A 228,667-nucleotide genomic window follows, 5' to 3' on the forward strand; every position below is an offset into this window, starting at 1 on the left:
CGATCTGACGCAGCTCTTCCACGGTGAAGCTGGCGGCATAGAGGGCGGCGATCTGGTCGATCATGGTGGCGGCGAACGGTGCGTAGATGTCGGAGCCCGGCGCGGTCAACGCATCATATTCGTGCTCGATCTCCGGTCGGTCCTGCGCGACCACGGGTCTCAGTTTAAGCATGAGCTGCGGAAGCGCCGCGCGATACTGATCCGCGATCTTCAGCGTGGTGACGAGTTTGCGCGCAGCATCCATCGCCTCGGGCGACGGCGCCTGTGCCGACGCGTTGCTGATGAGGAGCAGCAGGGCGCCGGCAATCGTCAACAAGCGTCTCGACATGGATATCTCCTGAAAAATCGTCCGCGCGACGCGATGGACCCTCAGCGGCTAGCGGGAGCTGCGGCGATGACCTTAACCGGTGCGCCTTCGGCAGCGGGCCCCGGCTCGTCGTCGACATCGGTCACCTTGACGAAGAGGCTGGGCACCCGCCCAGCGCGGTCGAGCAGCCACGCGGCGCCGACCATGATGGCGAAGCCGGCGAACGAGACGGCGAGTTGCTCCCAGGCGCCCCTGGTGTATTGCATCAGGATCCAGTGCGCCGAGAACGACAGGAACACGCTGAGACAAAAGATCGGCAGCGAATGCTGGCCGCACAGGATGAGCGGGCGCAGCCATTTCAATTGCAGCGCCTTCCAGCGGCGCGGGACGAAATAGGTCACCCAGATCGCCAGCGCCAGGAAATGCGTGAAGCGCAGCATGTCGAGGTCGGTCTTGTCGATCGGATAGATCGCCTTGATCATCCATTTCGGAATCAGCGCCTCGAGGGCATGAATGTGCCATGTCATCACGATCAGAAGGGCGAACGCAATCCAAGCCGCCGCGATTGCCATCACCGGCTTCGACCAGACCCATTTGGCGATCTTCTCGATCTGGCCAACACCGCACCACGCGGCGACGACGAACATGAGCTGCCAGCAGAACGGATTGAAATACCAGGTCGTGCCCGGCGGGTAGGAGGCGACGTTCCAGTCGAACCAGCGCGACAGCACGTAGAGCACCACGGACACCGCAAGCGTCAGGTTCGGCCGGCGGACCAGGCACCAGACGATGAAGGGCGAGGCAAATATCAGCGTGATGTAGAGCGGCAGCACGTCGAGATTGACCGGCTTGTAGCGCAGCGTGAGCGCCTGCCCGATCAGGATGTCCGGATGGTCGAGGAAGTTGTGGACGTTGAACTCGTCCGCATACATCGGGTTGTCGAATCTCCTGATCGTGCGGGCGATCTGCGCCGTGAACAGAAGGAACAGCATGATGTGGGCGACATACATCTCGGCCGTCCGCCGCCACAGCCGCTTCAGCGCGGCGAGGAACCAGCCGCCGGCGACGATCGGCCCGTAGATCCAGCCGACCAGATAGCCGGAGATGAAGACGAAGAACTCGGCGGCATCGCTGAAGCCGTAATTGCGCAGCGTCAGCCAGGCCACGACGTCGTGCGGGATGTGATCGAGGAAGATCATCCACAAGCCGATGCCGCGGAACAGGTCGAGCCGCAAATCGCGCTCGACCGGCGCCAACAGTGCTGCCTGGTCCCGTATGATCATGGCCCCCGCCTCGTCTGGTGGGCGTCGCGCCAATGCGGCGCCGGCGAAATCGGATGCTAAAAAGAATCAATCAAAAGGTCACCTAACCCTGCGGTTAGAGCGCGAACGGTAGCCGACCTTTTCGCTCGCGCAAGGGACTTTGTCGTCACAGCGCCTCGGCCGCGTCGCGAAAAGTCAGAACAACCCCATGCACAGTAGCTAAACCCTTGCATCGCTTGCAAAAATCGTTCGGTCCGTCGGGCGAGAGCGCGGCGAGGCCCGATTCCGCCTCAGGCAGGCTGATCGCCTCCGGCGAACATGCGATCCAGCATCGCCTCGGCTTTCTCCCGCAGCGGCCTCGCACCGCTTTCTGAGGCGATCGCGATCGCGGCGCGGAGCGCAGCAAGGATGATGGTCCGGTTGTCACCGCTCGCAGGCGGCGTCACCACGGCCTCGCCGAACAGGGCCTCAGCCTCGAGGCCGGAAAAGCCCTGTTGGCGCGCGGTGTTGCGCGCCTCGCGCAGCATGTTCTGGGCCGCCCGGACATCGCCAAGCTGATTGACCGCCAAGGCGAGGTAGATCGAGGAGCGCAGCACCGCCGAGGTATAGCCGACGGCACGTGCCTCTTCGCGCGCTTCAGTCAGCATGCGGCGGGCCCGATCGAACAAGCCCTGCTCAAGATAGGCCATGCCGAGATGGCAGGCGAGCACCGGCACGAACAGCCGGATGCCATGCTTCTGCGCCAGCACAAGACCGCCTTCGAGAACGGCGGCGGCCGCGGCCGGATCGCCCCGTCCCAGCATCAGCCAGCCGCTGCCAGAGGCGGCAGCGACGCGGTCATGGGGACGGCCGGTCTCGTCCGCGATCGCGGCAGCCTCGCGCTGAAGCTGCTCGGCGGCATCGAACTCACCCATGACGGTGTGGGTGAAGCTCTTCATCATGCAGCAGAGGAGGAGTGTGTATTTCGGCGGCGTGCCGTACGGCGCGCTCGCTTCTGGTTCCATGAGATGTGCGCGGGCCCGTGCGAAAGTCTGCTCGGCCTCGCGATACCGCCCAGCAAGAAAATAAGCCTGTCCGAGATTGTATTGCGCAAGGTTGCGCCACCCCGGATTGCCCGACTGCTCGGCGAGGCCGACGACTTCCTCGCCAAGAACGACGGCCTCGGCCGGCGTCCCATAGAAGTTCTGTCCACCCGCCATGACCGTCATGGCAGCGATCTTTCTGCCGACATCATCGATCTGGCTGGCCCGCTGGTCGGCCTCCTTTCCGAGATCGATCCACTCGGCGACGCGACCGGACCATTGAAACGCCATGCGCGCCTCCATCCGCAGATCGATCGCGTTGGTCTCCCGCGGGCGCGTCAACGGCGTCTTGTCGAGCGAATTCATTGCGGTCCGGAAGTAGTCGACCGCATCGGCATAGGCCGAGCGCGCGAGGCATTTCTGTGCGGCACTTCTCCCGTAGTTGAATGCCTTGGCCCAGTCCTTGGCGCGCATGGCATGGTAACAGAGGGCGTCGGGATCATCTCGCCACGTTTCGTCGCTTTCGAAAGCCGCAAGCACGCGCGCATGAATGCTCTCGCGCACTTTCTCGACCATCGACTCATAGGTCACCTGGCGGACCATCTCGTGCCTGAACTCGAGCGAGTTCTCGAGGTCGCTATCGATCCTGACGAGCAGCTCGGCCCGGTCGAGTGACACGAGACAATCCTGAAGGACGTCTTCGGCCAACTGCGAGACTTTCCGCACCACGGCTTCGCTCGATCGCGGCCCCAAAGCGGCCGCGACCTGCAACACCAGACGCTGTTGCCGCGACACCCGGTCAAGGCGCGCCGCGATCACACCCTGAATGCTGGTGGGAATGCCGAGCTCGTCGATCGGGCGCATCAGCGCCAGATCGCCCCATTCGCCGCGCAAGGTGCCGCTGTCCTTCAGCCCGCGGCAGACCTCCTCGATGAACAGCGGCACGTTGGCCGTATGGGAAATGATCCGGCTCTTCAGATCGGCATTGGTCTGTGAGGACCCGAGCATGTCGGACAACATTTCCAGCCCGGAATCGTCGTCGAGCGGCCGCATCGCGACCACCTCGGCGTGGCAGCGCGCAATCCAGACCGGCATGCCGTTCGGGCGGGTGGTGAGAAGCACGAGGAGGCCGGGCACCGCCAGCGCGGCAATGGCCGCGACGACGACGTCGCTGGCCCGGTCGATCCAGTGCAAATCCTCCAGAAGGAGGAGCGTCGGCTGGCGACTGGCCACGCTTTGGATGACGGCGCAGCTCGCGTCGGAGATCACGCGCCCCCGCGCATGCGGCTCGAGCTCGTCCCATTGCGGGTTCGAGATCGGCACATCGAGCACCGCATCGAGGGCGCTTTGCTGAATCGTGGACAGCTCGGCCCGGGGATCGCGGGGATTGCCGGGGTCCTTTGCGGCCGCGTCCATGGCCGACAACAGGATTCGCTTGAGCGTGCTGAACGGCGCCCCCTGGAGATTCGGGCTGCACTCGGCGTCGATCAACCGCCAGCCTTCGCCCTTGAGCTTCTGGGCGAACTCATGCGCGAGCCTCGATTTACCGATGCCGGCATCGCCCAGCAGCAGCACCGTCTGCCGGCCGGCACGAGCCTGTCCGGCGCTGCGATCCAGCAAGGCCCGCTCGATCGCACGGTCGACGAAGCGGGAGACGCTGCGGGCCCGTCGCACGCGCCAGCTCGACAGGTCGCTGGCACCCACGATCCGGTAGACCGGCACGGGCTGGCTGAAGCCGCGCAGGGATTTGCTGCCGAGATGCTCGAACCTGACATGCCCGTCGGCGAGATTCTGACAGGCCTCCGAGACGTAGATCTGATTCGCCTCGGCGACCTGCTCCAGCCGCGCGGCCAGATGCTGGGCGGCGCCGCCGATTTCGTAGACCTTGGAAAATTCGCTGGCGACCATGTAGGCGACGACATGGCCGGAATGCAGGCCGACCCGGACCTGAAGCCCGGGATCGCCGAGACTGGCGACGCGCCGGACCAGCTCGATGGCCGCATGGCAGGCCAGCGGCGCATGGTTGTCGTCAGCAATCGGGGCGCCGAAGACCGCCGCGAGTCCGTCTCCCAGCTCCTTGCTGACGATGCCGCCGAACTGACGTACGGAGGCTCTCATGGCTGCCAGCGCAGGCTCGAGCCGCGAGACGGCATCCTCCGGCTCCAATTCAGCAACCAGACCCGTGGAGTCGATGACGTCAGCGCGCAGAATCGTCACAAATCGACGTTCGCTGTCGGGATCGACTCGTTGACGCACTGCAGCCCCGCATTTGGAGCACCAGCTATCGTCCGGATCGATCGCGGACTGACATGCGAAGCAATGCATTCCTGCGCCTCAAAGGTCGCGGCCCGTCTGTCGATCAGAATCCGCGAGCGACTTTGACGAGAATACCCATCGAGAACCACTTAGCAATCCGGCCCGCTGCTCGCAGGAAGCTGGGCACAGCACAGTTGGCGATCTGGACGAAACACAGCCCTGAGTGGTAGCGTCAAAAAATCCCGGCAAGGGGGCATATATTTCGGCAGCGCATGGTCAGCCAGGCCGGCCAGCGTGGCGGAGCTGTATGTATTTTTCACGCCGCCAATGACATTTTGAGGGACAAGGCGATGGGCTCGAGACCTTACAGAGGCAAGCCATTCAGAGATTTGATGAACAGCAACTACTTCCCTCTGGCAAACATGAAAAAGAGCGTCGCCAAGCTCAAGGCTTCCGACGACATCGACGTGCCGACGCTGGAGTACGGCCAGTACCACCTGATTCTGACGCCGGCCTCAAAGTGGCCCGAGGGCAGCGCCAAGCACTGGCACAAGGAGAAGGGCCGCGCTCGCGTCGACCTCAGCGCCCAGCTGAACACGGTACCCCTGTCCAGGGACGAGCCCGGGGTGATTCCCTTGACGCGATGCGACCTGCTCGATGCCTGCGTCCGCAAGTGCTTCAACTCAGAGCCGCCGATCCCGATGAAGACCAACATCATTATGCACGCACCGAGCGATGCGCTGGCAGACCGGCACGAGATCCGGCTGGAGTGGGAATACAAGAGGGGCTCGGACAAGCCGACGCTGCTCCACCTGACGATGGTCTGTCCGCACAGGCCGGAGAAGGGCTGAGCTTGAGCTGATCCAGGGTTGGATCGCAGCACCATCATCTGATCTGAATTGCGCGGGACGGCATTTCGCCGGCCCGCGTTTTTGCTGCGTGCGATCGATGCACCCGCCACATCGCGGTGCGGCGGGATGTCTCCATGCCTGCCCCGTCATGCAGGGCAATCGCTTATGATTGCACGACGCGGCGACATCGGCACTGCTCCCTCACCCGCTTATGGGAGAGGGTTGGGGAGAGGGTGTCTCCTCGGCGGGACAATCCCCTCGCTAGCGAAGGCCGCCGGTGACGTGAAGTGTCTCGCCGGTGACGTAGGACGCATCGTCCGATGCGAAGAAGGCCACCGCGGCAGCGATCTCCTCGACGTTGCCGATGCGGCCAAGCGGGGTGGTGGATTCGATCCACTTGCGCATGTCGCCCTCGTGCAGGCCCGCCGACACGACACCTTCGGTTGCGATCATGCCGGGATTAACGGCGTTGACGCGAATCTTGCGCGGCGCGAGCTCCTTCGACAGCACGGCGGAGATCGCATCCACCGAGGCTTTGGTCGCGGTGTACACGGCGGTGTTTGCCGGTGCGATGGTCGATACGCCGGAGCTGATGTTGATGATACTTCCGCCATTGGCGTTGAAGTGCTTCGCCGCTTCACCCGAGACCAGCAGCAGGCCGAGCACATTGAGGTCGAAATGCTTGTGGAAATGCTCAGGCGTGATGGCCTCGAGCGGGGCGAACTCGTAGACGCCCGCGTTGTTGACGAGGATGTCGATCGCACCGAACGCCTTCACCGTCTCCGCGACAACGTTCTTCACGTCCTTGGCGTCGGCCAGATTGCCATGGACCGCGACAGCTTTGCCCCCCTTAGCGATGATGGCGGCGACCACCCGGTCCGCGGCCTGCTTGCTCGAGCTGTAATTGACGGCAACCGCCGCACCCTCGGCCGCAAGCCGGGCGGAGATTTCGGCACCTATGCCCTTGGATGCGCCGGTCACCAGCGCAACTTTGCCTTCGAGTCTCTTGGTCATCGCATGTCTTCCATTGTTCGGCGGGATGCCGACATTCAATAGTTCAATACTAGTGAACTATTGAACTCATTCAAGGGACGTGCTATATTTTTGGGCATGGCGCAGTTCGTTCACCCGGCGCGGGAGGAGATCACACTGGCGGGGGTGCTTGGCGCGCTCGCGGATCCCAAGCGGCTGCGTATCGTCAAGAGTCTGGCCGCGCAGAAGGATTGCATGTCGTGCACCGAGGCGGCGCCTTGCCCCGATATGGCGAAGTCGACTCTATCGAACCATTTTCGCATTCTGCGGGAGGCCGGCCTGGTCCGGACGTCAAAGCAAGGCGTCCAGCACCGCAACGTCCTGCGCGAGGAAGACATCAACGCGCGATTTCCGAAGCTGCTCAAGATGATCCTGAGCTTTCCGGACTGAGAGCATTCGCGCCGGATGCGGAGGCGTAGTCGCGCGCAAGATGGTTGAGCGAAGCGAAACCCATCAAGCTCGTACTCTCAAACAGATCCCACCAACGATTGCTGGTACTGACTCTGCCCATCAGGCGACGGATTCGCAAGAGCTCAACCCATCCTGCGAGCTGCAACTGCAAGCCGGCCGCATCACTCGATGACGTCATCCGTGAGCACGAGTATTGAGGGTGGGATCGTCAACCCCAAGACGCGGGCCGTCTTGAGGTTCACCACCAATTCGAATTTGGTCGGCAGCTGGATCGGCATTTCTGCCGGCTTTCGTCCTTTCAGGATCAAATCGACATAGCCAGCCGCACGGCGGAAGAGGTCGCCGATGTCGGCGCCATAGCTGAGCAGTGCGCCGGCGCGAGCGAATTCGGCTTGTTCGCCGACGACAGCAATCTTCCTCTCGATGCCAGCATGGCAAATTTCGTCTCGCATCGCCGACGTCATGTAATCGCGGATCACCACCATTGCGGCACCGCCCGCATCCGCCAACACTTTGATCTGCTCAGACACGGCTGCTGGAGAAGCTGCCGTGAGGCCGAGACGCATTGGCTCCATGCCGGCAGACCGTGCTTCCAGCATTGTCTGCGCGCCCCAGGCGCTGAATGTGGGATCGGTTGCATTGTTCATCACGCCCAGCGTCTTCAGCTCGGGCAAGATCTCCCTCAGCATCTGGATCCGCTTGGACGACATCTCTTCGCCGAAAGCTGCGAAGCCGGTCAGGGTGCCGCCGGGACGCGCAAGGCTCTGGAATAATTCCGGATCACTCTGCACCGCAGGCAGCGCCACGGCGACAACAGGGATTTTGGTCTTGCGCACGGCAGCGCGCGCTGCAGCAGGCCCCGGTGACAACAGGACATCGACCGGCTTGGCCGCGAATTCGTCAATGATCGCGAGCCCGCGCGCCACGTCGCCGTTGGCCGAGCGTGCATCGATGTAGATCGTGCGCCCTTCGACATAGCCAAGATCACTCAAGCCCTTGCGAAAATGCTGCAGGGCCGGCGCGTCAGCCTCCGCTGTGGCAAAGCCCATGAAGCCCACGGTGGGCATGTGACGGGATGAATCCTGTTGGGCCAGCGCCGCTGGCGGCCATGCCGCCGCCATGCCCATAACGCGAAGAAAATCTCGCCGTCTCATCCCGTTTCACCAGCTAATCTCTAATCGAACTGTGGGTGCAATGACTACAGACAACACAGGGCTGAACGATACTTGCTTACCCGCTGGAAGCAACCGGAGCGTCCAGCGATCACCCGATATCCCGAAGAAGAACGGGCTGCTCTGATTTGGCCACACTGAAATGCGTCACTAAAGTGCGTCCTGGAGAGCCGGGGTGCGTGATCGCGCATTCGCGCTCTCCGTTCGTCTTGCGGCTGTCTTGCCGCACCAGCTCGACATCAGGCGGTGTCGGCAATTTTCGTCGAGGTTCGACATGAACGCTGCCATCTTCGCAAGACATGATGGTGTCTGGCTGAATGAACCGGAACGGTGGACCGCGCAGGGCGACAGTCTCGAGCTCGTCACCGACAAGGCCACCGATTTCTGGCAGAAAACGCATTATGGGTTTTGCCGCGACAGCGGCCATTTTCTGGGATTTGCGACCGCGGAGGCGTTTACCGCCGAGCTGCGAATCCAGAGCAATTTTCGGGAACTCTACGATCAAGCCGGCATCATGGTGCGTATCGATGCGGAGCACTGGGTCAAAGCCGGAATCGAGTTTTCGGACGGGCGCGCGATGCTCTCGAGCGTCTTGACCATTGGGCAGTCGGATTGGGCAACCGCCCCCTATGAGCACGATGCCGGCGATTTCTGGATGCGTGTCACCATCGCCGACGGCGTTCTGCGATTGCAGGCGTCAGCTGACGGCAAGACCTGGCCCCTCGTCCGACTGGCTCCGTTCACCGCGGCGCGATCCTACCTCGTCGGACCAATGGCTTGCACACCGGAGCGAGAGGGATTGCCGGTCAGGTTCAGCGGATTTTCCCTGAAGCCGCCACTCGGCAAGGATCTGCACGATCTCAGCTAGCGTCCAGTGTGACGGCCCGCGGCGATGGCCGTCGTGACGATCGCAACAGATCTGTGAAGATTGTTGGAGCAACAAACCGTCGCAGTTTCGATCCTCGGCAAGACGCCAGGTGTTCATTGACGGCACGCTGAAACAGCGCTACCTTAAATTGCAGATTTGAGGAAGCAATGACGAAGGGTTTACTCTCGTCAGCCGCAGTTCATTTAATTGTTTCGACAACAGGAGGTGCCCATGTCGCGCGCTTTCCCGGCCGTCGGTCACAGATACCTGGTGGATTTCGTCGCCTTCCGTGTCGAGCTGGAATTCACCTCCGACACCTCGCTCACCTATTACAACGTTGATGCCAACGGAAAAATCGTCGGTTCCGAAACGGTGACGATCAAGGTCGAGCCGATCACCGAGCATATCTTCCTGGTGACATGGCAGGAGTCCGACAAGACGACGGTCGTGCACATCGAGGATTACGCGAGACACACGATCGTGACCAACATCACGAGTCCGCCTGATCTCACCTTCGATCAATTTCACGGCACCTTCAAGAAGGTGGCGTGAGCCGACTGCACTGCAACGACCGGCCGGTTCACACCGACCGGAGCTGAATGCGATGAATGCGTGCAATCGAGATCGCAATGCGTGTCGCGCGTGACAGCCAAGCGACCGTGGCATCTCGCCAGGAGAACAAGGCATGCCGGATTTGAGCGAAGCCACGCCGCCCTCGCGCTACGACCGGTTTCGGGCCATCATGGACGCGGCTGCCGGCGCCTCGACGGCAAGCTACATGTCGCATCCGCGCTTCTGGACTCTGCCGCTGCCGGAACTGAGAGCCTTCGAGCTCTATGGCATCCCCATGATGCGCGGCGGAGAGGGCTCGCCGCCGGCTGCCAAGCCATCATCCTGCTGTCATGGAAGCTGCGACGAGCATGCAGCCGCAGCCTCGCCCGGCAATGGCGACAACGCCGGGCTGATCAAGGGCCTGCGCGGCCAGTATCCGTTCGACGGCACGCAATTTCCGCCGCTTCCCTGGGGCGGCAAGCGCGTCAGCGAAGCAGATATTGCGTTCATTGCGCACTGGATCACCGACGGCTGTCCCGGATCTGACGAAGACAAACTTCATGCCGGCGCGGCACAGGCCTCGGCCGTCACGCGCGCGCTGGTGACGGGAGACGCGCCGCACGCCCTGTTCACGGGCCCCACCAACCAGCTCGCGCACGATTCCGGTGGCGTGCGCGCGCGCAAGAACGTGGCCTATCTCTCCGACGAGGAGCTGCGGCGCCTGCGGGCCGCGATCGCCCAGATGAAGTCGCTCGATGCCTATCCGCAGGACGAGCGAAGCTTTGCCTATTGGGCCCGCATCCACGCCAACCAGTGCCAGCACGGCTGGGAGCAGTTCCTGACCTGGCATCGCGCCTATCTCTACGGCTTCGAAAAGCAGCTTCAGGACATCGATCCGACCGTGACCCTGCCCTATTGGGACTGGGCGGCCGACAGCGCCAACGTCAAGGCCTCGCTCGAGGACATGGGCAAGGTCGCAAACGACAACGGCATCGTCCCCGCCGCCTATCGCTGCTGGATCGACGAGGACGGATTGCGCAAGCTGACCGACGGCGGCAAGGTCTCGGCGGAGGCGCTGGCGGCCTTGCGCGGCATCATCGGCAAGGACTTCAATTCCGGCGCGCGCTTGTTCGCCGCTGCGAAGATCAGCTACGGCGCGGCGCCCGAGAGCGACGAGGCGATCAAGTCGGTTCTCGGCGACATCAATCCGCTGTTCGACTGGAAGCGTTGGCCCGGCGGCAACGCCGACCTGATCTTCGAGGCCTATCCGACGCCCGACGACGTCGAGCGCATCCTTGAGATCGAAAGCTTCTTTGATTTCGCCAGCGGCAGCCGCGGCAACCAGTTCTTCGGCGCGCTGGAGACCATCCACAACCTGATTCACAATTTCTCGGGCGGCAAGAACCCGTTTTCGAGCATCGTGCCTAGCGAACAGCCATACGGCGACATGCAGGATCCCGGCACCACCGCGTTCGATCCGATCTTCTGGGGGCATCACAGCAATTGCGACCGGCTGTGGGCGGAATGGCAGCGTCGCAATCCCAGCGGCGGACCCGACGATCCCGGCGACGTGCTGCCGCCGTGGAACTTCACCGTCGCCGACACCGCCAGCATTTCGCGGCTCGGCTACGAATACATGATGGCCGCGAACATGTTCGTGACCAACAGCGCGGTGCCGCTGCAGCGCTTCCAGTCCGCCGCGGCGCCTGTCCATCCCAAGGTCGTCGCCGACCATAGTCACGCGGAGATCCGCCTGCACGCGGTGCAATACGTCACGCGTCCCGGTTTTCACATCCGCGCCTTCCTCAACACGCCGGGCGCGACCGTCGAGACGCCGACGCGCGGCAATCCCAACTATGTCGGGATGGTCAGCATGTTCACCGGCGTCTGCGTCGGCGGCCCCGGCCATTGCGACGTTCCGGAACCGCGCACCGCGCGCTTCGATTTGCGGCCGCGACCGCACAAGACCCCCGGCAATTTCCGCATCGACGCCACCGACGCGGTGAAGCGGCTCAAGGCCAATGGCGCGACCTCGTTCAGCGTCAACCTCGTCGTCCTCAACACCGACGGCACGCCGGCGACCGATGCCCTGAAGATCGACGCCGTTTCACTCAACTTCTTCGATCGGTTCTCGAGATCGAGACAATAGGCCCGTCATGGCAACAAGCTTTCGCATTCATCCCGCGATCGGCATTGCGCGGCTCGGCAACTCGCCGGACAAGTTCTGCATCTCCCCCGACAAGGGCGGACATTTGCCGATCAAATGCGACGATCAGGGCAATCCGATCCTGAACAAGAAGGGCGAAGAGGAGAGCGTCAAATATTTCAATGACGACAAGGGCAGGATCCTGCGCCAGGCGGCGCGCTTTCGCGTCTTCATCTACGACGACAAATCACCTGATGGCCGCGAGGCCGCCATCGGCGACCAGGTCGACATCGTCAATCGCCGGAACGGCCAGCTGCTGACCTTGCGGATCGACGACATCCAGTGGACGGCCTATCTCGCCAACAAGAAGGCGAGCTGGTACGCGTTCGCGGAGACCGATGGCGAGCACGGCTATGCGTCCGACCATCCGCTGCGCAACGCCGACATCACCAACAGCGAGGAGCGCCAGCGCCTCATCATCGATCCCGGCCCGCGCACCGTGAGCTTCATGGGGTCGCAGCAGGCGATCTTCGACAAGAACAGTCCCGGGCCGACCAGCTTTCCGCCCGACCTGGTGCCGAACTCGATCGCGGCCTTGGGCGAGCTCAGATGCACCCAGATGGCGAACAAGAACCGGCTTCTGGTGCTGGGCGGCTTCGGCAATTCGGGGACAATGCTGGACGGTTTCGGCAATCCCAAGATCGAGGAATACGCCAACAACGACGGCTGGTTCGACGACATCTCCGATGGCCCGGTCAACGCGCGCTTCATCGGCACCGTGGTCGCCATCGACAAACGCCCTGTCAAACCGCTGGGCAAGCCGGTTCTCGCGCCGGCCGCGATTGATCCGGCCTGGGTCATCGTCGGTTATCCGCGCTACGTGCCGCAGGCCGTCGACGTCGTCACTATGGATGACCTGCTGTTCGACATCGCCGTGCGGCATTTCGGTTACGTGCCCTACCTCTACGGTATCCCGCCTTACACGGGATCGGCCGTGGTTCCGAAGGACGAGGCGGGCCTGCGCATCTGGCGCGCACAGGCGCAATGGAACGCCGACTTCCGCCCGTATTTCGGTCGCGACATCCTGCCGATCCTGCTGCGCCCGCTCGATGCGCAGAATTTCATGGACGCCGATGCATTGACCGGCGGCAACCCGCACAACACGGCCCCCGGCGGCAATTTCGATTTCACCGATCTGTCGGTGCCGCCCTATCCTGACGAGCCCGAGGCGGATCGCCGCCGCCGCCATCAGATGCGCCAGCTGCTGTATGCGGTGTTGCGCAAGCCCGGACAGGAAAACGAACTGTTCGCACCGGCAGGCCCAGGCATCCCGGGCGGCAAGCTGTTCGCGATGCCGCTGCTGTGCGGCGACAATGCGCTCTCGAACACGGCGCCGTCGAAATTCCTGCGCCTGACCGAGACCATGCTGTTCCTGCTCAAGCAATGGGCCGACGGGCTCTTCATCAACGAGGACGCCGAAGACATCAAACCCGGCCTGATGCATCCGGGACCTGGCGCTGCGCTGGACCGCGGCGCGCTGGCCTCAGCCCTCGGCGGAGCGTTCTGTCCGGGCGCCGAGGCGGGCTGGATCATGCGCAATCCCGCGATCTATTCCGCGGCCTACCGCATCAAGCCGGCAGCGCCGTCGCAAGGCGAGCTTTCCTTGCCGGGCGGAGCAGAGCTCAGCAACGGGCTCGAGCCGGGCGACATCACCAAATACAGCGCGCTGCCGTGGCAGTCCGATTTCAACGAATGCACCAACCAGCCGGTCGACGTCACCTATCGCGACTGGAACAATCTCGAGCTCGACAGCGTCGGCGACCCTGCCGCGCAGGCCTTTCAGCTGACCTATTGGTGGCCGGTCCACCGCCCCTTCATTTTCAACGGTGCGCCATGGTCGCCGACGGCGCAGAACAACGCCGGCGATCTCGCCATGACCACGGCATGGGCGTCGTTGCGCTTCATCATCCAGAGCGACGGGCAATACACGTTCGCGCCCACGCCGCCGGACCAACCCAAATCGTGAGGCGACGCTGATATGTCGCATCACGATGTGGTGATCCTCGGCGGAGGCCCTGCCGGAACGGCCCTGGCGCTGGAGCTGAAGCGTCACGCGCCTGACCTGAAAATCCTGATCGCCGAGGCCGCCATCGCGACGGACTGGCGGATCGGGGAAACGCTCGCGCCGGGCGCTGTGCAACTCCTGAACGGACTGGGCTGCCGGGACCACATCCTGCGCGATGGAGCGATCGAGGGCGTCCGCTCCCAGGCCGCCTGGGGAAGCGACCGCCCTCATGCCCATGACTTCATGTTTTCGACGCGCGGCAGTGCCTGGCACCTCGACCGTACCAGCTTCGACGAAGCCTTACGCGCCGCTGCCGAGGCTGCCGGCATCGAGGTCTGGCGCGGCGCGCGCTTCCTGTCCGCCGTCGCGGAAGCTGCGGGATGGCAGCTTTCCCTCGACTGCCAGGGACGGCGCGTCGAGATCGGCGCGCGCTTCGTCGCTGATGCCACCGGACGATCGGCGCGGTTCGCGACGAGCCAGGGCAGCCGCAGACGTTTTGCCGATCGCCTGGTGGGCGTTGCCGCATTGGTGCGCCTTCGCGATGGTGCGATCCGCGATCACGCTACGCTGGTCGAGGCCTGCGAGAACGGATGGTGGTATTCGACTGCACTCCCTGATGGCCTGATGGTGCTGGCCTGGATGAGCGACAGCGACATCGTCCACCATCATTCCAGCGCACGGCTCGGACCCTGGCTCGCGCAATTGCGCGCGGCGCCGCTGACGGCGGCGCGCGCAGCCACGGCCAATAGCGCAGAGCGCATCTTCACCTGGCCGGCGCGCTCGCATTGCCTCGATCACGTGAGCGGACGCAACTGGGTCGCGGTGGGAGATGCGGCCTCGAGCTGGGATCCATTGTCGTCGGCCGGCATCATGAAGGCGCTGCGCACCGGCAAGCTCGGCGCATTCGTCCTGCTTGATGCGATCAGAGGCGTCGATGGCGGCGGCGCGAAATATCGCAGGCTGATCGAAGCCGAGTACCGCCATTACCGGCGCGACAGGCGCACCGTCTATCGCATGGAGCGGCGCTGGAGCGGATCCGCGTTCTGGCAGCGCCGTCATGCGGCCGAGCCGTTCGATCGCGAACCGGCCGTGCATTTTGCAGGAGAACCTTAGGATGGCAGGCAACAAGGTCTTCCCCCGCACCCAGCGGATCGGGATCGTCGTGTTCAATGGATTCGAGCCGATCGACGTCTGGGGATTCGTCGAGGCGTTCTCGATTTCGCGCTTCCTCGGCACATCCTATGAGGCGCCGCCCGCCTATCCCTTCGAGATCAAGCTGATCAGCCGCGACGGCAAGAACGTCAAAAGCAGCAACGGACCTTCGGTCGCGCCCGACTGGGATTTCGCGCGCGCGCTCGAGGAGCGGCTCGATCTCCTGATGATCCCGGGCGGCGAAGGAACGCGGCCGCTGCTGGACGAAAAGAAGCATCCGAAAGAGGTCAAGGCGTTGCTGGCATGGGTCCATCAGATGGATGCCCGCGTCCCCATCATGACGTCGGTCTGCACCGGCGCCGCGGTGTTGGCGCGCGCCGGGCTGCTCGATGGAAAGCCGGCCGCAACCAACCATTTCGCCTTCAGCTGGGTGGCGCAGTTTGGTCCCAAGGTGCTGTGGGACAGCGTGTCACGCTGGGTCGACGCCGGAAAATATGTCACCAGCGCCGGCGTGTCGGCCGGCACCGACATGGGCTTCTATCTGGTCTCGCGGCTCGCCGGCCGCGCCGTCGCCGAGAATGCCGCCATGGCCGCGGAATATGACTGGCACCGCGATCCGCAGACGCCGATCTTCTATCCGCAGCAGGCGTCCACGTAAGTCCGGGCGCGACGGCGCCTCGCACCTGATGAATCGCCTCCACGCAAACGGGCGCGAACGTAGTCCGCGCCCGTATGCGGCAGTCAAGTCGCGTCAGTGGTGATGTCCGCCGCCGGCCATCGCCCGCAGCGGCGAGGTGCCTTCCGGGCTGACGACTTCGACGACCTCCATCATGCCGAGATCTTCGTGATCCAGGATGTGACAGTGCAGGACGAACGCGCCGATATAGTCGGTGTACTGGGTGTAGACGTTGATCTGCTTCCCTGGCGGGATCAGCACGGTATCCTTCCACACCGTCTCCGGGCCCGACGGTCCCTGCCGTTCGAACTGGAACGGATTGACGTGGATGTGGAAGACGTGGGGCAACGCCGGAATGCCGTTGTTCGCGGCGGGATCGCCGACGGTCGAGAGCGACCATTGGTCGACGGTGTTCAGCACCACCTTGCGGCTGTGGTTGGGATCGAAGGCCTCGTAATTGATCTGGAAGTAGTTGCGACTACCAGGGACATCCTGGCCGAGCTTGAACACGACCTGCTGCACGCCGACCGCCTTCGCCTTCAGGTCGAGGTTCGGGAACGGCGCGAGCGGGGCCATCTCGGCGCTGGTCGGCAGCGCCATATCGACGGGATCGCCCTGCACGTCGACGATCGCCAACACCTCCTCGGGCTGGGCCACGGCGCGCAACGACTGCGCGGCGGTCAGCGCCCCGTTGATCAGCTGGTAGCGGCCTGGTGTCTTGCTGGCCTGCACCAGAACGTCGCTGCGGTAGCCGGGCTGGAGCTCGATCGTCTGCCCCGCGGGCCAGGTATCGACGCGGCCGAGATAGAGACCATCGAGCGCGATCTCATGCAACGGATGACCTTCCAGCCGGATCGCGAGCGAGGCGCGGAAGCCGGTGTCGATCATGCGCCAGCGCTGCACCTCGCCGGGCCGCATCGTGATGACAGGACGAATCTGGCCGTTGATGGTGATCTGCCGCTTGCTGCAGGTCCATGTGCCGGGGTTGGGCGTCGGACAGGGCGCGGGGGGATCGGGAAACAGCGCGGAGATCTGGTTCAGCTCGCCATTGGTGTTGTAGAGGATGGTCTGGAACAGCATGACCTTCTCGCCCTTGTTGGCTTCGCGCAACGCGAGCGGAATTTTCGCCCGATCGTCATCCAGGATGAGCGCGCCGGCCATGCCGCTGCCGACCTGGATCGACGTCGAGCCATGGGTGTGGGCGTGATACCAGAACGAGCCGGGCGGATGGTTCGCGGGCACCCGGATCTCGTACGGGAACTGCGTCTGCGGCAACAGCGCGAGCAAAACGTTGTCGCTGTTGCCGACCGGCGAGACATGCAGGCCATGGGTGTGCAGGTTCGTGGTGTTGAACGAGGCGGGCACCACGCTCAGATGCGCGTTCGACCGCTCCTGCTCGAATTGCTGATTGACCTGGTCGGGCGTTTCCACCGGGAGCTTGTTCGACAACAGGATGTTGAGTACGTCGCCCGGCTTGGCACGCAGCGTCGGCCCCGCGAGTTGCCCGCCATAAGTCCGCAGCGTAACGCCGCATCCACCGATGCTGACCTTGGTCGGGTCGGTGTACTCGACGTCGAGCCCGGCCTTCAGCACACCGTTCGCGGAAGTGATCTCGGGCGGATTGTGGAATGGCTTTTCGCCATAACGTGCAACGTCGATGTCCTTGTACTCGCAACCGGCGCGCTCGGCCTTTGCTGCGCCGGCACCGGCCGCGGTGATGACCACGGCGAGAGCTAGGGTCTGAATCGTCCGGTGATGCGACATGGCTCACTCCCGATCTGACGGATTGCGAGATGATGGCTCCTGCACGCCGTCACAGCCGTGATCCGGCGCAGCACGAGGGCGAAAATCACTTCAACGTGTGCAGTATCGATGTACAATCTAAAGGAGTTTTGCTACACTGCCAAGACGATCGTCAATCCAACTTGCAAACGCGGGGCCGAACGGCGCGCAAGCGACGGCATGCGCTTCGCGTGTTGTGCGAACGCGTCGATGCCGCGCCGAAGCTGCAGGTCGAGTACCGTCTCTGCGTCGAACCTGCTAAAGCTGCAGGACACGCGGCTCCGCGCGCGTGACAGAGCCTCCCAGCAGGCAACCAACAGGCCTCTCGCCGGCGAAGCCGAGGCGCACCCGGATCTCGGACAACGCTCCCATCGCGCGGCCCTGCATGATGGTGATCCGCGCGCTGCTGGGTTCGACCAGTTCGTTCTTGAGCAGTCCGAACGACAGCGCCGCAGCGGCGATGCCGGTGGCGGCATCTTCCGGGTAACCCGACGATTTCGGAAATTGCCGCGCTTCGAAACGTCGTTCGCCCTGGTGATCGATGGCGTAGGGGTAGAGGCCGGTCGATCCGATCCGCTCGCAGCACGCCTCGATCGCCGACGGGTTCGGCACCATTGCGTTGAGTTCGCGGACACCCTTGACCGGGATCAGCGTCTTCACGCGCGAGGTGACGGCGTTCTGAATGGGCAGGTCGAGCAGATCGCGGCGCGACAGCTTGAGCGTCGACAGGACATCTTCCTCATCGGCACGCGAGAGATCGACGACCTTGCCAACAGGCTGGCTGATTTCGACGGACGGGTCAGCTGAATCAGCATGATCGACGTAGCCCGTCACCGTTCCGCTGCGCGTCTCGATGCGGACCTGTTCAGCGGGCAAGCGACCTTTGATCGCGAGAGCCCAGAGCGCGCCGATCGTCGCATGACCGCACATCTCCATCTCGTGCCGAGGAACCCAGAACCGGAAGACGTAGTCAGCGTCGAGTCTCGGTGACGGCAGAACGAAGCCCGACTCATGCCCAAATTGCTGAGCCACCGACTGCATCTCCGCAGCGGAAAGCTTCGATGCATCGACGACAACAGGACATGGATTGCCGCCCTGCCCCAAGTGGGTGAAGACGTTGACAAGCTCGACGTCGGTCATCGGATAACTCGGTTCGTGGACAGAAGGCACGACGGCGGAGACGACAGCGATGGTATGGCTATCGCTGCTACATCAGAAAGCCGATTTGCTCGATTAGGGCCGCTGCGCAAGCTCCAAAACAAAAATGGCCCGCATCAAGCGGGCCATTTTCGTATCGGAACCGGTCATTCCGAATTTGGTTGCGGGGATAGGATTTGAACCTATGACCTTCAGGTTATGAGCCTGACGAGCTACCGGGCTGCTCCACCCCGCGTTAAACCGTTGCGCGCCTTCTGAAAATGCCGGGGACGGTGGATTGAGGGCCAACGCTGCTCGCGTGGCTTGCTTCTCCCGTCCCGAAGGCTTCCCTGGAAGGCAACCCCGGGGCAAAGCCCGTTGGGTGCGGGGGGTATGTACCAACCCGGACTGTCTTTGGAAAGGGCTGTGGGGACGTTTTTTTCGACTTTATGACAGCTGACGGGTGCGAATTCCGGCCGATTTGCCGCACACTTGCCAGAAGTTCCACAAACCGCCAGCTTGCGGCAACAAAACAGCCGCGAAGCGCCAGATTGGGAGGAGCGCCATGGATAACATTGTGGATCGCCCCCAGGCGAGCGCCGCGCTGGTCGCGCTGACGGTCAGTTTCGAGGCCATGTTTGCACGCTCGCGGGCGGAGCCGCCGGCTGATTGCGCCGAGCGGCTCGACCGGCTGGCGCGGTTGCGCGCCGTGGTGGCTGATCATGAGGAGCGCTTCCGGCAGGCCATCTCCGCCGATTTCGGCCATCGCTCGGCGGTCGAGACCACCATCGCCGAGGCGATGCTGGTGTTCTCTGAGATCCGGCACGCCACAAAACATCTGAAGGGCTGGATGGCGCCGCAGCGCGTGGCAACCGCGCTGCAATTCCTGCCCGCGCGCAACCGGCTGATGCCGCAGCCGCTCGGCGTCGTCGGCATCATCGCGCCCTGGAATTATCCACTGCAGCTTACGCTAGCCCCCGCGATCGGCGCGATCGCGGCCGGCAACCGAATCATCATCAAGCCGAGCGAACTGGTGCCGCACTTCTCCGCGCTATTGAAGGAGATGGTCGCGGAGAGGTTCGACGCCACCGAGTTGCTCGTCACCGGTGTCGAGGACGACGTCGCGAAGGGCTTTGCTCACCTTCCGTTCGATCATCTCGTCTTTACCGGCTCGACCCGGGTCGGGCGGCTGGTCGCGGAAGCCGCGGGGCGCAATCTCACGCCTGTCACGCTCGAGCTCGGCGGCAAGTCGCCCGCGATCATCGATGCGTCAGCCGATCTCGACGAAGCGGCCGAGCGCATCGCCTATGGCAAGCTGCTCAATGCCGGTCAGACCTGCATCGCGCCCGACTATGTGCTGGTGCCCGAGTCCACGTTGCAGGCGTTCGCCGAGAAGGTGCGCGCCGCGATGCGGCGCATGTTCGGCACCGACCCCGCCAACAAGGACTACACCTCGATCATTTCCGACCGCCACTATGCACGGCTCGAAGGGCTGGTCGCGGAGGCGGCCCAGCGCGGCGCAAAGATCCTGCAACCCGCTAGGGCCGATGATCCCAACTGGAAGGCGCACCGCAAATTTCCGCCGACGCTGATCCTTGGCGCGACTGAAGACATGGCGGTGATGCGGGAGGAGATCTTTGGACCCGTGCTGCCTGTGCTGGGCACGCACGAGCCGGCCGACGCCATCACCTTCATCAACCGCCGCGACCGGCCGCTCGCGCTGTACTGGTTCGGCAAGGACGGCGAGGCGCGAGACCAGGTGCTGGCGCGCACTGTCTCGGGCGGCGTCACCATCAACGATTGCCTGTTTCACTTCGCGCAGACTAACCAGCCGATGGGCGGCGTCGGCGCATCCGGCACCGGCGCCTATCACGGCGAGTGGGGTTTTCGCACATTCAGCAAGCTGAAGCCGGTGTTCTATCGCTCCAAGTTCAACCGCCTCGCCGATCTCTATCCGCCCTATGGTGGCAAGATCGCGCGGCTGGAGAAGATGATGCGGTTCATGTCGTAGCTCGCGGTCATTCCGGGGCGCCTCGAAGAGGCGAGCCCGAAATCCATCCAACCGCGTCACGGGTGGCGCAATGGCTTCCGGGTTCGCGACTTTGTCGCGCCCCGGAATGACGAGAAGAAAATGCAGGGGGAAACACAAGTGACTGACACATTCGATTTCATCGTCGTGGGCGCGGGCTCGGGCGGATGCGCGGCGGCGGGGCGGCTGTCGGAGGATGCGGCGACATCTGTAGCGCTGCTCGATGCCGGCGGGCGCAACGACACATGGCGCATCACCACGCCGTTCGGGCTCGCATTGCCATACAGCGCGGCCAACTGGGCCTTCGATACCGTGCCCCAGAAGGGCTTGAACGGCCGCATCGGCTATCAACCGCGCGGCAAGGGCCTTGGCGGCTCCTCGGCGATCAATGCCATGGTCTATATCCGCGGCCACAAATGGGACTACGACCACTGGGCCTCGCTCAGCAATGTCGGCTGGTCGTATGCAGACGTGCTGCCCTATTTCAAGCGCTCGGAAAACAACAGTGATTTCGACGGCGAATATCATGGCAAGGGCGGCCCGCTGCATGTCAACAGGCTGCGCTCGGACAATCCGATCCATGAGATCTTCCATCAGGCCGCGCGCGAGGCGCAGTTCCGCATCCGCGAGGACTTCAACGCAGAGGATCACGAAGGCCTCGGCAGCTATCAGGTGACGCAGCACAAGGGCGAGCGCTGGAGCGCGGCGCGGGCCTATGTGAATCCCCATCTGGACAAGCGCACCAATCTGCGCGTCGAGACGGGGGGCGCATGCCACCAAAATCCTGTTCGAAGGTGGGCGCGCGGTCGGCGTCGAATATGTACAGGGTAAGCAAGAGACGCAGCTGCGCGCACGCCGCGAGGTCATCCTCGCCTCCGGCGCGTTCCAGTCGCCGCAATTGCTGATGCTGTCGGGCATCGGCGACGGCGAGGCGCTGGGCAAGCACGGTATCAGCGTCACGCATCACCTGCCGGGCGTCGGGCGAAATCTGCAGGACCATCCGGATTTCGTGTTCGTCTATGCCTCCGACTATCCGCACTTCGTTCACGCCTCGCTTGGCCGGTTGCCATCCCTGCTTCGCGGCATCCAGCAATACCGCCGGGAGAGACGCGGCCTGATGACCACCAATTTCGCCGAGTGCGGCGGCTTCCTGAAGACGCGCCCCGATCTCGACGTGCCTGACATCCAGCTCCACTTCGTCATCGCGATGCTCGACGATCACGGCCGCAAGAAGCACAAGGAGGCTGGCTTCTCATGCCACGTCTGCCTGCTCAGGCCGAAGAGCCGCGGCAGCGTGTGGCTCAGAAGCGCCGACCCACTCGCTGCACCGATGATCGATCCGAATTTTCTGGGCGAGGCGGAAGATCTCGAGTCGATGGTCGCGGGCTTCAAGACCACGCGGCGCTTGATGGAGACGCCTGCGCTGCGCGCGCTGCAGAAGAAGGACATGTTCACGTCAGATGTGCGCACGGACGACGACATCCGCAACGTTTTGCGCAACCGCGTCGACACGGTCTATCACCCCGTCGGCACCTGCAAGATGGGCACGGACGCGATGGCCGTGGTCGATCCGAAGCTGAAGGTGCATGGCGTGGACGGTTTGCGCATCGTCGATGCCTCGATCATGCCGACGCTGATCGGCGGCAACACCAATGCGCCTGTCATCATGATCGGCGAGAAGGCCGCGGATATGATCCGGGCGGAGGTGCGGTAGAGCTCCCCGCAAACTCCGCTGTCGTCCCGGACAAGCGAAGCGCAGATCCGGGATGACGGCGGTGTTCAACTCCACGAGAGCTCGCGCCTGCGCGGATATTTTCTTTACTGACGTTGAATAGTCATGGAGTGGGTGCAGTATTTCAGCCACGGAGCCACAAAAAATACAGACGATTTTAGCGATCTGAAACCGGAACGATCGGTGCGACGTTCATTCGTTCCATTGGCAGGGTTTCGCTCATGAACAGTTTCGATCTCGCGGTCTATGCGGCGTTCGCAATTGCCATCGGCTTCGGCTTCAGGACCGGCCTGCTCGGCAGCGCCATGACCATCCTCGCCTATCTCCTCGCGGCTCCCATTGCGGTGGCGCTGATGCCGCTGATCGTGCCGCAGGTCGCCGGCAATCCGAACGCGCCGCTGGTTCAGAACTGGATCTGGTTCTTCGGCATCTTCATCGTCGTCGGCATGCTGTTCGGCTATATCGGCCGCCTCGCGCTGAGCGACACGATCCGTGACGCCGGGATCGGCGACCGCCTCGGCGGCGCCGCGCTTGGCGCCATCAGGGTCGGGCTCGTTGCCACCACGCTTGTGCTGGTGTTCGACCAGATCGTGCCGCCGAACCACCAGCCGCCTTTCCTCGCCGGCTCGCATCTGCGGCCGTTGTTCTCGCGGGCCGGGCAGATGGGCTTCAAGTCGCTGCCGCCGGAGGCCGCCGAGGCGATCGACCGTCTCAAGCAAGAGCGGCGCATCTGATCAGGCGCATTTGCATCGCAGCGCGAACCCGCATGCATTTTGACGCGGGCACGTCCCTTATCAGCGGCACCGATGTTGGCTAGAGTGCCGCCCGTTCAAAAACCTGCCTGCTATTTTCGGGAGTGAAACAGTGGATCTTGGGATCAAGGGTCGCCGCGCCATCGTCTGCGCATCCAGCAAGGGCCTGGGGCGCGCTTGCGCCTTCTCGCTGGCCGAAGCCGGCGTCGACGTCACGCTGACCGCGCGCGGCGCCGAGGCGCTGAAGAAGACGGCCGACGAAATCCGGAAGACCTATCCTTCCGTGAAGGTCACCGAGATCGTCGGCGACATCACGACGCCTGCCGGGCGCGAAGCCGTGCTGAAGGCCTGCCCCGAGCCTGATATCCTCATCAACAATGCCGGCGGTCCGCCGCCCGGCGATTTCCGCAACTGGACCCGCGACGACTGGATCAAGGCGATCGACGCCAACATGCTCACGCCGATCGAGCTGATCAAGGCGACCGTGGACGGCATGATGGCGCGCAAGTTCGGCCGCATCGTCAACATCACCTCGGCCGCGGTGAAGGCGCCGATCGACATCCTCGGCCTCTCCAACGGCGCGCGCGCCGGCCTCACCGGCTTCATCGCCGGCCTGTCGCGCAAGACCGTGATCAACAACGTCACCATCAACGGCCTGTTGCCGGGCCCGTTCGAGACCGATCGTCTGACCGGCACCGCCAAGGCCGAGGCCGACAAGCGCGGCACGACGCCGGAAGCGATCCTGTCCGAGCGCGCCAAGCTCAATCCCGCCGGCCGCTTCGGCCAGCCGGACGAGTTCGGCTATGCCTGCGCCTTCCTCTGCGGCGCCAAGGCGGGCTTCATCACCGGCCAGAACATCCTGCTCGACGGCGGTGCCTTCCCGGGCACGCTGTGAGGGCGATGGTGGCTCTTCACCTCTCCCCAGCGGGGAGAGGTCGATTTGCGTCAGCAAATCGGGTGAGGGGGTGCTGCGACACGCGAGAGCGTAACCCCTCACCCGGCGCTGCGCGCCGACCTCTCCCAAGGGAGAGGTGGATTTTTGATGCCGCGCCTGCTGGCCCAAAACTTCAACTCGGAAAGCAATCCGGATGAGAGCGGTCTGGTACGAGCAAACGGGACCGGCGGCGGACGTTCTCACCTATGGTGAGATGGCGACGCCGGTCGCAGGTCCCGGCGAAGTTCGCATTCGCCTAGAGGCCTCCGGCGTCAATCCGGCCGATGTCGGCCGGCGCGGCGGCTCTTATCGCGCGATGGAATATCCGCGCGTCATCCCGAACAGTGATGGCGCGGGTTTGATCGATCAGGTCGGCGACGGCGTGACGCGGTTCAAGCGCGGCGACCGCGTCTGGCTGTTCAACGGCCAGCGCAACGGCCGCGCCTTCGGCACTGCGGCCGAATATATCGCGCTCGCCGAGCAACTGGTGACGCCGCTGCCGGACCATCTTTCCTTTGCGGAAGGCGCCACGCTCGGTATCCCCGCAATGACGGCGTGGTGCTCGTTGTTTGCGGACGGGCCTGTTGTCGGCAAGACGGTTCTCGTCACCGGCGGCGCCGGCGCGGTCGGGCACTATGCGGTGCAATTGGCAAAATGGGGCGGCGCGCAGGTGATTGCGACCGTCAGCTCGGCGAGGAAGGGCGAGCAGGCGCGGCGCGCGGGCGCTGATCTCGTGGTCAATTACAAAGACGAGGACGTCGTTGCGAAAGCGATGGCGTTTACCGGCGGACGCGGTGTCGATCATGTCGTCGATGTCGATTTCGGCGGCAATATCGCGACGACGCTGAAGCTGATGGCGCTGAATTCGACCATTGCTGTCTACGCCACCAACGGCAATCGCGCGCCTGTGGTGCCGATGCGCGAACTGATGGAGAAGTGCATCAATCTGCGCGCGCTGGTGCTGTTCGCCCTGCCGCCGGCGCTGCTCGCCGCGGCGCAGGCCGACATCTCGAAATGGCTGGCGGTGGTGCCGCGGCTTCACACGATCGCGGCGCAATTCGCGCTGTCGGATACGGCGCAGGCCCATCTCGCCGTCGAGAAGGGCGACAAGCTCGGCACCGTGATCGTCGACTGCGCCAAATAGGAGTTACCCCACCGGCGTGGTCCGCTCGTCGGACCAGTCGATGCCGAGCTCGTCCATGCCGTCGGCGAGGAGATCGCCGAGCATCGGTTCGCCCAGCAGATATTGCACCGTCTTGCGCCTCGGCGACTTGTACTCGCTGCGCGCCTCGACCGCGCGGGCGCGCAGATCGTCCCACTCGTCGACATCGCCGTCACCACGGCCGAGCCACATCAGCGTGACCAGGTCGAGCTGCTCGTCTTCGTTCAGCGCGCGGATGAAGCCGGCGAGCTCGGCTGCGACCGGATCGGAATTGTTGTCCTCGAGCACGTCGATCTCGTCGTCATCGGACGGATTGGAGCCCGAATCCGGATCGGACCCGGATTCCTTGACGTCGAATTCGCGCGCCTTCTCGATGATGAAAGCGACCTTGTCGGCGGAAATCGCAAGCTCTGGCATGGGCTCCCCTTTGGCTCTCGACGGATTCCTCACATAACGCAACATCGCGACAGATGATCCATTGCGCTTGGCGGTGGAAAGTGTGCATCTTTTGACGCCAAACAAAGAAAATAGGGGCACGCCCGATGCAGTGGAAGGTCGGCCAGGTCAAAATCACCAAGGTCGTCGAAATGGAGACGGTCGGCTCGACCCGCTTCATCCTGCCGGCCGCGACCAATGACGAAATCCGGAAGCTGCCCTGGCTGATCCCGCATTTCGCCACCGAGGAAGGCCGGCTGAAAATGTCGATCCATTCGCTGGTGGTGGAGACGCCGACGCGCCGGATCGTGGTCGATACAGGCCTCGGCAACGACAAGCAGGGCCGCGGCGTCCCGGTCTGGAATAACCGCGACACGCCGTTTCTGGAAATGATGACAGAAGCGGGCTTTCCCCCTGAGAGCATCGACACCGTGTTGTGCACGCATCTGCATGTCGATCACGTCGGCTGGAATACGAAGCTGGTCGATGGCAAATGGGTGCCAACCTTCCCCAATGCGCGCTATTTGTTCGGCAAGACCGAATACGACTATTGGCGTGACTACACGGCCGAGCCGGACAAGGTCGCGGTGTTCAACGATTCCGTGAAGCCGGTCGTCGATGCGGGCAAGGTCGAAACGATCCCGAGCGACCACCGGCTCTGCGAGGAGATCAGCGTGATCCCGACCCCAGGCCACAGCCCCGGGCATATGAGCGTCCTGATCGAATCCGGCGGCGAGCAGGCGCTGCTTTGCGGCGACGTCGCCCATCATCCCTGCCAGATGGCCCATCTCGACTGGTGCTCTGTCGTCGATACCGACATCACCCAATCCGCGGCAAGCCGGCACAAGGTGTTCTCGCGCTTTGCCGATACCCCGACGCTGGTGATTGGCGGCCATTTCTCGGCCGGGCATATCCGGCGGGAGGGCGATGCGTTCAGGTTTGAGGCGCTGCAATCCTAGCGGTCGTGGGGCGGCCACCCCGCGAATGAAGGGCTGCAATGCACCCCCTTTTCGGCGGTTGAATTTCCCGCCGCCCTGTTCCATGAAGCTATTTAACCGATCAGTCCATCCCAAGGGAGAAACCAGAATGAAGCTTGTTCGTTACGGCGAAAAGGGTGCGGAGAAGCCCGGCCTGATCGACAAATCCGGCCAATTGCGCGACCTGTCGGCGCATCTGAAGGACCTCACCGGCGAGGCCTACTCGCCGGAATCTCTGAAGAAGCTCGCTGCGATCGACCCGGCCTCGCTGCCCGCGGTGTCCGGCAAGCCACGCTTCGGCGCGCCGGTCACCGGCATCTCGAAATTCGTCGCGATCGGCCTCAACTACAGCGACCACGCCAAGGAGACCGGCGCCGCGATCCCGACCGAGCCGATCATCTTCATGAAGGCCAACACCTCGCTGTCAGGCCCGAACGACAACGTCGAGAAGCCGCGCGGCTCGACCAAGCTCGACTGGGAGGTCGAGATCGCCGCCATCATCGGCACCCGCGCCAAGTACGTCTCGGAAGCCGACGCGCTGAACTACGTCGCCGGCTATTGCGTCTGCAACGACGTCTCCGAGCGCAACTTCCAGACCGAGCGCCTGGGTCAGTGGACCAAGGGCAAGTCGCACGACACGTTCGGCCCGGTCGGCCCCTGGCTCGCCACCAAGGACGAGATCAAGGACGTGCAAAACCTGTCGATGTGGCTCGACGTCAACGGCCAGCGCCGCCAGACCGGCTCGACCAAGACCATGATCTTCTCGATGGCCAAGTGCGTCTCCTATGTCTCGCAGTTCATGACGCTGCTCCCGGGCGACATCATCACCACGGGCACCCCGCCCGGCGTCGGCCTCGGCATGAAGCCGCCGACTTTCCTCAATGTCGGCGACGTCATCACGCTCGGCATCGAAGGCCTCGGCGAGCAGCGCCAGGAGATCGTGGCGGCGTAAGGGCTCCGCCCTCTCCCCGTCATTGCGAGCGAAGCGAAGCAATCCAGAGATGGTCCTACGGAGGCAGCCTGGATTGCTTCGTCGCTTCGCTCCTCGCAATGACCAAAACCAACTGCCGGCTACCCCGTAGGACATTCACCATGAAACTCTCCTTCTCCGCCGCCTCGCCCTTTGCCCGCAAGGTGCGCATCGCCGCGATCGAGCTCGGGCTGATCGACAAGATCGAGTTCACGCCGGCGACCGTCGCGCCGGGCACGGTCAATGAGGACTATTCGAAGATCACACCGCTGAAGAAGCTGCCGGTGCTGATCACTGATGATGGCGACGTGATTTTGGATTCCTACGTCATCGTCGAATATCTCAACGAGATGGCCGGCGGCAGCCTGATCCCGGATTACGGTCCGCGGCGCTGGAAGGCCAAGACCAACCACTCGCTGATCAACGGCATGCTCGATTCCATGCTGCTGTGCCGCTACGAGAAGATGGTGCGGCCGCAGGGCCTGCAATGGCAGGCGTGGTCGGACGACCATTGGAACCGGGCCTGGACCGGCATGGCGCGCTTCGAGAACATGCCTGAGGTACTGAACGGCCCGTTCGACATCTCGCAGATCGGCCTTGTTTGCGTGCTCGGCTATGCCGATTTCCGCTTCGCTGATTGCGGCTGGCGCAAGGCCTATCCGAAGCTCGACGCCTTCCACCAGAAGATGCTGGAGCGTCCCTCGGTGAAGATCTCGGTCCCGCCGGCGGCGTAGCATACGCGAGAGTTCTCATGAGCCTGAAATACGCGGTCAGCGACCTCACCATCCAGCGTATCATCGAGCAGGAGACGTCGTTCGTCCCGGCCCTGGAGATGTTGCCGGGCCTGACGCCTGAGGTGCTGGCCGAGAACCGGGCGTGGATGCGGCAGGCCAAGGCGCTGGACGATCAAGACGTGCTGATGCTGTGCTTCCAGTCCTATGTGGTGAACACGCCGCACCACACCATCTTGATCGACAGCTGCATCGGCAACGACAAGCCGCGACCCAATCGCCCGAAATGGAACATGAAGACCGACGACACGTACATGCGCGCACTCAATGCCGCAGGCGTCTCGGTCGATGACATCGACTTCGTGATGTGCACGCATCTGCATGTCGACCACGTCGGCTGGAATACGCGGCTGGAGAATGGCCGCTGGGTACCGACCTTCCCCAAGGCGCGCTACCTCTTCGCCAAGCAGGAATACGATCACTGGTTCGCGGAGAATGCCAAGACCGAGATCCCGCCCTTCGCTGACAGCGTGCTGCCCGTGGTCGAGGCCTCCAGGCACGAGCTGATCAGCAACGACCACCAGATCGGCGATCATGTCCGCATCGTGCCGACGCCGGGCCATACGCCCGGCCACGTCGCCATCGCAATGGGACGCGGCAAGGACGACGCGGTATTTTCAGGCGATCTCATGCACTCGCCGCTGCAAACGCTTTATCCGGAGCTGTCGATCAAGTTCGATGTCGATCCGGCCAAGGCCGCCACGACGCGCCGCAGCTTCCTCGAGCGCTATTGCGACACCGACACGCTGTGTTGCACCGCGCATTTCCCTTCCCCATCGGTGGGGAAGATCAAGCGCAAGGGCAATGCGTTCGTGTGTACGGCGGTGTGATTTAGCCGAGATGCCGTAGGGTGGGCAAAGGCGCACCGTGCCGTGCCCACGACCACGGGCTATTAGGAAAAGGTGGGGGGCACGGCGCAAGTGCGCCTTTGCCCACCCTACGAATCTACGATTCCACCCGCGTGGAGAAGGCAATGAGTGCACTTCCCGACATCCCCCTCCCCGCCGGCATCCGCTCGCGATACGTCGACGGCATCAACGGCCTGCGCATGCATGTGCTCGAGGCCGGCTTCGAGACCAAAGGCCGGCCCTGTATCCTGCTGCTGCACGGCTTTCCCGAACTCGCCTTCTCCTGGCGCAAGGTGATGCCGACGCTGGCGGCAGCGGGCTATCACGTCATCGCGCCTGACCAGCGCGGCTATGGCCGCACCACCGGATGGAGTGCGGATTATGACGACGATCTCACGCCATTCTCGCTTCTGAACCTCGTGCGCGACGCGCTCGCACTCGTGTCGGCGTTCGGGTACAGGCAGGTCGATCTCGCCGGACATGATTTCGGCAGCCCTGTTGCGGCATGGTGCGCGTTGATACGACCCGACGTGTTTCGCTCGGTGACGTTGATGAGTGCGCCCTTCGGCGGAGCGCCGCCGCTGCCGTTGGGCACAGCCGATGCACCGGCGATGCCTCCGGTCGAAGACCCCGTGCATCGCGAGCTCGCCGCTCTGCCGCGCCCGCGCATCCACTATCAATGGTATTACGCGACGCGTCCGGCCAATGCCGACATGCTGCATGCGCCACAAGGCGTGCACGGTTTCCTGCGCGCCTATTATCATCACAAGAGCGCGGACTGGACCGACAACAAGCCGTATCCGCTCAAGTCATGGTCGGCGAGCGAGCTCGCAAAGCTGCCGACCTATTACGTGATGGACCTCGGCGAGACCATGCCCGAGACGGTCGCGAAGGAGATGCCGTCGCGCGCCGCGATCGCCGCCAACCAATGGCTGCCGGATAGCGATCTCGCTTTCTACAGCGCCGAATATGGCCGCACCGGATTCCAGGGCGGCCTGCAGTGGTACCGCTACGGCACGTCGGGAATGCTCAACAACGAGGTGCAGCTGTTTGCGGGCCGCAGCATCGACGTGCCCTCCTGCTTCATCTCGGGCAAGCAGGATTGGGGCACGTATCAGCGCCCCGGCGTGTTCGAAGCGATGCAAACGAGTGGGTGCACGAAGTTGCTCGGCTGCCACCTCGTCGACGGCGCCGGCCATTGGGTGCAGCAGGAGCAGCCCGCGGAGGTGAGCCGATTGCTGCTGCAATTTCTTCGCCGCGTCGCCACAGTCTCCGCAAACTGAGCAACGTCACCCTCCCGCCACAAGTCGTTAATCGGCGGTTCAGGGAACATTCGGCAATGTCTGACGTTGCGAGATACCGGAGCTGGGTCCGGCGACCATGGAGAACGACATTGGACAAGAAGATTGCCGGACTATTGGGAGCGGTGGCCGCGCTCGGAGGGCTCGGTACCGCCCAGGCCGCGCCGGCACCGACGGATGTCCTGCAGGCGAACTCATACGCCGACCTGTTGGAGCCGATCGCAAACGCCGGCGCCCTGCTGCAAGCGATCGATGAAGCGGCCCCGCCAAAAGCCAGCGAAAATGTCCAGGTGGCTCAATTTTATCACCACCACCACCACCATCATCACCACAGCTTCTATCGTCGTCGCTACTACGACTATGACGCGCCGGTCGTGGTAGTCCCGCGATATCGGCGGTACTATCACCACCATCACCATCACCACCATCATCACAGCTTCTATCGCCGCGACTACTGAGGTCGCAGCTGCCTGGGAGTGGACGAACAGGACCTGCGGGTCCTGTTTGCTTTTGGTGACGGGAAATTGGGAAAGCTTGGCAGGTCCGCGGCAAGATCAGGAACGGCTATCCGTTCCGAGCCTTCTCCTTGGCCGCGCGATGCAGGTGGCGATAAGTGCCATCGAACACCGTATCGGATGACGACGTCCACTCGGTGCCTGCCGCCAGTTTGGGGCGATTGGTGTAGATCCGGCGAGCCTGCAGCTCGCGCTCGGCCGCTTCTTCCTCGCCCATGGGCTCGAGCTCGAAATTCGCTTCCTCGGGAATGACGATGATTTGCGCGAACGGCTCGTTGGGCCTGAAGATGTGGGTTCGGCCCTCGGCCGGCGCCTTGAAGACGCAAAAGAACATCATGGGCCACCAATTGCGGATCAGCGCAGGGACGGCAATCGGCACGGTGTCAGTCGGATCGGTATAGAATCGCGGATGCGGCTCGGTGCGAACAGCCATGCCTTTTGCGACCTTGAGATCGAGCAGGATCTGATAGGTGTAGAAGGCGTCACCGAACTTGCGAAACGGCGGCCATTCCGCGCCGCCTTCGGGCGGCTCACCCCAATCGGCCTCGAGCACCAAGCGACCCTCCCTGGTCGTGACGTGAAGCTCGAAATCATAGGGATAGAACAGCTCGACGCCGTATTGCGCGCCCTCGGAAAAGGGCACGCAGTGCCAGACCTGCTCACGCGAACCGTTAGCGCGTGGTTCGCGCTTGCCGGCCCATCCGGGGATTTCGAGCTTGGTGCGGCGCGGCGCCAGCCGCGGATCGTTCAGACGAAATTTGACCTTGTCCATCATTCACCCGTCCACCCACATCCAAAGATTCGAACCTGTACGTCGAGACCCGGTTCCGTACACAAAAGCGCCGATGTGACGGCCCTTGTGATGCAAGCCTTCGCGCGGCTCGCGTGAATTGACCATGAACGAATTGCAGCCTATATCAGTTTAGAATGTTTCTAAACTACATCAGGCGCAGTCAGTGAAGAATTTTGCCGATTTGACCGAGCGTGAAGTGCTGGCGGTCGCGATTTCCTCCGAAGAGGAGGACAGCCGCATCTACATGACCTTCGCCGAGGACCTCAAGGAGCGCTATCCGGATTCGGCCAAGCTCTTCGAACAGATGGCGGAGGAGGAGCGCAGCCATCGCCACATGCTGCTGGAAATGTATGAGCAACGCTTCGGCCCGCACCTGCCGCCGATCCGCCGCGAGGACGTCAAGGGATTCCTGAAGCGCCGCCCGGTCTGGCTCGTCAAGAATCTGCCACTCGACACCATCCGCAAGGAGGTCGAGACCATGGAAATGCAGGCCGAGCGCTTTTACGTGAAGGCCGCCGAACAGGCCCAGGATGTCGGCGTGCGCCGCCTGCTCGGCGATCTCGCCGAAGCCGAGAAAGGCCATGAAAACACTGCCGCGAAACTGACAGACCAGATCCTGAGCACCGACGTGCGCGCGGAAGAAGACCGCACCAACCGCCGCATGTTCGTGCTGCAATATGTGCAGCCGGGCCTCGCCGGCCTGATGGATGGCTCGGTCTCGACACTGGCGCCGTTGTTCGCCGCGGCCTTCGCCACCCACCAGAACTGGCAGACGTTCCTGGTCGGCCTTGCCGCCTCGATCGGCGCCGGCATCAGCATGGGCTTTGCCGAAGCGCTGTCCGACGACGGCTCGCTCACGGGGCGCGGATCGCCTTGGCTGCGCGGCATTACCTGCGGCGCGATGACGACGCTCGGCGGGCTCGGCCACACCGCGCCCTATCTCGTACCCGACCACTGGGCCAACGCATTCTGGATCGCGACTGGTATCGCCGGCATCGTCGTGTTCTTCGAATTGTGGGCGATTGCGTTCATCCGCGCACGCTACATGGACACGCCATTCCTGCAGGCCGTGTTCCAGATCGTGCTGGGCGGCGCGATCGTGCTGGCGGTGGGAATATTGATCGGGGCGGCTTAGGCGACGGTGATGAAGCGACGCCGTTCACATCTCGTCGCGACCGCGACCCTCGCCGGCGCGTTGATCCTGCTTGTGTCGAACGACGACGCGCACGCTACCGACGAGATCCAGGTCTACAACGCCGGCATCGCCGATGTCGGCCAGTTCACGATCCAGCAACACCTCAACTATATCGCGCTTGGACAGAAGAGCCCCCCGTTTCCCGGCGGGCTCGCCTCCAACCACAGCCTCAACGGCACGCCGGAATTCGCTTACGGCGTGACCGATTGGTGGGAGGTTGGCCTCTATCTGCCGTTCTCCATTCAGGACGAGCGCTTCTATTCGGACGCCTTCAAGCTGAGAACGCTGTTCGTCTCGCCGCACGCCGAACAACGCAACTTCTTCTACGGCGTGAACTTCGAATTCAGCAACGAGACGCCGCCTTTCTCCCAATCCCGTTTCTCGATGGAGATTCGCCCCATCATCGGGGTGCGGAACAGCGACTACGAGTTCATCGTCAATCCGATCGTCGACGTTCATTTCGGCAAATTTGCGGAGCAGCACTTCACGCCGGCCGCGCGCATTGCGCGGAAGTTCGGCGACGACCTGTTCGCAGGCTTCGAGTATTACAGCGATCTCGGCCAGATCGGGAACTTCGACAAGCTCTCCGACCAGCAACATACGCTTTTTGCCGTCACCGACTTCAAGGCCGGTGTGTTCGATGTGAACTTCGGCGTCGGCTACGGGTTGACGCCGGCGTCCGACCGCCTCGTGGTCAAGACCATCATCGGCTACGCTTTTCCGGTGCCGGGGCAGAAATCTGATGCCGACACACGCATGAGCAGCGGGCCGGTCAATCCGTTCATCCATGCCGCGACGCGAAGCTTCCAGCCCTGACCGGCGCCGCATCAACTTCAGGACCTCCATGATGCCCCAGCTGCAATACGGTACACCGGCCAAGGTTTTCCATTGGTGCATCGTCGTGCTACTCGCCGTGCAATATCCGATCGGCTGGCTGATGCCGGACCTCCATCGCGGCATGAGCCCGGGCGCCGGAATGACGTTTCACATCTCGATCGGGATCACGATCCTGGCGCTGACGGCTCTCCGCCTTGTCTGGCGGCTCGCTCATCCCGTCGCGCCCGAGAGCTCTCTTCCCGCCTGGCAGCGCCTGAGTTCCGAGGTCGTGCACTGGCTGCTCTACGCTCTCGTGCTTGCGACGACGTTCTCCGGCTGGGTGTTTGCCTCTTTCCGGGGCTGGTCCGTCTCGTACTTCTATCTCGTGCCACTGCCGATGCTCGCGTCCGACAACGCCGCCGCCGGCCGCACCATCGACGGCCTGCACCAGGCGATGGAATGGGCGCTTCTCGTCACCATCGGCGTTCATATCGCCGCGGCGCTGGCGCACATTTTCATCTATCGCGACAGTGTCATGCGGCGAATGCTGCCCGGATAGATGTTCCGGGCAGGTCAACCGCGATCAAACGGCGGTTGCGGCATCGGCTAAAACTGCGCATCATCGCAACCAATGAAGCGCAGGAGCATGTCGTGGCGAAATCAGAATGGAGTTTCAAGAGCGCGCTCGAGCTGTCGGCCGCGTTGACGGCAAAGAAGGTCTCGTCGGTCGAGCTCACGCAGGATGCGATCGGTCGCATCGAACGCCACGACGGCAAGGTCAACGCGATCTGCGTCCGCGATTTCGACCGTGCGCTCGATGCGGCACGCGCAGCCGACGCAGCGCTGGCCCGTGGCGAGCGCAGGCCGCTGCTCGGCCTGCCGATGACGGTGAAAGAATCCTACAACATCGCCGGCCTGCCCACGACCTGGGGCAATCCTGCGCAAAAGGACTTCATCGCCAAGGAAGATTCGCTGCCGGTGACGCGGGTGAAGGACGCCGGCACTGTCGTGCTCGGCAAGACCAACGTGCCGCTCGCGCTTGCCGACTGGCAGAGCTACAACGACATCTACGGCACCACCAACAATCCCTACGATCTCGGCCGCACGCCGGGTGGCTCCTCCGGCGGTTCGTCGGCGGCGCTCGCGGCCGGTTACGGCCCGCTTTCACTCGGCTCGGATATCGGCGGCTCGCTGCGCGTGCCGGCCTTTCACTGCGGCGTCTACGCACACAAGCCGACCTTCGATCTGTTGCCCTCGCGCGGCCATACGCCGCCGCCAGCTCCGCCACTCGCCTATGAGCGTGATCTCGCCGTGGTCGGCCCGATGGCGCGGAGCGCCGGCGATCTGTCCCTGTTGCTCGACGTCATGGCCGGGCCCGACCCGCTCGACAACGGCAAGGCCTACAGGCTCGAGCTGCCTGCGGCACGTCACAGCTCGCTGAAAGATTTCCGCATCCTCGTGGTCGATACCGATCCGGTGCTGCCGACCGACGCCGCCGTGCGCGGGAGCATCAATACGCTCGCCGACAATCTTGCCAAGGCCGGTGTCAAGATCGAGCGCAATAGTCCGCTACTGCCGGATTTCGCGGCGTCCTCGCGCCTCTATATGCGAATGCTGTTGTCGTTCCTCGCCGCCAGCTTCTCTCCCGAATTCTACGCAGGCGCAGTTGCAGCGGCGGCCACACTGCCTGCCAGCGCCGACAGCCTGCAGGCTGAACGCCTGCGCGGCATCGCGCTCAGCCATCGCGACTGGCTGATAGCGCGCGGCGGCCGGACACGGCTGCGCGCGCAATGGCACGAGCTGTTCAAATCCTTCGATGCCGTGATCTGTCCTATCATGCCGATACCGGCCTATCCCCACGATCACTCGGAGGACCAGGAGCAGCGCCGGATCAGGATCGACGGCAAGGAGCACGTCTATACCGACCAGCTCGCCTGGCCCGGCATCGCCACGCTCCCCGGCCTGCCTGCGACCGCGATCCCGACGGGTTTTGCGCCGGATGGACTTCCGGTCGGCGTGCAGATCGTCGGCCCGTGGCTGGAGGACCGCACACCGCTCAAGCTGGCTGAGTTGATCGAGCGTGAGTTCGGCGGGTTCGTGCCGCCGAAGATGTTTGACGATTGAAGGCCTCATCCCAGGGAGAGGAAGCACCATGAGCCAGGACCTCGAACAGCTCACCGCACTCAACCGCGACTATGTCGCTTCCGTGCAGAACTGTGACGTCAATCGCTTCGACGAGATCCTGGCGCCGGAGTTTTACTGCTCCAACCCTGATAAGACGCTGGTCGACCGCGCCGCCTTCCTGGAGCAGACCGCACGGCCGATCGCGATCCGGAACTTGCACGCGTTTGACGTCATCATCCGCATCATGGGCGACTTCGCCATCATCCACGCGGCGACGAACTACACCACGGCCGATGGTCAGCAGGCGACCGGGCGATATACCGATTGCTGGGCGAAGAAGAACGGGACGTGGTTGGCGGTGTCGGCGCACGTGTCGCGGTGAGGTGGGCTGTCCTCACACTCTGCAGTCATGCCGCGGCTTGACCGGGGCATCCAGTACGCTGCGGCCGAAATTGGGTCACACAACTATCGCCACGGAGTACTGGATCGCCCGGTCAAGCCGGGCGATGACAGCTGTGTTGAGGCGGCCCCATTGAGCAGCAGCACCTAGCTATCAAACACGATCACGCTGCGTAGCGTCTTGCCGGCTTTCATGCTGGCAAAACCCTCATTGATCTCGTTGAGCTTCAGCTTGGCCGAGATCCAGTCCTCCAGATGCAGCCGGCCGCGCAGGTAGAAATCCACCAGCCGCGGCATGTCGACGCGGAAATGGTTGGAGCCCATCGACGAGCCCTGGATGCGGCGCTCGCGCAGGAAATCAAAACCGTGCAGCTCGATCTTCTGGCCGAACGGGATCATGCCGACAATGGTGGCGGTGCCGCCCGAGGCGAGCATGGCGAAGGCTTGCTCGGCGGTCTCCTTGCGGCCGAGCACCTCGAAGGAATGATGCACGCCGCCATTGGTGAGATCGCGCACCTGCTTCACCACGTCGCCGTCGGCGGGGTTGATGATGTCGGTCGCGCCCAGCTTGGTTGCGAGCTGAAGCTTGGCAGGATTGGTGTCAATGGCGATGATGCGGCCGGCACCGGCGATCTGCGCGCCGTTGATCGCGGCCATGCCGACGCCGCCGCAGCCGATCACTGCCACGGTCTCGCCGGCCGTGACCTTCGCCGTATTCACCACCGCGCCGTAGCCGGTGATGACGCCGCAGCCGATCAGCGCGGCGAGATCGAGCGGCATCTCCCTCCTGATTTTAACGATGGCGTTCTCGTGCACCAGCATCTGCTCGGCGAAGGACGACAGATTGAGGAACTGGTGCAGCTTCTCCGGCTTCGACCACTGCATCCGATCTGAGACGCCCGGCAGCATCTTCACCGTGGTGTCGGTGCAGAGCACGGTGCGGCCGGTGGTGCAGTTATCGCAGGTGCCGCAGAACACAGACAAGCAGGTGACAACGTGATCGCCGGGCTTCACATAAGTGACGTCGGAGCCGACCTGCTCGACGATGCCGGCGGACTCATGGCCGAGCACCGCGGGGAGCGGATGCGGATAAAGGCCTTCCATGAAGTGGAGGTCGGAGTGGCAGAGACCAGCGACCGCGGTGCGGATCAGGACCTCGCGCGGACCGGGCTTGGGCAGGCTGACATCCTCGATGACCAGCGGCTTGTTCACTTCATAGAGGACGGCGGCCTTCATCGAATACTCCCTATCGCATTTCTTGTTTGATCGTGGAGCGCAGCCTACGCCGCCAGAACGAGTTCGCCAACCTCGCTCATGCCGGCATCGCGATCACCGAGCAGCAGCGATCCGATCTTAGCCTGCGTGGCATTTTCCGTCAGCCGGAACGGATCACTCGGCGACACCCGGTGGTCGATCACCAGCCGCGACAGCAGCAGCCGGCGCGCATCGCCGCGCATGTCGTGGATGCGATGCGCTTCCCAAGCGAGCGCGACGGCGCTGGCGACATGATAGAGCAGGCTCGTGGCCCGGCGCGCATCCGCCTCGTTCTCGGACTTGCTGGCGACCTCGCGCGCAAATCCGACCGCGCGATCGACGAGACTGCGCAAATTGTCGCGCCAGGTCTGAGGCACTGAGGCACTGTCATCGAGACGCGCATGCAGATCGGCGGCAAGCGCGGATTCGGCGCCATGGCGGCCGACGGCGCGCCGGAGCGCATCGATCGCGACGATGTTGCCGGTGCCCTCCCAAACCGAGCCGAGATGCGCATCCCGCAGCAGGCGGGGCGTGGCGAATTCCTCGACATAGCCGATGCCGCCGCGCATCTCGAGCGCATCGCCACACACCTTTCGTGCATCGCGCGTGGCACGAAATTTCAAGGTCGGTGTCAAGATGCGCAACAGCGCCGCCGCGTCCTGGCTACCGGCCTCGGCCCGGTCGAGCGCGTCGGCGGTGAGAAAACTCATCGACAGTGCCTGCTCGACCGGCAGCATGATCTTCAGCATCTGCCGGCGGCCGAGCGGCAGGTCGATGATGCGGCTGCCGAATACGACGCGGTTCTTCGCGACCGTCATCGCATCATGATAGGCGCGGCGCATCAGCGCGGTGGATTTGACGCCATTGGACAGCCGCGACGAGTTCACCATCTCGGCCATCTGCACAAAACCGCGATCGAGCTTACCGACGGCATAAGCGATTGCGCCTTCGAGCTTGATCTCCCCTGATGCCATCGAGCGAGTGCCGAGCTTGTCCTTCAGGCGCACGATCCGGTAGTGGTTTTGCGAGCCGTCGTCGAGGAAGCGCGGCATCAGGAACAGGCCGACGCCGCGCGTGCCGGGGCCGGCGCCCTCGGGGCGCGCCAGCAGCATCACCACTTTTGCATCGGCATTCGAGCAGAACCATTTCTCGCCGTGGAGTCGCCAATGGTCGCCCTCCTGCACGGCGCGCGTTGTCAGCGTGCCGACGTCGGAGCCGCCTTCCTTCTCGGTCATGAACTGGCCGCCCTGCGTCAGCTTGCTCATGTCCGTCGAGGTCAGGCCATCGAGATACTTTGCCTTCAACGCGTCACTGCCGAAATTCGAAAGCAGCTTGGCGCAGCCATCGGTCACATTGATCGGGCAGCCCATGCCGAATTCGGTCTGGTTGAAAAGAAACGTGAAAGCGTGTTTTGCAACGACCGGATATTTATCCGGCCAGCCCATGATGCCTTTGCGGATCGACAGCGCGTGGATGCCGAACTCGCCGAAGGCGGCGTTCTCCAGCTCGCGATAGGCCGGGTGATATTCGATCCACTGCACATCGCGGCCGAACTTGTCGCGCTGATGCAGCACCGGCGTGTGCCGGTCGGCAAGCCGCGCGCATTCATCGAGACGGCCACCGGCGAGCTCGCCGAGGCGGTCGAGATGCGGCTCGATGTGACGGAACAGCGCCTGCGACAGATGGATGCGCAACAGATCCGTCAACGCCTGATCGGCGCGGTAGAAATTCATGCCCGACGTATCCGGCGCCAGCAATCCCGACGGCTCGGCCGCGGCATGTTTTGGCTGCGCGGTGACCGGCTTGTGCATGGTCGTCCTCTTCGCTTCCGCCCGGTGGCAATTCTTATCGCTTGCCGCTTGAGATGATGTCGATCATGCTCCCGTCGCGAGAGCCGATAAAGCTGCAAATTGTCAGGGAGGCATGATCGCCGTGAAGGAGCAATTCGCTCTGCGGAATTGTGATCGGCCAGCCCGGGGCCGCGGCTGGTTGTCCGCGATGGCCATGCCTAGATCAACGCTGTCCCGTCCCCGAGAGATCACGCCAGAGACCACATCATGGAACATCCGAAATACAAGATCGCCCTCATCGTCGGTGCCGGCGAAGGCCTGAGCGCCTCGCTGGCGCGGCTGCTGTCGGCGCAAGGCATTCGCGTTGCGCTGGCCGCCCGCAAGATCGAGAAGCTGGGTGCGCTCTGCAGCCAGACCGGCGCAAGGGCCTATGCCTGCAACGCCACCGAGCCTGAGGAGGTCGAGCGCCTGTTCGGCCTCATCGAGCGCGAGATCGGCACGCCCGACCTCGTCGTCTACAACGCCTCTGGCCGCGCACGCGGGTCGTTCGTCGACCTCGTCCCGGCCGACGTCGCGAACGCAATCGCGGTCAGCGCCTATGGCGGCTTCCTCGTGGCGCAGCAGGCCGCAAAGCGCATGGTGCCGAACCAGCACGGTGCGATCCTGTTCACCGGCGCCTCGGCCAGCGTCAAGGGTTATGCGCAGTCAGCTCCGTTCGCGATGGGCAAGTTCGCGCTGCGCGGCCTTGCGCAGAGCATGGCGCGCGAATTGTCGCCGCAAGGCATTCATGTCGCGCATTTCGTGATCGACGGCGGCATCCGGAGTGCGACGCGCACGGAAGCGGCGGACAAGCCGGATTCGATGCTGGATCCCGATGCGATCGCCGAGAGTTACTGGAACGTGTTGCAGCAGCCGCGCAGCGCCTGGAGCTGGGAGCTGGAGCTGCGGCCTTGGGTCGAGAAGTTTTAAATTGGGTTTGTCATTCCGGGGCGGTCCGCAGGACCGAACCCGGAATGACGCCAAGAAATGGGGAGGCGAACATGACCACGGAAACCACCATCGACACCGGCACCAACGAACTTCTCTGCGTCATCCGCGACCGCGTCGCCGTGATCACGCTGAACCGGCCGGAGGCGCGCAATTCGCTGTCAGACACCCTGACGCCGGCGCTGCGCACGATGATCCGTAGATGTGGCGAGAGCCCCGATGTCGGCGCGCTCCTCATCACCGGCGCGGGCGAGGCGTTCTGCGCTGGCGGCAACGTCAAGGGCATGGGGGCGCATCGCGACCCCAAGACACTCGAGATGTCGCAGGAAGAACGCATCGCCGATCTCCAGGAGCGGCAGCGGCTGCTTACCGGCGCGCTGGTCTCGGTGCGCAAGCCGACCATCGCAGCCCTGCCCGGCCCTGCGGTCGGCGCCGGGCTTGCCATCGCCATGGCCTGCGATATCCGCATTGCCGCGCGATCGGCCTTCGTCGCCACCGGCTATGCCCGCATCGCACTGTCGGGCGATTACGGCATCGCCTGGCTGCTCACCCGCCTCGTCGGCACTGCGCGGGCGCGCGAATTGCTGTTCACCGGCGACCGCGTCGATGCCGCGCGCGCCGAAGCCATCGGTCTCGTCAATCGCGTCGTCCCCGACGACAAGCTGCAGACCGAGGCCTTCGCTTTGGCAAAGTCGCTCGCCGAGGGCCCGCGCCTGGCGCTGCGCTACATGAAGGACAATCTCGACGAGGCCCTGCTGTTCGACTTCGAAACCGCCAGGGATCACGAAGCCGAACGGCTGGTGCGCCTGACCACGACTGCCGATCACAAGGAGGCGGTGCAGGCGTTCATCGAGAAGCGGAAGGCGGTGTTTACGGGGAAGTAGAAGGACGCCGCTCGACAAAAAGAAGCCCGGCGCTGGCTTGGCCAGGCCGGGCTCGGAGTGGTGTCAGGCCGAGGCTGAGGGGCGTTCGGCCTGACGGGAAAGCGCAGGGAGACGCCAGCTCGCGCAGGGAATGTCCTTTGGCGCGACGTTGATCTCCTTGTCGAAGCGCACCAGCTTCCAATCATCGGGATGATTGACGAAGGCAAAGCCGGATTTGCGTGCGAGCGAGATCATGGTTTCGTTGGAGCGCAGCGTATCGCCGAACATGTGCTCGGCGCCGAGCGCGGCAGCGCGGCATTCGAGATTCTTCATGAGCGCGGTCGCGACGCCGTGGCCCTGCCAGCGGTCGTCGACCGACAGGCCAAATTCGAGCGTCGACGTCTCGGCGTGGAGCGCGTAGCGCGCCTCGGCAACGATCGTCTCGAAGCCATCGACCATCTTGGTCGCGACCACGGTAAAACGCTCGCGCGTTCCGACGTCGAGGAATTCGCTCAGCAGCCCCTTCGGCAATTCGCTGATCGCGCCAAAGAATCGGTTGTAGCGGGAGCGTGTCGTCAGCGAACGGAAATAGTGCTGAAGCTCGTCCGTATCGCGCGGTTCGACGAAGCGGAGGTTGACCGCCTCCCCGTCGCGGGTGCGCAGCGTATCCGAATATTGCTTCAGCTCTTCGAGGCGATAGGTGCTCATGACACGAGCCCAAGTGTGGATAGCAAAGAGGGGACCGCCGGCGCCCCTGTGATCAGGCGGCGCCGGCCTGACGGCCTATCAGGCCCGCCAGAAGGGTTTGTCGGCCTCAAAGGCAATGTCGGTCCAGGACAGGCCGACGTCGTGGAGATCGCGGGCGGTCCAGTTGGTCAACTCGCGCCGGGTCCGGTAGCGCTCGTGCCAGACATGGATGGTCTCACTGACCTGCTGGATCAGGCCCGGTGCATGATGATTTGTCATCGAATTCTGGGTCAAAGTGGACATCTTCAGCTCCTTGAGCTAACTTGAACGCTAATATGTGCCTCCAGGTGCACTGCGACAAACGACAATTTGTACCTCTTCGCATGAAATAAGCTCATGCATCCTGCTGCCAAATGACTGCCAGATTGCCGTCCCTGAACGGATTGCGGGCGTTTGAGGCTGCTGCGCGCCATCTCAGCTTCACGTTGGCCGCCAGCGAGCTGAACGTGACTCAGACCGCGATCAGCCATCAGATCCGCCGGCTCGAGGAGGAGCTCGGCATCCGTCTCTTCATCCGGCAGAACCGCGCGCTGGCCTTGACGCCGGAGGCGCGCGACTACCTCCCAGGTGTTCGCGCCGCCTTCAACGATCTCCGGCTCGCCACCGACCGGCTCTTGCGCAAGGACGACGACAAGGTGCTGACGGTCTCGACGCTGGCCTCGCTCGCCGCAAAATGGCTGCTGCCCCGGCTTGCTGATTTCCAGGATGCGCATCCCGACATCGACGTCCGCATCACCACGTCCACCAGCCTGGTCGATTTCCAGCGTGACGACGTCGACGCCGCGATCCGCTACGGCCGTGGCCAGTGGCCGGGCCTGCGCGCCGACTGGCTGATGGCGGACGAGCTGTTCCCTGTGTGCAGCCCCTCACTGCTGCGCGGCGACAAGCCGCTGCGTCAGCCGGAGGATCTGCGCGGCTATCCGCTGCTGCACACCTCCAATGCCAACAGCGACGACTGGCGGCTCTGGCTGACGGCGGCCGGGCTGCCGGCCGACATCGCCAAGCAGCCCGGCATCACCTTCGACATGATCTTCATGACCATCCAGGCCGCGATCGACGGCATCGGCGTGGCGATGGGACGAACCTCCTACGTCAAGGACGACATCGCCAAGGGTCGGCTCGTGGTTCCCTTCAAGATCGCGCTGCCGGCCGATGCCGGCTTCTATCTCGTCTCGCCGGAGGGCCGTCGCGAGGTGCCGAAGCTCGCCGCCTTTCGCCAATGGATGATCGCTGCGACGCAGAATAAAGCCTGAAAAATCATCAGCTTCCGCAGTGAAATGGGTTGACTCGCAAGGCCTCGCGCGAGAGGGGTTAGGCAGATTGTCGCAGCAGCAATCTGTCGCCTTGCCGTGAAAATGAGTTCCGGTCCGGCCGCGTCTTCAAGGGGAGCAACGTCAATGGCTGGACCAGCAGCATCATCAAATCCGCCCGAGCTCAAGTCGCGTATCGGCGCGATCCTGCGCGCGACATCGGGCAATTTCCTCGAGCAGTTCGACTTCTTCCTGTTCGGCTTCTATGCGCAGGACATCGCCAAGGCGTTTTTCCCCGCCGCGGACGAGACCGCGGCACTGCTCAATGCGTATGGTGTGTTCTGGCTTGGCGCGCTGATGCGCCCCGTGGGCGCCATTGTCCTCGGCTCCTATATCGACCGTATCGGCCGCCGCCAGGGCCTGATCGTCACGCTCGCGCTCATGGCGCTCGGCACTGTGGTGATCGCCTTCTGCCCGTCTTACGCAGCGATTGGCGTTGCCGCACCGGCCATTGTGCTCATTGGCCGGTTGATTCAGGGCTTCTCCGCCGGCGTGGAGCTGGGCGGCGTCTCCGTCTATCTGTCCGAGATCGCAACACCAGGCAATCGCGGCTTCTACACCTCGTTCCAGTCCTCCAGTCAGCAGGTCGCGATCTTCGTCGCAGCGATCCTCGGTTTCATCCTGCGGGAAGCTATCCCCGGTGACACCTTCCTGGATGTGTTTGGGGGAGTCGCGAAGTGGCGCATCCCGTTCTTCGTCGGCTGCATCATCATCCCCGTGATTTTCTTCCTGCGGCGCTCGCTCGAGGAAACGCCGGCGTTCCTGGCCATGAAGAAGCATCCGACCGCACGCGAAGTGTTCGCGTCGGCGCTCGCCAACTGGCGCATCGTCATCCTCGGCATGATGATTGCCGTGCTGACCACGACCACTTTCTACTTCATCACGGTGTATGCCCCCGGCTTCGGCAAGCAGCTCAACCTTTCGCCGACGGGAACATTGCTTGTGACCCTGCTCGTTGCCGTGACCAACTTCATCTGGAATCCGGTCGGCGGCGCGCTGTCCGACCGGATCGGCCGCAAGCCCGTGCTGGTGACCATCGCAACCCTGTCATTCCTGACGGCTTACCCTGCGCTATCCTGGCTCGCGGCAGCTCCCACGCTCGGGAAATTGCTGGCCGTCCAGATGATGTTCTCGTTCTACTTCGGCGTTTACAGCGGCACGATGCTGGGATGTCTGGTCGAGATCGTGCCGGCCCATGTCCGGACCACCTGCTTCTCGATCGCCTTCGCACTGGCTGCGGGCATCTTCGGCACATCGACGCCGGCTGTGGCGACCAAGCTGATCAGCATGACCAACGGCGACAAGGCCTCGCCGGCGTACTGGCTCATGTTCGGCGCCGCGCTCGGCATCATCGCCGCGCTCGTGGTTTATCGCGGCGGCGGCAAGACGGTGCCGGTCTATGATACGGCCGTCGAGCCGGCGACGGGGCATTAGGATGGTCGTCGTTCTTCGCCTCTCCCCGGCTGTGGGGAGAGGGAGCGCAGCTCCCGTGCGGCCAGCAGCTACAGCTCCACCACCACGTAGTCGCTCTCGACCTTCACGGAAATCGTCTCCGCGACATACGGTCCCTTGACCACGCTTGCGCCCGGCTCGACATGGGCCGGATAGGCCTTCACGCGGAAACGGCGAGGGTCGCAATAGGATTGGCCGGTGCGGATGTCGAACTCCCAGCCGTGCCAGGGACAGCGGATGATCTCACCCAATTTGGTGTATTCGATCTCGCCCGGATCCTTTGACTGCGCGAGACCGATCAGCGGGCCCTCGCACAAGGCCGCACCCTGATGCGGGCAGCGGTTCATCAGACCGAAATACTCGCCCTTGATGTTGAAGACCGCGATCGGCCGTCCGTCGATCTCCAGAAATTTTCGCGTGCCGGGCGGCAATTCATCGACCGCGGCGACCACATGCCGTGCCATCAAGCAATCCCGTACAGCGTCTTGGCATTGCCGAGATAGAACGCATCGCGATCGGCTTCGCTGACGCCCGCCGGCAGCACACGCGACGGCTCGTCATAATCCCAATGCGGGTAGTCGGTCGCGAACAACAGCCGGTCCCAGCCGATCCATTTGATGACGTCGAACAGATCCTCGCGTCTTTCAGGGTCTTCCATCGGCTGCGTAGTCCACCACACCTGCTCGCGGATATATTCGGACGGCGGCCGCTTGACGTGCGGCACTTCGCTGCGCAACCGCTGCCAGACCTTGTCGAGCCGCCACGCCAGCGACGGCGCCCAGCCGAACCCGGCCTCGATCATCACCATCTTCAGTTTCGGGAAACGCTCGAACACGCCTTCCAGCACGAGGCTCGCCAGCGCGGATTGCTGGCACTGCGAGTGGCCGACCATCTCCTCGATGTAATAGGACGGCCAGCCTGATGGCGTGATCGGATTACCGCCAAAGCCGAAGGCATGGACGCCGACCGGAAGCCCCGCCTCTTCCGCGGCCTGATAGATCGGCCAATAGCGGCGCTGGCCAAGCGGCTCGACATTGCGGCTCAGCAGCAGCACCTGCACGAAGTTCTTGTCGCCGGCGCGCTCGCGAATCTCCGCAGCAGCCGACAGCCCGTCCTCATTGCCCACGACAATGGACGCCTTCAGCCGCTTGTCCTTGCTGGTCCATTTGTCGATCTGCCAGTCGTTGATCGCCGAACACAGCGCCGCCGAGAGTTCGTGATTGCGGATGCCCTGCCCGGTGTTGAGCGGATTGAGCACACCGAGCTGCACGTTGTTGGGATCGAGCAGCTGTTTCTGCATGAAGGAGAGCGAAGAGCCCTGCGGGCCGCCTTCGGGCGGATAGGCATCGCGGCGCGAGGCGTTGGGCTGGGCCTTCGGGTAGGGCGGGCCTTCCATCATGCCCTGATAGGCATGGACGCCGTAGACCTCGAGATGATGCTGCCAGCGTTTGGCGAGGTAGGGATAAAGCTCGGTCCGCGTGGCGCGTGCCGGATGGATGTCGCAGTCCGCAATTGCGGTCTTCGTCGTCAAGGGGGAAGCGGCTTCTTGGCTCTCGCGGAACTGGATATTCATCGCCTTGCCTCCTTTGGCAGCGGGCTCATTTCAGGCGGGGATAGGTGGCATGCGGATTGTCGATCATGATCTTGCGCACGAGATCGGGGGTGAGACCCTCGGGCAGCGCGTCCTGGCCGTCGAACTGCCAGTGCGGATAGTCCGTGGAGAATAGGACCAATTCGTCGGACTGCATATGATCAAACAGGCGAATTAATGTCGCCTCGTCCGGCGGCGCATCAAATGGCTGTAATGAGAAGCGGATGTTGCTGCGCACAATGTCGAGCGGGGCGCGATCGACCCAGGGCGTTTCCATCCGCACCCCACGCCAGAATTTGTGCAGGCGCCAGAGATAGGGCGAGATCCAGGAGACGCCTGACTCCAGCATCACCATCTTCAGCCGCGGATATCTTGCGAACACGCCCTCAACGATCAGGCTGGTGAGCTGGGTCTGGAACGCCTGGGCCTGACCGACATAGTCCTCGATGTGATAGGAACCCCAACCGACCGCGGTCGGCGGATTGTGATAGGCGGAACCGGCATGGATGCCGACCGGCAGGTCGAGCCGCTCCGCGGCTTCATAGATCGGCCACAGCGCGCGCTTGCCGAGCGGGGTGTCCCCCATGACCAGCATCAGCACCTGCACGAAGCGCTTGTCCTCTGCACAACGCTCGATCTCGGCGACTGATTTCTCGACGCTTTGCGTCGGGATCACGATCGAGCCGCGCAATCTGGAGTCGCGATCGAGCCATTCCCTGGCGAGCCATTCATTCAGCGCGCGGCAGAAGGCAGCCTGCATGTCCTCGGAGAACACCATTTGCACGCCGTAAATCGGATTGCAGATGGCGTGTTTGAGCTGGAAGGGATCGAGCACATGCCGCTGCATGTCCTCGAGGCTCTCGCCCGGCTTGCCGGTCTCGGGACGCCAATCGGGTCGCGCCACGATCGGCGAGTTCTTCGGATAGGATTGCGAGACAAGGTCGACCATGCCGCGCGTCGTCACCTGGTCGCGCCAATAGTCGTTCAGGTAGGGCAGCAGGCTGGTCAGATGCGGCACGGCCGGATGCACATCGCAATCCACCCCGCCGGCGATCAGGGACGCCATGACGTCTCCCTTCTCACGTTTCCTCGTCGTCTTGTCGCGGGCGGCGCTTGGCCGCCTCGCCTTCCATTCAAGCAGGCCTGCCCCTCGCCCGCAACTCGGCCAATGCCGCTGTCATATGCTAGGAAGGCTGAGCTCGGTTGCGAGGGAACAAGGGGTGAGGGATGAAAGAGCTCGTCGGCATTGCGGAACAGGTTGCAGCGAAACTGATCGCGCGCCAACAAACCATTGCAGTTGCAGAATCCTCGGCCGGCGGCCTGATCGCAGCAAGCCTGCTCGCGGTGCCCGGAGCTTCGGCCTATTTCCTCGGCGGCGCAGTGGTCTACACCCGCGACGCCAGACGCGTATTGATGGATATTTCGGACGAAGGAATGAAAGGCTTCCGCTCATCCTCGGAGCCCTACGCAAAGCTCCTCGCCGAGCAGATGCGCGGCCGCTTCGGCTCCGACTGGGGCCTGTCCGAGACCGGCGCAGCCGGCCCGACCGGCAACCGCTACGGCGATGCCGCCGGCCACAGCTGCATGGCGGTCACAGGGCCCGCGACGGAGGTGGTGACGCTGGAGACGGGCAGCAGTGATCGCTTCGCCAACATGCAGGTGTTTGCGGCGACGGCGCTGAAGTTGCTGTTAGGGAAACTCGAGGGATGAGCTGGCTCCTGCTGCTCTCGTGAATCGGGACGCTATCGCAATATATTCTCTGTCATGCCCCGCGAAAGCGGGGCGATGACGGCAGAATAGGACGCGATAGCTACCGCCCCAAATGCCGCACAAAAATCCGCACCACATAACCCTTGAACCGCGGCGCCTCATCATAAAGATCTGACGCGATCCGCTCGATGGTTTCGCGCAAAGACAAGAACTGCGCTTGCCGGGCGCTGCTCTCGGTGCCTTGCATGCCCGCGAGTTCGTCCATTGCAGCGTCGCTGATCTGGCAGTCCACAACGTCACCGTCATTCAGCATGGTGAAGCGAAAGGCCAGACGTTCGATGTCGTGGCCGATGATCCTGTCGCGCAAAAGCGGCATGCAACTGTCCCGTTCGCCCCCCGAACGGGACAATGCTGAAATTCGCGCAACTTGTCACCCCGCAGATGGCGTGCATCTCATAGCCGGCCGTCCCGGCCTGCTTCAGTACGCGAAAGCTGTTCCAGTGGGCTTGTTCAATGCCGTGGCCAGCGACTTGTATTCATCGCAGTCCGTTCCGCAAATGGCCGCGATCCGGCTGAGATGAAACATCGCTTGCTCGCGATTGCCCTGCTCGAGCTGCCATAGACCATAATACTGCCAGGTCAGCACGTGGTTCGGATCGATCGTCAGCGCATGCTCGTACCAGACCTGCGATTGCTTGTAGTCGCCAAGCTTGCGGTAGGAGTAACCGATCAGGTTCGCGACATTCGCATTGTCGTCGTGGCCAAGTGACTTCAACTGCGCGATCGCGGCGGGGTAGTCGTTGCGCTCGTAAATGGTGTCGTAGGCCACGCGGTAGCCTGCGGCAAACGCCGGATCATCGATGCTCGACTGGTTGTTGGCCTTCTTGCCCTTTTGGGTGGCTTTGGTGCCGGTGCGCGCGGGATAGGTCGGGGCCGGCGTACTCTGGTTGGAAGAGGGGTGGGCGAAGGGATCCATGCCGCCTCCGCCACCACCGCCGCCTCCACCACCGCCGCCACCTCCGCCTGCGGCCCAGACAGGCGCAGATCCGGCTGCGACAACGAGCGCCGCAAGATACGCGCCGCGAACGGCAAGCCTGATGATCGGACTGACCATTGAGGTCTCCTGATGTCTGCTCGAACACGCCCCGGACGAGATGATAACCCTGCTTCGGCAGGGATATTCCCGCGACACGAAGGCGAGCACATCAGCGGCTCGGCACGACAGGCGTGCTGCCGTTGTTCGGGCAGAGCTGCCCGGCTTTACTGGAACGCGACCTCGGCAAAGCTGCGAAGCTTGCGCGAATGCAGCCGCTCCGATTCCTGCTGCTTGAGCCGTTCGAGCGCCTTCAGGCCGATCTCGAGATGCTGGCCGACACGGGCACGGTAGAATTCGCTGGCCATGCCGGCGAGCTTGATCTCGCCGTGCAGCGGCTTGTCGGAGACGCAGAGCAGCGTGCCGTAAGGCACGCGGAAGCGATAACCGTTGGCGGCGATCGCGGCCGATTCCATATCGAGCGCGACCGCGCGCGATTGCGACAGGCGGCGAATGACCTCGGACCCGGAGATCTCCCAGTTGCGGTTGTCGACGCTGGCGACGGTGCCGGTACGCATCAGGCGCTTGAGTTCAAAGCCCTCGAGACCCGTGACGTCCTCAACCGCTTGCTCGAGCGCGACCTGCATCTCGGCCAGTGCCGGGATCGGCACCCACAGCGGCAGCTCGCGATCGAGCACATGGTCCTCGCGCACATAGCCGTGCGCGAGCACATAGTCGCCAAGCCGTTGCGTGTTGCGCAAGCCCGCGCAGTGCCCGAGCATCAGCCAGGCGTGAGGCCGCAGCACCGCGACGTGATCGGTGACGTTGCGCGCATTGGACGGACCGGTGCCGATATTGATCAGCGTGATGCCGCGACAATCAGGCGCGACCAGATGAAAGGCCGGCATATTCGGTGTGCGCGCAGGCGCGACCCCGGTCGTACTTCCGTCGCCGCGCGTGATGACGTTGCCGGGTGCAACGAACGCGTCGAGCCCAGCTTCACCGGACTGGAGCCGCTGCTGGCACGCTTGCGCGAAGGCATCGATATAGAACTGGTAGTTCGTGAAAATCACGAAGTTCTGGAAATGCTCCGGGTCCGTGCCGGTGTAGTGGTAGAGCCGGCGCAGCGAGTAGTCGACGCGGGCGGCGCGGAACAGCGACAGCGGCTCGGGGGCGCCCGCCTGACGCTGGAACGTACCGTCGGCGATGGAATCGTCCATCGTGGCGAGATCAGGCACGTCGAACGCGTCGCGCAGCGATCGCGTGATCGGCGAATTCTCGCTGGTGGTGATGGCGGCTTCGATGTTGATGTCGCGGCGATAGGCGAAGTGGATCGGGATCGGCTCGGCGGATTCGCCAATCTCGACGGGTACGCCATGGTTCTGGATCAACAGGCCGATCTGTTCGGTGAGATAGGCCCGGAACAGATCCGGCCGCGTCACGCTGGTCTCGTGCACGCCGGGGCCGGCGACAAAGCCATAGGAGAGACGCGAGTCCAGTCGCGCATGCGTCGCAGTGGTGAGGCGGACGAAAGGATAATAGGCTCGCACCCGCGTCGTGATCGCCTCACCCGAGACATAGGCCTCGAACCGGTCACGCAGGAACTTTGTATTGCGCTCGTAGATCTCTTCGAGGCGAGCGACGGCCGCGGATGCATCGGAGAAGGATTTCGTGGCGATGGAGGGTGGAGATTGCATTGTTCGACCGGCGGGGTTGCTGGAGCTTGAGTCGAACTATAGCAAAGAAAAAAGTGCCGTAGGGTGGGTTAGCGCAGCGTAACAACCACTTCTGCTTCCGCGGATAGAGTAGTGGTGGGTTACGCAGAGCGGTCTGCGCTTCGCGCAGTCCGCAGGGCTAAACCCACCCTACGAGACTGAGCTTGCCGCTCGATATCCCGGATGCGCGCTGAGCGCGCTCCGGGATGACGCGCTGCCGCGCGTCACTTCTCCCGGAAGGCCCGCATGAACTGGTCGTGCAGCGGCTTCAACAGGTAGGACAGCATGGTGCGGTCGCCGGTCTGCACAAACGCTTCCACCGGCATGCCAGGAATCAGCTTGGAATCACCGAGCTTGGCGACTTCCTCCGCCGACATCGAGACGCGGATGGTGTAGTAGCTCTGGCCCGTGCGCTGGTCGGTGGTGACATCAGGCGAGACGCGGCTGACGACGCCGGTGAGCTCGGGCGTGGTACGCTGGTTGAAGGCGGACAGACGCAGCAACGTCTTCTGGCCGATCTGCAGCTTGTCGATATCGACCGGATTGACCTTGGCCTCGACCTGGAGGTCGTCCGCCTGCGGCACGATCAGCATCAGGGTGTCGCCGGCGGTGACGACGCCGCCGACGGTATGCACCGTGGATTGCAGCACCATGCCGTCCTGCGGGGCGCGAATGTCGACACGGCGAAGCTGGTCTTCGGCCGCGACCTTGCGCTCGATCAGCTCGCCGCTCTTGTCGTTGGTCTCGCGCAGATCCTTGGAGACCTCGCTCACCATGTCCTTGTCGACCTGGATGATCTGCAACTCGGTCTCGGTGATCTTGCCCTTGGCCTGCGCCCGCGAGGCGATGTACTGCGCGCGCTCGCCATTGAGGCGCGCAGAGTCGCGCTCCAGCGTGGTCAGGCGCGAGATCTGCACCAGGTGCTTGTCATAGAGATCGCGCACGCCGGTGAGCTCCTGCTGCACCAGCCCGATCTCCTTGTCCTTGGCCTTCTCCTGCGCGGAAAGACCCTCGATCTCCTCATTGAGCTGCTGGATGCGCTCGCGCAGCTGCGCCTTCTGACCGGCACGGCCGTTGACTCGGACGTCGAACAGCTTGGTCTCGGCAGAGAGCAACGCCTTGACGTCGGGATCGTCACCGCGGTCAAGCAATGATTGCGGAAACTCGATCTTATCCAGACCGCGCTGCTCGGCCTGAAGCCGCGCCGCGCGCGCCAGCGCTGCGTCGAGGTTCTTGGTGACAATGGCCAGGTTCGCCTTGGTGACGGTGTCGTCGAGCCGCACCACGATGTCGCCGGCCTTGACCACGTCGCCGTCGCGGGCGCGCACCTCGCCGACGACGCCGCCGGTCGGATGCTGGACTTTCTTGACGTTGGATTCGACCACGATCTGGCCCGGCGCGATCAGCGCGCCCGAGATCAGCACCGTCGAGGCCCAGCCGCCGAGGCCGACGGCGAGGAACGCCACGATTCCGAGCCCGAGGAACAGGTGAAACCGGATCGATTCCCGTACGGTCTTCGTCGCGGCGGACTTGGTCCCGCCAACCGTCATCGTGCTCATGCTTTGGCCACTCCGCCTTCGCTGACGACCTTGATCGGCGCCGGCGGCGCGACGCGGGGCTGCAGCACCTGGGCGAGCACCTGCTCCTTCGGACCGAAGGCCTGCATGCGGCCATCGCGCAGCACCAGGATCTGGTCGACCGCCTCGACGCCGATCGGGCGATGTGCGACCACGACGACGATCGCACCGCGCTCGCGGGCGCTGCGGATCGCGCGGGTCAACGCTTCGTCACCTTCGGTGTCGAGATTGGAATTGGGTTCGTCCAGCACGATCAGGAACGGATTGCCATAGAGCGCGCGCGCCAGCGCCACGCGCTGGGCCTGGCCGGCGGAGAGCGAAGTGCCCTGCTCGCCGACCTGCGTGTTGTAGCCCTCGCGCATCTTGATGATCATCTCATGCACGCCGGCTTCCTTGGCCGCGGCGATGATGCCGTCGGAGGTCGCCTCGGGATCGAAGCGGCTGATGTTCTGCGCGATGGTGCCGGCGAACAGTTCGACGTCCTGCGGCAAATAGCCGATGTAGCGGCCGAGCACGTCACTCGACCATTGGTCGAGCGCGGCGCCATCGAGCCGGACCTTGCCGCGGACCGGCTGCCAGACGCCGACCAGTGCGCGGATAAACGAGGACTTGCCGGAGCCGCTCGGCCCGATCACGCCGAGGCCGTTGCCGGCTTCGAGTGTAAAATTGACGTCCTGGACGATCAGGCGCTGGTCGCCCGGCGCCACCATGGCGACGCCTTCGACCGAGAGGCGGCTGGTGGGCGCCTGCAACTGGGTCGGCATCGTCTGCGCCGGCATCTGGTCCAGGAGCCTGCTGAGGCGGTGCCAGCTCTGGCGGGCCGCGACGAAGGATTTCCAGTGCGCGATGGCCAGATCGACCGGCGCCAGCGCGCGGGCCGAGAGGATCGAGCCTGCGATGATGATGCCGGCGGTCGCCTCCTGGTGGATGACGAGCGTCGCGCCGACAGCGAGCACGGCCGATTGCAGCATCATGCGCAGCACTTTGGCGATCGCGCCGAGGCCGCCGGAGACATCGCTCGCACGCTGATTGCCGGCGAGGTATTTTTCGTTGGCCGCGCTCCAGCGCGCGTTGAGCCGGCCGGCCATGCCCATCGACACCAGCACCTCGGCGTTGCGGCGGCTGGACTGGGCGAGGTCGTTGCGCTGGGCGGCAAGGCCCATCGCCTCCTTCGCCGGCTGGCGGGACAGGAACTCGGTGACAAGCGTCAGGCCGACCAGGATGACGGCACCGACCAGCGCGGTCACGCCGATCCAGACGTGGAAGACGAAGCAGATGCCGAGATAGAGCGGCAGCCAGGGCAGGTCGAAGAAGGCGCTCGGGCCCATGCTGCCGAGGAAGGAGCGGACATTGTCGAGATCGCGCAGCGGCTGCAGCCCCTCGTTGCGACTGCCGACGAGGAGCGGGAGCCGCACGATGGTGTCGAACACACGCGCGTTCAGGGCTTCGTCGAGCGCGGTACCGACCCGTCCGAGGATGCGGCTGCGGATCATGTCGAGCACGCCTTGTGCCACATACAGGCCGCCGGCGAGGACGATCAGGCCGACCAGGGTCGGGATGCTGCGGCTCGGCAGCACCCGGTCGTAGACCTCCAGCATGAAGATCGACCCGGTCAGATAGAGCAGGTTGATCATGCAGCTCATGAAGCCGACGCCGACGAATGCAGTGCGGCAGGCACGCAGCGCGTCACCGAGCTCTGAACGGCGGAGGCCGGGAACGGCTGCCATCAGTCTGATCTCTTTCGGGTGAGGGGCAGACCCCCTGATTTAAAAGGCAAATCGAGGCGTACGCGCCGCGGATTAATATCGGGTTCTCCCCGCTTGCAATGCAATCAAATTCATCCGGACCTTGCCACATCTACTGCGGACAGCCCGATCCGCAAGTCCGGTATTTCACAGTCTTTGCGGCTTTTTCGAGTAAAGACAAGCGCCTCCCCCCAGGGCGCTGTCGAGGCGCCGGAGAGAGGCACAAGGTTCCGATCGGTCGAACCGCTAGAGCCGGCCGCCGCCGCGGATCAGCCGGACCACCAGCAGCAGGATGATGGCGCCGATGGCGGAATAGATGATCTCCGAGACCAGCCCGACGCCAATATGGATGCCGAGCTTCGGGAACAGGAAGGTTGCGACGAACGCGCCGGCGATGCCGATCACGATATCGCCGATGATGCCGAACCCGGCGCCGCGCACGATCTTGCCAGCGAGCCAGCCGGCCACCAGGCCGACAAACAGGATGACGATGAGGCTTTGACCAGAAATGTACATAAGATGAAGTCCCTCTCCGTTAACGGGGCCATGGAACGGGAACCGGGATGAATGGGGTCTGAATGGTGTTCCGGGAGGGCACTCGGACCCGCAATCGCGAAAACAACCCCATGCACAGTAGAAATGGCCGCAGCGGGATGGGCGCGGTGGATTGTGACAAGGGCGTGCCGGCGCAGGGTATTTTTGAGTTCAGGCGTGCACCGGCTCGGCCAGCACGCACCGTGCCGCCCGGCCCGGGCCGACCTCGACGTTCGGCGGCAGCTGCTCCAGGCAGCGGGGCTGGGCCACGGCGCAGCGGGGGGCGAAGGAGCAGCCGTTCGGCTTTTCGGCGAGGGATGGCGTGGTGCCGGGGATGGTTTCGAGGCGGGCGCCGCGCTTGGCGCCCTGGATGGTCGAGGCGAGCAGGCCCCTGGCATAGGGGTGCACCGGGGTGCGGACGATGTCGCGCAAGGCGCCCTGCTCCACGATCTGGCCGGCATACATCACCGCGACGCGATCGCAGATCTCGATCGCGACGCCAATATCGTGGGTGACGAAGATGACGGACATGCCGAACTCGCGCTGCAGCTCGCGCAGCAGCAAGAGGATCTGGATCTGCACGGTGGCATCGAGCGCGGTGGTGGGCTCGTCCGCGAGCAGGATTTTCGGCCGGCATGCGAGCGCCAGCGCGATCATCGCGCGCTGGCGCATGCCGCCGGACATTTCGTGCGGATAGGCATCCAGCCGTCGCTTTGCCGAGGGGATGCGCACGATGTCGAGCATTTCGAGCGCCCGCGCGCGCCCTTCCGCATGAGACTTGCCTTCGTGCCGCACCACGCTTTCGGCGATCTGCGCGCCGATGGTGTAGACGGGGTCAAGCGCGAGCGCCGGCTCTTGAAAGACCATCGACACGGTCTGACCGCGAAACGACGACAGCTCCTCGTCGTTCATGGCGAGCACGTCGCGGCCCATCACATTGACAGCGCCCGAAATTTGCGTGCGCTTCTTCGGCAACAGCCGCATCAGCGCGCGCAGGGTCACGCTCTTGCCCGAACCGGACTCGCCGAGCAGGCCCAACACCTCGCCATCACCGAGCGAGAGATTGAGATCGTTCACGGCATAGACCGTGCGCTCGCCGGTGAAGCGGATGTTGAGGCCTGAAATCTCGACGAGCTTTGTCATGACGGCAGTTTTGGCAACCTCTCGTGATAATCGGTGACGCGCTGGAAGGCGGCGCCGATGGTCAGCAAAGTCGCTTCATCGAAGGAGCGGCCGATCAGCTGCATGCCGACAGGCAAGCCGCTTTTGGTAAACCCTGATGGTACGGTGAGCGACGGCAGGCCCAGAAAATTCACCGGGCGGGTGAACAGCGTCAGCCGCTGCAGCAGCGCCGGCGCGTTCGGTCCGCCGCCGACATCGCTCTCCTCGATCGTCGGCGCCGGGATGGGCGAGGCCGGCGCGATCACCGCGTCGACGCCGGCGGTCGCTGCATTGTGCGCAGCGAGGGCCGGGCCGCGCCAGCGCATCGCCTCGAGATAGGTGATGGCGGGAATGGCGAGGCCGTTCTGAAGCCGCATCAAGGTCTGCGGACCATAGTCCTGGGGACGCTCGATCATCCAGCGCTTGTGGAAGGCGGCGGCTTCCGCGGCGAGCACGAGCTGGCTCGCTGCCTGCAATTGCCGCTGGTCCGGCAGCTCCACCTTGACGATATCTGCGCCCTCGCGCTTGAGCACCGCGATGGTCTCGTCCAGCACGCGCGCGACCTCGCTGTCGAGATCGTCGACATAGAAGGACGCAGGGATGCCGATCTTGAGGCCCTTGAGCGAGCCCTTGGTCGCCGCGACGTAGTCCGAGGGCGGCTCTTGGCTCGTGGTCGAATCCTCGGGGTCGGGGCCAGCCATCAGCGCCAGCAGCAGCGCGCAGTCTTCCGCGGTGCGAGCGAGCGGGCCGACCGTGTCGAGCGATTGCGACAATGGCATCGCGCCGGCGCGGCTGACGCGACCGACCGTGGTCTTCAGCCCGGTGACACCGCAGAAATGCGCGGGCATACGGATCGAGCCGCCGGTGTCCGAGCCGAGCGCCGCAAAGGTCAGCCGAGCGGCCACCGCCGAGCCGGAGCCCGAGGAGGACCCGCCGGTGATATGCGCGACATTCCAGGGGTTGCGGACCGGGCCATAATGGGCGTTGTGCCCGGTCGGGCCATAGGCGAATTCGGCCAGATGCAGCGTGCCGAGCCTGACCTGGCCGGCATCCTTCAGCCGCTGCAACGCAGTCGACGTCACCGTCGGCACGAAATCGCGGCGGATCAGCGAGCCGCAGGTCGAGACCTTGCCGGCATCGTAATACATGTCCTTATGCGCGAGCGGCACGCCATGCAGCGGGCCACGCACCTCGCCGTTCGCAAGCGCGGCGTCGGCGGCATCGGCCGCCTTCAGCGCGGCTTCTGATTCAATTGACATGAAGGCGTTGAGATGCGGCTGCCACTGCGCAATGCGGTGCAACAGCGCGCGCGTCACCTCATGCGAGGACACCTGCTTCATCGCGATCGCACGCGCGACCTCGGTGAGCGTCATCAGGGCAGGTTCACGGCTCATTTCGACACCTTCGCGGCTTGCGCAAGCGGATAGAGCGCGGGCTCGAGGTCGAACGGCAGCGTGCCGGCAATGGCGGCAAAGCCCTCGAAGGCCGGCCCGATGGAATTGGAGATGCGTGTCGCGATCTCCTCGTCGACAGGAACGCCGGCGACTTGCGCGGTCGCCTGGATTTCTTTCGTCGTCGGTCTCGTCATGCGGTTTCCTCTCCTGGCGCACGGCTATGGCCAGATCCCGGAATGGCCATATAGCACGCGGCTTCGTGGCCCATCTTATCGAGTGCCGTAAGCTTTGGTGTCGCATTTGCGCAGAGCGGCTCCGCAAACGGGCAACGGGTATGGAAGCGGCAGCCCGTGGGCGGATCGATCGGATTGGGCGGGTCGCCCGAGATCGGCGGCTTCTCGGTGCGCCTGTCAGGATCGGAGGACGGCATCGCAGCAAGCAGCGCGCGCGTATACGGATGCCCGGGGCTGTCCCAGACCTGATCGACCGGGCCGAGCTCGACGACCTCGCCGAGATACATCACCAGCACGCGGTCCGAGATATAGCGGACGACGTTGAGGTCGTGGCTGATGAAGAGATAGGTCAGCCCGAACTCGCGCTTGAGGTCGGCGAGCAGGTTCAGCACCTGCGCCTCGACGGATTTGTCGAGCGCGGAGACGGCTTCATCCAGGATCACCAGCCGCGGCGACAGCGCCAGCGCGCGTGCGATGTTGACGCGCTGGCGCTGGCCGCCGGAGATTTCGTGCGGGTAGCGGTTGGCGAAATTTGCAGGGACTAAACCCACCTTGCCGAGCAGCTCGCGCGCCAATGCGCGCGCCGCGCCATCAGCCATGCCGTGGACTTTCGGGCCAAACGCGATGGACTCTTCGATCGTCAGGCGCGGATTGAGCGAGGCGTAGGAGTCCTGGAACACCATCTGCATGCCGCGGCGCAATTCGCGCAAGGAGAGCGACTGCCCGACGGTCATGCCATCATAGATGATGTCGCCGTCATCGCGCGGCATCAGATGCATCAAGAGGCGCGCCGTGGTCGACTTGCCGCAGCCGGATTCACCGACGATGCCGACGGTCTCGCCCTTGGCGACAGAGAAGGAGACATTGTCCACGGCGCGCACGGTGCGCTTGGCGGCGAACAGTCCGCCACGGACGGGGAAGTGTTTTGTCAGCCCGTTGACCTGAAGCAGCGGCTGCGCGACGCCGCCGCGGTCCTCGACCGGCTCCAGCATGGCAATTGGTTCAGTTGTTGTCATCGCCACGATCTCCCACCTCTCCCCATCGGGGAGAGGTCGGCGCGCAGCGCCGGGTGAGGGGGCGCGGCAAACTCGGTGCAGCGTAACCCCTCACCCGGATTGCATCTTGCGATGCAATCCGACCTCTCCCTTCGGGAGAGGTGTGGCACCAACACCGCGGCGAATTGCATCGTTCTCACCATCGCTAGTTCCTGATGTCCATGGCGCTGCGCAGGCCGTCCGAGAGCAGGTTGAAGCAGATCGAGACCGCGAAGATCATCGCGCCCGGCAATGCTGCCACCCAGGGATTGACGTAGATCGCGGTCCTCAGCGTATTCAGCATCAGGCCCCATTCCGGCTCCGGCGGCTTGGTGCCGAGGCCGAGGAAGGAGAGGCCGGCCGCCAGGATCATGGAAACCGAGATGAGGCTCGTGGCATAGACGAAGATCGCGCCCAGCACGTTGCCGAGAATGTGCACGCGCATGATGGTGAGCGGCCCGGCGCCGGAGGCACGTGCGGCTTCGACGAAATCCATGTTGCGCACGCCTGTCGTGACGCTCTCGGCGACGCGGGTGATCTGCGGCACGAACACGATGGTCAGCGCCACGATGGAGTTGAGGATGCCGGCGCCGAGCGCACCGGAGATCGCGATCGCCAGCAGCACCGACGGGAAGGCGTAGAACACGTCGACGGTGCGCATGATCGCGGTGTTGAGCTTGCCACCGACATAGCCGGCAATGATGCCGAGCGAGGTGCCGATGCAGAAGGCGAGGATCACAGGCAGGATGCCGATGACCAGCGACAGCCTGCCGCCATAGATCAGTCGCGCCAGCATGTCGCGGCCGAGTTCGTCGGTGCCGAGCGGATAGCCTGATGTGCCGATGTGGCGCAGGCGGCGGATCATCGACCCCTTGTAGGGATCTTCCAGGCCGAGCCAGGGCGCGAGGATCGCGGAGACGAAGATCAACAGCAGCACGATGGCGCAGGCCATGCTGACCTTGTCGCGCAGGATGCGGCGGCCGACCGTCGCCCAATAGCCGCGCGCCTTGGTCGCGGGCGCGGCCTGCAGCGCGGCATCGGCGGTGGTGGACAAGGGAAGCTCGCTCATCCCGCTAGCCCCGCTTGATACGCGGATCGATCGCGGCTTGGGCGATGTCGACAAGGAGATTGAGAAAGACGAAGAACAGTGCCAGCACCAGGATCGTGCCCTGCAGCAGCGGCAGGTCGCGCTGGAAGATCGCGGAGTTGAGCAGGAAGCCCGAGCCCGGCCAGGAGAACACGGTCTCGATCAGGATCGAGCCGCCGAGCATGTAGCCGAGCTGAAGCCCCATCACCGCGAGCGCGGTCGGCGCGGCGTTCTTGATGACGTGGCGGAATACGCCGGTTTCGTGCAGGCCCTTGGCGCGCAGCGCTTCAACGAAATCCTGCGAGAGGATATCGCCAGTGAGCGCGCGCACGGTGCGTGTGACGATGCCCATTGGAATCACCGAGGTGGTGATCGCCGGCAGCACCAGATATTTCAGGTGGTCCCAATCCCAGGCCCAGGCCGCAGAGCCGCCGGGCCCGGCGCCGACCGCGGGCAGCCAGTTCAGCTCCACCGAGAAGATAATGACCAGCACCATACCGAGCCAGTAATGCGGCACCGAGACGCCGGCGATGGCGAACGACGTGGCGAGCTTGTCGATCCATGTCTCGCGGAAATAGCCGGCTATCAGCCCGAGCAGGATGCCCATGGTGAAGCCGATGATGGCGGCCGCAATCGCCAGCGTGACGGTGTTGCCGACCGCGCGCATGACCTCGGCGAGCACGGGGCGCCCCGTGGCAATGGAATTGCCGAGATCGCCATGCAGCGCGCGCAAGAGCCAGAGGCCGAACTGCACCGGCAGCGGCCGGTCGAAGCCATAGGCGGCGCGCAGCTGCGCGGCGAGTTCCTGCGAGGCATCTGCGGGGAGCACCGCAACCAGCGGATCGCCCGGCGTGATGTGCACGAGCAGAAAGCACACCAGCGCCACGCTGATGACGATCGGGATGACATAGACGATGCGTCTGGCGATATAGGCGAGCACGGATTGACCTGACGTGATGTCGTACGATTGGGTGCGCGTCTTCAGTAAGGGACGCGCGATGGTAGGGCTCCCCTCCCCCTTGCGGGGAGGGGTTGGGGAAGGGGGTTCACACGGGCGGTCCCTGTGTGGCTACCCCTCTCCCTAACCCTCCCCCACAAGGGAGGAGGGAACTCTACCAGCGTGCTCACCTCACTGCTGCATCGCAATCGGCGAGAAGTCGATGAACCAACTCTTCGGCTGGATCACGCCTGTCACTTTCGGGCTCATGGCGCGCGGGCCGACGTCGTGGGCGACGTAGAGGAAGGCGGCGTCGTCGACGGAGGCTGCGTGCAGCTCGGCGAGCGCGGCGTCGCGCGCGGCGGGGTCGAAGGTCTGCCTTGCCTTCTTCACCAGCTCGTCGAACTTGGGATTGTTGATGAACCCCCAATTGTTCGAGACTGGCGGGGCCATGCCCGATTGCAGGAAGCGCACCAGCGCGAAGAACGGGTCCATCGCCGCATAGGTGACGTTGGTCGCATTCGAGCCATTGGCGCTCGGATCCTTGGCGCCGCGGCGCCAGTTGGTGAACAGCGTGTTCCACTCGATGACGTCGAGCTGCACGTCGAAATAACATTCGGCGAGCGCCTGCTGGAGGTATTCGTTCATCGGTAGCGGTTGCATCTGGCCCGAGCCTGAAGCAGACGTCTGGATCTTCACCGTCAGCTTCTTGTTTGGACCGAAGCCGGCCTCCTGCATCAGCTTTTGCGCAGCCGGCTTGTCGTACTTGATCTCGAAGGTCGGTTTTCCGCGCCAGGGATGGCCGGGCTCGAAGGTGCCGGTCGCCGGCACCATCAGCCCTGCAAGCAATCCGTCCCTGAGGCCTTCGCGATCGACGCAAAGATTGGCGGCCTTGCGGACGCGAATGTCGTTCCAGGGCGAGCCTTCGACACGCGAGAACTGCCACGGCCAGACGTGCGGCTGCTCATTGGCATAGAGCTTGAAGCCGCGTTGCTTGAGCTCGGGCAGCGCATCCGGCGCCGGCGCCTCGACCCAATCGACCTGTCCAGACAAAAGCGCCGCGGTGCGCGCGTTGGCCTCCGGCATCGGCAACAGCACCATCTTGTCGATCTTGGGCACGCGGGTCTTGTCCCAATAGTCGGCATTCTTGACCAGCTCGAGCCGCTCGCGCGGCGTGAAGCCCGCCATCTTCCACGGGCCGGTGCCGGCGGCGTCCTTGGCAAAGGCAGTCCAGGCGGACTGCGATTTGGCCTTGGCATCTGCGCCTCCGGCCTTGTCATAAAAGTGCTGCCACTTTGCCGGGCTCGCCATGAAGAGGTTGGTGAGGTTGATCGGCAGGAAGCTGTCGGGCTCCTTGGTGGTGAGCTCGACCGTCATGTCGTCGATCTTCCTGGCGGAGGCCAGCGTCGGCATACGCGAGGCCGTGACGCCGACCTGGCTCGGATCGAACTGCGGCGCGTCCTGCTTCAAGACCTTGTCGACGTTCCAGACCACTGCGTCGGCATTGAACGGGGTGCCGTCGTGGAAGGTGACGCCGGGGCGCAGCTTGAAGGTCCATTTGGTCTTGTCTGACTCGTCGACCTTCCATTCGGTCGCGAGGCCCGGGATCACCACGCTCGGTTTGTCGGCGGACGACAGGTCCCAGCCGGTGAGCGCGTCATACATGGTGACGCCGGTGAAGCGGTTGCCTTCAAAACCCTGATCGGGCTGACCGAGCGTGCGCGGAATGTCCGCCGCGGTCATGCCGATGCGCAGCACGGTCTCGGCGCTGGCCGCGCGCGGCCACGCCGCCGCAGCCGCCACGGCAAGTGCAGCGATCAATGCTGCACGCGCGGTTGTCTTGATAAGCATCGCCTCAATCCTTTTCCCGATATCGATGACTAATTTTGATGCAAACGTATGCAATGGCTATGCCATCCGGGGAAACTTATTCTGCAAATTGCCCCTGCGACGACAAGTCCTTGTGATCGTGCGCGTGCATGGGCATCGTGCTGCCTATTCTGGCATCAAGATTGCAACGTTTGAGCCCGACCTTTTCCTGGGAGCTTGGGCTATGCGTATTCGCTTAACGACCTGTCTCGCCGCGCTTGCGCTGGCGATATCAGCACTCTCGGCGCGCGCCGAAACGGTGGTGCGCTACGGCATCTCGATGGCGGATATTCCGCTGACATCAGGCCAGCCCGATCGCGGTGCCGGAGCCTATCAGTTCACGGCCTACACCATCTACGATCCGCTGGTGGCGTGGGAGATGGACGTCGCCGATCGGCCGGGCAAACTGGTGCCGGGGCTCGCGACCGAATGGAAGGTCGACGACACGGACAAGACCAAGTGGCGCTTCACCCTTCGCAAGGGCGTGAAGTTTCACGACGGCAGCGAGTTCAACGCCGATGCGGTGATCTGGAATCTCGACAAGGTGCTCAACGACAAGGCGCCGCAATTCGACAAGCGGCAGAGCGCGCAGGTGAAGACCCGCCTGCCCTCGGTCGCCAGCTACGCCAAGATCGACGATTTCACCGTGGAGATCACCACCAAGACGGTCGATTCCTTTTTCCCGTATCAGATGCTGTGGTTCCTGGTGTCGAGCCCGGCACAATATGAGAAACTCGGCAAGGATTGGGACAAGTTCGCAAGCCAGCCGTCGGGCACCGGCCCGTTCAAGCTGACCAAGCTGGTGCCGCGCGAGCTCGCCGAGCTCAGTAAGAATCCGGACTATTGGAATCCGAAGCGGATTCCCAAGGTCGACAAGATCGTGCTGGTGCCGATGCCGGAAGCGCTGACGCGCACCAACGCGCTGCTCGCAGGGCAAGTCGACCTGATCGAGACTCCGGCGCCCGATGCCGTGCCGCAGCTGAAAGCCGCCGGCATGAAACTCGTCGACAACGTCACGCCGCATGTCTGGAATTATCACCTCAGCGTGCTGCCGGGCTCGCCCTGGACCGACATCCGCCTGCGCAAGGCGCTGAACCTCGCCATCAACCGCGACGAGGTGGTCGGCCTGATGAACGGGCTTGCAAAGCCGGCCAAGGGCCAGGTCGACCCGTCGAGCCCGTGGTTCGGCAAACCGAGCTTTGAATTGAAGTACGATCTTGCTGCGGCGAAGAAGCTGGTGGAGGAAGCCGGCTATTCAAAAGAAAAGCCGCTGAAGACCACTTTCATCATCGCGCAGGGCGGCACCGGCCAGATGCTGTCGCTGCCGATGAACGAATTCCTGCAGCAGAGTTTCAAGGAGATCGGCATCGACATCGACTTCAAAGTGGTCGAACTCGAGACGCTCTATACGCATTGGCGCAAGGGCGCGGCCGACGAGATGAATGCCGGCATCACCGCCAACAACATCGCCTATGTCACGTCGGATCCGCTCTACGCCATCGTGCGCTTCTTCGCCTCCGACCAGATCGCGCCTGTCGGCGTCAATTGGGGCGGCTACAAGAACCCCGAGGTCGACGCCCTGATCAACCAGGCCAAGCAGACCTTCGACACCGCCAAGCAGGACGAGCTGATCGCCAAGGCCCATGCGCTCATCGTCGACGATGCCGCGCTGGTCTGGGTCGTCCACGACACCAACCCGCACGCGCTGTCGCCGAAGATCAAGCAGTTCGTGCAGGCCCAGCACTGGTTCCAGGATCTGACCACGATCGGGGTGGAGTAAAGGCCGCGGACACAGCTGCCGGGGGGTGGGTTAGTTAGCCGAGGGCGTAACCCACCATGCTTCCGCAAACACGGACCGGAGTCGGCGGGTTACGCTCAACGGATTGCGCTTCGCGCATCCGCTGAGCTAACCCACCCTACAAAGCCCCCCTACTTCGTCAGCAGCGCATACGCCCCGGTCCAGCCCTCCGGCGGCGGATTGGCTTTGAACTCCCCGATGCGCGCTTCGTACAGCTTGAACAGCTTTTCCAGCGTGTCGGCGTCCTCGCTGCGACGGCCGCGCTCGATGGCGTCGAGGGCACCCTGCCAGTCGCGGTTGCGGTAGCAGCCGAGCATCTCGATGGTGACGTTGCGCAGGCGCTGGAACGCGCCCGATTGCATCACGTCCTCGCGGCCGGCGATGGCATAGATCACCTCCGGCTCGGTCTTGCCCTTGACCATGATGAAGTCGAGCTCGAGGATCGCGAATCTGTCCTTGGCGGCGAGCGCCGTCCGCGAGCCGACAATGATGGGGAAGCCGTATTCCTTGGTCTGGCCTTCCAGGCGCGAGGCGAGGTTCACGCTGTCGCCGAGCACCGAATAGTTCTTCTTCAGGTCGGAGCCCATGTTGCCGACCACGCCGATGCCGGTGTTGAGGCCGATGCCGACATTGAGCGGAATGTAGACGTGGCCGCCATCGGCGGCTTCCTGCTCGCGCTCCCTGTTGACGACGTCGATCTTCTCGAGCATCTGGATCGCTGCCTCGCAGGCATGGACCTGATGCTCGGCATCGTCGAGCGGCGCGTTCCAGAACGCCATGATGGCGTCGCCCATATATTTGTCGACGTAACCCTTCTGTTCGATGATCACGTCCGTGAGCGGCGTCAGGAAGCGGTTCATCAGCGTGATCAGGCCTTGCGGATCGTGCTTGTAGCTTTCCGAGATCGTGGTGAAGCCGCGCACGTCGGAGAACATGATCGTCATCTCGCGCTCCTCGCCGCCGAGCACGACCTTCTCCGGCGATTGCGCGAGCTGTTCGACCAGCACGGGCGACATGTATTGGGCGAAGATGCCGCGGATCTGCACGCGCTGGCGCTGCTCGCGCACGAAGCTTGCAAAGATGAAGGTCAAATAGATCGCCGTGGTCGACAGCAGCGGATAGGTGAAGTCGATGAGGTAGCGGTATTTCGCGTAGAAGAACCAGGACACGCCGATCAGGATAGCGGCGAACAACGCGCCCGCCAGCACCAGTCGCACCGGTCCGAGATTCGGCGTGAAGATGATGACGAGAATGCCGATGATCATCGCGACGATCAATTCGAGGCCGAGCGCGTAGTTCGGCCGCGAAATCGCGGCGCCGGTCAGCACGCTTTCGAGCACCTGGGCATGGATCTCGACACCCGGCATGGCGCGCGATACCGGCGTGGTCTTGATGTCGTTCAGGCCGACAGCGGAGGTCCCGATCAGCACCAGCTTGCCGGCAAGCTTGCCCGGCGACACCGTGTTGTCGAGCACATCAGCCGCCGAGACGTAGATCGAGGGGTCGCGGCGGGCATAGTGCACCCAGAGCTGGCCGTTCTCGTCGGTCGGAATCTCGACGCCCTTGATGCGGACGGCGCGGATGCCGCTCTTGTCGGTGCGCACCAACAGCGTCGGCGTCCCCGTGACGACGCGCAGGATCTCGAGACTGAGCGACGGCATGATCTGGCCTTGCGCGCGCATGATCATCGGCACGCGCCGGATCAGGCCGTCGCGCTCGGTCTGGATCGTGAACAGGCCGCGGCCCGCGGCGACCCGCTCGATGATAGGCACGTTGCGCAACAGACCCGGGAATTCGAACAGAAAGCGCTCGGGCCCCGCCTCGCCGACCGTTGCCACGCCGGTGAAGGGAAGCGCCTTGTCGATCTCCGAAGTGATCGCAGACTGCCCGGTCTCGCCCAACACCACGCGCGAGCGCTTGATCGCCTCCGAAAGGATCTCGTCGTTGCTCGGCAATTCGCGCAGCCTGGTGCGGGTGGCCTCGTCGAGATAGCGCATCTGGCCCGCGACCAGGTCAGGATTGAGCCGGTCGGGCTCCGAGAACACCACGTCGAAACCGATCGCCACCGCGCCGTGACTGGTGAGGTTGGCGATCATGTCGGCGACCCGCGTGCGCGGCCATGGCCACTGGCCGAATTTGGCAAGGCTCTTGTCGTCGATGTCGACGATGGTGACCGGCCTCACCCCCTTCTTGTCGCGCGGGTCGACCAGCTGGAACATGTCGAAGGTGCGCAGCCGCAGCTCCTGCACCGGCGGCGGATCCCAGACCCGCAGACCCGCGAACACGACCAGCAGCGCAAGGCACAGCAGCCGCGCCAAGCCGAACTTTCGCGTGAACCACCGGCGCAGGATCTTGAGACGTTTCATATCAGTCGCGCTTCCTGCCGCGCATCGCGTCCGTTCGAGCGATCATGGAGCCTCTCCGCGCGGTTGGCCATTGTCTGATGGCGGAGGATTATGGATTTTTTGCCGCGGTCAAGCTCCGCGTTCCGGGCCGGGCGGGTCCGGCGTTCATCAGGTGATGTGGAAGATGAAATCGCTGGCCTTGAGATTTGCGGCGATAACGCTCTTCAGCAACAGCTGCTCGTTCTCCGTGATCGGTCCGCCCTCGGGGTGACTGATCTGCTGATGCCAGGTGACCAGCGTGTCGCTGGTGCCCTCCTGCTGCACGATTGTGAGATTGCCGATGGAGCCGACATCCGAGAACTGGCGCAGGTCGATCTTGTCCAGGCCCTCGATGAAATCGGTAATGGTGTGCGAGGCGTCGCCCCCGCCGAAGCCCGGCGCGAACACGAACTGATCCTTGCCGCCGCCGCCGGTCAGCGTGTCGCCGGTCGTCGGCGCGAAGATCACGTCCTTGCCGCCGGTGCCGGTCAGGGTGATGCCCTGGCTGGTGTCGCCAGCCTCGTCGAAGATGAAGTTGACGGTGTCGTAAGCACCGGTGGTCTTGTCCGTCACGGTGAGCGCGATCCGGTCCTGGTCGGGTGCCGGATCGCCCGGAGAGTAGGTCACACCATTCTCGAACGCTGTGTTGATGTCGTCGAGCGAGCCCGACGCCGGCGACAGATCGACGCTGCTGCCCGGCGCATGCAAGGTCGACGCCGCGACCGTAAACTCATCCGTCGACGCGCTGGAATCGGTGTCGCTGACCGAAAGATTGAAGATGGTGTCGGTGCCTGCCTCGCCATTGTGCGAGACGTAGAAATGATCGGTGTCGATGACCGGTCCGCCGGGGGGCGCGGTCACGCTGGTTGAAATCGTGGCGGTCTTGTCCGAGACCGGCGCGGTGCCGTCGGTGCTCATCGCGGTGATGTCAGTCGTCGTCGCCGGCGAAGCGGAGGTCGTGATCCCCCCGGTATAGGTGTCGTCGAGGGCGTGGACGCCGAGCGGGGCCGGCGTGCCGTTAAAGCCATCGGCGGGCAGGAAGCGGATCAGCGTATCGGTGCCCAGCACCAGCGCCTGTGTGTCGCTGACCGAACCGATGTCGACCCACTGATGGGTGCCGGCGAGCTCGTACTGCCAGACGCCGTCGGCGGACGATGCCGTGTCCGAAGTGACCGCGATGGCCTTGAAGCTCGAGCCGTCGTCGACGTCGTGGAATTTGCCTGCGAAGAGGTCGCTGACGGCGCTGCCAGTCGGATCGCTCTCGTTGCCGGCGACGGAGGCGAGCGTGGTGCTGTCGAGCGTCGGCGCGTCGTTACTGCCGGCGATGTTGATCGTGACGACGCCATTGCCGGTGCCGGTCGGCGTATGGCTGTCGTCGGGCACGATGGTGTATTGCAGCGACAGCGTATGGCCCGCGGCCAGGAAGTCGAAGGCCTGGCTGCTGGAATTGAAGTCCCAGGTGAACTGGGCGTGGGTTGCCGTGCCGTTCAGGATGTCGCCGGACTGCACGGTGAGATAGTTCAGGAGGTCTGCGTTCGACAGCCCGTCGATGCCGTCGGTTTGCAAGGTCCCGTCGAGATAGACCGAGAGGTGATCGAGCGCGACCGTGACGTGATCGGTGGCGTCGGCGTCGGACACGGTGAGCGTGCCGGTCGCGCCGAGCCCCGAATTGGTCTCGCTCAGGTCGGCGCCGGCACTGTCGCCGGCCTTGGCCGCGATCGCCGGGGCGTCGTTCGCGCCTGATATCGTGACGGTGACCTGGGTCGTGTCGGTCTTGTGGCCGTCGTCAAGCGTGATGGTGGAGACCACCGTCGCGGTCTGGCCCTGCCCGAGGAAATCCAGCGAGCCGTCGGCGATCGAATAGCTCCAGCCGACGGTGCCGTTGTTCTTGCCGGTCAGTTGCAGCGACAGCGCGTGTTCGAGCGCGCTGATCTCGTCCGGCGTCAGCGTCAGAGCGGTGTGGTCGGCGGCGAGCCAGGTCACGTCCTGATGGGTGACCGTCGCCGTCGACCGGTCGGTCAGGTCGACGTCGGTGAAGGCGATCGAGCCGGTCGCGGCAGGCGACGGATCGTATGTCGTGGAGGCGCCGGTGGTGTCGGCAAGCTCGGAGACGCTCGCGGTCAGCGTCGCGCCATCGGTGGTGAATTTGGGCGCGTCGTCGGCGGCGTTGACCGTGATCAGCGTATGATCCGTGCCGTCATTGCTGCCCGCAAAGGTCGCGTGGCTGTAGTCGGCACCGGTCAGGGTCAGACTGATGTGGTGCCCTGCGGCGTCGGTGATCGTCAGCGTGCCGCCGGTGCTGGCGTCGTCGTTGGCGACGTAGGCCGCACTGGTGCCGAGGCCATAGTCGATGCTCGACAGGTCGATCTTGTCTGTCGACGCCAATCCCGCGATCGATCCGCCGAAATCCGTGGTCTGGATATCGAGCTCGGCGCCACTGCCGCCGAAGGTGACCGTCTGCGACACCGCGGCGTCAACCACGAGCGTCGCGCCGGTGTCGATGGTGACCGAGCCGGAGCCTGACAGCGACCCGAACAGCGACAGCGTCCCGTCGGTGTGGATCTCGATCGTGTTGGTATTGGTGATATTGCCGGTGATCGAGGCGGAGCCCCAGCTCTCGATCTTGCCGGAGTTGGTGATGCCAAACGCCACCCCGTCCGCACTCGAGACCGAAGCACCGTCGTGGAGGTCGATCTCACCGGCATTGTCGATCTTGGACAGCGTGCCGAACACGCTGGTGCCGGAGACGGTCCAGGTGCCGGCCGTGTTGTTGTCGAACGTGGCACTGGCGACCGAGATGTTGCCGTTGATGTGCCCGCTGTTGTTGATCGTGACCGCGCCGCCGGTCTCGGCGATAGCGTAGGTTGTCGAGGTCACGCTGCCGGGGGCATCGGGTCCGATCGTGCCGGTATTGTCGATCACCGCCGCGCCGGTCGTGTTCTCCTGGACGAAGATCGCGTAGTGACCGCTCGCTCCCACGACCGAGCCGGTATTGGTGATATGTGTCGAGCCGGTCGCGCTTGCATCGTTCTGGGTGACGACGATGCCGGCCGTTCCCGTGGCGGTGAGTTCGCCGTCATTGAGGATGGTGACGTTGCTCTTGCCGGTCGCCACAACGCCCAGAGCAACCGCGCCTGTGGCCGAGCCCTCGTTGGTGACGCTCACATCGCCGCCGCCGTGATCGGAGGCACGGATCGCGTTGCCGGCGGCAGTGATCGACGAGGCCTTGCCGGTCGAGACCGTGACGTTGCCGGCGCCCCAGGTGAATGCCTCGATGCCGAAGCCAGCATCGGCCGTGATCGTGGCATCGCTGTCGACGATGACATCGCCATTGACCGCGCCCGAGAAGGTGGCGTCGCCGCCCGGCTTGTAGCCGGCGATGATCCCGCCCGGCGTGGCGCCATCGTTGTTCAGCGTGCTGCCGGAATGGATCGTGCCATGCGCCTCGACGGAGATCGTGCTGTGCAGATCGCTTCCGATCGCTGTCGCATAATTCACTGCGACGATGCCCGAGCTGCCCGACGTGATGCTGTCGCCCGTCGCGAGCGTGACGGCGATGTCGCCGGCATCGATACTGTAGGCCTTGACGCCGTAGGCCGTTGCACCCGAGATCGTGACGCTTGTGCCCAGCGTGACCGTGATGTCGCCGGTGCCACCGCTGAGGGCGGAGGCCTCGATGCCGTAGCTCTGAGTTCCGGACACGGAAATCGTGGTGCCGGCGAAGCTGGTCACCGTGACGTTACCGTTCCCGTAATTGTAGGCGTCGATGCCCGAGCCCGCCCCGGCGGTAATGTCGGCGTAATTATTGACAACGACCGTGCCGGTAACGGCGGTATTGGCACCGGTGCTGTTCGTCGAGCCAGTATAGCCGGCCTGGATGCCAGCCGGCGGATTGCCAGCCAGGTTTGACGTGCCGCCAGAATGGATCGAGCCATGCGCGTTGACAGTGATGGTGCTGTCGTTCCCACTGTCGAGCGAGGTCGCCCGGTTGACGGCCACGATACCGGAGCTTCCCGAGGTCACGACACTGCCGGCCTCGGTCGCGACGGCGATGTCACCGGCACCATAGCTACGCGCACGGATGCCGTAGGTCGAGCTCGCCGTGACGTTGCCGCCGGCGTCGATGCTGATGGCGCCATCGCCTTGTGTCGTCGCATCGATGCCGAAGGCACCGCCGGCGGCCCCGCCAAGCTGGGTGATCGAGATGTCGCCGGCGTTCGCGGCATTCAGATTCTCGACCAGAATGCCTTCCGAATTCGCGCCAGTGCCCGTCGCCTTACCGGTGAGATTGTCGATCGTGATGTCGCCTACGCCGGTCGCGCTGTCGCGCAGCGTGATGCCGTTGCCGGCCAGGCCCGTGACGTCCTTTGTCGCCGTCAGCGAGATGTCGCCGGTGCCGTTCTGAATGACAACGATGCCGTTGGCCGCGCCGTTCAGCGTGCCGGTCGGCGTGAGGACGATACTCGCGGGCTTGAGGGATGTGCCGCCCGACGCCGTGAAGTCGAGCGCGTCGTTGATCGAGGTCGTAATGTCGGCCGCGCCGGTGACCGTGAACGTGCCGCCGGTCGACGACTGGCCGGTAATGGTGCCGGTGAAGCCGAGACTGCTCTTGTCGAGCTGGAGCGTATCGGCGCCGCCGGCAAAGGTGACGGTCTGCGCGTCAGCACCGGCAAGCTCCAGCGTCGCCTTGTCGTCGATAATCAGCTGGCCCACGCCGGTGAGCCCGCCGGAGAGGTTCAGCGTGCCGGCCTGCACCTCGATGAAGCCGGTGTTGGTCACGACGCCCGAGATCGTGTTGGCGTTGGAGACGCTGAAGATATGGCCGGAGTTGCTCAGCTGACCGCCGTTGATCGTGACGATATCGGACAGATAGAGCTTCGAGCTGCCATCGACCGTCACAGTCCCGCCGTCGTTGGCGACGGTCAGCGACGTCAGCTTCAGAATGCCGCCGCCAATTGCCTTGATATCGGCGGTGTTGACGATCTGCTCGCCGGAGATGTCCAGCTCGCCGCCATTTGCCTGGAGCAGCTGGTGGTTGGCGAGGGTGTGGACGATAGCAGGATCGATCGTCAGCGTGCCGCTGGTGACCGTGATCGTGCCGGTGTTGGTGATGTCGGCGTTGCTGATAGCGCTGGTGCCGAAGGATTCCAGCGTGCCGGCAAGCGTCACGGTGCCGCCGTCGATCGTCGCGGCGGAAAGATCGAGCGTCGAGCCCGACTCGATCGACACGGCCCCGTCGGTGTTGGTCACGTCAGTCGAGATCAGCTTCAGCGTGCCGTCGTTGATCGCGCCCAGCGTGCCGGTATTGGTGACGGCCTCGGTGTTGATGTCGAGCTCGGCATTGTTGGCCCGGATCGTGCCGCCGTCATTGCTGATCTTGGGGGTGGAGCCCGTCGCCAGCAGCGTCAAGAGCCCGCCGAGCGTCGATTCCAGCAGATAGCTGTTCGAGATGTTGGCGTCGGTCACCGCTGTGGTGCCGGACGAAGCGAGCGTCCCTGCGATCGTGAGCGCGCCGCCCGTCAGGGTGGCGCCGACCAGCGTCAGCTTCTTGTCGGCCTCGACCTTGACGGTGCCGTTGTTCGTGATCTTGCTTGCCGACACGGTCGCATCGTCGAATGTCAGCGTGATGTCGCTCGCAACCGCCACAGTGCCCTTGTTCAGGGCCGCGTTGCCGTCGATCGTGCTGTCGCCGGTGACGTTGATCATGCCGCCCGACGGGCCGCTGTAGTTATTGATGGCGCCGCCGGATATTTCGGTGCCCGCGAGGGTCAGGATCTGGCCGTCATCGACCTGCACCGTGCCGATGTTGGTCACGACATCGTTGAGCAGCGTCGCGGCGCCCGCGATCTCCAGCGTGCCGTTGTTGGTGACCAGGCCACCCTGGATCTTCGCGCCGCCCTGCAGCTTGACGGTATCGTCCAGCTCGATGCTGGAATTGTCGGTGATAACCGAGCCTGCGACCGTGATGCCGTCCAGGGTCAGCTTCGCATCGGCCGTGACCGCGCTCGTGCTCAACGTCGCGCCGCCGTCGATCTTGCTCGCGACCGTGACGTCGATGGTGCCCGAGCCGTCGATGGCCCCGCCCGAGATCTCGGTGTTCGACAGCGTCAGTGTCTGACTGCCGTCGACCTGCACCGTGCCGATGTTGGTAACGACGTCATTAAGCAGCGTCGCCGCGCCTGAGATCTCCAGCGTGCCGTTGTTGGTGACCGGGCCACCCTGGATCTTCGCGCCGCCCTGCAGCTTGACGGTATCGTCCAGCTCGATGCTGCCCTTGACGGTGATGGCTGTGCCATCGACCGTCATCGCATCGAGCATCAGAGCCTGGAGGTTCTCGACCGTGACGAAGCCGGCGCTCAGCGTTGCCCCGCCGTCAATCGCGCTGTCGCCGGTGACGTCGATCGTACCTGGTCCGGCGATCGAGCCACCGCTGATCTCCGTGCCTGACACTGTCAGCGTCTGACCAGCATCGACCGACACCGTGCCGTGGTTGGTGACGATATCATCCAGCAGCGTCGCGGCGCCCTCGATCTCTAGCGTGCCGTTATTGACGATCGGGCCGCTTCCACCGACGGAGGAACCCTTCGAGAATTGCACCGGGCCGAGGGCAAAATCGTTCAGCGAATAGCTCGCGCTGGTCAGGATGAACTTGACCATAGCGATGTCAGCACTGCTGCCGACCAGGTCGATGAAGATCGCCGACCCGTCGCTGTTACCGTTGCTTACGCCGTCTTTGCTAACAGTACCGATTACGTTGCCGCCCAGATCATAGGCAATGATCTCGGCGGTGAAGCTTCCGTAGTAATCGGCCTGGATTTGCGCCCCCGCCGAAGAGACCGGCGCGGCGAACTTAATGGTGATGTCGGGGCCGGCCCCACGATCCCACAGCAGATGGGTTCCAGGCGCAAAATTCCCGAACCAGCCATAGCCTTGGTCACGCAGCTCAAAGGAACCGCCAGCGGAAGAGACCGTGCCGCCGGTGCCGTCGGTCGCGACGACCTGCTGCGGACTGCCGAGCACGGTGAATGACGTGCCGAGCTGCCCCCAGTTGAACTCCACCGTGGCGGGACTTCCGCCCTTGGGAGCGAAAACGCTCGAACTACCCTGGATCACCGCACCGCCGGTCAGCTTCACGGTGCCGCCGATCGTGATGCTGCCCTTGTCCGAGATCGTCGCGCCATCGACCGTTGCGGTATCGAGCGTCAGGGTTGTGCCCGCCTCGACTGTTACCGTGCTCGTGCTCAGCGTCGCGCCGCCGTCGATCTTGCTGGCACCGGTGACGTCGATCGTACCTGTGCCGTCGATGGCGCCGCCTGAAATCTCCGTGCCCGACAACGTCAGCGCTTGACCGCCGTCGACCTTGACCGTGCCGTGGTTGGTGACGACATCGTTAAGCAGTGTCGCCGCGCCTGAGATCTCCAGCGTACCGTTGTTGGTGACCGGGCCGCCCTGGATCTTGGCGCTGCCCTGGAGCTTGACGGTGTGATCGAGCTCGATGCTGGAATTGTCGGTGATGACAGAGCCCGAGACCGTGATGCCGTCCAGCGTCAGCTTTGCATCGGCCGTGACCGCGCTCGTGCTCAGCGTGGCACCGCCGTCGATCGTGCTCGCGACCGTGACGTCGATTGTGCCGGCGCCGTCAATGGCTCCGCCCGAGATCTCGGTGTTCGACAACGTTAACGTCTGGCTGCCGTCGACCTGCACCGTACCGTGGTTGGTCACGACGTCGTCGAGCAGTGTCGCGGCGCCCGCGATCTCCAGCGTGGCGTTGTTGGTGACGGGGCCGCCCTGGATCTTGGCACCGCCCTGCAGCTTGACGGTGTCGTCGAGCTCGATGCTGGCATTGTCGGTGATGACGGAGCCTGAGACCGTGATGCCGTCCAGCGTCAGCTTGGCATCGGCCGTGACCGTGGCAATGCTGAGCGTGGCGCCGCTGTCGATCTTGCTGGCGCCGGTGACATCAATGTTGCCGGCGCCCTTGACGGTGCCGCCGCTGATCGTGGCGCCGTTCAGGGTCAACGCGGCATCGACAATGACGTTGCCGCTGGAATTATCGACAGTCGATCCCGGACCGATCGCGAGTGCGCCTGTGAGCACCTCGATGGTGCCGGCATTGGTGACGGCCTCGCCGTTCAGCGCATTGCCGGTGCCGGTCACGTTGAGGGTACCGTTGTTCGTCAGCTTGCCGTTGCTCAGCACCCCGTCGCCGGTGAGATCGATCTCGCCATTGTTCGTGACGGTACCACCCTTGGGGATGCTCGTTATGGTGAGCGTACCGCCGCCGCTGTCGCTCTCAGCATGGACCACCGGCGTTCCCGGGAGGATGGTAATCGCACTACCGTCGATCGTTGCACCATTGATAGTCAGCTTGCTGCTGACATCGATCTTGACGTCGCCGGCATTGTTGATCCGGGAGCCCTGGTCGATCGTCAGCGCGTCATGTGCAAATACTTCGATGAGACCGCCGGCGTTGTTGAAACCGGTTTCGCTGGCGAACTCCACCGCGCCCTTGACGTTGACCACGCCGGAATTGTTCAGCGTGCCGTTCTCGATCAGGTTGATGCCGTCGAGCTCCAGCGTGCCGGAAACATTGACCGTGCCGCCGTCGATCGTCACGGCGTTCGCGACCAGCGTCGCGAGGGAGCCGACCTGCACGGTCCCGCCGGCATTGGCAATGCCGGTATCCAGCGTCAGCGTGCCGCCGAAAAGGTTGATGGTGCCGGAATTGACGATGGTGGTCAGCGTGTCGATCACACCGCCCGCGTCCAGCGTCAGCGTGCCGGCGTTGGTGATCGTGGCGGTATTGGTAACGACCACGCCGGTCTTCGGCCTGGTGATCGTCTCGACATCGATCGCGCCGCCGACGAAAACGGTACCGTCTGCCGCATTGGTGAACTTCGCATCGGCATTGAGCGTGAGCGCGCCCGCGAGCGTCAACGTGCCGTGGTTGATCACCTGCGGCGCCGTGTGGTCCACCGTGGTGTCGTAATCGTCCATCGTCAGCGATTTGCCGAAGGCCGCGACGTCGATCGTGACGGGATAGGACGGCGTCAGCCCATGGAGCTGATCGGTGATGACGATAACATCGTCGTTGCTGGTCGGGACCGTGCCGGTTTCCCAGTTCGCGGCGTCCTTCCAGAAACCGCCCGAGGGCTGGTTCGTCGCGATCCAGACCACCGCCGGGGCGTCGGTGCCTGTGATCTTGACGGTGATGGTCTGCTGCGAGGTCGCATTGTGCTCGTCAGCGACCGTCACGGTGTAGACCAGCGTCAGCACTTCGCCCTTCGGAATGAAGTCGGCGAGGTAGACGGGCAGATCGGCCAGCGACCAGTTGATGGTGCCGGTGCCAGTGCCGGTTGAATCGAGGCCGCCCGCGATCGCAACCGACATGGCGCTCTGGAACGCGGCAAGCGGACCCGGCGGCACGGTGGTGCCGTCCGGCAGGCTCGCGCCGGTCAGCGCCACGGATACGGTGTGGGTGTCGGTGAGGTCGACATCCGTGAAGGTGAGGGTGCCAGTGGTCGGAACGTTGGTGGTGAGCGGCCCGCCCGGCACGCTGGTGCCACCCGAGAAGGTGATCGTCGGCACGCTGGTGGTGATCACCGGCTTGTCGTTGGTGCCGGTGACCGTGATGGTGATCGGGAGCTGCCTGGTTTCGGGCTGGACCGAGAAATTGTTGTTGACGCTGACGATGTAAGTCACCGTCAGCGTTTCGCCGTCGGCGAGGAAGTCGAAGGCGTGATCGGGGATCGTGTAGGTTAGGGTCGCAGAACCGTTGTTGTTGTTGCCGCCGTCGGCGACGACAGCGATCTTGATCTGCGTCGCCGCAATATCCTGCTTCTGGAGCGCAGTGAGCGAGGCGGTGACGTCGTGATGGCCGGAGTCCGTATAGGTTAATTTTGATGGATCGAGGTCCACCGACACCGTCGGCCGGTCGCCCAGGTTTTGGTCGACGAAGTTGACCCGGAAGATGATGGTGTCGGCAGGCACGGCATCGCCGGTGGTGTCGGCGCGGTCGCCGGTCGCATGCGCGTGCTCAGTCACGGCGAACGCGGTCACCACGTTGCCGTTGCCATCGAGGACGCTCGCGAAGGGTGCGCCGGGAATACGGTCGACCCCCTTGTCCGACCCGCCCTGCGCCAAATTGCCACCGGTGTTGACCGGATTGACGAAGGTCGCAGTCGCGGTGGCGCCGGTGTCCGTCTTGATCAGGACAATGTCGCCGTTCTGCGTGATCGAGTCGGTAGAGTTGTTGGTGAGCTTGGTGTTGGTGTTGTTGTCGGTGAACTTCAGCGTGAACACGTCGTTGATCAGCTTCTGCACGTCAGGCGACAGCAGCGCATTGGTGACCGAGACGTTGCCGCCGCTGATCTGGATCATCTGGCCGGCCTGGTTGACCGTCGCGATCGGCAGCAGCGTCAGCTTGTCGAACAGGATGTAGGAGCCGGTGGTGCCGTTCGGCTCGACCAGCACCTGGAAGTTCGCCTGCGGCTGCGGATCACCGCCGCCCGCGGGAACGACGAAAGCGATCTCGGTCAGCACCGCCGTGCCGCGGATGCCCATGGTGGCGACCGGCGTGTCGATCTTCATGTCGCCGTGCTTGGCGGTCTCGCCGGCGACGAAGGTGATGGTGCCCGCGACCAGGCTGAGCAGCGAGGAATTGTTCGACCCGTTGGGGTCGTAGACCATCTCGTTCAGCACCATCCGCGCGTTGGAGGACAGGCCGAACACGGTGCCGTCGATGAAGGTGATGCCGAGCGTTGAGTCCGAGCCGGTCGAGACCACGTCGCCCTTCTCGACGTTGTCGCCGTTATTGAGGATGACCGAGACGCCGTTGCGGACCACGGTCGCGCTGCCGGTCAGCTTGGTGACATGACCGATGACCTGCGCCACGGCGGCACCGGGCGCAGCCTGCGCGACCTGGACGTAGCCGGTGAGCGCGCTGACGATGTCGCCGGTGAGATGCGCGCCGTCGGGCGAGGCGATCGCCGCGCGCTTGTCGCCCCTAAAATAATCGTGAACGACGACATCGTGGCCGTCGTGCGAGAGCACGAGATCGAGGCCCGCGCGCTTGAACTCGCCGTGGAAGATCAGATTGGGGTCGGCGATGACGACCGCGCCGTCAGGCACGTGGCCGTGTGCCTTGGCGGTAAACGAATCGACGTGATCAGAGGCGGACGAACGAAAGCCCTGGCCATCCAAGGTGAGCGCGGCGTCAAATTTGCCAGCGTAATTCAACCGGGCACCGTGAAAAGTGTTAAAATCTAAGTAAGTATCGATCGCCTAAGCTTGCATAGCATTACCAAGTCCCTAGCGAAACCATCTATTGCTTGTGTGATTTCGTATCACTTGGCGGTGGAAGCCTATGCCTACGGCGACATCCAAAGATAAACTGAAGTATATCTTGCAGAGATTTCGCGTAAATCGTCGCTTTCTCAAGTCTATCTTCCACTAGATTACGTATTCCAACATATTAACCATTTGTCGGATACTTGTGTCATCTTTTCTTCGTAGTACCCCGCGCCATACTGCGGCAAATACGGAGCTAAATCTGTGACCCAGCTAACAGAACCCGTGAAATTGCTGGTCATTAGCCATAGAAGCAGAATCGCTTCCCACAACTTCCGACTGCAATCCCGTCAGTCTCGCGGCAGCGCCCCTGATTTCGCCGGCCTGTAAAATTTTATGGAGTCCGGGAAGGGGCGGTTGAGCGTGCCCCACGCTAGTCGGCCCCCTGCCGCGCGCGTTAAGCAGAACAAAACGGCCCATCTCGCACTATCTCCGCGAAAGCAACAATCCCGGCACGTTCAGGTCGAGGGGGACCTGGCGAAGCCGGATAGGGGATGTCAGATGGAGACCGCTGCTCGCTCGCGCGCCTGGCGCGCTATCCTTGTGCTGTGCGGACTGATCCTGTTCGGATCGGCCGCCGATCTTCGCGCAGCCAGTTTGCTGTCACCGGGCGCAGGCGCGCTCATACGCAAATCTGCCGAGCCGTTCGGTGTGTTCGCCTTCGCCATTTCCAGCGGAGGCATGCGGCAGAAATGGCTTGGACTGAAGGAGAAGCTCGACGACGACATGGTGCAGCTGGCGCTGTGCGACGGCGACCGCGACAATTGCGCATCGCCCGCGGCGCTGAAGCTGCTCGCCATCGTCGACGAGGCCCGCACCCGCGACGGCCGCGCGCGGCTCGGCGAGGCCAACCGCGCCATCAACCTCGCCATCCGCGCCGAAAGTGACGGCGCCGAAGACATCTGGAGCTCGCCGCTGGAGACCTTCCAGCGCGGCGCCGGCGATTGCGAGGATTACGCCATCGCCAAGCTGGCCGCGTTGCGGCTTGCCGGTGTCGCCGCCGAGGACCTCCGCCTCGTCGTGGTGCGCGATATCCGCAACGGCGAAGGACACGCCATTGCCTCTGCAAGGCTCGACGGCCACTGGCTGATGCTGGACAACCGCCGCATGGCGATGGTCGAGGATGACGACGCGCGCAACTATCAGCCGCTGTTCGTGCTCTACCAGTCAGCCGTGCTGAGATATGTCGGCGAACCCGTGCGGCTCGCGGGTGTCGACAGCCAGCGCGTGTCGACCGGGGCGCATTGATCCATCGGGGCTCCGGCCCTTCACGTCAACCGTTCCGCCACACCCCATTCCGTCACGCAGCCTGGAACTGCTAGCATGGCTGCAACCATGCTGAGGACATTTGGAATGCGGTTCATCGTGTTGACTGTGCTGGCGCTGCTGGCGTTACCGGCGGCACCGGGTTTGGCGCAATCCGGCACAACCGCTCCCTCCATCGCCGACAGGCTGCCCCTGTTCGTCAACAACAATTGCCTGCAGATCCGCGATCCCGGCAATCAATTGTTCTGCGGTGACGCCGAACTCTCCGCCGCCGCCGAGAAGCTCTCGACCGCCGTCGAGGCGCGGCTCGCCCGCCTGCCCGATCGCCTGCCCGCCATCGAGGAAAACGCGATCTGGATCCGCCAGCGCAATCTCGGCTGCGGGATCGTCGGCCAGACCGCGATCCGCGATGACGATTTCGAACGCGTCAAGGCCTGCCTGCTCAAGGTGACCGAGGATCGCGCGGCGATCGTGCGTGATCCGGATTTCGACTGCCTCGCCGCCAACACCGCGGCCGGCGCGCTGATCTGTGCGGACCCGTCGCTGGCGCTGACCGAGACCGAGCTCAACAGCCAGGTGCTCGCACTGATCGGCAGGCTGGACCCGACCGCGGCGCGCTTTGCCTTTGCGGAATACGGCCGCTGGACGCGCGAGCGCGACCGCAAGTGCAATCTGGTCGGCAAGGAGAACGTGCCGCCGCAGGAGCTCGGCTCGGCGGAAGATTGCCTCGCCGACTATCTGAAGCAGAAGACCGACGAGATCGCCGCCGCGAAGGGCGATCCGAAGAAGGTGTTCGGCCGGCAGGTCGCGGCCAAGGAGCCCGACACCGACGCCGTCGATTTCTGCGCCGCGCGCATCCACGCCGCCAATTCGTGCGGCAGTTTCCTCCGCATCAACCGCGTCTACGCACTCGATAGCCAGGTGAATGACCAGGAGGCGCAAGTCACCGGCGAGATCGAGATGGTCGTGCTGGCGCCCTTCACCACCTGCAGCAAGGTCGCGTCCACCTGCACCGGCACCTGCTGGGACGCCAGCACCGGCCTCCCGCAACCCGGCGCCGCCAACAGGGAGCGCTCCGCAGCCGCTTTCAATGTCACGCGCCGCCTGCGGATCCAGCGCACCTTTGCCTTCGTGAAAGCAGCCGACGGCTGGCGTTGCCGGGAAGACGAACTGGCGCCGGTGAACTCAGGCACCGCGGGCGGGGGATCGTAGCCGCTCTTTACGGATCGCCGCCAAAGCGCGATGAGATTGGGCTGAATCGTCGTCGCGCTTTAGCTCTTTGTTTGAGCATGATCTTTTCGGAGAATCGCTTCACACTCTTCCGGATCATGCTCTAGGCTCCCATTTGCAGGTGACCGCATTTGCGGCAGCGCGATTCACGAGGCCGAAACATGTTCGGGTCATGGTCGCGACCGATGCAAAACCTGTTAGTGTGGCCGTCATGAAGCGGGATAGCTCGGCGCTCGAAGTCCGAGGGTTAACGAAGCGTTTTGACCGCGTGGCGGTCGATAGCCTCGATCTCACCATTCATGCCGGCGAGTTCTATGCGCTGGTCGGGCCCAACGGTGCCGGCAAGACCACCACTTTGCGCATGGTCGCGGGCCTGCTCAGGCCCGATGACGGCGGCGTCTCGATCTTCGGCATCGACGCGCTCGCCAATCCCGTCGCAGCCAAGCAAGTGATGGCATGGGTCTCGGACGAGCCGATGATCTATGACAAGCTCACCCCGCTCGAATATCTCGAATTCGTCGCCGGCCTCTGGGGGATTGCGCCCGCGATCTCGAAACCGGTCGCCGAGGAGCTGGTGAGCTCGCTCGGGCTCGAGCCGCACCGGCACGAGCGCTGCGAAGGTTTCTCCAAGGGCATGCGCCAGAAGGTGGCGCTCGCCGGCGCGCTGGTGCACGATCCCCGCCTCATCATTCTCGACGAGCCGCTGACGGGACTCGACGCGGTCTCGGCCCGCCATGTGAAGGGACTGCTCGGCGAGCGCGTGCACGCCGGCTGCACCGTGATCATGACGACGCATATTCTCGAGGTCGCCGAGCGTATGGCCGACCGCATCGGCGTGATTGCCGCGGGCCGTCTCGTCGCGGAGGGCACCTTGACCGAGCTGCGCCAGCAGAACGGCCATGCGGACACGAGTCTCGAAGATCTCTTCATCGCCTTGGTGACGCTCCAGGACGCCGCATGAGCTCGGCGACCGCGCTCTCCTGGTTTGCCCGTCACGAGCTCCGCCTCGCCTGGCGCGAATGGTTCGCCATGATGACGGGGGGCCGGCGTCGGCGCGCCCGCGCCGCTGTGATTGGCCTCTTGTTCTTCGCCGCATTGCTGCATGTGCCGGCCTGGGCGGTGATCGGCCGTTTCGCCAATCTGCAATTGCCGCTCGACAAATCCTCACTGATCGTGATCTCGGCGACGATCTTTCTCGCCTGGACCCTGATGCTGTCGCAGGCGATCGAATCGGTGACACGGGTGTTTTACGCCCGCGCCGATCTCGACCTCATCATGTCGTCGCCGGCAACGCTCGCCAATCTGTTCTCGGTGCGCATCGCAGCGATCGCGCTCACCGTCACGGTGATGGCGCTACTGTTCTCGACGCCGTTCATCGACGTGCTGTTGATCGGCGGCGGCGTGCGCTGGCTTGCGGCCTTCGGCGTGGTCGTCGCGATGGGGCTGTCGGCGGCGGCGATCGCGATTGCCGTCACCATCCTGCTGTTTCGCCTGATCGGCCCGGCGCGGACGCGCTTCGTCGCCCAGATCCTGGCCGCGATCATCGGCGCCGGCTTCGTGATCGCGCTCCAGGTCGCGGCGATCATCTCCTATGGCACGCTGTCGCGCTTCACCATCCTGACCTCAGGCACCCTCGCCGCGCACGCGCCCGATATCGACAGCATCTGGTGGTGGCCGGCGCGGGCCATCATGGGTGACGTCGAGGCGCTGCTGCTGCTCCTCGCCCTCGGGCTCATGTTGCTTGGATGCGTGATGGCGATCTTCTCAGGCCGCTTCGCCGACACCGCGATCGACGCCGCCGCCTACGGCACATCCAGCCGCAAGCGCGCGAAGGAACGTCCGTTCCGCGGCGGCTCGCGACAACAGGCGCTGCGACGCAAGGAGTTCGTGCTGCTCTGTCGCGATCCCTGGCTGATCTCGCAGACCCTCATGCAACTGCTCTATCTGGTGCCGCCGGCGCTGCTGCTGTGGCGCAGCTTTGGCGACAGCTCGGCGGCGCTGACGCTGATCACGCCTGTGATCGTGATGGCGGCAGGACAGCTCGCCGGCGGGCTGGCCTGGCTGACGATCTCGGGCGAGGACGCGCCTGACCTGGTCGCGACCGCGCCGCTGACGCCGACGAGCGTCATCCGCGCCAAGATCGAGGTGGTGCTGATCGCGGTCGCCATGATCTTCTGCCCGTTGGTGGTCGCGCTGGTCTTCGCTTCGCCATTCCAGGCGGCGATCACGGCGGCCATGATCATCGTCAGCGCCGCCTCGGCCACCGCGATCCAGCTCTGGTTCCGCGTCCAGGCCCGGCGCAGCCAGTTCCGCCGCCGCCAGACCTCGTCGCGGCTTGCGACCTTTGCCGAAGCCTTCTCCTCGATCGGCTGGGCCGCCACCGCCGCGCTGCTGCTGACGCTGCCGACCGCCGGCATCGTCAGCGGCCTGATTACCGCCGGCCTGGTCGCGATGACCTGGAAATTCAGCCCAAAGCACGAGTAAAGGCGGCAGCAACGGTGCGACACTGACGCGCTGTTGATCGCGTCCTGTTGGCGACACGCTGGATTGCACGCTAGACTTTGCCTTGAAGTCATCGGGGACGGGATCATGCGGCGATTGATTTCGGCGGCATTTGCGCTGTTGAGCGCGTGTCTCTCACCTGCCCTCGCCCAGCAGCCGCCTCAGCGCAGCGAATGCCTGGCGATGGCGAACGCCGCGCCTCGCGCGATGCCGGTCGCGTTCCGGCAGGCGGCTGCCGCGCCCGAGGTCGAGATCACCTATGCCGGCCACTCCACCTATTTCATCGATACGCCGGGTGGCGTGCGCATCGCGACCGATTACAGCGGCGCCTATCAGGTCGGCCGGCTGCCGGACGTCGTCACCATGAACCGGGCGCACAGCACGCACTATTCCCTCAATCCGGACAAGCGCATTCCCCACGTGCTGCATGGCTGGGGCGAGGACGGCAAGCCGGCTGCCATTTCGGAGCGCATCGGCGACACCTTCATCCGCAACGTCACCACCGACATCCGCCGCTATTTCGGCGACGATTCCGGCACGGACATGATCCGCGACGGCAATTCGATCTTCATCTTCGAGGTCGCGGGCCTCTGCATTGGCCATCTCGGACATCTCCACCACAAGCTCGACGACAGCCACTTTGCCCAGATCGGCCGGCTCGACATCGTCATGGTGCCGATCGACGGCACATACACCATGTCGCTCGATGGCGTCTCTGACATCACCAGGCGCTTGCGCGCCTCCGTGGTGCTGCCGATGCACCGCTTCGCCACCCCGCTCGCCGAGTTCATGCAACGCATCGGCAAGCAATTCGAGATCGACCGCCGCACCGAGCGCTCCTTGCGAATCTCGCGGGATACGCTGCCGACGACGCCGACGGTGATCATCCTCGACGGGGTCTGACGCGCAATTTTCTCCAAGCCGGCTGCCGGCTGATCGTGCTGGTCTCCTTGGCAGACAGGAGATCGACATGACCGACTTTGCGCGATTTTTGCACGCGGACGGGCCCAACCCTGAACACGCGGCGGCGCTTCAGCTCTATGGCCGGTTCGTCGGCGATTGGGACGCCGAGATCACCGCCCATGGTGCTGATGGAACGAAGCACACCGCGCCCGGCGAGATCCATTTCGGCTGGGTGCTGGAGGGGCGCGCCGTGCAGGATGTCTGGATCATTCCCCGTCCCGCAGGCAGCCCCGCCTTTCCGATCGCCGGCAATTGGTACGGCACGACGCTGCGGGTCTACGATCCCAGCATTTCCGCGTGGCGGATTTCCTGGGTCGATCCTGGGCGCTGTGTGTTCCGTCAGCAGATTGGCCGTCCGCGTGGCGAAGATATCGTGCAGGAGGGCACGACCGAAGCCGGCGACCTCACGCGCTGGAGTTTTACCGAGATCACCGCGGACTCCTTCCACTGGCTAGGCGAGGTCAAGAACGCGGCGGCGACCGATTGGCGGCTGGTGGTCGATGTGAGAGCGACGCGGCGCAAGGGTTGACGCCAACGCCGTTGTGCTCGCGACGGAGGGCGCGGTTGCACAAGGCGCGCTGCCGCGCAGCCAAATGAGGTGCTAGGCTCCCGCCATAAAAACATGAGGGAGCGAATGTCGATGGCTGCAAGCGGTCTGCCCGCCAACACCAGCGGGCTCTTCGTTGAACCGCGCGAGGACTGGCTCGCGCAACATCAGGAAGAGATCATCGATCCCTCCAGGCCGATCGTCGATCCGCATCATCATCTGTGGAATCGCGGCCATCGCTATCTTATCGAGGAGATGGCCGCCGACATCGCCTCCGGCCACAACGTCATCGCGACCGTCTATGTCGATTGCCGCTCGATGTACCGCGCACACGGACCCGAGGCGTTCCGGCCCGTCGGCGAGGTCGAGTTCGCCAATGGCGTCGCGGCGATGAGTGCGAGCGGCGGTTACGGCAGGGCGGCGATCTGTGCCGGCATCGTCAGCCATGTGAACCTGCTGCTCGGCGATGCGGCGAGGCCCGTGCTCGAGGCGGAGATCGCCGCCGGCAATGGCCGCTTCCGCGGCATCAGGCATTCGTCCGCCTGGGACCAGGACCCCGTCGTCGCCGGCATGTATGCGAACCGGCCGAAGGGATTGTTGCAGGATCCGACCTTCCGCAAGGGCTTTGCCTGTCTTGCACCGCTGGGCCTCAGCTTCGACGCCTGGCTGTTTCATCCGCAGATCGGCGAGCTCACTGAACTCGCGCGCGCCTTCCCCGACACCAGGATCGTGCTCGACCATTGCGGCGGGCCCGCCGGGGTCGGCCGCTTTGCCGGACGGCGCGAAGAGGTGTTTCCGGAGTGGCGCGCCTCGATCCAGGAGATCTCCCGTTGCGAGAACGTGGTGGTGAAGCTTGGCGGGCTCGCGATGTGCCTGCTCGGCTACGACTTCCATCTGCGCGAGCGGCCGCCGTCATCGGAGGAGCTTGCCGCGGCGTGGAAGCCTTATGTCGAGACCTGCATCGAGGCGTTCGGGCCGAAGCGTGCGATGTTCGAAAGCAATTTCCCGCCCGATAAAGGCCAGTGCAGCTATCAGGTGATTTTCAACGCCTTCAAGCGCATCGCGGCTCCCTTAAGCGATGCGGAGAAGACCGCACTGTTCTCCCAGACTGCGAAGGACTTTTACCGGCTCGAACTGCCGTCATCATGCAAAGAGGGGCCGGGATGTTGATCCCCGCCCCTCTTTCGTCGTGGCCGCTGGGAAGCGTCCTTGAATTTGATGAGGATTAGCCGGCACCCATGAGCGTCGCTGGACGACGTTCGCCGGGGGACAGGAACATGCGCTTGAGCTTGTTGACGACGCGGATCATGAAGCCGATCACGGCCGGGTTGGTCTTGCGGCAGAAGGCGATCTTCTTGACATGGCCTTCGACATGCCATTTGGCATGCGCACCGTCGCGGAAGAAGATCACATCGCCGACGCCGTAGCGCTTCGGCGGCATGCCGTCGCTTTCGAGCACGATCGATCCTTCCAGGATCATGATCGTCTCGTCGAAATCATAGTACCAGTTGAAGCGGCCTTCGGTGCAGGACCAGATGATGGTCGAAGAGGTGCCGTCCGAGCTGGTCGAGAGGATGTGCGAGCGCGACACCGGGTTGCCTTCGATGATCCAGGCTGGCTCGATCGGCCGCAGCTCCAGATCCACGTTGCAACTACCAATTTCAATCAATGCCCGCGACATCTGCTTCCCCAGGAGGTACAATATGATTAACCGGGGCTTAATCCCGGACTGTTTCGATGTTGGAACGCTAATAGCCGGCTTTTAATTCTTCCTTACGCAGGGACCGACAATCCACCGCAAGTTGCAGATGCGAACCTGTTAACGTCGCGATTCCCCTGCAAATTCGTGCACATGAACCCGTCTTTTCCGGGGTGCGACAAAGTGCGCGGAAAGATCGAAAAGGAGTCCATGATGTCCTTGACCCCGGAGGTGTTGACAGCCCAAGGCGAGGTCGTCGCCTGGCTCGGCAGCCTCGATGTCTCGTTCGCGCCGGACGAAGAGCCCTGGTTCACCATCGACGGCATCGACAGTCCCCGACAGATCGGAATTGACGCCTCAGGCGGCGCCTTGGTGCTGCTGCCGTCGCAACAAGTGCTCTACGTCTCATCGGAGGGACGCGCGGGCGTGATCGCCGAAGGCTTCGAGGCGTTCATCCAGCTCGTCGTTGCGCGCCCCTATTGGCTCGACATCCTCAAATTCTCTGCCGGTGGCGATCTCCGGGAGATGCGGCGCGCGGCGGATGCACTTGAGGCGACACTCGACGACGAGGACGACATCAACGAGGCGAGAGAGGAAATCCGATCGCGCCTCGACCTGCCGGAGGCGGACGATCCGGTCGGCGCGCTCTACGACGCGGTCGCGGCGTCCGACGCCATCGTGCGGGCCACGGACGGCAGCCCGTTCACGACACTGTTCAACCGCTTCAGCATCGACAACAACCCGATGCTGCGCAACGCGGCGGCTTAAGAGGCTACGACACTGGCTAGTTGTTCACTTCTCCCAACCGGGGAGAGGTGAAGAACTCCGGGGGCACGGACCTGGCTTACTTCGCCCACTCGCCCTTGCGGAACACCGGGACCTTGCTGCCGTCGGCCAGGATGCCGTCGATGTCGGTCTCGGCCGAGCCGATCATCCAGTCGATATGGATCAGGCTCTGATTGCCGCCTTGCGCGGCGATCTGCTGCGGCGTCAATTGAGCACCGTTGACGAAGCACTTCGAATAACACTGGCCGAGCGCGATGTGGGATGCCGCGTTCTCGTCGAACAACGTGTTGTAGAACAACAGGCCGCTCTGCGAGATCGGCGAGGAATGCGGCACCAGCGCCACTTCGCCGAGCCGACGTGCGCCTTCGTCGGTGTCGAGTACCTTGTTCAGCACCTCCGCGCCGCGCGAAGCCTTGGCATCGACGATCTTGCCGTCCTCGAAGCGCACCGCGATGTTGTCGATCAGCGTGCCCTGGTAGGACAGCGGCTTCGAGCTCACGACATGGCCATAGACCCGCCGACAATGCGGCGTGGTGAAGACCTCTTCTGTCGGAATGTTGGCGTTGCAGCTAATACCGTTCTTGGAGAGCGAAGCTCCGCCTTCCCATTCATGGCCGTCGGCCAGCCCGATGGTGAGGTCGGTGCCGGGACCCGAATATTGCAGCGCGCGGAAGCGCTGGCCGTTGAGCCAGTTGGTGCGCTCGCGCAGCACCGCATTGTGGCTTGCCCAGTTGGCCGGCGCATCCTCGCGATCGACACGGGACGCGGCGAAGATCGCGTCCGCAAGCTTGCCGATCGCAACCTCTTCCGGATCGTCCGGAAACACCAGCTTGGCCCACGCCGCGCTCGGATAGGCAATGATGTTCCAGTTGGTGTCGAAATTGACAATCTTCTCCAGCGCCGGCTGATAGGCGATGGAATTGGCCTTGCTCGCGCGCGCGACCTTGGAAGCGTCTTCGCCCGACAACAGCATCGGATTGTCGCCGACAATGGCGAGCCGCGCGGTGTTGTCCGAGAACGCCTTGGCCATGCCCTCGTAGAGCCAGTTGGCGGCGCGATCAAAGCTGTTGTCCTGGCCGTAGCGGTAACGCGCCAGCGTCATCTCTTCGTCGGAGAGGATCGGCGTCACGATACCGGCGCCGGCCTTGTAGGCGTGGACGGCGATTCGTCGCACCAGCGGCAGCGCGATCGCGGGCGCCGTCAGAAGAAGATCCTGTCCCGGCCGCAAGCCCAGTCCCACCTTCACCGCCACCTCGGCCAGCCGGTCGAGTTTCACGGGATCGATGGAAGTCGCGGAATTGCGTTGATCGGTCATGCCGGGCCCTCTGTCGGAATCTCTCTCGTTCAATCTAAGTCTAGCATCACGAGACACAAGTGTGCGAGCGCCTTGCGAGACCTTAAAGATACGCGGTTTCACGCATCTTGGTTTTCAACGCGTTGCCGATCTCAGCACCCGATCGACCATTTCTGGCGCAAGGCCGAGGTAATTTTTCGGTGAAGTGAGGGCCTCGATTGTGGCACGATCAATCCTGACAGAGACGCGGCTATCGGACGAAAGCGCATCCGCAAGGGTAAGGCCCTTCTCATTGGCCAGCCGGCAGGCATCGTAGACCACGTCATGCGCCTCCTGCCGTCCGATCTGCGGCGCCAACCCCATCATGACCGCTTCGGCCACAATCAGGCCGCGACTAAGGGCGAGGTTGTCGTTCATCCTGGCCTCGTCCACGATGAGGCCGGCGAGCGCGAACTTCGCCTGGTGGAGGGCGCCTGCGGTCAGTACGAAGCTCTCGGGGATCGCGATCCATTCGGCGTGCCAGGGACCTGTGGCGCGCTCGAAATCCTGCACCACGGCATCCAGCATCAGGCCCGCCTGCTGGCGTACCGCCTTGCTTGCGGCAAGCATCAGCTCCGACGAGATCGGGTTGCGCTTCTGCGGCATGGTCGAGGATGCGCCGCGCCCCTTGACGAAGGGCTCGTAGACCTCGGCGAACTCGGTCGAGGCCATGATCATGATGTCGAGCGCGATCTTGCCGAGCGAACCGGTGACGAGCGCGAGGAAATTCACGGCCTCCGCAAACCCGTCGCGCGCGACATGCCATGTCGAGGCGGGAACACCGAGCTTGAGCTCGGCGCAGAGCGCCTCCTGCACCTCGAATCCCTTGTCGCCGAGCGAGGCCAGCGTGCCGGCGGCGCCGGCGAACTGGCCGACCAGGACGCGCGGCTTCAGTTGCGCAAGACGCTCGGCATGGCGGTCGAACATCGCAAGCCAGATCGCGGTCTTGTAGCCAAAGGTCACCGGCAGCGCCTGCTGGAGATGGGTGCGGCCGGCCATCGGCGTGTCTCGATGACGCTGCGAGAGGTCCGCGAGGATCCTTCGCAGCTCGGCGATATCGCGTTCGATGATCTCGAGGCCCGCGCGCAGTTGCAGCACCACGGCGGTATCCATGATGTCCTGCGTGGTGGCGCCCCAATGCACGTAACGGCCGGCCTCGCCGCATTGCTTCACCATCTGATGCACCAGGGGCAGGATGGGATATCCGACGATGTCGGTCTCCTGACGCAACAGATCGAAGTCGAGCGCGGCGACGTTGGTCCGCGCCGCGATCTCGTCGGCGGCATCCTGCGGGATCACACCGCATCGCCCCTCCGCCTTCGCCAGCGCCACCTCGACCTCCGCATAGCGCGCGACCAGCGCAACGTCGGAAAACACGGCGCGCATCGCCGGCGTGCCGAAGGCATCGCGGAACAGCATGGAGTCGAGCACGGTGGTCGAGGCGGGAAGGGGCATGGGCGTTGCTTTGCGGCTGTTGTTGTGTGGGAGGCAGCTTACGCAGGCGGCAGTGTTCGGCAATGGACATTCACGGCTCGACACACACCAATGTCGTGTTGGCGAAAGCCAGGACGACGACGCGAGATTGTGCGCCGCCGCCTCGGTGATTTCTAACTCAGGTTGTATTCCTCCGCGCAAATGGCATAGCAGCCATCCGGTGTCGCGGTGAACCGTATTGACCTCCCGGCGGACTCACAGACTTCGAGTCGAAATCCATTTTGATTTCATCGTTGTCCGAAGTCGCTGTGAGCTCTGAGTTTTCGACGTGCAGTTTCTGTTCCGGGACCACCTTCTTGACACCGACCTGCGCGAACTGAGCCGCGAGCAGGTTCCCGTTTCCGTGGAACCGCAGGTTTTCGACCTCGTCGTTCACCTCATGGAGAACCGCGACCGGGTCGTCAGCAAGGACGAGTTGATCGACAAGATCTGGCACGGCCGCAGCGTCTCCGAATCGACCTTGACCAGCCGGATCAACGCCGCGCGCAAGGCGATCGGCGACAGCGGCGCGAACCAGTCGCTGATCCGCACCATTGCGCGAAAAGGCTTTCGCTTCGTCGGCAACGTCGAGACCAAGTCCGGAAGTGCAATGGTGGAACCGCGCGGCAGCGTCACGGCGTCGCACGCGATGCCCGCGATGCCCGCGCTACCCGACCGTCCGGCCATTGCCGTGCTGCCCTTCACCAATATGAGCGGTGACCGCGAGCAGGACTATTTCTCCGACGGCATCAGCGAAGACATTATCACCGCGCTGTCGAAACTGCGCTGGTTCTTCGTCGTCGCGCGCAATTCATCCTTCGTTTACAAGGGACGGGCCGTGCATCTCAACGAGATCGCGCGCGAGCTCGGCGTGCGCTACGTGCTCGAGGGCAGCGTGCGGCGAAGCGGTGGTCGCGTCCGCATCTCCGCCCAGCTCAACGACGTCTCGACCGGCGGTCATCTCTGGGCCGAGCGCTACGACCGCGAGCTCGCCGATATCTTTGCCGTGCAGGACGAGATCACCGACGCCATCGTCGCCGCGATCGAGCCGCAGCTTTACGCCGCGGAAAATTTTCGCGCGCAGCAGAAGCCGCCGGGCAGTCTCGATGCCTGGGACTTCGTGATGCGCGCGCTGTCGCATTACTGGCGCATCACGCGCGAGGACAATGCATCGGCGCAAAAGCTGCTCGAGCAGGCGATCGCGATCGACCCCGCCTACGGCAAGGCGCTGGGCCTGCTCGCGACCAGCCACATTTTTGGGGCGCATATGGGCTGGGCCGATATGGCCGGGACCGTCCCCATCGCGGAAGCCGCAGCGCTTGCCGCAGTGGAGGCTGATCGCGACGATGCCTGGGCCCATCACGGCCTCGCTTATACCTATCTGTTCCGCCGCCGTTTCGACGACGCGCTGGCGGCGTTCGAGCTGACGCTGATGCTCAATCCGAATTTCGCGATGGCGCACGCCTTCTACGGCGTTACGCTGTGTTATGCTGGACGATGGCAGGACGGCGATGCCGCGGCGCGCCGCGCGCTGCAACTCAGCCCGCGCGATCCGCTCGCGGCAATCTATTGCGGTGTTGCGGGCTATGCGCAGTTCATCGGCCGCAACTACGAGGACGCCATGCAGATGGCGCGGGAATCAATGCGGCAGCGGGCCGATTTCGTCGGCGCGCACCGCGTGCTGACGGCAGCCGCCGGCATGTCCGGCGATCCGCTGCTGGCCGCCTCCGCGCTGGAAGGCTTGCGCCGCACGCAGCCCGGCATTTCGCTCGCCTGGCTCACGCGAGAGCTGCCGATGCTGCGCGAAGAGGACCGCGCGCATTATCTGGAAGGATTTCGGCGCGCGGGGATGAGATAGTTGGCCACACCGACGGTGCACCCTCTCCCCTTGCGGGAGAGGGTGGATTCGATGCGGAGCATCGAAGCCGAGTGAGGGGCTCCATTCTCACGAACAGTTGTGCGATTGGAGAGTACCCCTCATCCGGCGCCATAGCCGAAGCTTCGCTTCGGCGCTCTCTTAAGGACGGCGGCCTAAGGCCGCCTATGCCACCTTCTCCCACAAGGGGAGAAGGAAGAGCAGAGTTACTCCTGCATCATCTCGCCGCTGCCGCCGAACTCGGCGGGAAAATCCTTCAGCTTGGGCAGGCCGTCGCGCATCGGCAGCACCGTCTCGGAATAGTTGACGTGGACGCCCGGAGCGAAGGCCAGCGTCGGGATGGTCGCCGTGAAGACGTCGATCAGATCGAGCGGCGGGTGATTGGTCATCAGATGACCGCCGCACCTCCTGCAATATTTGCGCTGGCTCAGCGGCGTTTTGGCGAAGGTCTCGACATTCTGTGCGCCCTCGGTAATGCGCACGGCTTCCGGCTTCCACAGGCTGAAGGCGTTCACCGGCCCGCCCGACCAGGAGCGGCATGAGCGGCAATGGCAATAGCCCATCGCGGCCGGCTCGCCCGTCACCTCGATGGTGACCGCGCCGCAGAAGCAGTGTCCGACATGTTTCATCTTGGTTTCTCCTGAGATGGCTTGGAATAGAAATTCTTGGGATAGAAGTTCTTGGGATAGAAGTTCTCGGGTTACAAATGAAGGCCCGCCACGCATCCTCCGTTCGGCGGACGCGTGGCGGAGCATGCGACCGCTAGACTGACCGGCGCCAGGGAATAAGCATCGACACCCGTTGTTTGTACTGCCGGTAATCGTCGCCGAAGAGGTCGACGAGATCGTGCTCCTCCAGCGCGATACCGACGAAGATGTAGGCCGTGGTCACGGCCGCGAACAGCAGATGGCCAACAGTCATGGTCGGTGCCGCCCAGAAGGCGATGATGAAGCCGAGATAGATCGGATGACGAACGAATTTGTAGAGCAGCGGCGTCTTAAACCGCGGCGGCTCGGCCTGCTTGCCGACAAGATGGTTCGTCACCTGATGCAATCCGAACAGTTCGAAATGATTGATGATGAAGGTCGAGGTGAACACAAGGATCCAGCCCGCGAACGACAGCGTGACCAGCGTCACGGCAAGATCGGCACTGGCGACGTCCCATACGATCGACGGCAACGGCCGCCACTGCCAGAACAGGAGGAGCAATGACAGGCTCGCGAACAGCACGTCGGTCGAGCGCTCGACCGGCTTGGGGACGAATTGCGTCCACCACGCCTTGAAGCGCTGGCGCGCCATCACGCTATGTTGAACGGCGAACAGCGCCATCAGCAGCAGATTGATGATCACGGCCTCAGCGGCCGGCGTGTCGGCTCCGGTATCGATGGTCTTCGGTACCACGAGCCCCATTACAAAGCCGATCGCGTAGACAATCGTAACGAAAAAAACGAGATACGCCGCAATTCCGTAAAGAAAGGCGATGAACTTGAAAATACGTGAGCCCGCAACCTCCGGGCCGATGGAATGAATCTGATGATCGAGTTGGGTCATAGAAAGCTCCGTTGTGCCGAGGCATCGGCACTGTTTGGTCTCCGCACCATGCCGGAGCGGACGAACGAAGACTTTCGCGGACGGTTGATTTTCGCCTGAGACGACTTTGATTTTTACTTGAGACGACAAAAACGTGCGATTCCTCTTTGAAAACAACGTGCTCGACGGCGACCTGCGCGAACTGACCTGCGCCGGGACCACCGTGGCGCTGCAGCCGCAGGTGTTCGATCTCCTGCTTTACCTCGTCGCGGAGCGCGCCCGCGTCGTCAGCAAGGACGATCTGATCAGCCAGATCTGGAGCAATCGCATCGTCTCGGATTCCGCGCTGAACAGCAGGATCAATGCCGCACGCAAGGCGCTGGGAGACGACGGCGCAACGCAGCGTCTTATCAAGACGATCCCGCGCAAAGGGTTTCGCTTCGTCGGCGACGTCCGGGAAGAGGTGGCAACCAGGCCAGCAGCGGCCGAGGCGGCGCCCAGTTCCGCGCGCGTCGCGACCGAACGGCCGGGCATCGCCGTGCTCGCCTTCGAGAACATGAGCGGCGACCCCGCCCAGGACTATTTCGGCGACGGTATCAGCGAGGACATCCTCACCGCGTTGTCGAAGCAGCGCTGGTTCATCGTGATCGCCCGCAACTCGTCCTTTACTTACAAGGGACGCGCAGTTCACATCAAACAGATCGCCGAAGAGCTCGGCGTTCGCTACATCGTCGAGGGCAGTGTACGCAAGGTCGACAACCGCGTCCGCATCACCGCGCAGCTCAACGACGCCACCACCGGAGGCCATCTCTGGGCCGAGCGTTACGACCGCGAGCTGGTCGACGTTTTTGCCGTGCAGGACGAGATCACCGAACGGATCGTCGCGGCGATCGAGCCGCAGATCCACGCCGCGGAGAGCTTTCGCACGCATCGGAAACCGCCAGCGAGCCTGGATGCCTGGGACCTCCTCATGCAGGCGCTGTCGCATTACTGGCGGATCACGCCGCAGGACCACGCCGCGGCGCAAAAACTGCTCGAGCGCGCGATCGCGATCGATCCGGATTACGGCCAGGCTTTGGCGGTGCTGGCGGCAAGCCACATGTTCGGCGTGCATCTGGGCTGGGCGGAGCTTGCCACCACCGCGCCGATCGCGGAGGACGCCGCGCTCGCGGCGATGCGCTGCGACCATGAGAATGCCTGGGCCCATGCCGCGCTCGGCAGCGTCTGCTTCTCGACCAGCCGCCTTGCGGACGCGCTCTCCGAGTTCGAACAGGCGCTCGCGCTCAATCCCAACTTCTCGCTGGCGCAGGGCTATTACGCGCTCGCGCTTTCCTATGCCGGGCGACCCTCCGACTCGTTCGAGGCCGCGAAGAAGGCGATCAGGCTCTCACCGCGCGATCCGTCGCTGGCGATCTATTACGGCATCGCCGGCTATGCGCGCTTCACCGAGCGGCACTATGACGAGGCCATTGCACTGGCGCGCGAGGCGATCCGCCACCGCGGCGATCTCACTGGCGCCTATCGCGTGCTCGCCGTCTCCGCCGGCATGACCGGCGACAGCGTGCTGGCGGTCATGGCGCTGGGCGAGCTCCGCCGGACCCAGCCCAATATCTCACTGGACTGGATCGCGACGCAGCTGCCCTGGGCGAACGATGCGGATCGCGAGCATTATCTGGAAGGATTTCGGCGCGCGGGACTGCGATAATCGGCGCAGCTACTTCGCCTTCGCCTTCGCCTGCACCGGCCTCGGCGGCGGCACCTGCGCCCATTCCTTGTCGGCCCGTGGGCCGTTGAGATCGCCGGTGAGGCCGACGAGCTGACCGGGTTGCACGTCGAGGGTCTGCTGCCAGGTCTGGGTCTGGCAGAGCAGCTTGATCAGGCATCCCTTCAGCTTCAGGCGGTCGGCGGATTCGCGCCACAGCGAGACCGAATAGGACTTGCCGTCCTCGGCGTTGTAGATGTCGCCGGCGAAGCGTCCATCGGACGTCGCCTGCAGGCCCAGGATCAGTTGATGGCCGAGCAACAGGCGAGCGCGCTTATCGGCATCGGGATTTTCCTTGTCGCGATACGGCTGACCGCGTTTGTCGGCCGGCTCCTTCATCCAGACGATGAAGCCGCAGATCCGGTCGCGCGAGGGACCGCAACGCTCCAGCCTGACGCGGGCGCGGCCGTCCTCGACCAGCCAGGTGCCGCTGGGGTCAGTAGGCGTGGCGGCGCCGGCGCGACCGCCAAGGATCATCATCGCGATGGTGATCGCGATACGCAGCACGAAGCGAAGCAGGAAATTCATCAGCGGCGACTTTCGTTGAGAAGATTGCGGCGTCAGTTCAGTTGCGCCATCAGCGCATCGGCGCCCTTGTCGATGCCGGTGTTGGCCGCGGCAAGCGCGCCGACGCTGGCCTTGATGTCGTAGGCGCCGGGGTATTGCTTGGTGACGTAAGCCAAGAGCAGGCGCGCGGTCGAAGCATCGAAGATCTCGACGCCGTAGATCACCGAGCCGGTCAACTTGCCCTCGCCGTCGCGCGCGGCCTGCACGCCGTTGTAGACCGCACCGGCCATGTCGAAGCGCGAGAGCGTGCCGAGCACCGGCGTGTTCGCGACCGCGCCGGTCAGCGTGAGCCTGATCCGCAGCGTCTCCGGTCCGCGCTCGCGGACCAGCGCGAAGCGGCTGCGCAGCCGCTGGGCGAAGCTGCCCTGCATGGTAGCCGCGAGTGTCGCCTTGTCCTTGTCGGACATGTCGCCGAACTGGTGATCCCTGCCGCGATAGACGACGACGGGTTCGAGGATCACTTTGTTATAGGCACGCCAATCGACTGACCTGGAATAGCGGTAGGGCACGCGGCCCGAAGCATCCGACTTGTCGGGAGCCATGTAGGCCGAGGACGCCATCTCCGAATAAGGCACGGGCGCGACCGAAGCGCAGCCGGCCACGGCGGCGCCAAGCATCAGCGTTCCCAGACCGCGCAGGGCGATCGAGCGATCCATTCCAGATACTCCTCTTGCGTCTTTTCGAGGGGCAAGGGCGACCGCAGCCGCGTGCGGGACCAGACGCGGCTGCGGGGCTCACCTTTGTCGGCTCAAGGCATCGTCCGGGGCCGTGTCAGACGCCTTGGACCGCCTCAGTGTTTCGATTTATAAAACCGACTAGTTGGTTTGTAAAGTGAGAAGGTGACGTCGCGGCGCATTGGGCCGCAGGCGCGACCTTGGGCAGCGGTCGGGTGGAATTCGTTAACAGTGAATCAGACGCGCTTGCGCGGAGCTGCGGGCTTCGCCGCAGATTTAGCGGGGCGCGTTGCGGCTTGACGTTCGAGACCGCTCCACTGCTTGTCGTCAAGCAGACGCGCGAACAGGCGATCATGCTCGGCCCTGCTCAGCGGCGACATCCCGAACAGGCCGCTCAGCAGCAGGCCCCTCGCCGCGGCCCAACGCAGCAGCGCCAGATCCGGATCGGCCGCCTCGGCCTTGATGGCTGCGACCCGCTTCATCTCGCGATCACGCGGCAGAGACATCAGACCGGGGTTCTCGACCATGGCCGCGACCAGAGCAAGCGCAGCCGAATTCGGCGAGCTTGCGGCTTCGCGCACCGTCGCGAGCTGAGTGGCGAGCTCGGGATTTGCCGAAATCTTGCTCGCCTTTGCCATGTAGGCGGTCGAGAACTCCTCGAAATGCGCCATCTGCCGCTCGAGCAGCGCCTTCAGCACCGCTTCCTTCGTCCGGAATTGATGCATCACGCCGCCCTTGCTCAGCCCGCTCTCGCGCGCGATCGCGTCGAGCGTCAGCCGGCCGGGTCCGTCGCGCGCGATGATCGCGATGGCTGCTTCGAGGGCAGCATTGCGGGATCGTTCGGAGCGTGTGGCGTTGTCCATGGCCGACTTGTCTCCGTGACACGACATTGAATCAAGTGAAAACAGGACGCGCTGTACATTTTTTGTGCTGACACTGTCGAGACTTTCATCTTGCGGCGCGGAACGGGACCGTGTGAGCCTCGCGCCCGGATGGGGACTGGGATGGGTCGGCCGTCGCTTTGCGCGCGAGGACGTCGCGAAGCGTTTGCGGCCGGTCGCGCTTGAGAAAGATACGACATGTCGAAACGAGTGTTGCTTGGTCTCCTCCTGACTTGCGCCCTCACGGCCTCGGCTCTGGCGCAAGAGCCGAAGACTGGAGGCGTCATCAACGCGGTGATCCAGCCCGAGCCGCCCGGCCTGATGCTGGCGATGATCCAGAACGGTCCGACCCAGATGGTGTCGGGCAACATTTTCGAAGGCCTGTTGCGCTACAGCCCCAAGCTCGAGCCGATGCCTGAGCTCGCCGAGAGCTGGAGCGTCAGCGAGGACGCCAAGACCTACACCTTCAAGCTCCGCAAGGGCGTCACCTGGCATGACGGCAAGCCCTTCACCTCGGCCGACGTGCTGTTCTCGATCGGGATGCTGAAGCAGACCCACGCGCGCGCCCGCAACAACCTTGCACAGGTCGACAAGGTCGAGGCGCCCGACGACTACACCGTCGTGTTCACGCTGAAACAGCCGTTCGGCCCGTTCCTCGGCATCTTCGAGGTCGGCTCGATGCCGATGGTGCCGAAGCATCTCTATGAAGGCACCGACTGGAAGACCAACGCTTACAACAACGCGCCCGTCGGCACCGGCCCCTTCATGTTCAAGGAATGGCAGAAGGGCTCGTACATCCGGCTGGTCAGGAACCCGAACTATTACGAGAAGGGCAAGCCCTATATCGACGAGATCTACTGGCAGATCATCCCCGACGCCGCCGCGCGCTCGGTGGCGTACGAGACCGGCAAGGTCGACGTGCTGCCCGGCGGCTCGGTCGAGAATTTCGACGTGCCGCGGCTGTCCAAGCTGAAGGACACCTGCGTCACCGGCGCGGGCTGGGAGTTCTTCTCGCCGCTCGCCTGGCTGTGGCTCAACAACCGCCAGGGCCCGCTTGCCGACAAGCGGGTGCGGCAGGCGATCATGTATGCGATCGACCGCGATTTCGCCAAGGACGTGATCTGGAACGGGCTCGGCAAGGTCGCCACCGGCCCTTCGGCCTCGACCATCAAATACTACACCGATGATGTGCCGAAATATCCTTACGACCCGGCCAAGGCCAAGGCGCTGCTGAAGGAGGCCGGCTACAAGGGTGAGAAGATCCGCCTGCTGCCGCTCGCCTATGGCGAGACATGGCAGCGTTGGGGTGAAGCGGTGAAGCAGAACCTGATGGACGTCGGCATGAACATCGAGACGATCTGGACCGACGTTGCCGGCGGCAACCAGAAGATCGGCGACTGGGATTACGATATCGCCTTCACCTATCTCTACCAGTACGGCGATCCCGCGCTGGGCGTGGGGCGCAATTACGTCTCCAGTGCCATCGCCAAGGGCCAGGTGTTCAACAACGTCGAGGGCTACTCCAACCCTGATATCGACAAGCTGTTCGCCGACGGCGCGGTCGCAACGTCCGATACCAAGCGCAAGGAGATCTACGAGAAGGCGCAAAAGGTCCTGGTCGAGGACGTGCCGGTGGCCTGGATGCTCGAGCTGCAATTCCCGACCATCATGCGCTGTAAGGTCAAGAACCTGATCACCACCGGGATCGGGGTCAATGACGGCTTCAAGGACGCATGGCTCGACAAGTGAGGGCGGTACCCACCTCTCCCCGTTGGGGAGAGGTGTCCCTCGCGGCGAGACCGCGTCAATCAACTGGCATGCAAATCTAGATGCTCTCTTTCGTCGCTCAGCGTGTAGCGAAAGGCGTGATCGTCCTGCTTGCGATCGTCGTCCTCAATTTCTTCCTGATCCGGCTGGCACCCGGCGACCCCGCAATCGTGATGGCGGGCGAGGCCGGCGCCAGCGACCAGGTCTTCGTCAAGCAACTCCGGGAAAAGTTCGGCCTCGACAAGCCGCTGCCCGAGCAGCTCTTCATCTACGTCAAGGGCATCGCCACCCTCGACCTCGGCTTTTCCTTCCGCCAGCAAGCACCTGTGGCGAAGCTGATCGCGGAACGGCTGCCGGCGACATTGCTATTGACGATGTCCGCATTCGCGATCTCGCTGGCACTTGGCGTTCTCTTCGGCACCTTCGCCGCCCGGTTTGCCGGGACGCTCCTCGACACCGGGATCACGATCTTTGCGCTGATCTTCTACGCCATGCCGATCTTCTGGGTGGCACTGATGGGCATCCTGCTGTTCTCGGTCACGGTCGATTGGCTGCCGAGCTTCGGCTACGAGACGGTCGGCGCCAACCTCACCGGCCTTGCTCACGCGGTCGACGTCGCAAAACACCTGATCATGCCGGCGATGACGCTCGGCCTGTTCTTCATGGCGACCTATACCCGCATGACGCGCGCCTCGATGCTGGAGGTGAAGCGGCTCGATTTCGTCAAGACCGCGCGCGCCAAGGGCCTCTCTGATTCCGTCATTCAGCGCCGCCACGTGCTGCGCAATGCGCTGCTGCCCGTGGTGACGCTCGCCGGTGTCCACGCCGGCACGCTGATCGGCGGCGCCGTCATCACCGAGACCGTGTTCGCATGGCCAGGCATCGGGCGGCTGATGTACGACGCGCTGCTTCAGCGCGACTACAATCTGCTGCTCGGTGTGTTCGTGACCTGCTCGGTCATGGTGCTGATCTTCAATCTCATCACCGACCTCGTCTATCGACTGGTCGACCCACGCATCGAATTCGCCGCATGAAACAGTTCTGGAAATCGATGCTGAAGAGCCCGAGCGGCGTCATCGGGCTCATCATCCTGCTGCTCGCGATCTCGGTTGCCGTGTTCGGGCCACTGCTATTCCCGAACTCACCCTGGCGCATGGTGCAGCGGCCGTTCCTGCCGCCCTTCACGCTTTCCACGGTGCCGCTCGGCACCGACGCGCTCGGCCGCGACGTGTTCGCCGGCATGATCTTCGGTGCTCGTGTCTCGCTGCTGGTCGGCCTCGTCTCGACGCTGGTCGCGCTCGTCGTCGGTGTTCCCATTGGCGCCATGGCCGGCTATTTCGGCGGCAAGGTCGACGACGCCTTGATGCGCTTCACCGAGTTCTTCCAGACCATTCCGAGCTTCGCGCTGGCGATCGTGCTGGTCGCGATCCTGCAGCCCTCGATCTATTCGATCGTGGCCTCGATCGCGGTGGTGAGCTGGCCGCCGGTCGCGCGCCTCGTCCGCGGCGAGGTGCTGTCGTTGCGCACGCGCGAATATGTCCAGGCTGCCGTGGTCACGGGCCAGAGCAACAGCTGGATCATCCTGCGCGAGATCCTGCCCAACGCGCTGTCGCCGGTGATCGTGCTGGCCTCGCTGATGGTGGCGACCGCGATCCTGCTGGAATCCTCGCTCTCCTTTCTGGGGCTCGGCGATCCCAATCTGATCTCCTGGGGCTACATGGTCGGCGCCGGCCGCACCGTGATCCGCCAGGCCTGGTGGATTACGGTGTTTCCGGGCGTCGCCATCCTGATCTCGGTGCTCGGCCTCAATTTGATCGGCGAAGGCCTCAACGATGCGCTCAATCCGCGGCTCTCGCGGGAGGGACGCTGATGATGACCGCCCCGCCCGCCGTCTCGATCAAGAACCTCAGGATCGCGCTGCCCAAGGGCGCCGAGCGTCCCTTCGCAGTCGACGGCGTCTCGCTGGACTTGCGACCCGGCAAGATCGTCTGCGTCGTCGGCGAATCCGGCTCGGGCAAGTCGATGTGCGCGCATGCGCTGATGGGCCTGCTGCCGGACACCGTTTCGGTTACCTCCGGTGAGATCCAGTTCGAAGGCCGCGACCTGCTCAAGCTCGACGACGACGGCTGGCGCGACCTGCGCGGCCGCAGGCTCGCGATGATCTTCCAGGAGCCGATGACCGCGCTCAATCCGTTGATGCGGATCGGCGACCAGATGGCCGAGATGTTCGAGGCCCACGGCCTGCTGACGCCCAGGGAGCGACGCGCCAAGGCGTTATCGCTCGCGCGTGAGGTCGGCCTGCCCGACCCCGAGCGTATCGTGCGCGCCTATCCGCACCAGCTCTCCGGTGGCCAGCGCCAGCGCGCCATGATCGCGATGGCGCTCGCGCTCGAGCCGGCCGTGCTGGTCGCGGACGAGCCGACCACGGCGCTCGACGTCACCACGCAGGCGCAGATCCTGAAATTGATCCGCAACCTCCAGCGCAACCGCAACATGGCGGTGATGTTCATCACCCATGATTTCGGCGTGGTCGCAGACATCGCCGATCAGGTCGTGGTGCTCAGGCATGGCAAGGTCGTCGAGGAAGGCCCTGCCGCGACCGTGTTCAACGGTCCGCAGCACGACTACACCAAGGCGCTGCTCGCCGCCGTGCCGTCGATGCACCCGCCCCCGCGCGCGCCGCTCGACGACCAGGCCAAGGCCGTCGAGGTGATCGGGCTGGACAAGACCTACGTCACGTCCGGCGGCTGGTTTCGCGAGGATCGTCGCGTCGATGCTGCGCGCGCAGTCAACTTCAACATTCTCAAGGGCGAGACGCTCGGCCTCGTCGGCGAATCCGGTTCCGGCAAATCGTCGGTGGCGCGGCTGGTGATGCGGCTGATCGAGGCCGACCGCGGCACGGTGCGGATCGGCGATACCGATCTGACGCAGCTCTCGGGCAAGGCGCTGCGCACCGAGCGCCATCGCATCCAGATGATCTTTCAGGATCCGTTCGCCTCGCTCAATCCGCGGCGCAAGATCGGCCACATCATCGCCGACGGCCCGATCGCGGCCGGTCTTGATCCGAAGGTCGCGTTCGACCGCGCCCGCGATCTCCTCAAGATGGTGGGCCTGGACGCCGGCGCGCTCGATCGCTATCCGCACGAATTCTCCGGCGGCCAGCGCCAGCGTATCGGCATCGCCCGCGCGCTCGCGCTCGAGCCCGAGATCATCGTCGCCGACGAAGCCGTCTCGGCGCTCGACGTCTCGGTGCAGGCGCAAGTGCTCAAGCTGCTCGAAGACCTCAAGGGCCGCCTCGGACTCTCGATGCTGTTCATCACCCACGACTTACGGGTCGCTGCGCAAATCTGCGACCGCATCGCGGTGATGCAGCGCGGCGCCATCGTCGAGCTGAAGCCGACGGCACAGCTGTTCGCTGCACCGGAGCACGCCTATACGCGAGAGCTGCTGGCCGCGGTGCCGGGGCAGAAGGAACGTGCACCAGCCGCGTGAGGCGCGGTTCCATCCGGTATTCCGGTCCGCCTAGGAACGGATCGGTCACGGGCATTTTATCCCTTGTGACCGCAGGCCCGGCTGCAACGATGAAGCCGGCACCCCACATGCAAATAGAATGATTTCCATCATCTGATGATGGATCGAACATCTATTGGAGGCCGATATGGGCCAGATTATTCAGTTTGTCTCGAAGTCCGAGCGCGAGCGTCTTCGCCTCATCCAGGAAGCGCGCGCGATCTACGACAGTATTTTTCCCCCGGCGGATTCGTCGGGCGAGCAGTCGACCGCTGTCACGCGGCAGGGCGACAGGGGCAACCTCGCATGATCAAGATCATCGCCGTGCTTTGCAGCCTCGCTTCTCCATCCAATTGCCACGAGCAACTCGTCACCAGCTCCGACTTTGCGCAGGTCTCGGTGCAGTCCTGCCTGATGGGCGCGCCGCAGCTTGCCGACTGGATGAACCAGCATCCGGCCGAGCGCCTCGCCGCCTGGCGCTGCGTGATCGGTCAGCAGAACGGCCGGGGAATTTAGCGGCGCAGGATCGCCCGTTGGAGATTGCGCGATCCGGTTGAACCGTGACGAGCAGGCCTCGCCAAGCTAGAGTGGCGAGCATGCTCGGCAGAGGGGACACCGGATGCAGGTTGCCAGCCTCGTTCTTCCCGTATTCGCGATCATCGTCACCGGGTGGCTCGCGGGGGCGTCGGGCTATCTCTCCCGCTCTCTCGCCGACGCGCTGGTGCATTTCGCCTACAATGTCGCGATGCCGGCGCTGCTGATCGTCACGATCGCGCAGGAGCCGGCACGCAATCTCCTGGAGTGGCGCTTCCTGCTCGCCTTCGGCGGCGGATCGCTGATCTGCTTCGCGCTGGTCTTCCTCGCCGTCCGCGCTGGCGGACGGCACGATCTCGCCAGCAGCACGATCCAGGGCATGGCGGCGGCGATGACCAATACGGGCTTCGTGGCGCTACCGATCCTGCATGCGATCTACGGCCAGCCCGCTGTCTTGCCCGCTGCCGTGGCAACTGTCTTCGTCGCCGCCGTGATGTTTCCGATCACGGTCATCCTGCTGGAACGGGACGCGCACGGCACTGCGCATGCCGCCACGCTCGCAAAGCAGATCCTGCTCAATCCGATGGTGCTGTCGACGCTCACCGGCCTCGTCTGGGCCATCACGGGGCTGCCGATTCCAGCAACTGTGGCGACCTATCTGAACATGATCGCCGCGGCGCTGACGCCCTGCGCACTGTTTGCCATCGGGCTCGGCCTGTCGGTCGAAAGCCTTCGATCCAGTCTCAGCACATCGTTCGCACTCGCGGCCGTGAAGCTGGTGGTGATGCCCCTGATCGTCTATGGCCTTTGCGTGCTGACAGGCCTCAATCCGCTTTACACCGTCGCCGCCGTCATCTGCGCGGCCGTGCCGACGGCGAAAACCGTCTACGTCCTGGCGCACGAGCACAAGGTCAAGGAGAAGCTGGTTGCGGCCACGGTCTCGGTCACGACGATGCTATCGGTCGCGACCTTGCTGATCGCGCTCTATCTTCTCTCGGGCCTCGCGACAGGAACGCTCTAGCCGCCTTTTCGCGCCCGATCTCACTTGGGATTGGTATTGCTCCAGGTCGGAACTGAATTGGTGACGCCGACTGACGGCCAACTATATGTCCCGATCGATGGGGCCGTGACTGTGCCCACCGTTTGTCCTGATGAACCATAGGACGGCCTCGGCTGTGCCGCCGTCACGCCCGAGCTGCCATAGGTTGGAGCCAGCACGCGCGTGCTGTAGTGGCTGCTGGATCTCTGCTTCTTCGCTTCAGCCGCGAAAGGTGCCGCCACCAGGCTGGCGGTGACGAACGCCGCAACGGCGAATTTGATGCTTGTGAATTTTATGCTTGTCATGGCCGATCCCTTCCTCGTCAGGGCCTCACCTGCCATCTGTTCATGCATCGGACGATTTTCCAGAGGAACACGTTCATAACTCCGTGCGCACACGAAAGTGCCGGAGACTGGCGCCGCGCGGACTGGCGCCGCGGGATCCTCGCCTTCGGATCGACCCGAATCAGCGCTAGGGCATCGCACTGACCTCTCTGGACGCGAGTGACATGACCGGCCCCGAACTGAAGCAGCTCCGCAACGACCTCTCGGACGCCATCGAGCGGAAGCTCACCGCGGCCGACATGGCGAAGCTGTGCGCGCTGCCGGAGCACGGCGGCGCCGACACCATCCGGCGCTGGGAGGTGAGCGGTCCGACGCTTGCCGCGACCAAGGTGCTGCGCGTACTCGCGATGGCGAGCGAGCGCTATCCGATCCTGGAGAAGTTCGACATCTTCGATCGCCACGACGTGCGCGAGGAAGACCGTCCCGCCAAGCGCGCGGCCTTCCGCGCGCAGATGCGCGACGAGGTGCGGCGGCGTCTTGGTTAACGGAACGCGTGCGGGAGGTTACCGCAAGCCAAGCCGATTAAGCCTTCCTTCACCACTTCTTAAGCCGCCATTAAGCACGAAAATCATTTGCAACCCAATAAGTTAGGTTGGGCGCTGCTGTGCCACGCATGTGACAGCATTTTCATCAAAAGCGAGCTATCTGCAAAGCCAACGCGGCGCGGACTGCGCGCCTGCCGGGGACCTGAAGTGTTGGAGTTCGAGACTATGAAGAAGATTCTGTTTGCGACCGTTGCGCTGCTGATGGTGAGCGCGGCTGCGCCGGCGATCGGTGCCGATCTCGGCGCCCGCCCCTATTACAACAAGGCTGCGCCGGCCTATGCCGCGCCGATCTACAACTGGACCGGCTTCTACATCGGTGCGCATGTCGGCGGTGCGTTCTCCAGCGACAATAATTTCAACGGCCTCTCGACCGGCAACAACGGCAATGGCCGTTTCCTCGGCGGCCTGCAGGCCGGTGCGGACTGGCAGGTCAATCCGAACTTCGTGGTCGGCGCCGAAGCCCAGTATTCCTGGCTCTCCGGCAATGTCGGCGCGGTGTTCCCGGGCGGCGTGGCCTACACCAACGACCAGCGCGGCCTCGGTTCGATCACCGGTCGTGTCGGCTACACCTGGGGCCCGGGCCTGGTCTACGTGAAGGGCGGCTACGCCTATTCCGACAACAATGAGAAGGTGACTGTTGGCGGCGTGCCGACCGGCTTCATCATCTCTGGCGGTCACAGCAACGGCTACACCGTTGGTGCCGGTCTCGAATACATGTTCGCACCGAGCTGGTCGGCCAAGGCCGAGTACCAGTATTACAATTTCGGCGACGCGCACTTCACCGCGGGTCCGCTGGTCGGCACCGGCAACTTCACCACCGACGACCACACCTTCAAGGCCGGCGTTAACTACCGCTTCAACTGGGCAAGCCCGGTCGTCGCGCGCTACTGATCGCGCCTCATAAACGCTTCCCGCTATCAAGGGCCGGCATCGCTGCCGGCCCTTTCATTTTTCGCCCTGCGGAACTGCCAAGCATTTGTGCAACTTGCGATTTTTTAACCCGGGCCGAGGATACTGCGCGGCGAAAATAAGAGATCACGGGTGTGGGGGAATTTTCGATGGCAATCCGTCTGAGCTTGGGCCGTTTCAAGCCGCGCTTCAAAATGCCGAAATGGGGATTGCGTGGCAGCCTGATTGCGGCGTTCGCCGTGATCGCGGGCATGGGCCTCGTGATCGCAGCCGGCGCCGGCTTCGTGTTCAACCATCTCGGCTCGACCATGATGGATTTGAGCGGCCGCGACATCCCGCGCCTCGCCGCCAGCCTTCAGCTCGCCTCGCAAAGCGCGACGCTCGCGGCACAAGGCCCCGGCCTGCTCGCCTCTCCCAGCGACGACGCCCTGAACGACCGCACCAAGAACGTGAAGGACATCCAGCAGCAAGCGATGGCCAAGCTCGGCGAGATCATCGAGCTCGGCGCCGACCAGCAGACCGCGAACGCGCTCCGCGACACCGCCAAGAGCATCGATGACGCCACGCAGAGCCTCGTCTCGGCGGCGCGCGAACGGCTCGACACTGGCGCGCTGCACGAGAAGCAGTATGAAGCGCTGCGCAAGGCGCAGATCGCGTTCGTCGGCGCCGCCGGCCCCGCGATGCTCGATACTCAGACACGCCTGAACGCGATCCTCGGTTCGGCGGAAGTGTCGGCCGATGACGCGACCGAGGCCGCGCGCACCGTCGCCCAGGTCTCGACCATCTCCGCCAATGGCAATCTGATGGCCGCCGACATGATGGCGGCGCTCTCGGCCAACAGCAGTGACACGCTCGAAGCGATCGAGAAGGAATTCAAGACCACCCGCGACCGCGTCAAGTCCAACCTCGAGGACCTCCCGAACATCCCCTCGATGCAGGCGGTGCGCGGCGCGGTGGAGAGGCTGTTCGCCTTCGGCGAAGGCAAGACCGGCGTGTTCAAGATCCGCCAGAAGGAGCTCGACTCCATCGACTACGGCCAGACCATCCTGGACGAGACCCGCAAGCTCAATGTCGGTCTCGGCATCAGCGTGCAGGCACTCGTCGACGGCGTGCAGAAAGAGACCAACGCGTCGACCTTCCAGGCCCGCCAGGAGATCTCGCTTGCCACCACCGCAATGCTGGCGCTGGGCGGGCTGACGCTGGTCGGCTCGGCGCTGTTCGTCTGGCTCTATGTCGGCCGCAACATCCTGCGCCGCATCCGTGAGCTGCAGCGCGCCATGCAACTGCTCTCCGCCGGCGACCTCGATACCGAGATCGTCCGCTCCCGTCAGGACGACGAGATCGGCGCGATGAAGGAAACGCTGACGGTGTTCCGCGACAGCATGATCGAAGCCCGCTCGCTTGCGAGCGAGCAGGACAAGGATCGCGTCGTCAAGGCCGAGCGTGCCGCGCACCTGGAGGCGAAGATCGCCGAGTTCGAGGGCACGGTGCGCTCCGCGCTCGACAATCTCGCGCAATCGGCCAATTCGATGCAGGCCACCGCACAGAGCATGTCGACCACCGCAGACCAGTCCAATGCGCTGGTGAACGCAGTCGCGTCCGCCGCGGAGGAGACCTCGGTCAACGTGCAGACCGTGTCGTCGGGCACCGAGCAGCTGTCGTCCTCGATCGAGGAGATCAGCAAGCAGGTCGTCACCTCGGCTGCGATCGCCAAGAAGGCGGTCGACGAGGCCGGCGCCACCGACGCCACCGTGCAGAGCCTGGCCGACAGCGCAAGCCGCATCAGTGTCGTGGTCGACCTGATCCAGACGATTGCGTCGCAGACCAATCTGCTCGCACTCAACGCCACCATCGAGGCCGCGCGCGCAGGCGAGGCCGGCCGCGGCTTCGCCGTGGTCGCTTCCGAGGTGAAGAGCCTTGCGAGCCAGACCGCGAAGGCGACGGAGGAGATCCGCACCCAGATCGCCAGCATGCAGCAGGTCACGACCTCGGCCGTCGGCGCCATCCAGGGCATCGGCCGGATCATCGGCGAGATCAACGACGTCACCACGACGATCGCGGCCGCAGTCGAGGAGCAAGGTGCAGCCACCCGCGAGATCGCCCGCAACATCCAGCATGCGGCCGGCGGCACCAGCGAAGTCTCCAGCAACATCGTCGGCGTCTCCACGGCCTCGGCCGAGGCCGGCGCCGCGGCGACCGAAGTGCTGAGTGCATCGGACGCGCTCCGCCGCGAGGCCGACATGCTGCGCGGAGAGATCGACGCGTTCCTCAACAACATGCGGGCGGCGTAAGATTTCGCTGTCATTCCGGGGCGCCTCGAAGGGGCGAACCCGGAATCTCGCGCAACAATCTCCAGATTCCGGGTTCGCGCTTTCGCGCGCCCCGGAATGACGAGCCTTCTGGCCTTGCACCCCCTCCCTCTCCTTGCCGAGCCGCCTTGCTGCAAAAACTGCAAAACAACCCCATGCACAGTAGAAGCGCGATTGCTCGCCGGTATGGGGGCTGCTCGGTCAGGTCATTGCAGCATCGAGCAAATCGGCAGCAAACCGGCAAAGATCGCCACATCGGCGGCGCGGATTCGTTTTCGTGACCGGCCGCGCTGTCAGGTCGGGCGCGATTCGGGCTGATACAATTTCGTATTTTTCGAATATCGTTTGACCTGTCGGGCAAAACAGTGGCATTATGCCATCATGCCCATTCGGGGCCGCACCGTATTACGGTGACAGTACACTAAATAGATCATCCGTCTTCCTCCACGGACGGCTTGGGCCCGCGCTTGGCTGGCTTCAGGACGCGCCCGGTCTGGCGTTCGATACGGGCGAGAAATCGGTTATCTCCGAGCGGCCGGCCGATGCTTTCCGCAGACCGCAGTGCGTCGAACAGATCGGTCTCGGGCTCGGTTGCCAGCAAGTCGGCGAACGCCGGAAAACGATCGCGGATCGGCGCCAACGCGGTCAGGCCATCGTCCTTGCCGCGCAAATGCGCACGCGTGCTCGACCAGCGCCAATCTTGCGCGCGCTGCACCCGGCGCGCCCGCACAGGGTTGAGCGACACGTAGCGCAGCGCCGCCGCAAGATGCTGTTCGTCCATGACGACGGCGCCGAACCGACCTTGCCAGAAATGACCGGTGCGCTTGCGCCGCGCCTGGATGGTCCCGGCGTAGCTGCGGTGAACGCGTGCGAGCGCATGGCGCAGCCCGTCGGGATCGGACGGCACCAGGATGAGGTGCACGTGGTTGGGCATCAGGCACCAGGCCCACACCTCGACCCCGGCGGCCTTGCAATTCGCCGCGAGCAGGTCGCGATACAGCGCATAGTCGTCATCGCCGAAGAACGTGCGGGCCCGGCCATTGCCGCGCTGGGTGACATGGTGGGGATGGCCGGGGATGACGACACGGGCGAGGCGAGCCATGCCGCATCATGGCAGCGAATGCGGGCGGCGTCAATTTAGTGCACTGTCACCGTAATTCCCGGCGGCCCGACAATTCGCAGCGAGCAGATCGCGATAGTGCGCGTAGTCGCCATCCTCGAAGAATGTGCGTGCGCGGCCATTGCCGCGTTGAGTGACGTGGTGGGGATGGCCGGGGATGACGACGCGAGCGAGACGAGCCATGGCAGCATGCTGCTCGCGAATGTGCGGAATGTCAATTTAGTGCACTGTCACCGTAATTCCAATTTAGTGCACTGTCACCGTAATTCTCTGTCACCGTAATTCTGGATCGATCATCGCGGGCGAGATCAGTGAAGTTCGGCCCCGACCGCCGCTTAGCCGCGATAGCGACCTGTAGCCCAGTCCGGAGCGAGTAATCCGGGCTGCGGAAAAAAAGCCACGGTATGACCGCCATGCGGAGACTATTGCGTGCCCTTTTTCGGCTGGCGCCGCGGCCGCGCTGGGTTTAAGCCGGTAGCATGAACGCAAAAACCGACACCGTGCAGTCCTCGGCCGAGGCCCTGCGCTATCCCTGGGACCAGCATCCCGGCCACGACGAAGTCGTCGAGGTCCGGCCCGGCGTGTTGTGGGCGCGGCTGAAACTGCCGTTCCGCCTCAACCATGTGAACATCTACCTGCTCGCCGACGGCGACGGCTATGCGATGGTCGACGCCGGCTTCGGCAACGAAGAGACGATCGAGGCCTGGACCAAGCTGTTCGAGGGCCCGCTGAAGGGCGTCAACATCACCCGCCTGATCGTCACGCACTCGCACCCCGACCATGTCGGCCTCGCGGGCTGGATCGTCGAGCGGTTCAAATGCCCGCTGGTGATGTCGCAGGTCGAATATCTACAATCGGTCTATCACCAGAACCGCGGCACCGAGGAGCGGCGCGAGGCGCAGCGGCTGTTCTTCCGCCGCCATGGCATGGACGAGTCGCTGACCGAGAAGCTGCTCGGCCGCGGCCAGGATTATCTCAAGCGCGTCTCGGTGCTGCCGCCGTCCTACCGCCGCATCTCGCACGGCGACGAGGTCGTGATCGGCACACGCCGCTTCAAGGTCATCACCGGCGGCGGCCATGCGCTCGACCAGGTGATGCTGTATTGCGCCGACGACAAGCTTTTCCTCTCCGCCGACCAGGTGCTGAGCAAGATCTCGCCGAATGTCAGCGTGTGGGCGGTCGAGCCCGACCAGAACTCGCTCGGCGAATATCTGGCTTCGCTTGCGAGCCTCACCACCACCCTGCCCTATGACCTCCTGGTGCTGCCAGGCCACGGCGTGCCGTTTTATGGATTGAAGACCCGCATCAAGCAGCTCGCCGACCATCATGAGGAGCGCTGCCGCCTGATCGCGGAAGCCTGCCGCGAGGTGCCGCAGACCTCGCGCGCCCTGGTGCCCGTGGTGTTCAACAAGCACGTGCTCGACGAGCACCAGATGGGCTTTGCCGCCGGCGAGCTCGTCGCCCACGTCAACTACATGATCGTCGAGGGCCGGCTGACAGCCGAGACCAAGGATGGCGTGCTGCAGTTCAGGACGACGTGAGAGCCAAAGCCCAGCCGGCTCACTTCATATTCGCGATCGCATGTAACGCCGCGATGTAGCCGAACGGGCCCAAGCCGCAGATCACGCCGGTCGCCACGAACGAGATCTTCGAGTGGCGATGATATTCGTCGCGGGCGTGAATGTTGGAGATGTGGACTTCCAGCACCGGGCCCTCGAACGTCTTGATCGCGTCCATGATCGAGACCGAAGTGAAGGAGAGGCCGGCTGGATTGATGACGATGGCATCGGCATCCTGCCGCGCCGATTGGATCAGATCGACCAGCACGCCTTCGTGGTTGGATTGGTGGAAGGCAAGCTTGAGCCCGAGCCTGGTGGCCACTTCTTCGCAACTCGCATTGACCTGCTCGAGCGTCGTCGTGCCGTAGATGTGCGGCTCGCGAATGCCGAGCATATTGAGGTTGGGACCGTTGAGGATCATCACGCGCTTCATGGACACGTCCTTTTAGGGGTTAACCGCCAAGGCGCTTGGCCGGGCCGGTGACGGGATTCCGGCCGAACCACCTGGAAGAGCAGCCGATATTGCAGAGCAGCATTGGACGCTGACGCGAACTTGATCGGGATCAAGTTTCAGATCGCACGATAGGGCATTTTGCCCAAATGCCCCTCACGGCCAAATGTGGGATAGCGCATAGACATTAGAGCTGGAAAAGCTCTAAGGATATCCGCTCTTTTGGTCAGTTCCGTCTCAGGTTGCACCGATGGATTACGCTGAATTCTTCAATTCCGCCCTCGACCGTCTCCATACCGAGCGCCGCTATCGCGTGTTCGCCGATCTGGAGCGGACAGCCGGCCGGTTCCCGCACGCGGTCTGGCACTCGCCGAAGGGCAAGCGCGACGTCGTGATCTGGTGCTCCAATGATTACCTCGGCATGGGCCAGCACCCGAAAGTGGTCGGCGCCATGGTCGAGACCGCGACCCGCGTCGGAACCGGCGCAGGCGGTACCCGCAACATCGCCGGCACGCATCATCCGCTGGTGCAGCTCGAGGCCGAGCTCGCCGACCTCCACGGCAAGGAAGCCGCGCTGCTGTTCACCTCGGGCTATGTCTCGAACCAGACCGGCATCGCCACCATCGCCAAGCTCATTCCGAACTGCCTGATCGTGTCGGACGAGCTCAACCACAATTCGATGATCGAGGGCATCCGTCAGTCCGGCTGCGAGCGGGTGGTCTTCCGCCACAACGATCTCGCCGATCTCGAAGCGAAGTTGAAGGCCGCGGGCCCGAACCGGCCGAAGCTGATCGCCTGCGAGAGCCTCTATTCGATGGACGGCGACGTCGCCCCGCTCGCCAAGATCTGCGATCTCGCCGAGAAGTATAATGCGATGACCTATGTCGACGAGGTTCACGCCGTCGGCATGTACGGCCCGCGCGGCGGCGGCATTGCCGAGCGTGACGGCGTCATGCATCGCATCGACATTCTCGAGGGCACGCTGGCGAAAGCGTTCGGCTGCCTCGGCGGCTACATCGCCGGCAACGGCCACATCATCGACGCCGTGCGCTCCTATGCGCCGGGCTTCATCTTCACCACCGCGCTGCCGCCGGCGATCTGCTCGGCCGCGACAGCCGCGATCAAGCACCTGAAGACCTCGAGCTGGGAGCGCGAGCGTCACCAGGACCGCGCCGCCCGCGTCAAGGCGATCCTCAATGCCGCTGGCCTGCCGGTGATGTCGAACGACACCCACATCGTACCGCTGTTCGTCGGCGATCCCGAGAAGTGCAAGCAGGCCTCGGACATGCTGCTCGAGGATCACGGCATCTACATCCAGCCGATCAACTATCCCACCGTCGCCAAAGGCACCGAGCGCCTGCGCATCACGCCCTCGCCCTATCACGACGATGGCCTGATCGATCAGCTTGCCGAGGCGCTGTTGCAGGTGTGGGACCGGCTCGGCCTGCCCCTGAGCGAGAAGTCGCTGGCGGCGGAGTAGGCGTTTCCCTTCGCCTCTCCCCGCTTGCGGGGCGCGGGAGAGCAGGCAGCTCACCCCTGGCTTAACGACAACCCCAGTTCCTGCCCTCGCCGGCCATTTCGCTGTCGCCTCCACCCCGCCAACGCGCTAGATTTGCAGGGAAAATGAGATCGGGCGCCCTTGCGCCCAGGGAGACGCACGCTCGCCATGCTGCACGATTGGGGCGTGATTGCCGCCGCCTTCGGCTATATCGGTTTCCTGTTCCTGGTGGCGAGCCATGGCGACCGCCGCTCGTCAGCCAAGCCCGGCCGCGCGTCCGGACTGATCTATCCGCTGTCGCTGGCGATCTACTGCACCTCCTGGACCTTCTTCGGCTCGGTCGGCTTCGCCACCCGCACCTCGACCGACTTCCTTGCGATCTATGTCGGCCCGATCCTGATGATCGGCCTCGGCGCCGGCGTCCTGCGCCGCGTGATCCAGCTCGCGAAAGCGCATAACATCACCTCGATCGCCGACTTCATCGGCGCGCGCTACGGCAAGAGCCAGGCCGTGGCGGCAACGGTGGCGCTGATCGCGATCATCGGCTCGGTGCCCTACATCGCGCTGCAGCTCAAGGCGGTCGCCTCCTCGCTCGAAGTCATCCTGAGCGAGGACCAGGCGTTCTCCCACATCCCGATCCTCGGTGACATCGCGCTGATGGTGACGCTGGCGATGGCGGCATTCGCGGTGCTGTTCGGCACGCGGCAGACCGACGCCACCGAGCATCAGCACGGCCTGATGCTGGCGGTTGCGACCGAGTCCACCATCAAGCTGGCGGCCTTCCTCACCGCCGGGATCTTCGTCACCTTCTGGATGTTCTCGCCGCACGAATTGATCGAGCGCGCGATGAAGACTCCGGAGGCGGTGCGCGCCATCGACTATACGCCGTCGATCGGCAATTTCCTCACGATGACGCTGCTGTCGCTGTGCGCGATCATGCTGCTGCCGCGGCAGTTTCACGTCAGCGTGGTCGAGAACTCCAGCGACGCCGAAGTCAGCCGCGCGCGCTGGCTGTTCCCGCTCTATCTCGTCGCCATCAATGTGTTCGTGATCCCGATCGCGCTCGCCGGCCTCATCACCTTCCCGTTCGGCGCGGTCGACCCTGACATGTACGTGCTGGCCTTGCCGATGGAGGGCGGCGCGGGACTTCTCAGCGTCGCCGTCTTCGTCGGCGGCCTGTCGGCGGCTACCGCGATGGTGATCGTCGAATGCGTCGCGCTTTCGATCATGGTTTCGAACGACCTCGTGGTGCCATTGGTGCTGCAACGTCGACCCGAGGGGCGCGCGGGCGGCACCGACTTCGGCGACTTCCTGCTGCGCTCGCGGCGGCTTGCCATCTTCGCCATCATGGTGATGGCCTATTTCTACTATCGCGCGCTCGGCAACGCCCAGCTCGCCGCGATCGGCCTCTTGTCCTTTGCCGCCATCGCGCAGCTCGCACCCGCCTTTTTCGGGGGACTGTTGTGGCGGCGGGCGACCGCGCGCGGCGCCATCGGCGGCATGCTGGTCGGCTTCGCGGTGTGGTTCTACACGTTGTTCCTGCCGAGCTTCATGGACACGTCGACATCAGGCCTGTTGCTGCTCCAGCACGGCCCCTTCGGCATCGAGGCGCTGCGGCCGCAGGCGCTGTTCGGCGCCGACCTGTCGCCGCTGATGCATGGCGTGGTCTGGTCGCTCTCGCTCAACATCCTCACCTATGTGCTGCTGTCGCTGGCGCGGCCGCCTTCGTCCATCGAGCTGGTGCAGGCCGACCTGTTCGTGCCCAATACGCTCGCCCCGATCGCCCCGAACTTCCGCCGCTGGCGCACCACGATCACGGTGCAGGACATCCAGGCCACGGTCGCGCAATATCTCGGGCCCGAGCGAGCCCAGCACTCGTTCGAAGCCTTCTCGGCGCGGCGCAATATGCGGCTGGAGTCGGGGGCGCCCGCCGATTTCGAGCTGCTGCAGCACGCCGAGCACCTGATCGCCTCCTCGATCGGAGCCGCGTCCTCCCGCCTCGTGATGTCGCTGCTGCTGCGCAAGCGCACGGTCTCCGCGAAGGCCGCATTGAAGCTGCTCGACGATTCCCACGCGGCCCTGCATTTCAACCGCGAGATCCTGCAGACCGCGCTCAACCATGTGCGCCAGGGCATCGCGGTGTTCGATGCCGATCTGCAGCTGATCTGCTCCAACAGGCAGTTCGGCGACCTGCTCAACGTGCCGCCGCATTTCATCCAGTTCGGCACGCCGCTCCGCGAGATCCTGGAATTCATGGGCGTGAGCGATCCCGCCGATCAGTCTGACCGCGAGGCGATGATCGAGCAGCGACTTTTGGCCTACACCACCGACGGCGAACCCTATCTCGAACGCCTGCCGGAACGCCACATGGTGATCGAGGTGCTCACCAACCGCATGCCCGGCGGCGGCTTCGTCATCACCTTCACCGACGTCACGCCGACCTTCGAGGCGGCGGAAGCGCTGGAGCGCGCCAATGCGACGCTGGAAAAGCGCGTGCGCGACCGCACCGAGGAGCTGACGCGATTGAACTCGGAGCTGGCGCTGGCCAAGAGCGCGGCGGAGGACGCCAGCATCTCCAAGACGCGCTTCCTCGCGGCCGCCAGCCACGACATTCTCCAGCCACTGAACGCGGCGCGGCTCTATGTCACGAGCCTGGTCGAGCGCCAGCACAATGGCGAGGAGACGCGGCTGGTCGAGAATATCGATGAATCGTTGCAAGCGATCGAGGAGATCCTCGGCGCGCTGCTCGACATCTCCCGCCTCGATGCCGGCGCAATGGCAACCTCGATCTCGAGCTTCAAGATGGCCGACCTGATGCGCTCGCTGGAGATCGAGTTCGCCCCGATCGCCCGCGCCAAGGGCCTCGATCTCACCTTCGTGCCCTGCTCGCTGCCGGTCGAGTCGGACCGGCTGCTGCTGCGGCGGCTGTTGCAGAACCTGATCTCGAACGCGATCAAATACACCCCGCGCGGGCGGGTGCTGGTCGGCTGCCGCCGCCGCGGCGCCTCGCTCGCGATCAACGTCTACGACACCGGCGTCGGTATCCCCGCGGCGAAGCGCAGCGAGATCTTCAAGGAGTTCCACCGCCTAGAGCAGGGCGCGCGGATCGCGCGCGGCCTGGGACTGGGACTCTCGATCGTCGAGCGGCTGGCGCGCGTGCTGGGCCACAGCATCGCCATCGACGCCAATACGAGCGGCGGCTCGCTGTTCTCCGTGACGGTGCCGACGGCGAAAGCCGTGACGCTCACCGCGGCGGTGACCAGCGCAACGCCGCTGGCGCGCACGCCGATCTCCGGCGCCCTGATCGTCTGCATCGAGAACGACGCGGCGATCCTCGACGGCATGCGGACGCTGCTGAAAGCCTGGGACGCCGAGGTGATCGCGGTCGCTGATCCCGAAGGCGCGATCGCTGCGATCGAGGCCGCCGGCAAGCGTGTGACCGGGCTGCTCGTCGACTATCACCTCGACCGCGGCAACGGCATCGCCGCCATCCGCGAGATCCGCCGCCGCTTCGGCGACTCTATCCCCGCGATCCTGATCACCGCCGATCGCAGCCCGGCCGTGCAAAGCGCGGCGCGCGACGAGAAGATCGCGGTGCTGAACAAGCCTGTGAAGCCGGCTTCGCTGCGCGCCCTGCTCGGACAGTGGCGCACGCAGCAGATGGTGGCGGCGGAGTAAGGCAGGTCTCAATTCTCAGGCGGCCCCGTTCACGTCGATGACGGCCTTGGCAAAGGCCGTCGGTGCCTCCTGAGGCAGATTGTGACCGATGCCACCGGTGATCAGGCGAAAGTCGTAGCGACCCGAGAACATCTTGGCGTATGCGCTGGGCTCCGGGTGCGGCGCGCCATTGGCGTCACCTTCCATCGTGATCGTCGGCACGTTGATCATGGGAGCAGAAGCGAGCTTCTTTTCGATCTCCTCGTACTTCGCCTCGCCTTGGGCGAGCCCGAGGCGCCAGCGGTAATTGTGGATCGAGATCGCGACGTGATCCTTGTTCTCGAATGCCTTCGCGCTGCGATCGAAGGTGGCGTCATCGAACTTCCATTGCGGCGAAGCGAGCTTCCAGATCAGCTTGGCGAAGTCATGGGTGTACCTCTCGTAGCCGGCGCGGCCGCGCTCGGTAGCGAAATAGAACTGGTACCACCATTGCAGCTCCGCCGCCGGCGGCAGCGGCGCGCTTCCCGACGCCTGGCTCGAGATCAGATAGCCGCTGACCGACACCAGCGCACGGCAACGCTCCGGCCACAGCGCGGCAATGATATCGCAGGTACGCGCGCCCCAGTCGAAGCCGGCAAGGACGGCCTTCTTGATGTCGAGCGCATCCATCAAAGCGATGATGTCGGAGGCCAGCGCACCCGGCTCGCCGTTGCGCGGCGTCTCGCTGGAGAGGAAGTTCGTCGAGCCGTAGCCGCGCAGATAGGGGATGATGACACGATAGCCAGCCAGCGCCAGGATCGGCGCCACATCGACGAAGCTGTGAATGTCGTAGGGCCAGCCGTGGAGCAGGATCGCGACCGGGCCGGTCGCAGGGCCTGCTTCGGCGTAGCCGACGTTGAGGACGCCAGCATTGATCTGCTTGATCGTGCCGAAAGATGCTGATGTTGCCGAGGACTGCGGCACTTCCGTTGCAGCGCGCGCCATGTCGATCATACCGAGGCCGACGGCGGCGGTGCCGGCTGCGATGCCGAGGAACTGGCGGCGATGCAGGTCGATCAACTCTGTCATGGTCGGGTACCTTCTTGATGGTTGTTGGCCCCATCCGATCGATCGGCGGCAGCCTTGCGGTCACGCGACTGCCTAGCAGCGCCAGCGGCCGAAAGCCCGTTTGGACTTGTGAGAAGTTGTGAGGCTGGCGGAAATCCGATTGCCGAATCTGCAAGGTCCTCTCAACCGCAAACATATCGCCCTGCGCTCACATCTGCGACGGCACCGCCCAGCGTCCACCGCAGCCCGATCCGCGTCTCGTGACGACGTACGACCGCCCCTTTTCGCCGGATCAGGATGGGCGAAAAACACGACAAATCCGAATTTCGGTAAAGTGGAATATTTTGAGCTATGCCGGTTGACCCAGTGCTTGGGTGCTTTGCCCGTAGACCAGCGCCAGCACTGGTGGCCTACCCCGCAGGCGTCCCCTGCTTCCACTGACCGCCGGCGATCTTGGCGGCGGCGATCACGGCCTGGGTGCGGCTTTCGACGCCGAGCTTTTGCAGGATCGCCGAGACATGCGCCTTGATGGTCGCCTCGGAGACGCCGAGCTCGTAGGCGATCTGCTTGTTGAGGAGCCCCTCCGACAGCATCATCAGCACCCGCACCTGCTGCGGCGTCAGCGTCACGAGGCGGTCGCGCAGCTTGGTCATGTCGGGGTCGGCGGCGGCCGTCAGGTCGGTGTCGGCGGGAACCCAGACGTCGCCCTCCATCACCTTGAGGATGGCATCGCGCAGCGTCTCGACGCCGAATCGCTTCGGGATGAAGCCGGAGGCGCCGAAATCGAGCGAGCGGCGGATCGTGGCGCTGTCGTCGGAAGCCGAGACGATCACCACCGGGATCGCCGGATATTGCGCGCGAAGATAGATCAGGCCGGAGAAGCCGGAGATGCCGGGCATCGAAAGGTCGAGCAGGACCAGGTCGACGTCGGAGGTCTGTTCCAGGAGCTTCGTCAGATCCTCGAACGATCCGGCCTCGTCGATCTTCGCCGTGGAGAGGACGCCCGCCACCGCCTGCCGCAGCGCATCACGGAACAGCGGATGGTCATCGGCAATGACGAGATGGGTGGAGGGAGCGTTCATCGATCTCTTGCTGTGGTTCACATCAGCGCCAGTAATCCGGACGGGCGCGATGGTCAATTCTTCCCCGACCGGCCGTGGCATGCAAGGGCACATTATTCCTTTGCCGGAAAGGGGTTAATCCGCAAGCCATATGAAGCCACGCTGCACTATAGGTCAGCACCGTCAGTTGCGTGTCAGTGCGCACGGCCGAAAGTCGTATTGGGGGCAGTTTCACGCCGATGTTACCTTGGCGCAAGACCTGGGTTGATCCGGCATGCCCGGACAGCTGGGACGCGAGGAAACGAGATACGGGGAGCGCATTCACGATGTCCACAATGGCTGCAACGTCGGCTCGGTCGACCGGCATGACAAAGGATGAGCGGTTCGTCATCCTCGCGTCGTCGCTCGGCACCGTCTTCGAGTGGTACGACTTCTATCTGTACGGATCGCTGGCCCCGATCATCGGCGCGCAGTTCTTCTCGGCCTATCCGCCGGCAACCCGCGACATCTTCGCATTGCTGGCCTTTGCCGCAGGCTTCCTGGTTCGCCCCTTCGGCGCAATCGTGTTCGGCCGCGTCGGCGACATCGTCGGCCGCAAATATACCTTCCTCGTGACCATCCTGATCATGGGTCTCTCGACCTTCATCGTCGGCCTGCTGCCCAGTGCGGCAACCATCGGCTTTGCCGCTCCGGTGATCCTGATCGCCTTGCGCCTGTTGCAGGGCCTGGCCCTCGGCGGTGAGTATGGCGGTGCTGCGACCTACGTCGCCGAGCATGCCCCGAATGGCAAGCGCGGCTATTACACCTCCTTCATCCAAACCACGGCGACCATGGGTCTCTTCCTGTCGCTGCTGGTGATCCTGTTCACCCGCACCGCGACCGGCGAGCCGGACTTCGCGGCCTGGGGCTGGCGCATCCCGTTCCTGGTTTCGGTGCTGCTGCTCGGCGTGTCGGTCTGGATTCGGTTGCGCCTCAATGAATCGCCGATCTTCCAGAAGATGAAGGATGAGGGCAAGAGCTCCAAGGCGCCGCTGACCGAAGCCTTTGCCAACTGGCAGAACGGCAAGCTCGTGCTGCTGGCGCTGCTCGGCGGCACCATGGGCCAGGGCGTGGTCTGGTACACGGGCCAGTTCTACGCACTGTTCTTCCTGCAATCGATCCTCAAGGTCGACGGCTATACCGCCAACCTGCTGATCGCGTGGTCGCTGCTGTTCGGCACCGGCTTCTTCGTCGTGTTCGGCGCCCTGTCCGACAAGATCGGCCGAAAGCCGATCATCCTCGGCGGCTGCTTGATCGCGGCGCTGACCTTCTTCCCGATCTTCAAGATGATCTCCAGCAACGCCAACCCCGCGCTGGAAAAGGCGATCGAGGCCACGAAGGTCGAGGTGGTGGCCGATCCCGCGGGCTGCGGCGACCTGTTCAATCCGGTCGGCACCCGTGTGTTCACCGCGCCTTGCGACACTGCCCGCGCCTTCCTCGCCGCTTCGTCTGTCAAGTATTCGACGAGCGCCGGCGCGGCCGGCTCCGGCGTAAAGGTCATGGTCAACGGCAAGGACATCGCCTATCCCGACGCGAAGGCGGGCAACCCGGCGATCACAGCGGCGATCGCGGCGGCGGGCTATCCCAAGGCGGGCGACCCCGGCATCGTGAAGATGTCCAACCCGTTCGATATCTTCCGTCCGCAGGTTGCGGCGATCATCGGTCTGCTCTTCGTCCTGGTGATCTTCGTCACCATGGTCTACGGCCCGATCGCGGCGATGCTGGTCGAACTGTTCCCGACCCGCATCCGCTACACGTCGATGTCGCTGCCTTACCACATCGGCAACGGCTGGTTCGGCGGCCTGCTGCCGGCGACCGCGTTCGCGATCGTGGCCTCGACCGGCGATATCTACGCCGGCCTCTGGTACCCGGTTGTGTTCGCCGTCATCACAGCGGTGATCGGCTTCCTGTTCCTGCCGGAAACCAAGGACGTCGATATCAAGTCGACCTGATTGCTCCTTGGCCGGTACGAGGCCAGCAGCATCCAAACGAACCGGCCGCGGCCTCCGCGGCCGGTTTTGTTTGGCGTCTACTGATTGCTGCCGATGAATTGCAGCACGACCTCCCGGCGATGCGGCCGCGCCCGGTGCTCGGCCAGGTAGATCGCCTGCCAGGTGCCGAGCGCGAGCTTGCCCTTGATGACCGGAACCTGCAGCGAGGTCTGCGTCAACATCGTCTTCACATGCGCGGGCATGTCATCCGGCCCCTCCGTGTCGTGTGTCCACGGCACGCTTTCGGGCGCGAGCCGTGACAGTGCGGTGGTGAGATCGACCAGCACGGACGGATCGGCGTTCTCCTGGATCGTCAGCGACGCCGAGGTGTGGCGGATGAACAGCGTCAGCGCGCCGTCGCGGGCGTTGGCCTCGTTCATGAATTTTGCGACCTCGCTGGTGAGGTCGGTGAAGCCGCGGCCCGGCGTCTGCACGGTGAGCAGCGACGAGACGATCGTGGTGGCTTGCACCGACGATGGCGCCGAGCGGGTGATGGATTTGGCCGATGTCATGAAAGGTCTCTCAACGCGAAAGCTCCCGTGGGGTGGATAGATCAAATCCTCCCCGACATGTCCTTCTGCACCCGGTTGGCCATGTCGATCAGCCGGCGCCAGGCCTTTTCCAGGAACGACATCATGCGATCCATGTCCTGGTCGCTGGGCAAGGGAATCTCGAGCTTGCGGTCGCCTTCGGCGACCTTTGGCTCCGCCTTCTTGAGCGGGTCGGACTTCGGCAGCGCCTCGTCGATCTTGCCCGATACAGTCGGACCGGCGGCGAGCTGTCCCTTCAGCTTCTCGACCTCGGCCTGGAGGCGGCCGATCTCGGCATCGAGCGCGGAGCGCTCGTCGGGCACGGCGTAGCACGCCCAGCCGGCGCCGTTCTTGCTGCAGGTCGAGACCGTGCCGGTGCGGGTGTCGAGCCGCAGCACGCCTTCGGGGATCGGCGTCATGGTGTAGCGGCCGTTTTCGCCGTCGGGCGCCGATTGAGCGGCCACCAGGCCGCCGCTGACCGCGGTCACCACGACGATTGCCGCCGCACACCATGATGTTGTGGATGATTTCGCCGGTCTCATCGCCCTCTCCGCCACGCTGCGCAGGTGGCCCGCTCCTGAATTCTATACCCCTGCAGCCGATGGCGCATCGCCAGAGCGCGCGAATCCGCCGTCAAAACCCACCCGTTGAATCAACAGTGGCGGCCGCCCCTTTGATCCCGAGAGCGCGGCGAAATGTCGGCCACAGCGGCAGATCGCGCGGAGAGCTGCTGCGGTGCGGCGTCACGCTGTGTGCAGCGCTCGCGTGCGGGTCAATATCCTCAATAAAATCAATTATATAGCCGATCACGACGCGATCGTGACTTGGCTTGACTTGATTATGTGCGGTCAGTATGGTCCGCGCGGCTTTTGAGGGTGGCGGGCGTAATTTCCATTCAACCGCAGCGTTTCGGGTCTTCGTGGCATGGCTCAAGACACGGGACACAGCGGGAATGGAGGTCGCGATAGATCGCCCGAGGAAGCTGCGCTTTCCGAACGGCTCGGAAGTCTCGATCAGCGGTTGTCCGAATTTCGCGACCGCCAGATCAAGACCGAGCAACCCGCAGGTGACGGTGGAGACGGAGCGGCCAGAGCCTCGGCGATGGCGCTTGGTTTTCGGTTATCCTCCGAGTTGGTCGCCGGTGTCGCTGTCGGAGCGGGGATTGGCTGGGGTTTCGACCGCTTGCTGTCGACGTCGCCTTTCGGATTTATCGTGTTCCTGCTGCTGGGCTTCGTGGCCGGCGTGGTGAATGTGGTGAGGTCGGCGGGCGCGGGTCAAAACAGGCGCGGTGGTTCGTAAAGCCGATCCGATCCACGGAGAGGAATTGTCGCGCCGGTTTCGCCGGTGCGGGCCGGCCCGGCCGGCAGACCGAGACACGCCGGCTCGTCCGGCAGACCAAGAGATGCCGCGCCGATGAAAATCGATCCGATCCACCAGTTCAACATCGAGCCTCTCTTCACGCTGGGCCATATCGGCAATCATACGATCGCCTTCACCAATTCATCGCTCTACATGCTGGTGGCCGTCGCCATCATCTCGATCCTGATGCTGGCCAGCGGCACGCAGCTGGTTCCGGGCCGCCTGCAGTCGGTCGCCGAGATTTCCTACGAGTTCATTGCTGCCACGATCCGCGGCAACGCCGGCGCGGAAGGCATGAAGTTCTTCCCGCTGATCTTCTCGCTGTTCATGTTCATTTGCGTCTCGAACCTGGTCGGCATCATTCCCTACACCTTCACGATCTCGAGCCATCTGATCGTCACCGTGGCGCTGGCGCTGGTGGTCTTCTTCACCGTGCTGATCTACGGCGTCGCCAAGAACGGCCTGAAGTTCTTCAAGATTTTCGTTCCCCACGGCGTCCCCGGCTACATCCTGCCGCTGGTCATGTTCATCGAGATCCTGTCGTTCTTCCTGCGGCCGGTCTCGCACAGCATCCGTCTGTTCGCCAACATGCTGGCCGGCCACATCGCGCTGAAGGTGTTCGCGGGCTTCGTCGCCATGCTGGGCTTCTCGCTCGGCGCCGTCGGCTGGGTCGGCGGCGTGCTGCCGCTGGCGCTCACGGTCGCGCTGTATGCGCTCGAGATCCTGGTCGCGTTCCTGCAAGCCTATGTGTTTGCGATCCTGACCGTCATCTACCTCAACGACGCCATTCATCCGGGACACTGAGCGGTCCGGGGAATTTCCACCCAAAACCCAATCTTTCTTCCAAGGAGTCTAAAATGGATCCGACAGCAGCAAAACTTATCGGCGCGGGCATCGCATGCATCGGCATGGGCGGCGCGGGCGTCGGCGTCGGCGTGATCTTCGGTAACTACCTCGCCGCAGCCGTCCGCAATCCGTCGGCCGCTCAGGGCCAGTTCGGCAACCTGATCTTCGGCTTCGCCGTGACCGAAGCGCTCGGCATCTTCTCGCTGCTGATCGCGCTGCTTCTGCTGTTCGTTTTCTAAAGAACGACTTCTTCCGCGCCGCTTCATCCGAAGCGGCGCGTGACAGCAACAGGAGTACTCCATGGCCGAGAGTCATGGCGGGGCGAAAGCTCCGGCGACCGACGCCCACACCGAAGCCGACGGCGGTCATCACAGCGGCGGCTTCCCGCCGTTCGAGAGCAGCACCTTTGCTTCGCAGCTGGTGTCGCTCGCGATCTTCTTCGTCTTGCTCTACGTGATCGTGGCCAAGCTCGCTCTGCCGAAGGTCGGCGGTGCGATCGAAGCGCGTCAGAACAAGATCGAGGGTGACCTCGCGGAAGCGCAGACGCTGAAGGATCAGTCCGAGGCGGCGCTGAAGGCCTATGAAGGCGAACTCGCTTCGGCGCGCTCGCGCGCGCAGGCGATCGGCAACGAATCCCGCGACAAGGCGAATGCGCAGGCGGAAGCCGAGCGCAAGACCCTGGAAGAGCAGCTGGCGGCCAAGCTCGCCGAGGCGGAGAAAACCATCGCCTCGACCCGCGCAACCGCCATGAGCAACGTCCGCGGCATCGCGGCCGATGCGGCAGGCACCATCGTGCAGCAGCTCACCGGCGTCATTCCGGATGCGGCGTCGGTCAATGCCGCCGTTGATGCGTCCTTGAAGGGTTAGTCGATATGTTCTTCGATCCTGAAACCTGGGTCGCCGTCGCCTTCGTGATCTTGATGGTCGTGTTCGGCTATCTCGGGATCTTCAAGTCGGCGATGTCGGCGCTCGACAAGCGCGCCGAGCGCATCAAGGCCGAGCTCGACGACGCGACGCGCCTGAAGCAGGAAGCCGCCAAGGTGCTGGCCGACTACAAGGCCCGCAGCGCCTCGGCCGAACGCGAGGCCGCCGATATCATCGCCAACGCCAGGAGCGAAGCCGAGCGCATCGCGACCGAGGCCAAGGCGAAGATGGAAGACTTCGTCGCCCGTCGTACCAAGACCGCGGAGAACAAGATCGCGCTCGCCGAGGCCCAGGCGCTGGCCGATGTCCGTGCCGCAGCCGCGGAAGCCGCCGTGCAGGCCGCATCCACGATCTTGTCGCAGTCGGTCAAGGGCCAGGTCGCCGACGATCTGCTCTCCAAGGGCATTACCGAGGTTCGCCAGAAGCTGAACTGAGGGGTCCGTCCTCACCCATCAAAAAGCCGGCGCTGATAGCGCCGGCTTTTTTGTTTTCGATACCGCACCCGCAAATGCGGTGTCATCACCCGCGAAGGCCGGGGCATGACTGCTGGGCGAGTGGCTCACTTCTTCTTCCGCACCTTCGGCTCGGGCGACAACGCCTGCGGGTCGAAGCCGACATAGAAGATGTAGGAATCGGCGACTGCGGCCGACGGCAGCGGGTAGGACAGATCCTCGGCGACGAAGGTAAAGGGCACGCTGGCGCCCTCGGTCATCTGGACCGTGGTCCGGTACGCCTTCGAGGCGATCACTTTCTCGCCGACGCCGCCCTGGACCACGGCAACGCGCAAGGGAACTTCGACCGTCGCAGGTGCGCCAGCGGGGCCCGCTATGACGCGGCCCTGGATGCCGATATGCGCGGTGATCTCGCCGCCATTGCGGATGCATTCACGCGCCATCTTGGAGATCGAGGCCTGGAAACGCACGTCGTTGCCGACCGCCGGCTTGCCGCTCGCCCCGACGCCATAGGTGGACGCTCCGGCGCGCACCGTGACCTGCGGGCAATCATATTCGTCGTCGGCCTGAGGCGCGCCAGGCGCAGGCGCGGGCTTCGGCGGCGCGGGCTCGTCGGATTTGCCGCCGAACAGGCTCTTGAAGCGGTCGGTCAGCGATTGCGCAGCGACCGGCGACACCGCCGCCAATGATACCGACAGCGCCAGCGCGATCACCGGACCCCGCCGCAGCGCATTCCGCAATGATCGAAGCTCATTCATGAACGGCAGTACTCCATCACAACATCCGGCCGATCAGCCGGCTCGTGCGGGTTATATCGCCAAAATCGGCGAACCCAAGGCAGGAAAAGACAGCAGGAAATTGGACTTTGGCCGCACGGGAAGCCGGCTCAGCCGCGAAAATCCTCGTGCAGCAAGCCAAACAGCAGATGATCCTGCCAGACCCCGTTGATGCAGAGATAGCGGCGCGCCAGCCCCTCGCGGGAGAAACCGCACTTCTCCAGCACCCGGATCGACGGCGCATTGGTGGGGATGCAGGCGGCCTCGACCCGGTGCAGATTGAGCTCGCCGAACAGCGTCGGCAGCAGCACCCGGAGCGCTGCCGTCATGTAGCCGCGATGGGCGTGGGGTTGGCCGACCCAATAGCCGATGGTGCCAGCCTGGACGATCCCGCGGCGGACATTGGCCAGCGTGATGCCCCCGACCATGGCGCCATCGAGCTCACGGAAGACCAGGAAGGGATAGGAGCGGTCCGCGGCGATGTCCTCGGAATAGCGGCGCAGGCGGCGCCGGAAGCCGGAGCGGGTCAGATCGTCCGACGGCCAGATCGGTTCCCACGGCGTCAGATAATCGCGGCTGCTCTCGCGCAAGTGCGCCCACTGCAGAAAGTCCGACATCTGCGGGGCGCGCAGCAACAATCCGTTGCCGCGGGGGGCGAGAGCAGCAGGTCCACTGGATGGCAGGCGAAACAGGGCCATGGTGATGCTTCCCGGGGGTGGACGGTCCGCCAGCGCGGCTCCTAATGCAGCCGCGCCTTGGCCCGCGCCCGGGTCAATCCTTCCGCAAAAGACACCGCCGTGTCCAGACCCCTGCCGCTGCCTAATGCGACAACTGCAGGGCGGCTGCGCGACAGCAGCGCACGCGCTGCATCGCGGGTCGATTCGACGCTGACGGCATCGATCCGGGCCACCAGCTCCTGCACCGTCTGCGGCCGGCCATAGGCCAGCACGTGCCGGGCGAGCTGCTCGGCGCGCGAGGAGCAGCTCTCCAGCGCCATCAGCAGGCCCGCCTTCATCTGCGCCTTGGCGCGGGCGATCTCGGCCTCGGTCAGGGTCTCGACCGAATCATTCATGATATCGACCACGACCTCCATCATTTCAGGCGCGTCGGCAGGATCGGTGCCGGTGTAGAGGCCGAAGAAGCCGGTGTCGGTGTAGGGCGCGTGGAACGAGTAGATCGAATAGCAGAGGCCGCGCTTCTCGCGCACCTCCTGGAACAGCCGCGACGACATCCCGCCGCCGAGGATGTTGGTGAAGACCTGGAGCGAGAACAGCGACAGATCGGTCTGCGGCACGCCCTCCAGCGCCAGCGTCAGATGCGCCTGCTCGAGCTCGCGATGCACGACCTTGGCGCCGCCTTTGCCGAACATGGCACCCTGCGGCTTCGGCCCCGGCGTCGCCTCGAAGCTCGCAAAGCGCTTCTCGGCCTCGGCGACCACCTGTTTGTGATCGACGGCGCCGGCCGCCGCCACCACCATGTCGGGGCCGCGATAATGCGTCGAGAGGTAGTTGCGCAGCGAGTCGCGATTGAAGCTTTTCAGCGTCTTGGCGGTGCCGAGCAGCGAGCGGCCCATCGGCTGGTCGGGATAGCAGAGCTCGTTGAGGTGCTCGAACACGACGTCGTCTGGCGTGTCTTGCGCCGCGCCGATCTCCTGCACGATGACGTTCTTCTCGCGCTCGAGCTCGTCGGGCTCGAAGGCGGGATTGGCGAGGATGTCGGCGAGCACGTCGAGCGCCAAGGGCACGTCGGCCTTCATCACCCGGGCATAGTAGGACGTGGTCTCGGTCGAGGTGCCGGCATTGAGGTCGCCGCCGACCGCCTCGATCTCCTCCACGATTTCGCGCGAGGAGCGACCGGTGGTGCCCTTGAAGGCCATATGTTCCAGGAGATGCGAGATGCCGTGCTCGTTCGGCTTCTCGTCGCGGCCGCCGACGCCGGCCCAGACGCCGAGCGCGGCGGTCTCGAGATGGGGCATGTTGTCGGTAACGACGGTCAGGCCGGAGGCAAGCTTGGAGATCTCGACGCTCATCCGGCAACTCCCTGTTTCGCGGCGCGGCTGACCGACAGCACGAACCGCTCTAGCTCGGCCTGATCGTTCTTCATCACCTTCATCTGTTCGGATTTGGTCATGAGGCCGTCGAGCCAGGCCGGCAGCTGCGGCCGCTGGCCGCAGGCGGCCTCCACCGCATCAGGGAATTTGGCGGGATGGGCGGTCGAGAGCACGATGTTGGGCACGGTCGTGTCGGTGGTGTCGCGATCGGCAACCGCAAGCGCCACGGCGGTGTGGGGATCGACGAGCTCGCCGGCCTCGCGCCAGGCGGCGCGGATCGCGGCCGCGGTCTCGGTCTCGTCGGCGCGGCCGGCGTCGAATTCTTCGCGGATTGCGGCCAGCGTCGCATCCGGCAGCACGAAGCGGCCGGACTGCTTCAGCGACTCCATCAGCCGGCGGACGCTCGAAGCATCGCGCTTGCTCGCCTCGAACAGCAGCCGCTCGAAATTCGAGGAGATCTGGATGTCCATCGACGGCGATGCGGTGGCGTGCACCTCGCGCACCTCGTAGATGCCGGTCTTGAGCGTGCGGGCGAGGATGTCGTTGACGTTGGCGGCAATGCGCAGGGTGCGGACCGGAAGGCCCATGCGCTTGGCGACGTAGCCGGCAAAAATGTCGCCGAAATTGCCGGTCGGCACGATGAAGTCCACCGCGCGCGCCGGTGCGCCGGCGGCAACCGCTGATGTGAAGTAGTAGACCACCTGGGCGACGATGCGCGCCCAATTGATGGAATTGACACCCGACAGCGAGGTCGCATCGCGGAAGCGATGGTTGTTGAACATCCCCTTCACGAGCGCCTGGCAGTCGTCGAAATTGCCCTCGATGGCGAGCGCGTGGACATTGGCCGCGCCCGTCGTCGTCATCATGCGCTGCTGCACCTCGGAGATGCGCTTGTGCGGAAACAGCACGATGAGGTCGACATTCTCCAGCCCCGCGAAGGCTTCGACCGCGGCGCCGCCGGTGTCGCCTGATGTTGCGACCACGATGGTGGTGCGCTGGCCGCGCTTGGCGAGCACATGGTCCATCAGCCGCGAGATCAGCTGCATCGCCACGTCCTTGAAGGCGAGCGTCGGACCGTGAAACAGCTCAAGCACGAATTGATGCGGCGACATCTGACGCAGCGGCACCACGGCCGGATGACGGAACGTGGCATAGGCCTCGTTCGCCATGCGGCCGAGCTCGGCGTCGGAAATCTCGCCGCCGACGAACGGACGAATGATTTCGACCGCGACCTCCCAATAGGGCCGACCGAAGAAGCCGGCGATGGTCTCGGTCGACAGGTGCGGCCAGGTCACGGGCACATACAGGCCGCCGTCGCGGGCAAGCCCGGTCAGCATCACGTCGCAGAAGCCAAGCTCAGGGGCCTCGCCCCGGGTCGAGATATAACGAGTCAAACTGCCCTCCAAAGGCTGGCGCGGTCCAAATCCGGGCTTAAGCCTTTGATTTCACGATGTTCCTAGTTCCAAGCCAGAGGCTTTGCGGCACCATAGAGTGTTTTGGAGAGCCACACCATGCCCAACGAAAAAGGGCTGCGGCGATGCCGCAGCCCCTCTCTTGGAAGGTCTGTCGTTGATGTGTGCAGACCCGGTTTTCGTCACTGGGGCGCCGGCCCCGAAAATCATTGGTTCGAGCTATCGTTTCCTGTCACGAAATCGTCAAGGAGAAAAACGGCGCGGGCGCCAAATGTTCCAATTTTTCCCGGTACGCCCAGGTGCAGGGCCAGCGATCGCGCCGCCGCGCGCCTGGCATCGTTGCCGCTTTCTCCTGACTCCATGCAAAGGAACGGGGAACGAACGCCTCACCGTCCCATTATGTCGGCGGAAGGTATCCGCCGTCGTCCACACATTGCCCGGACGCGCGGCAGACCGGTCCAACGACTGAGCCGGCTGCATCCTTGAGCAGCCGGCTCAGCCCCTGAATGGTCAATTCATCCCGATTTCCACCGCGATCCGAATCAAGTCGGAATGGTTCTTGGCTCCCAGCTTCTGCTTGAGCAGGGAGGTGGTGTTGGCGACGGTCTTGTAGGAGATACCGAGCGCCTCGGCGACCTCGACGATCTTGTTGCCGCGCCCGAGCAGGCGAAGAATTTCAAGCTCCCGCGGCGTCATTTGCGAGGCCGGATTCGCCTTGATCGCAGCGCCCGAGAACGTCACGGCCTCCGCGAGTTGGGGCGAGATGAAATTGTCGCCCGCGACCACCTTGCGTACGGCCTTGAGCAGGATCCGGGGATCGTCGCCCTTGGAGACATAGCCCTGCGCCCCGAGCTCCACCGCGCGCACAACGAAGGCCGGATCTTCATTCATGCTGAACATGATGATCTTGGCGCCCGGATCGTCCTTGCGGATCCGGCGCATCAACTCGAAGCCCGAGACGTCGGGCAGGCTGATGTCGATGACCGTGACGTCCGGCCGTTTGCTGATATAGGCCTTGTGTCCGGATTTGGCGTCGTTCGCTTCGTCGATGCGGATCGAATGGTCGGAGGCAAACAGGGTGCGACAACCTGACAGCACAACGGGGTGGTCATCGACGATCAGGACCCGGGTCGCCAGCTTGGTTGTGTCTTGCATCGCGCACTCTCTTGTTTTGGTAACTCATAGACTGGCGGGAACAAATGGAAAGAGAGAATCCCGCCAATGCGCGTTAGAATTGACCTAATGTGGCAACGACTTCCGTTCAGAACCCAGTTGTTCCTTCCACTCGGCGTGAGCTTTGTCGCCGCGCTGGTCATGGGGGGCGTGTTGCTCCAGAGCTTCTCGGCCAGCCAGCTGGCGGACGAGAACGAACCTGGTCGACGCTCAGTGCAGACCGTTGCTGTCGCACTCAACAGCACCCTGAGCGCGTCAGACAATCCGCGCAAGATGCTCGACGCATTCGTCAGCTCCTTGGCTACCTCCAATGATATCCAATTCCGGCCTGTGGAGGCGGGTCCTGCGCCGTCCGTGAGGGATGGCCTGCACAGGGTGCATGGCGTGCCGCAATGGTTTGTGGACCTGATCGCCATCCCTGATATCGACGCAGCATCTCCTGTGATCATCGACGGCAAACGCGTTGGTGACATCGTGTTCGTGCCCGACCTGTCAGCTGATCTGTTCGAGAAATGGATCGGCTTTCTGGCCCTGACGAGCCTCATCGCCGTGCTGATGGTGTTGACCGGCACGATCGCCTTTCTCTTCGCGAGATCGGCGCTGCAGCCGCTGCAAGATCTCGGCGCGGGCCTGACGCGCATTCGGCGCGGCGATTATGCGACGCCGATCCCGGTCGCAGGGCCGCCGGAAATCCGGCAGAGCTGTGAGGAGGCCAATGCCCTTGCCGCAACGCTCGCGCAATTGAGCCAGCACAATCGCGACCTGTTGCATCGCCTGGTGTCGCTCCAGGATGATGAGCGGCACGATCTCGCCCGCGAGCTGCATGACGAGCTTGGCCCGTTGCTGTTCAGCATCCGTGCCGGCACGATCGCACTGAGCGAGGCCTCGCCGCAGACGGGACATCTCGGCAACTCCGTGCAGGAGGTGATGCGATCCATCGAGGCGCTCCAGCAGACCAATCGCCGCATCCTCGACCGGTTGCGGCCGCTCTACATCGAGGAATTGGGGCTCGAGGCCAGCGTGCAGACGCTGCTCCGCAATTTCCGCTCGCAAGCGCGGCATATCGGCCTCACCGCAACGATAGATTCTAACCTCAACGGGATCAGCGGGCCACTGGCCCGGACCGTCTACCGTGTGATTCAGGAGGCGTTGACCAACGTGCTGCGCCATGCCGGAGCGAAGAATGCCCATGTGGAAGCGGCGATATCGGGCGGTGCGCTCACCGTCGAAGTCTCCGATGACGGCGGCGGCTTTCCCGCCGACAATGTTTTCGGCCGCGGCCTGACCGGCATGCACGAGCGCGTCCGCGCGCTCAGCGGCTCGCTGTCCCTGCTGCGTGCGGACGAACGCACCTATGTGCGCTGTCGCCTTCCACTCGGGGAGATCAGGGGCGAGCCGATCTCGGGCTAAAGCGCGATGAGATTGGGATGAATCGTCGTCGCGCTTCAGGTTGTTGTTTGAGCATGATCTCCGCGCAAACGCGTCCCGCTGATGTCGCGAGGGAAAACCGCTTCACACTTTTCCGGATCATGCTCTAAAGCGCGATGAGATTAGGATGAATCGTCATCGCGCTTCAGGTTGTTGTTTGAGCATGATCTTTTCGGAAAACCGCTTCGCACTTTTCCGGATCATGCTTTAGCACGCACAGCAATCGTGCGAGCCCTGCTGCGCCGGCTCGCACAGCGTGCTGTGGATCTTGCCTTCCGCGCTGAAACGAAACGAGGCGCGGACGCGCAACGCACCTGCGACGGAATATTCGAGATCGATGCCGTTCTGCGCCGGATGGATTTCCTCCAGGCCGAAACCCGCCGAGGAAAAGGCGCTGAGCTTCGGTCCCCAATAGGTTTCGAGCTCGCGCCGGCCGCGATAGTTCTGCGTGCCGTTGCAGGTGCATTTCAGCTCGGCATCGTCGGCATAGAGGTCGAGCAGCGTCGGGAGGTCACCCTTGCGGCAGGCATCCACCCAATCAATGACAAGGCCCATCTGATCGAAATCGCTCAACGCCAGCAATCCTGTTTACCGCTGAAAAAACTTGGAGGCGGCTTAAGATCACCCTCGTGAATATGCGCTGAATAATAAAGACCGGACGATAACGGGTTCCCACCGGGAACCTACGGACGGACTTCGCCCTTTCGTCGTCCCCTCACCCACACGACAAATGCGATCAGCACGGCACCGGCAAGTGCAAACCAGGTGATCGCGTATTGCAGATGGTCGTCTTTCAGATGCACGTCGAGCGGACCCGGGCGCGGAATGCCGTTCGCCGGCACCGGCTGCTCGAGATCGACGTAGAAAGGCGCGATCGTGCCCCAGCCCAGGGCGCTAGCGATTGCCAGATGATCGCGCACGAACCACAACCGCTTGTCGCGATTTTCGGCCGGCGTCAGCCATCCCGCCTCTTCCGGGAAACGGAGATAGCCGGTGAGCGTAACGGGCGCGCCGGTCACAAGCTTCTGCACCGCGCGATCCTCGACCCCGCGCTCCTGCATTGTGTTCTCGACGAAGCCTGCATCGATCACCACGATCTCACCACTCGGCAGCCGCGCCGGCAGGAAAGCCCAGGTGCCGGGGGTGGATGCATCCTTACGCACGGCGGAGCCGGACGAATAGACCATCGCATCCGGCGACGCTGCATAGGTCGCGGTGAAGCTGACGCGGCGAAACTCGTCGCGCGCAGGCGTCAGCGTGGGCCATTGTGCAGGCGGCGGCAGCGCAACGGGTGCTGCCGCGAGGCGCTCGGTGAGCGCAGCGATCAGCTCGTGCTTGGCGGTGCGGCGCTGCAATTGCCAGACGCCGAGCGCGACGAAAGCGGCGGTCAGCAAAAGCGTGAACAGCATGAAGCCAGCCACACCGGGCTTGCGCAAAGTCTCGTTCATTTCCCGCGGTCGATCAGCCGGCCCGGGGCCGCCTTGTGATGGAATTGCAGCGCGATCAGAAGGGATTTCATCGAGCGCAGCGGCAGGAGCGTGGTGGCGAGGATCAGCGGCAGCCACAGCACCGCATGCAGCCAGAATGGCGGCTGATATTTGACCTCGACGACGAGCGCGCAGCCGACCACGATCGCGCCGGCCAGCATGATGATGAAGATCGCCGGACCGTCGCCAGCATCGATGAAGCCGTAGTCGAGGCCGCAGCGGTTGCAGGAGGGCGCCAGCGTCAGGAAGCCCGCATAGAGCTTGCCCTCGCCGCAGCGCGGGCATTTGCAGGCGAGCCCGCGCAGCGCGCTTTGCAGGACAGTGGGCTGGGCCTCTGGGGTGTCGGCGGTGTCGTTCATCGCACGCAAGCCTATCACAGTTTCGGCCAAAACTCCGGCCGCTGAAAAGCGAAAGGGCGGCCCTGCGGCCGCCCTTTGCAGATGATCAGCCGCGGCTCAGTGCGCGCCGTGGGCCATGGTCTCGGCGCCGTGTCCCCAGACATAGATGCACAGGAACAGGAACAGCCAGACCACGTCGACGAAATGCCAGTACCAGGCGGCAAACTCGAAACCGAGGTGCTGCTTCGGCGTGAAGTGGCCGGCGTAGGCGCGCGCCAGGCACACGATCAGGAAGATGGTGCCGACCAGCACGTGGAAGCCGTGGAAACCGGTCGCCATGAAAAAGGTCGCGCCGTAGACGTTGCCGGCAAACGAGAACGCCGCGTGGCTGTATTCGTAGGCCTGCACGGCGGTGAAGGTCGCGCCCAGCAGGACGGTGAGGATCAGACCATATTTGAGGCCTTGGCGATCGTTCTCGAGCAGGGCGTGGTGCGCCCACGTGACCGTGGTGCCCGAGGTAAGCAGGATCAGCGTGTTCAGCAGCGGCAGATGCCAGGGATCGAAGGTCTCGATGCCATGGGGCGGCCAGGTGCCCGGGGCCGAGCATGCGCCGGCAGCCGTGCCGAGGCCGCAGCCGAACACGGCGTCGCGGGTGGCGTGGACGGCATCGGCCGGGAACAGCGCGGCGTTGAAATAGGCCCAGAACCAGGCAACGAAGAACATCACCTCGGAGGCGATGAACAGGATCATGCCGTAGCGATGGCTGATCTGTACGACCCGGGTATGGTCGCCCTTGTACTGGGCTTCCTTGATCACGTCGCCCCACCAGCTCGCCATGGTGTAGAGCACGCCGACGGTGCCGATGCCGAAGATGATCGGCGCGGCCGAGACCATGTGGTGCATCCAGGTGATCGCGCCGACCGCCATGATGAAGGCAGAGACGGAGCCGACCGCCGGCCACGGAGACGGATCGACCAGATGGTAGTCGTGATGCTTGCCTTGCGCGGTAGCCATTGCGGTCTGTCTCCTCAATCCCGTGCCTATCCGGCACTTATCCCCTTAGTCCAACCCCTGAGCGTCAACCCGGCGGCTGGAGATTTCCCTTGCGTTTGTCGTCGTCGCCGGATGCGATCGGCTTCACCACCGGATCCTTCACTGGATAGAACGTGTAGGACAGCGTGATAGTGCTGAGCCCATCATTGTCGTGGTCATTGACGATCGACGGATCGACGTAGAACACCACGGGCATCTCGCGCTTCTCGCCGGGCGCCATGGTCTGCTCGGTGAAGCAGAAGCAATTGATCTTCTGGAAGTACGACCCGACCGTCAGCGGCGCGACATTGTAGGCGGCCTGGCCTGAGGTGGTGCGCGCGGCCTGGTTGGTCACGGTGTAATAGATCGTCGTGACCTGGCTGATATTGACCTCGATTTCGGTCTGCTCGGGCTCGAACTTCCAGGGCAGGCCGGGGGCGACGTTGGAATCGAACCGCACCGCGATCTTGCGCGCGATCGGGCCGGTGGCGGGCGCAGAGATCGCGACCTGGGTCGTGCCGTTGAAGCCGGTCGCGCGGCAGAACCAGTTGTAGAACGGCACCGCTGCGTAGGACGCGCCGACCATCAATGCGACCACGCCGCCGCAGATCGAGGCGACCAGCACATCGCGGCCGAGCCCCTTCCTGGCCGTCCGGCTCTGATCCTGCGATATGGTCGGCTTCTGATCCATCTTCCCCTACAGCGGCCGAACTAGAACCGCCGGTCCCTTGACCATGGTGACGGCGAAGAAAAGGATGACGAGCACACCGAGCGCCAAAGCAATGGCAATGGAGCGCTGGCGACGGCTCTTCTTCTGCGCCTCGGTAAGGACGATTCCATCTGGCTCGGGTTTGTCAGCCATTCCTGCCTCATGCGCCCCCAACCATCGGAGCAAGCGCCCGGAACACGACCTCGGCCAGCAAGGTCGCGAACAGCGCGAACAGGTACAGGATCGAGAAGGCGAACAGCTTTCGCGTCGCGCGCAGCGACGCAGCTCGCGTCCGGCGCATATAGACGTTGATCGCGAGCACCAGCATGCCGGCACCAAGGATCAGCGAGACGATGCCGTAGACGGCGTCGAAATAGCCAAGCACCCAGGGTGCTGCGGCCACCGCGATCAGCACGATGGTGTAGAGCAGGATCTGGAGGCGGGTCGCGTCGGGGCCGGCGACATTGGGCAGCATCGGAATGCCGGCGCGGGCATAGTCGTCGGAACGGAACAGCGCCAGCGCCCAGAAGTGCGGCGGCGTCCAGAAGAAGATGATGGCGAATAGCAGCAGCGGCTCGACATCGACCGTGCCTGTGACAGAAGCCCAGGCCACCACCGGCGGCAGCGCGCCGGCGGCGCCGCCGATCACGATGTTCTGCGCGGTCCAGCGCTTCAGGCCCATCGTGTAGATGACGACGTAGAAGAAGATGGTGAAGGCGAGCAGCGCACCCGCGATCCAGTTGACCAGGATGCCGAGCGTCATCACCGAGAAGAAGGCGAGCGTCATGCCGAACGCCATCGCTTCGGGCCGGGTGATGCGGCCGCGCGGGATCGGACGGTTCGCGGTGCGCGACATCTTCGCGTCGATATCGCCCTCGAGCGCCATGTTGAGCGCGCCCGAGGCACCGGCGCCGACGGCGATGCAGAGCAGCGAGGTGATTGCGAGCACCCAGTGGAAATGTCCCGGCGCCATCGCCATCCCGACCAGCGCGGTGAAGATCACGAGCGACATCACCCGCGGCTTGAGCAGCGCGAGGTAGTCACCAACCTCCGCCTCGGAGATGCGGGGATTGATGTCGATGGCGTTCTGATCGAGGACGGACACTTAAACCTGCTCGTTTCGTTGTAGAGCCGCGGCGCCCGTCACGGGCGCCGCGGGAGTTTTGTTGCTTACTGCACGCGGGGCAGCACTTCGAACTGGTGGAACGGCGGCGGCGAGGGCAGCGTCCATTCCAGCGTGGTGGCACCGGCGCCCCAGGGATTGTCGCCCGCCGGGACCTTCTTCATGAAGGCGTCGAACACGCAGTAGAGGAAGATCAGCACGCCGAAGCCGGAGATGTAGGAGCCGATCGACGAGACCAGGTTCCAGCCGGCGAACGCATCCGGATAGTCGACATAGCGGCGCGGCATGCCCGACAGGCCGAGGAAGTGCTGCGGGAAGAACACCAGGTTGACACCGACGAAGGTGAACCAGAAGTGCGCCTTCGCGATCGCCTCGTTGTACATGTAGCCCGTCATCTTCGGGAACCAGTAGTACCAGCCGGCGAAGATCGCGAACACCGCGCCGAGCGACAGCACGTAGTGGAAGTGCGCGACGACGTAATAGGTCTCCTGCAGCACGCGGTCGACGCCCGCGTTCGCCAGCACGACGCCGGTGACGCCACCGACCGTGAACAGGAAGATGAAGCCCACGGCCCAGATCATCGGGGCGCGGAAATCGATCGAGCCGCCCCACATCGTGGCGATCCAGGAGAAGATCTTCACGCCGGTCGGAACCGCGATCACCATCGTGGCGGCAACGAAGTAGGCCTGCGTCGCCGAGGACATGCCGACCGTGTACATGTGATGCGCCCACACCACGAAGCCGATGCCGCCGATCGCGACCATGGCGTAGGCCATGCCGAGATAGCCGAACACGGGCTTGCGCGAGAAGGTCGAGACGATCTGGCTGATCATGCCGAAGCCGGGCAGGATCAGGATGTACACCTCGGGGTGACCGAAGAACCAGAACAGGTGCTGGAACAGCACTGGGTCGCCGCCGCCCTCGGGATTGAAGAAGGTGGTCCCGAAGTTACGGTCGGTGAGCAGCATGGTGATCGCGCCGGCGAGAACCGGCAGCGACAGCAGCAGCAGGAACACCGTCACCAGGATCGACCACACGAACAGCGGCATCTTGTGCAGGGTCATGCCCGGCGCGCGCATGTTGAAGATCGTGGTGATGAAGTTGATGGCACCGAGGATCGACGAGGCGCCCGCCAGATGCAGCGAGAGGATCGCGAAGTCGACGGCCGGGCCCGGGTGGCCTGAGGCCGACAGCGGCACGTACATGGTCCAGCCGGCGCCGACGCCGTTGGCACCGGGCTCGCCCTCGACGAAGCTCGACAGCAGCAGCAGCGCGAACGAGGCCGGCAGCAGCCAGAACGAGATGTTGTTCATGCGCGGGAACGCCATGTCAGGCGCGCCGATCATCAGCGGCACGAACCAGTTGCCGAAGCCGCCGATCATCGCGGGCATGACCATGAAGAAGATCATGATCAGGCCGTGCGAGGTCACGAATACGTTATAGGTGTGCGTTTCGTGGAATATCTGGACGCCCGGGAACATCAACTCGGCACGGATCGCGATCGACATCGCGGCACCGATGATGCCCGCGATGACCGCGAAGATCAGGTACATCGTGCCGATGTCCTTGTGGTTGGTCGAATAGACGTAGCGACGCCATCCCGTCGGATGGGCGTGCTCGTGGTCATGTCCGTGGTCTTGCGCGTGATCGCCGTGTGCCGCTGCGCTGGTTGCCATTTTCAAATCCTGCCTTGCGTCCCGTTCGGACCTTTGGAGGTCCCGCCCTTTGTATCGCTTTCAGTCCCTTTGAGCCGTCGCCCGGCGCCTACTGCGTCGGGCCGGCCGCGGAGGCGAAGGTGCTGGTGCCGCCGCTCGCAAACTTCTTCTTCGCCGATTCAACCCAGGAGGCGAACTCCTGATCGTTCACCACGCGAATCGCGATCGGCATGAAGGCGTGGTCCTTGCCGCAAAGCTCCGAGCACTGGCCGTAGAACATGCCGGTCTTGGTGGCCTTGAACCAGGTCTCGTTCAGGCGCCCTGGAATGGCGTCGATCTTGACGCCGAACGCCGGCAGCGCGAACGCGTGGATGACGTCGGCGCCGGTGACCTGGACACGAATCACCTTGTTGACCGGAACCACCATCTCGTTGTCGACGCCGAGGAGGCGGGGCTGCTTGTCCTGAGCCAGCAACGAGTCGAACTCGAACTTGCCGTTATCAGGGTAAGCGTAGGACCAGTACCACTGCTTGCCGGTCGCCTTGATGGTCAGGTCCGCTTTCGGCACGTCGAGCTCGAGGAACAGCAGGCGGAACGACGGCACCGCGATGCCGACCAGGATCAGCACCGGCACCAGAGTCCACACCACCTCGATCAGCGTGTTGTGGGTGGTCCGCGACGGCACCGGATTGGCCTTCGCGTTGAACTTCATCACCACGATGACCAGCAGCGCCAGCACGAACAGCGTGATGACGATGATCAGCACGGACAAGAAGTTATGGAACCAGACGATGTTGTCCATCACCGGGGAAGCAGAGCCCTGCAGGTGCCATTCCCACGGCGCCGGCTGCCCGAGCTCGGCCTCGGCAAATGCCGCACCGCCCGTCGCCAGCGTCAGACCCGCCACGGCCAATCCCAGCAAGTGTCGGCCCACCCGGCCCATCGACATCTTCATGCCGTTCGCGCTCCCCTAACGAAATCACCCCAAGTGCCTTCCCCTGTTTTTGGGGAACGCTTATTCGATCCGCCCGTCTGACAAACCGCCGCGCAAGAATACCTCTAAGAGGAATTGGGGCCAGATCGCTAGAACGCCGAAATCAAGCCTCTCAAACCATAATTCTTGATCTATCGCAATGCAGTCTTGAGGCCCCTCTGTCTGCGATCACCCGCAAGATATTTCCTAGTAACATCAGACAAAAATACCGTTTCCCGGGATGCCGCGGCTTGACAGCCGGATTGCCCGCTGTAGGCACAGGCGCAGGGCCCCGCAGGAACCTGATTCGTGGCGGCAATGGCAGCCGAGGCGGCGCGGAATTTGCTTGTGAATTGCCTTCAAGACGCCGTCATTCCCGTATCAGTCCTCCAGCGCGAGCGACCCAAGCGAGCAGAGGGACCGACCCCGATGGGGCTTTCGAGATGCATGGCAAGATCGGTTCCAAGATCGGTTCTATGGCCGACTGAGGGTCTCACGACGCTGATCGGCCTCCTGGCTGTCGCCCTTTTCCTTGCCTTACCCGGCCTCGCCCATGCGCAGGGCGCGGTGCGCTCCGTTCATGGCGACTGGCAGATCCGCTGCGACACCCCGCCGGGCGCCCAGGCCGAGCAATGCGCCCTGATCCAGAGCGTGGTGGCGGAGGACCGCTCCAATGCCGGCCTCACCGTGATCGTGCTCAAGACCGCCGATCAGAAGAGCCGCCTGATGCGCGTGGTCGCGCCCTTAGGCGTGCTGCTGCCCTCGGGCCTCGGACTGAAGCTCGACAACCAGGACGTCGGCCGTGCCGGCTTCGTCCGCTGCCTGCCCAATGGCTGCGTCGCTGAGGTCGTCATGGACGACAAGCTGCTCGGCCAGCTCCGCAGCGCCAAGACCGCGACCTTCATCATCTTCGAGACGCCGGAAGAAGGCATCGGCTTCCCGCTCAGCCTGAACGGACTCGGCGAGGGCTATGACAAGCTGCCATAGGGCTAAGCCAGCGGCGAACCTATTGTTTCCGTAATGTGAGGCGTCGCGCCCTCGCGGAACCAATCCAAAACCATTATCTTGCCTCACATCCCCCGATAATGGACGGACGCATGACCAATCCTGCCACAACCTCCCTGCTCGACCGCGCCAATCTCGACCGCGACCAGGTTCGCAACGAGGTCTCGCGCGGGCTCTCCGGTGCCGACGACGGCGAATTGTTCCTGGAATACAGCCAGACAGAAGCGCTGATGTTCGACAATGGGCGGCTGAAGCAGGCGACCTACGACACCTCGCAGGGCTTTGGCCTGCGCGCCGTCAAGGACGATGCGGTCGGCTATGCGCATTCCTCCGACGTGTCGCTGCCGGCGCTGATTCGCGCCGCCGACGCTGTCGCGGCCGTACGCGGCGGCTATTCCGGCAGCTTTGCCGCCCCGCCCCCGCACACCAATGTCCGCCTCTATGGCGATGAGAATCCGCTGGATGCGCCGGGCTTCGAGATCAAGGTCAAGCTGCTCGCCGAGATCGACGCTTACTTGCGCGACAAGGATCCGCGGGTGCGGCAGGTCAGCGTCAGCCTGGGCGCGACCTGGCAGGTCGTCGAGATCCTGCGCCCCGACGGCGAGAGCTATCGCGACATCCGCCCGCTGGTGCGCGTCAACATCTCCGTCGTCGCGGGTCAAGGCGACCGCCAGGAGAGCGGCAGCAAGGGTTATGGCGGCCGTGCCGGCTATGCCGAGTTCATCGAGAGCAAGAATTGGCGCGAAGCCGCCGACGGCGCACTGCGCGAGGCGCTGGTCAATCTGGAATCGATTCCGGCCCCCGCGGGCGAAATGGACGTCGTGCTGGGCGCCGGCTGGCCCGGCGTGATGCTGCATGAGGCGGTCGGCCACGGCCTCGAGGGCGACTTCAACCGCAAGAAGACCTCGGCTTTCGCCGGCCTGATGGGCCAGCAGGTCGCTGCGAAGGGCGTCACCGTGGTCGACGACGGCACCATCGCCGCAAGGCGCGGCTCGCTGTCGATCGACGACGAGGGCACGCCGACCAACCGCACCGTGCTGATCGAGGACGGCATCCTGGTTGGCTACATGCAGGACCGCCAGAACGCGCGGCTGATGAACATGAAGCCGACCGGCAATGGCCGGCGCCAGGGCTATGCCCATGTGCCGATGCCGCGCATGACCAACACGTACATGCTCGCGGGCGACCGCGACCCGGCCGAGATTCTCGCGTCGGTGAAGAACGGCGTGTTTGCCGCGAATTTCGGCGGCGGGCAGGTCGACATCACCTCGGGCAAATACGTGTTCCAGTGCACCGAGGCCTACAAGATCGAGAACGGCAAGCTGGGCGCGCCGCTGAAGGGCGCCATGCTGATCGGCAATGGGCCGACCGACCTGCATCGCATCCGCATGATCGGCAACGATCTCGCGCTCGATACCGGCATCGGCACCTGCGGCAAGAACGGCCAGGGCGTGCCTGTCGGCGTCGGCCAGCCGTCGCTTCTGATGGAACGCATTACGGTGGGTGGAACGGGCGCATGAGCGTTGAGAAGGTAACTGCCGCTCCCAAGCGGAAGGGCTCCGGCTTTGTCGCACAGCTGGTGCAGCTCGCCGGCATCGTCGCTGCTGTCTTCATCGCCAAGGGCGCGCTCGCCGAGCCGTTCTACGTGCCGTCGGGCTCGATGGAGCCGACGCTGTTGATCGGCGACGCGCTGCTCGCTTCGAAATTCCCCTATGGCTACGGCACCTCGTCGCTGCCGATCCAGATCAACCTGCCGGAAACCGGCCGGGTCTTCGCGGAGACGCCGAAGCAAGGCGACGTTGTCGTATTCCGCTGGCCCGGCGACCGCTCGCAGGCCTGGGTCAAACGCGTCGTCGGCCTTCCCGGCGACCGCATCCAGATGCGACAGGGGCAGCTCTTCATCAACGACCGTCCCGCCGAATTGAAGCCTGACGGCGTTGGTGCCGCCGAGGACGACAATGGCGGCAGCGAGCCGGCCTATCGTTACGTCGAGACGCTGCCGAACGGCGTCTCGCATCTCATCTTCAAGATGCGCGACAACGGTCCGCTCGACAACACGCCCGAGGTGAAGGTGCCGGCGGGATATCTGTTCGTGCTCGGCGACAACAGGGACAACTCCGCCGACAGCCGCGTGCCGCTGCGCTCTGGGGGCGTCGGGCTCTTGCCGGTCGACAATCTCGTCGGCCGTGCGGACGCCGTGCTCGGCTCCTGGGATCTCGGCATGCGCGGCCAACCGGTCTGGACCTGGCTCTCCGGCTTCCGGCTCGCGCGGTTCTTCACCGCCGTGCACTGAGGAGGTCTCATGACCTTCGACGACGTCAGAAAATTTGCGCTGACGTGGCCGGAGGTCGAGGACGGCACCTCCTACGGCACCCCCGCTCTGAAGGTGCGCAAGAAGATGCTGGCGCGCCTGAAAGAGGACGGCGACAGTCTGGTGATGCCTGACGTGCCGATCGACGAGCGCGCGATGCTGGTCGAGAGCCAACCGAAGATCTTCTACTTCACCGATCACTACGCCGACTATCCGATCGTTCTGATCCGCCTGTCCAAGGCGAAGCGCGCGGTCGTGGAGCCGCTTTTGCGGCGCCGTTGGCGCGTGCTGGCATCGAAGGCAGCGCGAGCCGACTATGATGCGCGCGCAAATGCATGACGCTCATGGATGAGCCGCGCTTTCTTGCGCTGGCGCTGAAGAACCCGGTCAACGTCGCGATCCTTGATGAGCTTGATCGGCTCGCGCTGCCGGATGCGTGGCTGGTCTCGGGATGCCTGGTGCAGACGGTATGGAATGTGCTCACGGGCCGCGCCATCGATCACGGCATCGCCGATTACGACATCTTCTACTTCGATCCTGATACCTCCTGGGACGCGGAGGACGCGGTGATCCGCAAACTGCAGGCGCAGCTCGATCATCTCGGCGTCAAGATCGAGACCCGCAACCAGGCCCGCGTGCATCTGTGGTACCCGGCCAAGCACGCCCTGCCCTATCCGCCATTGTCGTGCTCGACTGACGGCATCGGCCGTTTCCTGACGCAGAACACGCAAGTGGGCGTGAAGCCTGCTGGTGACGGTTACGAGGTCTACGCGCCGCACGGGCTTGGCGACGTCGCGGACCTGATTGCGCGCCCCAATCCCGGCCCGAATTTTTCCGCGGCAAATTACGCGGCGAAGGTGGCGCGATGGAAGGCGCTATGGCCGGAGCTTACGGTCATTGCTGCGGAGTGAGATGACGTCTTTCCCCGCGATGCATCCACATCGTCATTGCGAGCGCAGCGAAGCAATCGAGAATCCTTCCGCGGAGAGACGCTGGATTGCTTCGCTGCGCTCGCAATGTCGGTGGAAAAGGCTGCGCCTACCGCACCACGCCCGACGTGAACCCGGCCTTCCGCCGCGGCGGCTTGATGTCCTTTTTCAGGAAGCAGCGCGCCTCGCGCCCGGTATAGCCGGGGCGGGCATAGGTGAAGGCGCGGCACTTGTTGTCGGCGGTACAGGCGGCCTTGCAGACTTCCTCGCCCTCGCCCTCCTTGAGCTCGAAATTGCGCAAATCGCCGCCGGGGCGGTCGATCGAGGTCTCGACGCCCTCGACACGCGGCTCGATCACGCCGGCGCCGCGCACGCCGGAGATACAGCAATTGGCTGGCTGTCGCGGCGGCACGGTATTCTTGAGCCAGCATACAGCCGCGGCCCCATCGATATCAGGATAGCTGAAGCTCCAGGCGCGGCAGCGGCGATCGCGCTCGCAAAGCAATGCGCAATCCTCGGGATCACCCGACGTGACCGGCGTGCTGAAATAATCGCCGCCGGGCCGGTCGAACGCCGTCTGGGCTCGGGCAGGGACGCTCGCAAAGGCGAGCGCAAGCAGCGCGGCACAGGCCACGACGCAAGCCAAAGCCCTTGCCATCACGACCTTTGCCATGACGGCCTCAGGCGGGCGGCCCTTCCCCATCGGAACAGCTTTCGAGTTATTGACGACGCTCAGGTTTTTTCGGCCGGTCATTTGATCGCCGTAAACCTGTACGGGCGATGAACGGCCTAGAACCTGGTCGTTGGTCTATTTGCCTAGAGCTAGAACGCGTATTCCGCGTAGGCCGGTTCCACCGAGCCCTTCCAGGAGCCGTTGAACTTCTCGAGCATCTCCTCGGCCGGTGTCCGACCGGAATCGATGATGCGATCGAGCGGCTCCAGATGCCGGGTTTCGTCGCGGCCGATGGCGTCGATGCGACCGCGGCGACGCAGGCCCGCATGTGCCAGTACGAGGCATTCCTTGGCGATCTCGAACAGATAGTGGTCCTTGATCCGGGCCTTGAAGCCGAAGCGCGGCACATCGTCGCGTAGCGCCTGGCGTTCATGTGCAGTCCAGTGCTTCACCAAGTCCCAGGCTGCATCGAGCGACACGTCGTCATAGAGCAGTCCAGCCCAGAACGCCGACAGCGCCGGCAGCCGGCCCCATGGGCCGCCATCGGAGCCGCGCATCTCGAGGTAACGCTTCAGCCGTACCTCCGGGAAGATCGTCGAGAGATGGTTGGCCCAGTCCGACAGCGTCGGACGCTCGCCGGGCAGATTGTTGTTGCGGCCGTCGAAGAAGGCGCGGAACGAGGAGCCCGACACGTCGATGTAATCGTCGCCGCGCTTGACGAAATACATGGGCACGTCGAGCGCGTAGTCGACATAGCGCTCAAAGCCCATGCCGTCCTCGAACGCCCACGGCATCATGCCAGCACGCGCATTGTCGGTGTCGCGCCAGATTTCGGAGCGGAAGGAGAGGAAGCCGTTCGGCTTGCCTTCCGTGAACGGCGAATTGGCGAACAGGGCGGTCGCGACCGGCTGCAGCGCCAGCGAGACGCGCAGCTTCTTGACCATGTCGGCTTCGGAGGAGAAATCGAGATTGGTCTGCACCGTGCAGGTCCGGTACATCATGTCGAGGCCGTATTGGCCGACCTTCGGCATGTAGTTGGTCATGATCTTGTAGCGGCCCTTGGGCATGACCGGGATGTCGGCGCGCGACCAGGACGGCGTCATGCCGAGGCCGAGGAAGCCGATGCCCAGCGGAGTCGCGATCTCGCGCACCTGCGCCAGATGCGCCATCAGCTCGCTCTGGGTCTGGTGCACGTTCTCGACCGGCGCGCCTGACAGTTCGAACTGTCCGCCGGGTTCGAGCGAGATCGCGCCGCCGCCGGTGACGTCGTAGAGACCGATGATGTTACCCTTCTCCATGATCGGCTCCCAGCCGAGCAGGAGTTTCATGCCCTCGAGCAGCGCACCGATGCCGCGCGCGCCTTCGTACGGCACGGGACGGTGGCCTTCGAGCGTGAACGGCGTCTTCTCGTGCTCGGTACCCATACGGAATTCGGACGGGTCCTTGCAGCCGGCCTCGAACCACGCGACGAGCTCGTCGCGTGATTGCAGCGGCGTCATATCGATCTGGTCTCGCGCCATATCAAACTCTAATCAAAAGGGCGCTTCGATCGAAGGCGCGCGGGTGATGGGGACGGTCCGCGAACCCCCAGGGGTGCACGGACGAGCTGGTTTGCCGCGCGGTCATCGCGACGGCGAGGTTTCGTTGACGTTCGCGACGGGCGGCAGCTTCATCTCGCCGCACGAGCACCCGAGCCGGTCGAGCAGACCGCTGAGCTTGACGGCATCGGCATCGGACAGTTTCGAGCCGACATATTTCTCGATCGCAGCCGAGTAGGCGCCCCACATCCGCTTCTGCAATTCGCGGCCGGCCTCCGTGATCTCGACGAACTGGCCGCGCTTGTCGATCTTGCATTCACGCCGGGAGGCGAGGCCCTCGTCGACCAGGCGGTCGATCAGTCGCGAGGTGGAGTATTGCGGGATCAGCATTTGCCGCTCGAGCTCCACCGGCCGCAGCTCTCCGCTCGGCGCGCGCGACAATTCGAGCAGCGCGTCGTACCATGCCAGTGGCGGGAACCCGGCCTTCTTGAGGTCCTGCTCCACGCAGTCAAGCACGCGGCTCTGCACCCGCATCAGGCGGATCCAGGCACTGGTTGCCTCGGTTGATGGTTTGCGTTTCATGGTCCCGCTCAAGCTCGTCGTCCGCTTCTTACCCCACTCGATGCACCTGCATCAATCTTGACTATTGGATGCAGATGCATGTAGGCGTTCTTTCGCCCCAACCAAGCGTCAAGAGGAGGAAATTCCATGAAACTGTATTACTCGCCCGGCGCCTGCTCGCTGTCCCCCCATATCGCGCTTCTGGAGGCCGACCTGCCCTATGAGCTGGTCAAGGTCGATATCCGGGCCAAAAAGCTCGAAAACGGTGAAGACTACCTGAAGGTCAATCCCAAGGGTCAGGTTCCCGCGCTGGGCCTCGATAACGGTGAGATCGTGACCGAAGGCCCGGTCATTGTCCAGATGATCGCCGACAAGGCCCCGGCCAAGGCGCTGGCGCCCGCGCGCGACAGCTCCGAACGCTACAAGCTGCTCGAATGGCTGAACTTCCTCACCTCCGAGGTGCACAAGAGCTTCGGCCCGATGTTCGCGCCGGCGCTGAATGACGACGCCAAGGCGTTCTTCAAGGACCGCGTCATGGGCAAGCTGAAGCACATCGACAGCCAGCTCGCCGGCAAGGACTACCTCATGGGCAAGCAGTTCTCGGTCGCCGACGGCTATCTCTTCACCATGCTGACCTGGGGCGACCGCATGAAGTTCGACCTTTCGGCGATGCCGAATCTGACCGCCTACAAGGCCCGCGTCGCGGCCCGGCCGAAGGTGCAGGAAGCGCTGACCAAGGAAGGGCTGGCGCAGGCGAAGTAAGCCCGCACAGGCTGCGAAAACGCAAAAGGCCGGATCGACGATCCGGCCTTTTTGTTGTGAACCCTTTCACGGGCAATGACGTCGAAAGGCCATCGCCACCAGACAGTTGCTCCCATGAACATGATCGTTCTCATGACCGCAGCCGGCGCGCCGCTCGCGATGCTCGGCTTGTCGACCCCGGTCGCGCCGCAGCGCAATTGCATCTTCATTGTCCATCCGCAGATCACCTCTGCCGTGTTCGAGAGCAAGGAAGGAAAGATCGTCTTTCCGGACCGGCCGACCGAACATCCGTGCAGCTACACCAAGACAAAGGGCGGAGCGGACATCACCTTCACCAACCAGAATGGCTGGCGCTTCGAGGTGCGCGTTGGCCGCGGCGACGAAGGCCGCTGGACGGCCGGTCTCGCTGACGACGCGGTCACGGGCCGCGCATTCTCGCCGTTCGGGGATGGAAAATAGAAAAGGCCGGATCAAGGATCCGGCCTTCGTTGTCTCTATCGTCGCGGTGCCGATCAGGCCGCGGCCTTCTTCGGCGCGAAACGGCCGTAGAAGGTCTCGCCCTTCGCCGCCATCTCTTCAAGCAGCTTCGGCGGCGCGAAGCGCGAGCCGTATTTCGCCTCGAGCTTGTGGCATAGCTCGACAAACTTTTTCGTGCCCATGAAGTCGATGTAGGACAGCGTGCCACCGGTGAACGGCGCGAAGCCGAAGCCGAGGATCGAGCCGACATCCGCTTCGCGCGGATCGGTGATGACGTGATCCTCGACCGTGCGCGCGGCTTCCACCGCCTGCACCACGAGGAAGCGCTGCTTCAGCTCCTCGACGTCGAGCGTGTCGGGGTCGAGTTGCTTCGGCTGCAGCGCCGAGAGGCCCGGCCACAGGCTCTTCTGGCCCTTGCCCTCGGGATAGTCGTAGAAGCCCTTCTTGTTCTTGCGGCCGAGGCGGCCCTGCTTCTCGACCATCTCGACCATCAGCTTCTTCTGGTCGGGGTTGATGGCGTTCGGGCCGAGATCGGCTTCGGTCGCCTTCATGATCTTGAGGCCGAGGTCGAGCGCAACCTCGTCCGAGAGCGAGAGCGGGCCGACCGGCATACCGGCCATCTTGGCGCAGTTCTCGATCATCGCCGGCGGCACGCCTTCGAGAAACATCTCGTTGCCCTCGGCGACGTAGCGACCGACGCAGCGATTGGCGAAGAAGCCGCGGCTATCGTTGACCACGATCGGCGTCTTGCCGATCTGGCGGACGTAATCGAGTGCAGTCGCGAGCGCGAGATCGCCGGTGTTCTTGCCTTTGATGATCTCGACCAGCATCATCTTCTCGACCGGCGAGAAGAAGTGGATGCCGACGAACTTGCCCTGGTCCTTGAACGACTCGGCCAGCGAGGTGATCGGCAGCGTCGACGTGTTCGACGCAAAGATCACGTCCGGCTTGAGATATTCCTGCGCCTTGGCGAAGGTCTCTGCCTTGACCTTGCGGTCCTCGAACACGGCCTCGATGACGAGGTCGACGTCCTTCAGCGCGGCATAGTCCGCGGTCGGCGTGATGCGCGCGAGCAGCTTCTCGGCATCATCGGGCTTGGCGCGGCCCTTCTTGATCTGATCCTCGATCACCTTCTGCGCATGGGCCTTGCCCTTGTCGGCGCTCTCCTGGTCGCGGTCGATCAGGACGACGTCGAGGCCGGCGCGGGCCGAGACGTAGCCAACACTGGCGCCCATGAAGCCGGCGCCGATCACGGCGATCTTCTTCACCTTGGTTGCGGGCACGTCCTTCGGGCGGCGCGCGCCCTTGTTGAGCTCCTGCATCGACAGGAACAGGCTGCGGATCATCGCGGCCGCTTCCTTCGAGCGCAGCACCGAGGTGAAGTAGCGCGACTCGACGCGAAGCGCGGCATCGATCGGCAACTGCAGGCCCTCATAGACGCAGCTCATGATCGCGCGCGCGGCCGGATAGTTATCGTAGGTCTCGCGGCGATAGATCGCGTTGCCGGCCGGGAACATCATCATGCCGGCCTTCGAGAACACCGGACCGCCCGGAAGCTTGAAACCCTTCTCGTCCCAGGGCGCCACGGCCTTGCCGCCACCCTTGATCCAGTCCTTGGCGGCCTTGATGAGATCGGCAGCGGGAACGATGGCGTGGATCAGGTTGAGCTGCTTCGCCTTCTCGATCGTAACAGGATCGCCCTTGAGCAGGATCGTCATGGCATCCTGCGGCGGCACCAGGCGCGGCACGCGCTGCGTACCGCCGGCGCCGGGGAACAGGCCGACCTTGACCTCGGGCAGGCCGAGACGCGTCTTGGGATTCTCGGCCGCCACGCGATAGTGGCAGCACAGCGTGATCTCGAAACCGCCGCCAAGCGCGAGGCCGTTGATTGCGGCGGCCCACGGCTTGCCTGAGGTTTCGATCGAGCGCAGCACCAGCGAGAAGCGGCGGCTCTGGTCGAACAGCATCTGATTCGCGGCGGTCTCGCCCTGCTCCCTAAAGACCTTTGCGTAGGCCTGGTTCATGCCCTCGAGCATGGACAGGTCGGCGCCGGCGCAGAACGCCTCTTTCGCCGAGGTAATGACGACGCCCTTCACAGCTGCGTCACCAGTGGTTTCCTTGACGATCGCATCGAGCTCGCTGGTCGAGGTCTCGTCGAGCACGTTCATCGAACGGCCCGGGATGTCCCAGGTGACGAGCGCGATGCCGTCGGAATCGGTCTCAACCTTGAAGTTCTTGTACGACATGGTGGTTGCTCCCTACCCCTTAGACGCGCTCGATGATGGTCGCGGTGCCCATGCCGCCGCCGATGCACAGCGTGACCAGGGCGGTGGACTTGTTGGTGCGCTCTAGCTCGTCGAGCACGGTGCCCAGGATCATTGCACCGGTGGCGCCGAGCGGATGGCCGAGCGCGATGGCGCCGCCATTGACGTTGATTCTTGCGTTGTCGATGTCGAAGGCCTGGATGTAGCGCAGCACGACCGAGGCAAAAGCCTCGTTGAGCTCAAACAGGTCGATATCAGACTTCTTCATGCCGGAACGCGCGAACAGCTTTTCGGTGACGTCGACCGGACCGGTCAGCATCATCGCCGGCTCCGAGCCGATGTTTGCGAATGCACGTATTTTGGCGCGCGGCTTCATGCCGTATTTCGCACCTGCCTCCTTGCTGCCGAGCAGCACGGCGCCGGCGCCGTCGACGATGCCGGAGGAGTTGCCGGCATGGTGCACGTAATTGACGCGCTCGATCTCCGGATGCGACTGCACCGCGACGCCGTCAAAGCCGCCCATCTGCGCCATCATCGTGAACGACGGCTGCAGCTGCGCCAGCGACTGCATCGTCGTCGAGGGACGCATGTGCTCGTCCTTGGCGAGAATAGTGAGGCCGTTGATGTCCTTCACCGGCACGACCGACTTGTTGAAGCGGCCCTCGTCCCAGGCCTTAGCCGCACGCTGCTGGCTCTGCACGGCATAGGCGTCGACGTCGTCGCGCGAGAAGCCGTACTTGGTGGCGATCAGATCGGCCGAGACACCCTGCGGCATGAAGTAAGCGGGCACCGCCATCGAGGGATCCATCGGCCAGGCGCCGCCGGAGGCACCGATGCCGACGCGGCTCATCGATTCGGCACCGCCGCCGATCACGAGCTCATGCTGGCCGCTCATCACCTGCGCGGCGGCGAAGTTCACGGCATCGAGACCGGAGGCGCAGAAGCGGCTGATCTGCACGCCGGGGACGGCTTCGCCGAGACCCGCCTTCAGCGCGGCAAAGCGCGCGATGTCGGAGCCGGCCTCGCCGACCGGATCGACCACGCCGAGCACGACGTCGTCGACCGAATCTTCCGGCAGATTGTTGCGGTCCTTCAGCGCCTTCAGCGGCACGGTGGCGAGCGCCAGCGCGGTGACTTCGTGCAGCGCGCCGTCAGCCTTGCCGCGGCCACGGGGGGTGCGAACGTGATCGTAGATGAATGCCTCAGGCATGACGCCCTCCTGATCTGTTGTTCGAATTCTATTGGTGCGGAAGCAGGCTCAGAACGCTTCCGCCGGCAATTCCATGATGGTGGCGCAGCCGGACTGAATGCGCGCGAGATTGGCCGCGGTCTCCGGCAGCATCCGCTCCATGAAGAAGCGGCCGGTGACGAGCTTGGTCGAGAGATAGGGCGTCGCCCCGCTCTCGGCAATCTTGGCCTGCGTCACCTTCGCCATCTTGGCCCACATATAGCCGAGCGCGACGAAGCCGAAGAGATGCAGGTAATCGGTTGCGGCTGCTCCGGCATTATCAGGCTTCATCATCGCGTTCTGCATCAGCCAGGTCGTGGCCTGCTGCAGATGACCGAGCGAGGTCGAGAGTGGCGTGATGAAGGGCTTCATCGCCTCGTCGCCGCCGTTCTCCTTGGCGAAGGCCATGACCTCGCCGAAGAAGGCCATGATGGCTCGGCCGCCGTCGCGCGGCAGCTTGCGGCCGACGAGATCGAGCGCCTGGATGCCATTCGCGCCTTCATAGATCATGGCAATGCGGGCATCGCGCACGAACTGTTCCATGCCCTGCTCGGCGATGTAGCCGTGGCCGCCATACATCTGCTGCGCCTGCACCGCGTTGGCAAAGCCGTAGTCGGTGAGGAAGCCCTTCAGCACGGGCGTCATCAGGCCCATGTGATCGTCGGCGGCCTGCCGGTCCTTGGGGTCCTCGGAGCGATGGGCGACGTCGCTCTTCAGCGCGGTCCACATCACGAAGGCGCGCGCGGCTTCGTTGAAGGCGCGGATCGAGAGCAGCGTGCGGCGGACGTCAGGGTGCACGATGATCGGATCGGCCGGCTTGTCCGGCGCCTTCACGCCGGTGAGCGCGCGGCCCTGGATGCGCTCGCGCGCGTAGGCGACGGCGTTCTGATAGGCGACCTCGGACTGCGCGAGGCCCTGAACGGCGACGCCGAGGCGAGCCTCGTTCATCATCACGAACATGCCCTGCATGCCCTTGTTCTCTTCGCCGATGAGCCAGCCGGTGGCGTTATCGTAATTCATCACGCAGGTCGAATTGCCGTGGATGCCCATCTTGTGCTCGATCGAGCCGCAGACGACGCCGTTGCGGGCACCGACTGAGCCATCCGGATTCACAAGGAACTTGGGCACCACGAACAGCGAGACGCCCTTGATGCCGGCGGGCGCGCCCTCGATGCGGGCGAGCACGAGGTGGATGATGTTGTCAGCGAGGTCATGCTCGCCGGCCGAGATGAAGATCTTGGTGCCCGTGATCTTGAAGCTGCCGTCGGCCTGACGCACCGCCTTTGTACGGAGCATGCCGAGGTCGGTGCCGCAATGCGGCTCGGTCAGGTTCATGGTACCGGTCCATTCGCCGGCCACCATCTTCGGAACGTAGGTCTGCTTCTGCTCCGGCGAGCCATGAACGATCAGCGCGGCGGTCGCGCCCATGGTGAGGCCGCCATACATCGAGAACGCCATGTTGGCGGAGATCTGGAATTCGTTGACGGCCTGGCTGAGCGTCACCGGCAGGCCCTGGCCGCCAAATTCAGTCGGCGCCGACAGACCGAGCCAGCCGCCTTCCGCGACCTGCTTGAAGGCGTCCTTGAAGCCCTTCGGCGTGGTGACGCTGCCGTCGTCCGCGCGCTTGCAGCCTTCGAGATCGCCCACACGATTCAGCGGCTGCAGCACCTCTTCAGCGAGCTTGGCGGCTTCGCCGAGGATCGCTTCGCGCACGTCGCTCGACGCGTCCGAGAAGCCGGCGAGGTTGTCGTAGCGGTCGATCTGGAAGACGTCGTTGAGCAGGAAGTTCACGTCTTCGACGGGGGCTTTGTAGATCGGCATGGTGGTCTCCCGGCAGGCCTTGAAGTGGTGATGCTGATTAGGATTGGGCGGCCAGTTGCTCCGCCATCAGGCGATGCAGCATGTTGATGGCCTTGAGGGGACGCACCATCACCTTGAAGTGGGTGATGCGTCCCTCGCGATCGAAGGTGATGATGTCGACGCCGTTGATCTCGATGCCGTCGATCATGGTCTTGAATTCGAGCACGGCGCCGCTGTCGCTTCGCCATTCGCCGACATAGGTGAAGCCGGGACCGCCCAGCACCTTCTCGGCGCTGGCGAGATATTTGAAGGTGATGTCGCGCCCGCGCTGCGGCGTGTGCACGACGGGGCTTTCGAACACGGCGTCAGGATGGAGCAGCTCCCACAACGCCTTGGTGTCGTGAGACGTCATGTAGGCGTACCAGGAGTCGAGGCCGGTCATTGTCAGGTGCCTCCCAAAGGGCTTTGGCAAAAACGCGAAAACAACCCCATGCACAGTAGCGCCAAAGGGAGTGCAGGGGGTGCTTGTCCGGGGGTCTGAAGCCCCACCTCATATGCACATTGACGCATATGCGCCGATGCGCATAAAGTCAAGCTGGTTGGTTAAGGGCACAGGGAGGCAGGTCACATGGCGCTGGGCGACGCGATCCTCGCATGCCTGACGGAACGTCCGATGACGGGCTACGAGCTCGCCAAGACGTTCGATTCCTCGATCGGCTTCTTCTGGAAGGCCGACCACCAGCAGATTTACCGCGAGCTCTCCAAGCTGCGCGACCGCGGCTACATCCAGGGCCGCGAGGTCGTGCAGACTGGCAAGCCCAATAAGCTCATTTATACGCTCACTCCGGAAGGCCGAACAGCGCTGCGGCACTGGGCCGCGCGGCCGAGCACGCCGCCCTCGATCAAGGACGATCTGCTGGTCCGGCTGCATGCGCTCGACAGCATCGACATCGGGCCGATCCGCACCGATCTGATGGACCGGCTGGAGCATCACCGCGACCGGCACGCCAATTACGAGCGCATCCTGAAGAAGCGTTTTCCGGACGGGACGGCGGAAGGCCGGCTCGACCTCGGCAATCTGCTGCTACTCAAGCTCGGCGCCCGACACGAGCAGATGGTGGCCGATTTCTGCGAAGAGGCGCTCGAGGCGCTGTCCGCGATATCAGGCAAGGGCACGGTGGTGCCGCTGGAGGACGGCAAGCGGGAGGGGAAGGGTTGAGTCCGCTAGACCGGCAAATTGTCGGTCATCCCGGGCGGCACTTCGCCCTGCGCTGACCGTTCGGCCAGAAGCTCCTTTTCGGCCTCATACCAGAAGGTGTCCATTTTCCCGCTGGGCTCGCCGGCACTTTTCCAGATCTCATAGGCGCGCTTGCGGACGTCTTCCTCGGTCAGACCTGCCATCTTGAGCCATCCTTCGTTGTTGAAGTTCCAAGCTGCCAGCAACCAGAGAGTTCCCGGCAGGGCGAGATTCCGAGCCCATCCAACCAGCGGAGCAGGTCGAGGCCGCCCAACTTTAAGACACCGGCGACGGCTTCCTTAACCCGTTATTTACCGTAACAGGAAAAAGTCGGTCTTCGAGGCAGACGACCCGCGCTAAATCCGATTGTCTTTGCAACTGGCACGCGTGGGGAGACTGGAGGCGTCGGGTGGGGCGCCGGAGTCGGAACCGGACAGAGTCATGAATTCGCGCGTATCGTGGAGTGTTGACGGTATCGATCCATCCGTCAGGGAGCGGGCCGAAGCTGCTGCGCGCCGTGCCGGCATGTCACTCAACGATTGGCTGAACTCCACGCTCGGCGAGACTGCCCCGCCGAACTTTCGCGGGCCTTACGAGCAGCCGCGCCAGGAGCAGCGTCCCGATCCGCGCGCCGCACAAATGCAGAGCCAAGGATTTAGCCAGGAGAGTCGCGAAGTCGCCGACATCCATCAGCGGCTCGACGCGATCACCCAGCAGATCGAACGGATTTCAAAGCCCGCCGCGCCTCGCCAAGGTGAGAGACAGGACTCTTCTCGTGAAAGAGACGTCTCGCGCGAGCAGGGCGTAGCGCGCCAGCTCAACGATGCGATATCGCGGCTCGATGCGCGGCTGTCGCAGATCTCGCGGCCCCAGCAACCGCAGCCGCAGCAGCCTCCGTCGCCGCGCCCGGCTCCTGCGCCCTCCCCCGTTGAAACGCGCCATCGCCAGGCCGATGCGGTCGAGCGCGCGGCGGCGCAGGTCTATCGCAACTCGCCTCCGCTGAGCCCGGCGTCGTTCGACGTCGCCGTTGCCGAGATCACCGCACGGCAGAGCGAGCTTGACGGATTCGCACCGCGGCAGGTGCCGCCGCGCGCCGCGCCGTCGATCGCACCCTCCGCGGCTCCCTACGCGCCTCCGATGGCGCCCATGGCACCGCCCGCGCCTGCCTATGCTCCGCCGCCACCGCAGGCAGGCCCGGATTTCTCCTCGCTCGAGCGCCATCTGCTCAAGATCACGAGCCAGATCGAATCGCTGCAGCGTCCTGACCATACCGAGCAGGCGATCAACGGCTTCCGCGCCGAGCTCGCCGAGATCCGCAACGCCATCACCGAGGCGATGCCGCGCCGCGCGATCGAATCGATCGAGAACGAGATCCGCTCGCTGCACCGTCGCATCGACGAGACCCGCTCCAACGGCACCGACGGCCAGGTGCTGTCAGGCATCGAGCGCGCCCTGTCCGATATCAAGCAGGTGCTGCGCACGCTGACGCCGGCCGAGCAGCTCACCGGATATGACGAGGCGATCCGCAATCTCGGCGCCAAGCTCGACCTGATCCTGCGCGCCAATGACGATCCGTCGACGGTGCGCCAGCTCGAAGGCGCGATCTCCGCGCTGCGCGGCATCGTCTCCAACGTCGCCTCCAACGAAGCATTGGCACGCCTCTCCGAGGACGTGCAGCTGTTGTCGTCTAAGGTCGACCAGGTCAATCGCGCCCCGGACCGCGGCGACAGCTTTGCGGTGCTGGAGCAGCGCATCGCCGCGCTCACCGCCGCGCTGGAAACGCGCGAGCGGCCGCAACCTACCGAGAGCACCGAACATCTGGAAGCCGCGATCCGCGCGCTGTCCGACCGTTTCGACCGCATGCAGGTCGGCAACGACTCCGCCTCCACCTTTGCGCATCTCGAGCAGCGCGTCTCCTATCTCCTGGAGCGGATCGAGGCCACCTCGGATCAGCGCGGCGGCAATTTCAGCCGCGTCGAGGACGGACTGCACGATATCCTCAGGCATCTTGAGCGCCAGCAGGCGACCTATTCCGCGCTCGCGGAGAGCCGCAATTCGGCGCCGCCGCCCGATTCCGGCATGGTCGATCTCGTCAAGCGCGAGCTCTCCGACATCCGCTTCAGCCAGGCCGAGACCAACCGCAGCACGCAGGATTCGCTGGAGGCCGTGCACAACACGCTCGGCCATGTCGTCGATCGCCTCGCCATGATCGAGGGCGATCTGCGCGCGGTGCGATCAGCACCGCCAGCCCCTGCGCCGATGCCGATGGCTGCGCCCATGCCGGCGCCCATGCCGATGGCGGCTCAGCTCGAGCCGGCGCCGATGGCGCGCGAGCAATGGCAGCCGCAGCCGCCGCAACCGAAATTCGATCCGAAGCCCGAGCTGCCGAATCCCGCCGCCCAGCAGCACGCGCATTCCGGCTTCGTCGCCGCGCCGCGCGAATTCCACGCCGCCGCGCCCGCAGCGCCGCCGCCGGTGCCGATGGCACAGCAAGCTACACCGCCTTTGCCGCCGCGGGCGATCAGCGAGATCCTCGAGCCGCACACGGCGCCGGCGCGCGCCGCGATCGCGCCCGAACTGCCGCCGGATCATCCGCTCGAGCCCGGCACGCGTCCGAGCGGCCGCCCCGCCACGCCGTCCGAGCGCATTGCCGCGTCCGAAAGCGCGATCAGCGAAATCCCGGCCGCACCGAAAGAGCCGGTGTCGTCGTCGAGCTTCATCGCAGCCGCGCGCCGCGCCGCGCAGGCTGCCGCCGCGCAGCCGCCCGAGAAGCCCGCCCGCGGCGTCAAGGCCGCGATCGCAGCGCGCACCAAGGACAAGGCTCAAGGAAAAGCACAGGCCGCAGGTTCGGAAGGCGGCTCGACCATCACGTCGAAAATCCGCTCGCTGCTGGTCGGCGCCAGCGTGGTCGTGATCGTGCTCGGCACTTTCAAGATGGCGATGAACCTGCTCGACGGCGGCAGCCCGCCGCCGGCGCCGCAGGCGATGGAAAATACGAGCCAGCCGGCACCACAAGCGCCGCCGCCGGCCGAGAGCAAGCCCGCCGCGCCCGAGCAGGTCACCCCATCGATGACCTCGCCGACGCCGATCGGCAAGCAGTCCCTGAACAATGCTGCGCCAGCGAACTCCGGCAGCACGGCTTCGGTCGAAATTCCCGCGCCCGCTGCGGCAGCCTCGCCGGCTGCGGCGAACAGCGACGTCACCGGCGCGCTGTCGGGCGCGAGCCGTGCGCGGCTCGGTGTCGTCCAGATCCCGCCGAGCGAGAAGCTGCCTGACGGCATCGCCGGTCCCGCCCTGCGCGTCGCTGCAATGAAGGGCGATGCGACGGCGGCCTATGAGATCGGCGTGCGCTTTGCCGAGGGCAAGGGCGTGCCTGCAAATTACGACGAAGCCGCGAAGTGGTACGACCGCGCATCGCAGGCCGGCGTGGTGCCCGCGACCTTCCGCCTCGGCACGCTCTATGAAAAGGGCCTCGGCGTGAAGAAGGACGCCGACATCGCTCGCCGTTACTACACGCAAGCCGCCGAGCGCGGCAACGCGAAGGCGATGCACAATCTCGCGGTGCTCGATGCCGACGGCGGCGGACGCGGCGCCAACTACAAGAGCGCGGCGCAGTGGTTCCGGAAAGCCGCCGATCGCGGTGTCGCCGACAGCCAGTTCAACCTCGGCATCCTCTATGCGCGCGGCATCGGCGTGGAGCAGAACCTGGCCGAATCCTACAAATGGTTCACCCTCGCCGCCGGGCAGGGCGACGCGGACGCGGCGACCAAGCGCGACGACGTCGCCAAGCGTCTCGACCCGCAATCGCTCGCCGCCGCCAAGCTCGCGATCCAGACGTTCAGCGCGGAGCCGCAGCCCGACGACGCCGTCAACGTCCAGACACCCGCCGGCGGCTGGGACAGCGCCCCGCAGGCGACCGCAAGGCCCGCCCCGAAGCCGGTCGCGACGAAGAAATCAGCGTCAGCGGCGCATTGAGCGCGGACAAGTTAACCAAAGAGCGTCCGCATTCTCCTTCGTCGTCGCCCGGCTTGACCGGGCGACCCAGTATTCCAGAGACGCTCGTCAGATAGCTCGCTCTCACACCAACCGCCGCGGCGTACTGGATACCCCGGTCAAGCCGGGGCATGACAGCGGAGCAAGATCACGGCGCCTCGATCACTGTCGGCACGCCGGGCTCCAGCAGCCTCAGCCGCGGTCCGAATCCCAGCACATCAAACGTCTTGCGCAAATCCTCGCCGTTCTGGCGGAAATGCGCCCAGCCTTCGGTGTGCACGGGCACGATCATGGCATCGGGAAAAGCGCGCGCGGTTTCGATGGTGTCGTTGGTGTCCATGGTGAGATGGAACGGGCCGCGAGTCTGCGCGGCGCCGGCGAAGGGCATCACCACACCGCATTTGAAGCGGCGCGCGACTTCGGCGACGCCGTCGAACCAGGTGGTATCTCCGCTGATATAGACGGGACGCGTATCCTTGCGGCTCGACTGCACCACGAAGCCGATGACGTCGCCCGACAGCGGCTCGATGCCGGCAGGACCGTGACGCGCCGGCGTCGCGGTGATGGTCAGCGTGTTGCCGTCGTCGTCCTTCAGATGCGCGGTCGCCCAGGGCGCGAGGCCTTCGACATCGCCACCGAGGCGTTTTGCGCCAGCCTCCGTGGTCAGCGCGCGTGGCGCTTTGAGCACAAATTCGCGGCCGGATTTGTCGAGATTGTCCGAATGCTGGTCGTGGCTGAGCAGCACGGCATCGATGGGGCCGATCGCATCGGCCTTCATCGCCGGGCCGACGGTCTTCTCCAGCTTCACATGCGGCAATTGATAAGCGCCGGGCGCATCGAAGGTGGGATCGGTGAGCAGGCGAAAGCCGTCGATCTCGATCAAGGCGGTGGGACCGCCGATCAGGGTGATGGAAACGGGCATGGGAACTCCTCTTACGCGGCGGGCTTTGCGGGACGCGTCACCAGGTAAATGCCGAGCGCCACCGGAATGATCCCCAGCAGATCGCGCGCCTCGACATGTTCGCCGAGCACGATGAAGGCGAACAGCATGCCGAGCGGCGGCATCAGGAAATGATAGGCACTGGCCGCGGTCGCGCCACACACTTTCAGGAGATGAAACCAGAGCCAGTAAGCGAGGATCGAGCCGCCGAGCACGAGGAACGCGAAGGCGCCGATCAGGCTTGGGGTGACATCGATGGCGTGGACATCCGCGAAGGTCAGCGCGACCGGCGTCAGCACGATGCCGGCCGCGAGATTCTGCACGCCGTTGCCAATCCACAGGCTTCCCTTCGGCGCGAGCAGCTTGAACAGGATGGTGCCGGCGACGATGGAGGCGAGCGAGGCCAGCGTGAAGAGGATGCCGTGCAACGAATCGGTGCCGACCGAGAGCCGGTGCCAGACAATCAGGGTGACGCCGATGATGCCGAGCAACAGGCCGCTGGCCTTGCGCCAGGTCATGCCCTCGCCAAGCAGCAGCGCAGCAAGTGCGGCGGTGAACACCGGATTGGCCGAGACGATCAGGCCGCCGAGGCCGGCGGAGACCGATTGCAGGCCGGTGTAACCGAGCCCGAGATAGAGCGCGTTGTTGGCAATCCCGAGCACGGCGAAGATCACCGCATCGCGCCACGACAACGACCAGTCGCCGCGGATAGAAGTGGTACCGAGGATCAAAATGCCGGCGAGCGAGAAGCGCGCGGCGAGCAGGATCAACGGCGGGCAATGGGTGACGCCGATCTTGCCGGCGACGAAGGCATAGCTCCAGAGCAGGCAGAACAGACCGATGGCGAGCGGCAGGGTGTTGAACCGGCTCCGGGGAGCGGAAAGCGAAGTGGCGAGGGACATGAGGCATTCTCGGATATTTTTCTTCTGGCCCTCGATCTAGGGACCGCCCTTGCCATTTGGAAATTAAATGATTAACTCGAAATCAGTGGATTTTCGAATGAGGCCATCCATGCTCGATCTGGAGCTTCTGCGCAGCTTCGTCTCGGTGGTCGAGGCCGGCGGCTTCACCCGCGCCAGCGAGCGCGTTCACCGCACGCAATCGACGGTCAGCCAGCAGATCAAGCGGCTGGAGGAGGATGTCGGCCAGGTGCTGCTGCACCGGGACGGCAAGGACGTGCGCCCGACCGAGGCCGGCGAGCGGCTGCTCTCCTATGCGCGGCGATTGCTGGCGCTGGCGGAAGAAGCGCGCGACGTGTTGCGCGAACCCGACGGCGGCGCAGTCCGGCTCGGCATTCCCGAAGATTTCGCGGCGTACCGTCTGGCAAAATTGCTGGGCGCGTTCGCACGCTCGCATCCGAACCTGCGGCTCGACGTGCGCGCCGACCAGAGCAAGAACCTCGCCCGCGATCTCGAACGCGGCGAACTCGATCTCGCGCTGTTCAAGCGCGCGGCCGGCGGCAAGGATGCGATCGCGGTGTGGCCGGAGGAGGTGCACTGGGTCACCAGCAAAAGCCATCCCGTCGACGTCAACCTGCCGTCAGTGCCGCTGATCGGCTTTCCGCTCGGCTGCCTCTACCGCGCCGGCGCCATCCACGCGCTGGAAAGCGCCGGCCGCGCCTGGCACATGTCCTACATGTCGTCGAGCCTCGCCGGCATCCAGGCCGCCGTCGCTGCCGGCATGGGGCTGAGCATTTTGTCCGAGATGTCGATTCAATCGGATCACCGCGTCCTGACGGCGAAGGACGGCTTCGCGCCGATCAACAAGACCGAGGTGGCGCTGATGGCCGCGCCGAATGCAAGCTCCGCGACGCTGCGGCTGGCGGATCGGCTCGCGGAGTTCTGCGAGGACGTGCAGGCGAAGGCGGCGTAGGCGCCACGAGGCCGGTGCGTTCCCTCCCCCCTTGTGGGGGAGGGAGCGCAGTTGTGCGCGTCGCGAGAGTCGTAACCCAAATGAGGAGCGCGGCCCTCAGTAACACCTTGACGCCGCATGCACGCGGCGATCGCCGAGCAAATGCGCGACGGGCCGGCGGTAAGGCGCGCAAGCCTCTAGCCTATCCTCAAGCGGTGAGCGCGCCGTAGTTCCACCGCTCGGTCCACCAGGGCCACGCCGCGGGGACGAAATGCCAATTGACTCGTCCCTAAGTTGCAGAGCAAAATTTGCTCACCGGCGCAACCCGCCGATCCCCAGACGTCCATTGCATGTCGACAAATTTCATTTGGGGGACGCAAGTGAGGACGCTCAAGCTCGCAGCCCATGACATGCGCCACGCCGTGCGCGACAAACTGTTTCGTAACAACCAGCCCATAGCGGTCAATCTGCGCTATGCACTGTACCATGCAAAAGCTCGCAGACACTGGAAGCCGAGGGGCATTGGGTCGTCGGACGCGGCGCTTGCGAAGGAGTTCAGCGAGAACGGCTATCTCGCCCTGCCGCCGGCCGCGGCCTTCAACGGCAGCGACGTGGCGCACCAGACAGATGAGCTCTTCGCGAAGCCAGCGAATTGCCACACGTTGATGGACGGTGCGTTCCGACTGATCGACGGCATCGAGCGCCTGCCATCGGTCATGAATGTGTTTGACGCGCAGCTCGAGCACGTGCTCGAAAGCTACTTCCAGTCGCACTTCAAGATTTTCGGCGTCTATTTCTACAGGATCGTGCCGACACCGACGAAGCCGCAGTCGAGCTTCCTCTGGCATCTGGACAATTGTCCGGGTCCCGAGATCAAGCTGATGGTCTATCTCGACGACGTCACCAACGACACGGGCGCTTTCCGGCTCAAGAAAAAGGCGCTGACCGACCAGCTGCGGTCCAAGGGCTTCCGCAATCGCAACCAGATCCAGCGCGTCCAGGCCGACCTGGAGAACGGCGCGACCACGGAAATCATCGAAGGGCCGCCCGGCACGCGCATCCTGTTCGAGAACGGGAAGGTGCTGCACAAGGCTACGTCCCCGCTGCGCGAACATCGCGACGTCGTGTCGTTCGTGATCCTTCCGTCGGACATCCCGTGGCGGGTTCATTTCGCCCGTCACCGGCACCTCGTCTCGACCAACGCCGGCGCGTGCGTCGACCCTTGGACCGACAAGCCGGAACAGGTGGGCTACGACTGATGAGGCAGTGAGCGCGCCGTAGTTTTTCCAGCGCCTGGCGATCCGCCCATCTGCTCGGCTGACCCACCCTACGAGAGCGCGGCCCTTAGTAACACCTTGACGCGGCGATCGCGTGCACGCGGCGGTCGCCGAGGAGATGCGCGACAAAGCCGTTTCTCGGAAAGATCTTCGCAAACGCGGCGTCGCGGATGCTCAGCCCGCCGGCATAGGCGCCGAAGGCGGGCATCACGGCGCGCAGGCCGTCGCTGGCGAAACACCGCCGCTCCATCGAACGGCCGCGCGCGGAGACGCGGGCCTTGGGGTGGAGATGGCCGGCGATCTCGCCAGGCGCACCTGATGGTTCGTGGCGGAAGGTGATCGGTCCAATAGCGACTTCGTCGGCGATGGTGCCGCCGAGATCGCGCGGCAGCATCGGATCGTGATTGCCTGAGATCCAGATCCAGTCGCGCCCGGTTTGGAGCGCGGCGACGGCGGCGCGGTCGTCGGCCGAGAGGCGCTCGTACGCGGAACGATCGTGAAAACTGTCGCCGAGCGCGATGACCGTCCTGGGATTATGGCGGGAGATGACAGCAGCGAGACGGCTGAGCGTTGCCAGCGTGTCGTAAGGCGGCAGCAGCACGCCGCGCGTGGCGAAGCTGGACCCTTTTTCGAGATGCAGATCGGAGACGACGAGCAGGTTCTGCTCGTCCCAGAACAGCGCGCCGGAGAGATCGGCGGCGAAGGTCACATCGCTGATGCTGACCCTGGATACGCGCATGTCCCCGTCATCTCCTGAAACCAGCGCACCCACCGTCACGTCAAAACCTGCTCTATCCCATCGCTTCCTTGACCAGCTCGTTGGCGGCTTCCGCCAACAGCTCGTCTGCAGCTTCGCCATAAACTGACTCGCGGCCGATTTCCAGCATCACGGGGACGGCGAGCGGGGAGACATGATCGAGTTCCCGGTGGGTGATGCGGCCCTGGATGCGCATCAGCATGTCGCTCAGGCGGCGCAGATCGAGCAGGCCGGTGGCAGCATCCGCGCGGGCAGCACGCAGCAGCACGTGATCGGCCTGGTGCTTGCGCAAGACATCGTAGACGAGGTCAGTCGAGAACAGCACCTGGCGGCGGCTCTTCTCTTCGCCGGTGTGGCGGCGCGCGATCAGGCCGGAAATGATCGCGCAATTGCGGAACGTGCGCTTCATCAGGGCGGATTCGGCGAGCCAGGCCTCGAGGTCATCACCGAGCATATCAGGATTGAACAGCGCGTTGAGATCAATGCGGCCATCCCTGATCATGAAGGAGAGATCGCCAAGCCCCCAGATCGCCACCGCATATTCGTTGGCGACGAAACCGAGCGGACGGGCACGCGCGCGCTCGAGCCGGCGCGTCAGCAGCATGCCGAGGGTCTGATGCGCGAGGCGGCCTTCGAAGGGATAGCAGACGATGTAATGCTTGTTGGCGCGCGGGAAGCTTTCGACCAGCAGCTCGCGCACGCCGGGCACGCGGCTGACGTCCTTTTGCAGCGACAGCCAGTCGCGCACCTGCTCCGGCAAGCCCTTCCACGCCCTGAAGTCGTCGAGCAGACGGCGGACGCGTTCGGCGAGATAGGTCGAGAGCGGGAACTTGCCGCCCATATAGGACGGCACTTTCGGGTCCTTGTCATGCGCGCGCGAGACATAGACCTGATCCTCGACCAGGGTCTCGTAACGCACCACCTCGCCTGAGAACACGAAGGTGTCGCCGGGCGAGAGGCCTTCGATGAAAGCCTCCTCGATCTCGCCGAGCAGACGGCCGCCACGCGCGATCACACCCGTGGAGCCGTGACCTCCACCGCGCGAACGCACCAGCCGCACTTTCAGCATATCGTCTTCGACGATGGTGCCGACATTCATCCGGTAGCTCTGCCGCACTTTTGGATTGGCGACGCGCCAGCGGCCCTGCTTGTCCTGCTTGATGCGGGCGAAGCGCTCATAGGTCTTCAGCGCGTAACCGCCGGAAGCGACGAAATCGACGACGTCGTCGAAATCCTGCCGCGACAGGTCGGCGTAAGGCGCGGCGGTGCGGACCTCGGCATAGAGTTCATCGGAGAGGAACGGCTCGCCACAGGCACAGCCGAGCACGTGCTGGGCCAGCACGTCGAGCGCGCCGGTGCGCAAGGGCGGCGTGTCCTGCGCATTCTCCGCGATGGCGTCGATGGCGACGCGGCACTCCAGCACCTCGAAGCGGTTTGCGGGCACCAGAACCGCGCGCGAGGCTTCATCGAGGCGGTGGTTGGCGCGGCCGATACGCTGCATCAGGCGCGAGGAACCCTTGGGCGCGCCGATATTGACGACGAGATCGACGTCGCCCCAATCGACGCCGAGATCGAGCGAGGAGGTGCAGACCACGCCGCGCAGGCGCCCCGCCGACATGGCATCCTCGACCTTGCGACGCTGGGCGACGTCGAGCGAGCCGTGATGCAGCGCGATGGCAAGGCCGTCGTCGTTCATGCTCCAGAGATTCTGGAACAGCATCTCGGCCTGGCTGCGGGTGTTGACGAAAACCAGCGTAGTCTTGTTCTGCTTGATCAGCTCGTAGATTTCAGGGAGCGCGTGACGCGCGCTGTGGCCGGCCCAGGGCAGCCGCTCGCGCGTGTCGAGCATCTCGACCTCCGGCGGCGCGGCGCCGCCGGCGACGACGATGTCGGCCGCTCGCTCCTTGCCCTCGGGCTGCGGCACCAGGAAGCGCGCGAGCTGGTCCGGCTCGGCCACGGTCGCCGACAGGCCGATCGCGCGCATCTGCGGCGCGAGGCGCCACAGCCGCGCAAGGCCGAGCGAGAGCAGATCGCCGCGCTTCGACGTCACCAGCGCATGCAGCTCGTCGAGGACGATACGCTTGAGCGAGGAGAACAGGAACGGCGCGTCGTCGGAGGAGAGCAGCAGCGCGAGCTGCTCGGGCGTGGTCAGCAGGACATCAGGCGGATAGCGCCGCTGTCGTTGGCGGCGCGACACCGGCGTGTCGCCGGTGCGGGTCTCGACCTTGATCGGCAGGTTCATCTCCGCGATCGGCCGCTCCAGATTGCGGGCGATGTCGACGGCGAGCGCTTTCAGCGGCGAGATGTAGAGCGTGTGCAGGCCGGCGCTGCGCTGAACGCTACGGCCGGTGGAGACCACGGATTTCGCGGGAGAAGTCGGCGCAGTGCTCAATTCCACCAGCGTCGGCAAGAATCCCGCCAGCGTCTTGCCGGCGCCGGTCGGCGCGATCAGCAGTGCCGAACGGTCCTCGCGCGCCTTCGCCAGCAGCGCGAGCTGATGCTCGCGCGGCGACCAGCCGCGGGCCGCGAACCATTGCTGGAAGCGGTCGGGCAGCAGCGCGGCCGGCTCGGCCGGGATTTTGAGGATGCGGGGCGGCACGGCGTAAGAGGTAAGCCGTGGGACAGGGTTCGTCGAGGGGTGGGCGCCACGACGAACTCCCAAAGGGTGGGCAAAGCGGAGCGTGCCCACCATTCGGTTGTGATCGGAGAGAGATGGTGAGCCCGGCGCAAGGGCGCCCTTGCCCATCCTACGGCATCTCGATCGTGGCGACCCGCTACTCCACCACCGGCTTGTCCGAGACCTCCCAGTCCTTGCCGTTGAAGACCTGGATGAACAGCGTCTTCATCGGCGTGTAGTCGTCGGGCGTGTAGCTGTAAGTGACGCCGTCGAGGAAGAAGGGCGAGTGGAAGCCGTTGAGGTTCGATGCCTGCTTCAGCACGTTGGCCCGCGTCAGCTCATCGCCGCAGCGGCGCAGGATCTCGCCCATGGTGACGGCCTGGCCGTAGCCGGCATAGGCGATGGTGTTGTCGGGCGCGATATTCGGCAGATATTTCTTGCGCAGCTCCTCGAACGCCATGGGGCCCGCATCCTTTTCCCAACGGCCGGGCCCGGCATCCTTCGCATAGCTGATCGAGACGATGTCCTTGGCATTTTCGAAGCCGGCGGCACTGAGGATGGATTTGCCGGTCGAGCCGGCCGAGAGCAGCTGCAGCGGCTTCCAGCCGAGTTCAGCCACTTTCCGGATCGACTGCGACGACGCCTTGCCGGTGGAGATGTTGTAGAAAACGTCGGCGCCGGATTTGGAGAGATTGATCAGCTGGGAATCGACCGTCGGATCGGTGAGATCGTAGGTCTGCTCCATGATCACCTGGGCAGTGCCGCCGGCATCGGCCAGCACCTTCTTGAAGGGCCCAAGGAAGTCGCGGCCGAAATCGTCGTTCTGGTAGAGGATGCCGATCTTGGCATTCGGCTTCACGCCAACGACATGCCGCGCCAGGATGCGCGCTTCGGTCGGATACAGCGGCAGGCCCGCCATCGTCCATTTGAACTCTTTCGGGTTATTCCACTTCGAGGCGCCGGTGTTGAGCAGCAGCTGCGGCACGCCCTTGGAGTTCAGATATTTGTGCACGGCGGTCTGCGGCGCTGTGCCGAGCGAGCCGTAGAGCGCCAGCACCTCCTCCTGCTCGACCAGGCGCCGCGTCGCCTCGACGCATTTCGGCGCGCTGTAGGCGTCGTCGAGCGTGAGGAAGTTGACCTTGCGTCCGTTGATGCCGCCGCCTTCGTTGAGCATCTGGAAATAGGCCTCGCCGACGCGCCCGAGCACGCCGTAGAGCGAGCCGGGGCCGGAATGCGGCACGGTCTGCCCGATCTTGATCTCGGTGTCGCTGGCGCCGGAATCGTATTTCTTCTCCGCGGCCCAGACGTAAGGCGCCGGCAGAACGGATGCGGCGATGGTGGCGAATGCGGCGGCGCTGACATCACGGCGCGATGGATTCTTGGTCATTGTTTTGTCTCTCTCCCTGGTGCGCGCATTGTGCTGGGAACGCAGCGCAGCTCGCAAGCAGGAAGTCGTCGGTTTGCGACGCAATGACGCTTAAATTGCCGGGTACTTAGCGCCTAGACTCAAGTTTTCTCGGCGACGATGACGAGGCCGCGCACCGGCTCGTTGTTCTCGTTGCGCGGCGAGCACGGCTCCAGCGTGAGCAGCTTCAGCCCGGCCTTCGCAATCGCACCCCGCGCATATTCCGCCGAATGGGCATAGCGCAGGCCTTCGCCGAGCACGATGCCATCGCCGTCATGCGTCTCCAGCGTGAAGGCGAGCACCCCGCCGGAGACGAGCACGCGCTTGGCCTCGGTGAGCACAGGCGCGAGATCGGAGAGATAGACGAACGCATCAGCGGCAACGACGAGGTTCGCACTTGCGTCGGGCTTGGTGCGCAGGCCCTCGATCATGTCGGCGACCTCGAGCTCGGCATAGAGCCCGGTGGCGCGCGCCTCCTTGATCATGCCTGATGACAGATCGATGCCGATGAAATGGTCGACCTGTTTTGCAAAAGCCGCCGCCGCAAGGCCAGTGCCGCAGCCGAGATCGATGGTGCGCTTGAAGAAGGCGGGCTTCCTCGCCGCAACGCGCGCGGCCAGCACGGCCTTGAAGATCAGCGCGGGGGCGCGATAGCCGAGATCGTTGATCAGCGCGTGCTCGAAGCGCGGCGCGTATTGATCGAACAGCGCCTGCACATAGGCCTTGGGCATCTCCGCCATCTCGGCGTCACCGAGCCGCATCAAATGCAGGCCGGCGCCGTGCTGATCCTCGGGGTCGGATCGCCGCGCTTCTCGGAACGCCGCGATCGCCTTGTCGCGCTCGCCGAGCTGCTGGCGGATCTCGCCGAGCGTGAACCAGGCCGAGGTGAAATTTGGCGCGAGCTCGATCGCCTGCTCCAGGAGATCGGCGGCGGCGGGCAGATCGCCCTTGAGCTGGAGGTCGCGCGCGAACTCGAAACGGCGGTCGGCCATGAGATCGCCGGAGGTCAGGAACAGGCGGAGCGGCATTGGGAACCAGGTGGTGACTCGAAGATGCGGTCGAGCGACCTATATAGCAGGGCATGCGCCCGCAAGACATCCTGCTGCCAACTGCTGACGGCCTGTGCTGCAAGCCCGGCGGCTTCCATATCGACCCCGTCCGCCCGGTCGAGCGTGCCTTGATCACCCACGGCCATTCCGACCACGCTCGCGCCGGTCATGGCGCCGTGCTGGCGACGCAGGAAACGCTCGACATGATGCGGCTGCGCTATGGCGAGAATTTTGCCGGATCGACGCAGGTCATCAGCTATGGCGAAGAGATCCGGCTCGGCGACGTCAAGGTCAAGTTTCACCCGGCCGGCCATGTGCTCGGTTCGGCGCAGATCGCGGTCACCTGCAAGGACACCTGCATCGTCGCATCAGGCGACTACAAGGATGCGCCCGACCCCACCTGCGTCCCGTTCGAACTGGTGCCCTGCGACGTCTTCATCACCGAGGCCACCTTTGGGCTGCCGGTGTTTCGCCATGGCGATGCGAGCGACGAGGTGAAAAAGCTGCTGGCCTCCGTCGCGCTGTTTCCCGAGCGCGCGCATCTCGTCGGCGCCTATTCGCTCGGCAAGGCCCAGCGCGTGATCGCACTGCTGCGCAAGGCCGGCTATGACGCGCCGATCTATCTGCATGGGGCGATGGAGAAGATCACCGAGTACTATCAGAGCCGCGGCATCAATCTCGGCGAGCTGCGGCCGGTGATGGGCACGAAGAAGGCGGCACTCGCCGGCACCATCACGCTGGCTCCGCCGTCGGCGACGTCGGATATCTGGGCCCGGCGCTTCCCCGACCCCGTCACTGCCTTCGCCTCGGGCTGGATGCGCGTGCGCGCCCGCGCGCGGCAGGGCGGTGTCGAACTGCCGCTGGTGATCTCCGATCATGCCGATTGGGACGGCCTCACCGCGACCATCGCGGCGACCGGCGCCGGCGAGATCTGGGTCACCCACGGCCAGGAAGATGCGCTTGTGCACTGGTGCAAGACGCAAGGCCTGCGCGCGCGGCCGCTCGATCTCGTCGGCTATGGCGAGGAAGAGGAGAGCGAGCCGCCAGCTCCAGGCGAGGCCGAAGCATGAACCGCTTCGCCGAGTTGCTCGACCGCCTCGCCTACGAGCCCGGCCGCAACAACAAGCTGCGGCTGCTGCAAGGCTATTTCCGCGAGGTCGGCGATCCCGACCGCGGCTACGCGCTGGCCGCACTCACCGGCGCGCTCAGCTTCAAGCACGCCAAGCCCGCGCTGATCCGCGACCTCATTGCCGCGCGCACCGATGAGGTGCTGTTTGGGCTGAGTTACGACTATGTCGGAGATCTCTCCGAGACGGTGGCGCTGATGTGGCCGAAGGCCGCGATGGCGGCCCACAACAACCCGCCTCCCCCTACCCTCACCGAGGTCGTCACCACGCTCCGCACGCTCGGCAAGAGCGAGCTGCCGAAGCAGCTCGAGCGCTGGCTCGACGAGCTGGATGAGACCGGCCGCTGGGCGCTGTTGAAACTCGTCGCTGGCGCCATGCGCATTGGCATTTCCGCGCGTCTGGCCAAGACCGCGGCCGCCGCGCTCGGCGGCAAGGATCCGCATGAGGTCGAGCTGATCTGGCCGGGCCTCGCGCCACCCTATCTCGATCTGTTCGCCTGGCTGGAAGGCCGCGCGGAAAAGCCTGTCAATCGCGACCCCGCGCCGTTCCGCCCGGTCATGCTCGCGCATGCGATCGAGGACAGTGATTTCGCGAGCCTCGATCCCGCCGACTACATCGCCGAATGGAAATGGGACGGCATCCGCGTGCAGGCGGTCGCCGGCCGCGACGACCATGGGCACATCACTGCGCGGCTCTATTCGCGTACCGGCGAAGACATCACCGGCAGCTTTCCGGATCTGGTGCCGTCGCTGCGCCTGCCGGGCGCAATCGATGGCGAGCTGCTGATCCTGCGCGAAGGGCGCGTGCAGAGCTTTAACGTTCTGCAACAGCGGCTCAACCGCAAGATCGTCTCGCCAAAGCTGATCAAGGAATTTCCGATCCATCTGCGCGCCTATGATCTGCTCGGCGACGACGAGAACGATCTGCGCGAGCTGCCGTTTGCTGACCGGCGCGAGCGGCTGGAGACCTTCATCGCAAAGCTTGGCGACCCGCGCATCGATCTCTCACCCACCGTCCCCTTCGCAAGCTGGGACGCGCTCACTGCTGCCCGCGCCGATCCCGCGAGCGCCGGCGCGGGCGAGGATGCCGACGCCGTCGAGGGCGTGATGCTGAAGCGGCGCGATGCGCCCTATCTGCCGGGACGGCCGAAAGGCCAGTGGTGGAAGTGGAAGCGCGATCCGCACATCATCGACGCGGTGCTGATGTATGCGCAGCGCGGCCACGGCAAGCGCTCGTCCTACTACTCCGACTACACCTTCGGCGTCTGGACCGAGACCGAGAATGGCGACGAGCTGGTGCCGGTCGGCAAAGCCTATTTCGGCTTCACCGACGAGGAGCTGCTGCAGATCGACCGCTTCGTCCGCCGCAACACCACGGAAAAATTCGGCCCCGTCCGTCATGTCGTGCACGAAGCGGACAAGGGGCTGGTGCTGGAGGTCGCGTTCGAGGGCCTGCAGCGCTCGCCGCGGCACAAATCCGGCGTCGCCATGCGTTTTCCCCGCATCAGCCGCCTGCGCTGGGACAAGCCGCCGCGGGAGGCCGACCGGCTGGAGACGCTGGAAAAAATGCTGAAAGCGGACGAATCCCTACCAACAATTAAGGTTGCGGCGTCCGCCGACGGTCATTGACGGTCCATTGCGGGTTCCCCATGTCCCCCGCCGTGACCTATAATCGGGGCGAATCCCCACGAGGAGTTTGAGATGGTCCAAGACGTCAGAGATTTGCCGGCGGGCCACAGCGATGGCCTGCACCGCTTTCTCGGCGGCTCGCCGCTGGCGGTCGCGTTTCGCCTGGTGCTGCTCTCGATCCTGGTTGGCGTCGTGCTGGCGGCGATCGGCTTCGATCCGTGGAACATCCTCATCAGCATTCGCCTGCTGTTCCAGCGCATCTGGGATCTCGGCTTCGATGCCGTGAACTGGCTGTGGCGCTACTTCCTGCTCGGCGCCGTCATCGTGATCCCGATCTGGCTGCTGTCGCGCATCTTCGGTTCACCGCGACGCTAAGTCTGGCTCAGGAGGCTAGCGGCCGATGCAACTGCGTTTTGTCGGCTGCGGCGACGCCTTCGGCTCCGGTGGCAGGCTCAACACCTGCTTTCACGTCTCGGGGCGCGAAGCCAATTTCCTGATCGATTGCGGCGCGTCGGCTTTGCCGGCGCTGAAGCGGCTCGAGATCGAGCGCAACGAGATCGACCTCATCCTCATCACGCATTTCCACGGCGACCATTTTGCCGGGCTGCCGTTCTTTCTGCTCGACGCGCAATTCTCGCGGCGGACACGACCGCTGACGATCGCAGGCCCGCAAGGCATCGAGACACGGCTCGCCCAGGCGATGGAAGTGCTGTTCGAGCACTCCTCCAAGACCAAGCACCGTTTCGAGCTGAACCTGGTCGAACTCGTCCCCGGACAAAGCCAGAGCTTCGGCGCAGTCAATGTGACGCCTTACGCCGTCGTGCACGGCGAATCCGGCGGGCCCTTCCTCGCCTACCGAGTCGAGGCCGAGGGGCGCACGCTCTCCTACAGCGCCGACACCGAATGGACTGATACGCTCATTCCGCTGGCGCATGGCGCGGACCTTTTCATCGCCGAGGCCTATATGTACGAGAAGGTGGTCAAGAACCATCTCAGCCTGAAGACCTTGGAACAGCATCTTCCTACCATTGGCGCCAAACGTCTCGTGCTCACCCATATGAGCGACGACGTGCTGTCGCGTCTCGACGCGATCGAGCATCTGGCGGCCGAAGACGGCATGGTGCTGGTGTTCTGACATGCACGCGCCCGTCCATCCCAGGGTCGGCTCCCGCCAGGTCTTCGCCATCGCCGGTCCCGCGATGGTCGCAAACCTCACCACGCCGCTGATCGGCGTGGTCTCGACCACTGCGATCGGCCGGCTCGACGATGCCGCTCTGCTTGGCGGTGTCGCGATGGCCTCTGTCATCTTCGACTGCCTGTTCTGGCTGTTCGGCTTCCTGCGCATGAGCACGCTCGCCTTCACCGCGCAGGCGCTCGGCGCCGGCGAGACGCGCGAAGAGACCGTGATCCTGGTGCGCGGCTTCATCGTCGCCGGCCTGATCGGCGGTGCGCTGATCGTGCTGCAACTGCCGCTGGCCGGCGTGCTGTTCGATCTGATGGGCGGCAGCGCGGGCGTGACGCACGCCGCAAAAACCTATTTCATGATCCGGATCTGGTCGTCGCCCTTCGCGTTCGCCAACTACGTCATCCTCGGCTGGCTGGTCGGACAGGCCCGCGCCAATCCGGCGCTCGCGGTCCAGGTCGTCATCAACCTCATCAACATGGCGGCGACGATCCTGCTGGTGCTGGTCTACGACACCGGCATCGCGGGTGCGGCGATCGCCGCGCTGCTGTCGGAGGGCATCGGCTTCGCCCTCGGCGTCATCGTCTGCCGGCGCTATGCCTATGGCGGCTTTGCCGTGCCCCGCGCGACGCTGTTCGACCGCGCCAAGCTGATGCGCCTCTTGGCGGTCAATTCCGACATCATGATCCGCACTGGGGCGCTGATCACCGTATTCCTGTTCTTCACCGCCAAGGGCGCGCGCGCCGGTGACGTGACGCTGGCCGCGAACTCCGTGCTCAACAATTTCCTGCTGGTCAGCGCGTTCTTCCTCGACGGCCTCGCCAATGCCGCCCAGCAGCTCTGCGGCCGCACTTTCGGCGCGCGCGATGCCAAGGGCTTTGCGGATTCGACCCGGCTGGTGCTGCTGTGGGGTCTCGGCTTCGCGCTGGTCGTCGCGGTGCTGTTCGCGCTGTTCGGGCCTGGTATCATCAACTTCATGACCGCGAGCGAGGATGTCCGCCGCGCGGCGCGCGAGTTCCTGCCGTTCATCGTGCTGGCGCCGATCCCCGGCGTGTTCGCGTTCGGCTTCGACGGCATCTATGTCGGTGCCACCTGGGCGCGCGAGATGCGCAATCTGATGCTGGCTTCGCTCGCGATCTTCCTAGGCGTGTGGTGGGCGCTGCAGTCGTTCGGCAATGCCGGACTGTGGTGCGCGCTGCTCGCGTTCTATGTCGCGCGCGGAGGGTTGCAGGGCGCGCGGTATCCGGCGCTGTACCGGGCGACGTTTTCTTCTCCTTCTCCCCGCTTGCGGGGACGAGACGAACAGAGCTCGCTCTGAGAAGGTCGGGATGAGGGGGAGTCTCCGCAAGGGCGGTGAGAGTTGGATTCGCGGAGAGTGCCCCTCACCCGGATTGCATCTTCGATGCAATCCGGCCTCTCCCCGCAGGCGGGGAGAGGCGAAGAAGCTAGATCCCCGGCCAGTCTTCCGCCGTCAGTGTCGCCGCATCGGCGCCGACAATTTCGGAGAGCGAGTCCCGACCCGTGCGCAGCAGCGTCGAGGTGAGATCGCGCTTGATCTCGTCGACGAGGCCGAGGCCCTTGTAGACCAGCGACGAATAGAGCTGGATCAGGCTCGCGCCGGCGCGGATCTTGGTCAGCGCCGCACCGCCGGAGTCTACCCCGCCGACGCCGATCAGCGGGAATGCGCCCTCGACGCGCACATAGGTCTCCGCGACCATGCGCGTCGACAGGCGGAACAGCGGCCGGCCGGACAGGCCGCCCTGCTCCTTCGCCCGCATCTCCTCGCGCAGCGTGCTCGGCCGCGCGATGGTCGTGTTGGACACGATCATGCCATCGACCTTGCGCGAGCGCGCGACCTGGACGACGTCGTCGAGCTGGGCGAGGCTCAGATCCGGCGCGATCTTCAGCAGCACCGGCGTATCGCCTGCCTTCTGCCTGACACGCTCGCGCGCGTCGATCACGCGTCCGAGCAGATCGTCGAGCAGCGCGCCCTCCTGCAGATTGCGCAGGCCCGGCGTGTTCGGCGAGGAGACGTTGACGGTGAAATAGCTGGCGACCGGCGCAAAGGTTTCGATCAGCTTGACGTAGTCGGCGACGCGATCGGGCGAGTCCTTGTTGGCACCGACATTGACGCCGACGATGCCGCCATTCGCCGCGCGCGCGGCGAGCCGGCGCAGCACGGCTTCGGCGCCGTCATTGTTGAAGCCCATGCGGTTGATGACGGCCTCGTCGCGCTCGAGCCGAAACAGCCGCGGCCGCGGATTTCCCGCCTGCGGTTTCGGCGTCACCGAGCCGATCTCGACAAAGCCGAAGCCGAGCCGCAGCAACGCGTCGGGCACCTCCGCGCTCTTGTCGAAGCCCGCGGCCATGCCGATCGGGTTCGGGAAGTTGAGCCCGAAGGCGCGCACCGCAAGCTTGGGATCGTCGGTGCGCGGCTTCACCGGCGGCAGGAAGCGCAGGCCCTGGATGGCGAGGCGGTGCGCGTCCTCCGGATCGAGCCAGCGCAGCACCGGCAGTGAGAATGCATCGAAGGCGCGGATCACGGCGCAAGCTCCGGCGTGTCGTGGCCACCATCGGAGCGGATGCTGAGGTTCATCACCGCAAGCACGGCGCCGAGATCAAGCTCGCCATAGAGATGCGGAAACAGCTCGTCATTGCGCGAGCGCTCCCAGCGCAAGCCTGCGCCAAGCGCATCGCCGTCGACCTCGACCAGGAACAGCGCGCGCTGGCCGAAATAGTGCTTGCGCAGAGTCTCAGGCACCTGGCTCGCGGTCGAGAAATGGATGAATCCGTCGCGCACGTCGTCCGCGCTGCCCCGGTACACGCCCTGCCGTTCCGCTTCGCGCCAGGCCGAGGCCAGACAGATTTTGTAGATCTTGACCACCGCTTACCGGAGCCCTGTTTGCTCGCTGAGTCAGCTCTTTGACTCTCTTGGGGTTTTTCGTCTTGTACGGGTCTCAAAACCCGGCGCGACCGTAAAGGCCGCCCCTCCCGAACTCAAGACCTCAAGCCTTTTCCGCTCCGATTTCATCGGAACGGAGCTCTAGATTCTGGGTTTGACGCGTTTTCTGGACGCGAACCGCTATCCACTTCGCTTGAAAACGCTTTCCCCGACACCCCTTGCGCGAAAAACGGAAAACCGGTTGATTTGAGGATAGTTTTCCTGAGTTGCGACGGGCTGGACCTTCCATGGTCAAACAGGCCAAAGCGCAGAGGATGCTGACCCACGACCAGATCTGGGCCGCGCTGGACCGGCTGGCCGCGCGCGCCGGACTGTCGCCATCAGGTCTTGCCAAGCGGGCCGGGCTCGACCCCACCACCTTCAACAAGTCCAAGCGCGTCACCTCCGATGGCCGCGAGCGCTGGCCCTCCACCGAATCGATTGCGAAGGCACTGGCGGCCGCTGAAGCGTCGATCGAGATCTTTGCCAGGCTGATCGATGACGACAGGGGCGACGGCCGCACGATACCGCTGCTCGGCTTCGCGCAAGCCAGCGCGAACAGCGCGTTCGACGAGCAGGGCTCTCCGTCCGGCAAGGGCTGGAGCGAGATCGCGCTGCCGACCAGTGATGACATCAGCGCCTTTGCACTGGAGATTTCCGGGGACGCGCTGATGCCGGCCTATCGCAACGGCGACGTCATCCTGGTCTCGCCTGGCGCACCGGTCCGCAAGGGGGACCGTGTGGTGGTGAAGACGAAGGCGGGCGAGATGATGATAGCAACGCTGAAGCGCCGTACGGCGAAGGCGCTGGAGTTGCAGCCGCTCGATGCGACGCTAGGAGAACGGGCGATGGCGGCGGGGGATGTGGCGTGGGTCGCACGGATCGTATGGGCGAGCCAGTGAGGCGCAAGGCTGTCGCCCCGCATCCAGTGTCGTCCCGGCGAACGCCGGGACCCATAACCACGGGGAGAAGTTTTGCGAAGGGTAGGAGTTACGCGTTCTTCGGTACGAAGACCGCGATTCCGCGATAGATCACGCGGTATGGGTCCCGGCGTTCGCCGGGACGACAGCGGAGTGTGGAGCGGCGAGCAACTCGCCCTCACGCACTCCTGGCCAGCGCACCGTCGATCATGTTCACCGCGTTCTGCACGCCGTACACCGCGACGAAGGAGCCGAAGCGCGGGCCTTTTTCCTGGCCGAGCAGCACCTGGTACAGCATGTTGAACCAATCGAGCGTCACGCCCGGGCGACCGTCCTTACCCTTCTTGACCTGGTCGAGGAATGGTTCGCGGCGGCCGATCTCGTAGACGACGTTCTGGATGTCCTCGGCCGAGGCCTCCGCCGGAAGCTGCGAGAGCGCATCGCGCAGATCCTGCAACGCGGCGCGCTCAACCTCGGTCGGCTCGCGGAACTGCTTCGTCGGCGCGACGAAGTCGCGATAGTAGTTGATGGCGTAGCCGACCATCGCGTCCAGCTTTGGATGCGTCTGCGGGCTGACGCCGGGACGATAGCGGCCGATGAAGCCCCACAGCGTCTCGGCGTTTTCCGCGTTCGACGACGACACCAGCGTGAGCAGCAGCTGGAACGTGACGGGCATATCGCCCTGCGGCGGCTTGCCGTTGTGGATGTGCCAGACCGGATTGCCGAGCTGTTGCTTGTCATCCTGCCTGAGGAAGCCGTCGATGAATTGCTGGTAGTCGTCGACCTGGCGCGGGATGACGTCGAAGAACAGCCGCTTCGCCGCCTTCGGCTCGCGATACATGAACAGCGACAGCGATTCCGGCGAGGCGTAGCGCAACCACTCGTCGATGGTGAGGCCGTTGCCCTTCGACTTCGAGATCTTCTGGCCCTTCTCGTCGAGGAAGAGCTCGTAGTTGAAGCCTTCCGGCGGCGTGGCACCGAGCGCCCGGGCGATGGCGCCGGACAGTTTTACGGAATCGATCAGGTCCTTGCCGGCCATCTCGTAGTCGACGCCGAGCGCCACCCAGCGCATCGCCCAGTCGGCCTTCCACTGACATTTTACATTTCCGCCGGTGACCGGCGTTTCGACTTCCTCGTTGGTGTCAGGGTCGACATAGGTCACCGTGCCAGCCGCGACGTCGCGGCGGATCATCGGCACCTGCAGCACGATGCCCGTGGTCTTGCTGATCGGGAGGAACGGCGAATAGGTCGCGCGACGATCCGGGCCGAGCGTCGGCAGGATGATGTCCATGATCTTGTCGTAGGCGGCGAGCATCTTCAGCAGCGTCGCATCGAAGCGGCCGGACTTGTAATAGACGGTCGAGCTCGCGAACTCGTAGTCAAAGCCGAAATGATCCAGGAACGCGCGCAGGCGCGCATTGTTGGCGTCGCCGAACGACGGATGCTCGTTCGAGAACGGATCCGGCACCGACGTCAGCGGCCGCCCCAGATATTGCGCCAGCAGATCCTTGTTCGGCACGTTGTCAGGCACCTTGCGGAAGCCATCCATGTCGTCGGAGAAGGCCAAGAGGCGCGTCTTGATCTTGTCCTCGGTCAGCACGCGGAAGGCATGACGCACCATCGAGGTGCGCGCGACCTCGCCGAACGTGCCGATATGCGGCAGGCCGGAGGGACCGTAGCCGGTCTCGAACAACACCTCGTCCTTCGGGCTCTTCTTCAGCCGCGCGACAATGGCCTTCGCCTGCTCGAACGGCCAGGCGTTGGATTGTTCGGCGAGCGCACGAAGATCGCTCGGGCTCATGTTGGGATCGATAACGGACATCAAGGGGCCTCCGGGCCGCGGAAAATAGCGATTTCCGGGCAGAATGCAAAAGTTGGCGCGACGATCGCCGCTCTGACTCCCTCGCCCGTTCTTACGGGGAGAGGGTTGGGGTGAGGGACTGCTTCCACAATCACGGTGAGAGCTGGACTCGCGGAGAGTCCCCCTCACCCGGAATTTGCTCTCGCAAATTCCGCCTCTCCCCGCAGGCGGGGAGAGGCGAGGAAGCTAAAACGGGCTCACCGAAAAATACTTCAGCCACAGGTCGGTGTAGCGGCCTTTTTCCCAGACGCGAAACAGGGCCCAGTTCAGGGCCTGGCGCAGCACGTCGTTCCCCTTGCGCACGGCGATGCCGATGCCTTCACCGAAGAAGCGGCTCTCGACGAAAGGGCCGCCGGAGAAGGCGCAGCAATCGCCTGAGTCGGTGCCGTTGATCCAGAACGCCAGCGAGATGGCGTCGCCGAAGATGAAATCGACCTCGCCCTTGCGCAAGCCGGCGCGAAGCGCGTCGTCGTTGGGATAGGCGTGCAGCTCGGCATCGGTGAACATCGCTTTCAGATAGGCCTCATGCGCGGAGCCCGCGATGACGCCGACCTTCTTGCCTTCGAGATATTCGGGCCGGATCTCCGGCATCACCGCATCCTTGCGCGAGGCGAAGCGCGCCGGCACGCGGTAATACGGATCGGTGAAATCGACACGGGCGCGCAGCTGCGGGCTCACCGCCATGGAGGCGATGATCGCATCGCCCCGGTTCGAGGTGAGCGCATCGACCAGCGTCTCGAAGCGGCGCATCTGCACGGTACAGCTGACCTTGATCTCCTCGCACAGCGCGCGTGCGAGATCGACGTTGAAGCCAGCCGGATTGCCGTCAGCGCCGGTGAAGTTGAACGGCGGGTAGTCGGTCTCGGTCAGAAAGCGGATCACGGTCAGGCGCGACAGGTCCGGCCGCTCCGGGCGCCGCCGCGGATCCCAGAAGCCTGGCACCGCCTGGGGGGCGGCTTGGGGTGCGGTCGGGGTGGTCGTCTGGGGCGCCGCGGGGGGTTGCTTGGCTGGAGCCTGCGCACTAGCGCCGGACATGCTTGCCAACAGGCACGCGGCGACAGCCAGCCCCGTCAGCAAGCCACGGACAGATTTGGACGATTTCGCCTGTTGCGATGGAGCCATCGGCCGGAAATGAATGAATTTCGTTGGGATCGGAAGGCCTTATAGACCATCCGGCCGGGAACGCGAGCGCGGAATGTGGTTACTCCGCCGTCATGCCCGCCCCCTCAGAGATACTTCTTCAAATCCGCCGCCGCCTCTTCCGGGGTCCGCTTCAGGTTGAACGGCGAGACGAACCGGCCGTCGCGGTCCATCAGGTAGATCAGCGCGGTGTGATCCATGGTGTAGTCGCCGTCCTTGGTCGGGACCTTCTTGGCATAGACCCGGTAGGAGGTGATCACCTTGGCGGTCTCGGCGGGATCGCCGGACAGGCCTTCGAGATGCGGATCGAAGCTGGAGAGATAGTCCTTCATGGTCGCGGGCGTGTCGCGCTCGGGATCGACCGAGATGAAGACGGCGTTGACCTTGTCGGCATCCTTGCCCATCGCGCGCAGCACTTCCGACATCTCGAACAGCGAGGTCGGGCAGACGTCAGGGCAATGGGTGTAGCCGAAGAAGATCAGGGTCGGCTTGCCCTTGAGGCTCGCCTCGGTGACGGCCTTGCCGTTCTGGTCGGTGAGCTGGAACGGGCCGCCGATCGCCGCCGGCTGCGTCACCTTGCTGACCCCGCCCATGGCCCAGAACAGCACCAGCAGGCCGACGACGAGGCTCGAGGCGAAGGCGGTCGCGATCACCAGCGGACGGGCAGTGGAACTCATGAGCGGAAAACTTCCTGTCGCGGGTCAGAAGCAGGCCGCAAAGCCGGTCCTGATCATTTCGAAGAACACCTGGGTGCCGTAGTGGAACCAGAGCGCGAGCGCGCCGATCACCAAAAGCCCACCGACGCCGGCCCCCGTCCACAGCAGCACGGATGGCGTGCGCCCGGCAGTGGGCGAATTGTCCTGTAGCTGACGTACCGGATGCGCTGGTTGAGCCATGACAAGGTTCGGGGCGGGGGGCCCGGGTTCCAGACCTTCAGATATGCCTTGGCCCGCCGGCGGGCAAGGCGCCGCCGGCGGGCCAAAACGATGCCGTTAGCCGATGTCAGTGAAGCAGCTGGCCCCGGGCGGAGTCGAGCTGATCAGATTGCGGCAGGGGCCGGCGCGACGGCTTGATCGCCGAGGCCTGCGCGTCGAGGTAACAGGGCTTGTACATCGCCTGAAGCTGCCTGCCTTTCAGGAACAGCATATGCGGCGTGAGGCCGCCGCGCTGTGAGATCCAGCGCTTCACCTGCGAGGGATACATCGCATAGAGCATCTGGGTGGCTTCGGGATTGGTGACGGCGCGGCCGTTGCTGCCGAAATCCCAGGCGGCGTGGAAGCCGAGGGTCGCGTTTGAGGTGACGCAGATCCGATCGCGCGGGATGGCGCCGAGGACGATGGTACAGGCGGACGCGCACAGGCCATCGATGATGACGGTGTCGCCTGATTGCCGCAGGTCCTGGTACTTGTCGACGTAGGTTCCGATCCGGCCGCCGCGGTCATCCGCGATCCGAACCACCGCGTGAGACGCCCCCATGCAAGCGATCAAACAAACCGCCGCAAGCAACCCCGTCAGAAACTTCATTGGCCCCCGCCCCAGTCGTTTCGAATCTGCGTGTCAGGTGGTGATGCGTGCCTAGCGTCGGTCGTTACCGTGGTTTTGTCTAGGCAGGCCGGCTCGATCAAAACAAATTCAAATCCAGTGTTGCGTCCGCGCTGCACTCAGGCAGCCTCAATCCCAAAGTGGAACAAGTTAACGATGCCTTACGCGACACGCCCTTGATCTCAGTTACGGCAACTGGCTTCAATTCCGGGCAACTACAGGGGGGAACTCATGGCCGGGCATTCGACCGAGCAGGCCGACGTCATTGTCGTCGGCGGAGGACTATCGGGACTGGTGGCGGCGACCGAGATCGCCGACGCCGGCAAGCGCGTGATCGTGGTCGACCAGGAAGGGGAGCAGTCGCTCGGCGGCCAGGCGTTCTGGTCGTTCGGCGGATTATTCCTGGTTGATTCGCCGGAGCAGCGTCGGCTCGGCATCAAGGACTCGTTTGAGCTCGCGATGCAGGACTGGCTCGGCACCGCCGGCTTCGATCGCGACGAAGATCACTGGCCGCGGAAATGGGCCGAGGCTTACGTCGCGTTCGCCGCCGGCGAGAAGCGCGACTGGCTGCGCGCGATGGGGCATCGCATCTTCCCCGTGGTCGGCTGGGCCGAGCGCGGCGGCTATGACGCGATGGGCCACGGCAATTCGGTGCCGCGCTTTCACGTCACCTGGGGCACCGGCCCCGGCATCGTCGAGCCGTTCGAACGCCGCGCCCGCGAGGCCGCAAAGAGCGGCCGCCTGGTCTTCAAGTTCCGTCACCGCGTCGACGCGCTGTCCGTCACCAACGGCACGGTGGACGGCGTCAGCGGCGCGATCCTCGCAGCCGATAACGTCGAGCGCGGCAAGAGCTCGTCGCGCAATGTCGTCGGCGAGTTCGCACTGAAGGCGCAGTCCGTGATCGTCGCCTCCGGCGGCATCGGCGGCAATCATGACCTGGTGCGCGCGAACTGGCCGAAGCGGCTCGGCGATCCCCCGAGATTCATGATCTCAGGCGTGCCGGAGCATGTCGACGGCCGCATGATCGGCATCACCGAGAAGACAGGCGCGCGGCTGATCAACCGCGACCGCATGTGGCATTACGTCGAGGGCATCCAAAACTGGAATCCGATCTGGCCGCGCCACGGCATCCGCATCCTGCCCGGGCCCTCCTCGATGTGGTTCGACGCCACCGGCGCCCGGCTGCCGGCGCCGCTGTTCCCGGGCTCGGACACGCTCGGGCAGCTCAATTACATCATGTCATCTGGCTATGATTATTCCTGGTTCGTCCTGACCCAGGCCATCATCAAGAAGGAGTTTGCGCTGTCGGGGTCGGAGCAGAACCCTGACCTCACGGGCAAGAGCTGGCGCATGACCTTGCGCCGCGCCACCAACAAGGGCGCGCCGGCGCCGGTGGAGGCGTTCAAGAGCCACGGTGTCGACTTCATCGTGCGCGACAAGCTCGAGGACCTCGTCGCCGCCATGAACAAGCTTGCCGGCAACGATCTGCTCAAGCTCGAGCACATCAGGACGCAGATCGAGGCGCGCGACCGCGAGATCGCCAACCCCTACGTCAAGGATGCGCAGGTGATGAACATCCACAACGCACGGCGCTACATCGGCGACAGACTGATCCGCACCGCCTCGCCGCATCGCATCCTCGATCCGGAGAAGGGACCGCTGATCGCAGTGAAGCTCAACATCCTCACCCGCAAGACGCTGGGCGGCTTCGAGACCGATCTCGACTCGCGCGTGTTCGGCGCCGAGGGAAGTGTCATTCCCGGGCTCTATGCGGTGGGCGAAGCCGCAGGCTTCGGCGGCGGCGGCGTGCACGGCTATCGCTCGCTGGAGGGCACCTTCCTCGGCGGCTGCCTGTTCTCCGGCCGCAATGCCGGCCGCGCCGCGGCGAAAGCGGTGGGCTGAACCATGCGGTGGCAGATGCGCATCTTGCTGCTTGTTGCGGCCCTCGCAGCACCGCCATCCGCATCCGCCGATACGATCGACGTCAATGGCACGATGCGCTCCTTCACCGTGCAATCGCCCACGAAGAAGCCGGCGCCGCTGGTGGTCGTGCTCCACGGCAAGACCCAGCGCGGCGCCGATATGATCGCGCGGACGGCGTGGCCGCAGGTCGCGAAGCGCGAAGGTTTTGCCGTGGTCTTTCCTGATGGCCTCAACCATGCCTGGGCCGATGCGCGGACAAAGGCCGGGCCCGAGCTGCGTGGTCCGCCTCCGGGCACCGATGACGTCGCCTTCATCGCGAAGCTCGTCGACAAGTTGGTGGCCGATGGCACGGCCGATGCCAAACGCGTCTATGTCACCGGCGTCTCCAACGGCGGCGCCATGGTGATGACGCTGGTCTGCGCGCGCGCCGATCTGTTTGTCGCCGGCGCCAGCGTGATCATGAATCTCACCGATGAGTCTGCGGTCACCTGCCACCCCTCGCGACCGCTGCCGATGCTGCTCATGAACGGCACGGCCGATCCGCTGATCCCCTATGAGGGCGGACGCGGATCGAGCTATTTTGCCGCAGACGGGTTCTGGTCAACCGAGACGACCGTGGCTTTCTGGCGCGAGCTCAATGGCTGCGAGACCGACGACGCCGATGTGACGGACATGCCCGACAAGGCGCCCGCAGACCAGTCCACCGTCACGCGGATTTCCTCGCGCTGTCCAACGGGGCACGACGTCGTGCTCTATCGCATCAACGGCGGCGGACACCGCATGCCCGGCTTTGCGCCGGATGCCCGTTTCCCGAAGGTCGCGACCGGCCTGCTCGGGCCGCAGAATGGCGATATCGACGGCGCCGAGACGATTTGGGCTTTCTTCAGCCGGTTTCGGTGAACCAGCGCATGCGTCGCCGGCCATTCATGCATGGCGGGCAACGCAAATGCGTACCGGGGGTGGCACAGCGCGGGGGGCTGCGCTAGACAGGGCCGCCATTCCCTGAAGGAGATCCCGCAAATGAGCATTCAGCGTTTTGAAACCGGCCCGCGCATGAGCCAGGTCGTCGTGCACGGCGACACCGTCTATCTCGCCGGCGTCGTCGCCAGCAACGCGGCCGGCGAAAGCGTGACCAAGCAGACTCAGGACATCCTGAAGACCATCGACGGCCACCTCGCCAAGGCCGGCACCGACAAGTCGAAGCTGCTGTCGGCCACGATCTACATCACCGACATGAAGACGTTCCAGGAAATGAACGCCGTGTGGGACGGCTGGGTCTCGCCCGGCAACACCCCGGCCCGCGCCACCGTCGAAGCCAAGCTGGCCGCGCCGCAGTACACCGTCGAGATCATGGTGACCGCAGCGAAGTAATTCGCGCAGCATCAACATGCGACCGGAGCGCGATGAGATTCTCATCGCGCTCTTTTTTTGCGGGCACATGATCTCCGAGGTAATCGATCCCTGCGCGCGAACCTTCGATAGTCCGCTCAGCCGAAACAGAACGGCGCCATCGCAGGAGAGCACCATGAGCGACCACGTCACCATCGCCCGCCGCTATATCGATCTCTGGAACGAGCGCGCGCAAGTTCGCCGCCGCGAATTGCTCAGCGAGTTCTGGACGACGGATGCAAGCTATGTCGATCCGCTGATGAAGGGCGATGGACGAGATGGCATCGATGCCTTGATATCGGGCGTGCAGCAGCGCTTTCCTGACTTCAGGTTCAGCCTGATCGGCGAGCCCAACGGTTACGGCGACCATGTCCGCTTCTCATGGGGCCTCGGCCCTGATGGCGTCGACAGTCCGATCAAGGGGACAGATTTCGCCGTGCTGAAGGACGGGCGGATCAGGAGCGTCACGGGATTCCTGGATCAGGTGCCCGCGGGCGCGTGAGGGACGAGCATCGCCTCAAACTCCGCTGTCGTCCCGGCCTTCGCCGGGACGACAGCTGTGATGTGACTCGTGCTCGGCTTAATCTACCAACCGATACGCAGCCTTCGCATTCACCCCGAATGCCTTCTCGCGCACGCTTGGCCCGAGCTTCGCCAGGCACACCTCCAGCGCGCTCTTGATCTCGCCGTAGCTGCCGGCGAGCAGGCACACCGGCCAGTCCGAGCCGAAGATCAGGCGATCCTCGCCAAAGCATTTCGCGACGTGCTGGACAAAGGGAAACAGCCGCTCGGCGCCCCAATCGTCCCACTTCGCTTCCGTCGCAAGACCTGAGACCTTGCACCAGACATTGTCGCAGGCAGCCAGCGTCGCGATGCGCTCGGACCATTCGGCGCTGCCGCCGTCGGCGATCGGCGGTTTTGCGGCGTGGTCGAGCACGAAGCGGGCTTGCGGAAAGGCCTTTGCAGCCGCGATCGCGGCAGGCAGCTCGCGGGTGCGGACGAGGAAATCGTAGGTGAGATCACGGGCGAACATTTCAGCCAGTCCGCGCCGGACGTCGTCGCGCAGCAGCCAATCGGGGTCGGCCTCGTCGTGGACCTGGTGGCGGATGCCGACCAGCTTTGAGCCGCCCGGCAAGGTGCGCAGGCGATCGATGGTATCGCCGAGCGCGGCGTCGGTCAGATCGGCCCAGCCGACGACGCCGATGACGGAGGGCGTGGCGTGCGCGACGCCCAAGAACTCCTCGGTCTCCGCGAGCGACGAGCGGCATTGCACCACGATGCTTGCATCGATGCCGTTCGCCTGCAGCAGCGGCGCCAGATCGGCGGGGCCGAAGGCGCGGCGGATCGGCGCAAGCTCAGGCGCCATCATCCAGGGGTAGTCGGCGCGCGCGGGATCCCAGAAATGCTGGTGGGCGTCGATGGGCATGGCTCACGCTCCGCCCGGCAGCGGCGCCCGGGCGTCCACGAGGTTCTTGGCGCGCAGCTCCTGCCAGAAGGCTTGCGGCACCGCGCGCTCCGACATCGCGATATTGTCGGCGACCTCGCTCGCGTTGCGCGCGCCCATCACGGCGACCGTCACAGCCGGATGGGCCATGCAGAACTGGAGCGCGGCGGCTTTCAGCTCGGTGCCATGCTTGCGGCAGAGCTGGTCGAGTTCGATCGCGCGCGACACGAGTGCCGCGCCGGCGTCCTCATAGTTGAACTTCGCGCCCGTGTGCGGATTGGCAAGGATACCGCTGTTGTAGATACCGCCGAGCAGAATGCCGATGTTCTTCGCAGCGCAGACCGGGAACAGCGCGTCCAGCGCGCCCTGGTCGAGCAGCGTGTAGCGGCCGGCAAGCAGGAAGCAGTCGACCGGGACGGCTTCGGCGAAACGCGTGAGCATTTCGCATTGGTTCATGCCGGAACCGATCGCCTTCACGGTGCCGTCGTCACGAAGCCGCATCAGCGCGCGGAAGGCACCATTGACGGCGGCATCATAATGATCGTCGGGGTCATGCACGAGCAGGACGTCGACGCGATCGAGCCCGAGGCGGTCGAGGCTCTCCTCCACCGAGCGCATCACGCCGTCATAGCTGAAGTCGAATTTCGGCCGCAGCGCAGGCGCGTCCTTGAAATGATCGTCCTCGACCGTCGTACTGTCAGGCGTGCGCAGCAAGCGGCCGACCTTGGTCGAGATCGCATAGGACTCGCGCGGCTGTTGCCGCAGGAAAGCACCTAGTCGTTCTTCCGCCAGGCCGAAGCCATAGAGCGGCGCGGTATCGAAGAAGCGGACACCTAGCGACCAGGCCTTGGCGACGGTCGCCTCCGCGTCCGCATCGCTGACCGCCGAGAACAGGCCGCCGAGCGGCGCCGAGCCAAGGCCGATTGAAGTGACATCGAGACCGTGAGCCAACTGCGTACGCTTCATTGCAATGTCCTTCCCATGCGCAAAAAGTAGCACTCCCTCCCCCGCGAGCGGGAGAGGGAGTGTAGCGCAGGAACGTTGGGCTGGTAACGTTCCTACTTCAACAGCTTGGCGACGTTATCCTTGGTCACGAGGTCGAGGCCGGTGTAGATCACTTCCGGAACCTTCTGGCCCTTCTTGATCGCGAGCAACGTGTCCATCGACTTCTCGCCCATTTCGAACGGGCGCTGGCCGGTGAGCGCGTTGGAGTAGCCGTCGCGCAGCAGCTCGAGCTGCATCTTCAGCGTATCGGCGACGACGAGCGTCAGCTTGCCGCTATCGATTTCCTTCTTGTTCTTGTTGACGAAGGCCTTGAAGCCCTCAGGCGCGAACATCGGCCAGCCGCCGACCGGAACGATCGCGGCGAGATCCGGCGTCGCGGTCCGCAAGTCCGTCATCTGCTGGACCGCAAGCGCGGAATCGTCGTTGCAGAAGGTCGGCGAACCCTGCACCTCGACCCACTTCGAGCCCTTGAGCGCCTCGCGGACGCCATCGACGCGTTCCGCAAGGTTCTTCGCACCCGGGCCACCGGAGACCATGGCGTATTTGCCGCCCTCGGGCCGGAGCTGCAGCAATTGCTTGCCCAGCGCAAGTCCGAAGTCCTTGTTGTTGGTGCCGATATAGGCGATGCGCTTGGAGCCCGGCGCGTCCGCATCAAACGTGATGACGGGGATGCCGGCCGCGGTCGCAGCCTCAATCGACTTGGTCATGGACGCAACGTCGGCCACCGAGATCGCGAGGCCATCCACCTTCTGGGTGATGAAGTCCTGGATGATCTGCGCCTGCGTCGCCGGCTCGTGCTCGATCGGCCCCTTGTAGATGCACTCGACATTGCCGAGCTCCTTGGCTCGCTTCAGGCAGCCGTCACGCGCCACGTCGAAGAACGGATTGTTCATCGCCTTGGGAACGACGGCAAACTTATAGGTCTGGGCAAGTGCCGGGGTTGCCATCATCGCGATGGTCACGCCGGCCAACAGAAGCTTCTTCATACTATTCCCTCCACACAGTGATGCCTATCCATTTGTGATGTGATGCCCCGGCAGGCGGATAGACGATCTTTCGTTGTCCTGCCGGAGTAACTGGTTAAGTGTTAAGTCATGCGCGAGCGAATGCGATCGACCAGCACGGCAAGGATGATGATCACGCCCACCAGCGTCTGCTGCCAGTAGGAGTTGACCTGCGCGAGCACGAGGCCGTTGCGGATCACCTCCAGCAGCACGCAGCCGACGATGGCGCCCAACGGACCGCCGAGGCCGCCGGCGAGGTTGGCGCCGCCGATGACCGCGGCGGCGATGACGTTGAGCTCGTAAGATGTCGCCATGTTCGCGGGCGCGGATCCCAGCCAGCCCGAGATGATGATGCCTTGCAGGCCGGCGGCGAGCGCGCAGAGCACATAGACTTCGATCTTCACGCGCACGACCGGGATGCCGGTCAATTCCGCCGCCTTCTCGTTGCCGCCGAGCGCGAAGACGTGGCGACCGAAGGTCGTATGATGCAGCACGACCGCCATCACCACGGCGAGGATCATCAGGTAGATGAACGGCGCGGGCACGCCGTATACGTCACCCGAGGTCAACGCGTAGAACAGATCCGCATCGGGCCCGCCCGGAAAGCTGCCACGGCCGTTCGAGACCACATAAGCGAGCCCGCGCACGATCGAAAGCATGCCGAGCGTGGTGACGAAGGGCGACAGCCCGAGCACCGCAATGCAGAAGCCGTTGATAATCCCGACGATGAACGCGGCGAACAGCCCGGCAAGCACCGAGATCACCAGGATCAATCCGGGCAAATTGGCGATGACCGTCTTGCCGTCCGCTGCCATGTGGACGAAATACGATCCTGGTGTCGACAGCTCGACCATGACCATGGAGGTGATCATGGCGGAAAAACACATCATCGAGCCGACGGAGAGGTCAATGCCGCCAGTGATGATGACGAACGTGATTCCGAGCGTTGCGATGGCGATGAATGAGAAATTCTTCGCCACGTTCTGCATGTTGCCCTCGGTGAAGAAGTAAGGGCTGGCAAAACGCATCACGATCATCAGCACCACGAGCGCCAGCAGGACGTAGCCAGTCTGCGAGGCAAATATGCCGCGGTGCCACCATTTGCTGCGGCCGACATTGGCGAAGGAGATCGGGTTTTCCATGGGTACGGACATTACGCCGCCTCCTTCGCGCCGGTAATGAGGGCGGTGACTTCCTCGGGGGACGTGTCGTGGATCGGCTTGTCGGCCCGCTTCTCGCCGCGGCGCATGACGATCACACGGTCGCAAACCGCGAACACGTCGGGCATGCGGTGGGAGATCAGCATCACGGCGACGCCCTGCTCCTTCAGACGGTGGATCAGGCTGAGCACCTGCTCGACCTGGCGCACCGAAATCGCGGCCGTCGGCTCGTCCATCATCACGAGCTTGGCGTTGGACAGCCGCGTGCGCGCGATCGCCACCGCCTGACGCTGGCCGCCCGACATCTGCTTGACCAGATCATGCGGCCTGGTTTCCGAGCGCAGCTCGCCGAACAGATCGAGCGCGCGTGCCGCCATCGCCTTGTGATCGAGCAGCGCGAGGGGGCCGAATTTGCGCTTGAGCTCGCGGCCGAGGAACACGTTAGCCGCGGCCGTCAGATTGTCGGCAAGCGCAAGGTCCTGATAGACGACTTCGATCCCGACGGCGCGTGCGTCGATGGGCCGGTTGAAATGGACCGCGGCGCCGTCGAAGCGGATCTCACCGTGGGTTGGGCGGAAGTTGCCGGCGATGATCTTGACCAGCGTCGACTTGCCGGCGCCGTTGTCGCCCATCAGGCCGACCACTTCGCCCGGGTGGACATGCAGATCGACGTCATGCAGCGCGCGGATCGCGCCGAACTCCTTGCCGATCCCGGTCAATTCCAGCACCGGCTGGCCGCTTGTGGAAGAGGTTGTCATGCTCGGCCTCACTCAGACGTACCGGTTGACGAGAGATTCGAGATATTCCTGACGGCCCGACCGCGGCTGCGGATCGAAGCCGGGGGCTAGCGCGCGATCAGAGAGATCGGCCAACGATCGCTTGCCTGCCATGATGGCCTGCCCTTCGCTATTGGTCCATCCGGCATACCGCTCAGTGACCGGCCCGGTCAGCGCCTCGGCGTCGAGCATGTCGGCCGCGGCGAGCAGCGCCCGTGCGCAGGCATCCATCGAGCCGACATGGGCGTGGATCAGATCGTCAGGGTCGATCGATTGACGCCTGATCTTGGCGTCGAAATTGAGACCGCCAGTGCTGAAGCCGCCTCCCTTGATCATGTCGTGGAACACCAGGGCCAGCTCCGGCACATTCATGGCGAACTGGTCGGTGTCCCAGCCGAGCAGATCGTCGCCTCTGTTGATGTCGAGCGAGCCGAACACGCCGAGCGCCTGGGCCAAGGCCACCTCATGCTGGAAGGAATGGCCGGCGAGGATGGCGTGATTCTGCTCGATGTTGAGCTTGACGTCCTTGAGCAGGTCATAGCGCTGCAGGAAGCCGTAGCAGGTGGCGACGTCGAAATCATATTGATGCTTGGTCGGCTCCTTCGGCTTGGGCTCGATCAGCAGCGGGCCCTTGAAGCCGATCTTGTGCTTGTGCTCGACGACGAGCGAGACGAAGCGGCCCAGTTGGTCGAGTTCGCGCTTGAGATCGGTGTTGAGCAGGGTCTCGTAGCCTTCGCGGCCGCCCCACAGCACGTAGTTCTGCCCGCCGAGCCGGTTCGTCACCTCCAGCGCAGCGCGGACCTGGCCGGCGGCATAGGTGAAGATATCAGGATCGGGATTGGTCGCCGCTCCCGCCATGTAGCGACGATGCGTGAACAGGTTCGCGGTGCCCCACAGCAGCCGCACCTTTGCTGACGCCATCTTCTTCTCGAAGATGTCACCGATCGCATTGAGATTGGCGACGGATTCGGCAAGCGTCGCGCCTTCGGGCGCGGCATCGACGTCGTGGAACGTGAAGAAGGGGACGTCGAGCAGGCGGAACAGCTCGAAGGCGATGTCGGCCTTGGCGCGCGCCATCGCCATGGCGTCGGTGCCGCGATGCCATGGACGGAGGAACGTCTCGCCGCCGAAGGGATCGCCGCCCGGCCAGCAGAACGAATGCCAGTAGCAGACCGCGAAGCGCAGATGATCCTCGAGCCGCTTGCCGCGAACGACGCGATCCTTGTCATACCAGCGGAAGGCCAGCGGATTTTTGGCGTCCTTGCCGCCATAGGCGACCGGGTCGGCTGCGCCGAAGAATTTTGGTAACGCGTTCACAGTGAAAACTCCTTCAGCGCGGGGTAGAGCTTGCGCCACTGGTGATAGGCCTCGTCATAGGCCGCAGTGCGCGACGGGTTGGGTGCGAAAGTCGCAAGGCGCCGCGGACGCGTGCAGACTTGCGCGGGATTTTCCGCCGTGGCGGCGAGCCGGCCGAGCCGGGCAGCGCCGAGCGCGGCGCCGACTTCGCCTTCCTCGACGCGATGCACGGGAATGCCGAGCACGTCGGCGCAGATCTGCGCCCACAGCGCCGAGCGCGAACCGCCACCGACGAGATCGAGTTCCGAGATGGCCGAGCTGGCACTGCCGAGCGCGGCAAGATTGTCGCGCGCGGCAAAGGCGACGCCTTCGAGCACGGCCTGCACGATTGCGTCGCGCCCGGTGGCGCCGCGCAGGCCGACGAAGGCACCGGCCGCGGCGGCATCGTTGTGCGGCGTGCGCTCGCCATCGAGATAGGGCAGGAACTTCACCGGGCCCGGTCCGGCCACGCTGTCGCCGAGCGGCGCGAGCAGCGATGCCGTCGGCGTCGCCATCACGCCGGAGAGCCAGGCGAGCGAAGCGGCGGCCGAGAGCATCACGCCCATCTGGTGCCAGAGGCCGGGCAGCGCATGACAGAAGGCGTGCACGGCGAAGGCCGGCGCCGGCGCAAACTTGTCGGTGACGCGGAAGATGACGCCGGAGGTGCCGAGCGACAGGAAGGCATCGCCCGGTGCGATCGCCCCGAGCCCGATCGCGCTCGCCGCGTTATCGCCGGCGCCGCCGGCAACGACGACGTTCTTTGCCATGCCCCAGCGCTGCGCGAACTCGCCCGCAAGCGTTGCGCTCGCCTCGCTGCCCTCGACCAGGCGCGGCATGTGGTGCAGATCGAGCCCGGTGGCGTGCAGCAGCAGCGCCGACCAGCGGCGATGGCCGACGTCGAGCCAGAGCGTGCCTGCGGCATCCGACATATCCTCGACCATCTCGCCGGTCAGGCGATAGCGGACATAGGCCTTTGGCAGCAGCACCTTGGCGACGCGCTTGAAAACATCGGGCTCATGCCCCGCGACCCACAGCAGTTTTGGCGCGGTAAAGCCGGGCATCGCCAGATTTCCGGCAATGGCATGCAGCGAGGGGCAGCGGCGCTCGAGCTCGACGCACTCAGCATGCGAACGGCCATCGTTCCAGAGGATCGCCGGCCGCAGCGGGTGTCCGTCAGCGCCAAGCAGCGTCGCGCCATGCATCTGGCCCGACAGGCCGATGCCGCGCACGCTCGCGACATCACCGGGATGAGCGGCGGCGAGATCGTCGACGGCGCCAATGGCAGCCTCGACCCAGGAATCCGGATCCTGCTCGGACCACAGCGGCTGCGGATGCGACAGCGCAAGCTCGCGCGCAGCCGTCGCGACAACCGCGCCAGCCTCGTTCACGAGCACCGCTTTCACACCGGACGTGCCGATGTCCAATCCGATAAACAAACGCGTCCCTCCCTCTTCGTTTTGAGCGTGGTCCGTCCGGAAACCATACTGTTCCGGATCACGCTGGCGCGGTGCACGATCTGACGTCGCGCTTTCCGCAATCACTCAACTCAACACACAACGCACCGAGCCCTTCGGCTACGGCAGATTATCCCGCATCAGGATGTCGATGCGAATCTTCTCCTGCTCACTCAAGATCGGTTCGTTACGCGCAAGCGACAGCAGCACGCGCACGGCGGCACGCGCCTCGTGCCCCGGATTCTGCGAGATCGCGACATCCAGCGTGCCCTGCAGCAACAATCTTCGCGTCATCGCCGTGAGATCGTGAGCGATGAAGACGATCTGCTTGTCGCGGCCCGCCTCGGTCAGGGCCGTGGCCACGCCCTGCGTGCCGGCGCCGACATTGTAGAGGCCGATGATATCAGGGTGCTTGGCGAGCAGCCGCGAGATCAGCTGCTGCGAGCGGTCGTCCTCGTCGCGCCCCTCGAGCAGGGGCAGGATGTCGAGGTGCGAAAACTCCGATGCCATCACTTGATTGAAGCCAAAAATGCGCTCGGCGTGGTCGCGCAGGCCCTGCGAACCCGCGATGATGGCGATCTTGCCGGACCTCTGGCCGACCAGCCTTCCGACCAGCGCACCCGCGGTGCGGCCCGCGGCGATATTGTCGATGCCGACATAGTGGTGACGGCGCGAGGACGGCACGTCGGACACCAGCGTCACGACCTTGATGCCACGATCGACCAGATCGTTGATGGCGGCGCGCACGCTCGGATGGTCGAGCGCGACGACGGCGACGCCGTCATACTCGCTCCCGGCGAGCTCCTCCAGCGAGGCCGCCAGCACCGAAGGGTCGAACACGTCGGTGATGACCATCTCAACGGCGAGGCGGCGGGCGGAGAGCCACGCCGACATCTCGCCGAGATAGGCCTGGATCTGCAGCATGAACGGGTTGGCACCGACAGGCATCACGAAGGCAAACCGGCGGGCGCGGCCGCGGGCGAGCTCGGCTGCGGCCACATGGGGCTGAAAGGCGTTGCGCGCGATGATCTCCTGGACACGCCGGACCGTGTCCGGCCGCACGCCGGGACGGTTATGCAAGACGCGATCGACCGTAGCCAAGCTGACACCGGCCTCGCGGGCGATGTCCTTCAGCGTCAGCGCGGCGGAGGCGGTCTCTTCGGCCATGACTGAAGGCTAGCAGAGGCGTTTTGAGGTGCGCAACTCATTTTGAGGGACATGACGGCATTTTCGAGTGCCGGTTGCGCCGGGACTTCGCCTAGCTCTTTGTTTTGACGCGTTTTATTTGCGCTAACCGTTATCCACTTCGCTTGAAAACGCTTCTGCGCGGAGATCGAGCGTCAGGAAGAGACTGTTGGGATCCTCGACATAGCCCTCGAACGGGGCGCAAGGCACGAAGCCGTGGGCCTGGTAGAGCGCATGCGCCGGCTTGAAATAGTCCCAGGAGCCGGTCTCGAGGCTCAGCCGCGTCAGGTCACGCCTGCGCGCCTCGGCGATGATGTGGCGGAGCATCAGGCCACCAAAGCCGCGGCGGCGCGTGGCCTGCAGCGTATGCATCGATTTCACCTCGCCATGCCGGGCCGAGAGCGTCTTCAGTGCGCCCGTCGCGACCAGCGTCTCGCCGTCCCAGCCGGTCCAGAACGCGACGTCGCTGGCGCGAAGTCCGGCGAGATCGAGCGCATGGGCGCTGCCCGGAGCGGTCTGCGCCCGCGCCGCCGTGACGTGATGGTCGAGCAATGCGACGACGCGCGGATCGAAGGTGTCGCCAATGCGAATCTGCATCGTCAGGGCCTCACGTCACTTGCGAGTTGCTTCTGCATGAAGACGAGATCGAGCCAGCGGCCGAACTTGCAGCCGACCTCCGGCATGCGGGCGACCTCGACAAAGCCGAGCGAGGCGTGCAGGCCGAGCGAGCCGACATTGAGAGCCTCGATGCCCGCGATCATGGCGTGCTTATTCAGCGTCGTGGCGCGCTCGATCAGCGCGGCCACCAGGCTGCGGCCGATACCGGCGCGATGATGCCGCTCATCGACATAGACCGAATTCTCCACGGTGTGGCGATAGCCGGGGAAGGGACGGAAGTCGCCGAACGAGGCGAAGCCGACGACGTCCCCGCCCTTCATCGCCACCAGCACCGGATAGCCCGCCTGCTGCCTTGTGCGGATCCATTCGCGCCGCGAGTCGAGATCGGCCGGGCCGTCGGTCCAGACCGCCGTGGTGTTGATCGCGGCGAAATTGTAGATGGCGAGGATGTCCGCGGCATCCTCCAGCGTTGCGTCCCGTACGATCAGCGACATCATAATTTCCCGTAAGATGTGCCGCGCCGCGTGATGATGACGTAGCGGGCATCCTGTTTGGTTTCGTTCTCGAAGGTCACCGCGCGCATCACGTCGAAGTCGAGACAGTCGCCTTCGCGCAGCCGCACCGTCTTGGCGTCGATATGCACGCAGACCGCGCCCTCCAGCATCAGCAGCTGCTGGGTGAAGGCGTTGCGGCCCCAAGGGCTGTAAGGCACACGCGCGCCGGCCGGCATGTCGACGACGATGATCTCGATGCCGCTGGCTGCGTCGACCGGCGAGGCATGGCGCCGCCGGTAGCCGCTTTCGGGATCGCGCCATTGCGGCTGATCGGCGAGCCGCGTCAGCCGCTCCGGCGGCTTCTCCGAGAGAGCGACGACGTCGCTGAGCGAGACGTCGAGCGCTGCGCAGAGCTTGTTGAGCAGCGCCGCGGTCGCGCTGCTCTGCGCCCGCTCCACCCGCCCGATCATGGCCCGGCTGACACCCGAGCGGCTGGCGAGCTCGTTCAAGGTCATGCCGGCCTGCGTCCTCAAGATCTTCAAGCGGCGACCGATCGCGCGGTCGAGTTTTTGCTGGTCCATTTTGTCGTAGGCCTTGGTCTTCATCCAAATTTACCCGACATGAGGACCGCACCCATGAGGGCGACAGCAGCTTAGGCCGGGCGGGCCGTGAATGCCGGACACGAGAGGCTAATATATTAGAATCTTTGCCGGGCCTGTAGCCTTGATTAGAATGCGCGCAACAACGATGAGCGGGAGGCGACGACATGAGCGGACCGACGCAGCGGACGATCAAGGCCAATGGCATCAGCCTCAACGTCGCCGAACAGGGCGAGGGTCCGCTGGTGCTGCTCTGCCACGGCTTTCCCGAAGGCTGGTACTCCTGGCGCCATCAGATCGAGGCGCTGGCGGCGGCCGGCTACCATGCCGTCGCGCCCGACATGCGCGGCTATGGCAAGAGCGACAAGCCCGAGGCGATCGACCAGTACACGATTTTCCATATGATCGGCGATCTCGTCGGCGTGCTCGATGCGTTCGAGGCAAAGAGCGCCATCATCGTCGGCCATGACTGGGGCGCGGGGATCGCTTGGCACGCGGCCCGGCTACGCCCCGACCGCTTTCGCGCCGCCGCCATTCTCAGCGTGCCTTATCGCCCGCGCAGCGACGTGCGCCCGACCAGCGTGATGCCGCAGACTGAGGAAGCCCAGTTCTATCAACTTTACTTTCAGCAGCCTGGCGTCGCCGAAGCGGAGTTCGAAGCGGACCCGCGCAAGACGCTCGCCGCGATGCTGTTCGGGGGCTCCGGCGAGGGCGTCACCGCCATTCGCGCCATGGCGGCTGCGAGCGGCCAGACGTCAAAAGGCGTCGGCATGGTCTCGCGCAAGGACGGCTTGCTGCCGAAAGTGCCGGTGCCGCTGCCGTCATGGCTCAGCGCCGCCGACCTCGACTATTACGCCGCCGAATTCGCCCGCAGCGGTTTTCGCGGACCGCTCAACTATTACCGCAACATCGATCACAACTGGGAGCTGATGGGCGCCTTCGAGGGCGTGAAGGTAACCGTGCCCACGCTGTTCATCGCCGGCGACCTCGACATGGTCATCGCCTTTCCCGGCGCGGCCGAGCATCTCGCCAACATGAAGCAATGGGTGCCACAGCTGCGCGAGATCAAGATGCTGCCGGGTTGCGGACACTGGACGCAGCAGGAGCGGCCAGCCGAGGTGAATGCGGCGCTCGTCGACTTCCTGCGGAGCTTGCCGGGTTGAGCGGCCCCTAGCAGGGCCCCAGCTTGTCGATGCGCTTTTGATGGCGCCCGCCCTCGAAGGCCGTACCCAGGAACGCTTCGACGCATTCCTTTGCCACCACGTCGCCCGTCGTGCGTCCGCCGAGCGCCAGAACATTGGCGTCATTGTGCTGGCGGCACAGCCGTGCGCCGGTGACATCATGCACGAGCGCGCAACGGATATGGGCATGACGATTGGCAGCGATGGAAATGCCGATGCCCGATCCGCAGATCAGGATGCCGCGCCCCGCCCTGCCGTCCTTGATGGCGTCGGCGAGCTTGTGGGCGAAGTCAGGATAGTCGACGGACGCGGCGCTATCGGTGCCGAGGTCCAGCCATGTCACATCGGGCAACGCTGACTTCAGCGCTTCCTTGAGGGCAAAGCCCCCGTGATCACAGGCAATCGCGACCAAGCGCGTGGTTTCGTCGTTGTCGGCCATTTGCTGTCCCGGGGATTGGAGCGGGCGAAGGGAATCGAACCCTCGTATGCAGCTTGGGAAGCTGCCGTTCTACCATTGAACTACGCCCGCCTATGCGCGTGTCCTGCGCCCACCCTGATTAGCCGAGACGGTGTCCGGCGCCAAGCGGTTTGGCGCGTCAGGCCGGACCGATGTTAACGTCCTGGCAAGATTCCAGGTGCGCCGAATTGTGGCAGTGTTATGATTGCTCTGTCGGGGGAGAAACGTGCACTGAGTGGGGCGTGTGCATGGTGGGGCGTGCCTACACGATATTCGACACGGCGATCGGGCGCTGCGGCATCATCTGGAGCAGCACCGGCGTGGTCGCCGTGCAATTGCCCGAGGCGCGGGAGATCGACACTCGCCGGCGGATTTTCCAGATCCATCCCGAAGCGCGTGAGCAGGCGGTGCCTGTCAACACCGAGCTCGCCATTGAGGGCATCGTGGGCCTGCTGCAGGGCAGCGACCCCGATTTTTCCGAGGTCAGCCTCGATGCCGGCGACGTGCCGGCTTTCAACCGGCGAGTCTACGAATACACCTGCACCATCCAGCGAGGGGAGACGCGCACCTATCACGAGATCGCCAAGGCGCTGGGCGCCTCCGGCGCCGCGCATTCGGTGGCGCAAGCGATCGCCAAGAATCCCTACATGATCATCGTGCCTTGCCACCGGGTGCTGGAAGCGGGCGGCTATGCCGACCGGATCTCGCCATACGGCGGGGTGATCTCCAAACGACGGCTGCTGGCGCTGGAAGGCGCCCACCCGATCGCCAGCAAGACGCTGTTCGAGGTGTTGCTGCCCGTTGCCCCGCCGCTGTCCGCCTCCTAAATACTCGGAATGGATGCGACCACGCTGCTGACGACACAGACGATGACGGTCTCCGAGTTTCGCTGCGACGCGGGGCCGGGCGACACCCCGTTTGCCGAGTGCCGCACCGGCCATTCCATCGCCTATGTCCGCTCAGGCAGCTTTGGCTGCCATTGCCGCGCCGGCTTCTTCGAGCTGGTGGCGGGTTCGCTGCTGGTCGGCGCGCCCGGCGAGGAATACACCTGCACGCATGAGCATGTGTCGGGCGACGTCTGCCTCGGCTTCTTCTTCAGCGAGACTCTGGTCGATGCCCTCGGCGGGCGGCGTGAGACCTGGCAGGTTGGGGCGACACCGCCGCTGCCCGAGCTGATGGTGCTGGGCGAGCTTGCCCAGACGGCGGCAGATGGCAACAGCGATTTGGGCCTCGACGAGGTCGGCCAGATTTTTGCGAGCCGCTTTGTTGACGTGGTGTCGGGCAAGCCGCGAAAGCCGGCGACGCCGACGGCGCGCGATCGCCGCCGTGCGGTCGAGGCCGCGTTGTGGATCGACGACAATTCGCACGCGGAGATCGATCTCGAACAAGCTGCACGCCTAGCAGATTTGAGCCCGTTCCATTTCCTGCGGCTGTTCTCCAACGTGCTCGGCGTCACTCCGCATCAATATCTGGTGCGCTCGCGGCTGCGGCACGCGGCACGCCTGCTCACCGACGACGACATCGCGGTCACCGACATCGCCTATGACGTCGGCTTCGGCGACCTCTCCAACTTCGTCCGCACCTTCCATCGCGCCGCCGGCTTGTCGCCGACCAAGTTCCGGCAGGCCTCGAAGGGCAAGCGCAAGATTCTCCAAGAGCGGCTAGCGCTCAACTGACTAGGGTCCTCTCCGGCGCGCGCCACGAGCGGCGCGCTTTGCAATGGAGACGACCATGTATGACCATATCGGATTGCGCGTTGCCGACCTCGACGCCGCCACGCGCTTCTACACCGCGGCGCTGGCGCCGCTCGGTTACGTGCTGTGCTCGAGCGGCGACGGCTATGCCGGCTTCGGGCCGAAGGGCGAGCCGGCGCTCTGGCTGCATCTGAACAAGGGCCGTAAGGCCGACGGCGCACACATCGCGTTTCGCGCCAAGAACCATGATGCCGTGAAGGCGTTTCACCGCGAGGGCCTGAAGAGCGGCGGCCATGACAATGGCGGCGCCGGCCCGCGCAAGGATTACAGTCCGACTTACTACGCGGCGTTCTTGATCGATCCCGACGGCAACAATGTCGAGGCGGTTTGCACGTGAGCTCTCTCCTCCGTCATTGCGAGGAGCCCATGCGACGAAGCAATCCAGGCTGTTTCCACGGAGACATTTCTGGATTGCTTCGCTGCGCTCGCAATGACGGAGGACTTGGCGACCACTTACCGAAATCAAGGATACTTTCATGGCCTCCATCCACAACGACGTCTCCCTCCCCGCCCCGGCCCGCGACGTCTGGGACGCAGTGCGCGATTTTGGCGCGCTGCCTCAGCGGCTGGTGCCGGGCTTCGTCACGGCATGCCGGCTCGACGGCGATGCGCGTATCGTCACCTTCGCCAATGGCTCTGACGCCCGCGAGGTGCTGGTCGATCGCGACGATATCAGGCAGCGGCTGGTTTACGCCATCAACAACGAGCGGCTGAAGCACTACAGCGCCTCGGTACAGGTGATCGCCGATGGCGAGACGAAATGCCGCCTGGTCTGGACCATCGACATGCTGCCGAACGAGCTTGCGACTTACGTGCAGGAGCAGACCAAGGCGGCTGTCGCCGCCATGCACAAAGCATTTCCTGCGTGATCTTTCTCACAGAGCCCGCGCCTCATCGGCCGTAACCATGGCCGCGTGCGTCCTGACGGCCTCGCTCTCCCGGCGGCGCCACGCACGCGAGGAGCATGCCATGAGAGGTGCGGACAAGGTGATCTGCCAGGCAGCTGCCGTGTTGCTGCTGCTTTCGATTTCGAGCGCGCCGGCGAAGGCGCAATTCCTCGGCGGCGGAGGTGCCGGAGGGCAGGACATGATGACCCAGATGGCGCCGATGCTGGAGATGATGAAGGCGAAGATGGGCAAGCGCCGCTTCGCCATGCTGATGCAGACCATGGGCCCGATGATGAGCCGCATGATGGAGAATGGTGGCGGCGGGTTCGGCGGCATGATGGGCGGCGGCATGGGCGGCCTCGCCGGCGGCAATCTCGGCGACGGGTTCGGCGCGCCCAATTACGGCGCCGGTTATGCGCCGATGGGCGGAGGCACAGTCCCGATGGGAATGGGCGGCATGGGCGGCGGCGATATCATGGGCATGCTCGGCGGCGCCGGCGGCGGCGACATGATGGCGATGATCCCGCAGATCATGCGGCTCGCCAATCTCGGCGGTGGCGGCCATCGCCGCCACAAGCATCGCTAGTCGGCGGCCGAGAGCGCCGGACGGACCGACGGTTTCGCTTGGCGCGGCCCCCAGCGCGTCAGCACCACGCTGGAGCATGAGAGCACGCCGAGCACGACCATCGAGCTCGCGGCGAGCCAGAAGAAGCTTTGTGCGGTGGCGTCGTGCGTCGACAACCACCAGCCGCAGGCAGAGATGTAGATCAGCCGCGCCGTCTGCGCCAGCACCGGGCCGATCACCTTGGCTGCACCTTGCGAGGAGAAGTACATCGTCGAGGCGAGGCCGATGAAGGCGTAGAACGGCGCCACCGTCGACAGATATTGATGGCTGGTCGCGCGCACCGTGGCACTATCCGTGAAGATATTGACCCAGAGATCGGGGAACAGCGCGACGAGGCAGGCCGGCGTGCCTACGGCAACGAAAGCGCTGGCGCCTGCGGTCCAGGCGATGCGCCGCGCGCGGGCGATCCGGCCGGCGCCGACCGCCATGCCGATCATCGGTACCGAAGCGATGCCGAACGAGAACGCGATCGAGGTCAGTAGGAATTCGAGCCGCGCGCCGATGCCATAACCGGCAAGGATCGCGGTGCCGAACTTGGCCAGCATGTGGGTGAAGATCGAGATCGTCAGCACCGATTGCAGCGGCGAGAAGCAGGCGATGGCACCGACCTTCAGGATGTCGAAGAACATCACCCATTGGATGTGCAGGCCGCGGAGTTTTGGAACGACGCGGGCGCGGCCGGAAAAGAGATACCAGCCCATCACGCAGATGTTCATGGAATAGGCGATCAGCGCGCCAGCGGCGACGCCGCGCATGCCGAGTTGCGGAAATGGCCCGAGCCCGAGGCCCAGCGTGCCGCCGAGCACGATCTGCCAGACGGCCGAGTTGAGGATGAGAAGCGACGGCAGCCGCATATTGCCGGTGCCGCGCAGCACGCCCGCCATGGTATTGAGCGTCCAAGGCAGCACGGCACCGCCGAAGAACACCTGGGTATAGGCGATCGCATGCGTCAGCACAGTGCCGCGGCCGCCGAGCATCTCGAGCACCTTGGGTCCGAAGATCAGCATGCCGAGCATAAAAACAAGGCCGAAGGTGATGCCGATCAGCAGTGCGTGCGCGGCGAGCGTCCCGGCGCGTTCGCGGTCGCCGGCGCCGAGCGCACGTGCGATGGCGGAAGCGACCGCACCGCCCATGGCACCGCCCGACATTGTCATGGTCAGGATCACTGTCGGAAATACCAGCGCCATCGCGGCCAGCGCTTCCACCCCGAGACGACCGATATAGGAGGTCTCCGCGATCACCACGCAGGTGCCCGCCGAGAGCGCAACCACGTTCGGCCAGGCGAGCCCCAGCAGCGTGCGCAGGATTGGCCCGTCGGTCAGCGCGCTCCGTACGGGGCGCGCGGGCGGCGGTAGCGGACGTTCCTGCTCATCGACCGGGATCTCGGCGACCTCAGTCATTTCCTCTCCCGGACAAATGCGCCATTTGCGGCGTGGCAATGCTTAGGTGCATCAATCAATTTGCTCGCGCGTAAGGCGCGACGAGCACTTGTTAGCACGCTGGTTACCGATTCCTCCTGCGTCAGGTGCAGGCGTGCCCTGCGGCAGCGCATTTCAGCCGGTGGAATTAACCGACCGTCCAAGCCAGCGGCGCGCGGCGGCCTGTCGTTGGGCGAAGGTGTACGTCGATGTGCCGGCCGCATCCGGCGGCGAGTCCCTCGAACATTCCCTCCAGCAACTTGGTGCACGCGCCGTGATAATCGGCGACGTCGTCCATCAGCTTCCAGCTCTGCTGACGGATTTCGAACGTGCCTTCGGATTGCGTGGTCTCGGCCGCGTCATCCTGCGCGGCGAACAGTGCGCCGAGGAAGGACGCGAACTCGCTCGCGCCGCCGCTGCGCATCGCCAGCGGCTCCGCGATCTCATCGAAGAACTGCATGCCGATCAGCTTGCCCGTGATGTGCAGGAGATAGCCGGCATCTTCCGGGCCGAACAGCTGCACCATCACCGGCGCGGCCGTACGGACATATTCCATGGCATAGTTGCGATAGGCCTTTTCCAGCCGCGGCTTCGGCCAACTCGCGACAGGCAGCGCCGGCGCGGCCTTGGCGTCGAACAGCGGCGCTTCGAGATGCCGCGCGTAGACCAGGCGCTGGTCCGGTTCGAGCGGATGGTCGTACTGGTGATAATGACCCTCGAGGCCGTCCTGGCCGTCGACGCTCTGCTTGGTACAGACGAAGCCGAGCCTGAGATCACCGAGCACGACGCCGTTGTTGGCGTGCCAGCCGCGCAGCATCGCGCGGCTAACCTCGCCGGGTACGCCGCAGATCGCCGGGCCCTTCCAGATCCAGCGCGGCGGCGGATAGCGGATCCAGGCCTTGGTGTCGCTCTCGTACATGTATTCGACGTGCACGCCGCCGATCCAGTTGGAGAGATAATGATATTGCGCCGCCGCCACCGCCGGCGGCAGGTGATCGATCCCGAGCTTCCTGAGCCCCGGCAGAAAGCGCTCCTGCTGCTGGCGGCGGAACACGCGGAAGACGAATTCGGCGGCATCGGCCGTGCCGCGCCGGGTGACCACGGTGAGGATCAGACCGGTGAAGTAAGCATGGTAGAGATCGGCCACCGCGCGCCAGCGTTTCCATTGCGCTTCCTGCGCTGTATCTGCTGCGGTCATGTTCACTCCCGATCGTTGTTTTGATCGAGTGTGTCACTGTGCCGGATGACAGGCAACATGATGCGCGCAAGAGGCCCTGCACGACATCAGGTCAATTCCGCATCACGAAGTTTGCGATGCCTTAGCCGCCCGCTCCCGCTCGACGCGCTCGGTGACGTCGCGCGCCATTGCGACCGATCCTTGCACGTTGCCGCCGGCGTCACGCACCAATGCGAAAGTCATTTCGATATAGAGCTTGCGTTCGCTCTTGTGCAGCGCGCGAGTCAGCGTCGGCCGGCCCGCAAGCTTCATCGCGCCGCTCGCAAGCGCGGCTTCAAAACCTTTCCAGTGCGCAGCGCGTAAATGTTCGGGAATGATCAGATCGAGATTCTGGCCGAGCGCGTCTTCTGCGGTGAAGCCGAACAGCGCGGTGGATGCATGATTCCAGCGCGTGATGGTGCCGGAGCGATCGGCATAGATCACCGCGTCGGCGGCGTCGTTGAGGATATTTGCGTCGAGTTGGGATGGATCGGTCATGGCGAGATCTCGTTGGATTTTGCACATCCTGGCACACATTCGATGTCATCGCCCGACCTGAACACCTGATCGGGCGATCCAGTACTCCGAGACAGCGGTGATCAAATCGACAGGCCGCGGCGTACTGGATTCCCCGCTTGCCGCCTACGCTAAAGCTTCGGCGCTCCTGGACCTCAACCTCGGCGAAGCCTTAGCGTAGCCGGTTCGCAGGGAATGACAGCGGAGGACGAAGATACAGCTACACCCGGAAATGCTTGCTCAGCTTCAGGCCCTGCGCCTGATAGTTGGAGCCGATGCGCTGGCCGTACATCGCGTCGGGGCGAGCCAGCATCTTCTCGTAGACCAGGCGGCCGACGATCTGGCCGTGCTCGAGAATGAACGGCACTTCGCGCGAGCGCACTTCCAGCACGGCGCGCGCGCCTTGCCCGCCGGCGCCGGCATAGCCGAATCCGGGATCGAAGAAGCCGGCATAGTGCACGCGGAATTCGCCGACGAGCGGATCGAACGGCACCATCTCCGCGGCGTAGTCGGGCGGGACCTGCACGGCCTCTTTCGACGCGAGGATATAAAACTCGCCGGGATCCAGGATCAGGCTGCCATCAGGACGGGCCGAGATCGGCTCCCAAAAATCTTCCACCGCATAGCCGGAGCGGCGATCGACATCGACGACGCCGGTGTGGCGCTTGGCGCGATAGCCGACGAAGCCACTGCCCTTCTCGCCCGAGAGATCGACCGAGACGGCAACGCCGCCGGTGAGATCGGCATCGTCGATGTCGACGAGGCGCTCGGTGGCATGCAAAGTTTCGAGCGCGTCGGCATTGAGGATGGCATCGCCGGTTCGGAAGCGCACCTGGGACAGGCGCGAGCCTTCGCGCACCAGCACGGGAAACGTCTTCGGGCTGATCTCGGCATAGAGCGGGCCGTGATAGCCGGCGCCGATCATGTCGAAACGACGCGTGCCGTCGGCGATCACGCGAGTGAAGACGTCGAGCCGGCCGGTCGAGCTTTTCGGGTTCGCGGCCGCGACGATCTCCGGCGGCAGCGCGAGGCTCTCCAGCAGCGGCACGATGTAGACGCAGTTGGTCTCGAGCACAGCGCCGTCGGCGAGGCTGAACTCGTGCAGCTTCAACCGGTCGATGCGCTCGGCGACGGTGGCGCCGGGACCGGGCAGGAAGCTCGCGCGCACGCGATAGGCGATGTCGCCGAGGCGCAAATCGAGGCTCGCCGGCTGGATCTGGCTTTCGACGAAATCATAGGCAGGCAGGATGAGGCCCGCTTCCGCCATCGCCGCGATCATGCGGTCGGGCAGGATACCATTGGCGTCGGCGGCAACCGTGAACGTCAACCGGGGGTCCTCATCAGGGGGCACGCACGCCCGGACTTGCGGGAAATACGAGCCTTTTACGGCTATCCGATGGACGCCTTGACGGAAAGGGCATTGCGGAATATGAGCATCACTTATCCCGTGGTGATTTGAGCCGGCCGGCTTGCAGCCACGTTAAATAAGTCGCTAAACAGGCCGGGGACCTCTGTGATCCCGGCCCGTGGAGATATCCAGGCCGGTTTTTTTGTGACCGTTTTCGACAAGACGGTCATATCGGAGGGTTCAATGTCGAAGTCGCCTGCCAGTTACCGCCCCGAAACCCGCCTGGTCCATTCCGGCACCCTGCGCTCGCAATATGGCGAGACGTCGGAGTCGCTGTTTTTGACCCAGGGCTATGTCTACAACAGCGCCGAGGAGTGCGAGGCGCGGTTCAAGGGCGAAGATCCCGGCTTCATCTATTCGCGCTATTCGAACCCGACGATCGCGATGTTCGAGCGCCGCATGATCGAGCTCGAAGGCGCTGAAGCGGCGCGCTCGGCGGCGACAGGCATGGCCGCGGTGACGACGGCGATCCTCGCGCCGCTCAAGGCCGGCGATCATGTCGTGGCATCGCGCGCGCTGTTCGGCTCGTGTCTCTACGTCATTCAGGATCTGTTGCCGCGCTACGGCATCGAGACCACGCTGGTCGACGGCGCCAATCTCGACCAGTGGCAGCGCGCGGTGAAGCCGAACACCAAGACGTTCTTCCTGGAGAGCCCTACCAATCCGACGCTCGACGTGCTCGACATTCCCTCGATTGCCGAGATCGCTCACAAGGGCGGCGCGCGGCTCGTCGTCGACAACGTGTTCGCGACGCCGATCTGGCAGAGCCCGCTCGCGCTCGGCGCCGACGTCGTCGTCTATTCCGCGACCAAGCACATCGACGGCCAGGGCCGGTGTCTGGGCGGCATCATCCTGTCCTCGGAAGCCTTCATCGCCGAGCACATCCACAATTTCATGCGCCAGACTGGCCCGTCGATCTCGCCGTTCAACGCCTGGGTTCTGCTCAAGGGCCTGGAGACACTCGCCGTGCGCGTGCGCGCACAGACCGAGACCGCGGCGCGCGTGGCCGACGTGCTGGCAAGCCATCCGAAGATTTCGCGGCTGGTCTATCCCGGCCGCGAGGATCATCCGCAGGCGGCGCTGGTGAAGAAGCAGATGCGCGGCGGCTCGACGCTGGTGGGCTTCGAGGCCAAGGGCGGCAAGGCGGCAGCGTTCCGCGTGCTCAACGAGCTGAAGCTCGCAAAGATCTCGAACAATCTCGGCGACGCCAAGAGCCTCGTCACGCATCCGGCGACGACGACGCATCAACGGCTGAAGCCCGAGGATCGCGCCGCGCTCGGCATCAGCGAGGGATTCATCCGCTTCTCGGCCGGGCTCGAGCATGCGGACGATCTGATCGAGGATCTGACTGCGGCGCTGGAGAAGGCGTGAGGTGAGCGCGGAATCGTAGGGTGGGTTAGCCCTGCAGATGCGCGAAGCGCATCTGCTCGGCTTAACCCACCACTTCTGTCGCCGCGGAAACTAAGGAGGTGGGTTACGGCTTCGCCTAACCCACCCTACGGCACCGTCGCCTACATCGGCCGATAGGTCCGCACGTCCGCGGGCACGTTCACGCCGAGCTTGAGCTGGCCGACCGAGTGGATGATGTCGTCGCCGAGCAGCTGGGCGAAGCAGGCATAGCCCCAATCGTTCATGTGCAGGCCATCGGCGATCACAAAACTCTCGACCGGAAGGGCCTGCTTCTCGTGCCAGTCGCGCATCACCTCGAAGCGCGGGAAGATGCCGACGTGACGAAGCTCGGCGACCTTGCCGAGCAGCTTCACCATCTTGCCTGCGCTTTCGGGACGCTCGGTGACGCGCGGCGAATATTGCGGATCGACCAGCACGACGTCGGCATCGCCGGCCGCCTGGATGCGGGTGATACCGTCCTCGACCATTTTGGCGGTGTCGCCGGGATCGAGATTGCGCAGCACGGCGTTGGTGCCGACCTGCCAGATCACGAGATCCGGATGCACATCGATCACCTCCTTCTGGAGGCGCTTCATCATCTCGGGCGCATCCTCGCCACCGACGCCGGCATTGATGACGGTGATGTTAGCGGTCGGATATTGCCGGCGCAGCTGCGCGGCGAGGCGGTTCGGATAGTTGAAGTCGGGCGAGCTCGCGCCATAGCCTGCAGTCGAGGACGAGCCGAACGCGACGATCACGACAGGCTGGCCGGCAATGAGCTTGTTCGCGACATGCGGCAGCGAGCCCATCGTCTTCGCGCCGCCCTTTGGCGGCAGGCACGGCACGCGGCTGAAAATATCGCCGGCGGATTTCGCGACCTGCTTCACCTTGTCGATGGCGCGCGAGGTGAGGCCGCGCTGATCGGTGGACTGCGGGGTCGTCGCAGCAACCGTGGTCTGGGACGGCGATGTGGGTGCGGGATTAGCAGCCTGCTGCGGCGCTGGAGTCGCCTGGGCGGCCTGAGCTTGAGCGGGTGCCTGCAGCACAGGCGTCAGCATCAGCAGCATTGCCGCTGCAGGCGCGGCCAAGCATGTCGACAGGCCAAAAGGGCGGAGAGAACTCATTAACGCTAGACCTCAATTTTGCTGCTGGGCCGAGCCCAGATGGGCCGCGTCGAGCACAAACTGCGCCAACGCCCGGCCAATGCAATCATGGACCTGCTTCGCCAGCTCAGGGCCGCGAGAGGGACTGAATAGGTCGAACTGACCCTGATCATTCCACTGCCGCATGATCGCGAAACGATCGAACAGCGGGACATCATGCTCCTGCGCCACAACCCGCATATTGTCGAGATAGGGCGGCGCCGAGATCATGGATTCGGTACGTGGGCTGTACTGCAAATTCATCAAGACGACGTCAGCCCCTGCATTTTGCAGCGCAGCGACCCCATCGGTCACGGCGCCGCGGAAATCATCGGGATCGATCGATCGGATAGCATCCACGGTCCCGGTCTGCCAGATGACCAAAGTAGGTGATTTTGCTTCCATCAGCTTAACGAAGGTTCCGGCGGCCTCCTCCGCCGTCTTCTTGCTCTGTATTTCTACGGATACGTGGACCGTCTCCGAAGGCGGCAGCTTCTCCTTCAAGATGGCTTGCATGCGCGCCGGGTAGGAGCTGTCCTCCGAAAACGGAATGGTGGTGGAGCGGCTGCCGACCACCAGAATCTCAAGCGGCTTGCCTGATGTCACGGCTTCGGCGACCTTGTGGAGCTGGCTCTCGGTGGCGAGCAGATAAGGCGGCAATTCGCAGGCAGCAGGGACCGCGGGCGCAGCATCGTCCGCGCGCGCCGAAGGCGCGGCAAGGTATCCGCACAGCAGGATCAGGCTCAGGAGAACCTTCGCCTTCATCAGCCCCCTCCCGCCAGATCGGCGTTGCCGACGGCGTTTTTGGTTTTTACACCGCTCTTGTCAGCTACGCGCTTGTACCACGAAATCACCCAGGCCATCGCCCACATGATCAGAATTCCGGAGAGGCTAATCAGCGCATGCATGGCAGGGCCGCTCGCGACCTCGGCCAGGATGAAATGGCCGGCAAAGGCCAGGAAGACGCCGAGACAGAATATCTCCAGCGAATGCTGGCCGCACACGATCAGCGGCCGTAACCACGGCGATTTCAGACCCGGCCATTCCCGCGGCAGAAAACGCACGGTGAGCGCGGCCAGCGCCAGGAAATGCGTGAAGCGCAGCACGTCGAGGTCAGTCTTGTCGATCGGATACATCCACTGCTCGATCAGCTTCGGCATGAAGTGCGAGAGCTGCGGGACATACCAGGTCAGCGTCACATAGAACGCCGCGGCGAGATAGGCGATCGAAATCCACATCGTCACGGGCGACGCCAGGATGCGCGACATGCGTCGCGCGCCTCCAAGCGCGCACCAGGCGCCGAACACGAACAGCAACTGCCAGGCAAAGGGATTGAAGGCCCAGAAGCCGTTCGGATAGGCGGAGAAGTAGAGGTCGAACTCCCAGGTCGCGGCGTAAAGCAGCGCCGAGAGCGCGAGCGTGACATCGGGCCGCCACTTCATCGACCACAGGATCAGCGGCAGCGCGAGCATCAGGACGATATAGAGCGGCAGCACGTCCATGTTGACGGGACGGAAGCGCAGCAGCAGCGCCTGCACGATGGTGACGTCGGGCTGCTTGAGAAAATCCATGATGCCCATCTCTTCGGTGTAGAGCGGGTTCTCGAAGCTGGTCGCGACGTAGGAGATTTCGGCGAGGAAGATCGTGAACAGGAAGACGTGGGCGACATAGATCTGCCAGACCCGGCGCAGAACCCGCGCGGTGGCGATGACGAAACCGTTCTCCAGCATCGCGCGGCCGTAGACGAAGGCTGCGGTATAGCCGGAAATGAAGATGAAGATCTCGGTGGCGTCGCTGAAGCCGTAATTGCGGATCGTGAACCAGGTCAGGAGATTCGGCGGCAGATGGTCGATGAAGATCAGCCACAGCGCGAGGCCGCGGAACAGATCGAGCCTGAGCTCGCGCTCGCCGATGGCCGGCAGCGTGATGGCCGGCGCAGCAATGCGCGGCTTGGCGTCGACAGATTTGACCTCCGCAGGCTTGGCGCCAGCGGTTCCCGCGATCGTCGATCCCGTCACTTGATCGGCAATGGTCATTGGGGGCCAAAAACCCTTCCGCAAATCGCGACGTTTCAGGAGTGTACCGGTCCAGGCGCCGCATCGCAAAGCGGCCGGATCACAATTCGGGTCTACTTCCTCGTGAATTCGGGCGGGACGATGTCGCCAGGACGGCCTGCGGCGTTTGGTTCCTGGAGGGGTTTTCGTTATGATGGCAACCATGTACCGCGCCGTGACCCGCCAGATCGAAGTGACCGTCGAGCCGAACTTTGTTCCGGAACAGTCCTCGGCCGACCGCTCGCGGTATTTCTGGTCCTACACCATCGTGATCACCAATTCGGGCGACGAGACCGTGCAGCTCAAGACGCGGCACTGGATCATCACCGATGCCTCGGGCCGGCAGCAGGAGGTCAGGGGCGAAGGCGTCGTCGGCGAGCAGCCGACCCTCGCCCCCGGCGAGCGCTTCGAATACACCTCGGGCGTGCCGCTCTCCACCGCCTCCGGCTTCATGACCGGTCGCTACCTGATGGTCAGCGAAAGCGGCGAACGCTTCGAGATCGACGTGCCGACGTTCTCGCTGGACAGCCCCGACAACAAGCGGGTGTTGAATTAGGGGCGGATGACGGTGCCGGAGGGTGGGCAAAGCGACTTGTCCGCCGTAGCTCGACGAGCGAAGGCGGAAGCGTGCGCTCCTTTGCCCACCCTACGACTTCCCGCTTGCGGCGGGCAGCTCCCGTGCCTACGCGTCCTCGACGCCCGCTTCGTCCGGCGTGAACTCATACACCGAGCTGCAGAACTCGCAGGTCACGACGACCTTGTCGTCCTTGACCATCGCGGAGCGGTCGTCGGGCGAAAAACTCTTCAGCATCGACGCGACTGCGTTGCGCGAGCAGGAGCATTGCGCGCTCAGGACCAGCGGATTGAACACGCGCACGCCGCGCTCGTGGAAGAGACGATAGAGCAGCCGTTCGCCGGAGAGATCGGGATCGATCAGCTCGACATCCTCGACCGTCTCGATCAGCGAGCGCGCCTCAACCCAGGCGTCGTCTTCGGCGACGCTGTGAACCTCAAGGCCCTCGGGCGCATCGCCGGGATGCAGATCGGCCTGCCGCGCGCGCTCCGGCGCCTTCGGCAGGAACTGCATCAGCATGCCGCCGGCGCGCCAGCGGTGCTTGCCGCCGTCGCTCGAGCGCCATTCCTCGCCGACAGCAAGGCGCACGCGCGTCGGGATCTGCTCGGAGCGCAGGAAATATTCGTGGGCGGCGTCTTCCAGGCTGCCGCCGTCGAGCGCAACCAGGCCCTGGTAACGGCTCATGTCCGGCCCCTGGTCGATGGTCATGGCGAGATGACCGCGGCCGAGCAGCGTGCCGGAGTCCCTGGCATCACCGAGGCGTTCGGCATCGAAGCGCGCATAGGCGCGCAGGCGATCGGGCGCCTGATAGTCGACCACCAGGAACGACACCGGCCCGTCAGTCTGGGCCTGCAGGATGAAGCGGCCCTCGAATTTCAGCGCCGAGCCGAGCAGCGTCGTCAGCACGATGGCTTCGCCGAGCAACTTGCCGACCGGTGCGGGATAATCGTGCTTGGTCAGGATCTCGTCGAGTGCGGGGCCAAGCCGCACCAGACGGCCGCGCACATCGAGCGCATCGACCTCGTAAGGCAGCACGGCGTCATCGACGGGAACTGCGGAAGGCGCGCGAACCGGGCCTTCGGGCCTGGTTTTCATGTCAGGGGATTGGGAAACCATGGCGCTTTATCTGGGGTCGAGGGCAGGAAATGGAAGGGGGTGTGAGCAGCAGCACTCTCAAACTCGGTGTCGTCCCGGACAAGCGCAAGCGTAGAGCCGGGACGACAGCGGTGTTTGTGGCCGGCGCGACGCCAACCACCCGCTACTTCACCGCGTCGAAGCACCAGGCCAAAATGCCCTTCTGCGCGTGCAGGCGATTTTCGGCCTCGTCGAACACGACCGATTGCGGACCGTCGATCACCTCGTCGGTGACCTCCTCGCCGCGATGGGCGGGCAAGCAGTGCATGAACAGCGCATCGGGCTTGGCCAGCGACATCAGCTTGGAATTGACCTGGTACGGCTTGAGCACGTTGTGACGGTGCTCACCTTCCTTGTCGCCCATCGACACCCAGGTGTCGGTGACGACGCAATCGGCGCCCTTCACCGCGGCCTCGGGATCGGTGCCGAGCACGATCGGCGCATTGGTCGCCTTGATCCAGTCGCGCATCACCTTCTTCGGGGCAAGCTCCGGCGGCGTTGCGACATTGAGCTTGAACTTGAAGCGCTCGGCGGCATGCGCCCAGGACGCCAGCACGTTGTTGTCGTCCCCGGTCCAGGCCACGGTCCGGCCTTCGATCGGGCCGCGGTGCTCCTCATAGGTCATGAGGTCGGCCATCACCTGGCAGGGATGCGAGCGCCGCGTCAGGCCGTTGATCACGGGTACGGTCGCGTAGGCCGCGAGCTCCAGCAACGCCTCGTGGTTGAGGATGCGGATCATGATGGCATCGACATAGCGCGACAGCACGCGCGCGGTGTCGGCAATGGTCTCGCCGCGGCCGAGCTGCATCTCGGCACCGGTGAGCATGATGGGCTCGCCACCGAGCTGGCGCATGGCGACGTCGAACGAGACGCGCGTGCGGGTCGAGGGGCGCTCGAAGATCATCGCCAGCGTCTTGCCCTCGAGCGGACGCACCGGCTGATGCGCCTTCTGCTTCGCCTTCATGGCGGAGGAGGCCGCGAGCATGCTCTTGAGCTCCGACAGCGGCAGCTCATTGATATCGAGGAAGTGCTTGGGTGCCTTGCTCATCAGCTTGCCGCCCGCTTGTTGCCCGACAGCGCCGTGCAGGCGCGTTCGAGCCTGATGATGCTGTCCTCGATCTCGGCTTCGGTGACGATCAAGGGCGGCAGGAAGCGCACGACATTGTCGCCGGCGCCGACGGTGAGCAGCTTCTCGTTGCGCAGCGCAGCGACCAGATCACCTGATGGCACCACGGCCTTGATGCCGATCAAGAGCCCCTCGCCGCGAATTTCGCTGACGATATCGGGGTGACGGTCGATCACGGAGGCCAGCTTCTGCTTGAGCAGCAGCGACATCTTCTGCACGTGGTCGAAGAAGCCGGGCTTGAGCATGACGTCGAGCACGGCGTTCGCGGCCGCGATCGCCAGCGGATTGCCGCCGAAGGTCGAGCCGTGCGAGCCGGGGCCCATGCCGGCGGCCGCATCCGCGGTCGCCAGGATCGCACCGATCGGGAAGCCGCCGCCGAGCGCTTTCGCCAGCGACATCACATCAGGCGTGACGCCGGTGCGGCGATGGGCAAAGAGCTCGCCAGTGCGGCCCATGCCGGTCTGCACCTCGTCGAACGCAAGCAGCAGGCCTTTCTCGTCGCAGAGCTGACGCAACGCCTTGAGGAAGGTGGGGGTCGCCGGACGTACGCCGCCCTCACCCTGGATCGGCTCGATCAGGATGCCGGCGGTGTGCGGGCCGATCGCCTTCTTCACGGCCTCGATGTCGCCATGCGGGATCTGGTCGAAGCCGTCCATCGGCGGACCGAAGCCTTCGAGATATTTTGCCGAGCCGGTCGCGGCCAGCGTCGCCAGCGTGCGACCGTGGAAGGCGCCTTCGAAGGTGATGATGCGGTAACGCTCGGGATGGCCCTTGGAGAAGTGATGATGGCGGACCAGCTTGATCACGCCCTCCAGCGCCTCGGCGCCGGAATTGCAGAAGAACACGAAGTCCGCAAAGCTCTCGTTGCAGAGGCGCGCAGCGAGCTTCTCACCGTCAGGACTCTGGAACAGGTTCGACATGTGCCAGAGCTTCGTCGCCTGCTCCTGCAGCGCCTTGACCAGCGCGGGATGGGCATGGCCGAGCGCATTCACGGCAACGCCCGAGGTGAAATCGAGATAGCGGTCGCCATTGGTTGCGATCAACCAGACGCCTTCACCGCGCTCGAAACCGATGTCGGCCCTGGCGAAAACGGGGAGCAAATGCGGCGCTGCGCTGTTGGTCATGACGGTCTCTTTAGTGGTCACTCAGGGTGTTTCGGACGGCCTGAACGCGCCTTGCGCAGCGCGTCATTTAGCCCGGAAAACGAAACGTGCCGCCTTTTAAGGGCGGCACGCGCAACTATCTTATGCTTGGCACCACGGGTGTCAATGCCGCCCGGAAAGCCCCAGGAAACGCTGATTCCGTAGTCTTGCGGTGCTAAATTTACGGGATTTTCGCCACGGAACATGTGGAAGCGAGTCGGCGGACTCTTGCGCGTGAGTCACGCCATATTGTAGCGTTTGGCTTGTCAGATACGACATCTCGTGCAGCGGTTCTGATCCCTTAAGTCCTCATGTACCGGCGTAAACGTTCGGGCGCATCTGGTGCGCCCGGCGAGCCTTAAGGGATTCTGGCGGCACGGGTTTTTCGAAGCTTAGGCATTCGTCGTGAGGCCCCAGGATGGCTGGCGCCGGCGAAGGAAAGGGTGCAATGACGGTTTTGACCTGGTCAGATGATCGCGTCGAGCAGCTGAAAAAGCTCTGGGAGGCCGGACTTTCGGCCAGCCAGATCGCCGCTGAGCTTGGTAACGTGACCCGCAACGCCGTGATCGGCAAGGTGCACAGGCTCGGCCTGTCCGGCCGCGCCAAGAGCCCCTCGTCAGCAGCTCCCCGGCCGCGCAAGGCGCGTCCAGCGCAGCACATGATGCGGGTGAGCCGCCCCATCGCACGCGGCAACACCGCGCTGGCGCAGGCCTTCGAGGTCGAGGTCGAGGCCGAGCCTGTTACCTACGACAACGTGGTGCCGATGAGCCAGCGGCTCTCGCTGCTCGAATTGAACGAAGCCACCTGCCACTGGCCGGTCGGCGATCCCTCGAGCCCGGATTTCTTCTTCTGCGGCGGCAAGGCGCTCTCCGGCCTGCCCTACTGCGCCCAGCACTCGCGGGTGGCCTATCAACCGGCGGCCGATCGCCGTCGTGCGCCGGCCAAGCCGAGCACGCGCTGAGCCCAGCTCTAGACGACATCGTCCCGGTACGGACCGGGACGATCGAGACGTAAAAAAGCGCGCCACAAGGCGCGCTTTTTTATTTTGCTTGCTTGCAGCCGCCGTTACGTCTGCTCGGCCTTCGCAAAGCGATCGTCGAGCGCATAGCCTGCGCCGCGGACGGTGCGGATCGGGTCTTGCTCGCGACCGAGATTGAGCAGCTTGCGCAGGCGGCCGATATGCACGTCGACGGTGCGTTCATCGATATAAATGTCGCGCCCCCAGACGCTGTCGAGCAGCTGCTCGCGCGAGAACACGCGGCCGGGATGCTCCAGGAAGAACTCCAGCAGACGATATTCGGTCGGGCCGAGATCGATCGGCCGGCCCGAGCGCGCCACGCGGCGCTTCTCGCGATCGAGCTCGATGTCGCCGAAGGCGAGCACGGTCGCAAGCCGCTCGGGGCTGGCGCGCCGCAGCAGGCCCTTCACGCGCGCGAGCAGCTCGGGCACCGAGAACGGCTTGACTATGTAATCGTCGGCGCCGGTCGCAAGGCCCCTTACCCGCTCGCTCTCCTCGCCACGCGCGGTGAGCATGATGATCGGAAGCTGCTTCGTATCGGAGCGTGCGCGCAGCCGGCGGCACAGCTCGATACCTGATAGTCCCGGCAGCATCCAGTCGAGCACGATCAGATCGGGGATGTGCTCCTTGAGGCGGGTGTCGGCATCGTCGCCGCGCATCACCGTCTCGACGTCATAGCCGTCGCCTTCGAGGTTGTAGCGGAGAAGCTCGGTGAGAGCTTCCTCGTCCTCAACAACCATAATGCGTGCGCCCATGGGCTCGTCGCTCCTTAAGTATTCGGGATCGTCGTGGCGAAGGTCGTCATGTCGCCCTTCGGCCGCTTGTCGGTGATGGCCTGGCCTTCGATCATGTAGAACACGGTCTCGGCGATGTTGGTGGCATGGTCGCCGATCCGTTCGATGTTCTTGGCGCAGAACATCAGATGGATGCAGAACGAGATGTTGCGCGGATCCTCCATCATGTAGGTGAGGAGTTCGCGGAACAGCGAGGTGCAGATGGCGTCGACCTCTTCGTCGCCCTTCCACACCGTCATCGCCGCCGGCAGATCATGCGCGGCGTAGGCGTCCAGCACCGACTTGACCTGCTGCTGCACGAGGTCGGTCATGTGTTCGAGGCCGCGGAACAGTTTGAGCGGATGGAAATCCGTCTCCAGCGCCGCGACGCGCTTGCCCATGTTCTTGGCGAGGTCGCCGATGCGCTCGAGGTCGGTTGCAACGCGCATGGCACCGACGATCTCGCGCAGATCGACCGCCATCGGCTGGCGGCGTGCGATGGTGAGCACGGCGCGCTCCTCGATCTTCTTCTGGAGCGCGTCGAGCTCGGCGTCGATGGTGACGACGCGCTGGCCAAGCGCGACGTCGCGGCGGATCAGCGCATCGACGGAATCGACGATCATGCGCTCGGCGATGCCCCCCATCTCGGCGACGAGGCGCGTGAGCTCCTGGAGGTCGGTGTCGAAGGCTTTTGCGGTATGTTCAGAACCCATGTCCTGTCTCCTCAGCCGAACCGGCCGGTGATGTAATCCTGCGTACGCCGGTCGGACGGCGACGTGAAGATCTTGCTGGTGTCGTCGAACTCGATCAGCTCGCCGAGATACATGAAGGCGGTCTTGTCGGAGACACGGGCCGCCTGCTGCATGTTGTGGGTGACGATCGCGATCGTGTAGTTCTCGGACAGTTCCTGGATCAGCTCCTCGACCTTGGCGGTCGAGATCGGATCAAGCGCCGAGCAGGGCTCGTCGAACAAGATCACTTCAGGCCGCACCGCGACGGTGCGGGCGATGCAGAGGCGCTGCTGCTGGCCGCCCGAGAGCGACAGGCCGGAGGCGTTGAGCTTGTCCTTGACCTCGTTCCACAGCGCGCCGCCGCGCAGCGCCTTCTCGACGCGATCGTCCATCTCGGACTTCGAGATCTTCTCGTAGAGGCGGATGCCGAAGGCGATGTTCTCGTAGATCGTCATCGGGAACGGCGTCGGCTTCTGGAACACCATGCCGACGCGGGCGCGCAGCAAATTGAGGTCCAGCTTGGGGTCAAGGATGTTGGTCTGGTCCAGCATCAGCTGACCGGTGACGCGCTGGCCGGGATAGAGGTCGTACATCCGGTTGAAGATGCGCAGCAGGGTCGACTTGCCGCAGCCCGACGGGCCGATGAAGGCCGTGACGCGGTTGGTGCCGAGCGCCAGATTGATGTTCTTCAGCGCGTGGTGCTCGCCGTAATAGAAGTTGAGGTTGCGCACCGTCACCTTGGCCGGGGCTTCCGGCAGCGGCTGTTGCGACGCCAAATGAGCGTTCGAACTCACGGATACGGAAAGGTCGGTCATTTTGCAGTCCTCTCGGCGCCGAGAATGCGCGCGCCAATGTTCAGGGCAAGCACGGTGAGGGTGATCAACAGCGCACCGCTCCAGGCGAGCTGCTTCCAATAGGCGTAGGGGCTCTGGACGAAATTGTTGATGGTCACCGGCAGGTTCGCCATCGTCTTGTTCAGGCCGAGGCTGAAGAACTGGTTCGACAGCGCGGTGAAGAGCAGCGGCGCGGTCTCGCCGGCGACGCGGGCGGTGGCGAGCAGCACGCCGGTGATAAGACCGGAGCGGGCCGCGCGGTAGGCGATCCGCTTGATCACCAGCGAGCGCGGCAGGCCGAGCGCGGAAGCCGCCTCGCGCAGCGCGTTGGGCACCAGCAGCAACATGTCCTCGGTCGTGCGCAGCACCACCGGGATCACGATGACGGCCAGCGCGAGCGAACCTGCGATCGCCGAGAAACCGCGCATCGGTACCACTACTGCGCCGTAGATGAACAAGCCGATGATGATCGAAGGCGCCGACAGCAGGATGTCGTTGATGAAGCGGATCACCGAGGTCAGCTTGTCGTTGCGGCCGTACTCGGCGAGATAGGTGCCGGCGAACAGGCCGAGCGGCGCGCCGATGCCGACGCCGATCACGGTCATGATCAGCGAGCCGACGATAGCGTTGCGGAGGCCGCCTTCGGTCGAGCCCGGAGGCGGGGTATCAGCAACGAACAGGTCGAGGCTGAGGCCGGCCACGCCGTTATAGAGCAGCGTGATCAGGATCAGCGCGAGCCAGGTGACGCCGAAGGCGGCGGCACCGACGCAGAGCCCGCGAATGACGATGTCCTTGCGGCGGCGGCGTGCGTAAATCGGGTTCATGTTACTTCCCCGCCTTCTTTTCCAGGCGCAGCAGCATCAGCCTGGCGCCGGCGAGCACGAAGAACGTCAGCACGAACAGCAACAGGCCGAGTAGGATCAGGCCGGACTGGTGCAGGCCGTCGCTCTCGGCGAATTCGGATGCGATCGCCGCCGAGATCGTGGTGCCCGGCGCGAAGATCGATGACGAGATGCGGAACGAGTTGCCGATGATGAAGGTCACGGCCATGGTCTCGCCGAGGGCGCGCCCCAGGGCCAGCATGACACCGCCGATGATGCCGACGCGGGTGTAGGGGATCACGACGCTGCGGACGACTTCCCAGGTGGTGCAGCCGACGCCGTAGGCGGCCTCTTTCAGCACCGGCGGCACGGTCTTGAACACGTCGACCGAGATCGAGGTGATGAAGGGCAGCACCATGATCGCGAGGATCAGCGCGGCGTTGAACAGGCTGAGATAGGACGGGGGACCTGCGAAGATCGCGCCCAGGACCGGGATGCCGTCGAAGATCTTGATCATGACGGGCTGGAAGGTGTTGGCCAGGAACGGCCCCAGTACGAAGAAGCCCCACATGCCGTAGATGATCGAGGGAATGCCCGCGAGCAACTCGATGGCCATGCCGATCGGACGGCGCAGCCATTGCGGGCACAGCTCGGTGAGGAAGATCGCAATGCCGAGACCGACGGGAATGGCGATCAGCATCGCGATGAAGGAGGTGACGAGCGTGCCGTACATCGGTCCGAGCGCGCCGAGTACGGGCGGATCCGCCGACGGGGCCCAGCGCTGCGTCCACAGGAATGCGAAGCCGTATTCCTTCATCGCCGGGACGGCGCCGATGATCAGCGAGATGATGATGCCGCCGAGAATGAGGAGAACCGAAATCGCGCTGAGGCGCGTGATCCAGTAGAAGGTGACGTCGCCGAGCTTGAACGCGCTCAAAGCCTTGGCGCGATCATACGGACCGGCGGCATCAATCACATTGCTCTCGACAGCCATATCTGCCACGCCGATCCCCTGTACCAATGATATACGCTTCTGGTTGATCTCGCGCCCCGGACACAGCGCAAAGTCAGTCCGGGACCGAAACGTCGTATGGCGCGCAATGCGGCCATTGGAGGCCGCACTGCGTCCAGAGAGCAAAGAGCCTAGCTCTTGATGTCGGCCGACCAGGTCTTCTCGATCAGCTTCACGACGTTGTCGGGCATCGGGATGTAGTCGAGCTCTTCGGCAGACTTCGCACCCTTTTCAAAGGCGAACTTGAAGAACTTCAGCGCTTCCTGCGACGCGGCCTTGTCGGTGGCGTCCTTGTGCATCAGCACGAAAGTCGTCGCGACGATCGGCCAGGACTTGTCGCCGGGCTGGTCGGTGAGGATCAGGTAGTAGCCCGGAGCGCTGGTCCAGTCGGCGTTGGACGCGGCGGCCTGGAACGCCTCGTTGGTCGCGTCGACGGTCTTGCCGGCCTTGTTGACCATCTTGGTGTAGGTCAGCTTGTTCTGCTTGGCATAGGCGTATTCGACGTAGCCGACCGAATTCTTGGTCTGGGCGATATTGCCGGCAACGCCTTCGTTGCCCTTGGCGCCGACGCCAACCGGCCACTCGACGGCGGTGCCCTCACCGACCTTGCTCTTCCAGTCGGCGCTGGTCTTGGACAGATAGTTGGTGAAGTTGAAGGTGGTGCCCGAACCGTCCGCGCGGTGAACGACCGAGATCGCATCCGACGGCAGCTTGGCATTCGGGTTCAGCTTCTTGATCGCAGCGTCGTCCCACTTGGTGATCTTGCCGATGAAGATGTCGGCGAGGGTGGCGCCGTCGAGGACGAGTTCGCCGGCCTTCACGCCTTCAATGTTAACGACCGGGACGATACCGCCCATGACCATCGGCCACTGGGCGAAGCCGTCCTTCACGAGTTGATCCGCCTTCAACGGAGCGTCGGTCGCGCCGAAGGTCACGGTCTTGGCCTGGATCTGCTTGATGCCGGCACCGGAACCGATCGACTGGTAGTTAACGCCGTTGCCCGATTCCTTCTTGTAAGCGTCGGCCCACTTGGAAAGGACGGGGAAAATGAAGGTCGAGCCGGCGCCGGTGATGTCGGCGGCGAAAGCCGTCGTCGTCGTTGCGGCGACCAAGCCGGCAGCGACGATAGTCTTGAGGAAATTCATGCTGGTCTCCATACAGGGGAGCGAAGCGCCATCCGCGCCCGATCGCGCTCCCCGTGCCGCCCCTTTAGGAGCGGTCGGCTGAGCTTTTACGAAGGTTTCGTGACAGTCGGATGACGGCACTAAGCGATTGAAATCACTTTGCTTTATCGCCTAAACTAAAGTCTTAGCCTGGGGGAAACAGGCGGTGAACGTCGCACCCTGCTTGGGCACGCTTTCGATTAAAAGACGGCCGCGGTGACGGTTAAGAATATGTTTCACCAGCGATAATCCGAGTCCCGTGCCGCCCTGCAAGCGGCTGTCGCCGACGTCCACCCGGTAGAACCGCTCGGTCAGGCGCGGCAGGTGCTCGGGCGCAATGCCGGGGCCGAAATCCCGCACCATGACCCGGATTTCCTGAATTGCATCGGCGGGCGCAGGCAGCGTCAGCGACACGATCACGCGTCCGCCGGAGGCGCCATATTTGAGCGCGTTTTCGATCAGGTTTTCGAACAGGCGGAGCAGTTCCTCGCGGTCGCCGGCAATCATGACCGGGCCGTCGGGCAAATGAGTTTCGACCTCGACCTGGCGCTCTCGCGCCAGCGGCTCGAGCCCGTCGGCGACCTGGAAGATGATCGGCAAGAGGTCGACCAAGGTGTCGGGCCGCACATGCGCCGATAGCTCTACCCGTGACAGCGACAGGAGGTCGTCGATCAGGCGCGCCATACGCGTCGCCTGGTTGTGCATGATGCCGAGGAAGCGCTCGCGCGCCTTGGGATCGTCCTTGGCCTGGCCCTGGAGCGTGTCGATGAAGCCGGACAACGCGGCCAGCGGCGTGCGCAATTCATGGCTGGCATTGGCGACGAAGTCGGCGCGCATCTCCTCGACCCGGCGCAGCGGCGTCTGGTCGTGGAAGGTCATCAGCATGCATTTGTCGGCGCCGCCGAAATTGGTCGGGACCGGCACCGGGGTGATGATCAGCTCCATCCAGCGGTCGACCGGAACATGGTCGAGATAGGTCGCGCGCCGCGGCTCGGTGGTGGCAATCGACTCGCGCAGCGCCGTGATGATTTCCGGCGAGCGCAGCGCGAACTGGGCGAGCTCGTTCTTGCGCAGCGCAGGCGCTAGCTGAGCGGCGGCCGCGTTGAGATGGATGACCCGGCCGGCGCGGTCGAGCAGCACCGCGGGATCCGGCATACCGGCGACAACCGCGGCCACCGCGGCGCCTTCAACCGGATTGACGCGCCTGACGTCCTCGCGCGAGGCGGAGGTATCATGCAGCCGCCAAGGGATCAGCGCCGCCGCGGCGATGCAGAGGAACACCGTCACCGCCCGCAGCACCGACAACTCGCCGAGCGAAACCACGACCGACAGCGCCAGTGCCGCAGCGATCAGGATGATGGTCGAGTGCCGCAGCCGGTCGGACCATGGCTGCACCGTGGGAGACGAGGGGGCGTCGATCGCCATCGGGCCGGGCTTCTCCTATGTTCGCGTTGCGCCGGTCAGGCGCCGCCGCCGTCGCTGCGCTTTCTCACATAAGCGGCTTTGGGCGGTGGACCTGGGTCGAGCTTGAGCGCCGCCTGCTGCAAACGTTTCGATCGGGCACCGATGATAACCTCCCGAAACGTCAGCAAGATTACAGAGATGACGAAAGGGGACAGATAATAGAGGACCCGGAACAACAGCATGCCGCCGAGCAGTTCCTCACGGTCCATCTGCCAGAGCCCGACCAGCATGGCGGCGTCGAAGACCCCTAGTCCCCCGGGCGAATGGCTGGCGAAGCCGAGCAGCGTCGCCGAGACGAAGATGACTGCGACCACGACGAAGCCGAGATTGGGCTCGTCGGGCACCAGCACGTACATCGCGAGCGCGCAGAAGCCGAGATCAATGATGCCGATGGCGATCTGCAGCAGCGTCAGCGGGCCGCCCGGCAGCACTACGGTCCACGGACCGCGCCCAACCACCCGCGGCTGGGTCCAGACCCAGATCACGTAAGCAACCAGCGCCACGATGATCATCATCGCGATGGTGCGGTTCAACCAGGGCGGCAGTTGGTCGATCGCGGCGGCCGCCTCCGGATGATAGGAGATGCCGAGGCCGAGCACGGCCGCATTGCCGAGCCAGAAGGTGAGGCCGGCCAGGAAGCAGATTTTCGCGACGTCGATCGCGTTGAGGCCATAGGCCGAATAGATGCGATAACGCACGGCGCCGCCGGTGAAGACGCTGGCGCCGACATTGTGGCCGATCGAATAGCTGGTGAAGGCTGCGAGCGCATTGATACGGTACGGCACGTGGGACTGTCCGATCGCGCGCACGGCGAACAGATCGTAGAAGGTCAGCGTGAAATAGCCCGCGGCGACGAACAACGCGGCCATCGCAATCTGGCGCGGTTCGGTGCTCTTGATCGCCTCGATCACCTCGTTCGTGTCGATGCCGCGCAGCATGTGAAAGAGCACATAGCAAGCGATGCCGATGACCGCGACGCTGATCACAACTCCAAGCTTATGCAGGATTTGCTTCTGGCGCAGCAACGTCATCGCCCTGCGTATGGCTTCCAGCATCTAGACCTCGAACAACGCTTCAGCGGCCAGAATGGCCGGCGAACAGGCGAACGACGCAATGGCACTCGACGAACCCTCGCCGTCGGCTCCGGTCTCGCGTATGCCCCCCGTCCCTCCACTAGCGCGTTTTGAAGCGGAGTGGAATTCGCCAATGCGAACAAAATCACGTGCCTTCAATATTTTAGGCAGGCTTGCGAGCTCATGATGCACGGTTTGGCGCTTTCGGCGGCAAGGCTGACGCGAATCTCCATGGCAATCCTGCGCAGTCGCCGTGAAGTTTTGATGATTTCGACCGGACAATGTTCCGTCACGCCTTAAGTCGATCTCAATCTATGGACCGCATCCGCCTGTTGAAAGAGGGGGCCGGCTGCGAGGCACACGACGACGTGGCCTACGCCTCGCTCCCGGTCATCGGGTTGCACTGCGACATAACAGACGTCATCGCGGCCGCCCGCCAGGGTAGCCGCGACAAGCATGTTGCTTGGAGGTAGCGTTTGCCTCAGGCCGCAAGCTGCGGGCGTATCGCTTCGATGCCGGCGATCCAGCCGGCGACAGAGCGGCCAATCGCCTCAGCGTGATCCTCCTGAAGGAAGTGCAGCCCGGCGCCGAGGCGAACCAGCGCGCAGTGCGTCAGGAACGCTGCGAACCGCTCGGCAAATTCCGGCGCGACCAGCGCCCCGGGCTCACCGGTGAACAGCAGCTTCGGATAGGACGACGCGGCCAGCGCCGCATGCGCGGACTCGAGCACAGCGTAGACGTCGGCGGGCTCACCGGCGATCGGCAGTTCGCGCGGAAGCGCAAGCACGGGACGGCGGCTCTCCGGCGTCGGGAATGGCGCACGATAGGGTGCCATCTCCGCTTCGCTCAGCCTGCGCACGATGCCGCCGGGCAGCACGCGCTCGACGAAGGCATTTGCCTCGAGGATCATCGCTTCGCCTTCACCCGGCGTCCTGAATTTGCGGAAGACCGCGCGTGCCGCCTCGGCATGGTCCTGCTCTTCCGCGACCTCGGTGAGGTGGAAGTCCTGCCAGGTCGGCATCGGACGGATGAATTCCATGAAGGCGAGGCCGCGCACGAAATCGGGCCGGCGCGCGGCGAGATGAAATGCGAGCGCCGTGCCCCAGTCCTGCGCGACGAGATAGGCCGATTTGATGCCGCGCGCTTCGATGAAGGCATCGAGATAGCGGACAAGATCGAAGAAGCGGTAGGCGATGTCGGGCTTGTCGGATTGACCGAAGCCGATGTTGTCGGGGGCGATGCAATGCGCGACCGGTGACACCAGCGGCAAAATGTTGCGCCAGATGTGTGAGGAGGTCGGATTGCCGTGGAGGAACAGCGCGACGGGCGCGCCTTCCGCGCCAGTCTCGCGATAGGCCATGTGGCTTCCGAGGACGGACGCTTTGCGAATCTCGATGTCGATCGGCTTGGTCATGTCGGCTCCCTGAACACGGTTTGGAATGCGATGGTCTTGAAACGTTCGAGCGCTTTGGGATTGCGGTCGACCTTCATGCGCAGGATCGCGCCCTGCCAGGACGCGAGCAGGAAGTCGGCAAGCTCATCGGGCTCGAAATCGGATGCGATCTCGCCGCGCGCTTGCGCATCCCTGATGCAGGCGGCGAACGGGGCGCGCCATTCAGTGAAGATCGCTGCGAGGCGCGCACGCAGCAGTTCGCTGCTGCCTGATGCCTCCAGGCTGAGATCGCCGATCAGGCAGCCGCGGCCATAGCCGTCGGCCTCAAGGCGTCCGGTGATGATGTCGAGATAGCGCCGCAGGCGCGCGCGGGGCGTCAGCGAGGTGTCCTCGAGCGCCTCGGCGACGAGGCCGCGGGTGACGTCGAAATAGCGATCGAGCACCTCGGAGGCAAATGCCTCCTTGGAGCGGAAATGGTTGGTGAAGGACCCCTGCGGCGCGCCCGCCGCAGCGGTGACGTCGCGCACGCTGGTGCCGTGATAGCCGGTCCGGAACATAACCTTGAGGCCGGCGTCGAGGATGGCGTCTTTCAGTGATGGCTTGGGCATGAGCAAAATAATACGTACGTACGTATTATTGTCAAGCGGCGTCTTGCGTCTGCGGCAATCTGGTTGCCAATCAGTCGGTAGCGGATCTGGGATGATCGACCGCCCCGCGACGGGCTGGCGTTTCAGGCCGCAGGCTGGCTGCGCGAGACAACCCAATAGCGCAGCCACGCGCCGATGGTGCAGCCAACGAGATAGCAGGCGAACATGACGAGGCCGAGGTCGAGCCAATAGCCGAAGCGGCCCGGCACCACATGCGCGAACGAGGCCGCGACCAGGCCCGCGACGAGCACGGCAAGCCAGCGCGCGGTCACCTTCGAGGTGCCATTGCCGCGCTGGACCACCGAGATCCAGCCCATGCAGAAGCCCAGCAGCAGCGAGCCGATCAGCCAGCCCATATGGAACGAGACAAGATAGGGCATGATCATCTCACCAGAAATTCGATGCGGCGGTTCTGCGCCTTGCCGTCGTCGGTGTCGTTGCCGGCGACAGGCTGCGTGCTGCCATAACCGACCGCTGTGAAACGGTCCGCGGGCAGGCCGGCCTTGACCAGATAGTCGATCACCGCCTGCGCGCGCTTCTCGGAGAGCGCCTGGTTGAACGAGTCCTCGCCGTCGGCATCGGTGTGGCCGGCGACCTCGATATTGGTGGTGGGGCAGCGCAGTGCGGTTTCGATCAGATGATCGAGAACGCCTGCGGAGTCGGGATCGATGTCGGCGCGTTTGGACTCGAACCGGATCTTGCCCTTGGCCAAGAGCTCCGAGAACAATTGCTGGCAGACGGTGCCGTCGACCGGCCCTGCTGCGGGCTTTACGGTGATTTCGGGCTTGTACAGCCAGGTCTTTGGAAAATCCTTGCCGAGGCCGGCGCGGATGTCGTTGGCCGCGCCTTCATAGAGCGCATCGCCCGACAGCTTCACCTCACGATCCGAGACCACGAGCGTGCCGGTCGACAGCCGCGACAGCGCGCCGAGCGCTGCGACAACCGCGGTGTTGAACGAAGCAGGCGCGCCGATGCTGGCCTTGAGATTGTCGACCACCTTCTCGGTGAAGAATTTCCGCGACGCGCTGGTCGCGATCGCGGCGTGCACGCTGTTGTCGGGCACATAGCCGGTCAGCGTCACCGTGGCGGCAACCGGATCCTTGTAAGCCTGGAAGATGTAAGGCGGCGCCTTGATCTCGTTGGCGGCGATCGAAAAGCCCTCAGGCAGGTTCTTGAGCGCGGCGGCGATCGCCTCGCGGCCGCCGAGGTCGCGCGCCATGCCCGACAGATTGACCTTGGTGTCGGAGATCGTGATCTTGCCGTCCTTCAGCTTTCCGATCTGGTCGAGCAGCAGCATCGCCGCCGCCTCGAAACGCGCAGGCGCGCCGCGGGCGAGCCCCATCTGATCGGCGACCTCGCCGCCATTGACCTCTTTTCGTGCGGCCTCGGTGAGGCGCGCCTTCATCGACGGCAGCGGCGCAGAGCCCGACAGGGTCACCCGCACCACGTCACGCTCGGCGTTCCAGACAAATGGCTTTGCTTCGGGAACAAGGCGGGTCTGGTCGTCGACCAGCCGAACGCCGGGAACCAGCTCGACCGTCGTCACGGCGTCGCGGCGACCCTCCTCGGAGAAGGCGTCCGCGGCCAGGCTGACGTCACGGCCGTCCACAGCGATCCGGGTCTTGTCCAGGACGGTATCCTTGAGCGCGGCCGAACTGCGGGCCGACAGGTCGGCCTCGACGGGCAAGGTGTTATTCCAGGCCGCAAATCCCCACATGACGGCCAGGGGAATCAGCCCCGGCCACCATTTGCTGGCCCACGTGAAAAGCATCTGCATTCGACGACCCGAACTCTGGAACCGGAGACAAAACAAACCCTTGGCAGGCTGTCAAACCGGAAATGGGGCCGTTTCCGGGGCCACCCGTGAAACAATTGGAATAACTTTTTCTTCAAGGGTCATTCCCTACATTGGGGGCGGAATGCCCAGGGGTCGGCCAGCCGGTCATGAAACAACTCCGTAACAACGTCATTCGCGCCGGGCTGGGAGCACTCTACTTCAGCGGCGCGCATCACCTGCTGCGTCCGCTGCTGTCGGGCGTCGGCGCCATTTTCATGCTGCACCATGTTCGGCCGGCCCGTGAGGGCGCGTTCCAGCCGAACCGGCATCTCGAGGTGACCCCCGACTTCCTGCGCGCGACGCTGCGCCATTTGCGCTCGCGCGAGATCGACATCGTCAGCATGGACGAGCTGCACGAACGGCTGATTCAGGGCCGGTTCGAGCGCCGCTTCGCCGCCTTCACCCTTGACGACGGCTATCGCGACAACCGTGACCATGCCCTGCCGGTGCTGCGCGAATTTGACGCGCCCGCAACCATCTATGTCGCCAGCGACTTCGCCGAAGGCACGGGACGATTGTGGTGGACCGCGCTGGAAGCCGTCATCGCCAAGGCCGAGCGGGTCGACGTCACAATCGGCCATTCCGCGCTGCGGCTCGATGCAAGCACGCCGGCCGCAAAGCAGGCGACGTTCGATCGCCTGCACGATTGGCTGCGCGCGCTGCCGGGCGAGCACGATCTGAAGCGCGAGATCGAGGCGCTCTGCGCCGCGCACGGTGTCGACATGGAAGCGCTATGCCGCGGCCTCTGCCTGTCCTGGGACGAGGTGAAGCGGCTCGCGGCCGATCCGCTCGTCACGATCGGCGCCCACACCATCAGCCATTGCAATCTCGCCAAGCTGAGCGAGGAGATCGCCACGCAGGAGATGGCGGTGAGCCGCGTGCGGATCGAGCATGCGCTGGAGCGCGAGGTGCTGCACCTCGCTTACCCCTATGGCGACCGCGAAGCGGCAGGAACGCGCGAATTCGCACTGGCCGCATCCGCTGCCTTCAAGACCGCGGTGACGACACGGCCCGGCATGCTGTTCGCCGAGAACGCCGATCACATGACCGCGTTGCCGCGCGTTTCGCTCAACGGAAATTACCAGGATGCGCGCATCCTGCCGGTGCTGACCTCGGGCGCCGCGACCGCGATGTGGAATGGTTTTCGCCGGTTTGCCGCCGCTTGACTGTTGTCCCGGCCTCGCCCGGGCAACACCGAGTTGACTCCCCTCCCCGCGGCGCTCAAAACGTCGCCAACTCAAGGGAGGTATCATGTCCAACGATTTGTTTTCGCTCAAAGGCCGTATCGCACTCGTGACCGGCGGCTCACGCGGCATCGGCAAGATGATCGCGGCCGGCTTCCTTGGCGCTGGCGCAGCGAAGGTCTACATCACCGCGCGCAAGGCCGGGCCGTGCGAAGCCACCGCGAAAGAGCTCTCGGCGCAGTATGACGGCGAATGCATCGCGCTGCCGATCGACATCTCGACCGTTGAAGGCTGCAACAGGCTCGCCGGCGAAATCATCAAGCTCGAGCCGAAGCTCGACATCCTCGTCAACAATGCGGGCGCGGCCTGGGGCGCGGAATTCGACGAATTCCCCGAGAGCGGCTGGGACAAGGTGATGGACCTCAACGTCAAGTCGCTGTTCTTCCTGACCAAGGCGCTGGCAAAGCCGTTGCGCGCGGCTGCCTCGCACGAGCGTCCGGCGAAGGTGATCAACATCGCCTCGGTCGACGGCATCTTCGTCAATCCCGGCGAGACCTATTCCTACGCCGCGAGCAAGGCTGCCGTGATCCATCTGACGCGGCGTATGGCGACGAAGCTGATCAAAGACAACATCAACGTTACCGCGATCGCGCCGGGAGCGTTCAAGTCCGACATGAACCGCGCCGCGCGCGATCACTCGGACGAAGTGGCCAAACGCATTCCGTCGCGGCGCGTCGGCACCGACGAGGATATGGCGGGCGTTGCGATCTATCTCGCCTCACGTGCGGGCGATTACGTGGTCGGCAACACCATCGCGGTCGATGGCGGTGTGGTGTATGCGAATGCGGGATTGGAGATTGCGGGGTAAGGGGCGGGTTTCAGAGTGGCGCGTCACATGCCCCTGTCATGCCCCGGCTTGACCGGGGCATCCAGCACGCCGCGGCTTCTCGATTTATCTCTGCTGTCTCTGGAATACTGGATCACCCGCTTTCGCGGGTGATGACAGTCTTCGTTGCGCGAGCGTTCGTTCCTGACCCTTACGACTCGATCTTGACGTACTCGAAATCGCCCGGCTTGTTGTCGATGCCGACCTTCGGCGGCGAGATCCAGGAGGCGTACTTGCCGGTTTCGGTGACGGGCTGCATCAAGGAGGTGATGAAGTCACCGTCGGCCGTCGAGGGCAGCCAATCGTCCCGGCGCTTGGCCCAGGTGGCATTGTCGATCAGGATACCGTCGGGCGTGGCGTGCACGTCCTTGAACTCGCCGATATGGCGGTGGAACGCGACGTTCGGCAGCGCCAATTTGAAATCATAGCCGGCGGTCGAGATCACCTTGTTCCAGCGCAGCATGCCCTTGACGCAATCCTGGCTGTAATCGTCGCGAAGGCGCATGTTGAGCGCGGTCAGCGCGGGTTCGTCGACCAGCTTGATCTCGCCGTTGATCAGCTTGAGCACCGGATAGGTCGAATTCTTCAGCTGGTGATCGTCGTCGATCTGGGTCTCGTGATAGCGGCCCTTGATACCGGTGTTGAAGGCATTGGCCGCGTTGGTCGAGACTTCCGAGCCAAACAGATCAAGCGACAGCGTGTAGTGCAGGTTCAGCTTCTTCTGGATGGTCGGCAGATCGATGACGCCGAGTGCGCGGACCTTGGCGACGTCGGTAGGATCGGTGATGCCGGCCTCGCGCATGGCGTCGCAGGTGCGCTGCACGACGCGGGTGATGCCGGTCTCACCGACGAACATGTGGTGCGCTTCTTCGGTCAGCATGAAGCGGCAGGTGCGCGACAGCGGATCGAAGCCCGATTGCGCCAGCGAGTGCAGCTGCATCTTGCCGTCGCGATCGGTGAAATAGGTGAACATGAAGAAGGACAGCCAGTCCGGCGTCGCCTCGTTGAAAGCGCCCAGCATGCGCGGCGCATCCGCATCGCCGGAGCGGCGGCGGAGCAGATCGTCGGCTTCCTCGCGGCCGTCGCGGCCAAAGTATTTCTGGAGCAGATAGACCATCGCCCAGAGGTGACGTCCTTCCTCGACATTGACCTGGAACAGGTTGCGCATGTCGTAGAGCGAGGGCGCGGTCTTGCCGAGATGACGCTGCTGCTCGACGGAAGCCGGCTCGGTGTCGCCCTGGATTACGATCAGGCGGCGCAGCATGGCGCGATATTCACCCGGGACTTCCTGCCAGGCCGGCTCGCCGTAATGCTCGCCGAAGGGCACGACGCGGTTCTCTTCCTGCGGCGCAAGCAGAATGCCCCAGCGATATTCGGGCATACGGACATAGTCGAACTTGGCCCAGCCGCGCGGGTCGACCGAATAGGCGGTGCGCAAGTACACCAGCGATTCCTGGAAGCCCTCCGGCCCCATGTCGCTCCACCAATCCATGTAGCCCGGATGCCAGCCTTCCAGCGCCTTCAGCACCTGGCGGTCTTCGGCGAGATTGACGTTGTTCGGAATCTTGGTCGAGTAGTCGACGTTCATGATGTTCATGTTCATGGCCGCGCGCTCCTTAAACTCTCGTCATATCGAATTTCGGCTTCTGGCCG

At 64.3% G+C, this 228,667-nt stretch carries 210 protein-coding genes, 2 tRNA genes, 1 pseudogene and 1 riboswitch (2 of these 214 only partly in view); of the genes and pseudogenes, 92 read left to right on the forward strand and 121 right to left on the reverse strand.

Annotated elements, in window-relative coordinates; genetic code table 11:
* From L6639_RS23400 to L6639_RS23410, 3 genes are all read right to left on the reverse strand, one after another.
* On the reverse strand, positions 1–328 hold the 5' portion of the coding sequence (locus tag L6639_RS23400) for a DUF2059 domain-containing protein (protein WP_237863992.1). Its footprint begins 161 nt before the window's first position; the window shows 328 of its 489 coding nt (coding positions 1–328); it begins with the start codon at positions 326–328; the stop codon falls past the left edge of the window.
* A gap of 41 nt (positions 329–369) precedes the next feature.
* On the reverse strand, positions 370–1,590 hold the full coding sequence (locus L6639_RS23405) for an OpgC domain-containing protein (RefSeq protein WP_237863993.1): 1,221 nt from the start codon (positions 1,588–1,590) through the stop codon (positions 370–372).
* A gap of 269 nt (positions 1,591–1,859) precedes the next feature.
* The gene (locus L6639_RS23410) at positions 1,860–4,916 is read right to left on the reverse strand and encodes an ATP-binding protein (RefSeq protein WP_237863994.1); all 3,057 of its coding nucleotides are present in this window, start codon (positions 4,914–4,916) and stop codon (positions 1,860–1,862) included.
* Between the two features lie 281 nt (positions 4,917–5,197).
* Between L6639_RS23410 and L6639_RS23415 the strand changes: the two genes are divergently transcribed.
* Positions 5,198–5,698, forward strand: a complete 501-nt coding sequence (locus L6639_RS23415; protein ID WP_237864360.1) for a hypothetical protein — start codon at positions 5,198–5,200, stop codon at positions 5,696–5,698.
* Positions 5,699–5,959: 261 nt separating this feature from the next.
* On the opposite strand, the gene L6639_RS23420 is transcribed toward L6639_RS23415, so the two are convergent.
* Complete coding sequence (locus tag L6639_RS23420) at positions 5,960–6,712, reverse strand: SDR family NAD(P)-dependent oxidoreductase (protein WP_237863995.1); 753 nt, start codon at positions 6,710–6,712, stop codon at positions 5,960–5,962.
* Positions 6,713–6,808: 96 nt separating this feature from the next.
* Here L6639_RS23420 and L6639_RS23425 point away from each other — a divergent pair, with 96 nt between their 5' ends.
* Entirely contained in the window at positions 6,809–7,120 is a 312-nt protein-coding gene (locus L6639_RS23425; RefSeq protein WP_237863996.1) for an ArsR/SmtB family transcription factor, read from the forward strand.
* A 182-nt stretch (positions 7,121–7,302) separates the two neighbouring features.
* Here L6639_RS23425 and L6639_RS23430 read toward each other — a convergent pair whose 3' ends face one another.
* On the reverse strand, positions 7,303–8,268 hold the full coding sequence (locus L6639_RS23430) for an ABC transporter substrate-binding protein (protein ID WP_237863997.1): 966 nt from the start codon (positions 8,266–8,268) through the stop codon (positions 7,303–7,305).
* A 319-nt stretch (positions 8,269–8,587) separates the two neighbouring features.
* Between L6639_RS23430 and L6639_RS23435 the strand changes: the two genes are divergently transcribed.
* From L6639_RS23435 to L6639_RS23460, 6 genes are all read left to right on the forward strand, one after another.
* The gene (locus tag L6639_RS23435; protein ID WP_237863998.1) at positions 8,588–9,181 is read left to right on the forward strand and encodes a DUF1349 domain-containing protein; all 594 of its coding nucleotides are present in this window, start codon (positions 8,588–8,590) and stop codon (positions 9,179–9,181) included.
* Between the two features lie 231 nt (positions 9,182–9,412).
* Entirely contained in the window at positions 9,413–9,733 is a 321-nt protein-coding gene (locus L6639_RS23440; RefSeq protein WP_237863999.1) for a MoaF-related domain-containing protein, read from the forward strand.
* Between the two features lie 133 nt (positions 9,734–9,866).
* Positions 9,867–11,882: a tyrosinase family protein gene (locus L6639_RS23445; RefSeq protein WP_237864000.1), complete on the forward strand. Its 2,016-nt coding sequence runs from the start codon at positions 9,867–9,869 to the stop codon at positions 11,880–11,882.
* 7 nt (positions 11,883–11,889) lie between these two features.
* Complete coding sequence (locus L6639_RS23450; RefSeq protein WP_237864001.1) at positions 11,890–13,905, forward strand: LodA/GoxA family CTQ-dependent oxidase; 2,016 nt, start codon at positions 11,890–11,892, stop codon at positions 13,903–13,905.
* Between the two features lie 12 nt (positions 13,906–13,917).
* Positions 13,918–15,057, forward strand: a complete 1,140-nt coding sequence (locus tag L6639_RS23455; RefSeq protein WP_237864002.1) for an NAD(P)/FAD-dependent oxidoreductase — start codon at positions 13,918–13,920, stop codon at positions 15,055–15,057.
* A gap of 1 nt (position 15,058) precedes the next feature.
* A complete protein-coding gene (locus L6639_RS23460) occupies positions 15,059–15,754 on the forward strand; it encodes a DJ-1/PfpI family protein (protein ID WP_237864003.1) in 696 nt (231 codons plus the stop codon).
* Between the two features lie 93 nt (positions 15,755–15,847).
* On the opposite strand, the gene L6639_RS23465 is transcribed toward L6639_RS23460, so the two are convergent.
* The 3 genes from L6639_RS23465 to L6639_RS23475 all read right to left on the reverse strand — a co-directional run bounded on the left by L6639_RS23465 (position 15,848) and on the right by L6639_RS23475 (position 18,947).
* Complete coding sequence (locus L6639_RS23465; RefSeq protein ID WP_237864004.1) at positions 15,848–17,536, reverse strand: multicopper oxidase family protein; 1,689 nt, start codon at positions 17,534–17,536, stop codon at positions 15,848–15,850.
* Between the two features lie 276 nt (positions 17,537–17,812).
* Positions 17,813–18,694 (reverse strand): PhzF family phenazine biosynthesis protein, encoded by an 882-nt coding sequence (locus L6639_RS23470; RefSeq protein ID WP_237864005.1) that lies wholly within the window; start codon positions 18,692–18,694, stop codon positions 17,813–17,815.
* 176 nt (positions 18,695–18,870) lie between these two features.
* Positions 18,871–18,947 (reverse strand) — tRNA-Met (locus L6639_RS23475).
* Between the two features lie 309 nt (positions 18,948–19,256).
* On the opposite strand from L6639_RS23475, the gene L6639_RS23480 reads away from it, so the two are divergent.
* From L6639_RS23480 to L6639_RS23500, 5 genes and pseudogenes are all read left to right on the forward strand, one after another.
* On the forward strand, positions 19,257–20,702 hold the full coding sequence (locus tag L6639_RS23480) for a coniferyl aldehyde dehydrogenase (RefSeq protein ID WP_237864006.1): 1,446 nt from the start codon (positions 19,257–19,259) through the stop codon (positions 20,700–20,702).
* Between the two features lie 138 nt (positions 20,703–20,840).
* Positions 20,841–22,434, forward strand: a pseudogene (locus tag L6639_RS23485) (GMC family oxidoreductase).
* 239 nt (positions 22,435–22,673) lie between these two features.
* A complete protein-coding gene (locus L6639_RS23490) occupies positions 22,674–23,186 on the forward strand; it encodes a CvpA family protein (RefSeq protein ID WP_237864007.1) in 513 nt (170 codons plus the stop codon).
* A gap of 130 nt (positions 23,187–23,316) precedes the next feature.
* Entirely contained in the window at positions 23,317–24,099 is a 783-nt protein-coding gene (locus L6639_RS23495) for an SDR family oxidoreductase (RefSeq protein WP_237864008.1), read from the forward strand.
* A gap of 193 nt (positions 24,100–24,292) precedes the next feature.
* A complete protein-coding gene (locus L6639_RS23500; RefSeq protein ID WP_237864009.1) occupies positions 24,293–25,282 on the forward strand; it encodes an NADPH:quinone reductase in 990 nt (329 codons plus the stop codon).
* A gap of 3 nt (positions 25,283–25,285) precedes the next feature.
* On the opposite strand, the gene L6639_RS23505 is transcribed toward L6639_RS23500, so the two are convergent.
* Positions 25,286–25,717, reverse strand: a complete 432-nt coding sequence (locus tag L6639_RS23505) for a DUF3775 domain-containing protein (RefSeq protein ID WP_237864010.1) — start codon at positions 25,715–25,717, stop codon at positions 25,286–25,288.
* A 125-nt stretch (positions 25,718–25,842) separates the two neighbouring features.
* Between L6639_RS23505 and L6639_RS23510 the strand changes: the two genes are divergently transcribed.
* From L6639_RS23510 to L6639_RS23535, 6 genes are all read left to right on the forward strand, one after another.
* Positions 25,843–26,694, forward strand: a complete 852-nt coding sequence (locus L6639_RS23510; protein WP_237864011.1) for an MBL fold metallo-hydrolase — start codon at positions 25,843–25,845, stop codon at positions 26,692–26,694.
* Between the two features lie 127 nt (positions 26,695–26,821).
* Positions 26,822–27,664, forward strand: coding sequence for a fumarylacetoacetate hydrolase family protein (locus tag L6639_RS23515; protein ID WP_237864012.1), 843 nt, complete (start codon positions 26,822–26,824; stop codon positions 27,662–27,664).
* 140 nt (positions 27,665–27,804) lie between these two features.
* Positions 27,805–28,416: a glutathione S-transferase family protein gene (locus L6639_RS23520; protein WP_194464747.1), complete on the forward strand. Its 612-nt coding sequence runs from the start codon at positions 27,805–27,807 to the stop codon at positions 28,414–28,416.
* Positions 28,417–28,433: 17 nt separating this feature from the next.
* Positions 28,434–29,303, forward strand: coding sequence for an MBL fold metallo-hydrolase (locus L6639_RS23525; RefSeq protein ID WP_237864013.1), 870 nt, complete (start codon positions 28,434–28,436; stop codon positions 29,301–29,303).
* A gap of 143 nt (positions 29,304–29,446) precedes the next feature.
* The gene (locus tag L6639_RS23530; protein ID WP_276576248.1) at positions 29,447–30,604 is read left to right on the forward strand and encodes an alpha/beta hydrolase; all 1,158 of its coding nucleotides are present in this window, start codon (positions 29,447–29,449) and stop codon (positions 30,602–30,604) included.
* Between the two features lie 110 nt (positions 30,605–30,714).
* A complete protein-coding gene (locus L6639_RS23535) occupies positions 30,715–31,080 on the forward strand; it encodes a hypothetical protein (protein WP_237864014.1) in 366 nt (121 codons plus the stop codon).
* Positions 31,081–31,186: 106 nt separating this feature from the next.
* Here L6639_RS23535 and L6639_RS23540 read toward each other — a convergent pair whose 3' ends face one another.
* Positions 31,187–31,909 (reverse strand): hypothetical protein, encoded by a 723-nt coding sequence (locus L6639_RS23540; protein WP_237864362.1) that lies wholly within the window; start codon positions 31,907–31,909, stop codon positions 31,187–31,189.
* A gap of 184 nt (positions 31,910–32,093) precedes the next feature.
* Between L6639_RS23540 and mbfA the strand changes: the two genes are divergently transcribed.
* The 5 genes from mbfA to L6639_RS23565 all read left to right on the forward strand — a co-directional run bounded on the left by mbfA (position 32,094) and on the right by L6639_RS23565 (position 36,447).
* Positions 32,094–33,065 carry an iron exporter MbfA gene (gene mbfA / locus L6639_RS23545; RefSeq protein ID WP_237864015.1) on the forward strand — a complete coding sequence of 324 codons (972 nt, stop codon included), beginning with the start codon at positions 32,094–32,096 and terminating at the stop codon, positions 33,063–33,065.
* Positions 33,066–33,074: 9 nt separating this feature from the next.
* Positions 33,075–33,941: a hypothetical protein gene (locus L6639_RS23550; protein ID WP_237864016.1), complete on the forward strand. Its 867-nt coding sequence runs from the start codon at positions 33,075–33,077 to the stop codon at positions 33,939–33,941.
* A gap of 28 nt (positions 33,942–33,969) precedes the next feature.
* Positions 33,970–34,500, forward strand: a complete 531-nt coding sequence (locus L6639_RS23555; RefSeq protein WP_237864017.1) for a cytochrome b — start codon at positions 33,970–33,972, stop codon at positions 34,498–34,500.
* 92 nt (positions 34,501–34,592) lie between these two features.
* The gene (locus tag L6639_RS23560; RefSeq protein ID WP_237864018.1) at positions 34,593–36,065 is read left to right on the forward strand and encodes an amidase; all 1,473 of its coding nucleotides are present in this window, start codon (positions 34,593–34,595) and stop codon (positions 36,063–36,065) included.
* A gap of 28 nt (positions 36,066–36,093) precedes the next feature.
* Positions 36,094–36,447 carry a nuclear transport factor 2 family protein gene (locus L6639_RS23565; RefSeq protein WP_237864019.1) on the forward strand — a complete coding sequence of 118 codons (354 nt, stop codon included), beginning with the start codon at positions 36,094–36,096 and terminating at the stop codon, positions 36,445–36,447.
* Positions 36,448–36,611: 164 nt separating this feature from the next.
* Here the strand turns inward: L6639_RS23565 and L6639_RS23570 are convergent, their stop codons facing one another.
* Together L6639_RS23570 and L6639_RS23575 are read right to left on the reverse strand one after the other, a co-directional pair.
* Entirely contained in the window at positions 36,612–37,700 is a 1,089-nt protein-coding gene (locus L6639_RS23570; RefSeq protein ID WP_237864020.1) for a Zn-dependent alcohol dehydrogenase, read from the reverse strand.
* 44 nt (positions 37,701–37,744) lie between these two features.
* The gene (locus tag L6639_RS23575) at positions 37,745–39,529 is read right to left on the reverse strand and encodes an acyl-CoA dehydrogenase family protein (protein WP_237864021.1); all 1,785 of its coding nucleotides are present in this window, start codon (positions 39,527–39,529) and stop codon (positions 37,745–37,747) included.
* A gap of 246 nt (positions 39,530–39,775) precedes the next feature.
* Here L6639_RS23575 and L6639_RS23580 point away from each other — a divergent pair, with 246 nt between their 5' ends.
* Positions 39,776–40,477: an SDR family NAD(P)-dependent oxidoreductase gene (locus L6639_RS23580; protein WP_237864022.1), complete on the forward strand. Its 702-nt coding sequence runs from the start codon at positions 39,776–39,778 to the stop codon at positions 40,475–40,477.
* A 71-nt stretch (positions 40,478–40,548) separates the two neighbouring features.
* Positions 40,549–41,379 carry an enoyl-CoA hydratase gene (locus tag L6639_RS23585; protein WP_237864023.1) on the forward strand — a complete coding sequence of 277 codons (831 nt, stop codon included), beginning with the start codon at positions 40,549–40,551 and terminating at the stop codon, positions 41,377–41,379.
* A gap of 63 nt (positions 41,380–41,442) precedes the next feature.
* Here L6639_RS23585 and L6639_RS23590 read toward each other — a convergent pair whose 3' ends face one another.
* Positions 41,443–42,066 carry a GNAT family N-acetyltransferase gene (locus L6639_RS23590; RefSeq protein WP_237864024.1) on the reverse strand — a complete coding sequence of 208 codons (624 nt, stop codon included), beginning with the start codon at positions 42,064–42,066 and terminating at the stop codon, positions 41,443–41,445.
* 78 nt (positions 42,067–42,144) lie between these two features.
* Entirely contained in the window at positions 42,145–42,348 is a 204-nt protein-coding gene (locus L6639_RS23595) for a DUF1127 domain-containing protein (protein ID WP_237864025.1), read from the reverse strand.
* A gap of 110 nt (positions 42,349–42,458) precedes the next feature.
* On the opposite strand from L6639_RS23595, the gene L6639_RS23600 reads away from it, so the two are divergent.
* Both L6639_RS23600 and tcuC read left to right on the forward strand, forming a co-directional pair.
* Positions 42,459–43,358, forward strand: a complete 900-nt coding sequence (locus tag L6639_RS23600; RefSeq protein ID WP_237864026.1) for a transcriptional regulator GcvA — start codon at positions 42,459–42,461, stop codon at positions 43,356–43,358.
* A 144-nt stretch (positions 43,359–43,502) separates the two neighbouring features.
* Positions 43,503–44,849, forward strand: a complete 1,347-nt coding sequence (gene tcuC / locus L6639_RS23605; protein WP_237864027.1) for an MFS transporter — start codon at positions 43,503–43,505, stop codon at positions 44,847–44,849.
* Between the two features lie 68 nt (positions 44,850–44,917).
* Here tcuC and L6639_RS23610 read toward each other — a convergent pair whose 3' ends face one another.
* The 3 genes from L6639_RS23610 to L6639_RS23620 are packed head-to-tail and all read right to left on the reverse strand — an operon-like array spanning position 44,918 to position 47,524.
* Positions 44,918–45,331 (reverse strand): Rieske (2Fe-2S) protein, encoded by a 414-nt coding sequence (locus tag L6639_RS23610; RefSeq protein ID WP_237864028.1) that lies wholly within the window; start codon positions 45,329–45,331, stop codon positions 44,918–44,920.
* Positions 45,331–46,440, reverse strand: a complete 1,110-nt coding sequence (locus L6639_RS23615) for an amidohydrolase family protein (protein WP_237864029.1) — start codon at positions 46,438–46,440, stop codon at positions 45,331–45,333. Before L6639_RS23615 ends, L6639_RS23610 begins: the two co-directional genes overlap by 1 nt.
* A gap of 25 nt (positions 46,441–46,465) precedes the next feature.
* Entirely contained in the window at positions 46,466–47,524 is a 1,059-nt protein-coding gene (locus L6639_RS23620) for an amidohydrolase family protein (RefSeq protein ID WP_237864030.1), read from the reverse strand.
* A gap of 161 nt (positions 47,525–47,685) precedes the next feature.
* On the opposite strand from L6639_RS23620, the gene L6639_RS23625 reads away from it, so the two are divergent.
* On the forward strand, positions 47,686–48,168 hold the full coding sequence (locus L6639_RS23625) for a CinA family protein (protein ID WP_237864031.1): 483 nt from the start codon (positions 47,686–47,688) through the stop codon (positions 48,166–48,168).
* Between the two features lie 100 nt (positions 48,169–48,268).
* Here L6639_RS23625 and L6639_RS23630 read toward each other — a convergent pair whose 3' ends face one another.
* From L6639_RS23630 to L6639_RS23690, 13 genes are all read right to left on the reverse strand, one after another.
* Positions 48,269–48,544 (reverse strand): DUF1488 family protein, encoded by a 276-nt coding sequence (locus L6639_RS23630; RefSeq protein ID WP_237864032.1) that lies wholly within the window; start codon positions 48,542–48,544, stop codon positions 48,269–48,271.
* Between the two features lie 102 nt (positions 48,545–48,646).
* Positions 48,647–49,282 (reverse strand): tetratricopeptide repeat protein, encoded by a 636-nt coding sequence (locus L6639_RS23635; protein ID WP_237864033.1) that lies wholly within the window; start codon positions 49,280–49,282, stop codon positions 48,647–48,649.
* A 146-nt stretch (positions 49,283–49,428) separates the two neighbouring features.
* Positions 49,429–50,898 (reverse strand): AMP nucleosidase, encoded by a 1,470-nt coding sequence (locus L6639_RS23640; RefSeq protein ID WP_237864034.1) that lies wholly within the window; start codon positions 50,896–50,898, stop codon positions 49,429–49,431.
* A gap of 242 nt (positions 50,899–51,140) precedes the next feature.
* On the reverse strand, positions 51,141–52,475 hold the full coding sequence (locus tag L6639_RS23645; protein ID WP_237864035.1) for an HlyD family type I secretion periplasmic adaptor subunit: 1,335 nt from the start codon (positions 52,473–52,475) through the stop codon (positions 51,141–51,143).
* Positions 52,472–54,220 (reverse strand): type I secretion system permease/ATPase, encoded by a 1,749-nt coding sequence (locus L6639_RS23650; protein WP_237864036.1) that lies wholly within the window; start codon positions 54,218–54,220, stop codon positions 52,472–52,474. The genes L6639_RS23645 and L6639_RS23650 overlap by 4 nt, the downstream gene beginning before the upstream one ends.
* Before the next feature lie 264 nt (positions 54,221–54,484).
* On the reverse strand, positions 54,485–54,754 hold the full coding sequence (locus L6639_RS23655; protein ID WP_237864037.1) for a GlsB/YeaQ/YmgE family stress response membrane protein: 270 nt from the start codon (positions 54,752–54,754) through the stop codon (positions 54,485–54,487).
* A 189-nt stretch (positions 54,755–54,943) separates the two neighbouring features.
* Positions 54,944–55,915 (reverse strand): ABC transporter ATP-binding protein, encoded by a 972-nt coding sequence (locus L6639_RS23660; RefSeq protein WP_237864038.1) that lies wholly within the window; start codon positions 55,913–55,915, stop codon positions 54,944–54,946.
* The gene (locus L6639_RS23665; protein ID WP_237864039.1) at positions 55,912–57,327 is read right to left on the reverse strand and encodes an amidase; all 1,416 of its coding nucleotides are present in this window, start codon (positions 57,325–57,327) and stop codon (positions 55,912–55,914) included. The genes L6639_RS23660 and L6639_RS23665 overlap by 4 nt, the downstream gene beginning before the upstream one ends.
* The gene (locus tag L6639_RS23670) at positions 57,324–57,521 is read right to left on the reverse strand and encodes a hypothetical protein (protein ID WP_194464777.1); all 198 of its coding nucleotides are present in this window, start codon (positions 57,519–57,521) and stop codon (positions 57,324–57,326) included. Before L6639_RS23670 ends, L6639_RS23665 begins: the two co-directional genes overlap by 4 nt.
* Positions 57,518–58,576 (reverse strand): ABC transporter ATP-binding protein, encoded by a 1,059-nt coding sequence (locus L6639_RS23675; RefSeq protein WP_237864040.1) that lies wholly within the window; start codon positions 58,574–58,576, stop codon positions 57,518–57,520. Before L6639_RS23675 ends, L6639_RS23670 begins: the two co-directional genes overlap by 4 nt.
* 184 nt (positions 58,577–58,760) lie before the next feature.
* Complete coding sequence (locus L6639_RS23680) at positions 58,761–59,663, reverse strand: ABC transporter permease (protein WP_237864041.1); 903 nt, start codon at positions 59,661–59,663, stop codon at positions 58,761–58,763.
* Positions 59,664–59,667: 4 nt separating this feature from the next.
* Entirely contained in the window at positions 59,668–60,621 is a 954-nt protein-coding gene (locus L6639_RS23685; RefSeq protein ID WP_237864042.1) for an ABC transporter permease, read from the reverse strand.
* Positions 60,622–60,810: 189 nt separating this feature from the next.
* Entirely contained in the window at positions 60,811–62,469 is a 1,659-nt protein-coding gene (locus L6639_RS23690; protein ID WP_237864043.1) for an ABC transporter substrate-binding protein, read from the reverse strand.
* Between the two features lie 202 nt (positions 62,470–62,671).
* Between L6639_RS23690 and L6639_RS23695 the strand changes: the two genes are divergently transcribed.
* Positions 62,672–64,267: an ABC transporter substrate-binding protein gene (locus tag L6639_RS23695; RefSeq protein ID WP_237864044.1), complete on the forward strand. Its 1,596-nt coding sequence runs from the start codon at positions 62,672–62,674 to the stop codon at positions 64,265–64,267.
* 149 nt (positions 64,268–64,416) lie between these two features.
* Here L6639_RS23695 and L6639_RS23700 read toward each other — a convergent pair whose 3' ends face one another.
* Both L6639_RS23700 and L6639_RS23705 read right to left on the reverse strand, forming a co-directional pair.
* The gene (locus tag L6639_RS23700; protein WP_237864045.1) at positions 64,417–66,651 is read right to left on the reverse strand and encodes a CHASE2 domain-containing protein; all 2,235 of its coding nucleotides are present in this window, start codon (positions 66,649–66,651) and stop codon (positions 64,417–64,419) included.
* 147 nt (positions 66,652–66,798) lie between these two features.
* Positions 66,799–77,907, reverse strand: a complete 11,109-nt coding sequence (locus L6639_RS23705; protein ID WP_237864046.1) for a FecR domain-containing protein — start codon at positions 77,905–77,907, stop codon at positions 66,799–66,801.
* A 612-nt stretch (positions 77,908–78,519) separates the two neighbouring features.
* On the opposite strand from L6639_RS23705, the gene L6639_RS23710 reads away from it, so the two are divergent.
* The 7 genes from L6639_RS23710 (at position 78,520) to L6639_RS23740 (ending at position 85,696) form a co-directional block, all read left to right on the forward strand.
* Positions 78,520–79,266, forward strand: a complete 747-nt coding sequence (locus L6639_RS23710) for a transglutaminase-like cysteine peptidase (protein ID WP_237864047.1) — start codon at positions 78,520–78,522, stop codon at positions 79,264–79,266.
* A gap of 105 nt (positions 79,267–79,371) precedes the next feature.
* Positions 79,372–80,496 carry a lysozyme inhibitor LprI family protein gene (locus tag L6639_RS23715; RefSeq protein ID WP_237864048.1) on the forward strand — a complete coding sequence of 375 codons (1,125 nt, stop codon included), beginning with the start codon at positions 79,372–79,374 and terminating at the stop codon, positions 80,494–80,496.
* Between the two features lie 229 nt (positions 80,497–80,725).
* Positions 80,726–81,475: an ABC transporter ATP-binding protein gene (locus L6639_RS23720; protein WP_237864049.1), complete on the forward strand. Its 750-nt coding sequence runs from the start codon at positions 80,726–80,728 to the stop codon at positions 81,473–81,475.
* Positions 81,472–82,998, forward strand: a complete 1,527-nt coding sequence (locus tag L6639_RS23725) for a permease (protein ID WP_237864050.1) — start codon at positions 81,472–81,474, stop codon at positions 82,996–82,998. The genes L6639_RS23720 and L6639_RS23725 overlap by 4 nt, the downstream gene beginning before the upstream one ends.
* Before the next feature lie 105 nt (positions 82,999–83,103).
* Positions 83,104–83,919, forward strand: a complete 816-nt coding sequence (locus L6639_RS23730; RefSeq protein WP_237864051.1) for an MBL fold metallo-hydrolase — start codon at positions 83,104–83,106, stop codon at positions 83,917–83,919.
* Between the two features lie 67 nt (positions 83,920–83,986).
* Entirely contained in the window at positions 83,987–84,508 is a 522-nt protein-coding gene (locus tag L6639_RS23735; protein ID WP_237864052.1) for a hypothetical protein, read from the forward strand.
* Between the two features lie 111 nt (positions 84,509–84,619).
* Positions 84,620–85,696 (forward strand): amidohydrolase family protein, encoded by a 1,077-nt coding sequence (locus L6639_RS23740; RefSeq protein WP_237864053.1) that lies wholly within the window; start codon positions 84,620–84,622, stop codon positions 85,694–85,696.
* Between the two features lie 55 nt (positions 85,697–85,751).
* Here the strand turns inward: L6639_RS23740 and L6639_RS23745 are convergent, their stop codons facing one another.
* On the reverse strand, positions 85,752–86,207 hold the full coding sequence (locus L6639_RS23745; protein WP_237864054.1) for a cupin domain-containing protein: 456 nt from the start codon (positions 86,205–86,207) through the stop codon (positions 85,752–85,754).
* A gap of 231 nt (positions 86,208–86,438) precedes the next feature.
* Between L6639_RS23745 and L6639_RS23750 the strand changes: the two genes are divergently transcribed.
* Complete coding sequence (locus tag L6639_RS23750; protein WP_237864055.1) at positions 86,439–86,993, forward strand: hypothetical protein; 555 nt, start codon at positions 86,439–86,441, stop codon at positions 86,991–86,993.
* 76 nt (positions 86,994–87,069) lie between these two features.
* Here L6639_RS23750 and L6639_RS23755 read toward each other — a convergent pair whose 3' ends face one another.
* Together L6639_RS23755 and pcaB are read right to left on the reverse strand one after the other, a co-directional pair.
* Positions 87,070–88,326, reverse strand: a complete 1,257-nt coding sequence (locus L6639_RS23755) for an aminopeptidase (protein ID WP_237864056.1) — start codon at positions 88,324–88,326, stop codon at positions 87,070–87,072.
* Positions 88,327–88,440: 114 nt separating this feature from the next.
* The gene (gene pcaB / locus L6639_RS23760) at positions 88,441–89,799 is read right to left on the reverse strand and encodes a 3-carboxy-cis,cis-muconate cycloisomerase (protein WP_237864057.1); all 1,359 of its coding nucleotides are present in this window, start codon (positions 89,797–89,799) and stop codon (positions 88,441–88,443) included.
* A 307-nt stretch (positions 89,800–90,106) separates the two neighbouring features.
* Here pcaB and L6639_RS23765 point away from each other — a divergent pair, with 307 nt between their 5' ends.
* The gene (locus L6639_RS23765) at positions 90,107–91,675 is read left to right on the forward strand and encodes a winged helix-turn-helix domain-containing protein (RefSeq protein WP_237864058.1); all 1,569 of its coding nucleotides are present in this window, start codon (positions 90,107–90,109) and stop codon (positions 91,673–91,675) included.
* Between the two features lie 224 nt (positions 91,676–91,899).
* Here the strand turns inward: L6639_RS23765 and L6639_RS23770 are convergent, their stop codons facing one another.
* Together L6639_RS23770 and mddA are read right to left on the reverse strand one after the other, a co-directional pair.
* A complete protein-coding gene (locus L6639_RS23770; protein WP_237864059.1) occupies positions 91,900–92,322 on the reverse strand; it encodes a GFA family protein in 423 nt (140 codons plus the stop codon).
* Between the two features lie 133 nt (positions 92,323–92,455).
* Positions 92,456–93,244, reverse strand: coding sequence for a methanethiol S-methyltransferase (gene mddA / locus L6639_RS23775; RefSeq protein WP_237864060.1), 789 nt, complete (start codon positions 93,242–93,244; stop codon positions 92,456–92,458).
* A gap of 133 nt (positions 93,245–93,377) precedes the next feature.
* Here mddA and L6639_RS23780 point away from each other — a divergent pair, with 133 nt between their 5' ends.
* Positions 93,378–94,928, forward strand: coding sequence for a winged helix-turn-helix domain-containing tetratricopeptide repeat protein (locus tag L6639_RS23780; RefSeq protein ID WP_237864061.1), 1,551 nt, complete (start codon positions 93,378–93,380; stop codon positions 94,926–94,928).
* Positions 94,929–94,937: 9 nt separating this feature from the next.
* On the opposite strand, the gene L6639_RS23785 is transcribed toward L6639_RS23780, so the two are convergent.
* The 3 genes from L6639_RS23785 to L6639_RS23795 form a co-directional block, all read right to left on the reverse strand.
* On the reverse strand, positions 94,938–95,513 hold the full coding sequence (locus tag L6639_RS23785) for a DUF2147 domain-containing protein (RefSeq protein WP_237864062.1): 576 nt from the start codon (positions 95,511–95,513) through the stop codon (positions 94,938–94,940).
* A gap of 32 nt (positions 95,514–95,545) precedes the next feature.
* Positions 95,546–96,208 carry a DUF3313 domain-containing protein gene (locus L6639_RS23790; RefSeq protein ID WP_237864063.1) on the reverse strand — a complete coding sequence of 221 codons (663 nt, stop codon included), beginning with the start codon at positions 96,206–96,208 and terminating at the stop codon, positions 95,546–95,548.
* Between the two features lie 254 nt (positions 96,209–96,462).
* Positions 96,463–97,089, reverse strand: a complete 627-nt coding sequence (locus L6639_RS23795) for a TetR/AcrR family transcriptional regulator (protein ID WP_237864064.1) — start codon at positions 97,087–97,089, stop codon at positions 96,463–96,465.
* 216 nt (positions 97,090–97,305) lie between these two features.
* Between L6639_RS23795 and L6639_RS23800 the strand changes: the two genes are divergently transcribed.
* The 7 genes from L6639_RS23800 to L6639_RS23830 all read left to right on the forward strand — a co-directional run bounded on the left by L6639_RS23800 (position 97,306) and on the right by L6639_RS23830 (position 103,939).
* On the forward strand, positions 97,306–98,856 hold the full coding sequence (locus L6639_RS23800; protein WP_237864065.1) for an ABC transporter substrate-binding protein: 1,551 nt from the start codon (positions 97,306–97,308) through the stop codon (positions 98,854–98,856).
* 80 nt (positions 98,857–98,936) lie between these two features.
* Positions 98,937–99,908 (forward strand): ABC transporter permease, encoded by a 972-nt coding sequence (locus L6639_RS23805; RefSeq protein ID WP_237864066.1) that lies wholly within the window; start codon positions 98,937–98,939, stop codon positions 99,906–99,908.
* Positions 99,905–100,744, forward strand: coding sequence for an ABC transporter permease (locus L6639_RS23810; RefSeq protein WP_237864067.1), 840 nt, complete (start codon positions 99,905–99,907; stop codon positions 100,742–100,744). The genes L6639_RS23805 and L6639_RS23810 overlap by 4 nt, the downstream gene beginning before the upstream one ends.
* Before the next feature lie 2 nt (positions 100,745–100,746).
* Positions 100,747–102,366 carry an ABC transporter ATP-binding protein gene (locus L6639_RS23815; protein WP_237864363.1) on the forward strand — a complete coding sequence of 540 codons (1,620 nt, stop codon included), beginning with the start codon at positions 100,747–100,749 and terminating at the stop codon, positions 102,364–102,366.
* A gap of 166 nt (positions 102,367–102,532) precedes the next feature.
* Positions 102,533–102,694 carry a hypothetical protein gene (locus L6639_RS23820; RefSeq protein WP_237864068.1) on the forward strand — a complete coding sequence of 54 codons (162 nt, stop codon included), beginning with the start codon at positions 102,533–102,535 and terminating at the stop codon, positions 102,692–102,694.
* Positions 102,691–102,900, forward strand: coding sequence for a hypothetical protein (locus tag L6639_RS23825; RefSeq protein WP_237864069.1), 210 nt, complete (start codon positions 102,691–102,693; stop codon positions 102,898–102,900). Before L6639_RS23820 ends, L6639_RS23825 begins: the two co-directional genes overlap by 4 nt.
* Positions 102,901–103,003: 103 nt before the next feature.
* Positions 103,004–103,939 carry an AEC family transporter gene (locus tag L6639_RS23830; RefSeq protein WP_237864070.1) on the forward strand — a complete coding sequence of 312 codons (936 nt, stop codon included), beginning with the start codon at positions 103,004–103,006 and terminating at the stop codon, positions 103,937–103,939.
* Positions 103,940–103,959: 20 nt separating this feature from the next.
* Here L6639_RS23830 and L6639_RS23835 read toward each other — a convergent pair whose 3' ends face one another.
* Complete coding sequence (locus L6639_RS23835; protein WP_237864071.1) at positions 103,960–104,262, reverse strand: hypothetical protein; 303 nt, start codon at positions 104,260–104,262, stop codon at positions 103,960–103,962.
* A gap of 203 nt (positions 104,263–104,465) precedes the next feature.
* Between L6639_RS23835 and L6639_RS23840 the strand changes: the two genes are divergently transcribed.
* The 3 genes from L6639_RS23840 to L6639_RS23850 all read left to right on the forward strand — a co-directional run bounded on the left by L6639_RS23840 (position 104,466) and on the right by L6639_RS23850 (position 108,046).
* On the forward strand, positions 104,466–104,786 hold the full coding sequence (locus L6639_RS23840) for a hypothetical protein (RefSeq protein ID WP_237864072.1): 321 nt from the start codon (positions 104,466–104,468) through the stop codon (positions 104,784–104,786).
* Between the two features lie 225 nt (positions 104,787–105,011).
* Positions 105,012–105,737, forward strand: a complete 726-nt coding sequence (locus L6639_RS23845; protein WP_237864073.1) for an outer membrane protein — start codon at positions 105,012–105,014, stop codon at positions 105,735–105,737.
* A 167-nt stretch (positions 105,738–105,904) separates the two neighbouring features.
* Positions 105,905–108,046 (forward strand): methyl-accepting chemotaxis protein, encoded by a 2,142-nt coding sequence (locus L6639_RS23850; RefSeq protein ID WP_237864074.1) that lies wholly within the window; start codon positions 105,905–105,907, stop codon positions 108,044–108,046.
* A 448-nt stretch (positions 108,047–108,494) separates the two neighbouring features.
* Here the strand turns inward: L6639_RS23850 and L6639_RS23855 are convergent, their stop codons facing one another.
* Together L6639_RS23855 and L6639_RS23860 are read right to left on the reverse strand one after the other, a co-directional pair.
* A complete protein-coding gene (locus tag L6639_RS23855; RefSeq protein WP_237864075.1) occupies positions 108,495–109,166 on the reverse strand; it encodes a transposase in 672 nt (223 codons plus the stop codon).
* A gap of 30 nt (positions 109,167–109,196) precedes the next feature.
* Positions 109,197–109,367, reverse strand: a complete 171-nt coding sequence (locus tag L6639_RS23860; RefSeq protein ID WP_237864076.1) for a hypothetical protein — start codon at positions 109,365–109,367, stop codon at positions 109,197–109,199.
* A 296-nt stretch (positions 109,368–109,663) separates the two neighbouring features.
* On the opposite strand from L6639_RS23860, the gene L6639_RS23865 reads away from it, so the two are divergent.
* A complete protein-coding gene (locus L6639_RS23865; protein ID WP_237864077.1) occupies positions 109,664–110,725 on the forward strand; it encodes an MBL fold metallo-hydrolase in 1,062 nt (353 codons plus the stop codon).
* Positions 110,726–110,744: 19 nt separating this feature from the next.
* On the opposite strand, the gene aroQ is transcribed toward L6639_RS23865, so the two are convergent.
* On the reverse strand, positions 110,745–111,176 hold the full coding sequence (gene aroQ / locus L6639_RS23870) for a type II 3-dehydroquinate dehydratase (RefSeq protein ID WP_237864078.1): 432 nt from the start codon (positions 111,174–111,176) through the stop codon (positions 110,745–110,747).
* A 268-nt stretch (positions 111,177–111,444) separates the two neighbouring features.
* Between aroQ and hemA the strand changes: the two genes are divergently transcribed.
* Positions 111,445–112,674, forward strand: a complete 1,230-nt coding sequence (hemA, locus tag L6639_RS23875; RefSeq protein WP_237864079.1) for a 5-aminolevulinate synthase — start codon at positions 111,445–111,447, stop codon at positions 112,672–112,674.
* Positions 112,675–112,860: 186 nt separating this feature from the next.
* Positions 112,861–116,370: a PAS domain-containing hybrid sensor histidine kinase/response regulator gene (locus tag L6639_RS23880; RefSeq protein WP_237864080.1), complete on the forward strand. Its 3,510-nt coding sequence runs from the start codon at positions 112,861–112,863 to the stop codon at positions 116,368–116,370.
* Positions 116,371–116,385: 15 nt separating this feature from the next.
* On the opposite strand, the gene L6639_RS23885 is transcribed toward L6639_RS23880, so the two are convergent.
* Complete coding sequence (locus L6639_RS23885; RefSeq protein ID WP_237864081.1) at positions 116,386–117,417, reverse strand: alpha/beta fold hydrolase; 1,032 nt, start codon at positions 117,415–117,417, stop codon at positions 116,386–116,388.
* Positions 117,418–117,806: 389 nt separating this feature from the next.
* The gene (locus L6639_RS23890; protein ID WP_237864082.1) at positions 117,807–118,478 is read right to left on the reverse strand and encodes a response regulator; all 672 of its coding nucleotides are present in this window, start codon (positions 118,476–118,478) and stop codon (positions 117,807–117,809) included.
* Between the two features lie 344 nt (positions 118,479–118,822).
* On the opposite strand from L6639_RS23890, the gene L6639_RS23895 reads away from it, so the two are divergent.
* The gene (locus tag L6639_RS23895; protein ID WP_237864364.1) at positions 118,823–120,448 is read left to right on the forward strand and encodes an MFS transporter; all 1,626 of its coding nucleotides are present in this window, start codon (positions 118,823–118,825) and stop codon (positions 120,446–120,448) included.
* A 77-nt stretch (positions 120,449–120,525) separates the two neighbouring features.
* On the opposite strand, the gene L6639_RS23900 is transcribed toward L6639_RS23895, so the two are convergent.
* From L6639_RS23900 to L6639_RS23910, 3 genes are all read right to left on the reverse strand, one after another.
* Entirely contained in the window at positions 120,526–120,999 is a 474-nt protein-coding gene (locus tag L6639_RS23900) for a secondary thiamine-phosphate synthase enzyme YjbQ (protein WP_237864083.1), read from the reverse strand.
* Positions 121,000–121,040: 41 nt separating this feature from the next.
* Positions 121,041–121,559 carry a hypothetical protein gene (locus tag L6639_RS23905; RefSeq protein WP_237864084.1) on the reverse strand — a complete coding sequence of 173 codons (519 nt, stop codon included), beginning with the start codon at positions 121,557–121,559 and terminating at the stop codon, positions 121,041–121,043.
* Between the two features lie 91 nt (positions 121,560–121,650).
* Entirely contained in the window at positions 121,651–121,827 is a 177-nt protein-coding gene (locus L6639_RS23910; RefSeq protein ID WP_237864085.1) for a hypothetical protein, read from the reverse strand.
* 114 nt (positions 121,828–121,941) lie between these two features.
* Here L6639_RS23910 and L6639_RS23915 point away from each other — a divergent pair, with 114 nt between their 5' ends.
* The 5 genes from L6639_RS23915 to L6639_RS23935 all read left to right on the forward strand — a co-directional run bounded on the left by L6639_RS23915 (position 121,942) and on the right by L6639_RS23935 (position 124,580).
* The gene (locus L6639_RS23915) at positions 121,942–122,316 is read left to right on the forward strand and encodes an AtpZ/AtpI family protein (protein ID WP_237864086.1); all 375 of its coding nucleotides are present in this window, start codon (positions 121,942–121,944) and stop codon (positions 122,314–122,316) included.
* A 114-nt stretch (positions 122,317–122,430) separates the two neighbouring features.
* Positions 122,431–123,180 (forward strand): F0F1 ATP synthase subunit A, encoded by a 750-nt coding sequence (locus L6639_RS23920; RefSeq protein ID WP_237864087.1) that lies wholly within the window; start codon positions 122,431–122,433, stop codon positions 123,178–123,180.
* A gap of 53 nt (positions 123,181–123,233) precedes the next feature.
* The gene (locus L6639_RS23925) at positions 123,234–123,461 is read left to right on the forward strand and encodes a F0F1 ATP synthase subunit C (protein ID WP_092238250.1); all 228 of its coding nucleotides are present in this window, start codon (positions 123,234–123,236) and stop codon (positions 123,459–123,461) included.
* 61 nt (positions 123,462–123,522) lie between these two features.
* Complete coding sequence (locus L6639_RS23930) at positions 123,523–124,089, forward strand: F0F1 ATP synthase subunit B (protein WP_237864088.1); 567 nt, start codon at positions 123,523–123,525, stop codon at positions 124,087–124,089.
* Positions 124,090–124,094: 5 nt separating this feature from the next.
* A complete protein-coding gene (locus L6639_RS23935) occupies positions 124,095–124,580 on the forward strand; it encodes a F0F1 ATP synthase subunit B family protein (RefSeq protein WP_237864089.1) in 486 nt (161 codons plus the stop codon).
* A gap of 125 nt (positions 124,581–124,705) precedes the next feature.
* Here L6639_RS23935 and L6639_RS23940 read toward each other — a convergent pair whose 3' ends face one another.
* The 5 genes from L6639_RS23940 to L6639_RS23960 all read right to left on the reverse strand — a co-directional run bounded on the left by L6639_RS23940 (position 124,706) and on the right by L6639_RS23960 (position 129,991).
* Positions 124,706–125,356 (reverse strand): hypothetical protein, encoded by a 651-nt coding sequence (locus tag L6639_RS23940; protein WP_237864090.1) that lies wholly within the window; start codon positions 125,354–125,356, stop codon positions 124,706–124,708.
* A gap of 128 nt (positions 125,357–125,484) precedes the next feature.
* Positions 125,485–126,072: a GNAT family N-acetyltransferase gene (locus L6639_RS23945; RefSeq protein WP_237864091.1), complete on the reverse strand. Its 588-nt coding sequence runs from the start codon at positions 126,070–126,072 to the stop codon at positions 125,485–125,487.
* Between the two features lie 41 nt (positions 126,073–126,113).
* Positions 126,114–127,403: a M16 family metallopeptidase gene (locus tag L6639_RS23950; protein ID WP_237864092.1), complete on the reverse strand. Its 1,290-nt coding sequence runs from the start codon at positions 127,401–127,403 to the stop codon at positions 126,114–126,116.
* The gene (thrC, locus tag L6639_RS23955; RefSeq protein ID WP_237864093.1) at positions 127,400–128,818 is read right to left on the reverse strand and encodes a threonine synthase; all 1,419 of its coding nucleotides are present in this window, start codon (positions 128,816–128,818) and stop codon (positions 127,400–127,402) included. Before thrC ends, L6639_RS23950 begins: the two co-directional genes overlap by 4 nt.
* A gap of 528 nt (positions 128,819–129,346) precedes the next feature.
* A complete protein-coding gene (locus tag L6639_RS23960; RefSeq protein ID WP_237864094.1) occupies positions 129,347–129,991 on the reverse strand; it encodes a response regulator transcription factor in 645 nt (214 codons plus the stop codon).
* Between the two features lie 87 nt (positions 129,992–130,078).
* Between L6639_RS23960 and L6639_RS23965 the strand changes: the two genes are divergently transcribed.
* Positions 130,079–131,419, forward strand: coding sequence for a histidine kinase (locus tag L6639_RS23965; RefSeq protein ID WP_237864095.1), 1,341 nt, complete (start codon positions 130,079–130,081; stop codon positions 131,417–131,419).
* A 225-nt stretch (positions 131,420–131,644) separates the two neighbouring features.
* Here the strand turns inward: L6639_RS23965 and L6639_RS23970 are convergent, their stop codons facing one another.
* The 9 genes from L6639_RS23970 to coxB all read right to left on the reverse strand — a co-directional run bounded on the left by L6639_RS23970 (position 131,645) and on the right by coxB (position 138,736).
* Positions 131,645–132,010 (reverse strand): nuclear transport factor 2 family protein, encoded by a 366-nt coding sequence (locus L6639_RS23970; RefSeq protein WP_237864096.1) that lies wholly within the window; start codon positions 132,008–132,010, stop codon positions 131,645–131,647.
* A gap of 110 nt (positions 132,011–132,120) precedes the next feature.
* Positions 132,121–132,885 carry an SURF1 family protein gene (locus L6639_RS23975; RefSeq protein ID WP_237864097.1) on the reverse strand — a complete coding sequence of 255 codons (765 nt, stop codon included), beginning with the start codon at positions 132,883–132,885 and terminating at the stop codon, positions 132,121–132,123.
* Positions 132,882–133,283, reverse strand: coding sequence for a DUF983 domain-containing protein (locus L6639_RS23980; RefSeq protein ID WP_237864098.1), 402 nt, complete (start codon positions 133,281–133,283; stop codon positions 132,882–132,884). Before L6639_RS23980 ends, L6639_RS23975 begins: the two co-directional genes overlap by 4 nt.
* 96 nt (positions 133,284–133,379) lie before the next feature.
* On the reverse strand, positions 133,380–134,276 hold the full coding sequence (locus tag L6639_RS23985) for a cytochrome c oxidase subunit 3 (protein ID WP_237864099.1): 897 nt from the start codon (positions 134,274–134,276) through the stop codon (positions 133,380–133,382).
* 64 nt (positions 134,277–134,340) lie between these two features.
* Positions 134,341–134,985, reverse strand: a complete 645-nt coding sequence (locus L6639_RS23990; protein WP_237864100.1) for a cytochrome c oxidase assembly protein — start codon at positions 134,983–134,985, stop codon at positions 134,341–134,343.
* A 6-nt stretch (positions 134,986–134,991) separates the two neighbouring features.
* Positions 134,992–135,156, reverse strand: coding sequence for a CoxF protein (locus L6639_RS23995; protein ID WP_128954359.1), 165 nt, complete (start codon positions 135,154–135,156; stop codon positions 134,992–134,994).
* Between the two features lie 7 nt (positions 135,157–135,163).
* Positions 135,164–136,108 carry a heme o synthase gene (locus L6639_RS24000; RefSeq protein ID WP_237864101.1) on the reverse strand — a complete coding sequence of 315 codons (945 nt, stop codon included), beginning with the start codon at positions 136,106–136,108 and terminating at the stop codon, positions 135,164–135,166.
* A gap of 65 nt (positions 136,109–136,173) precedes the next feature.
* Positions 136,174–137,802 (reverse strand): cytochrome c oxidase subunit I, encoded by a 1,629-nt coding sequence (gene ctaD, locus L6639_RS24005; protein WP_237864102.1) that lies wholly within the window; start codon positions 137,800–137,802, stop codon positions 136,174–136,176.
* Positions 137,803–137,890: 88 nt separating this feature from the next.
* The gene (gene coxB / locus L6639_RS24010; RefSeq protein WP_237864103.1) at positions 137,891–138,736 is read right to left on the reverse strand and encodes a cytochrome c oxidase subunit II; all 846 of its coding nucleotides are present in this window, start codon (positions 138,734–138,736) and stop codon (positions 137,891–137,893) included.
* A gap of 447 nt (positions 138,737–139,183) precedes the next feature.
* Here coxB and L6639_RS24015 point away from each other — a divergent pair, with 447 nt between their 5' ends.
* From L6639_RS24015 to L6639_RS24035, 5 genes are all read left to right on the forward strand, one after another.
* Positions 139,184–139,741, forward strand: a complete 558-nt coding sequence (locus L6639_RS24015; RefSeq protein WP_377807496.1) for an invasion associated locus B family protein — start codon at positions 139,184–139,186, stop codon at positions 139,739–139,741.
* A 110-nt stretch (positions 139,742–139,851) separates the two neighbouring features.
* The gene (gene tldD / locus L6639_RS24020) at positions 139,852–141,279 is read left to right on the forward strand and encodes a metalloprotease TldD (protein WP_237864105.1); all 1,428 of its coding nucleotides are present in this window, start codon (positions 139,852–139,854) and stop codon (positions 141,277–141,279) included.
* Complete coding sequence (gene lepB, locus L6639_RS24025) at positions 141,276–142,052, forward strand: signal peptidase I (protein ID WP_237864106.1); 777 nt, start codon at positions 141,276–141,278, stop codon at positions 142,050–142,052. Before tldD ends, lepB begins: the two co-directional genes overlap by 4 nt.
* Positions 142,053–142,061: 9 nt before the next feature.
* Positions 142,062–142,409 (forward strand): MmcQ/YjbR family DNA-binding protein, encoded by a 348-nt coding sequence (locus tag L6639_RS24030; protein ID WP_237864107.1) that lies wholly within the window; start codon positions 142,062–142,064, stop codon positions 142,407–142,409.
* A gap of 5 nt (positions 142,410–142,414) precedes the next feature.
* Positions 142,415–142,981: a nucleotidyltransferase family protein gene (locus L6639_RS24035; RefSeq protein ID WP_237864365.1), complete on the forward strand. Its 567-nt coding sequence runs from the start codon at positions 142,415–142,417 to the stop codon at positions 142,979–142,981.
* A gap of 127 nt (positions 142,982–143,108) precedes the next feature.
* Here the strand turns inward: L6639_RS24035 and L6639_RS24040 are convergent, their stop codons facing one another.
* The 3 genes from L6639_RS24040 to L6639_RS24050 form a co-directional block, all read right to left on the reverse strand.
* Complete coding sequence (locus tag L6639_RS24040) at positions 143,109–143,702, reverse strand: PAN domain-containing protein (RefSeq protein ID WP_237864366.1); 594 nt, start codon at positions 143,700–143,702, stop codon at positions 143,109–143,111.
* A gap of 119 nt (positions 143,703–143,821) precedes the next feature.
* Complete coding sequence (locus tag L6639_RS24045; RefSeq protein WP_237864108.1) at positions 143,822–145,192, reverse strand: glutamate--cysteine ligase; 1,371 nt, start codon at positions 145,190–145,192, stop codon at positions 143,822–143,824.
* 102 nt (positions 145,193–145,294) lie between these two features.
* Positions 145,295–145,792 (reverse strand): MarR family winged helix-turn-helix transcriptional regulator, encoded by a 498-nt coding sequence (locus L6639_RS24050; RefSeq protein WP_063197904.1) that lies wholly within the window; start codon positions 145,790–145,792, stop codon positions 145,295–145,297.
* A 126-nt stretch (positions 145,793–145,918) separates the two neighbouring features.
* On the opposite strand from L6639_RS24050, the gene gstA reads away from it, so the two are divergent.
* Complete coding sequence (gene gstA / locus L6639_RS24055) at positions 145,919–146,533, forward strand: glutathione transferase GstA (protein WP_237864109.1); 615 nt, start codon at positions 145,919–145,921, stop codon at positions 146,531–146,533.
* Between the two features lie 114 nt (positions 146,534–146,647).
* Positions 146,648–146,992 carry a hypothetical protein gene (locus L6639_RS24060; protein WP_237864110.1) on the forward strand — a complete coding sequence of 115 codons (345 nt, stop codon included), beginning with the start codon at positions 146,648–146,650 and terminating at the stop codon, positions 146,990–146,992.
* 53 nt (positions 146,993–147,045) lie between these two features.
* Here the strand turns inward: L6639_RS24060 and L6639_RS24065 are convergent, their stop codons facing one another.
* From L6639_RS24065 to L6639_RS24080, 4 genes are read right to left on the reverse strand one after another with little or no spacing between them, the layout of a single operon-like run.
* Positions 147,046–149,256, reverse strand: coding sequence for an FAD-dependent oxidoreductase (locus L6639_RS24065; protein ID WP_237864111.1), 2,211 nt, complete (start codon positions 149,254–149,256; stop codon positions 147,046–147,048).
* A gap of 19 nt (positions 149,257–149,275) precedes the next feature.
* A complete protein-coding gene (locus L6639_RS24070; RefSeq protein WP_237864112.1) occupies positions 149,276–150,484 on the reverse strand; it encodes an acetyl-CoA C-acetyltransferase in 1,209 nt (402 codons plus the stop codon).
* Positions 150,485–150,532: 48 nt separating this feature from the next.
* Positions 150,533–152,323 carry an acyl-CoA dehydrogenase C-terminal domain-containing protein gene (locus tag L6639_RS24075; RefSeq protein WP_237864113.1) on the reverse strand — a complete coding sequence of 597 codons (1,791 nt, stop codon included), beginning with the start codon at positions 152,321–152,323 and terminating at the stop codon, positions 150,533–150,535.
* Positions 152,324–152,360: 37 nt separating this feature from the next.
* A complete protein-coding gene (locus L6639_RS24080) occupies positions 152,361–152,744 on the reverse strand; it encodes a nuclear transport factor 2 family protein (protein ID WP_237864114.1) in 384 nt (127 codons plus the stop codon).
* Between the two features lie 186 nt (positions 152,745–152,930).
* Between L6639_RS24080 and L6639_RS24085 the strand changes: the two genes are divergently transcribed.
* Positions 152,931–153,521 (forward strand): PadR family transcriptional regulator, encoded by a 591-nt coding sequence (locus tag L6639_RS24085; RefSeq protein ID WP_237864115.1) that lies wholly within the window; start codon positions 152,931–152,933, stop codon positions 153,519–153,521.
* A 5-nt stretch (positions 153,522–153,526) separates the two neighbouring features.
* On the opposite strand, the gene L6639_RS24090 is transcribed toward L6639_RS24085, so the two are convergent.
* Complete coding sequence (locus tag L6639_RS24090; protein ID WP_237864116.1) at positions 153,527–153,703, reverse strand: DUF2934 domain-containing protein; 177 nt, start codon at positions 153,701–153,703, stop codon at positions 153,527–153,529.
* Positions 153,704–153,980: 277 nt separating this feature from the next.
* Between L6639_RS24090 and L6639_RS24095 the strand changes: the two genes are divergently transcribed.
* Entirely contained in the window at positions 153,981–157,514 is a 3,534-nt protein-coding gene (locus L6639_RS24095) for a tetratricopeptide repeat protein (protein ID WP_237864117.1), read from the forward strand.
* Between the two features lie 166 nt (positions 157,515–157,680).
* On the opposite strand, the gene L6639_RS24100 is transcribed toward L6639_RS24095, so the two are convergent.
* Positions 157,681–158,454, reverse strand: a complete 774-nt coding sequence (locus L6639_RS24100) for an MBL fold metallo-hydrolase (protein ID WP_237864118.1) — start codon at positions 158,452–158,454, stop codon at positions 157,681–157,683.
* Between the two features lie 11 nt (positions 158,455–158,465).
* Positions 158,466–159,374 (reverse strand): DMT family transporter, encoded by a 909-nt coding sequence (locus tag L6639_RS24105; RefSeq protein ID WP_237864119.1) that lies wholly within the window; start codon positions 159,372–159,374, stop codon positions 158,466–158,468.
* A 109-nt stretch (positions 159,375–159,483) separates the two neighbouring features.
* Here L6639_RS24105 and L6639_RS24110 point away from each other — a divergent pair, with 109 nt between their 5' ends.
* On the forward strand, positions 159,484–160,344 hold the full coding sequence (locus L6639_RS24110) for a LysR family transcriptional regulator (protein WP_237864367.1): 861 nt from the start codon (positions 159,484–159,486) through the stop codon (positions 160,342–160,344).
* Between the two features lie 359 nt (positions 160,345–160,703).
* Positions 160,704–161,582 (forward strand): phytanoyl-CoA dioxygenase family protein, encoded by an 879-nt coding sequence (locus L6639_RS24115; RefSeq protein WP_237864120.1) that lies wholly within the window; start codon positions 160,704–160,706, stop codon positions 161,580–161,582.
* A gap of 85 nt (positions 161,583–161,667) precedes the next feature.
* Here L6639_RS24115 and pdeM read toward each other — a convergent pair whose 3' ends face one another.
* The 4 genes from pdeM to L6639_RS24135 form a co-directional block, all read right to left on the reverse strand.
* Positions 161,668–162,339: a ligase-associated DNA damage response endonuclease PdeM gene (gene pdeM / locus L6639_RS24120; protein ID WP_237864121.1), complete on the reverse strand. Its 672-nt coding sequence runs from the start codon at positions 162,337–162,339 to the stop codon at positions 161,668–161,670.
* A gap of 52 nt (positions 162,340–162,391) precedes the next feature.
* The gene (locus L6639_RS24125) at positions 162,392–164,956 is read right to left on the reverse strand and encodes a ligase-associated DNA damage response DEXH box helicase (protein WP_237864122.1); all 2,565 of its coding nucleotides are present in this window, start codon (positions 164,954–164,956) and stop codon (positions 162,392–162,394) included.
* 175 nt (positions 164,957–165,131) lie between these two features.
* Positions 165,132–166,361: an ABC transporter substrate-binding protein gene (locus L6639_RS24130; RefSeq protein ID WP_237864123.1), complete on the reverse strand. Its 1,230-nt coding sequence runs from the start codon at positions 166,359–166,361 to the stop codon at positions 165,132–165,134.
* Positions 166,362–166,480: 119 nt separating this feature from the next.
* Complete coding sequence (locus tag L6639_RS24135; protein WP_237864124.1) at positions 166,481–167,407, reverse strand: class I SAM-dependent DNA methyltransferase; 927 nt, start codon at positions 167,405–167,407, stop codon at positions 166,481–166,483.
* Between the two features lie 53 nt (positions 167,408–167,460).
* Between L6639_RS24135 and L6639_RS24140 the strand changes: the two genes are divergently transcribed.
* From L6639_RS24140 to L6639_RS24160, 5 genes are all read left to right on the forward strand, one after another.
* Entirely contained in the window at positions 167,461–168,498 is a 1,038-nt protein-coding gene (locus L6639_RS24140) for a ligase-associated DNA damage response exonuclease (protein WP_237864125.1), read from the forward strand.
* A complete protein-coding gene (locus tag L6639_RS24145; protein ID WP_237864126.1) occupies positions 168,495–170,183 on the forward strand; it encodes an ATP-dependent DNA ligase in 1,689 nt (562 codons plus the stop codon). The genes L6639_RS24140 and L6639_RS24145 overlap by 4 nt, the downstream gene beginning before the upstream one ends.
* A 72-nt stretch (positions 170,184–170,255) precedes the next feature.
* The gene (locus L6639_RS24150) at positions 170,256–170,558 is read left to right on the forward strand and encodes a DUF6460 domain-containing protein (RefSeq protein ID WP_212240614.1); all 303 of its coding nucleotides are present in this window, start codon (positions 170,256–170,258) and stop codon (positions 170,556–170,558) included.
* A gap of 25 nt (positions 170,559–170,583) precedes the next feature.
* Complete coding sequence (locus L6639_RS24155) at positions 170,584–171,318, forward strand: MBL fold metallo-hydrolase (protein ID WP_237864127.1); 735 nt, start codon at positions 170,584–170,586, stop codon at positions 171,316–171,318.
* A gap of 1 nt (position 171,319) precedes the next feature.
* The gene (locus tag L6639_RS24160; protein WP_237864128.1) at positions 171,320–172,684 is read left to right on the forward strand and encodes an MATE family efflux transporter; all 1,365 of its coding nucleotides are present in this window, start codon (positions 171,320–171,322) and stop codon (positions 172,682–172,684) included.
* A 127-nt stretch (positions 172,685–172,811) separates the two neighbouring features.
* Here the strand turns inward: L6639_RS24160 and L6639_RS24165 are convergent, their stop codons facing one another.
* Entirely contained in the window at positions 172,812–173,909 is a 1,098-nt protein-coding gene (locus tag L6639_RS24165) for a quinone-dependent dihydroorotate dehydrogenase (RefSeq protein ID WP_237864129.1), read from the reverse strand.
* Entirely contained in the window at positions 173,906–174,250 is a 345-nt protein-coding gene (locus L6639_RS24170) for a DUF952 domain-containing protein (protein WP_237864130.1), read from the reverse strand. The genes L6639_RS24165 and L6639_RS24170 overlap by 4 nt, the downstream gene beginning before the upstream one ends.
* A 305-nt stretch (positions 174,251–174,555) precedes the next feature.
* Here L6639_RS24170 and L6639_RS24175 point away from each other — a divergent pair, with 305 nt between their 5' ends.
* Positions 174,556–175,209: a S24 family peptidase gene (locus L6639_RS24175; protein WP_237864131.1), complete on the forward strand. Its 654-nt coding sequence runs from the start codon at positions 174,556–174,558 to the stop codon at positions 175,207–175,209.
* Between the two features lie 196 nt (positions 175,210–175,405).
* Here the strand turns inward: L6639_RS24175 and L6639_RS24180 are convergent, their stop codons facing one another.
* The 5 genes from L6639_RS24180 to L6639_RS24200 form a co-directional block, all read right to left on the reverse strand.
* A complete protein-coding gene (locus L6639_RS24180; RefSeq protein WP_237864132.1) occupies positions 175,406–177,049 on the reverse strand; it encodes a lysine--tRNA ligase in 1,644 nt (547 codons plus the stop codon).
* A gap of 225 nt (positions 177,050–177,274) precedes the next feature.
* Complete coding sequence (locus tag L6639_RS24185) at positions 177,275–178,210, reverse strand: transporter substrate-binding domain-containing protein (RefSeq protein ID WP_237864133.1); 936 nt, start codon at positions 178,208–178,210, stop codon at positions 177,275–177,277.
* Positions 178,211–178,314: 104 nt separating this feature from the next.
* A complete protein-coding gene (locus L6639_RS24190) occupies positions 178,315–178,905 on the reverse strand; it encodes an SCO family protein (protein WP_237864134.1) in 591 nt (196 codons plus the stop codon).
* A gap of 24 nt (positions 178,906–178,929) precedes the next feature.
* Positions 178,930–179,124, reverse strand: coding sequence for a hypothetical protein (locus tag L6639_RS24195; RefSeq protein ID WP_237864135.1), 195 nt, complete (start codon positions 179,122–179,124; stop codon positions 178,930–178,932).
* A gap of 106 nt (positions 179,125–179,230) precedes the next feature.
* A complete protein-coding gene (locus L6639_RS24200) occupies positions 179,231–179,752 on the reverse strand; it encodes a Clp protease/crotonase-like domain-containing protein (RefSeq protein WP_237864136.1) in 522 nt (173 codons plus the stop codon).
* A gap of 249 nt (positions 179,753–180,001) precedes the next feature.
* Here L6639_RS24200 and L6639_RS24205 point away from each other — a divergent pair, with 249 nt between their 5' ends.
* From L6639_RS24205 to L6639_RS24220, 4 genes are all read left to right on the forward strand, one after another.
* On the forward strand, positions 180,002–181,672 hold the full coding sequence (locus tag L6639_RS24205; RefSeq protein ID WP_237864137.1) for an FAD-binding dehydrogenase: 1,671 nt from the start codon (positions 180,002–180,004) through the stop codon (positions 181,670–181,672).
* 15 nt (positions 181,673–181,687) lie between these two features.
* Positions 181,688–182,593: a CE1 family esterase gene (locus L6639_RS24210; RefSeq protein WP_377818888.1), complete on the forward strand. Its 906-nt coding sequence runs from the start codon at positions 181,688–181,690 to the stop codon at positions 182,591–182,593.
* A gap of 120 nt (positions 182,594–182,713) precedes the next feature.
* Positions 182,714–183,064 (forward strand): RidA family protein, encoded by a 351-nt coding sequence (locus L6639_RS24215; protein ID WP_057742620.1) that lies wholly within the window; start codon positions 182,714–182,716, stop codon positions 183,062–183,064.
* A gap of 154 nt (positions 183,065–183,218) precedes the next feature.
* A complete protein-coding gene (locus tag L6639_RS24220) occupies positions 183,219–183,584 on the forward strand; it encodes a nuclear transport factor 2 family protein (RefSeq protein ID WP_237864139.1) in 366 nt (121 codons plus the stop codon).
* A 78-nt stretch (positions 183,585–183,662) separates the two neighbouring features.
* On the opposite strand, the gene L6639_RS24225 is transcribed toward L6639_RS24220, so the two are convergent.
* From L6639_RS24225 to L6639_RS24275, 11 genes are all read right to left on the reverse strand, one after another.
* On the reverse strand, positions 183,663–184,508 hold the full coding sequence (locus L6639_RS24225) for an amidohydrolase family protein (RefSeq protein ID WP_237864140.1): 846 nt from the start codon (positions 184,506–184,508) through the stop codon (positions 183,663–183,665).
* 3 nt (positions 184,509–184,511) lie between these two features.
* A complete protein-coding gene (locus L6639_RS24230; protein ID WP_237864141.1) occupies positions 184,512–185,492 on the reverse strand; it encodes an aldo/keto reductase in 981 nt (326 codons plus the stop codon).
* Between the two features lie 92 nt (positions 185,493–185,584).
* Complete coding sequence (locus L6639_RS24235; RefSeq protein ID WP_237864142.1) at positions 185,585–186,517, reverse strand: sugar-binding protein; 933 nt, start codon at positions 186,515–186,517, stop codon at positions 185,585–185,587.
* A 101-nt stretch (positions 186,518–186,618) separates the two neighbouring features.
* Positions 186,619–187,689 carry an ABC transporter permease gene (locus tag L6639_RS24240; RefSeq protein WP_237864143.1) on the reverse strand — a complete coding sequence of 357 codons (1,071 nt, stop codon included), beginning with the start codon at positions 187,687–187,689 and terminating at the stop codon, positions 186,619–186,621.
* Complete coding sequence (locus L6639_RS24245) at positions 187,689–188,453, reverse strand: ATP-binding cassette domain-containing protein (RefSeq protein WP_237864144.1); 765 nt, start codon at positions 188,451–188,453, stop codon at positions 187,689–187,691. Before L6639_RS24245 ends, L6639_RS24240 begins: the two co-directional genes overlap by 1 nt.
* Positions 188,454–188,465: 12 nt before the next feature.
* Complete coding sequence (xylA, locus tag L6639_RS24250; RefSeq protein WP_237864145.1) at positions 188,466–189,788, reverse strand: xylose isomerase; 1,323 nt, start codon at positions 189,786–189,788, stop codon at positions 188,466–188,468.
* Positions 189,785–191,242, reverse strand: coding sequence for a xylulokinase (xylB, locus tag L6639_RS24255; protein ID WP_237864146.1), 1,458 nt, complete (start codon positions 191,240–191,242; stop codon positions 189,785–189,787). The genes xylA and xylB overlap by 4 nt, the downstream gene beginning before the upstream one ends.
* Before the next feature lie 138 nt (positions 191,243–191,380).
* Complete coding sequence (locus L6639_RS24260) at positions 191,381–192,427, reverse strand: LacI family DNA-binding transcriptional regulator (RefSeq protein WP_237864147.1); 1,047 nt, start codon at positions 192,425–192,427, stop codon at positions 191,381–191,383.
* A gap of 123 nt (positions 192,428–192,550) precedes the next feature.
* Positions 192,551–193,042 (reverse strand): GNAT family N-acetyltransferase, encoded by a 492-nt coding sequence (locus L6639_RS24265; RefSeq protein WP_237864148.1) that lies wholly within the window; start codon positions 193,040–193,042, stop codon positions 192,551–192,553.
* A gap of 2 nt (positions 193,043–193,044) precedes the next feature.
* The gene (locus L6639_RS24270) at positions 193,045–193,557 is read right to left on the reverse strand and encodes a GNAT family N-acetyltransferase (RefSeq protein WP_237864149.1); all 513 of its coding nucleotides are present in this window, start codon (positions 193,555–193,557) and stop codon (positions 193,045–193,047) included.
* The gene (locus L6639_RS24275) at positions 193,557–194,162 is read right to left on the reverse strand and encodes a helix-turn-helix domain-containing protein (RefSeq protein ID WP_237864150.1); all 606 of its coding nucleotides are present in this window, start codon (positions 194,160–194,162) and stop codon (positions 193,557–193,559) included. The genes L6639_RS24270 and L6639_RS24275 overlap by 1 nt, the downstream gene beginning before the upstream one ends.
* A 161-nt stretch (positions 194,163–194,323) precedes the next feature.
* On the opposite strand from L6639_RS24275, the gene L6639_RS24280 reads away from it, so the two are divergent.
* Positions 194,324–195,319 carry an alpha/beta fold hydrolase gene (locus tag L6639_RS24280; protein WP_237864151.1) on the forward strand — a complete coding sequence of 332 codons (996 nt, stop codon included), beginning with the start codon at positions 194,324–194,326 and terminating at the stop codon, positions 195,317–195,319.
* A 7-nt stretch (positions 195,320–195,326) separates the two neighbouring features.
* Here the strand turns inward: L6639_RS24280 and rpiB are convergent, their stop codons facing one another.
* Positions 195,327–195,776 (reverse strand): ribose 5-phosphate isomerase B, encoded by a 450-nt coding sequence (rpiB, locus tag L6639_RS24285; protein ID WP_237864152.1) that lies wholly within the window; start codon positions 195,774–195,776, stop codon positions 195,327–195,329.
* Positions 195,777–195,792: 16 nt separating this feature from the next.
* Positions 195,793–195,866: transfer RNA gene (locus L6639_RS24290), tRNA-Gly, on the reverse strand.
* Positions 195,867–196,042: 176 nt separating this feature from the next.
* Here L6639_RS24290 and L6639_RS24295 point away from each other — a divergent pair.
* From L6639_RS24295 to L6639_RS24315, 5 genes are all read left to right on the forward strand, one after another.
* Positions 196,043–196,621, forward strand: coding sequence for a methylated-DNA--[protein]-cysteine S-methyltransferase (locus tag L6639_RS24295; protein ID WP_237864153.1), 579 nt, complete (start codon positions 196,043–196,045; stop codon positions 196,619–196,621).
* A 9-nt stretch (positions 196,622–196,630) separates the two neighbouring features.
* Entirely contained in the window at positions 196,631–197,470 is an 840-nt protein-coding gene (locus L6639_RS24300) for a helix-turn-helix transcriptional regulator (RefSeq protein WP_237864154.1), read from the forward strand.
* A gap of 55 nt (positions 197,471–197,525) precedes the next feature.
* Positions 197,526–197,885 (forward strand): VOC family protein, encoded by a 360-nt coding sequence (locus L6639_RS24305; protein ID WP_237864155.1) that lies wholly within the window; start codon positions 197,526–197,528, stop codon positions 197,883–197,885.
* A 139-nt stretch (positions 197,886–198,024) separates the two neighbouring features.
* Complete coding sequence (locus L6639_RS24310; RefSeq protein WP_237864156.1) at positions 198,025–198,417, forward strand: SRPBCC family protein; 393 nt, start codon at positions 198,025–198,027, stop codon at positions 198,415–198,417.
* Between the two features lie 100 nt (positions 198,418–198,517).
* Positions 198,518–199,021 carry a hypothetical protein gene (locus tag L6639_RS24315; protein ID WP_237864157.1) on the forward strand — a complete coding sequence of 168 codons (504 nt, stop codon included), beginning with the start codon at positions 198,518–198,520 and terminating at the stop codon, positions 199,019–199,021.
* Here the strand turns inward: L6639_RS24315 and L6639_RS24320 are convergent.
* From L6639_RS24320 to L6639_RS24335, 4 genes are all read right to left on the reverse strand, one after another.
* On the reverse strand, positions 199,018–200,460 hold the full coding sequence (locus L6639_RS24320) for an MATE family efflux transporter (RefSeq protein ID WP_237864158.1): 1,443 nt from the start codon (positions 200,458–200,460) through the stop codon (positions 199,018–199,020). The two genes, L6639_RS24315 and L6639_RS24320, sit on opposite strands and share 4 nt — an antisense overlap.
* 166 nt (positions 200,461–200,626) lie before the next feature.
* Positions 200,627–201,676 (reverse strand): hypothetical protein, encoded by a 1,050-nt coding sequence (locus L6639_RS24325; protein WP_237864159.1) that lies wholly within the window; start codon positions 201,674–201,676, stop codon positions 200,627–200,629.
* 102 nt (positions 201,677–201,778) lie between these two features.
* Positions 201,779–202,192, reverse strand: a complete 414-nt coding sequence (locus L6639_RS24330; protein WP_237864160.1) for a PAS domain-containing protein — start codon at positions 202,190–202,192, stop codon at positions 201,779–201,781.
* Positions 202,193–202,430: 238 nt separating this feature from the next.
* Complete coding sequence (locus L6639_RS24335; RefSeq protein ID WP_237864161.1) at positions 202,431–203,537, reverse strand: 2'-deoxycytidine 5'-triphosphate deaminase; 1,107 nt, start codon at positions 203,535–203,537, stop codon at positions 202,431–202,433.
* 110 nt (positions 203,538–203,647) lie between these two features.
* A riboswitch (SAM riboswitch) is annotated at positions 203,648–203,727 on the forward strand.
* Between the two features lie 74 nt (positions 203,728–203,801).
* Here L6639_RS24335 and L6639_RS24340 point away from each other — a divergent pair.
* A complete protein-coding gene (locus L6639_RS24340; RefSeq protein WP_237864162.1) occupies positions 203,802–204,989 on the forward strand; it encodes an O-succinylhomoserine sulfhydrylase in 1,188 nt (395 codons plus the stop codon).
* 140 nt (positions 204,990–205,129) lie between these two features.
* Here the strand turns inward: L6639_RS24340 and L6639_RS24345 are convergent, their stop codons facing one another.
* From L6639_RS24345 to L6639_RS24355, 3 genes are read right to left on the reverse strand one after another with little or no spacing between them, the layout of a single operon-like run.
* A complete protein-coding gene (locus tag L6639_RS24345) occupies positions 205,130–206,131 on the reverse strand; it encodes an SGNH/GDSL hydrolase family protein (protein WP_237864163.1) in 1,002 nt (333 codons plus the stop codon).
* 12 nt (positions 206,132–206,143) lie between these two features.
* Positions 206,144–206,914, reverse strand: a complete 771-nt coding sequence (locus L6639_RS24350; protein ID WP_237864164.1) for an SGNH/GDSL hydrolase family protein — start codon at positions 206,912–206,914, stop codon at positions 206,144–206,146.
* Positions 206,914–208,185, reverse strand: a complete 1,272-nt coding sequence (locus tag L6639_RS24355; RefSeq protein WP_237864165.1) for an OpgC domain-containing protein — start codon at positions 208,183–208,185, stop codon at positions 206,914–206,916. Before L6639_RS24355 ends, L6639_RS24350 begins: the two co-directional genes overlap by 1 nt.
* A gap of 181 nt (positions 208,186–208,366) precedes the next feature.
* Between L6639_RS24355 and apaG the strand changes: the two genes are divergently transcribed.
* Entirely contained in the window at positions 208,367–208,759 is a 393-nt protein-coding gene (apaG, locus tag L6639_RS24360) for a Co2+/Mg2+ efflux protein ApaG (protein ID WP_237864368.1), read from the forward strand.
* Between the two features lie 126 nt (positions 208,760–208,885).
* Here apaG and L6639_RS24365 read toward each other — a convergent pair whose 3' ends face one another.
* The 3 genes from L6639_RS24365 to L6639_RS24375 form a co-directional block, all read right to left on the reverse strand.
* Positions 208,886–209,893, reverse strand: coding sequence for an Hsp33 family molecular chaperone (locus tag L6639_RS24365; protein WP_237864166.1), 1,008 nt, complete (start codon positions 209,891–209,893; stop codon positions 208,886–208,888).
* Between the two features lie 142 nt (positions 209,894–210,035).
* On the reverse strand, positions 210,036–210,959 hold the full coding sequence (argF, locus tag L6639_RS24370) for an ornithine carbamoyltransferase (protein ID WP_237864167.1): 924 nt from the start codon (positions 210,957–210,959) through the stop codon (positions 210,036–210,038).
* On the reverse strand, positions 210,959–212,161 hold the full coding sequence (locus L6639_RS24375) for an aspartate aminotransferase family protein (RefSeq protein ID WP_237864168.1): 1,203 nt from the start codon (positions 212,159–212,161) through the stop codon (positions 210,959–210,961). Before L6639_RS24375 ends, argF begins: the two co-directional genes overlap by 1 nt.
* Positions 212,162–212,627: 466 nt before the next feature.
* On the opposite strand from L6639_RS24375, the gene L6639_RS24380 reads away from it, so the two are divergent.
* Positions 212,628–213,140: a GcrA family cell cycle regulator gene (locus L6639_RS24380; RefSeq protein ID WP_237864169.1), complete on the forward strand. Its 513-nt coding sequence runs from the start codon at positions 212,628–212,630 to the stop codon at positions 213,138–213,140.
* A gap of 104 nt (positions 213,141–213,244) precedes the next feature.
* Here the strand turns inward: L6639_RS24380 and phoB are convergent, their stop codons facing one another.
* The 12 genes from phoB to L6639_RS24440 all read right to left on the reverse strand — a co-directional run bounded on the left by phoB (position 213,245) and on the right by L6639_RS24440 (position 224,884).
* Entirely contained in the window at positions 213,245–213,952 is a 708-nt protein-coding gene (phoB, locus tag L6639_RS24385) for a phosphate regulon transcriptional regulator PhoB (protein WP_195801068.1), read from the reverse strand.
* 14 nt (positions 213,953–213,966) lie between these two features.
* Positions 213,967–214,683: a phosphate signaling complex protein PhoU gene (phoU, locus tag L6639_RS24390; protein WP_237864170.1), complete on the reverse strand. Its 717-nt coding sequence runs from the start codon at positions 214,681–214,683 to the stop codon at positions 213,967–213,969.
* An 11-nt stretch (positions 214,684–214,694) separates the two neighbouring features.
* The gene (pstB, locus tag L6639_RS24395; protein WP_237864171.1) at positions 214,695–215,516 is read right to left on the reverse strand and encodes a phosphate ABC transporter ATP-binding protein PstB; all 822 of its coding nucleotides are present in this window, start codon (positions 215,514–215,516) and stop codon (positions 214,695–214,697) included.
* On the reverse strand, positions 215,513–216,358 hold the full coding sequence (gene pstA, locus L6639_RS24400) for a phosphate ABC transporter permease PstA (protein ID WP_237864172.1): 846 nt from the start codon (positions 216,356–216,358) through the stop codon (positions 215,513–215,515). The genes pstB and pstA overlap by 4 nt, the downstream gene beginning before the upstream one ends.
* Position 216,359: 1 nt before the next feature.
* Positions 216,360–217,349 carry a phosphate ABC transporter permease subunit PstC gene (gene pstC, locus L6639_RS24405; protein WP_237864369.1) on the reverse strand — a complete coding sequence of 330 codons (990 nt, stop codon included), beginning with the start codon at positions 217,347–217,349 and terminating at the stop codon, positions 216,360–216,362.
* 149 nt (positions 217,350–217,498) lie between these two features.
* The gene (gene pstS, locus L6639_RS24410) at positions 217,499–218,512 is read right to left on the reverse strand and encodes a phosphate ABC transporter substrate-binding protein PstS (RefSeq protein WP_237864173.1); all 1,014 of its coding nucleotides are present in this window, start codon (positions 218,510–218,512) and stop codon (positions 217,499–217,501) included.
* A 150-nt stretch (positions 218,513–218,662) separates the two neighbouring features.
* The gene (locus tag L6639_RS24415) at positions 218,663–219,955 is read right to left on the reverse strand and encodes an ATP-binding protein (protein ID WP_237864174.1); all 1,293 of its coding nucleotides are present in this window, start codon (positions 219,953–219,955) and stop codon (positions 218,663–218,665) included.
* 35 nt (positions 219,956–219,990) lie between these two features.
* Complete coding sequence (locus L6639_RS24420; protein ID WP_237864175.1) at positions 219,991–221,049, reverse strand: lysylphosphatidylglycerol synthase domain-containing protein; 1,059 nt, start codon at positions 221,047–221,049, stop codon at positions 219,991–219,993.
* 499 nt (positions 221,050–221,548) lie between these two features.
* Positions 221,549–222,481 (reverse strand): haloalkane dehalogenase, encoded by a 933-nt coding sequence (locus L6639_RS24425; RefSeq protein ID WP_237864176.1) that lies wholly within the window; start codon positions 222,479–222,481, stop codon positions 221,549–221,551.
* A complete protein-coding gene (locus tag L6639_RS24430; RefSeq protein ID WP_237864177.1) occupies positions 222,478–223,068 on the reverse strand; it encodes a TetR/AcrR family transcriptional regulator in 591 nt (196 codons plus the stop codon). The genes L6639_RS24425 and L6639_RS24430 overlap by 4 nt, the downstream gene beginning before the upstream one ends.
* Positions 223,069–223,190: 122 nt before the next feature.
* Entirely contained in the window at positions 223,191–223,487 is a 297-nt protein-coding gene (locus L6639_RS24435) for a hypothetical protein (protein WP_237864178.1), read from the reverse strand.
* Between the two features lie 2 nt (positions 223,488–223,489).
* Positions 223,490–224,884, reverse strand: a complete 1,395-nt coding sequence (locus L6639_RS24440) for an OmpA family protein (RefSeq protein ID WP_237864179.1) — start codon at positions 224,882–224,884, stop codon at positions 223,490–223,492.
* A gap of 167 nt (positions 224,885–225,051) precedes the next feature.
* On the opposite strand from L6639_RS24440, the gene L6639_RS24445 reads away from it, so the two are divergent.
* Positions 225,052–226,110: a polysaccharide deacetylase family protein gene (locus L6639_RS24445; protein ID WP_237864180.1), complete on the forward strand. Its 1,059-nt coding sequence runs from the start codon at positions 225,052–225,054 to the stop codon at positions 226,108–226,110.
* Positions 226,111–226,195: 85 nt separating this feature from the next.
* Positions 226,196–226,996 carry an SDR family oxidoreductase gene (locus L6639_RS24450; protein WP_237864181.1) on the forward strand — a complete coding sequence of 267 codons (801 nt, stop codon included), beginning with the start codon at positions 226,196–226,198 and terminating at the stop codon, positions 226,994–226,996.
* Positions 226,997–227,165: 169 nt separating this feature from the next.
* Here the strand turns inward: L6639_RS24450 and boxB are convergent, their stop codons facing one another.
* Positions 227,166–228,617: a benzoyl-CoA 2,3-epoxidase subunit BoxB gene (gene boxB / locus L6639_RS24455; RefSeq protein ID WP_237864182.1), complete on the reverse strand. Its 1,452-nt coding sequence runs from the start codon at positions 228,615–228,617 to the stop codon at positions 227,166–227,168.
* A gap of 13 nt (positions 228,618–228,630) precedes the next feature.
* Positions 228,631–228,667: the 3' portion of a 2,3-epoxybenzoyl-CoA dihydrolase gene (gene boxC, locus L6639_RS24460; protein ID WP_237864183.1), read on the reverse strand. The gene runs 1,652 nt beyond the window's last position; 37 of the gene's 1,689 nt are visible here — the last part of the coding sequence; the start codon falls outside the window, past its right edge; it ends in the stop codon at positions 228,631–228,633.

Origin of the sequence: Bradyrhizobium zhengyangense (genome assembly GCF_022012555.1) — a bacterium.
GTDB lineage: Bacteria > Pseudomonadota > Alphaproteobacteria > Rhizobiales > Xanthobacteraceae > Bradyrhizobium > Bradyrhizobium zhengyangense.

Excerpts from the sequence above, each read along its gene's own strand:
- L6639_RS23905 (WP_237864084.1), bottom strand. The coding sequence starts at position 121,559 with ATGAGACCGGCGAAATCATCCACAACATCATGGTGTGCGGCGGCAATC.
- L6639_RS23530 (WP_276576248.1), top strand. The coding sequence starts at position 29,447 with ATGAGTGCACTTCCCGACATCCCCCTCCCCGCCGGCATCCGCTCGCGA.
- L6639_RS24425 (WP_237864176.1), bottom strand. The coding sequence starts at position 222,481 with ATGACCAAGCCGATCGACATCGAGATTCGCAAAGCGTCCGTCCTCGGA.
- L6639_RS23480 (WP_237864006.1), top strand. The coding sequence starts at position 19,257 with ATGGATAACATTGTGGATCGCCCCCAGGCGAGCGCCGCGCTGGTCGCG.
- L6639_RS24325 (WP_237864159.1), bottom strand. The coding sequence starts at position 201,676 with ATGACCGCAGCAGATACAGCGCAGGAAGCGCAATGGAAACGCTGGCGC.
- L6639_RS23750 (WP_237864055.1), top strand. The coding sequence starts at position 86,439 with ATGTCCTTGACCCCGGAGGTGTTGACAGCCCAAGGCGAGGTCGTCGCC.
- L6639_RS24105 (WP_237864119.1), bottom strand. The coding sequence starts at position 159,374 with ATGTCCCTCGCCACTTCGCTTTCCGCTCCCCGGAGCCGGTTCAACACC.
- tldD (WP_237864105.1), top strand. The coding sequence starts at position 139,852 with ATGACCAATCCTGCCACAACCTCCCTGCTCGACCGCGCCAATCTCGAC.
- L6639_RS24380 (WP_237864169.1), top strand. The coding sequence starts at position 212,628 with ATGACGGTTTTGACCTGGTCAGATGATCGCGTCGAGCAGCTGAAAAAG.
- apaG (WP_237864368.1), top strand. The coding sequence starts at position 208,367 with ATGTACCGCGCCGTGACCCGCCAGATCGAAGTGACCGTCGAGCCGAAC.
- L6639_RS23825 (WP_237864069.1), top strand. The coding sequence starts at position 102,691 with ATGATCAAGATCATCGCCGTGCTTTGCAGCCTCGCTTCTCCATCCAAT.
- L6639_RS23505 (WP_237864010.1), bottom strand. The coding sequence starts at position 25,717 with ATGCCAGAGCTTGCGATTTCCGCCGACAAGGTCGCTTTCATCATCGAG.
- L6639_RS23835 (WP_237864071.1), bottom strand. The coding sequence starts at position 104,262 with ATGACAAGCATAAAATTCACAAGCATCAAATTCGCCGTTGCGGCGTTC.
- L6639_RS23415 (WP_237864360.1), top strand. The coding sequence starts at position 5,198 with ATGGGCTCGAGACCTTACAGAGGCAAGCCATTCAGAGATTTGATGAAC.
- L6639_RS23670 (WP_194464777.1), bottom strand. The coding sequence starts at position 57,521 with ATGACGAGACCGACGACGAAAGAAATCCAGGCGACCGCGCAAGTCGCC.
- pstC (WP_237864369.1), bottom strand. The coding sequence starts at position 217,349 with ATGGCTGTCGAGAGCAATGTGATTGATGCCGCCGGTCCGTATGATCGC.
- L6639_RS24295 (WP_237864153.1), top strand. The coding sequence starts at position 196,043 with ATGGTGGGGCGTGCCTACACGATATTCGACACGGCGATCGGGCGCTGC.
- L6639_RS23525 (WP_237864013.1), top strand. The coding sequence starts at position 28,434 with ATGAGCCTGAAATACGCGGTCAGCGACCTCACCATCCAGCGTATCATC.
- L6639_RS23595 (WP_237864025.1), bottom strand. The coding sequence starts at position 42,348 with ATGTCCACTTTGACCCAGAATTCGATGACAAATCATCATGCACCGGGC.
- L6639_RS24215 (WP_057742620.1), top strand. The coding sequence starts at position 182,714 with ATGAGCATTCAGCGTTTTGAAACCGGCCCGCGCATGAGCCAGGTCGTC.
- L6639_RS24060 (WP_237864110.1), top strand. The coding sequence starts at position 146,648 with ATGAACATGATCGTTCTCATGACCGCAGCCGGCGCGCCGCTCGCGATG.
- L6639_RS24155 (WP_237864127.1), top strand. The coding sequence starts at position 170,584 with ATGCAACTGCGTTTTGTCGGCTGCGGCGACGCCTTCGGCTCCGGTGGC.
- L6639_RS24305 (WP_237864155.1), top strand. The coding sequence starts at position 197,526 with ATGTATGACCATATCGGATTGCGCGTTGCCGACCTCGACGCCGCCACG.
- L6639_RS23900 (WP_237864083.1), bottom strand. The coding sequence starts at position 120,999 with ATGACATCGGCCAAATCCATCACCCGCTCGGCGCCATCGTCGGTGCAA.
- L6639_RS23790 (WP_237864063.1), bottom strand. The coding sequence starts at position 96,208 with ATGGATCGCTCGATCGCCCTGCGCGGTCTGGGAACGCTGATGCTTGGC.
- L6639_RS24045 (WP_237864108.1), bottom strand. The coding sequence starts at position 145,192 with ATGGCGCGAGACCAGATCGATATGACGCCGCTGCAATCACGCGACGAG.
- L6639_RS24050 (WP_063197904.1), bottom strand. The coding sequence starts at position 145,792 with ATGAAACGCAAACCATCAACCGAGGCAACCAGTGCCTGGATCCGCCTG.
- L6639_RS23680 (WP_237864041.1), bottom strand. The coding sequence starts at position 59,663 with ATGAGCGAGCTTCCCTTGTCCACCACCGCCGATGCCGCGCTGCAGGCC.
- L6639_RS23920 (WP_237864087.1), top strand. The coding sequence starts at position 122,431 with ATGAAAATCGATCCGATCCACCAGTTCAACATCGAGCCTCTCTTCACG.
- L6639_RS24140 (WP_237864125.1), top strand. The coding sequence starts at position 167,461 with ATGCGCCCGCAAGACATCCTGCTGCCAACTGCTGACGGCCTGTGCTGC.
- L6639_RS24145 (WP_237864126.1), top strand. The coding sequence starts at position 168,495 with ATGAACCGCTTCGCCGAGTTGCTCGACCGCCTCGCCTACGAGCCCGGC.
- L6639_RS23620 (WP_237864030.1), bottom strand. The coding sequence starts at position 47,524 with ATGGCGTCCCTGATCGCCGGCGGGGTGGATTGCGATGTGCATCCGGCC.
- L6639_RS23700 (WP_237864045.1), bottom strand. The coding sequence starts at position 66,651 with ATGAAACGTCTCAAGATCCTGCGCCGGTGGTTCACGCGAAAGTTCGGC.
- L6639_RS23455 (WP_237864002.1), top strand. The coding sequence starts at position 13,918 with ATGTCGCATCACGATGTGGTGATCCTCGGCGGAGGCCCTGCCGGAACG.
- L6639_RS23725 (WP_237864050.1), top strand. The coding sequence starts at position 81,472 with ATGAGCTCGGCGACCGCGCTCTCCTGGTTTGCCCGTCACGAGCTCCGC.
- L6639_RS23465 (WP_237864004.1), bottom strand. The coding sequence starts at position 17,536 with ATGTCGCATCACCGGACGATTCAGACCCTAGCTCTCGCCGTGGTCATC.
- L6639_RS23840 (WP_237864072.1), top strand. The coding sequence starts at position 104,466 with ATGACCGGCCCCGAACTGAAGCAGCTCCGCAACGACCTCTCGGACGCC.
- L6639_RS24430 (WP_237864177.1), bottom strand. The coding sequence starts at position 223,068 with ATGCCCAAGCCATCACTGAAAGACGCCATCCTCGACGCCGGCCTCAAG.
- pdeM (WP_237864121.1), bottom strand. The coding sequence starts at position 162,339 with ATGCGCGTATCCAGGGTCAGCATCAGCGATGTGACCTTCGCCGCCGAT.
- L6639_RS24330 (WP_237864160.1), bottom strand. The coding sequence starts at position 202,192 with ATGACCGATCCATCCCAACTCGACGCAAATATCCTCAACGACGCCGCC.
- L6639_RS24095 (WP_237864117.1), top strand. The coding sequence starts at position 153,981 with ATGAATTCGCGCGTATCGTGGAGTGTTGACGGTATCGATCCATCCGTC.
- L6639_RS24260 (WP_237864147.1), bottom strand. The coding sequence starts at position 192,427 with ATGGCCGAAGAGACCGCCTCCGCCGCGCTGACGCTGAAGGACATCGCC.
- phoB (WP_195801068.1), bottom strand. The coding sequence starts at position 213,952 with ATGGGCGCACGCATTATGGTTGTTGAGGACGAGGAAGCTCTCACCGAG.
- L6639_RS23960 (WP_237864094.1), bottom strand. The coding sequence starts at position 129,991 with ATGCAAGACACAACCAAGCTGGCGACCCGGGTCCTGATCGTCGATGAC.
- L6639_RS24280 (WP_237864151.1), top strand. The coding sequence starts at position 194,324 with ATGAGCGGACCGACGCAGCGGACGATCAAGGCCAATGGCATCAGCCTC.
- L6639_RS23755 (WP_237864056.1), bottom strand. The coding sequence starts at position 88,326 with ATGACCGATCAACGCAATTCCGCGACTTCCATCGATCCCGTGAAACTC.
- L6639_RS24135 (WP_237864124.1), bottom strand. The coding sequence starts at position 167,407 with ATGCCGCTCCGCCTGTTCCTGACCTCCGGCGATCTCATGGCCGACCGC.
- L6639_RS23655 (WP_237864037.1), bottom strand. The coding sequence starts at position 54,754 with ATGTACATTTCTGGTCAAAGCCTCATCGTCATCCTGTTTGTCGGCCTG.
- aroQ (WP_237864078.1), bottom strand. The coding sequence starts at position 111,176 with ATGAAGCGCGTGATGATCCTCAACGGTCCCAACCTCAATATGCTCGGC.
- L6639_RS23915 (WP_237864086.1), top strand. The coding sequence starts at position 121,942 with ATGGCTCAAGACACGGGACACAGCGGGAATGGAGGTCGCGATAGATCG.
- L6639_RS23695 (WP_237864044.1), top strand. The coding sequence starts at position 62,672 with ATGCGTATTCGCTTAACGACCTGTCTCGCCGCGCTTGCGCTGGCGATA.
- L6639_RS23945 (WP_237864091.1), bottom strand. The coding sequence starts at position 126,072 with ATGGCCCTGTTTCGCCTGCCATCCAGTGGACCTGCTGCTCTCGCCCCC.
- L6639_RS24350 (WP_237864164.1), bottom strand. The coding sequence starts at position 206,914 with ATGAAGGCGAAGGTTCTCCTGAGCCTGATCCTGCTGTGCGGATACCTT.
- L6639_RS23805 (WP_237864066.1), top strand. The coding sequence starts at position 98,937 with ATGCTCTCTTTCGTCGCTCAGCGTGTAGCGAAAGGCGTGATCGTCCTG.
- L6639_RS24085 (WP_237864115.1), top strand. The coding sequence starts at position 152,931 with ATGGCGCTGGGCGACGCGATCCTCGCATGCCTGACGGAACGTCCGATG.
- L6639_RS24210 (WP_377818888.1), top strand. The coding sequence starts at position 181,688 with ATGCGCATCTTGCTGCTTGTTGCGGCCCTCGCAGCACCGCCATCCGCA.
- L6639_RS23510 (WP_237864011.1), top strand. The coding sequence starts at position 25,843 with ATGCAGTGGAAGGTCGGCCAGGTCAAAATCACCAAGGTCGTCGAAATG.
- L6639_RS23515 (WP_237864012.1), top strand. The coding sequence starts at position 26,822 with ATGAAGCTTGTTCGTTACGGCGAAAAGGGTGCGGAGAAGCCCGGCCTG.
- L6639_RS23600 (WP_237864026.1), top strand. The coding sequence starts at position 42,459 with ATGACTGCCAGATTGCCGTCCCTGAACGGATTGCGGGCGTTTGAGGCT.
- L6639_RS24345 (WP_237864163.1), bottom strand. The coding sequence starts at position 206,131 with ATGAGTTCTCTCCGCCCTTTTGGCCTGTCGACATGCTTGGCCGCGCCT.
- L6639_RS24035 (WP_237864365.1), top strand. The coding sequence starts at position 142,415 with ATGGATGAGCCGCGCTTTCTTGCGCTGGCGCTGAAGAACCCGGTCAAC.
- L6639_RS23715 (WP_237864048.1), top strand. The coding sequence starts at position 79,372 with ATGCGGTTCATCGTGTTGACTGTGCTGGCGCTGCTGGCGTTACCGGCG.
- L6639_RS23615 (WP_237864029.1), bottom strand. The coding sequence starts at position 46,440 with ATGAATATCCAGTTCCGCGAGAGCCAAGAAGCCGCTTCCCCCTTGACG.
- L6639_RS23675 (WP_237864040.1), bottom strand. The coding sequence starts at position 58,576 with ATGACAACAACTGAACCAATTGCCATGCTGGAGCCGGTCGAGGACCGC.
- L6639_RS24190 (WP_237864134.1), bottom strand. The coding sequence starts at position 178,905 with ATGAGTTCCACTGCCCGTCCGCTGGTGATCGCGACCGCCTTCGCCTCG.
- L6639_RS23860 (WP_237864076.1), bottom strand. The coding sequence starts at position 109,367 with ATGGCTCGTCTCGCTCGCGTCGTCATCCCCGGCCATCCCCACCACGTC.
- L6639_RS23490 (WP_237864007.1), top strand. The coding sequence starts at position 22,674 with ATGAACAGTTTCGATCTCGCGGTCTATGCGGCGTTCGCAATTGCCATC.
- L6639_RS23425 (WP_237863996.1), top strand. The coding sequence starts at position 6,809 with ATGGCGCAGTTCGTTCACCCGGCGCGGGAGGAGATCACACTGGCGGGG.
- L6639_RS23810 (WP_237864067.1), top strand. The coding sequence starts at position 99,905 with ATGAAACAGTTCTGGAAATCGATGCTGAAGAGCCCGAGCGGCGTCATC.
- L6639_RS24300 (WP_237864154.1), top strand. The coding sequence starts at position 196,631 with ATGGATGCGACCACGCTGCTGACGACACAGACGATGACGGTCTCCGAG.
- L6639_RS23745 (WP_237864054.1), bottom strand. The coding sequence starts at position 86,207 with ATGTCGCGGGCATTGATTGAAATTGGTAGTTGCAACGTGGATCTGGAG.
- L6639_RS23740 (WP_237864053.1), top strand. The coding sequence starts at position 84,620 with ATGGCTGCAAGCGGTCTGCCCGCCAACACCAGCGGGCTCTTCGTTGAA.
- L6639_RS24315 (WP_237864157.1), top strand. The coding sequence starts at position 198,518 with ATGAGAGGTGCGGACAAGGTGATCTGCCAGGCAGCTGCCGTGTTGCTG.
- L6639_RS24040 (WP_237864366.1), bottom strand. The coding sequence starts at position 143,702 with ATGGGGAAGGGCCGCCCGCCTGAGGCCGTCATGGCAAAGGTCGTGATG.
- L6639_RS24100 (WP_237864118.1), bottom strand. The coding sequence starts at position 158,454 with ATGCCCGTTTCCATCACCCTGATCGGCGGTCCCACCGCCTTGATCGAG.
- L6639_RS24015 (WP_377807496.1), top strand. The coding sequence starts at position 139,184 with ATGGGGCTTTCGAGATGCATGGCAAGATCGGTTCCAAGATCGGTTCTA.
- L6639_RS23440 (WP_237863999.1), top strand. The coding sequence starts at position 9,413 with ATGTCGCGCGCTTTCCCGGCCGTCGGTCACAGATACCTGGTGGATTTC.
- L6639_RS23795 (WP_237864064.1), bottom strand. The coding sequence starts at position 97,089 with ATGGACAACGCCACACGCTCCGAACGATCCCGCAATGCTGCCCTCGAA.
- L6639_RS23975 (WP_237864097.1), bottom strand. The coding sequence starts at position 132,885 with ATGAACGAGACTTTGCGCAAGCCCGGTGTGGCTGGCTTCATGCTGTTC.
- L6639_RS23470 (WP_237864005.1), bottom strand. The coding sequence starts at position 18,694 with ATGACCGACGTCGAGCTTGTCAACGTCTTCACCCACTTGGGGCAGGGC.
- L6639_RS23990 (WP_237864100.1), bottom strand. The coding sequence starts at position 134,985 with ATGGATCAGAAGCCGACCATATCGCAGGATCAGAGCCGGACGGCCAGG.
- L6639_RS23420 (WP_237863995.1), bottom strand. The coding sequence starts at position 6,712 with ATGACCAAGAGACTCGAAGGCAAAGTTGCGCTGGTGACCGGCGCATCC.
- L6639_RS23555 (WP_237864017.1), top strand. The coding sequence starts at position 33,970 with ATGATGCCCCAGCTGCAATACGGTACACCGGCCAAGGTTTTCCATTGG.
- pstB (WP_237864171.1), bottom strand. The coding sequence starts at position 215,516 with ATGACCGACCTTTCCGTATCCGTGAGTTCGAACGCTCATTTGGCGTCG.
- L6639_RS24365 (WP_237864166.1), bottom strand. The coding sequence starts at position 209,893 with ATGGTTTCCCAATCCCCTGACATGAAAACCAGGCCCGAAGGCCCGGTT.
- L6639_RS23630 (WP_237864032.1), bottom strand. The coding sequence starts at position 48,544 with ATGCCGCTTTTGCGCGACAGGATCATCGGCCACGACATCGAACGTCTG.
- L6639_RS24355 (WP_237864165.1), bottom strand. The coding sequence starts at position 208,185 with ATGACCATTGCCGATCAAGTGACGGGATCGACGATCGCGGGAACCGCT.
- L6639_RS24240 (WP_237864143.1), bottom strand. The coding sequence starts at position 187,689 with ATGTCCGTACCCATGGAAAACCCGATCTCCTTCGCCAATGTCGGCCGC.
- L6639_RS23770 (WP_237864059.1), bottom strand. The coding sequence starts at position 92,322 with ATGAAACATGTCGGACACTGCTTCTGCGGCGCGGTCACCATCGAGGTG.
- L6639_RS23950 (WP_237864092.1), bottom strand. The coding sequence starts at position 127,403 with ATGAGCGTCGAGATCTCCAAGCTTGCCTCCGGCCTGACCGTCGTTACC.
- L6639_RS23735 (WP_237864052.1), top strand. The coding sequence starts at position 83,987 with ATGACCGACTTTGCGCGATTTTTGCACGCGGACGGGCCCAACCCTGAA.
- rpiB (WP_237864152.1), bottom strand. The coding sequence starts at position 195,776 with ATGGCCGACAACGACGAAACCACGCGCTTGGTCGCGATTGCCTGTGAT.
- L6639_RS23815 (WP_237864363.1), top strand. The coding sequence starts at position 100,747 with ATGACCGCCCCGCCCGCCGTCTCGATCAAGAACCTCAGGATCGCGCTG.
- L6639_RS23565 (WP_237864019.1), top strand. The coding sequence starts at position 36,094 with ATGAGCCAGGACCTCGAACAGCTCACCGCACTCAACCGCGACTATGTC.
- L6639_RS23435 (WP_237863998.1), top strand. The coding sequence starts at position 8,588 with ATGAACGCTGCCATCTTCGCAAGACATGATGGTGTCTGGCTGAATGAA.
- L6639_RS23730 (WP_237864051.1), top strand. The coding sequence starts at position 83,104 with ATGCGGCGATTGATTTCGGCGGCATTTGCGCTGTTGAGCGCGTGTCTC.
- L6639_RS23645 (WP_237864035.1), bottom strand. The coding sequence starts at position 52,475 with ATGAGCACGATGACGGTTGGCGGGACCAAGTCCGCCGCGACGAAGACC.
- L6639_RS24450 (WP_237864181.1), top strand. The coding sequence starts at position 226,196 with ATGTCCAACGATTTGTTTTCGCTCAAAGGCCGTATCGCACTCGTGACC.
- ctaD (WP_237864102.1), bottom strand. The coding sequence starts at position 137,802 with ATGGCAACCAGCGCAGCGGCACACGGCGATCACGCGCAAGACCACGGA.
- L6639_RS23690 (WP_237864043.1), bottom strand. The coding sequence starts at position 62,469 with ATGCTTATCAAGACAACCGCGCGTGCAGCATTGATCGCTGCACTTGCC.
- gstA (WP_237864109.1), top strand. The coding sequence starts at position 145,919 with ATGAAACTGTATTACTCGCCCGGCGCCTGCTCGCTGTCCCCCCATATC.
- L6639_RS24265 (WP_237864148.1), bottom strand. The coding sequence starts at position 193,042 with ATGCAGATTCGCATTGGCGACACCTTCGATCCGCGCGTCGTCGCATTG.
- L6639_RS24150 (WP_212240614.1), top strand. The coding sequence starts at position 170,256 with ATGGTCCAAGACGTCAGAGATTTGCCGGCGGGCCACAGCGATGGCCTG.
- L6639_RS24090 (WP_237864116.1), bottom strand. The coding sequence starts at position 153,703 with ATGGCAGGTCTGACCGAGGAAGACGTCCGCAAGCGCGCCTATGAGATC.
- L6639_RS23550 (WP_237864016.1), top strand. The coding sequence starts at position 33,075 with ATGAAGCGACGCCGTTCACATCTCGTCGCGACCGCGACCCTCGCCGGC.
- L6639_RS24175 (WP_237864131.1), top strand. The coding sequence starts at position 174,556 with ATGGTCAAACAGGCCAAAGCGCAGAGGATGCTGACCCACGACCAGATC.
- L6639_RS23985 (WP_237864099.1), bottom strand. The coding sequence starts at position 134,276 with ATGGCTACCGCGCAAGGCAAGCATCACGACTACCATCTGGTCGATCCG.
- L6639_RS24270 (WP_237864149.1), bottom strand. The coding sequence starts at position 193,557 with ATGTCGCTGATCGTACGGGACGCAACGCTGGAGGATGCCGCGGACATC.
- L6639_RS23995 (WP_128954359.1), bottom strand. The coding sequence starts at position 135,156 with ATGGCTGACAAACCCGAGCCAGATGGAATCGTCCTTACCGAGGCGCAG.
- L6639_RS24200 (WP_237864136.1), bottom strand. The coding sequence starts at position 179,752 with ATGAAGTTTCTGACGGGGTTGCTTGCGGCGGTTTGTTTGATCGCTTGC.
- L6639_RS24440 (WP_237864179.1), bottom strand. The coding sequence starts at position 224,884 with ATGCAGATGCTTTTCACGTGGGCCAGCAAATGGTGGCCGGGGCTGATT.
- argF (WP_237864167.1), bottom strand. The coding sequence starts at position 210,959 with ATGAGCAAGGCACCCAAGCACTTCCTCGATATCAATGAGCTGCCGCTG.
- pstS (WP_237864173.1), bottom strand. The coding sequence starts at position 218,512 with ATGAATTTCCTCAAGACTATCGTCGCTGCCGGCTTGGTCGCCGCAACG.
- L6639_RS24230 (WP_237864141.1), bottom strand. The coding sequence starts at position 185,492 with ATGAAGCGTACGCAGTTGGCTCACGGTCTCGATGTCACTTCAATCGGC.
- L6639_RS23965 (WP_237864095.1), top strand. The coding sequence starts at position 130,079 with ATGTGGCAACGACTTCCGTTCAGAACCCAGTTGTTCCTTCCACTCGGC.
- L6639_RS23895 (WP_237864364.1), top strand. The coding sequence starts at position 118,823 with ATGACAAAGGATGAGCGGTTCGTCATCCTCGCGTCGTCGCTCGGCACC.
- tcuC (WP_237864027.1), top strand. The coding sequence starts at position 43,503 with ATGGCTGGACCAGCAGCATCATCAAATCCGCCCGAGCTCAAGTCGCGT.
- L6639_RS23540 (WP_237864362.1), bottom strand. The coding sequence starts at position 31,909 with ATGGACAAGGTCAAATTTCGTCTGAACGATCCGCGGCTGGCGCCGCGC.
- L6639_RS23890 (WP_237864082.1), bottom strand. The coding sequence starts at position 118,478 with ATGAACGCTCCCTCCACCCATCTCGTCATTGCCGATGACCATCCGCTG.
- L6639_RS23585 (WP_237864023.1), top strand. The coding sequence starts at position 40,549 with ATGACCACGGAAACCACCATCGACACCGGCACCAACGAACTTCTCTGC.
- L6639_RS24065 (WP_237864111.1), bottom strand. The coding sequence starts at position 149,256 with ATGTCGTACAAGAACTTCAAGGTTGAGACCGATTCCGACGGCATCGCG.
- L6639_RS23445 (WP_237864000.1), top strand. The coding sequence starts at position 9,867 with ATGCCGGATTTGAGCGAAGCCACGCCGCCCTCGCGCTACGACCGGTTT.
- L6639_RS24415 (WP_237864174.1), bottom strand. The coding sequence starts at position 219,955 with ATGGCGATCGACGCCCCCTCGTCTCCCACGGTGCAGCCATGGTCCGAC.
- L6639_RS24080 (WP_237864114.1), bottom strand. The coding sequence starts at position 152,744 with ATGACCGGCCTCGACTCCTGGTACGCCTACATGACGTCTCACGACACC.
- L6639_RS23885 (WP_237864081.1), bottom strand. The coding sequence starts at position 117,417 with ATGACAGAGTTGATCGACCTGCATCGCCGCCAGTTCCTCGGCATCGCA.
- L6639_RS23855 (WP_237864075.1), bottom strand. The coding sequence starts at position 109,166 with ATGGCTCGCCTCGCCCGTGTCGTCATCCCCGGCCATCCCCACCATGTC.
- L6639_RS24420 (WP_237864175.1), bottom strand. The coding sequence starts at position 221,049 with ATGCTGGAAGCCATACGCAGGGCGATGACGTTGCTGCGCCAGAAGCAA.
- L6639_RS24435 (WP_237864178.1), bottom strand. The coding sequence starts at position 223,487 with ATGCCCTATCTTGTCTCGTTCCATATGGGCTGGCTGATCGGCTCGCTG.
- L6639_RS24245 (WP_237864144.1), bottom strand. The coding sequence starts at position 188,453 with ATGACAACCTCTTCCACAAGCGGCCAGCCGGTGCTGGAATTGACCGGG.
- L6639_RS23720 (WP_237864049.1), top strand. The coding sequence starts at position 80,726 with ATGAAGCGGGATAGCTCGGCGCTCGAAGTCCGAGGGTTAACGAAGCGT.
- L6639_RS24235 (WP_237864142.1), bottom strand. The coding sequence starts at position 186,517 with ATGAAGAAGCTTCTGTTGGCCGGCGTGACCATCGCGATGATGGCAACC.
- phoU (WP_237864170.1), bottom strand. The coding sequence starts at position 214,683 with ATGGGTTCTGAACATACCGCAAAAGCCTTCGACACCGACCTCCAGGAG.
- L6639_RS23935 (WP_237864089.1), top strand. The coding sequence starts at position 124,095 with ATGTTCTTCGATCCTGAAACCTGGGTCGCCGTCGCCTTCGTGATCTTG.
- L6639_RS24030 (WP_237864107.1), top strand. The coding sequence starts at position 142,062 with ATGACCTTCGACGACGTCAGAAAATTTGCGCTGACGTGGCCGGAGGTC.
- L6639_RS23460 (WP_237864003.1), top strand. The coding sequence starts at position 15,059 with ATGGCAGGCAACAAGGTCTTCCCCCGCACCCAGCGGATCGGGATCGTC.
- L6639_RS24070 (WP_237864112.1), bottom strand. The coding sequence starts at position 150,484 with ATGCCTGAGGCATTCATCTACGATCACGTTCGCACCCCCCGTGGCCGC.
- L6639_RS23880 (WP_237864080.1), top strand. The coding sequence starts at position 112,861 with ATGCTGCACGATTGGGGCGTGATTGCCGCCGCCTTCGGCTATATCGGT.
- L6639_RS23665 (WP_237864039.1), bottom strand. The coding sequence starts at position 57,327 with ATGAGCCGTGAACCTGCCCTGATGACGCTCACCGAGGTCGCGCGTGCG.
- L6639_RS23405 (WP_237863993.1), bottom strand. The coding sequence starts at position 1,590 with ATGATCATACGGGACCAGGCAGCACTGTTGGCGCCGGTCGAGCGCGAT.
- L6639_RS23940 (WP_237864090.1), bottom strand. The coding sequence starts at position 125,356 with ATGAATGAGCTTCGATCATTGCGGAATGCGCTGCGGCGGGGTCCGGTG.
- L6639_RS23980 (WP_237864098.1), bottom strand. The coding sequence starts at position 133,283 with ATGAACGACACCGCCGACACCCCAGAGGCCCAGCCCACTGTCCTGCAA.
- L6639_RS23830 (WP_237864070.1), top strand. The coding sequence starts at position 103,004 with ATGCAGGTTGCCAGCCTCGTTCTTCCCGTATTCGCGATCATCGTCACC.
- pcaB (WP_237864057.1), bottom strand. The coding sequence starts at position 89,799 with ATGCCCCTTCCCGCCTCGACCACCGTGCTCGACTCCATGCTGTTCCGC.
- mddA (WP_237864060.1), bottom strand. The coding sequence starts at position 93,244 with ATGACCCAACTCGATCATCAGATTCATTCCATCGGCCCGGAGGTTGCG.
- L6639_RS23520 (WP_194464747.1), top strand. The coding sequence starts at position 27,805 with ATGAAACTCTCCTTCTCCGCCGCCTCGCCCTTTGCCCGCAAGGTGCGC.
- L6639_RS24185 (WP_237864133.1), bottom strand. The coding sequence starts at position 178,210 with ATGGCTCCATCGCAACAGGCGAAATCGTCCAAATCTGTCCGTGGCTTG.
- L6639_RS23640 (WP_237864034.1), bottom strand. The coding sequence starts at position 50,898 with ATGCAATCTCCACCCTCCATCGCCACGAAATCCTTCTCCGATGCATCC.
- L6639_RS23590 (WP_237864024.1), bottom strand. The coding sequence starts at position 42,066 with ATGAGCACCTATCGCCTCGAAGAGCTGAAGCAATATTCGGATACGCTG.
- L6639_RS23650 (WP_237864036.1), bottom strand. The coding sequence starts at position 54,220 with ATGGCAGCCGTTCCCGGCCTCCGCCGTTCAGAGCTCGGTGACGCGCTG.
- L6639_RS23800 (WP_237864065.1), top strand. The coding sequence starts at position 97,306 with ATGTCGAAACGAGTGTTGCTTGGTCTCCTCCTGACTTGCGCCCTCACG.
- L6639_RS23785 (WP_237864062.1), bottom strand. The coding sequence starts at position 95,513 with ATGAATTTCCTGCTTCGCTTCGTGCTGCGTATCGCGATCACCATCGCG.
- boxB (WP_237864182.1), bottom strand. The coding sequence starts at position 228,617 with ATGAACATGAACATCATGAACGTCGACTACTCGACCAAGATTCCGAAC.
- L6639_RS24220 (WP_237864139.1), top strand. The coding sequence starts at position 183,219 with ATGAGCGACCACGTCACCATCGCCCGCCGCTATATCGATCTCTGGAAC.
- L6639_RS23925 (WP_092238250.1), top strand. The coding sequence starts at position 123,234 with ATGGATCCGACAGCAGCAAAACTTATCGGCGCGGGCATCGCATGCATC.
- L6639_RS23430 (WP_237863997.1), bottom strand. The coding sequence starts at position 8,268 with ATGGGCATGGCGGCGGCATGGCCGCCAGCGGCGCTGGCCCAACAGGAT.
- L6639_RS24130 (WP_237864123.1), bottom strand. The coding sequence starts at position 166,361 with ATGACCAAGAATCCATCGCGCCGTGATGTCAGCGCCGCCGCATTCGCC.
- L6639_RS24445 (WP_237864180.1), top strand. The coding sequence starts at position 225,052 with ATGAAACAACTCCGTAACAACGTCATTCGCGCCGGGCTGGGAGCACTC.
- L6639_RS24160 (WP_237864128.1), top strand. The coding sequence starts at position 171,320 with ATGCACGCGCCCGTCCATCCCAGGGTCGGCTCCCGCCAGGTCTTCGCC.
- coxB (WP_237864103.1), bottom strand. The coding sequence starts at position 138,736 with ATGAAGATGTCGATGGGCCGGGTGGGCCGACACTTGCTGGGATTGGCC.
- L6639_RS23575 (WP_237864021.1), bottom strand. The coding sequence starts at position 39,529 with ATGCACAAGCCGGTCACCGCGCAGCCAAAACATGCCGCGGCCGAGCCG.
- L6639_RS23570 (WP_237864020.1), bottom strand. The coding sequence starts at position 37,700 with ATGAAGGCCGCCGTCCTCTATGAAGTGAACAAGCCGCTGGTCATCGAG.
- L6639_RS23610 (WP_237864028.1), bottom strand. The coding sequence starts at position 45,331 with ATGGCACGGCATGTGGTCGCCGCGGTCGATGAATTGCCGCCCGGCACG.
- L6639_RS24180 (WP_237864132.1), bottom strand. The coding sequence starts at position 177,049 with ATGTCCGTTATCGATCCCAACATGAGCCCGAGCGATCTTCGTGCGCTC.
- L6639_RS23450 (WP_237864001.1), top strand. The coding sequence starts at position 11,890 with ATGGCAACAAGCTTTCGCATTCATCCCGCGATCGGCATTGCGCGGCTC.
- L6639_RS24225 (WP_237864140.1), bottom strand. The coding sequence starts at position 184,508 with ATGCCCATCGACGCCCACCAGCATTTCTGGGATCCCGCGCGCGCCGAC.
- L6639_RS23850 (WP_237864074.1), top strand. The coding sequence starts at position 105,905 with ATGGCAATCCGTCTGAGCTTGGGCCGTTTCAAGCCGCGCTTCAAAATG.
- L6639_RS24340 (WP_237864162.1), top strand. The coding sequence starts at position 203,802 with ATGTCGAAGTCGCCTGCCAGTTACCGCCCCGAAACCCGCCTGGTCCAT.
- L6639_RS24205 (WP_237864137.1), top strand. The coding sequence starts at position 180,002 with ATGGCCGGGCATTCGACCGAGCAGGCCGACGTCATTGTCGTCGGCGGA.
- L6639_RS24375 (WP_237864168.1), bottom strand. The coding sequence starts at position 212,161 with ATGACCAACAGCGCAGCGCCGCATTTGCTCCCCGTTTTCGCCAGGGCC.
- L6639_RS23865 (WP_237864077.1), top strand. The coding sequence starts at position 109,664 with ATGAACGCAAAAACCGACACCGTGCAGTCCTCGGCCGAGGCCCTGCGC.
- L6639_RS23500 (WP_237864009.1), top strand. The coding sequence starts at position 24,293 with ATGAGAGCGGTCTGGTACGAGCAAACGGGACCGGCGGCGGACGTTCTC.
- L6639_RS23845 (WP_237864073.1), top strand. The coding sequence starts at position 105,012 with ATGAAGAAGATTCTGTTTGCGACCGTTGCGCTGCTGATGGTGAGCGCG.
- pstA (WP_237864172.1), bottom strand. The coding sequence starts at position 216,358 with ATGAACCCGATTTACGCACGCCGCCGCCGCAAGGACATCGTCATTCGC.
- lepB (WP_237864106.1), top strand. The coding sequence starts at position 141,276 with ATGAGCGTTGAGAAGGTAACTGCCGCTCCCAAGCGGAAGGGCTCCGGC.
- L6639_RS23930 (WP_237864088.1), top strand. The coding sequence starts at position 123,523 with ATGGCCGAGAGTCATGGCGGGGCGAAAGCTCCGGCGACCGACGCCCAC.
- L6639_RS24110 (WP_237864367.1), top strand. The coding sequence starts at position 159,484 with ATGCTCGATCTGGAGCTTCTGCGCAGCTTCGTCTCGGTGGTCGAGGCC.
- L6639_RS24310 (WP_237864156.1), top strand. The coding sequence starts at position 198,025 with ATGGCCTCCATCCACAACGACGTCTCCCTCCCCGCCCCGGCCCGCGAC.
- L6639_RS24195 (WP_237864135.1), bottom strand. The coding sequence starts at position 179,124 with ATGGCTCAACCAGCGCATCCGGTACGTCAGCTACAGGACAATTCGCCC.
- L6639_RS23660 (WP_237864038.1), bottom strand. The coding sequence starts at position 55,915 with ATGACAAAGCTCGTCGAGATTTCAGGCCTCAACATCCGCTTCACCGGC.
- L6639_RS23625 (WP_237864031.1), top strand. The coding sequence starts at position 47,686 with ATGAAAGAGCTCGTCGGCATTGCGGAACAGGTTGCAGCGAAACTGATC.
- L6639_RS24075 (WP_237864113.1), bottom strand. The coding sequence starts at position 152,323 with ATGCCGATCTACAAAGCCCCCGTCGAAGACGTGAACTTCCTGCTCAAC.
- L6639_RS23710 (WP_237864047.1), top strand. The coding sequence starts at position 78,520 with ATGGAGACCGCTGCTCGCTCGCGCGCCTGGCGCGCTATCCTTGTGCTG.
- L6639_RS24320 (WP_237864158.1), bottom strand. The coding sequence starts at position 200,460 with ATGACTGAGGTCGCCGAGATCCCGGTCGATGAGCAGGAACGTCCGCTA.
- L6639_RS23635 (WP_237864033.1), bottom strand. The coding sequence starts at position 49,282 with ATGGTCAGTCCGATCATCAGGCTTGCCGTTCGCGGCGCGTATCTTGCG.
- L6639_RS23580 (WP_237864022.1), top strand. The coding sequence starts at position 39,776 with ATGGAACATCCGAAATACAAGATCGCCCTCATCGTCGGTGCCGGCGAA.
- hemA (WP_237864079.1), top strand. The coding sequence starts at position 111,445 with ATGGATTACGCTGAATTCTTCAATTCCGCCCTCGACCGTCTCCATACC.
- L6639_RS24275 (WP_237864150.1), bottom strand. The coding sequence starts at position 194,162 with ATGAAGACCAAGGCCTACGACAAAATGGACCAGCAAAAACTCGACCGC.
- L6639_RS23820 (WP_237864068.1), top strand. The coding sequence starts at position 102,533 with ATGGGCCAGATTATTCAGTTTGTCTCGAAGTCCGAGCGCGAGCGTCTT.
- L6639_RS23410 (WP_237863994.1), bottom strand. The coding sequence starts at position 4,916 with ATGCATTGCTTCGCATGTCAGTCCGCGATCGATCCGGACGATAGCTGG.